The sequence below is a fragment of the Pseudomonas sp. R4-34-07 genome (assembly GCF_003852375.1).
In the GTDB taxonomy this organism is placed as follows: domain Bacteria; phylum Pseudomonadota; class Gammaproteobacteria; order Pseudomonadales; family Pseudomonadaceae; genus Aquipseudomonas.
This window is the reverse complement of record NZ_CP027760.1, coordinates 2,115,502-2,346,187: the sequence shown is the minus strand read 5'-3', so window position 1 is coordinate 2,346,187 and position 230,686 is coordinate 2,115,502. Positions and strand designations below refer to the sequence as shown.

General features: G+C 57.4%; 211 protein-coding genes and 10 pseudogenes (1 of these 221 cut by a window edge). 101 read left to right on the top strand and 120 right to left on the bottom strand.

Annotation, left to right across the window (positions count from 1 at the left end):
• Positions 1–228 precede the first annotated feature (228 nt).
• Positions 229–1,155, bottom strand: coding sequence for a carbon-nitrogen hydrolase family protein (locus C4J85_RS10885; RefSeq protein ID WP_124409566.1), 927 nt, complete (start codon positions 1,153–1,155; stop codon positions 229–231).
• 92 nt (positions 1,156–1,247) lie between these two features.
• Here C4J85_RS10885 and C4J85_RS10880 point away from each other — a divergent pair, with 92 nt between their 5' ends.
• Positions 1,248–2,147: a LysR family transcriptional regulator gene (locus C4J85_RS10880; RefSeq protein ID WP_124411179.1), complete on the top strand. Its 900-nt coding sequence runs from the start codon at positions 1,248–1,250 to the stop codon at positions 2,145–2,147.
• On the opposite strand, the gene C4J85_RS10875 is transcribed toward C4J85_RS10880, so the two are convergent.
• Positions 2,140–2,394, bottom strand: a complete 255-nt coding sequence (locus C4J85_RS10875) for a hypothetical protein (RefSeq protein WP_003190904.1) — start codon at positions 2,392–2,394, stop codon at positions 2,140–2,142. The genes C4J85_RS10880 and C4J85_RS10875 overlap by 8 nt on opposite strands.
• Positions 2,395–2,556: 162 nt before the next feature.
• On the opposite strand from C4J85_RS10875, the gene C4J85_RS10870 reads away from it, so the two are divergent.
• Positions 2,557–2,877, top strand: coding sequence for a YqjD family protein (locus tag C4J85_RS10870; protein ID WP_124362397.1), 321 nt, complete (start codon positions 2,557–2,559; stop codon positions 2,875–2,877).
• Between the two features lie 32 nt (positions 2,878–2,909).
• On the opposite strand, the gene C4J85_RS10865 is transcribed toward C4J85_RS10870, so the two are convergent.
• A complete protein-coding gene (locus tag C4J85_RS10865; protein ID WP_124409565.1) occupies positions 2,910–3,947 on the bottom strand; it encodes an Ldh family oxidoreductase in 1,038 nt (345 codons plus the stop codon).
• A 178-nt stretch (positions 3,948–4,125) separates the two neighbouring features.
• Here C4J85_RS10865 and C4J85_RS10860 point away from each other — a divergent pair, with 178 nt between their 5' ends.
• Positions 4,126–9,246: a dermonecrotic toxin domain-containing protein gene (locus C4J85_RS10860; protein WP_124409564.1), complete on the top strand. Its 5,121-nt coding sequence runs from the start codon at positions 4,126–4,128 to the stop codon at positions 9,244–9,246.
• A 20-nt stretch (positions 9,247–9,266) separates the two neighbouring features.
• Here the strand turns inward: C4J85_RS10860 and C4J85_RS10855 are convergent, their stop codons facing one another.
• Complete coding sequence (locus tag C4J85_RS10855; RefSeq protein WP_016979404.1) at positions 9,267–9,536, bottom strand: PepSY domain-containing protein; 270 nt, start codon at positions 9,534–9,536, stop codon at positions 9,267–9,269.
• A 140-nt stretch (positions 9,537–9,676) separates the two neighbouring features.
• Here C4J85_RS10855 and C4J85_RS10850 point away from each other — a divergent pair, with 140 nt between their 5' ends.
• The 7 genes from C4J85_RS10850 to C4J85_RS10820 all read left to right on the top strand — a co-directional run bounded on the left by C4J85_RS10850 (position 9,677) and on the right by C4J85_RS10820 (position 15,644).
• Positions 9,677–10,672: a FecR family protein gene (locus tag C4J85_RS10850; protein WP_124409563.1), complete on the top strand. Its 996-nt coding sequence runs from the start codon at positions 9,677–9,679 to the stop codon at positions 10,670–10,672.
• A gap of 292 nt (positions 10,673–10,964) precedes the next feature.
• Positions 10,965–11,414 carry a hypothetical protein gene (locus tag C4J85_RS10845; protein ID WP_124409562.1) on the top strand — a complete coding sequence of 150 codons (450 nt, stop codon included), beginning with the start codon at positions 10,965–10,967 and terminating at the stop codon, positions 11,412–11,414.
• Positions 11,414–11,962 (top strand): adhesin, encoded by a 549-nt coding sequence (locus tag C4J85_RS10840; RefSeq protein WP_124362393.1) that lies wholly within the window; start codon positions 11,414–11,416, stop codon positions 11,960–11,962. The genes C4J85_RS10845 and C4J85_RS10840 overlap by 1 nt, the downstream gene beginning before the upstream one ends.
• A 68-nt stretch (positions 11,963–12,030) precedes the next feature.
• Complete coding sequence (locus tag C4J85_RS10835) at positions 12,031–12,768, top strand: hypothetical protein (protein WP_124409561.1); 738 nt, start codon at positions 12,031–12,033, stop codon at positions 12,766–12,768.
• Between the two features lie 61 nt (positions 12,769–12,829).
• Positions 12,830–13,510, top strand: a complete 681-nt coding sequence (locus C4J85_RS10830) for a C39 family peptidase (RefSeq protein ID WP_124409560.1) — start codon at positions 12,830–12,832, stop codon at positions 13,508–13,510.
• A gap of 37 nt (positions 13,511–13,547) precedes the next feature.
• A complete protein-coding gene (locus tag C4J85_RS10825; protein WP_124409559.1) occupies positions 13,548–14,294 on the top strand; it encodes a hypothetical protein in 747 nt (248 codons plus the stop codon).
• Between the two features lie 48 nt (positions 14,295–14,342).
• Positions 14,343–15,644, top strand: a complete 1,302-nt coding sequence (locus C4J85_RS10820) for an autotransporter outer membrane beta-barrel domain-containing protein (RefSeq protein ID WP_124406906.1) — start codon at positions 14,343–14,345, stop codon at positions 15,642–15,644.
• Positions 15,645–16,208: 564 nt separating this feature from the next.
• On the opposite strand, the gene C4J85_RS10815 is transcribed toward C4J85_RS10820, so the two are convergent.
• Entirely contained in the window at positions 16,209–17,534 is a 1,326-nt protein-coding gene (locus C4J85_RS10815) for a sigma-54 dependent transcriptional regulator (RefSeq protein ID WP_124406905.1), read from the bottom strand.
• A gap of 322 nt (positions 17,535–17,856) precedes the next feature.
• Between C4J85_RS10815 and C4J85_RS10810 the strand changes: the two genes are divergently transcribed.
• Positions 17,857–18,117 carry a hypothetical protein gene (locus C4J85_RS10810; protein ID WP_124366636.1) on the top strand — a complete coding sequence of 87 codons (261 nt, stop codon included), beginning with the start codon at positions 17,857–17,859 and terminating at the stop codon, positions 18,115–18,117.
• 54 nt (positions 18,118–18,171) lie between these two features.
• Here the strand turns inward: C4J85_RS10810 and C4J85_RS10805 are convergent, their stop codons facing one another.
• From C4J85_RS10805 to gnd, 3 genes are read right to left on the bottom strand one after another with little or no spacing between them, the layout of a single operon-like run.
• A complete protein-coding gene (locus tag C4J85_RS10805; protein WP_124362386.1) occupies positions 18,172–18,996 on the bottom strand; it encodes an HAD family hydrolase in 825 nt (274 codons plus the stop codon).
• Positions 18,993–20,516, bottom strand: coding sequence for a glucose-6-phosphate dehydrogenase (gene zwf / locus C4J85_RS10800; RefSeq protein WP_124362385.1), 1,524 nt, complete (start codon positions 20,514–20,516; stop codon positions 18,993–18,995). Before zwf ends, C4J85_RS10805 begins: the two co-directional genes overlap by 4 nt.
• The gene (gene gnd / locus C4J85_RS10795; protein WP_124362384.1) at positions 20,513–21,496 is read right to left on the bottom strand and encodes a phosphogluconate dehydrogenase (NAD(+)-dependent, decarboxylating); all 984 of its coding nucleotides are present in this window, start codon (positions 21,494–21,496) and stop codon (positions 20,513–20,515) included. The genes zwf and gnd overlap by 4 nt, the downstream gene beginning before the upstream one ends.
• Before the next feature lie 257 nt (positions 21,497–21,753).
• Between gnd and C4J85_RS27480 the strand changes: the two genes are divergently transcribed.
• From C4J85_RS27480 to C4J85_RS10780, 4 genes are all read left to right on the top strand, one after another.
• Positions 21,754–21,930: a DUF6026 family protein gene (locus tag C4J85_RS27480; RefSeq protein ID WP_163003427.1), complete on the top strand. Its 177-nt coding sequence runs from the start codon at positions 21,754–21,756 to the stop codon at positions 21,928–21,930.
• Positions 21,931–22,084: 154 nt separating this feature from the next.
• On the top strand, positions 22,085–23,827 hold the full coding sequence (locus tag C4J85_RS10790; RefSeq protein WP_124409558.1) for a phosphoethanolamine transferase CptA: 1,743 nt from the start codon (positions 22,085–22,087) through the stop codon (positions 23,825–23,827).
• 128 nt (positions 23,828–23,955) lie between these two features.
• Positions 23,956–26,193: a TonB-dependent siderophore receptor gene (locus C4J85_RS10785; RefSeq protein WP_124409557.1), complete on the top strand. Its 2,238-nt coding sequence runs from the start codon at positions 23,956–23,958 to the stop codon at positions 26,191–26,193.
• A 141-nt stretch (positions 26,194–26,334) separates the two neighbouring features.
• Positions 26,335–26,547 (top strand): hypothetical protein, encoded by a 213-nt coding sequence (locus C4J85_RS10780; RefSeq protein WP_124362381.1) that lies wholly within the window; start codon positions 26,335–26,337, stop codon positions 26,545–26,547.
• Positions 26,548–26,646: 99 nt separating this feature from the next.
• Here the strand turns inward: C4J85_RS10780 and C4J85_RS10775 are convergent, their stop codons facing one another.
• The 9 genes and pseudogenes from C4J85_RS10775 to C4J85_RS10735 form a co-directional block, all read right to left on the bottom strand.
• Positions 26,647–27,138 carry a GNAT family N-acetyltransferase gene (locus C4J85_RS10775; RefSeq protein WP_124409556.1) on the bottom strand — a complete coding sequence of 164 codons (492 nt, stop codon included), beginning with the start codon at positions 27,136–27,138 and terminating at the stop codon, positions 26,647–26,649.
• Positions 27,139–27,285: 147 nt separating this feature from the next.
• Positions 27,286–28,395: a cell division protein ZapE gene (zapE, locus tag C4J85_RS10770; protein WP_124409555.1), complete on the bottom strand. Its 1,110-nt coding sequence runs from the start codon at positions 28,393–28,395 to the stop codon at positions 27,286–27,288.
• A 56-nt stretch (positions 28,396–28,451) separates the two neighbouring features.
• Positions 28,452–29,582, bottom strand: a pseudogene (locus C4J85_RS10765) (5-methyltetrahydropteroyltriglutamate--homocysteine S-methyltransferase); the annotation flags it as partial.
• A 124-nt stretch (positions 29,583–29,706) separates the two neighbouring features.
• A complete protein-coding gene (locus C4J85_RS10760; RefSeq protein WP_124366631.1) occupies positions 29,707–30,540 on the bottom strand; it encodes a phosphodiesterase in 834 nt (277 codons plus the stop codon).
• A 10-nt stretch (positions 30,541–30,550) separates the two neighbouring features.
• A complete protein-coding gene (locus C4J85_RS10755) occupies positions 30,551–31,582 on the bottom strand; it encodes an ABC transporter ATP-binding protein (RefSeq protein ID WP_124409554.1) in 1,032 nt (343 codons plus the stop codon).
• The gene (locus C4J85_RS10750) at positions 31,579–32,373 is read right to left on the bottom strand and encodes an ABC transporter permease (protein WP_124366629.1); all 795 of its coding nucleotides are present in this window, start codon (positions 32,371–32,373) and stop codon (positions 31,579–31,581) included. The genes C4J85_RS10755 and C4J85_RS10750 overlap by 4 nt, the downstream gene beginning before the upstream one ends.
• Complete coding sequence (locus C4J85_RS10745; RefSeq protein ID WP_124366628.1) at positions 32,370–33,188, bottom strand: iron ABC transporter permease; 819 nt, start codon at positions 33,186–33,188, stop codon at positions 32,370–32,372. The genes C4J85_RS10750 and C4J85_RS10745 overlap by 4 nt, the downstream gene beginning before the upstream one ends.
• Complete coding sequence (locus C4J85_RS10740; RefSeq protein WP_124406900.1) at positions 33,189–34,193, bottom strand: ABC transporter substrate-binding protein; 1,005 nt, start codon at positions 34,191–34,193, stop codon at positions 33,189–33,191. It lies immediately after the preceding gene.
• On the bottom strand, positions 34,177–35,196 hold the full coding sequence (locus C4J85_RS10735; protein WP_124409553.1) for a LacI family DNA-binding transcriptional regulator: 1,020 nt from the start codon (positions 35,194–35,196) through the stop codon (positions 34,177–34,179). The genes C4J85_RS10740 and C4J85_RS10735 overlap by 17 nt, the downstream gene beginning before the upstream one ends.
• Before the next feature lie 352 nt (positions 35,197–35,548).
• Between C4J85_RS10735 and C4J85_RS10730 the strand changes: the two genes are divergently transcribed.
• Positions 35,549–36,646, top strand: a complete 1,098-nt coding sequence (locus C4J85_RS10730; protein ID WP_124409552.1) for a carboxynorspermidine decarboxylase — start codon at positions 35,549–35,551, stop codon at positions 36,644–36,646.
• Positions 36,647–36,674: 28 nt separating this feature from the next.
• Positions 36,675–37,919: a saccharopine dehydrogenase family protein gene (locus C4J85_RS10725; RefSeq protein ID WP_124366624.1), complete on the top strand. Its 1,245-nt coding sequence runs from the start codon at positions 36,675–36,677 to the stop codon at positions 37,917–37,919.
• 280 nt (positions 37,920–38,199) lie between these two features.
• Here the strand turns inward: C4J85_RS10725 and C4J85_RS10720 are convergent, their stop codons facing one another.
• Complete coding sequence (locus tag C4J85_RS10720; RefSeq protein WP_124409551.1) at positions 38,200–39,699, bottom strand: CoA-acylating methylmalonate-semialdehyde dehydrogenase; 1,500 nt, start codon at positions 39,697–39,699, stop codon at positions 38,200–38,202.
• A 108-nt stretch (positions 39,700–39,807) separates the two neighbouring features.
• On the opposite strand from C4J85_RS10720, the gene C4J85_RS10715 reads away from it, so the two are divergent.
• Positions 39,808–40,746: a LysR family transcriptional regulator gene (locus C4J85_RS10715; RefSeq protein ID WP_124409550.1), complete on the top strand. Its 939-nt coding sequence runs from the start codon at positions 39,808–39,810 to the stop codon at positions 40,744–40,746.
• A 68-nt stretch (positions 40,747–40,814) separates the two neighbouring features.
• Here the strand turns inward: C4J85_RS10715 and C4J85_RS10710 are convergent, their stop codons facing one another.
• Positions 40,815–42,089: a glucarate dehydratase family protein gene (locus C4J85_RS10710; protein ID WP_124366620.1), complete on the bottom strand. Its 1,275-nt coding sequence runs from the start codon at positions 42,087–42,089 to the stop codon at positions 40,815–40,817.
• Positions 42,086–43,447, bottom strand: a complete 1,362-nt coding sequence (locus C4J85_RS10705) for an MFS transporter (protein WP_124362366.1) — start codon at positions 43,445–43,447, stop codon at positions 42,086–42,088. The genes C4J85_RS10710 and C4J85_RS10705 overlap by 4 nt, the downstream gene beginning before the upstream one ends.
• 121 nt (positions 43,448–43,568) lie before the next feature.
• Here C4J85_RS10705 and C4J85_RS10700 point away from each other — a divergent pair, with 121 nt between their 5' ends.
• The 4 genes from C4J85_RS10700 to C4J85_RS10685 all read left to right on the top strand — a co-directional run bounded on the left by C4J85_RS10700 (position 43,569) and on the right by C4J85_RS10685 (position 48,704).
• Positions 43,569–44,477, top strand: coding sequence for a LysR family transcriptional regulator (locus tag C4J85_RS10700; RefSeq protein ID WP_124409549.1), 909 nt, complete (start codon positions 43,569–43,571; stop codon positions 44,475–44,477).
• A gap of 168 nt (positions 44,478–44,645) precedes the next feature.
• Complete coding sequence (locus C4J85_RS10695; protein WP_124370337.1) at positions 44,646–45,104, top strand: (2Fe-2S)-binding protein; 459 nt, start codon at positions 44,646–44,648, stop codon at positions 45,102–45,104.
• Positions 45,104–47,341, top strand: a complete 2,238-nt coding sequence (locus C4J85_RS10690; protein WP_124409548.1) for a molybdopterin cofactor-binding domain-containing protein — start codon at positions 45,104–45,106, stop codon at positions 47,339–47,341. Before C4J85_RS10695 ends, C4J85_RS10690 begins: the two co-directional genes overlap by 1 nt.
• 16 nt (positions 47,342–47,357) lie before the next feature.
• A complete protein-coding gene (locus C4J85_RS10685; protein ID WP_124409547.1) occupies positions 47,358–48,704 on the top strand; it encodes a cytochrome c in 1,347 nt (448 codons plus the stop codon).
• 536 nt (positions 48,705–49,240) lie between these two features.
• On the opposite strand, the gene C4J85_RS27475 is transcribed toward C4J85_RS10685, so the two are convergent.
• Positions 49,241–49,390, bottom strand: coding sequence for a hypothetical protein (locus C4J85_RS27475; protein ID WP_164485251.1), 150 nt, complete (start codon positions 49,388–49,390; stop codon positions 49,241–49,243).
• Positions 49,391–49,567: 177 nt separating this feature from the next.
• Between C4J85_RS27475 and C4J85_RS10680 the strand changes: the two genes are divergently transcribed.
• On the top strand, positions 49,568–49,822 hold the full coding sequence (locus C4J85_RS10680; RefSeq protein ID WP_124362361.1) for a hypothetical protein: 255 nt from the start codon (positions 49,568–49,570) through the stop codon (positions 49,820–49,822).
• Between the two features lie 29 nt (positions 49,823–49,851).
• On the top strand, positions 49,852–50,154 hold the full coding sequence (locus tag C4J85_RS10675; protein WP_124366615.1) for a hypothetical protein: 303 nt from the start codon (positions 49,852–49,854) through the stop codon (positions 50,152–50,154).
• Here C4J85_RS10675 and C4J85_RS10670 read toward each other — a convergent pair.
• Both C4J85_RS10670 and C4J85_RS10665 read right to left on the bottom strand, forming a co-directional pair.
• On the bottom strand, positions 50,151–50,651 hold the full coding sequence (locus C4J85_RS10670; protein WP_124409546.1) for a CinA family protein: 501 nt from the start codon (positions 50,649–50,651) through the stop codon (positions 50,151–50,153). The two genes, C4J85_RS10675 and C4J85_RS10670, sit on opposite strands and share 4 nt — an antisense overlap.
• A gap of 18 nt (positions 50,652–50,669) precedes the next feature.
• Positions 50,670–51,746 carry a M42 family peptidase gene (locus C4J85_RS10665; protein WP_124409545.1) on the bottom strand — a complete coding sequence of 359 codons (1,077 nt, stop codon included), beginning with the start codon at positions 51,744–51,746 and terminating at the stop codon, positions 50,670–50,672.
• Positions 51,747–51,909: 163 nt separating this feature from the next.
• Here C4J85_RS10665 and C4J85_RS10660 point away from each other — a divergent pair, with 163 nt between their 5' ends.
• The 4 genes from C4J85_RS10660 to C4J85_RS10645 all read left to right on the top strand — a co-directional run bounded on the left by C4J85_RS10660 (position 51,910) and on the right by C4J85_RS10645 (position 53,643).
• Entirely contained in the window at positions 51,910–52,674 is a 765-nt protein-coding gene (locus tag C4J85_RS10660) for an OBAP family protein (RefSeq protein WP_124409544.1), read from the top strand.
• Positions 52,675–52,771: 97 nt separating this feature from the next.
• Entirely contained in the window at positions 52,772–53,053 is a 282-nt protein-coding gene (locus C4J85_RS10655) for a hypothetical protein (protein WP_124362356.1), read from the top strand.
• Between the two features lie 90 nt (positions 53,054–53,143).
• Positions 53,144–53,401: a DUF6555 family protein gene (locus C4J85_RS10650; protein ID WP_124362355.1), complete on the top strand. Its 258-nt coding sequence runs from the start codon at positions 53,144–53,146 to the stop codon at positions 53,399–53,401.
• Positions 53,398–53,643, top strand: coding sequence for a hypothetical protein (locus C4J85_RS10645; protein ID WP_124362354.1), 246 nt, complete (start codon positions 53,398–53,400; stop codon positions 53,641–53,643). The genes C4J85_RS10650 and C4J85_RS10645 overlap by 4 nt, the downstream gene beginning before the upstream one ends.
• A gap of 183 nt (positions 53,644–53,826) precedes the next feature.
• Here the strand turns inward: C4J85_RS10645 and C4J85_RS10640 are convergent, their stop codons facing one another.
• Entirely contained in the window at positions 53,827–54,684 is an 858-nt protein-coding gene (locus C4J85_RS10640) for an SDR family oxidoreductase (RefSeq protein WP_124409543.1), read from the bottom strand.
• 287 nt (positions 54,685–54,971) lie between these two features.
• Between C4J85_RS10640 and C4J85_RS10635 the strand changes: the two genes are divergently transcribed.
• The gene (locus tag C4J85_RS10635) at positions 54,972–59,117 is read left to right on the top strand and encodes a CheR family methyltransferase (protein WP_124409542.1); all 4,146 of its coding nucleotides are present in this window, start codon (positions 54,972–54,974) and stop codon (positions 59,115–59,117) included.
• Positions 59,118–59,123: 6 nt separating this feature from the next.
• Here C4J85_RS10635 and C4J85_RS10630 read toward each other — a convergent pair whose 3' ends face one another.
• From C4J85_RS10630 to C4J85_RS10620, 3 genes are read right to left on the bottom strand one after another with little or no spacing between them, the layout of a single operon-like run.
• Positions 59,124–59,567 (bottom strand): DUF421 domain-containing protein, encoded by a 444-nt coding sequence (locus tag C4J85_RS10630; protein ID WP_124362351.1) that lies wholly within the window; start codon positions 59,565–59,567, stop codon positions 59,124–59,126.
• A 9-nt stretch (positions 59,568–59,576) separates the two neighbouring features.
• Positions 59,577–60,092: a hypothetical protein gene (locus C4J85_RS10625; RefSeq protein ID WP_124409541.1), complete on the bottom strand. Its 516-nt coding sequence runs from the start codon at positions 60,090–60,092 to the stop codon at positions 59,577–59,579.
• 13 nt (positions 60,093–60,105) lie between these two features.
• Positions 60,106–60,327: a PLD nuclease N-terminal domain-containing protein gene (locus C4J85_RS10620; RefSeq protein ID WP_124409540.1), complete on the bottom strand. Its 222-nt coding sequence runs from the start codon at positions 60,325–60,327 to the stop codon at positions 60,106–60,108.
• 213 nt (positions 60,328–60,540) lie between these two features.
• On the opposite strand from C4J85_RS10620, the gene C4J85_RS10615 reads away from it, so the two are divergent.
• Positions 60,541–60,759: a hypothetical protein gene (locus tag C4J85_RS10615; RefSeq protein WP_124409539.1), complete on the top strand. Its 219-nt coding sequence runs from the start codon at positions 60,541–60,543 to the stop codon at positions 60,757–60,759.
• A 137-nt stretch (positions 60,760–60,896) separates the two neighbouring features.
• On the opposite strand, the gene C4J85_RS10610 is transcribed toward C4J85_RS10615, so the two are convergent.
• On the bottom strand, positions 60,897–62,396 hold the full coding sequence (locus C4J85_RS10610; RefSeq protein WP_124409538.1) for a sensor domain-containing diguanylate cyclase: 1,500 nt from the start codon (positions 62,394–62,396) through the stop codon (positions 60,897–60,899).
• A gap of 447 nt (positions 62,397–62,843) precedes the next feature.
• Here C4J85_RS10610 and C4J85_RS10605 point away from each other — a divergent pair, with 447 nt between their 5' ends.
• From C4J85_RS10605 to C4J85_RS10595, 3 genes are all read left to right on the top strand, one after another.
• A complete protein-coding gene (locus C4J85_RS10605; RefSeq protein ID WP_076954923.1) occupies positions 62,844–63,020 on the top strand; it encodes a general stress protein in 177 nt (58 codons plus the stop codon).
• Between the two features lie 289 nt (positions 63,021–63,309).
• Positions 63,310–63,660 carry a general stress protein gene (locus C4J85_RS10600; protein WP_124362346.1) on the top strand — a complete coding sequence of 117 codons (351 nt, stop codon included), beginning with the start codon at positions 63,310–63,312 and terminating at the stop codon, positions 63,658–63,660.
• 53 nt (positions 63,661–63,713) lie between these two features.
• Positions 63,714–64,265, top strand: a complete 552-nt coding sequence (locus tag C4J85_RS10595) for an ATP-dependent Clp protease proteolytic subunit (RefSeq protein WP_124366605.1) — start codon at positions 63,714–63,716, stop codon at positions 64,263–64,265.
• 397 nt (positions 64,266–64,662) lie between these two features.
• On the opposite strand, the gene C4J85_RS10585 is transcribed toward C4J85_RS10595, so the two are convergent.
• The gene (locus C4J85_RS10585) at positions 64,663–64,932 is read right to left on the bottom strand and encodes a DUF6555 family protein (protein WP_124362343.1); all 270 of its coding nucleotides are present in this window, start codon (positions 64,930–64,932) and stop codon (positions 64,663–64,665) included.
• A gap of 544 nt (positions 64,933–65,476) precedes the next feature.
• Between C4J85_RS10585 and C4J85_RS10580 the strand changes: the two genes are divergently transcribed.
• Positions 65,477–66,310 carry an SRPBCC family protein gene (locus C4J85_RS10580; RefSeq protein WP_124403813.1) on the top strand — a complete coding sequence of 278 codons (834 nt, stop codon included), beginning with the start codon at positions 65,477–65,479 and terminating at the stop codon, positions 66,308–66,310.
• Positions 66,310–67,479 carry a zinc-dependent alcohol dehydrogenase gene (locus C4J85_RS10575; protein WP_124409537.1) on the top strand — a complete coding sequence of 390 codons (1,170 nt, stop codon included), beginning with the start codon at positions 66,310–66,312 and terminating at the stop codon, positions 67,477–67,479. Before C4J85_RS10580 ends, C4J85_RS10575 begins: the two co-directional genes overlap by 1 nt.
• 92 nt (positions 67,480–67,571) lie before the next feature.
• Here C4J85_RS10575 and C4J85_RS10570 read toward each other — a convergent pair whose 3' ends face one another.
• Positions 67,572–68,912, bottom strand: a complete 1,341-nt coding sequence (locus C4J85_RS10570) for an APC family permease (protein WP_256657899.1) — start codon at positions 68,910–68,912, stop codon at positions 67,572–67,574.
• 132 nt (positions 68,913–69,044) lie between these two features.
• Positions 69,045–69,359 (bottom strand): hypothetical protein, encoded by a 315-nt coding sequence (locus C4J85_RS10565; RefSeq protein WP_124366601.1) that lies wholly within the window; start codon positions 69,357–69,359, stop codon positions 69,045–69,047.
• Positions 69,360–69,584: 225 nt separating this feature from the next.
• Between C4J85_RS10565 and cyoA the strand changes: the two genes are divergently transcribed.
• The 5 genes from cyoA to cyoE are packed head-to-tail and all read left to right on the top strand — an operon-like array spanning position 69,585 to position 74,304.
• Positions 69,585–70,508, top strand: a complete 924-nt coding sequence (gene cyoA / locus C4J85_RS10560; protein ID WP_124409536.1) for a ubiquinol oxidase subunit II — start codon at positions 69,585–69,587, stop codon at positions 70,506–70,508.
• A gap of 2 nt (positions 70,509–70,510) precedes the next feature.
• The gene (gene cyoB, locus C4J85_RS10555; protein WP_124362338.1) at positions 70,511–72,490 is read left to right on the top strand and encodes a cytochrome o ubiquinol oxidase subunit I; all 1,980 of its coding nucleotides are present in this window, start codon (positions 70,511–70,513) and stop codon (positions 72,488–72,490) included.
• A gap of 5 nt (positions 72,491–72,495) precedes the next feature.
• Positions 72,496–73,110: a cytochrome o ubiquinol oxidase subunit III gene (locus tag C4J85_RS10550; protein WP_124366600.1), complete on the top strand. Its 615-nt coding sequence runs from the start codon at positions 72,496–72,498 to the stop codon at positions 73,108–73,110.
• A gap of 1 nt (position 73,111) precedes the next feature.
• Positions 73,112–73,450: a cytochrome o ubiquinol oxidase subunit IV gene (cyoD, locus tag C4J85_RS10545; RefSeq protein WP_124366599.1), complete on the top strand. Its 339-nt coding sequence runs from the start codon at positions 73,112–73,114 to the stop codon at positions 73,448–73,450.
• Complete coding sequence (gene cyoE / locus C4J85_RS10540; RefSeq protein WP_124409535.1) at positions 73,408–74,304, top strand: heme o synthase; 897 nt, start codon at positions 73,408–73,410, stop codon at positions 74,302–74,304. Before cyoD ends, cyoE begins: the two co-directional genes overlap by 43 nt.
• Here the strand turns inward: cyoE and C4J85_RS10535 are convergent.
• The 4 genes from C4J85_RS10535 to C4J85_RS10520 form a co-directional block, all read right to left on the bottom strand.
• Positions 74,276–75,901, bottom strand: a complete 1,626-nt coding sequence (locus tag C4J85_RS10535; RefSeq protein WP_124409534.1) for a histidine kinase famiy protein — start codon at positions 75,899–75,901, stop codon at positions 74,276–74,278. The two genes, cyoE and C4J85_RS10535, sit on opposite strands and share 29 nt — an antisense overlap.
• 107 nt (positions 75,902–76,008) lie before the next feature.
• Entirely contained in the window at positions 76,009–76,518 is a 510-nt protein-coding gene (locus tag C4J85_RS10530; protein ID WP_124366596.1) for a ferritin-like domain-containing protein, read from the bottom strand.
• A 63-nt stretch (positions 76,519–76,581) separates the two neighbouring features.
• Entirely contained in the window at positions 76,582–77,466 is an 885-nt protein-coding gene (locus C4J85_RS10525) for a manganese catalase family protein (RefSeq protein WP_124366595.1), read from the bottom strand.
• Between the two features lie 159 nt (positions 77,467–77,625).
• On the bottom strand, positions 77,626–77,850 hold the full coding sequence (locus C4J85_RS10520) for a hypothetical protein (protein WP_124366594.1): 225 nt from the start codon (positions 77,848–77,850) through the stop codon (positions 77,626–77,628).
• Between the two features lie 298 nt (positions 77,851–78,148).
• Between C4J85_RS10520 and C4J85_RS10515 the strand changes: the two genes are divergently transcribed.
• Positions 78,149–78,331 (top strand): general stress protein, encoded by a 183-nt coding sequence (locus tag C4J85_RS10515; protein ID WP_124366593.1) that lies wholly within the window; start codon positions 78,149–78,151, stop codon positions 78,329–78,331.
• Between the two features lie 224 nt (positions 78,332–78,555).
• On the opposite strand, the gene C4J85_RS10510 is transcribed toward C4J85_RS10515, so the two are convergent.
• The gene (locus C4J85_RS10510) at positions 78,556–79,383 is read right to left on the bottom strand and encodes a DMT family transporter (protein ID WP_124409533.1); all 828 of its coding nucleotides are present in this window, start codon (positions 79,381–79,383) and stop codon (positions 78,556–78,558) included.
• A 77-nt stretch (positions 79,384–79,460) separates the two neighbouring features.
• Entirely contained in the window at positions 79,461–80,354 is an 894-nt protein-coding gene (gene gcvA, locus C4J85_RS10505; protein WP_124370311.1) for a transcriptional regulator GcvA, read from the bottom strand.
• A gap of 289 nt (positions 80,355–80,643) precedes the next feature.
• Between gcvA and C4J85_RS10500 the strand changes: the two genes are divergently transcribed.
• Entirely contained in the window at positions 80,644–81,918 is a 1,275-nt protein-coding gene (locus C4J85_RS10500) for a glycoside hydrolase family 68 protein (RefSeq protein ID WP_124409532.1), read from the top strand.
• Between the two features lie 263 nt (positions 81,919–82,181).
• On the opposite strand, the gene C4J85_RS10495 is transcribed toward C4J85_RS10500, so the two are convergent.
• Together C4J85_RS10495 and C4J85_RS10490 are read right to left on the bottom strand one after the other, a co-directional pair.
• Positions 82,182–82,937: a glycoside hydrolase family 25 protein gene (locus tag C4J85_RS10495; RefSeq protein WP_256657898.1), complete on the bottom strand. Its 756-nt coding sequence runs from the start codon at positions 82,935–82,937 to the stop codon at positions 82,182–82,184.
• 113 nt (positions 82,938–83,050) lie between these two features.
• Positions 83,051–83,698 (bottom strand): hydrolase, encoded by a 648-nt coding sequence (locus C4J85_RS10490; protein WP_124409531.1) that lies wholly within the window; start codon positions 83,696–83,698, stop codon positions 83,051–83,053.
• Between C4J85_RS10490 and C4J85_RS27955 the strand changes: the two genes are divergently transcribed.
• Positions 83,697–84,077 carry a LysR family transcriptional regulator gene (locus C4J85_RS27955; protein ID WP_372240621.1) on the top strand — a complete coding sequence of 127 codons (381 nt, stop codon included), beginning with the start codon at positions 83,697–83,699 and terminating at the stop codon, positions 84,075–84,077. The genes C4J85_RS10490 and C4J85_RS27955 overlap by 2 nt on opposite strands.
• A pseudogene (locus tag C4J85_RS27675) lies at positions 83,972–84,259 on the top strand (LysR substrate-binding domain-containing protein); the annotation flags it as partial. The gene C4J85_RS27955 and the pseudogene C4J85_RS27675, both read left to right, overlap by 106 nt.
• Positions 84,260–84,286: 27 nt before the next feature.
• Here C4J85_RS27675 and C4J85_RS10480 read toward each other — a convergent pair.
• Entirely contained in the window at positions 84,287–84,772 is a 486-nt protein-coding gene (locus C4J85_RS10480; protein ID WP_124406870.1) for a MarR family winged helix-turn-helix transcriptional regulator, read from the bottom strand.
• A gap of 48 nt (positions 84,773–84,820) precedes the next feature.
• On the opposite strand from C4J85_RS10480, the gene C4J85_RS10475 reads away from it, so the two are divergent.
• Positions 84,821–86,308 carry an FAD-dependent oxidoreductase gene (locus C4J85_RS10475; protein WP_124406869.1) on the top strand — a complete coding sequence of 496 codons (1,488 nt, stop codon included), beginning with the start codon at positions 84,821–84,823 and terminating at the stop codon, positions 86,306–86,308.
• A gap of 36 nt (positions 86,309–86,344) precedes the next feature.
• On the opposite strand, the gene C4J85_RS10470 is transcribed toward C4J85_RS10475, so the two are convergent.
• Positions 86,345–87,646 carry an Nramp family divalent metal transporter gene (locus C4J85_RS10470; RefSeq protein WP_124409530.1) on the bottom strand — a complete coding sequence of 434 codons (1,302 nt, stop codon included), beginning with the start codon at positions 87,644–87,646 and terminating at the stop codon, positions 86,345–86,347.
• A 284-nt stretch (positions 87,647–87,930) separates the two neighbouring features.
• Between C4J85_RS10470 and C4J85_RS10465 the strand changes: the two are divergent.
• Positions 87,931–88,200, top strand: a pseudogene (locus C4J85_RS10465) (lactonase family protein); the annotation flags it as partial.
• A gap of 15 nt (positions 88,201–88,215) precedes the next feature.
• On the opposite strand, the gene uxuA reads toward C4J85_RS10465, so the two are convergent.
• The 5 genes from uxuA to manD form a co-directional block, all read right to left on the bottom strand.
• Positions 88,216–89,391 (bottom strand): mannonate dehydratase, encoded by a 1,176-nt coding sequence (uxuA, locus tag C4J85_RS10460; protein ID WP_124409529.1) that lies wholly within the window; start codon positions 89,389–89,391, stop codon positions 88,216–88,218.
• Between the two features lie 18 nt (positions 89,392–89,409).
• A complete protein-coding gene (locus tag C4J85_RS10455; protein WP_124409528.1) occupies positions 89,410–90,867 on the bottom strand; it encodes a mannitol dehydrogenase family protein in 1,458 nt (485 codons plus the stop codon).
• 23 nt (positions 90,868–90,890) lie between these two features.
• Positions 90,891–92,183, bottom strand: coding sequence for an MFS transporter (locus C4J85_RS10450; protein WP_124409527.1), 1,293 nt, complete (start codon positions 92,181–92,183; stop codon positions 90,891–90,893).
• A 67-nt stretch (positions 92,184–92,250) separates the two neighbouring features.
• Entirely contained in the window at positions 92,251–93,282 is a 1,032-nt protein-coding gene (locus C4J85_RS10445; protein ID WP_124409526.1) for a Zn-dependent oxidoreductase, read from the bottom strand.
• Positions 93,283–93,349: 67 nt separating this feature from the next.
• Positions 93,350–94,561 (bottom strand): D-mannonate dehydratase ManD, encoded by a 1,212-nt coding sequence (gene manD, locus C4J85_RS10440; protein WP_124403793.1) that lies wholly within the window; start codon positions 94,559–94,561, stop codon positions 93,350–93,352.
• Positions 94,562–94,786: 225 nt separating this feature from the next.
• On the opposite strand from manD, the gene kdgR reads away from it, so the two are divergent.
• From kdgR to C4J85_RS10390, 10 genes are all read left to right on the top strand, one after another.
• Positions 94,787–95,569 carry a DNA-binding transcriptional regulator KdgR gene (gene kdgR / locus C4J85_RS10435; protein ID WP_124366582.1) on the top strand — a complete coding sequence of 261 codons (783 nt, stop codon included), beginning with the start codon at positions 94,787–94,789 and terminating at the stop codon, positions 95,567–95,569.
• Positions 95,570–96,149: 580 nt separating this feature from the next.
• Complete coding sequence (locus C4J85_RS10430; RefSeq protein ID WP_124366581.1) at positions 96,150–97,364, top strand: methyl-accepting chemotaxis protein; 1,215 nt, start codon at positions 96,150–96,152, stop codon at positions 97,362–97,364.
• Between the two features lie 10 nt (positions 97,365–97,374).
• Complete coding sequence (locus C4J85_RS10425) at positions 97,375–97,743, top strand: response regulator (RefSeq protein WP_124366580.1); 369 nt, start codon at positions 97,375–97,377, stop codon at positions 97,741–97,743.
• A 17-nt stretch (positions 97,744–97,760) separates the two neighbouring features.
• Positions 97,761–98,048: a lipid asymmetry maintenance protein MlaB gene (locus tag C4J85_RS10420; RefSeq protein WP_124366579.1), complete on the top strand. Its 288-nt coding sequence runs from the start codon at positions 97,761–97,763 to the stop codon at positions 98,046–98,048.
• 41 nt (positions 98,049–98,089) lie between these two features.
• Positions 98,090–100,120: a chemotaxis protein CheA gene (locus tag C4J85_RS10415; RefSeq protein ID WP_124409525.1), complete on the top strand. Its 2,031-nt coding sequence runs from the start codon at positions 98,090–98,092 to the stop codon at positions 100,118–100,120.
• 29 nt (positions 100,121–100,149) lie between these two features.
• On the top strand, positions 100,150–101,805 hold the full coding sequence (locus C4J85_RS10410) for a methyl-accepting chemotaxis protein (protein ID WP_124409524.1): 1,656 nt from the start codon (positions 100,150–100,152) through the stop codon (positions 101,803–101,805).
• Positions 101,806–101,841: 36 nt separating this feature from the next.
• On the top strand, positions 101,842–102,381 hold the full coding sequence (locus tag C4J85_RS10405; protein WP_124366576.1) for a chemotaxis protein CheW: 540 nt from the start codon (positions 101,842–101,844) through the stop codon (positions 102,379–102,381).
• 9 nt (positions 102,382–102,390) lie between these two features.
• Positions 102,391–103,200, top strand: a complete 810-nt coding sequence (locus tag C4J85_RS10400) for a protein-glutamate O-methyltransferase CheR (RefSeq protein ID WP_124362299.1) — start codon at positions 102,391–102,393, stop codon at positions 103,198–103,200.
• The gene (cheD, locus tag C4J85_RS10395; RefSeq protein ID WP_124366575.1) at positions 103,197–103,730 is read left to right on the top strand and encodes a chemoreceptor glutamine deamidase CheD; all 534 of its coding nucleotides are present in this window, start codon (positions 103,197–103,199) and stop codon (positions 103,728–103,730) included. The genes C4J85_RS10400 and cheD overlap by 4 nt, the downstream gene beginning before the upstream one ends.
• Positions 103,693–104,775 carry a chemotaxis response regulator protein-glutamate methylesterase gene (locus C4J85_RS10390; protein ID WP_124362297.1) on the top strand — a complete coding sequence of 361 codons (1,083 nt, stop codon included), beginning with the start codon at positions 103,693–103,695 and terminating at the stop codon, positions 104,773–104,775. The genes cheD and C4J85_RS10390 overlap by 38 nt, the downstream gene beginning before the upstream one ends.
• A gap of 277 nt (positions 104,776–105,052) precedes the next feature.
• On the opposite strand, the gene C4J85_RS10385 is transcribed toward C4J85_RS10390, so the two are convergent.
• From C4J85_RS10385 to C4J85_RS10370, 4 genes and pseudogenes are all read right to left on the bottom strand, one after another.
• On the bottom strand, positions 105,053–106,471 hold the full coding sequence (locus tag C4J85_RS10385; RefSeq protein ID WP_164487857.1) for an IS1182 family transposase: 1,419 nt from the start codon (positions 106,469–106,471) through the stop codon (positions 105,053–105,055).
• A gap of 464 nt (positions 106,472–106,935) precedes the next feature.
• Positions 106,936–107,385 (bottom strand): annotated as a pseudogene (locus C4J85_RS10380) (SDR family oxidoreductase); the annotation flags it as partial.
• Positions 107,386–107,468: 83 nt separating this feature from the next.
• The gene (locus C4J85_RS10375; RefSeq protein WP_256657896.1) at positions 107,469–108,800 is read right to left on the bottom strand and encodes an APC family permease; all 1,332 of its coding nucleotides are present in this window, start codon (positions 108,798–108,800) and stop codon (positions 107,469–107,471) included.
• 131 nt (positions 108,801–108,931) lie between these two features.
• A complete protein-coding gene (locus tag C4J85_RS10370) occupies positions 108,932–109,225 on the bottom strand; it encodes a hypothetical protein (RefSeq protein ID WP_124403782.1) in 294 nt (97 codons plus the stop codon).
• 49 nt (positions 109,226–109,274) lie between these two features.
• Between C4J85_RS10370 and C4J85_RS10365 the strand changes: the two genes are divergently transcribed.
• Positions 109,275–109,928: a beta/gamma crystallin domain-containing protein gene (locus tag C4J85_RS10365; protein WP_124403781.1), complete on the top strand. Its 654-nt coding sequence runs from the start codon at positions 109,275–109,277 to the stop codon at positions 109,926–109,928.
• Between the two features lie 744 nt (positions 109,929–110,672).
• Here C4J85_RS10365 and C4J85_RS27470 read toward each other — a convergent pair.
• From C4J85_RS27470 to C4J85_RS10310, 13 genes are all read right to left on the bottom strand, one after another.
• Positions 110,673–110,822: a hypothetical protein gene (locus C4J85_RS27470; RefSeq protein ID WP_164487595.1), complete on the bottom strand. Its 150-nt coding sequence runs from the start codon at positions 110,820–110,822 to the stop codon at positions 110,673–110,675.
• 63 nt (positions 110,823–110,885) lie between these two features.
• The gene (locus C4J85_RS10360; RefSeq protein ID WP_124403780.1) at positions 110,886–111,791 is read right to left on the bottom strand and encodes a cation diffusion facilitator family transporter; all 906 of its coding nucleotides are present in this window, start codon (positions 111,789–111,791) and stop codon (positions 110,886–110,888) included.
• Positions 111,792–112,075: 284 nt separating this feature from the next.
• On the bottom strand, positions 112,076–114,646 hold the full coding sequence (locus C4J85_RS10355; RefSeq protein WP_124409522.1) for a fimbria/pilus outer membrane usher protein: 2,571 nt from the start codon (positions 114,644–114,646) through the stop codon (positions 112,076–112,078).
• A 54-nt stretch (positions 114,647–114,700) separates the two neighbouring features.
• Complete coding sequence (locus C4J85_RS10350; RefSeq protein WP_124403778.1) at positions 114,701–115,456, bottom strand: molecular chaperone; 756 nt, start codon at positions 115,454–115,456, stop codon at positions 114,701–114,703.
• A gap of 56 nt (positions 115,457–115,512) precedes the next feature.
• Positions 115,513–116,097, bottom strand: coding sequence for a fimbrial protein (locus C4J85_RS10345; RefSeq protein ID WP_124403777.1), 585 nt, complete (start codon positions 116,095–116,097; stop codon positions 115,513–115,515).
• A gap of 245 nt (positions 116,098–116,342) precedes the next feature.
• Positions 116,343–117,293, bottom strand: coding sequence for a fimbrial protein (locus C4J85_RS10340; RefSeq protein WP_164485248.1), 951 nt, complete (start codon positions 117,291–117,293; stop codon positions 116,343–116,345).
• Positions 117,294–117,391: 98 nt separating this feature from the next.
• Entirely contained in the window at positions 117,392–117,868 is a 477-nt protein-coding gene (locus C4J85_RS10335; RefSeq protein ID WP_124403775.1) for a fimbrial protein, read from the bottom strand.
• 496 nt (positions 117,869–118,364) lie between these two features.
• On the bottom strand, positions 118,365–120,962 hold the full coding sequence (locus tag C4J85_RS10330) for a fimbria/pilus outer membrane usher protein (protein WP_124403774.1): 2,598 nt from the start codon (positions 120,960–120,962) through the stop codon (positions 118,365–118,367).
• Positions 120,963–121,020: 58 nt separating this feature from the next.
• Positions 121,021–121,764, bottom strand: a complete 744-nt coding sequence (locus tag C4J85_RS10325) for a molecular chaperone (RefSeq protein ID WP_218565847.1) — start codon at positions 121,762–121,764, stop codon at positions 121,021–121,023.
• 48 nt (positions 121,765–121,812) lie between these two features.
• Complete coding sequence (locus C4J85_RS10320) at positions 121,813–122,346, bottom strand: fimbrial protein (RefSeq protein WP_124403773.1); 534 nt, start codon at positions 122,344–122,346, stop codon at positions 121,813–121,815.
• A gap of 1,807 nt (positions 122,347–124,153) precedes the next feature.
• Complete coding sequence (locus C4J85_RS27950) at positions 124,154–125,014, bottom strand: fimbrial protein (RefSeq protein ID WP_370881259.1); 861 nt, start codon at positions 125,012–125,014, stop codon at positions 124,154–124,156.
• Positions 125,015–125,756: 742 nt separating this feature from the next.
• On the bottom strand, positions 125,757–126,839 hold the full coding sequence (locus C4J85_RS10315; protein ID WP_124403771.1) for a hypothetical protein: 1,083 nt from the start codon (positions 126,837–126,839) through the stop codon (positions 125,757–125,759).
• A 27-nt stretch (positions 126,840–126,866) separates the two neighbouring features.
• A complete protein-coding gene (locus C4J85_RS10310; RefSeq protein WP_124406858.1) occupies positions 126,867–127,736 on the bottom strand; it encodes an alpha/beta hydrolase in 870 nt (289 codons plus the stop codon).
• Between the two features lie 175 nt (positions 127,737–127,911).
• On the opposite strand from C4J85_RS10310, the gene C4J85_RS10305 reads away from it, so the two are divergent.
• Together C4J85_RS10305 and C4J85_RS10300 are read left to right on the top strand one after the other, a co-directional pair.
• Positions 127,912–131,589 carry an ATP-binding protein gene (locus C4J85_RS10305; RefSeq protein ID WP_124403769.1) on the top strand — a complete coding sequence of 1,226 codons (3,678 nt, stop codon included), beginning with the start codon at positions 127,912–127,914 and terminating at the stop codon, positions 131,587–131,589.
• 266 nt (positions 131,590–131,855) lie between these two features.
• On the top strand, positions 131,856–132,284 hold the full coding sequence (locus C4J85_RS10300; RefSeq protein WP_124403768.1) for a response regulator: 429 nt from the start codon (positions 131,856–131,858) through the stop codon (positions 132,282–132,284).
• A gap of 99 nt (positions 132,285–132,383) precedes the next feature.
• Here C4J85_RS10300 and C4J85_RS10295 read toward each other — a convergent pair whose 3' ends face one another.
• The 30 genes from C4J85_RS10295 to C4J85_RS10150 form a co-directional block, all read right to left on the bottom strand.
• Positions 132,384–133,865 (bottom strand): hypothetical protein, encoded by a 1,482-nt coding sequence (locus C4J85_RS10295; RefSeq protein ID WP_124406856.1) that lies wholly within the window; start codon positions 133,863–133,865, stop codon positions 132,384–132,386.
• Positions 133,866–133,977: 112 nt separating this feature from the next.
• Positions 133,978–134,604, bottom strand: coding sequence for a response regulator transcription factor (locus C4J85_RS10290; RefSeq protein WP_124362279.1), 627 nt, complete (start codon positions 134,602–134,604; stop codon positions 133,978–133,980).
• Between the two features lie 86 nt (positions 134,605–134,690).
• Positions 134,691–135,116 carry a hypothetical protein gene (locus C4J85_RS10285; protein ID WP_124403765.1) on the bottom strand — a complete coding sequence of 142 codons (426 nt, stop codon included), beginning with the start codon at positions 135,114–135,116 and terminating at the stop codon, positions 134,691–134,693.
• Positions 135,113–135,814, bottom strand: a complete 702-nt coding sequence (locus C4J85_RS10280; RefSeq protein ID WP_124403764.1) for a hypothetical protein — start codon at positions 135,812–135,814, stop codon at positions 135,113–135,115. The genes C4J85_RS10285 and C4J85_RS10280 overlap by 4 nt, the downstream gene beginning before the upstream one ends.
• Positions 135,786–136,349 (bottom strand): secretion system protein, encoded by a 564-nt coding sequence (locus C4J85_RS10275; protein ID WP_124403763.1) that lies wholly within the window; start codon positions 136,347–136,349, stop codon positions 135,786–135,788. The genes C4J85_RS10280 and C4J85_RS10275 overlap by 29 nt, the downstream gene beginning before the upstream one ends.
• The gene (locus tag C4J85_RS10270) at positions 136,346–137,068 is read right to left on the bottom strand and encodes an EscJ/YscJ/HrcJ family type III secretion inner membrane ring protein (protein ID WP_124405789.1); all 723 of its coding nucleotides are present in this window, start codon (positions 137,066–137,068) and stop codon (positions 136,346–136,348) included. Before C4J85_RS10270 ends, C4J85_RS10275 begins: the two co-directional genes overlap by 4 nt.
• Complete coding sequence (gene sctI / locus C4J85_RS10265; protein ID WP_124403762.1) at positions 137,068–137,370, bottom strand: type III secretion system inner rod subunit SctI; 303 nt, start codon at positions 137,368–137,370, stop codon at positions 137,068–137,070. Before sctI ends, C4J85_RS10270 begins: the two co-directional genes overlap by 1 nt.
• 70 nt (positions 137,371–137,440) lie before the next feature.
• Positions 137,441–137,704, bottom strand: coding sequence for a type III secretion system needle complex protein (locus C4J85_RS10260; RefSeq protein ID WP_124406855.1), 264 nt, complete (start codon positions 137,702–137,704; stop codon positions 137,441–137,443).
• 20 nt (positions 137,705–137,724) lie between these two features.
• On the bottom strand, positions 137,725–138,894 hold the full coding sequence (locus C4J85_RS10255) for a PrgH/EprH family type III secretion apparatus protein (protein ID WP_164487529.1): 1,170 nt from the start codon (positions 138,892–138,894) through the stop codon (positions 137,725–137,727).
• A gap of 82 nt (positions 138,895–138,976) precedes the next feature.
• Positions 138,977–139,432 carry a transglycosylase SLT domain-containing protein gene (locus C4J85_RS10250; protein ID WP_124362271.1) on the bottom strand — a complete coding sequence of 152 codons (456 nt, stop codon included), beginning with the start codon at positions 139,430–139,432 and terminating at the stop codon, positions 138,977–138,979.
• A gap of 148 nt (positions 139,433–139,580) precedes the next feature.
• On the bottom strand, positions 139,581–140,192 hold the full coding sequence (locus C4J85_RS10245; RefSeq protein WP_256657474.1) for a winged helix-turn-helix domain-containing protein: 612 nt from the start codon (positions 140,190–140,192) through the stop codon (positions 139,581–139,583).
• Between the two features lie 236 nt (positions 140,193–140,428).
• Positions 140,429–140,689: a phosphopantetheine-binding protein gene (locus tag C4J85_RS10240; RefSeq protein WP_124406854.1), complete on the bottom strand. Its 261-nt coding sequence runs from the start codon at positions 140,687–140,689 to the stop codon at positions 140,429–140,431.
• A gap of 50 nt (positions 140,690–140,739) precedes the next feature.
• Positions 140,740–142,431 carry a hypothetical protein gene (locus tag C4J85_RS10235; protein ID WP_124403759.1) on the bottom strand — a complete coding sequence of 564 codons (1,692 nt, stop codon included), beginning with the start codon at positions 142,429–142,431 and terminating at the stop codon, positions 140,740–140,742.
• 9 nt (positions 142,432–142,440) lie between these two features.
• A complete protein-coding gene (locus C4J85_RS10230; protein WP_164487594.1) occupies positions 142,441–143,499 on the bottom strand; it encodes an IpaD/SipD/SspD family type III secretion system needle tip protein in 1,059 nt (352 codons plus the stop codon).
• Between the two features lie 44 nt (positions 143,500–143,543).
• Positions 143,544–144,755 (bottom strand): IpaC/SipC family type III secretion system effector, encoded by a 1,212-nt coding sequence (locus C4J85_RS10225; protein ID WP_124409521.1) that lies wholly within the window; start codon positions 144,753–144,755, stop codon positions 143,544–143,546.
• Between the two features lie 12 nt (positions 144,756–144,767).
• The gene (sctE, locus tag C4J85_RS10220) at positions 144,768–146,555 is read right to left on the bottom strand and encodes a type III secretion system translocon subunit SctE (protein ID WP_164487527.1); all 1,788 of its coding nucleotides are present in this window, start codon (positions 146,553–146,555) and stop codon (positions 144,768–144,770) included.
• Positions 146,548–147,039 (bottom strand): type III secretion system translocator chaperone SicA, encoded by a 492-nt coding sequence (sicA, locus tag C4J85_RS10215; RefSeq protein ID WP_124403755.1) that lies wholly within the window; start codon positions 147,037–147,039, stop codon positions 146,548–146,550. The genes sctE and sicA overlap by 8 nt, the downstream gene beginning before the upstream one ends.
• Positions 147,040–147,128: 89 nt before the next feature.
• Complete coding sequence (locus C4J85_RS10210; protein WP_124403754.1) at positions 147,129–148,160, bottom strand: EscU/YscU/HrcU family type III secretion system export apparatus switch protein; 1,032 nt, start codon at positions 148,158–148,160, stop codon at positions 147,129–147,131.
• Complete coding sequence (gene sctT, locus C4J85_RS10205) at positions 148,161–148,937, bottom strand: type III secretion system export apparatus subunit SctT (protein WP_124403753.1); 777 nt, start codon at positions 148,935–148,937, stop codon at positions 148,161–148,163.
• 3 nt (positions 148,938–148,940) lie between these two features.
• Positions 148,941–149,204, bottom strand: coding sequence for an EscS/YscS/HrcS family type III secretion system export apparatus protein (locus tag C4J85_RS10200; RefSeq protein WP_124362262.1), 264 nt, complete (start codon positions 149,202–149,204; stop codon positions 148,941–148,943).
• Between the two features lie 11 nt (positions 149,205–149,215).
• The gene (locus C4J85_RS10195; RefSeq protein WP_124403752.1) at positions 149,216–149,887 is read right to left on the bottom strand and encodes an EscR/YscR/HrcR family type III secretion system export apparatus protein; all 672 of its coding nucleotides are present in this window, start codon (positions 149,885–149,887) and stop codon (positions 149,216–149,218) included.
• Positions 149,877–150,794, bottom strand: coding sequence for a FliM/FliN family flagellar motor switch protein (locus C4J85_RS10190; protein WP_124403751.1), 918 nt, complete (start codon positions 150,792–150,794; stop codon positions 149,877–149,879). The genes C4J85_RS10195 and C4J85_RS10190 overlap by 11 nt, the downstream gene beginning before the upstream one ends.
• Positions 150,791–151,789: a hypothetical protein gene (locus tag C4J85_RS10185; protein ID WP_124406852.1), complete on the bottom strand. Its 999-nt coding sequence runs from the start codon at positions 151,787–151,789 to the stop codon at positions 150,791–150,793. The genes C4J85_RS10190 and C4J85_RS10185 overlap by 4 nt, the downstream gene beginning before the upstream one ends.
• Positions 151,777–152,232 carry a hypothetical protein gene (locus C4J85_RS10180; protein WP_124362258.1) on the bottom strand — a complete coding sequence of 152 codons (456 nt, stop codon included), beginning with the start codon at positions 152,230–152,232 and terminating at the stop codon, positions 151,777–151,779. The genes C4J85_RS10185 and C4J85_RS10180 overlap by 13 nt, the downstream gene beginning before the upstream one ends.
• 86 nt (positions 152,233–152,318) lie before the next feature.
• Positions 152,319–153,611 carry a type III secretion system ATPase SctN gene (gene sctN, locus C4J85_RS10175; RefSeq protein ID WP_124403749.1) on the bottom strand — a complete coding sequence of 431 codons (1,293 nt, stop codon included), beginning with the start codon at positions 153,609–153,611 and terminating at the stop codon, positions 152,319–152,321.
• The gene (locus C4J85_RS10170; protein WP_124403748.1) at positions 153,608–154,012 is read right to left on the bottom strand and encodes a hypothetical protein; all 405 of its coding nucleotides are present in this window, start codon (positions 154,010–154,012) and stop codon (positions 153,608–153,610) included. Before C4J85_RS10170 ends, sctN begins: the two co-directional genes overlap by 4 nt.
• A gap of 9 nt (positions 154,013–154,021) precedes the next feature.
• Positions 154,022–156,076 carry an EscV/YscV/HrcV family type III secretion system export apparatus protein gene (locus C4J85_RS10165; RefSeq protein ID WP_124403747.1) on the bottom strand — a complete coding sequence of 685 codons (2,055 nt, stop codon included), beginning with the start codon at positions 156,074–156,076 and terminating at the stop codon, positions 154,022–154,024.
• Between the two features lie 20 nt (positions 156,077–156,096).
• Positions 156,097–157,230, bottom strand: a complete 1,134-nt coding sequence (gene sctW / locus C4J85_RS10160) for a type III secretion system gatekeeper subunit SctW (protein ID WP_256657473.1) — start codon at positions 157,228–157,230, stop codon at positions 156,097–156,099.
• Entirely contained in the window at positions 157,230–158,855 is a 1,626-nt protein-coding gene (gene sctC, locus C4J85_RS10155; protein WP_124362254.1) for a type III secretion system outer membrane ring subunit SctC, read from the bottom strand. Before sctC ends, sctW begins: the two co-directional genes overlap by 1 nt.
• A gap of 11 nt (positions 158,856–158,866) precedes the next feature.
• The gene (locus tag C4J85_RS10150) at positions 158,867–159,634 is read right to left on the bottom strand and encodes a helix-turn-helix domain-containing protein (RefSeq protein WP_164484526.1); all 768 of its coding nucleotides are present in this window, start codon (positions 159,632–159,634) and stop codon (positions 158,867–158,869) included.
• 994 nt (positions 159,635–160,628) lie between these two features.
• Here C4J85_RS10150 and C4J85_RS10145 point away from each other — a divergent pair.
• From C4J85_RS10145 to C4J85_RS10105, 9 genes and pseudogenes are all read left to right on the top strand, one after another.
• Positions 160,629–161,768, top strand: coding sequence for a hypothetical protein (locus tag C4J85_RS10145; RefSeq protein WP_124406851.1), 1,140 nt, complete (start codon positions 160,629–160,631; stop codon positions 161,766–161,768).
• A gap of 1,325 nt (positions 161,769–163,093) precedes the next feature.
• The gene (locus C4J85_RS10140; protein ID WP_124362251.1) at positions 163,094–163,279 is read left to right on the top strand and encodes a hypothetical protein; all 186 of its coding nucleotides are present in this window, start codon (positions 163,094–163,096) and stop codon (positions 163,277–163,279) included.
• Between the two features lie 232 nt (positions 163,280–163,511).
• Positions 163,512–163,862 (top strand): DUF3085 domain-containing protein, encoded by a 351-nt coding sequence (locus tag C4J85_RS10135; protein ID WP_124403743.1) that lies wholly within the window; start codon positions 163,512–163,514, stop codon positions 163,860–163,862.
• Between the two features lie 519 nt (positions 163,863–164,381).
• On the top strand, positions 164,382–165,116 hold the full coding sequence (locus C4J85_RS10130; RefSeq protein ID WP_124403742.1) for a hypothetical protein: 735 nt from the start codon (positions 164,382–164,384) through the stop codon (positions 165,114–165,116).
• A gap of 114 nt (positions 165,117–165,230) precedes the next feature.
• On the top strand, positions 165,231–165,446 hold the full coding sequence (locus C4J85_RS10125; protein WP_124362248.1) for an AlpA family transcriptional regulator: 216 nt from the start codon (positions 165,231–165,233) through the stop codon (positions 165,444–165,446).
• Between the two features lie 12 nt (positions 165,447–165,458).
• The gene (locus C4J85_RS10120; RefSeq protein WP_124406850.1) at positions 165,459–166,310 is read left to right on the top strand and encodes a ParA family protein; all 852 of its coding nucleotides are present in this window, start codon (positions 165,459–165,461) and stop codon (positions 166,308–166,310) included.
• 91 nt (positions 166,311–166,401) lie between these two features.
• Positions 166,402–167,094, top strand: a pseudogene (locus C4J85_RS10115) (ornithine cyclodeaminase); the annotation flags it as partial.
• A 147-nt stretch (positions 167,095–167,241) separates the two neighbouring features.
• Positions 167,242–168,657, top strand: a pseudogene (locus C4J85_RS10110) (amino acid permease).
• Positions 168,658–168,929: 272 nt separating this feature from the next.
• Complete coding sequence (locus C4J85_RS10105) at positions 168,930–169,109, top strand: hypothetical protein (protein ID WP_124362246.1); 180 nt, start codon at positions 168,930–168,932, stop codon at positions 169,107–169,109.
• A gap of 204 nt (positions 169,110–169,313) precedes the next feature.
• Here the strand turns inward: C4J85_RS10105 and C4J85_RS10100 are convergent.
• From C4J85_RS10100 to C4J85_RS10090, 3 genes and pseudogenes are all read right to left on the bottom strand, one after another.
• A pseudogene (locus C4J85_RS10100) lies at positions 169,314–170,046 on the bottom strand (LysR substrate-binding domain-containing protein); the annotation flags it as partial.
• Positions 170,047–170,072: 26 nt separating this feature from the next.
• Positions 170,073–171,296 carry an MFS transporter gene (locus tag C4J85_RS10095; RefSeq protein ID WP_256657472.1) on the bottom strand — a complete coding sequence of 408 codons (1,224 nt, stop codon included), beginning with the start codon at positions 171,294–171,296 and terminating at the stop codon, positions 170,073–170,075.
• A 59-nt stretch (positions 171,297–171,355) separates the two neighbouring features.
• The gene (locus C4J85_RS10090; RefSeq protein ID WP_124406849.1) at positions 171,356–172,030 is read right to left on the bottom strand and encodes an RraA family protein; all 675 of its coding nucleotides are present in this window, start codon (positions 172,028–172,030) and stop codon (positions 171,356–171,358) included.
• A 244-nt stretch (positions 172,031–172,274) separates the two neighbouring features.
• Here C4J85_RS10090 and C4J85_RS10085 point away from each other — a divergent pair, with 244 nt between their 5' ends.
• From C4J85_RS10085 to C4J85_RS10075, 3 genes are all read left to right on the top strand, one after another.
• Entirely contained in the window at positions 172,275–173,267 is a 993-nt protein-coding gene (locus tag C4J85_RS10085; protein ID WP_124403739.1) for a hydroxyacid dehydrogenase, read from the top strand.
• 79 nt (positions 173,268–173,346) lie between these two features.
• On the top strand, positions 173,347–174,675 hold the full coding sequence (locus C4J85_RS10080) for an MFS transporter (protein WP_124403738.1): 1,329 nt from the start codon (positions 173,347–173,349) through the stop codon (positions 174,673–174,675).
• Positions 174,676–174,906: 231 nt separating this feature from the next.
• The gene (locus tag C4J85_RS10075; protein WP_256657471.1) at positions 174,907–175,680 is read left to right on the top strand and encodes an amidohydrolase family protein; all 774 of its coding nucleotides are present in this window, start codon (positions 174,907–174,909) and stop codon (positions 175,678–175,680) included.
• Here the strand turns inward: C4J85_RS10075 and C4J85_RS10070 are convergent.
• The 6 genes from C4J85_RS10070 to C4J85_RS10045 form a co-directional block, all read right to left on the bottom strand.
• Entirely contained in the window at positions 175,663–176,394 is a 732-nt protein-coding gene (locus C4J85_RS10070) for an IclR family transcriptional regulator (protein WP_124406848.1), read from the bottom strand. The two genes, C4J85_RS10075 and C4J85_RS10070, sit on opposite strands and share 18 nt — an antisense overlap.
• 329 nt (positions 176,395–176,723) lie before the next feature.
• Positions 176,724–177,749 (bottom strand): amidohydrolase, encoded by a 1,026-nt coding sequence (locus C4J85_RS10065; RefSeq protein WP_124403736.1) that lies wholly within the window; start codon positions 177,747–177,749, stop codon positions 176,724–176,726.
• A 21-nt stretch (positions 177,750–177,770) separates the two neighbouring features.
• Entirely contained in the window at positions 177,771–179,060 is a 1,290-nt protein-coding gene (locus tag C4J85_RS10060) for an OprD family porin (protein WP_372240631.1), read from the bottom strand.
• Positions 179,061–179,151: 91 nt separating this feature from the next.
• Entirely contained in the window at positions 179,152–180,024 is an 873-nt protein-coding gene (locus C4J85_RS10055) for an ABC transporter permease (RefSeq protein ID WP_124403734.1), read from the bottom strand.
• Positions 180,017–180,829 (bottom strand): ABC transporter ATP-binding protein, encoded by an 813-nt coding sequence (locus tag C4J85_RS10050; RefSeq protein WP_124403733.1) that lies wholly within the window; start codon positions 180,827–180,829, stop codon positions 180,017–180,019. Before C4J85_RS10050 ends, C4J85_RS10055 begins: the two co-directional genes overlap by 8 nt.
• Position 180,830: 1 nt before the next feature.
• Entirely contained in the window at positions 180,831–181,862 is a 1,032-nt protein-coding gene (locus tag C4J85_RS10045) for an ABC transporter substrate-binding protein (protein ID WP_164487526.1), read from the bottom strand.
• A 228-nt stretch (positions 181,863–182,090) separates the two neighbouring features.
• Here C4J85_RS10045 and C4J85_RS10040 point away from each other — a divergent pair, with 228 nt between their 5' ends.
• Positions 182,091–183,011, top strand: a complete 921-nt coding sequence (locus C4J85_RS10040) for an SMP-30/gluconolactonase/LRE family protein (protein ID WP_124403731.1) — start codon at positions 182,091–182,093, stop codon at positions 183,009–183,011.
• Positions 183,012–183,055: 44 nt separating this feature from the next.
• A pseudogene (locus C4J85_RS10035) lies at positions 183,056–183,907 on the top strand (MFS transporter); the annotation flags it as partial.
• Positions 183,908–183,995: 88 nt separating this feature from the next.
• Here the strand turns inward: C4J85_RS10035 and C4J85_RS10030 are convergent.
• Genes C4J85_RS10030 through C4J85_RS10010 form a run of 5 tightly spaced genes read right to left on the bottom strand, consistent with a single transcriptional unit; the run spans position 183,996 to position 189,099 of the window.
• Positions 183,996–185,276, bottom strand: coding sequence for a multidrug effflux MFS transporter (locus tag C4J85_RS10030; protein ID WP_124362244.1), 1,281 nt, complete (start codon positions 185,274–185,276; stop codon positions 183,996–183,998).
• The gene (locus tag C4J85_RS10025) at positions 185,273–186,118 is read right to left on the bottom strand and encodes an alpha/beta fold hydrolase (RefSeq protein WP_124362243.1); all 846 of its coding nucleotides are present in this window, start codon (positions 186,116–186,118) and stop codon (positions 185,273–185,275) included. The genes C4J85_RS10030 and C4J85_RS10025 overlap by 4 nt, the downstream gene beginning before the upstream one ends.
• A gap of 34 nt (positions 186,119–186,152) precedes the next feature.
• Positions 186,153–187,445: an FAD-binding oxidoreductase gene (locus C4J85_RS10020; RefSeq protein ID WP_124362242.1), complete on the bottom strand. Its 1,293-nt coding sequence runs from the start codon at positions 187,443–187,445 to the stop codon at positions 186,153–186,155.
• A gap of 58 nt (positions 187,446–187,503) precedes the next feature.
• On the bottom strand, positions 187,504–187,926 hold the full coding sequence (locus tag C4J85_RS10015) for a RidA family protein (protein WP_124362241.1): 423 nt from the start codon (positions 187,924–187,926) through the stop codon (positions 187,504–187,506).
• A gap of 33 nt (positions 187,927–187,959) precedes the next feature.
• A complete protein-coding gene (locus C4J85_RS10010) occupies positions 187,960–189,099 on the bottom strand; it encodes a tyramine oxidase subunit B (protein WP_124403730.1) in 1,140 nt (379 codons plus the stop codon).
• A gap of 185 nt (positions 189,100–189,284) precedes the next feature.
• Here C4J85_RS10010 and C4J85_RS10005 point away from each other — a divergent pair, with 185 nt between their 5' ends.
• The 6 genes from C4J85_RS10005 (at position 189,285) to C4J85_RS09980 (ending at position 193,669) form a co-directional block, all read left to right on the top strand.
• Complete coding sequence (locus C4J85_RS10005; RefSeq protein WP_124411177.1) at positions 189,285–190,112, top strand: helix-turn-helix domain-containing protein; 828 nt, start codon at positions 189,285–189,287, stop codon at positions 190,110–190,112.
• A 169-nt stretch (positions 190,113–190,281) separates the two neighbouring features.
• Positions 190,282–191,010, top strand: a complete 729-nt coding sequence (locus C4J85_RS10000) for a response regulator (RefSeq protein WP_124362239.1) — start codon at positions 190,282–190,284, stop codon at positions 191,008–191,010.
• Complete coding sequence (locus C4J85_RS09995; protein WP_124362238.1) at positions 191,007–192,098, top strand: ATP-binding protein; 1,092 nt, start codon at positions 191,007–191,009, stop codon at positions 192,096–192,098. The genes C4J85_RS10000 and C4J85_RS09995 overlap by 4 nt, the downstream gene beginning before the upstream one ends.
• Positions 192,099–192,146: 48 nt before the next feature.
• Positions 192,147–192,356 (top strand): hypothetical protein, encoded by a 210-nt coding sequence (locus C4J85_RS09990; RefSeq protein ID WP_124362237.1) that lies wholly within the window; start codon positions 192,147–192,149, stop codon positions 192,354–192,356.
• A gap of 42 nt (positions 192,357–192,398) precedes the next feature.
• Positions 192,399–192,761, top strand: coding sequence for a hypothetical protein (locus C4J85_RS09985; protein WP_124362236.1), 363 nt, complete (start codon positions 192,399–192,401; stop codon positions 192,759–192,761).
• Positions 192,749–193,669, top strand: coding sequence for an ABC transporter six-transmembrane domain-containing protein (locus C4J85_RS09980; RefSeq protein WP_124362235.1), 921 nt, complete (start codon positions 192,749–192,751; stop codon positions 193,667–193,669). Before C4J85_RS09985 ends, C4J85_RS09980 begins: the two co-directional genes overlap by 13 nt.
• On the opposite strand, the gene C4J85_RS09975 is transcribed toward C4J85_RS09980, so the two are convergent.
• The 9 genes from C4J85_RS09975 to C4J85_RS09935 all read right to left on the bottom strand — a co-directional run bounded on the left by C4J85_RS09975 (position 193,658) and on the right by C4J85_RS09935 (position 203,134).
• Complete coding sequence (locus C4J85_RS09975) at positions 193,658–194,599, bottom strand: helix-turn-helix domain-containing protein (RefSeq protein ID WP_124362234.1); 942 nt, start codon at positions 194,597–194,599, stop codon at positions 193,658–193,660. The genes C4J85_RS09980 and C4J85_RS09975 overlap by 12 nt on opposite strands.
• A 75-nt stretch (positions 194,600–194,674) precedes the next feature.
• Positions 194,675–195,454 carry a 2-keto-4-pentenoate hydratase gene (locus C4J85_RS09970; protein WP_124362233.1) on the bottom strand — a complete coding sequence of 260 codons (780 nt, stop codon included), beginning with the start codon at positions 195,452–195,454 and terminating at the stop codon, positions 194,675–194,677.
• Complete coding sequence (locus C4J85_RS09965; protein WP_124403729.1) at positions 195,451–197,058, bottom strand: bifunctional 3-(3-hydroxy-phenyl)propionate/3-hydroxycinnamic acid hydroxylase; 1,608 nt, start codon at positions 197,056–197,058, stop codon at positions 195,451–195,453. Before C4J85_RS09965 ends, C4J85_RS09970 begins: the two co-directional genes overlap by 4 nt.
• 60 nt (positions 197,059–197,118) lie before the next feature.
• On the bottom strand, positions 197,119–197,721 hold the full coding sequence (locus C4J85_RS09960) for an amino acid synthesis family protein (protein WP_124362231.1): 603 nt from the start codon (positions 197,719–197,721) through the stop codon (positions 197,119–197,121).
• Positions 197,722–197,736: 15 nt separating this feature from the next.
• Positions 197,737–198,204: a VOC family protein gene (locus C4J85_RS09955; RefSeq protein WP_124362230.1), complete on the bottom strand. Its 468-nt coding sequence runs from the start codon at positions 198,202–198,204 to the stop codon at positions 197,737–197,739.
• 11 nt (positions 198,205–198,215) lie between these two features.
• Positions 198,216–199,256: a YCF48-related protein gene (locus C4J85_RS09950; protein ID WP_124362229.1), complete on the bottom strand. Its 1,041-nt coding sequence runs from the start codon at positions 199,254–199,256 to the stop codon at positions 198,216–198,218.
• Positions 199,257–199,268: 12 nt separating this feature from the next.
• Positions 199,269–200,063 carry an SDR family NAD(P)-dependent oxidoreductase gene (locus tag C4J85_RS09945; RefSeq protein WP_124362228.1) on the bottom strand — a complete coding sequence of 265 codons (795 nt, stop codon included), beginning with the start codon at positions 200,061–200,063 and terminating at the stop codon, positions 199,269–199,271.
• A gap of 27 nt (positions 200,064–200,090) precedes the next feature.
• Entirely contained in the window at positions 200,091–201,581 is a 1,491-nt protein-coding gene (locus C4J85_RS09940) for an aldehyde dehydrogenase family protein (protein WP_124409519.1), read from the bottom strand.
• Positions 201,582–201,592: 11 nt separating this feature from the next.
• Complete coding sequence (locus C4J85_RS09935) at positions 201,593–203,134, bottom strand: acetolactate synthase large subunit (RefSeq protein WP_124362226.1); 1,542 nt, start codon at positions 203,132–203,134, stop codon at positions 201,593–201,595.
• 291 nt (positions 203,135–203,425) lie between these two features.
• On the opposite strand from C4J85_RS09935, the gene C4J85_RS09930 reads away from it, so the two are divergent.
• A complete protein-coding gene (locus tag C4J85_RS09930) occupies positions 203,426–204,184 on the top strand; it encodes an IclR family transcriptional regulator (protein ID WP_124362225.1) in 759 nt (252 codons plus the stop codon).
• A gap of 26 nt (positions 204,185–204,210) precedes the next feature.
• Here the strand turns inward: C4J85_RS09930 and C4J85_RS09925 are convergent, their stop codons facing one another.
• The 3 genes from C4J85_RS09925 to C4J85_RS09915 all read right to left on the bottom strand — a co-directional run bounded on the left by C4J85_RS09925 (position 204,211) and on the right by C4J85_RS09915 (position 208,593).
• Positions 204,211–205,533 (bottom strand): hypothetical protein, encoded by a 1,323-nt coding sequence (locus tag C4J85_RS09925; RefSeq protein WP_177412824.1) that lies wholly within the window; start codon positions 205,531–205,533, stop codon positions 204,211–204,213.
• A 92-nt stretch (positions 205,534–205,625) separates the two neighbouring features.
• Positions 205,626–207,047, bottom strand: coding sequence for an aldehyde dehydrogenase family protein (locus C4J85_RS09920; protein ID WP_124403728.1), 1,422 nt, complete (start codon positions 207,045–207,047; stop codon positions 205,626–205,628).
• 97 nt (positions 207,048–207,144) lie between these two features.
• Positions 207,145–208,593 (bottom strand): APC family permease, encoded by a 1,449-nt coding sequence (locus C4J85_RS09915; protein WP_124362223.1) that lies wholly within the window; start codon positions 208,591–208,593, stop codon positions 207,145–207,147.
• Between the two features lie 263 nt (positions 208,594–208,856).
• On the opposite strand from C4J85_RS09915, the gene C4J85_RS09910 reads away from it, so the two are divergent.
• From C4J85_RS09910 to C4J85_RS27940, 3 genes and pseudogenes are all read left to right on the top strand, one after another.
• Positions 208,857–210,347 carry an MFS transporter gene (locus C4J85_RS09910; RefSeq protein ID WP_124362222.1) on the top strand — a complete coding sequence of 497 codons (1,491 nt, stop codon included), beginning with the start codon at positions 208,857–208,859 and terminating at the stop codon, positions 210,345–210,347.
• Between the two features lie 102 nt (positions 210,348–210,449).
• Positions 210,450–211,730, top strand: a pseudogene (locus C4J85_RS27945) (HAMP domain-containing protein); the annotation flags it as partial.
• 333 nt (positions 211,731–212,063) lie between these two features.
• A pseudogene (locus C4J85_RS27940) lies at positions 212,064–212,588 on the top strand (methyl-accepting chemotaxis protein); the annotation flags it as partial.
• A gap of 66 nt (positions 212,589–212,654) precedes the next feature.
• Here the strand turns inward: C4J85_RS27940 and C4J85_RS09900 are convergent.
• Complete coding sequence (locus C4J85_RS09900; protein ID WP_124403726.1) at positions 212,655–213,617, bottom strand: helix-turn-helix domain-containing protein; 963 nt, start codon at positions 213,615–213,617, stop codon at positions 212,655–212,657.
• A 212-nt stretch (positions 213,618–213,829) separates the two neighbouring features.
• On the opposite strand from C4J85_RS09900, the gene C4J85_RS09895 reads away from it, so the two are divergent.
• The 18 genes from C4J85_RS09895 to radC all read left to right on the top strand — a co-directional run.
• Complete coding sequence (locus C4J85_RS09895) at positions 213,830–215,206, top strand: aspartate aminotransferase family protein (protein WP_124409518.1); 1,377 nt, start codon at positions 213,830–213,832, stop codon at positions 215,204–215,206.
• A gap of 38 nt (positions 215,207–215,244) precedes the next feature.
• A complete protein-coding gene (locus tag C4J85_RS09890; protein WP_124362218.1) occupies positions 215,245–216,699 on the top strand; it encodes an aldehyde dehydrogenase in 1,455 nt (484 codons plus the stop codon).
• A 98-nt stretch (positions 216,700–216,797) separates the two neighbouring features.
• Positions 216,798–217,361: a cytochrome b gene (locus C4J85_RS09885; protein ID WP_124362217.1), complete on the top strand. Its 564-nt coding sequence runs from the start codon at positions 216,798–216,800 to the stop codon at positions 217,359–217,361.
• 317 nt (positions 217,362–217,678) lie between these two features.
• On the top strand, positions 217,679–218,428 hold the full coding sequence (locus C4J85_RS09880) for a hypothetical protein (protein WP_124362216.1): 750 nt from the start codon (positions 217,679–217,681) through the stop codon (positions 218,426–218,428).
• Positions 218,429–218,543: 115 nt separating this feature from the next.
• Complete coding sequence (locus C4J85_RS09875) at positions 218,544–218,768, top strand: AlpA family transcriptional regulator (protein ID WP_124362215.1); 225 nt, start codon at positions 218,544–218,546, stop codon at positions 218,766–218,768.
• A gap of 4 nt (positions 218,769–218,772) precedes the next feature.
• Positions 218,773–219,618 (top strand): ParA family protein, encoded by an 846-nt coding sequence (locus C4J85_RS09870; protein WP_124362214.1) that lies wholly within the window; start codon positions 218,773–218,775, stop codon positions 219,616–219,618.
• Positions 219,619–219,702: 84 nt separating this feature from the next.
• The gene (locus C4J85_RS09865) at positions 219,703–219,912 is read left to right on the top strand and encodes a hypothetical protein (RefSeq protein WP_124403725.1); all 210 of its coding nucleotides are present in this window, start codon (positions 219,703–219,705) and stop codon (positions 219,910–219,912) included.
• A gap of 14 nt (positions 219,913–219,926) precedes the next feature.
• Positions 219,927–221,513: a ParB family protein gene (locus C4J85_RS09860; protein WP_124406844.1), complete on the top strand. Its 1,587-nt coding sequence runs from the start codon at positions 219,927–219,929 to the stop codon at positions 221,511–221,513.
• Positions 221,510–222,058: a DUF2857 domain-containing protein gene (locus C4J85_RS09855; RefSeq protein WP_124403724.1), complete on the top strand. Its 549-nt coding sequence runs from the start codon at positions 221,510–221,512 to the stop codon at positions 222,056–222,058. The genes C4J85_RS09860 and C4J85_RS09855 overlap by 4 nt, the downstream gene beginning before the upstream one ends.
• On the top strand, positions 222,055–223,242 hold the full coding sequence (locus C4J85_RS09850) for an STY4528 family pathogenicity island replication protein (RefSeq protein ID WP_124403723.1): 1,188 nt from the start codon (positions 222,055–222,057) through the stop codon (positions 223,240–223,242). The genes C4J85_RS09855 and C4J85_RS09850 overlap by 4 nt, the downstream gene beginning before the upstream one ends.
• Before the next feature lie 218 nt (positions 223,243–223,460).
• On the top strand, positions 223,461–224,216 hold the full coding sequence (locus tag C4J85_RS09845) for a PFL_4669 family integrating conjugative element protein (protein ID WP_124406843.1): 756 nt from the start codon (positions 223,461–223,463) through the stop codon (positions 224,214–224,216).
• The gene (locus C4J85_RS09840; protein WP_124406842.1) at positions 224,213–224,731 is read left to right on the top strand and encodes a DUF3158 family protein; all 519 of its coding nucleotides are present in this window, start codon (positions 224,213–224,215) and stop codon (positions 224,729–224,731) included. The genes C4J85_RS09845 and C4J85_RS09840 overlap by 4 nt, the downstream gene beginning before the upstream one ends.
• The gene (locus tag C4J85_RS09835; RefSeq protein WP_124362207.1) at positions 224,728–225,183 is read left to right on the top strand and encodes a single-stranded DNA-binding protein; all 456 of its coding nucleotides are present in this window, start codon (positions 224,728–224,730) and stop codon (positions 225,181–225,183) included. Before C4J85_RS09840 ends, C4J85_RS09835 begins: the two co-directional genes overlap by 4 nt.
• A 227-nt stretch (positions 225,184–225,410) precedes the next feature.
• Positions 225,411–227,378 (top strand): DNA topoisomerase III, encoded by a 1,968-nt coding sequence (locus C4J85_RS09830; protein WP_124403721.1) that lies wholly within the window; start codon positions 225,411–225,413, stop codon positions 227,376–227,378.
• A gap of 233 nt (positions 227,379–227,611) precedes the next feature.
• Positions 227,612–228,526, top strand: coding sequence for an SGNH/GDSL hydrolase family protein (locus C4J85_RS09825; protein ID WP_124403720.1), 915 nt, complete (start codon positions 227,612–227,614; stop codon positions 228,524–228,526).
• Between the two features lie 1,051 nt (positions 228,527–229,577).
• Entirely contained in the window at positions 229,578–230,159 is a 582-nt protein-coding gene (locus tag C4J85_RS09820; RefSeq protein ID WP_124403719.1) for an STY4534 family ICE replication protein, read from the top strand.
• Between the two features lie 70 nt (positions 230,160–230,229).
• Complete coding sequence (locus C4J85_RS09815; protein ID WP_124403718.1) at positions 230,230–230,487, top strand: hypothetical protein; 258 nt, start codon at positions 230,230–230,232, stop codon at positions 230,485–230,487.
• A gap of 99 nt (positions 230,488–230,586) precedes the next feature.
• Positions 230,587–230,686 carry the 5' end (the start) of a DNA repair protein RadC gene (gene radC / locus C4J85_RS09810; protein ID WP_124403717.1) on the top strand. Its footprint extends 395 nt past the window's final position, so 100 of the gene's 495 nt are visible here — the first part of the coding sequence; the start codon lies at positions 230,587–230,589; the stop codon falls past the right edge of the window.

Here is a 230,686-nt window from a genome sequence, read left to right as displayed (position 1 = left end):
CCGGTTTACCCCCCAAATCACTGTCGAATTGCGGCCAGCGTGGTTTAACGGGGCGCTTAGATCAAAAGCAAGATCACAAGCAAGAGCGGCTCGCTTCGCATCGTGGTTACCGTGGCGGCTACAAAGTTGTGTAGATACCTATGCCCCGATGGCTGTGTACCAATCAGCCTATCTGCAACTGAACCACCGCCATCGGGAGCAAGCCCCCTCCCACATGTTTAATCGCGTTTAGTCAGTGATATAGCGCACACCCGGCTTGGCGCGCTCGTCCACCGTCAACTCAAAAATATCCGGCCTGGCGTAATGCCCCACCACGTCGTAGTCATACCGTGCCCGCACCAACTCATCGGTATCGATCCGCGCTGTCAGCAGGCCCGCCTCACCCACCAGCGGCCCGGCCAGAATGTCTCCCATCGGCCCGACAATCACGCTGCCTCCGGCAATCAACGGTCGATCCGCCGGCCAGTTGGCGACCTCCACGCCCAACGCCGTGGGCGATGCCTGTACCTGGCAGGCGCTCACCACAAAGCAACGCCCTTCATGAGCCACGTGGCGCATGCTTACTTGCCACATCTCGCGTTCATCCACGGTCGGCGCGCACCACACCTGTACGCCCTTGGCGTACATCGCGGTGCGCAGCAGCGGCATCATGTTTTCCCAGCACACCGCGCCGCCAATCCGCCCCACTGCGGTGTCGATCACCGGTAACGTCGAGCCGTCGCCCTTGCCCCAGATCAGCCGTTCGGTGCCGGTGGGCATCAGTTTGCGGTGCTTGGCCACAAGCCCGCCCATGGGTTCAACGTACAACACGGTGCAATACAAGGTGCTGCCACTGCGCTCGATCACACCGACTACCAGGCTGGCCCCCGTGCGCGCAGACAACCCGGCCAGCGCATCGGTCTCGGCGCCTGGCATATCAATGGCATTGGCAAAGTAGCGGGCGAAGGCTTCGCGCCCTTGCGGCAGGCGGTAACCCAGTTGCGTGCCAAACCCTTCGCCTTTCGGATAGCCGCCCAACAAGGCCTCGGGCATCACCACCAGTTGCGCGCCGCTGCGCCGAATTTCGTCTTCATAGGCGAGTATCTGTTCGAGGGTTTCGGCCTTGCCGCCCGGTAGCGAGCCAATTTGTAAAGCAGCCACGATAGAAACAGGCATCACAGTTACTCCAAGTCAGTAGGGGTTGCCCATTCTCCGGCCAAGCTTGATCATGAATGAAGCCCCCCTCAGCACTGAATGATATGAGCCAAATCAATATCGCCCAGGTCGACCTGAACCTGCTCAAAACCTTCGAAGCCCTGCACGACGAATCCAGCGCCAGCCGCGCGGCGTTGCGCCTGGGGGTTACGCAATCGGCCATCAGCGCCGGTTTGCGGCGTCTGCGCGAGCTATATGGCGATCAGCTATTTGTGCGCACGGGACGTGGGCTGGCGCCGACCGTGCGCGCCAACCAATTGAAACCGGTGATCAGCGAAGCGCTGGACCGTTGTCGGCAAAGCCTGGCGATGATTGATCCACAGAGCCCGAACTATCAGGGCCGTTCCGTGGTGCTGGGCCTGTCGGACGACTTCGAGATTGCCTATGGCCGTCGCCTGATGGACAGCGTCGCACAGCGTCTGCCGAAGCTGCGGATGATCTTTCGCCAGACCCACAGCCAGATCGTCGCCGACGCCCTGCTCGACCGCAGCCTGGACCTGGCGATCACCGCCGGCGGGTTTGCCGAGCGGCGCCTGAGTCGGCAAGTGCTCGGGGAAGGTGACTATCGCTGCCTGGTGGATCCGGACAGCCTGGCGCCCGGCCAGCAACAGCTCGACCTGACGGAGTTCGTCGCGCGCGAACATGTGCTTGTGTCGTCGGGTGGGTTTATCGGCATTACCGATGAAGGCTTGGCGGCGCACGGCTTGAGCCGCCAGGTGTGCGCGTCCACCAGCCACTTTGCCGCCTTGGCGTTTCTGCTCAAGGGCAGCGCGGCGGTGGCGACGATCCCTGGGCATGCCGCCGAGGCCATCGCCCGCCTGACCGGCTTGCGCGTACTGCCCTGCCCACTGGCATTGCCCCGTTATCCGGTCGAGCTGGGCTGGCGCACCCAGGCCCAGCTCGACCCCTTGCTGTTGAAGGTTCGCGAGGCGATCGAGGCGTGCTTTATTTAGCCGCGGCCATCAGCTTGTTGACTTCGCTGCGCACCATGTTGGAAAACTCCGGCGGCGACATGCCGTCCAGTTCCGCGCGCACCCACTCGGCCCATTTGCCCTTGCGCTTGGCGCGCTCGCCGAACAAGCGCGCGGCTTCGCCCTTGGCCTTGCCCAGGTTGGTTTGCCACAGGTCATAGAGACGGGACTTTTCATCTTCCAGCTCGGCGCGTTCGGCGAGGGTCTTGTTGGCGAGATTGAAGCTCATGTTGAGTTACCTGCTGCACAAATAGGTGACATCTTACACTGTAGGTCGAAAAGACCCGATTTCGATTTTGCCGCAAATGGGCAGCCCGCAAAATAACTGCAACTTTTGCCAGCGCCCGACACTCCATTGTTCACTGTCACCTACACTTGCAAGGAGTCACACATGGCCCGCAAAACCGCCGCCCAATCCGTCGAAGATCAAATCAAGGATCAAGCCTTCAGCGAACTGACTTCGCTGATTGAAGAATCCGACAAACTGCTCAAGAGCAGTGCATCACTGGTGGGTGAGGAAGGCGAAACCCTGCGCGAGCAGGTCGCCATCAAACTCAAGCAAGCCCTGGACTCAGTGTCCAACGTCCGTGAGCGCAGCAAGCCGGTAGTCGATGCCACCGAGACTTATATCGGTGGTCACCCCTGGCAGACCGTGGCGATTTCCGCAGGCTTTGGCCTAGTGGTAGGCCTGCTGCTCGGTCGCCGTCACTGATAAGCAGGGGCTGCGCCCAGGGCGCAGCCCCTTCAAACCGCAGCCAACGCTTGCAGCTGCTGCAGGTCCTGTACCTCAAGTTCAATCCCCGTTTCCTGCGACTTCGCCCGTGCGCGATGCCGCCGATCACCCGGCAAGCGCCGCAACCCCGCCGCATGCATCTGTCGCACCAGTTCCTGGCTGCGCACCGCAAAGCTTTGCCCGGCGGTCTTGCTCGGGTCGATCACGATCAGCAGCTGGCCTGTCCACGGCGTACGCGCCCCCGGATGATCAGCCCAACTGAATTCGAAAGAAAAATGACCGCCCGTTAACGCCGCCGCCAGCAACTCGACCATCATCGACAGCGCCGAGCCCTTGTGCCCGCCAAACGGCAACAGCGCGCCGCCTTCCAGAATGGCTTTCGGGTCCTGGGTCGGCTGGCCCAGGCTGTCCACGCCCATGCCCGGTGGCAGGCGTTCGCCCTTGCGCGCAGCGATCTGCACGTCGCCATGGGCGATGGCGCTGGTGGCCAGGTCGAACACGATCGGCGGGCCGTCGGCGCGCGGCGCGGCAAAGGCAATGGGGTTGGTACCGAACAGCGGGCGGTCGGCGCCGTGGGGCACTACGCAGGTCATGCTGTTGACCACGCTCAAGGCCACCAGCCCTTCTTCGGCGAAGGGCTCGACATCCGGCCACAGGGCGGCAAAGTGATGGGAATTGTGAATCGCCAGCAACGCGATCCCGGCGCTACGGGCCTTGTCCACCAGCAACGCTCGCGCCGCTTCAAGGGCGGGCTGGGCAAACCCGTTGCCGGCGTCCACCCGCACGAAGCCGGACGCGACATCGGTCACCACCGGCACGGCCTGGCCATTGACCCAGCCACTGGCCAGGGTACTGAGGTAACCGGGCATACGGAAAATGCCATGGCTATGGGCGCCGTCGCGCTCGGCGCTGGCGCAATTGTGCGCCAGGATCGCAGCCACTTGTGGCGAGGTGCCGTGCTTCACGAACACCGCTTGCAGCAACCCCACCAGCTCGTTGAAACCGATGAGCGCTGTCGCGTTGTCAACTATCGGGGACTGGGCAGACATCTGTAGCTCCGATTTTGTAATTGGAAGAGACAACAAGAATCCAGACCGACGATTAAACAACGCCTCCCGTGCCTGCTGTCAACGGGCGCTTGACGTCTGAGCCAGTTATCTACCGCAGCACGCCCGCCGCCGCCCTCTACGTTGACAGTTCATAACCGCGCAACAATGGAGATGCCGGATGGCGAATGTGACCGTGCCCTACTTTTTCGATGAATTCCTGCATCCTGTCAGCCGCAAGGAGCCCACGCCACGGGAGCGTGCGCTGGGCTTCACGGTGAAAGATCTGAATTGGCTGCACACGCTGTACTACGCCACTGACACGGCACGCAGGGACACGACCTTAAACGAGTACCCCATGCTGGTGGAAAGGTTGCTGATCAACCCCACCGGCAAACACCCCACCCCACTGGCAGGCGCCTTTGTCATCAGCCCGACGCCGGACGAGGCAAAGGCCGTGCTCTACACCCCGTACACAGGGCTGGAGTTGTTCGACAGCCACACCGCCCTGCTCAATGAAGTGGACGAGCGGCTGAGGCAACCTGCACAACGCAGCGATTTGCTGCGCTTTTTGTCTATCGACGAGCAGGATGCGCTGCCGCTGGCGGTGCGCCTGACCGCGACCACCTCTGTCATCCAGGGTGCGGTGATGGAGGACCAGCAGCAAGCCATCCTGGACGGCCAGCAGAAAAACGTAGCAGTCATGCTCGACGAGTTGCGCAAACTCCCAAGCCTGCACGGGATGCTCGACACCTTGCTCGGCATCATGGCCCGTCCCTATTTCCCGGGCCTGAACCAGCGCGATACACGGGTGAGCTTCTTCAGCCGAGAGTCGGCCGCAGAAGACCGTCGATGGGTCACCTCCGAGCCCCTGCGCGATGCGCTGTTGCGTTTTTATGTGAATCACGCGTGGCCGACGGACCAGACGCATACTTTTTCCAATATCGGTCTCGACACCGCCACCCATACCCCGGAGCAACAGGCTCAAGACCAGCAGCGTTGGGACAGCGTGATCGAACAAACCAGCGGCATACTTTCAACGTTATTGAACAGCCTGTTGCAGACCTACTGGAACGAGGACTTCAACGGCCGCCAGTCACGCCGACGCTTTTTCAGCCGGGTTATCAGTGACAAATGCCGCGTTGACCTGCTGTTCAAGCAACAGGAAATGATTCTGTCCGCCGACCAAAGTCAAAAACTGAGGACGCTGTTCCTTCCCGACCAAGCCGCGCGTACCGCCTCCGACAGTCGGCTGAGCGTAGAAAAGGTGCGCATACATGCGCCGTTTCAACATTACGTCGATCTGGCCAGCACCCTGATGATCAGCAATTCCCACGCTTACCTCTACACCCAATCACGGGGTTTGCAGGTACTCGCAGATCTGAACGACCTTAACGATGCCCTGTTGAGCATGCTCAAAACCGCAGGACACGAAGATGAGCTGCTCAATTTCCTGTCCGTGGATGAGCGCAGTGTGTTTGTCGGCATGGATCACATCCAGGTGACCGGCAAGCCCGTCGCTGGCGATGTGTTCCAGGAAATCATCGAGGACATCATCGCCAAGCAATTCGACAATCTGGAAACGGCGCTGGGGCTGTTTCGGCGCAGCGCGGGCGGGGTCGACCTGGCCGCACAAGTCGAAAGTGCCCTGGACGTACGGACCATGCTCGACAGCCGTTTGCTGGAGCAGGAGACGGACGGGCGCTGGACCGTCCATCCCATCACCACTGACAGTGGCCGCCCCACCACGGTCCAGGCGGAAAAGTCCAAGTTGCACCTGCAGCGATTGCAGGCGATAGAGGCGGCAATGGCCGAAGAGCGCAGCCGGTATCTGACCTTGCGCGAACTGGCGGCCCATGCACTGGATGCCGAGTTGGCCAAGCGCCAATTGGCGCTGAAGGCCGACGAGGTTCATATCAATACCTACCCCACCCAGGCCCTGGAGCGCGAAATCCGCCCGCCCCTGGCCTCATCGAGCATGGTCGAGCACTTCATTGCCCGCCTGGCCCGGCAAACCGATGCGCTGAGCAAGTCCAGCCTGACCTGGTTCTACGGCGACCGCCATGCCGGTGTCGCCTATAAGCTGCATAACCTGAGCATCGCGACCTTCAATTCGATCATCGAGCGAGTCCTGGGCACGTTTGCACGTGACGACCTGCGTGCACTGCCCAATCTCCTCCTGGAGAATAACCAGGCGCACCTGAGCCTGGGCATGTTGCAGGGTTTGAGCGGTGAGGCGCAGTTGAGACGGCTGCATAAGAGTTTGCCGGCCCAAAGCCTCGCCCTGCTGGACAGCGTTCTGAACGCCAACAGCATGACCCGGATGACCCGTCACGGCCTGAACGGGTTCATACCGGATGCCTTCGGCCTGAGCCTCAAAACCGGCGCGCAGAGCACGCCTCAGGCCCTGGCTAACTGTTTTGTGCTGACCGAACGTGGCGGCACGGACCCCATTCATTCAGGAACGGCGCTGCTGTGGACGCCACGTAACGGCTACGAGGCCTATCGGTCGATCAAGGCCCTGCGCCAAGCAGTGGAGCAACGCTTGCAAGACCCCCTGAAGCGATTGACCCTGCTGGAGAATCTGCCGATCTCCAAGCGTGTCCCCCATCAGGCCTGGCAGCTCGGCCCACTGCGGCGTATCGACGACCACCTGCTGCACGACCGGCAACAGAGCTACAGTGACTTCACGCGAGACGAGATAGACCATTTATTCTCGATGAAACTGAACGCAGAGCGCTTTCAGGACTGCATGGACAGCATCATCCGCCGGGCACCACCAACCAACCTGCCCAGGTCCATTGCCATTGCGCGGGCCCTGATCAACCTGCAAGCGCTGCCGGTATGGCTGGGCATGGCAAGCCCCCGCGAGCAACGCCTGCACGCCGAACTGCTTGAGCAATACCGCATCAGCGCGCCGGACGAGCGTGACTACCTGCACAGCATCACGCCTCTGCGCGATGCGGCGAGGAGCACCCTTTCAACCTTGCTCGATAAACGCTTTCCAGGGCAATCGATCAACCCGGACAACGTACTGATACCGAGTCGTATCGACTTGAAGGGCAGCGCGCGGACCCTGACCGACTTCGCCCTGCGGCACTTGCCCGAGCTGCACGCCGAAGACATCAAGCCACTGTCGCGTACAGCCACCGAGCTACCGGCGGGACTGGACGGCGATGCCATCGTGCAACTGGTTCGACAACTGGACTTGAAAAGCATGTTCCAGAAGCAGCTGACCACTGACCTCAAAGGCCAGTCCGAGGACAGCCGCGAGCGTCGTCAATTGTTCTGTCGGCAATTGCCTTGGCAGTTGCTGCACTATGCCCATCAACAAACCCTGGATGAGCGGCTGTCCGCGTCGGCCTGGGGCTTCATCCAGCACATCTTCGATATGCCCGACGCGCTGGCGCGTGCCGCCGTGGCGGGCGTAACGGCGATCATTCGGCCCCTGGAGCTGGTCGCCACCCCAGGTGCGGCGCGGGTCAAGGCGCTGGGCTGCTACTTGATCGGTCCCAAGGCCGGCGCTTCGGGCCCCCTGATCCTGTACGCCCCCTACAGCCCCACACATGGCTTGAAGGAATATGCCAATGAAGCGGCGTTCCTCAACGAGTTGACCACGCCCGGTGCGCTGCAGGACTGGGTAGTCGGCCGGTTGGAGGCGCCCGAGCAAGCCACTTACCGCAATTTGCTCAACGAAAAACCGCGCCATGAGCGCTCGGAGATCAGTTTTGGGGCAACGCCTATCACCGGCAACCTGCTCAAGCGGCTGTTTGAAGACAATGCCGAGATGCTCCTGGGAATGCTGGCCTCCCAGTTCTCGCGATCAGGCCAGGCAGCATGGGATGCGGTCACCAGCCTGCTCACCCAGGAAATCCCCAAAGGCCTGCAGTTCCTGGTCGGCAAGCTGGCCTACCCGCTGGCGGTGTGGCGCAGCTATAAACTGTTCAAAACCTCCGCTGAAGACTTGCAGCAACACCGCTGGCAACATGCGCTCAAAACCTTCATCGGAGGCGTGGCTGCATTAGCCTCCCTGCGCGAGGGCCTGGACCAACTCTTGCCGCAAACGCCCGCCCCAAAGGCAGACGTGAAGCTGGATGTGGTGGATTTGACGGCACCCTGGCGCACAGAGCTGCAAGCCTTTGAACAGCACGATATCGCCTTGCGCGATCTGGCGTTGAGCGCGCAAACCCACCTCTATCGGGATAAGACCGGCATCCGGCATTTCGTGCCGCTGGCGGGCAAGGTGTACCCGGTAAAAAGTGCCGGTGAGCGTTGGCGCCTGAACCAGGACGAGCTGCAGGGCCCCTATATACAACGCGACGCCCAGGGCGCATGGGTGCTGGACCTCGACCGGCATCATCCACTTTACGGCAAAACGTTGAGTCGCTTCTCAGACAAGGTTCAGACGCGAGGAGCCGAACGCGACTCCATCAATATCGAAGCGGTGGGGATGAGGCAAATTGCCGCGTTATCCAGTTGGAAAGCCCAGTGCATTGATGAAGCGCTTAACGTGGCGACCTATTATACGGTCACCTGCAAACGCAACCTCCTCCACTTCGCGACACACCTGAATGCTCTAAGCCGACTCGGCCGGTTTTTCGGTGAGTTGTTCGGCGTAGTCACATTGACGCCCGCTCAGGTGGGAAGAATCGAGCGGCGAATCGATGAGGTACTCAATGAGTTGACCAACCACACCTTGATCAACCCCGACTCACAGCGTTTTGTCTGCGGCACCCATCGCTACAATCCGCGACAAACCTTTGCTTTCGTGATTCCCAAGGATGCGAGCCAGAAGATCTATTTGATGGACCGCTTCTTCGACCCGCCCATGGACATCTATCAAAACCATCTGAATACCCCATTCGATATCTCGGCCCATGCACGAGCGACCATTCTGATTCACGAGATAACCCATCTCAAATCCCAGACCGAGGACCTGGCCTATCTGGACAGCATGCGGCCGTTCCCAGACCTGATCAAAGTCAGCACCCCGCGTACCAAGCTGATGCAGACCGACCTTTCGAACCTACGCGAAACCGCGCTGTCCACCCTGACGCCGGCCACGCTGCTGTTCAGGACATGGGATGATTTCAGTCAGGAATGGGAAGATTTCGGCAGCAGTGACGCTACGTCGGCGCAAAAGGCAAAGGTACTGAGCACCACCGGTGGCCGAACGCTGGATGACGCCCGGTCGATCTTCATGAGTAATGCCGACAAACGTATCGACACGATCCTGGCCAATGCCGACTCCGTGACCTACATGATCAGTCAACTCGGCCGAGAGCTGGATGCGGGAGCCTGAACAGGCTCCCGGCGGGTATATCAGTCTTTCTGGTCACGCAGGATATTGCCGGAAGCGCCATCGATACGCGCCTCGTACACGGTGCCGTCAGACTTGCGGCCTTTGACCTCCCAATAGCCATTGTCGTCGGCTTCGGCCGCGTACACCTCAACGTAGCCGGCCTTGGTCTTGGCCACTTCAATGGCCTTTTCGATGGTGATCCAGCCCGCGCCAGGTTTATCGGCCAGGGCGGCGCCCGCACTGAGCAGCGCGGTGGTTGCACACAGTGCGACTAAGGTTTTCTTCAGCATGTTCGTACTCCATTGTGGGAATGTGCTGATTTTTAGGTCGAGCCAAACAAGAATAAGTTCCAATTGATGCGCAATTGCCATGACGGCTGTTCTCGCTGTCCGCTTCGGGAGGTTAGAATGTGCGAAATCAGGATGAGTTAATGAGCGAAAAGCCCCTTACAGAAGCCGAATATGACGCCATCACCGACGCCGCCGCGCATTGGTGCATGCGCATGCATGCGGGCGACTGCACGGCGGCGGAGCGTCAAGCCTTTACCCAATGGCACGATGCGCACCCGCTGCACGCTTTCGAATACGCCGCCATGCTGGAAATCTGGGAAGTGGCCGACCACCTGCCCCGCAGCCCGGCGCCGCCGCTGGTGCTACCGTTCAAGCCACGTTCGCGCTGGCGCACCTACGCGGTCGCAGCCGCGATTTGCCTCGCCGCGTTACCCCTGGCCGCGTTCACTGGCTGGGAAGCCGGCTGGTTGCCCAGTTCCTATAAGCGTTTCGAAGCGGTCAACGGTTTGCGCAACATTACCCTCGGCGATGGCAGCCAGGTGGAGTTGAACCTGGGCACTGAACTGGTCTACAGCCACTACAAGGACCAGCGACGCGTTACGCTGAAAAAGGGTGAAGCATTTTTCAAGGTCAGCCATGACAGCGCCCACCCCTTCATCGTGCACGCGGGGGAAGGCCAGGTGCGGGTGACCGGGACTCAGTTCAACGTGTGGAAATACGAAGACAAGGTCCGGGTGATGCTGCTCGAAGGCTCGGTGCAGATCGCCAGTGACAACCTGCACCCCGGCGTACAACTGAGCCCGGGCATGCAGGCCAGCTATCATCAGGGCGACACCACGCCCGAGGTCCAGGCCTTCAACCCCAATGACAGCGCGCTGGCGTGGCGCACGGGCAAGCTGGTGCTCGATAACCTGGCCCTGGCCGACGCCCTGCCGCTGATCAACCGCTACCTGGACAAACCCGCGATGCTGGCGGACGCGGGCACCGGGACCATTCGCATTGGCGGTATCTACAACCTCAGTGAGGTCAACAACCTCATCCCTTCCTTGCCCAAGGTGCTGCCGGTCTACCTGACCCAGAACCAGGATGGCAACCCTGTACTCAACTCCATTCCGCGTAAAACGCCCAAAGGCTGAGCCTGCGGCTACCTGTCCATTTTTGAAACACCCAACTGCGCTGAATCGCCCAGTGGCTGCGGATTCACGGTTTTGTCATGGGCACTGTTTCACCAGTGATACAACTGGCGCGAGCGGCGGAGCACATCGCGCCGCAGGGCGACTGTCTCACGCGTGAAACACCCCAGCCGATCAATCCTCCAGCGCAACTCGCAATACACTGAATCCAGAAGAAAAATAAAAAGCGGCACGCCTTCTGCTCTTTCCCTGACAACGCTGTTTAGGGTCAGCGTGAATAACAAGGACTGCCGCCGTGAACGCACTCACTCATGCCTCGATAAACGCACTGCTGATCAGTTGCGTGCTCAGTGCTGGCATCAGCCTGCCGAGCCAGGCGGGTGATGGCGTGATCGTGACAGGGCGCACCGTGCAAGGTCATATGTACGGGCGCACCTCGCTTCCGGACCCCTACCCCAACACCGCCAACGCCAACCCCAGCAAAGAAGTGAACAGCGCCATTTCCGGCGAACTCAGCGATGTGGACATCGGCGGTATTCGCAGCGGTTCGAGCCTTGCGCGTTCCCTCCAGCCCAGCGCTAATCAGGCGGGCTTGAGCGCCACGCAAAACGGCATGTCGACCCTGGGCACCGGCGCAGCCGCCGGCCACGGCGCGGGCAGCGGCATGGGTGGGCAGATCAGTGATTCGATCCAGCGCGGCATGAGCCCCTTGAATAACCTCGGCAGCATGATGGGGGGCAAGTGATGAAGCGCCTCGTGCTGATGGTGGCGCTGCTGGGCAGTGCGTCGACGATGGCTGACAACACCGCCGTGATCCAAGGCAGCGGTAACCAGTACGAAGGCGTGCTGTCGATCAACCAGGCGGCCGGTAACCAGCAACAGATGTCCAACAGCCGCGCCATTGTCCTCGGCGGCCAGGCCACCAACCTCAACATCCAGAAACTCGACGGCAACGTCGACCCGTCCTTGAACGCCAAGGCGGCGATCCTGGGCACCTCTTTCAGCAACGGCAACGGCGTGCTGGGCATCAACCAGTCGGCCGGGGCCAATAACCAATCGATCAATGCCGTGCGGATCAGTCTCAATCCTGGCCCGCAAAGCATCGATGACAGCGTCCTGTTGCAACAGAACACGACGCAGTTGACCGACTCAGGGCTCACCCCCACCACTGGCAGCCGCCAGGTCGTGACCAGCGACCAGGCCTTCACCGGCAGCCGAGGAGTGATTCAGGTGAACCAGAGTGCCGGGGTGGGGAACCGAGTGGCTAACACCCTGGGTATCACTATCAAGTGAACGCTTGGTAGCACTGGCTGGACCGTACCAACACTTAACCCAACTAATTAGAAGCAAGGAGAAACACCATGAAACCTCAAATGGCTCTGAAACCAATGGTTTTCGCTCTCGCCGCACTCATGGCTGCCGCCGCTCAAGCAGGCGGTGGCTGGCATCCGGCGCCTCAACCGACTGGTACTGTTGCCGCTGTGGTCACTGACGTACAACAAAGCCAGCACAACAAATTCGACGACACCAACACCGAAAACAATGCCTCTGCCGACGGCTCTGTCACCGGCAACAGCGGTAACGTGGGGGTCAATGCGCAGTCGGGTTCCGGTAACCAGGCTGACAACGCAGGCGCCATTTCCAGCGCCAAGGGCGACTTTGCCACGGTGTTCGCGGTGATCGATGTGGATCAAGGCAGCACCCACAACAATTTCGTCAACAAAGGCACGCAAAACAACGCCTCACTGGACAACTCGGTGAACGGCAACTCCGGTAACGTGGGCTACAACGGCCAGGCCGGGCAAGGCAACCAGGGTAAAAACAACCTGGCAATCACCACCGCTGATGGCAAGAACATCGCAGCGGCTTCCAACACCGAGCAGAACTCGCTCAACAACAGCTACCTCAATAGCGCCACCAGCAGTCATGGCTATGGCAAACCGCAATACGTGTCCAACAACGCCAGCCTCGACAATTCGGTTAACCGCAACTCCGGCAACGTGGGTGTGAACCTGCAATCCGGCGCCGGCAACCAAGGCAGCAACAGCCTGTCGATCGGCCAAGGTTGCAGCGTCTGCGCTAGTGGCGTGCGCTTCTGATCCAACGGGGCCTTGGTAACAAGGCCCTTTTTTATTCCAGTGTCCAACAGGTCATTCGATCATGCGCCTCGCGACCCTCACCCTCCTGATGTTACTCACCGGCCCCGCGTGGGCAGGCACCATGGCGATCTCCGCCATGCCTGGCGGTGCGGTGATTTTCAAGAAGGTCGAGAGCATCCGTGAACGCCGGTTCGCCAACCTGGTGGAACAGAAAACCGATTTCAGCTGCGGTGCCGCGGCACTCGCCACCATCCTGCGCCAGGCTTATTGGCTGGACGTCGACGAAGATCACCTCATCAAAGGCATGCTGCTCACCGCCGATCAGGACCTGGTGCGTACCCAGGGTTTTTCCATGCTGGACATGAAGCGCTACCTCGAAAGCATCGGCATGCGTGCCCGGGGCTACAAGATTGCGCCAGACACCCTGACGACCGTGAAAATCCCGGTGGTGGTGTTGCTGGAAATCCGTGGCTACAAGCACTTCGTGGTGATGCAGCGGGCCGACAAGGACTGGGTGTATATCGGCGACCCGGTGCTGGGCCATAAGCGCTATTCGCGGGATGACTTCGTCAAGGGTTGGAATGGCATCGTGTTCGCCGTATTGGGCGAAGGCTACGACAAGACCAACGTGTTGCTCGACCCGCCTGCGCCGCTGACCGCCAAGAACCAGTTGAACGAGTTCCGGCCCGTAGGCGACGCCGAGCTGATGGATTTCGGTTTTATCCAGAGCGACTTCTTCTAGAAGCGCAATAAGGAGCAGGACGCTCCAGGAGCAAAAGATGAACATTTCCCGTTGGCTGACGGTTTTGTGTCTGGCAGCCTCGATGCCCGCTTATGCTTCATCGGGTTTCAAACCGATCGAACTCAAGGATTCGGAAATGGCCGAGCTGCGCGGCCGCTATGTGATGCCGGGGCGAATCATCAGCTTCGGCATTGTCATGAGCAGCACCTGGACCAATGCCGTGGGCGACAGCATCACCGGCAAGGCCAGCCTGCAGCTCGACAAGGCCACCATCACCCCGCAGTTCTACGTACAAACCACCGGCTCGGCGGGGGCTGGGAGCAACCAGGACATCGGCGCCGGCAATGTGGTCGGCGGCGCGGGCCTTGGCAGTGGCCCGGGTGTGATCCAGAGCGTGCGCACCGCCGGCGATGGCAACACCGCCCACAACACGGTGGGCATCAACGTCACCCAGGACGGCTTTGCCCCTGCCAACATTGTGCAGTCCGGGCAGGTATTGGTGGCCGGCGGCACCGTCAGCGGCGACAGCCCGGCAGGTCATGTCAGCGTGTCGGCCAACCATGGCGGCTTGCAAATGGCGATCCAGGCCAACCACAACCAAGGCAACAGCCTGCAGCAGATCGGCGGCGGGAATGTGCTGCAAGGGACGGTTCTGACCGGCAATAGCAACTTCGTCAACAACATGACCCAACTCAACGTCGTGATGAACAATAACGGTTTGAACAACGGCGCGTTGAACTGCAACCTGGATCAACTCAAAGGCCTACGCACGCTCGGTTATTGAACTACGCTGACCCTCGACACTTACGCATCAAAAAGGACGGCTTATTTCATGCATCGATCGATATCGCTCCGCGCGGTGATCTGTTTAAGTACGCTCTTGCCCGCATCCGTGCTGTATGCCGCACCGGATGCCGATATCGAAACCCTCAAGCGGGAACTCCTGGAACTCAAGCAACGCTACGACGTGCAGCAAAAGGCCCTGGCCGTGCTGGAACAACGTGTGCGCCAGGTGGAAGATCAACCGCAGGCGCCAGCGCCCAGGCGCCTGGCCAAATCCCCCGCCGACTTCAAGAAAGGCGCTACCACCGTCGCCGGCACGGGCGCGGCTGCGGCATCGGGTGGTGCCGGCGGTGGCGGCAGCTCCTACGGCCAGTCACTCAAGGACGACTCCGCCCCCGCGCAAAGCGTGAGCAACCTCTACAACGAGGCCAGCGGCTTTTTCGGCAATGGCAAGTTCAGCTTGGAAACCGGCGTTACCTATGCCCGTTATGACGCTCGCCAGCTGACCCTCAACGGCTTCCTCGCGCTGGACTCGATCTTCCTCGGCAACATCAACCTGGACCGGATCAAATCCGATAGTTGGACCCTGGACCTGACCGGGCGCTACAACGTCGACAATCGCTGGCAGTTCGACCTCAACGTGCCGGTGGTCTACCGCGATTCGACCTATCAGTCCGGCGGCGCCGGCAACGATGCCACGGCCACCTCGGAAGGTTCCGTCACCCGCGACCCGACCATCGGCGACGTCAACTTCGGCGTGGCGTACAAATTCCTCGATGAAACCCCTACCCTGCCGGATGCGGTGGTGTCGGTACGGGTGAAGGCGCCGACGGGTAAAGAGCCGTTTGGCATCAAACTGGTCAAGCAGCCCAACAACGACAACCTGTACATACCGGAAAGCCTGCCGACGGGCAACGGCGTCTGGTCGATCACGCCGGGCATTTCCCTGGTCAAGACCTTCGACCCTGCCGTGCTGTTCGGCTCGCTGTCGTACACCCACAACTTCGAAGACTCGTTCGATGACATCAGCAGTGAGGTCAATCAAAAGGTCGGCGGCAAGGTGCGCCTGGGCGACAGCTTCCAGCTCGGCGTCGGCGTAGCCTTTGCGCTTAACGAGAAGATGAGTATGTCGTTCTCGGTATCAGACTTGATACAGCGCAAAAGCAAACTCAAGCCCGACGGCGGCGACTGGCAGTCGGTGGTCTCCAGCGATGCCAACGCCGGCTACTTCAATGTGGGCATGACGATTGCCGCATCGGATAACCTGACCATCGTGCCGAACCTGGCGATCGGGATGACCGATGATGCGCCGGACTTTACCTTCAGCCTGAAATTCCCGTATTACTTCTGATTGAGGGGCGAACGCTGTTAAATGTTGATGGTGCAGGGTCAGTGACCTGCTGTGTCAACTGACATACCGCTATCGGGGGCAAGCCCCCTCCCACATTTTGATTCGGTTTCGTCAGCTATTTCATGGACAACCAATATTCCCTGTGGGAGGGGGCTTGCTCCCGATGGCGGCCTCAGGGCCGACCAGGATGTTGGATCAGAACGAGTACATATCCGTTGCTGCGGTAACGGCGGCTTAGGGTTCCGCCCTTACGGCGTCTCACTTTTGAAAAGCGCAAAAGTAAGCAAAACGCTCTTGCCCCACCACTCGGCACCTCGCCTAGGCTCGGTGTGCCCGTAATCCGACATTGATTTGGGGGGCCGCCGCCACGCGCCATCCATGGCGCGGGGCGGCTAAACCGGCATCCCTGCCGGTTTACCCCCCAAATCACTATCGGATTCCGGCCAGCGTGGTTTAACGGGGCGCTTAGATCAAAAGCAAGATCACAAGCAAGAGCGGCTCGCTTCGCATCGTGGTTACCGTAGGCTGCTACAAAGTTGTGTAGATACCTATGCCCCGATGGCCCTAGCGAATCTGGTGTTTATGCAGCAACCGGTAGAACGTCGGCCGCGAAATGCCCAGCACGCGGGCGGCGACGCTCAGGTTATCGCTGTGCCGGTGAAGCACATCACACAACGCCTGACGTTCGGCGCGGTGTTTGTAATCTTCCAGTGTCGCCATCGGCAGTGAAGCCGCCTGCTCGCCTTGCAGTCCCAGATCAACCGCTTCGATCTGGCGCCCTTCGGCCAACACCAGGCCACGGCGCACGCGGTTGGCCAACTCACGTACATTGCCTGGCCACAGGTGCTGCCCCATCGCTACCAATGCATCTTCGCTGAAGCTGCGCGGGCGGCGGCCGGTTTCCTGGCTATAGAAGCGCGAAAAGTGATTGGCCAGCATCGCCACGTCACCATGGCGTTCACGCAAGGGGGCCGTGACCACTTGCAGGACGTTCAGGCGGTAATACAGGTCTTCGCGGAAAGTGCCCTTTTCCACGGCGGCCTCAAGGTCTACGTGGGTGGCCGCCAGCACCCGCACATCCACCGGGATAGGCTGGCTGCCGCCGACGCGCTCGATCTGTTTCTCCTGGAGAAAGCGCAACAGGTTGGCTTGCAGTTCCATCGGCAGGTCGCCGATTTCATCGAGGAACAGCGTGCCACCGTGGGCGGCCTCGATGCGTCCGACCTTGCGCTGGTGCGCTCCGGTGAAGGCACCCTTTTCATGACCGAAGAGTTCGGATTGGATCAGGTGTTCCGGAATCGCCCCACAGTTGATCGCCACAAACGGCTTGGCGTGCCGCTGCGATTGCCGGTGCAGGGTCTTGGCCACCAGTTCCTTGCCGGTGCCACTGTCGCCCCGAATCAGTACCGGGGATTCAGTGGGCGCCAACTTCGACAACAACTTGCGCAGTTCACGAATGGGCCGGCTGTCGCCCAGCAGCTCATGCCCAGGCCCACCCACCGGGGTGTTGCCCTTGCCGCGCAGACGCGCCATGCCGAAGGCGCGTCCCAGGGTGACCTGCACCCTCGATACGTCGAACGGCAAGGTGTGAAAGTCAAAGAACCATTCGCAGACGAAATCGCCGACGTTCTGCAGACGCAATACATCCTGGCTGAGTACCGCGATCCACTCGGTGCCGCTACGGCCAATCAGTTCCTTGACGGCTTCGGGGCGCTCCAGATGACACGGCTGCAACCGCAGCAGGCCGACATCGCAGGACCGATCCCCCACCGCTTCCAGGGCACAGCTGTCCACGTCCCATCCGACCGTGCGTAAGCCCGGTAGCAACCCATGGCAATCCGCACACGGGTCGACCACCAGCAAGCGGCGTTGGACGGGGGACACAATCATGAATATTCCTTGGCGTCAGAACAGTAACGTTATTAGAAACAACTGTTTGTGATGACTGACAGGGACCTTAGCAAAATTTTGACGCAGCCTTTGTAACCATTCGCTATAAGTGGGGGCAAAACGCCACCTATGTTTGAACTGTTAACGCCTGGGTTGAGCTTTTAAAACAGCGACTTACATGACATTAGTCAGGAAACATTAAAATTTGTTGCTCTAGCATGTGACCCGTACCCCACCATCGCGCATCAGTACAAGTAACCCACCGCACGGTCAGCCCAACCGCCGGTACTCACTTGAATGGGCATAGAGAGAGACGACCCACATGAACGCTCCGCTGCGCATCAACGAAGCTCTTTTGATTGCAGACCGCGCTTTCCAACCCTTTCAGTGCGTGGCCTGGCACGATGGCAATGGCGCCCTCAGCCTGAGCGTCATTGACCGTACCAATACCCGTATCGGGCGCAAACAGCTGTCCTCGAACACTTACACCGACCCGGCGCAACTGGAAAACCTGTTGTTGCAGGCGCGTGCCGAGCTCGACAAAGATGGCTACAAGTTGCAACAGTGGGCAATGCCCAAGTAAGTCGGCAGGTTAACTTCCGATCACTGCACTCGCGTGATCGGAAGTTGGACTTACTTATCGCGCGGTCAGCATAAATCGCTCGAACGCTTCAGCAGCGCCATCCTCGACATTACTGCCGGTGACGACGCTGGCCTGACGCTTGACGGTTTCTTCCGCCTGGCCCATTGCGATCGATAAACCGGCCACCTGGAACATCGCCGGGTCGTTGCCGCCGTCACCAATGGCCGCCGTTTGCGCAAGCGGCACCCCAAGGTGCGCCGCAATGGTCTTCAAAGCCTCGCCTTTATTGGCCAGCATCGCCGTCACATCCAGGTAAACCGGCTGCGAACGCGAGACCTGGGCCAAGCCCTGTACCTTGGGCTGCAATTGCGCCTCCAGCTCCACCAGCAATTGCGTGTTGTTGCTGGCGGCGACAATCTTGTCGACCCGGTCCAGGTACGGCTCGAAACTCTCGACCACCACCGGCCCGTACCCCAGGCCATCGGCTTCGCGCTGCACCATCGGCCCGGGCGGGTCACGACGCAGCCAATCGCCGTCGGCGAACACCCACACTTCCACGTCCGGCTCGGCGGAAAACAGCGCCAAAGTCACCAGGGCTGCTTCCGCCGGCAGATGGTGGGCCACCAGGATGCTGCCATCCGGGTTGATCAACGTGCCGCCATTGAAGCCCGCCACCGGCACGTCGATACCGAAGGTCTCGATCAAATGCAGCATGGCCTTGGGTGGCCGCCCGCTGGCCAGGCTGAAAAACACCCCGGCCTCACGCAGCGCGCGCACCGCATCGGCGGTGCGCTGGCTCAGGCTGTGATCCGGATGCAGCAACGTGCCGTCCACGTCACTGAGGATAAAGCGGATGGGATGAATCGCTGCATCACTCATCCGAGGCTGTGCCAGGTGCGGCCATCACGGGCCAGCAAGGTGTCAGCCGCCGCCGGGCCATCTTCGCCGGCCTTGTAGGTCTGGATACCGTCATCTTCTTTCCAGGCATCCAGGAACGGCTGCACGGCCCGCCAGCCGTTCTCGATGTTGTCGGCGCGCTGGAACAAAGTCTGGTCGCCAGTCATGCAGTCGTAGATCAGCGTCTCGTAACCGGTCGACGGTTGCATCTCGAAGAAGTCCTTGTAGTCGAAGCCCAGTTCGATATTGGCCATCTCCAGGGTCGGCCCAGGCTTTTTCGCCAGCAGGTCGAACCACATGCCTTCGTTCGGCTGGATCTGGATCTTCAGGTAAGTAGGCTTGAGCTCATCGACCTCGGTGTCGCGAAATTGCGCGTAAGGCGCCTGCTTGAAGCAGATCACGATCTCGGTGTCGCGGATGCTCATGCGTTTGCCGGTACGCAAGTAGAACGGCACGCCGACCCAGCGCCAGTTGTCGATCATCACCTTCAGCGCAACGAAGGTCTCGGTGCTGCTGTCGGGCGCGACGTTGGCTTCTTCACGGTAACCCGGCAGCGACTTGCCGGCGATTTCACCGGCGGTGTACTGGCCGCGAACGGAATTGGCCCGCGCATCTTCCAGGGACCAGGGGCGGATTGCCCCCACCACCTTGGCCTTCTCCCCGCGCACCGCGTCGGCACCGAAGGCTGCAGGCGGTTCCATGGCAACCATGGCCAGCAACTGGAACAGGTGGTTGGGCACCATATCTCGCAGGGTGCCGGTTTTTTCGAAGAAACTGCCGCGGGTTTCCACGCCGACCGTTTCCGCAGCGGTGATTTGCACATGATCGATGTAGTGATTGTTCCAGAACGCTTCGAACAGCACGTTGGAAAAACGGCTGATCAGGATGTTCTGCACCGTTTCCTTGCCCAGGTAATGGTCGATGCGATAGATCTGTTTCTCGCTCATCACCTTGAGCAGGCACGCATTCAAGGCTTCGGCGGAGGCCAGGTCGGAACCGAACGGTTTCTCGATGACCACGCGGCGAAAGCCCTCCTCGGTTTCATTGAGCAACCCGGCGCTGCCCAGGCGTTGCACCACTTCACTGAAGAAGCGCGGTGCGGTCGCGAGGTAGAACACGGCATTGGCGGTGCCGCTGTCGGCAATTTTCTGCGCGATATCCGCGTAGGTGCTGTCGTCGAGGAAGTCGCCCTCGACGTAGCTGATGCCTTTGGCCAACTGGGCCCACAGGTGTGGATCCAGCGCATTGTCGGCATTACCCCGGACTTTGCTGGCCGCCTCGGTGCGAATGAAATCCTCGAGCTTCTTGGCAAAGTCCGCGTCGCTGACGGCGTTGTGATCAACGCCCACGATACGCAGGCCATCGCCCAGCAACCCGTCGCGGCTCAGGTTATACAGCGCCGGCATCAGCAGGCGCTTGACCAGGTCGCCATGGGCGCCAAACAGGAACAATGTAGTGGGTGGAGCGGGTTCGGCCTTGGGTTTCTTGCCGTTGGCGGTCATTTTTTGGAAGTCTCCACGTGGCCGCCAAAGCCGAAGCGCATGGCCGAGAGCATTTTGTCACCGTAGGTGCTCTGCTGGCGCGAACGGAAACGGGCGAACAGCGAGGTAGACAGCACCGGTACCGGCACCGCTTGCTCCATGGCCGCTTCGATGGTCCAGCGGCCTTCGCCACTGTCGGCCACGGAGCCGGAGTAGCCGTCGAGTTTCGGGTCGGTGGCCAGGGCATCGGCGGTCAGGTCCAGCAGCCACGACGACACCACGCTGCCACGGCGCCAGACTTCGGCGATGTCGGCCACGTTCAGGTCGAAGCGCTGATCTTCAGGCAGGTTTTCCGAGTTCTTGGTCTTGAGGATGTCAAAACCTTCGGCAAACGCCTGCATCATTCCGTATTCAATGCCGTTATGGATCATCTTGACGAAGTGACCGGAGCCCGCTGGGCCAGCATGGATATAACCCTGCTCGGCACGTGGGTCGGCAGAAGCCGAACGGTCCTTGGTGCGAGGGATACTGCCGATACCGGGAGCGAGGCTCTTGAAGATCGGGTCGAGGCGCTGCACGGTTTCAACGTCGCCGCCGATCATCATGCAGTAGCCACGTTCCAGGCCCCAGACACCGCCGGAAGTGCCGACGTCAACATAGTGCAGGCCCTTTTCCGCCAGGGCCTTGCCGCGACGCACGTCGTCCTTGTAATTGGTATTGCCGCCGTCGATGATCACGTCACCGCTTTCCAGCAGCTCACTGAGTTCATTGATGGTGTCTTCGGTCGGCGCGCCCGCCGGCAGCATTACCCATACCGCGCGCGGCTTTTGCAGGCCGGCCACCAGGGCCTCCAGCCCGGCGACGCCAGTGGCGCCCTCCTCGCTCAAGCCCTTTACGAATGCTTCATTACGGTCATAAACAACGGTGGAATGCCCATTGAGCATCAGGCGCCGCGCAATATTACCGCCCATGCGGCCTAGTCCGATAATCCCCAGTTGCATGTGCTGATGCTCCTAACTGCAAAAAAATGTGTGACATAGTTTATAGCGCAATGAGGCTAATGAGGGTTAGTCCAGAGCGGATCCGTGTAGTTTCATGGCAAAAAAGTTGCCATCATTTCACCATCACCCCTGGAAAAGTCACACGACCACCAAAAATAAAAAAGTTCCCTTGGTGTGAAAAAGAATTCAGACTTACCTCCGACTGTTGCCGCGAACCGATTCGGCAGCGCCGTTGACCGCTATTTGCGAGGTAAGCAATGAGCACAGCACAGATGACCCGACCGCCTCAGACCCTCTACGTCAGCATCCGCCGCGATGAATTGCGCCAGTTGAAGGACGAGCGCGATCAGTTGCAACAGGAAGTCCTGCGTCTGCGTTCACATCTGCAGGCCCAGCTTGAACTGCCGTCCGGCGCCAAGCCCGCGCTCTGCTGACCCGCCCTGGCGAGCCTGTAAGGCAATACCTACAGAAAACTCACAAAGTTTTCACACACTTATCCCGATACTCCCGCCCGCGATGCCGCTCACTTTCTGGGCGGCCCGATGTCGCGCGCCTGTGCGCGACGATTATTTTCTGATGGGGCGCTGGATGGCGATGTTCAAACGCAGCACGACGACTGCGAAAGGCTTTGATTGGGCCGGCCTTGGCTGGTTATTCCTGTTTTTCTGGTATTTCTCTGGGATTACCCAACTTCTTATCCAACTGACGGGCACGTCCGGCTTCAGCGGTTTCCGCCAGGCGTTCTTCATGAGTGCGCTGTGGCTGGCGCCGATGTTGCTGTTCCCCCGGCAAACACGCCTGCTCGCTGCCTTGATCGGCGTGGTGCTGTGGGCCTGTTCCATGGCCAGCCTGGGTTATTTCTTCATTTACCAGCAGGAATTTTCCCAGAGCGTCATCTTCATCATGTTCGAGTCGAACATTTCTGAAGCGGGCGAATACGCCACCCAGTACTTTGCCTGGTGGATCGTGCTGGCGTTCATCGCCCACACCGCCTTCGCGGTTTTCCTGTGGACACGCCTGCGCCCGGTGTACTTGCCTCGCGGTCAGTCGATCGTGGCTGCAATCGCCATTGTGTTGGCCGTGGTCGGCTACCCGTTGGTCAAGCAGATCGCCACCAGCGAAACCATGGAACTGGCCATTGACCGCTTCGAAACCCGGATCGAACCGGCCGTGCCGTGGCAGATGATCGTCGCCTACCGCCGCTACACCGAACAGCTGGACAATATGCAAGGCATGCTGACCAGTGCCAGCCAGATCCCACCGCTGAAGAACCTCAAGGACAGCATGGCCGGCCAGCCGTCCACCCTGGTGCTGGTGATCGGCGAGTCCACCAACCGCCAGCGCATGAGCCTGTATGGTTACCCGCGTAACACCACGCCGGAACTGGACAAGCTGCGCGACCAACTGGCGGTGTTCGACAACGTCATTACACCGCGCCCGTACACCATCGAAGCGCTGCAGCAGGTACTGACCTTCGCCGACGAAGAAAACCCGGACCTGTACCTCAAGACGCCGTCGATCGTCAGCGTGATGAAACAGGCCGGCTACAAGACCTTCTGGATCACCAACCAGCAAACCATGACCAAGCGCAACACCATGCTCACGACCTTTTCCGAACAGGCCGACGAGCAGGTGTACCTCAACAACAACCGGAACCAGAACGCCCGTCAATACGACGGCGATGTACTGGCCCCGTTTTCCAAGGCCCTGGCCGATACCGCCGAGCGCAAGTTCATCGTGGTGCATCTGCTGGGCACGCACATGAGCTACCAGTACCGTTATCCACAGTCGTTCGACAAGTTCACCGACCGCCAGGGCGTGCCGCCCGGTGTCAGCGATGCACAGCTGCCGACGTACAACAGCTATGACAACGCGGTGCTATACAACGATTTCGTGGTGTCGAGCCTGATCAAGGACTACGCCAAGACCGACCCCAACGGCTTCCTGCTGTACCTGTCGGACCACGGCGAAGACGTGTTCGACTCGGCCGGCCATGACACCCTGGGCCGTAACGAAGGCAAGCCGACCGCGCCGATGTACACCATTCCCTTCATGGCCTACGCCTCGCCCAAGTGGCGCGAAAGCCACGATTGGAGCTTCGCCGGCGACCTGCAACGGCCTTACAGCAGTTCGCAGTTGATCCACACCTGGGCGGACCTGGCAGGTTTGAGTTTCGATGAACTGGACCGCAGCAAAAGCCTGGTCAGCGACAGCTTCAAGCCGCGCCCCTTGCTGATCGGCAACCCTTACGAGACCAAGCAGAAGGCCTTGATTGACTTCAGTCTGATCAAGCCGAAAAAGGCCGACAGTACCGACGTGGTGGTCAAGTGACCCAGCGGCCTGTAACAAGAAGATAACAATCATTCTCGTTTAAGCCTAAAGATCCTCGTCTCCTTTCGTCTTTGAGCCATACCCACCCCATCCGGGGCGGTCTCAAAGACGACAAGGAGTTTGCCGCGATGCTCGCGCCGTTTACCCGTTCCATCACCTTTACCCTTGGCCTGTTCAGCCTTGCGCTGAGCCCTGAACTGCTGGCCGAAACCGATCCCGAACACGCCCCCGCCAACGCTCTCGAACTGGGCGCCACCACTGTCACCGCCGAAGGCCTGGGTGCGACCACCGAGCACACCGGCGCCTACACCACCGGCTCCATGAACACCGCCACGCGCCTGAACCTGTCGATCAAGGAAACCCCGCAATCGATCTCGGTGATCACGCGCCAGCAGATGGACGACTTCAACCTCAACACGCTGACCGACGTGCTGCGCCAGACCACCGGCGTCAACGTCCAGCACAACGATTCGGACCGCGTGTCCTACACCTCCCGTGGCTACGGCATCAACAACTTCCAGATTGACGGAATGCTCAACACCTTCGGCTACATGAAGAGCGACGCCGACACCATCATCTACGACCGGATCGAAGTAGTTCGCGGCGCCACCGGCCTGACGACGGGTGCGGGCGACCCCTCGGCCACCGTCAACATGGTACGCAAGCGCCCTACCGCCCAATGGCAGGCGCAAACCGGGATCAGCGGCGCTACCCATGACAACTACTACAGCTACCTCGACGTCGGCGGCCCGCTGGCCTTCGACGGCAAACTGCGCGGGCGCAGCGTCCTGGCCTACCGTGACAGCAAATCCTTTCGCGACAACTATGCCCTGCAGCGGGCGGTCGGCTACGGCATTCTCGAAGGCGACCTTTCCGACGACACCGTGCTGGCCGTAGGCTTTGATTACCAGGACAAGCAGGTACAAGGCACCTCCTGGGGCACCGTGCCGTACTGGAACAGCCAGGGCGGCAAAGCGGGCCTGTCGCGCTCCACCAATATGGCGGCGCACTGGAGTTCCTGGCCACTGACCGACAAAACCACCTTCGCCACCCTCGATCATCGGCTGGGCGGCGACTGGCACCTGAAGGCGGCCTACACCCATCGCCAGAGCGATACCGATGGAAAGGTGTATTACGGCGGCGCGGGGTTCCCCAATGCCGACCGCAGCGGCATGACGGCCTGGGCCAGCCATATGCGCGGCACCTCGAGAATGGAAGCCATCGACCTCAACCTGGCCGGCAGCTACGCGCTGCTGGGCCGTGAACACGCGCTGATGATGGGTTATGGCGAGGCCGCGCAGCGCGACAGTTCGCCCTTCATGCGCACTGACCTGCCCTCCAGCTACTACTCCATCGAGGACTGGAAACACATGGGCGGCATCGGCAAGTTCAGCGATTACGTCACCGACCTCAAGGGTGAACACAGCAAGAAACAACAGAAAGCCGGTTACCTCGCGACTCGACTGAGCCTGACTGACCGCCTGCACGCCGTACTCGGCAGCCGCTACGGCAGTTGGGAACTGCAAAGCGCTACCCCCAAATACGACGCCAACGATCAACTGACCGCGTCCGGCAAAACCGGGCAAACCCATAACGACATGTGGACGCCCTACGCCGGGCTGCTTTACGACATCACGCCGCAATACACCGTCTACGCGAGCTACACCGACATTTTCAAGCCGCAGGATGCGCGTGATGCCAACAAGAAATACCTGGAACCGGTGGTGGGCAGCAACTATGAGGTGGGGCTCAAGGGCAGCGTTCTCAACGAGCGTCTGAACCTGGCCGCCGCGTATTTCTGGAGCACCCAGGACAACGTCGCCGAGCGGGACGACTCGGTGCCGCGCAACCCGGCCACCGGCGAGGAGTACTACAAGTCCGGCGGCAAGGGCAACAAGGTGAAGGGCTTCGAGCTGGAAGCGGCGGGGGAAATCACCCCGGACTGGAACCTGACTGCGGGCTACACCTACACCCATTCGGTGAATGGTGCAGGCACACGCAACAACACCGGCCAGCCGTTGAACCTGTTGAAGTTATCCAGCGCTTACCGCCTGCCGGGGGCCTGGCGCAACCTTACCGTGGGCGGCGCGGTGAGTTGGCAGAGCGAGATGTATGACTTCGGCGACCGCCCCACGGGGGCGCGCAACAGCGAAGGCAGACCGATAACCACGCGGGAGAAAATCACGCAACAGGGCTACACCGTGGTCAACCTGATGTCGCGCTACCAGTTCGATGAACATGTTACGGCGTCGGTTAATGTCAACAATCTATTTGATAAGAAATATTACGAACGCGTTGGCTTTTATAACGGCGTGTATTGGGGCGATCCACGTTCGGTCACGCTGGCACTTGACTGGCGGCTATAACGGCCCCTGGCGAAGTTAACAAAATTGTCAACTTCGCAGGTGAACTTCGTTAATTCCCACTTAATAGGATAACGCCATAGTCGCCCCACGATCAGATCAGGGAGTGACCGATCACCTATCAATCTAAATGGGAATACCGCCATGAAACTTTCGACCTTGATGCTCGCCAGCCTGATGACCCTGACCTCTGCCGCCGCCTTTGCAGAAGGCGGCTCAGAGCGCTCGAAAGAGTTCTACAACAACTTCAGCTTCATTCAGGAAAAAACCCACGGCAAGGCTGAACAACAAGTTGCGTCCGCCGATGGTAAACCGGTTAAAGCCACCACTGCCGAAACAGCACAACCCAATAGTTAATTAATGTTGAGTTAATCCGCAACACCCTCTGCCATTCCGCTCCCTTGGCAAAGGTTTATCAGGCGCCATTCAATGGCGCCTTTTTTTATCCTGCTTTTATTACAGCGCCTTGCTCCGGAACAACATGCGGCCATGGGCGGGATCAAATACCGAATCGTCGAAACCGAACTTGCGATACGCCGACTGTGCCAACTCATTGCCTTCAAGCACTTCCAGGGTGATCTTGCAGCAGCCGCGCTGCCGGGCGATTTCCTCGACCTTTTGCAGCATCTTCTGGCTCAATCCCAAGCCACGAAACTGTTTCGCCACCACCACATCATGAACGTTGACCAAAGGCCGACAAGCGAATGTCGAGAAGCCCTCGAAGCAATTGACCAGCCCGGCTGGCTCACCCCCGACAAACGCCAGCACACTGAACGCATAGGGGCGCTTGGCCAGTTCCCCAGGCAATTGCTGCAACAGGTCGGCTTGCAAGGTGTGGCCGCCGCCCATTGGATCTTCAGCATAGTGGTTGAGCAACGAGCCGATGGCGTCGGCGTGCACGGCGTTGGTGTAGCTGGCTTGCAGCACCAGGATGTCTGGGGTGTCCATTTCCGTCCTCGATAGCGACAACCAGGGAATCGATTCCCTTTGAGAGGGGTGATTGTAAGCGTGGATGCGGCAGCAGATGAAGGCGATTAACGACAAATGCCTGACAGAAAACGCCCAGGTTGCAGGCATCCAAAGCCCTGGCCGAGGTCAGGCGCCGAAGCGCTGCAGCTGCATTTCTCGCAAGCGGCTCAAGGTGCGACGAAAAGGAAACGCCAGGTAGCCTTCGGTATACAGACGCTCCAGCGGCACCTGAGCCTCGATGAACAACGGCACCTTGCGGTCGTAACATTCATCCACCAGCGCGATAAAGCGTCGCACGCTGTCGTCGTGCACCGACAGCTGCGGCAAGTGACGGTCCCCTGCGACAACGCGCTCGGCCCCGTCTTCGGTACCACGGGCGATCCGCCCCGGGCGCTGCGGTGCGCTGAGGTTGGGCACCTGCGCCAGCAGGATGGCCTTGAAGCGATCACACAGCAGCATGAAATCCATCGCGGCCAGCGGCTGCTCGCAAAGCTCGGCGTAGCGGCACCACAGTACCGCGTCACTGGCCTGCACCGCCGTAATCGTGCGATGACCCACGTTCACCACCCTCCCCTCGCTGACCGTTTGCCCCGCGCTCAGTTGCTTGAACACCGTGGCCAGTGCCTCGGGCTGATTCACCCAGTAGCGTTGCAGGCCCACACCGGCGCGCAAGCGATGATCCTCGCCACCGTCCACCGCCACCACCCGCATATGCTGCTTGATCGCCGCGATCCCCGGCAGGAACCGTTCACGGTTGAAACCCTCGGCGTACAGCTGCTCAGGCGGTTGATTGGATGTGCAGACCATCACTACGCCCTCCTCGAACATCACCTGGAACAGGCGGCCGAGAATGATCGCGTCACCGATGTCATTGACGAACAACTCATCGAAACACAGCACGCGCACGTCCCGGCTCAGTTCCCGCGCCAACGCCTGCAGCGGGTCCTTGATACCGCTGAGCTGGAACGAGCGCTGGTGTACCCAGCCCATGAAGTGATGAAAATGCTGACGCCGCGCCGGCACGCGCAAGCTGTTATAGAACTGGTCCATCAACCAGGTCTTGCCGCGCCCCACCGGCCCCCACAGGTAAACGCCGGCAATCGGCGAATGGCCTTGGTGCAAGGCCTGGTGACAGGTTTGCAACGCCTGCACCGCCGCGTGCTGGGCGTCGTCCGGCACGAAACCCTGCTGGGCGATGGCATCTTGATAGGCGACGAGCGGCGAGTCGAAAGTCATGGTGCCAGTATGACCTACTACGCGAACGCCAGCCGCGCAGTTTTCGCCGTCAACCCAGCTCCGCAGGCGCTTGGCATCTGAGGAGGGTCGACGGCCTGGGCCAGCGCTGCGACTTGCGCGCACGTTTGCAAGGCGCAGGTCAGCCAACTGCCCGGCCCGACGTTCAGCCGGTCGTCACGCTCCGGGCCCATCGGGCTGTACAGCAGCGGGCAAGACGGCGCCACCCACAAACGATCGCCCAGTTTTTCGTGGGCGCGCTGCAAGGTCGCCAGGGCTTTTTCCAAGTCGCAGCGCCCTAGGTTGCGGCCATCGACCACGCCCAGGGACAGCACCTTGTACGCCGGCAGGCGGTCGAGGATGGCCGGGTATTGCTCCGGCGCCCGCACCAGGTCGATGTGCAGCCCATCGACCGGCAGGTTGGCGGCCAGGCCGAGGTTTTTCTCCAGCCCGCCAAAGTAGGTGGCGACCAGCTTTTTCAGCGGATCACGCTGGATCAGGTTATAGGCGCGCTCAAAGGCATTCTTCCAGGCCTGCGGCAGGTCGAGCACCAGGATCGGCTCGTCGATCTGCACCCACTCCACGCCCAGCTCGGCCAGGCGCTGGAAAATCTGACCATACAGCGGCAGCAGGCGGTCGAGCAGCTCGAGCTTGTCGAAGTCAGCGCCCTTGGCCTTGCCCAACCACAGGTAGGTCAGCGGGCCGATGACGACCGGCTTGACGTTGTGCCCGAGGTCGCGCGCTTCCTGGACTTCTTCGAACAACTGTTTCCACCCCAGGTGGAATTGCTGGTCGACGCTGAACTCCGGCACCAGGTAGTGATAGTTGGTATCGAACCACTTGGTCATTTCCTGGGCGTGAGCACCGCCGCAGCAGTTATCGCTGACGCCACGGGCCATGCCGAACAGCGTCTGCAACGTGGCTTGGCCATCGGCTGGGCGGAACCGCTCGGGGACTACGCCAAACATCAGCGAGTGGGTCAGCACCTGGTCGTACCAGGCGAAATCACCTGCGGGCAGCAGCTCAATGCCCGCTTGTTTTTGCAGCGCCCAGTGAGCCCTGCGCAAGTCGCGGCCCACGGCACGCAGGCCGGCCTCGTCGAGTTCGCCCTTCCAGAACGCTTCCTGCGCTTTCTTCAGTTCACGGTCGGGTCCAGTGCGCGGGAATCCGAGGGAATGAGCGACTGCCATGACTTACAACTCCACTGTAGGTATTCAATGGCAGCCATTGTCGGCAGATGCTTATAGTGAGACAAACTCATTTTATTTTAGATGATCACAAGTTCCACTCATGTTTAGACTGCGGTCAATCGGATCAGTCAATCAACCCATGAGCGTCATAGAACGGATACGGCCCGGGGTAATCCCCGAACACGCCGTTGTGGCTGACCAACCCCTGTTGCGCGTCCCAGCGATGCAGCAGATACCCCGCCGGCTCCAGGTTGAAATGGGCGGGCGCGGCGTCTTGCAAATCCAGCACGATCTGATGGGAGGTGCCGGGGCACACACAGCTCAAGCTGCCACCAAAGCGTCGCTGCATCGGCCGGTGCAGGTGCCCACACAGCAGGCGTTCCACTTGCGGGTGGCGTGCCACGACTGTTTCCAGGGCGGCGGCATTGATAAACGGTTCGCGGTCCATATGGCCGATGCCGCTCATAAACGGCGGGTGGTGCAGAATCAGCAAGGTCGGCGCGTCCGGGCGTCGCGCCAGTTGCGCGTCCAGCCACTGCAACTGGCTGTCCAGCAATTGCCCGCCATGGCCACCGGGGATGGTCGAGTCCAGGCCGATCAAACGCAGCGGATGCTCGTCCACCACCCAGTCCAGCGGCCCCTGTGCCGACGACGGCAAATAGGCGTGATCACGGAAGGCTTCGAGCAACGGACCGCGTGTGTCGTGGTTGCCGGGCACCAGGTAGCACGGCATGTGCAGGCGCGCGAGTTCGGGGTGCAGCACGGCGTATTCATCGGCGCGGCCGAAGTCCACCAGGTCACCGCTGATCACCACGATATCGGGCCGGGGATGGCTGGCGTTCAAATGGTCGACGGCACGGCGCAGCGCGCCCAAGGTATCGACCACCCCATACGTCAGGCGCTCGCCAGCTTTAAGGTGCAGGTCGCTGATTTGCGCAACAAGAAACGGACGATTCACAAGCAAACTCTCACGCATTCAGGGTGAATAACATGTGCGGCGCAATCGCCAGGGCAATCGGCGCGCCGACGGCGTACAGCTGGTTGTCGCTGCTGTCCACCAGCAGCGGTTGCGGGTCGCCCACGTCCACCAGCAGACGGCTTTGCGCGCCCTGGAAAAACTGCGCCAATAGATGGCCGTGCAAGTGCCCTTCGCTCTCCATCACTCGCAGGTGTTCGGGGCGGCAGTACACCGTGGTGGGTTGATTGGCCGCGTGCCACGGCAGCACACCGCCGCTCACCTTCAAGCCATGGACCGATTGGTCCAGCACTTGAAAGGCATTCAGGTTGCCGACAAAACCGGCGACAAATGCATTCGCCGGCTTCTGGTAAATGTCCCGTGGACTGGCCAGTTGCGCGACGCGGCCGTGCTCCATCACGAGGATGCGATCACCCAGGGCCATGGCTTCGCCCTGGTCGTGGGTGACGAACACCGAGGTGATGCCCAGGCCACGCAGCAGTTCATTCAGCTCACTGCGCAGGCGCTCACGCAGTTGCGCATCGAGGGCTGCCAGCGGTTCATCCAGCAACAGGACCTTCGGGCGCGGCGCCAGGGCACGGGCCAGGGCCACGCGTTGGCGCTGGCCACCAGACAACTCGTGGATGCTGCGCTGGCCATGCTGTTGCAGGCCCACCAGCTCCAGCAATTCGTCGCAGCGCTTGTTGCGCGCAAGCGGCGACATCCCGCGAATCTTCAAGCCGTAGACGATATTCCCGGCAACATCCAGGTTGGGAAACAGCGCGTAATTCTGGAACACCATGCCCACGTCACGACGCTCGATGGGCAGGCGCGTGACGTCGTCGTTGCCGAAAAACACCTGGCCCACATCCGGGCGCTCCAGCCCGGCGATCAGGCGCAAGGTGGTGGTTTTGCCACAGCCCGATGGGCCAAGAATCGCCAGGGTTTCGCCGCCTTCGACGGTCAGGTCCAGGTCATGCACGGCCACGGTGCCGTCGGCGAATGCCTTGCGACAGCCTTGCAGGCGGATAGTGATAGCGGTCATCGACGCTCTCCACGGGATAAACGGGCACTGATGGCCTGCAATGCAATCAGCAGCGGCACGATCATCAGCAAAAAGATAAGGGTATAGGCGCTGGCGATTTCCAGGCGCGCCGAGGCGTAGCTGTCGGCCAGGCCGACCGGCAAGGTCTTGGTCATCGGTGTGTGCAGCATCCAGGTCAGGTTGAACTCACCCAGGGACAAGGTGACCACCATCAGCACACCCGCCAGAATCCCTGCCCGGCTGTTAGGCACCACCACACTGAAAAAGCGTTTGATGGGCCCGGCGCCAAGGCTGGCCGCCGCCTCTTCCAGCACCGGCAGATGCTGGCGCTGCATCACCGCCATCACCGGGCGCACCAGGAACGGCAAGGTGAACAGCACATGGCCCACCAGGATGAACAACCAACTGCTGCGAAACGTGCCGAACTGGCCGTAGGTGAGCAGCAAGGCCAGCGCACTGGCCAGGCCCGGCATCGCCACCGGCAGCACCATCAGTTCCTCGAAGGCGCGGCTGAAGCGGTTGTTCATGCGCACCAGGGCGTAGGCCGCCGGCACGCCGATCACGCAGACGCACACCGCGCAGGCCAGGGCCAGTTGCAGCGACAGCCACACGGTCGGCGAATAGGCCTGCCACACCTGCACCAGCCAGTCGAAGGTCAGGCCGCTGGACACGCCGACGAAGAAATTGCGCGTGAGTCCCGCCAGCAACGACATCAGCACCGGCACCAACATGAACGCGCACACCAGCAAGGTGAACAGCAGTTGAATCACAAACAGCGATGAGCGCTTCACAGAACAGTCCCCGCGTTTTTCACCAGGCGTCGCGTGAGCAACAACACCGCCCAGGTCACCGCGCCAAGCACCACCGACAACGCGGCGGCGACGGCAAAGTTGGCATAGTTGGTGAACACGTTGTAGATCGCCACCGGGGTGACGTTCAGCCGCGTGCCCAAGGTAAAGGCCGTGCCGAAGGCGCCCATGGACGTGGCAAAACAGATCGCCCCGCACGACGCCAGCGCCGGCGCCAGGCCCGGCACGATCACGTCGCAGACCACGCGCCAATGCCCGGCGCCCAGCGAATGCGCGGCTTCCTCCAGGCTACGGTCGAGGCTTTCGCAGGCCGCCATCACCGTGAGGATTACGCGGGGGATCGAGAAATACAGGTAGCCGACAAACAACCCGGCCAGCGAATAGGCAAAGATCCAGCGTTCACCGGCCAACTGCAGGCCGAGCGACGCCAGCAGCCCCTGGCGCCCGGCCAACAGGATGACCAGGAAGCCCACCACCACCCCGGGAAACGCCAGGGGAAACGTGAGCAAGGCCACCAACGCCGAGCGCCCAAAAAACCGCTGGCGCGCAAGAAACACGCCGCTGATGCCGCCAATCAACAACGCCGTGAACGTCACAATGATGGCCAGCACACAGGTCTGCGCCAGGCTGCCCAGGTACTGCGCGCTGCTGAGCACCTGCCAATAGCCGCTGCCGTGGCTGTCGCGGCTTTCGCCGCCGAGCACGATCAAGTGCGCCAGCGGCAGCAGCCAGAATGCGAACAGCACCGCAAAGGCCGGAGCCAGCGCCCAGGCCGCACGTTTTGCCGATGTGGCCACTTACTTGACCTCGTTCAGATAACGGGCCGCGAAGGCTTCCTGCACGGCGGCCATTTTCTGGTAGTCCACCACGCCGGCGCGCGCATAGTCGCTGTCGGGCAGGAACTGCGCGGCGACCTCAGCCGGCATCTGCACCGGGCGTACCGGACGCAAGTAAGCCCTGGCCCAGAGTGCCTGGCCTTGATCCGACAGCACGAAGTCCAGCACCTTCTCACCATTGGCGCGGTGCGGCGCGTTGGCCACCAGGCTCATCACGTAGGGCACACTGATGCTGCCCTCTTTGGGGATCACGAAGGCAACGTTGGCGTTGTCCTTATAGCGGGCGCGGTAGGCGTTGAAGTCGTAGTCCACCAGAATCGGCAATTCGCCGGACAGCACCCGCGCATAGGCGGTCTGCTTGGGCACGATGGGCGCGTTTTTCGCCAGTTTCTGGAAGTAGTCGATGGCCGGGGCGAAGTTGTCCAGGTCGCCGCCCATCGCGCGGTTGATCGCCACGGCAGAGACGTAACCAACAAAGGCGCTGGACGGGTCCAGGTAGCCGACCATGCCTTTGTATTGCGGCTTGAGCAGGTCGGCCCAGCTTTGCGGCACCGGCAGGCCACCCAATGCATCGACGTTGACCATAATGCCCAAGGTGCCGGAGTGAATTGCGAACCACTGGCCCGCCGGGTCTTTCAGGCCGGCGGGGATCTGCTCCCAGCCCTTGGGTTTGTAGCCATCGACCACGCCGGCTTTTTGCGCCTGCAGGCCGAAGGTCACCCCGTAGTACACCACGTCGGCGACGGGTGCGGCCTTTTCGGCCACCAGTTGCGCCAGCGACTGGCCGGAGTTCTTGTTATCCAGCGGCACTTGCACGCCGGTGCTGGCGGCAATGGCCTTGAGCTGGGTGCCCCAGTCGGCCCAGTCCGGCGGGCAGTTGTAGCAAATTGCGGTGTCGGCGGCCTGGGCCAGGCTGGCCATACCACACAGCAGCGCGGCGGCCAGGGTTTTACGCAATGCGCGCATCAAGAAACTCCTCATGGGGTTGAGTGCTTTCGCCCGGCCGGATATGGCAAGGCAGGCAATGGGAAATCGGGGCGTTGCCGGCGATCTGCGCCAGCAATTGGTCAATCACTGTGCTGGCGAGCAGCGCGATGGGCTGCACCACGCTGCACAGGGTTGGGTGCATCTGGGTGCCGAGGGCGATGCCGTCAAAGCCCATCACCGAGAGTTGCTCGGGTACTTGCCAGGCGTTGCGGCGCAGTTCGGCGATCAGGCTGATGGCGAGGAAGTCGTTGGAACACACCAGTGCCGTGGGCGCCTCGGGGCCTTCAAGGTACGGCTGGATGGCGACGAATTCAGCCTGGGTGTGCGCGGGCATTTCGATCACCGGGCGGCTCTTGAGGCCGTAGGCTTGCATCGCGTCGCAGTAACCGGCGTAACGCAGGCGCGCACGGTCGGACTGCAACGCGGGGCCCGCGACCATGCTGATGCGCCGGTGCCCTGCCTCCAGCAGATACCGGGTGGCCATGGCCATGCCGGCGCGGTTGTCGACCGACACGGCGCTGTAGCTGGGGTTGCTCGGTTGGTGGTAGGCCAGCACGAACGGGGTCTGTTCGCTGGCGAGGCTGTTGAGCACGCTGTTGCTCTCGGCATCGGTGACCGTCAGTACCAGGCCGTCGACACGTTGGCGCAGCAGTTCTTCCACCACCATGCTTTCGCGTTCAGTGCTGTAGTCGGTAGTCGCCAGCACCAGGCTGTAGCCGCGCAACCGCGCGGCACGTTCCATGGCCTGGAACTGTTCGGCGAACACCGGATTGAGCAAGTTGGGCACCACCACGCCAATCAACCGGGTGGTTTGCAGGCGCAGTTGGCGACCGAGCAAGTTGGGCCGAAAGCCCAACTCACGGGCAGCGGCAAACACCTGCTCACGGGTGGCCGGGCGCACCTGGTCGGGGGAGGCAAATGTGCGGGCGGCAGTGGCGCGGGATACGCCAGCCAGCTGCGCAACGTCTTTCAGGTCAGTCATTGTCACTCGCTTGAGATCGATCTCATTGGCGAGGACAGTAACGGGGGAATGTGGCAGGAAAGTGGTGGGGAGATGACGGTTTGATGTCAGTGAAGCCTGGCTACACAGCGTTGATCGTTCCCACGCTCTGCGTGGGAACGCCGCCTGGACGCTCTGCGTCCCGCTTGTGAGGTGACGCGGAGCGTCATGGGATGCATTCCCACGCAGAGCGTGGGAACGATCAGTAGTCATACTCAGTGGTTAAGATCGTAAAACCGGCGCAGCAAATTCCGCCCACTAACCTTTCGATCTGATCCAAGTGCGGGCACAATGCGTGTCCTTTTTTGGCAGGCACCGCCGCAGGCTCTCAAAAATGATCAAAACGCCGTACTACCTCATCGATAAACAGAAGCTTCTGGTCAACATGCAGAAGATTGCCTACGTGCGCGAGCAGTCCGGCGCCAAGGCTCTGCTGGCGCTCAAGTGCTTTGCCACCTGGTCGGTGTTCGACCTGATGCAGCAATACATGGACGGCACCACCTCGTCGTCGCTGTATGAGTTGAAGCTCGGCCGCCAGAAGTTCGACGGTGAAGCGCACGCCTACAGCGTGGCCTGGGCCGACGATGAAATCGAAGAGATGCTGGATAACTGCGACAAGATCATCTTCAACTCCATCAGCCAACTGCAGCGTTTTGCCGAACGTTCCGAAGGCAAGACCCGTGGCCTGCGCGTCAACCCACAGGTGAGCAGCTCCGATTACCTGCTGGCCGACCCGGCGCGTCCGTTCAGCCGCCTGGGCGAGTGGGACCCGGTGAAGATCGACGGCGTGATCGATCAAATCTCCGGTTTCATGTTCCACAACAATTGCGAGAACGGCGATTTCAGCCTGTTCGACAGCATGCTCGGCACCATCGAAGAACGTTTCGGCGCGCTGCTGCACAAGGTCAAGTGGGTCAGCCTCGGCGGCGGCATCCATTTCACCGGTGAAGGCTATGCGTTGGATGCGTTTTGCGCACGGTTGAAGGCATTTTCCGAAAAGTATGGCGTGCAGGTGTACCTGGAACCCGGCGAAGCGGCGATCACCAACAGCGCGTCCCTGGAAGTCACCGTGCTCGACACGCTCTACAACGGCAAAAACCTCGCCGTGGTCGACAGCTCCATCGAAGCCCACCTGCTGGACCTGCTGATCTACCGCCTCAACGCCAAGCTGGCGCCGAGCGAGGGTGAGCATACCTATATGGTGTGCGGCAAATCCTGCCTGGCCGGCGATATCTTCGGCGAGTATCAATTTGATCGTCCGCTGGCCATCGGCGATCGGCTGTCGTTCATCGACACCGCGGGCTACACCATGGTCAAGAAAAACTGGTTCAACGGCCTGAAAATGCCGTCCATCGTAGTGAAACAACTCGACGGTACAGTCGAAGTGGTTCGTGAATTTGGTTACGACGACTACCTGTCCAGCCTTTCGTAAGCTGGCGGATATAGGAGAAATAAAGCAATTGAAAAAGAACGTTCTTATCATTGGTGCAGGAGGTGTCGCCAAGGTGGTGGCCCACAAGTGCGCGCAGCACAACGACGAACTCGGTCGTATTGCTATCGCGTCGCGCAACATCTCCAAATGCCAGGCCATCATCGACAGCGTCAAGGCCAAGGGTAGCCTCAAGGTACCCGCCGACATCCAGGCCTTCGCGCTGAACGCTTTGGACGTGGAAGCGACCAAGGCCCTGATCCGCGAGACCGACTCGCAGATCGTCATCAACGTGGGTTCCGCGTTTCTCAACATGTCGGTGCTGCGTGCCTGCATCGATACGGGCGTGGCTTACCTCGACACCGCCATCCACGAAGAGCCGGGCAAGGTCTGCGAGACCCCGCCGTGGTACGGCAACTACGAGTGGAACCACCTGGAAGAATGCAAACAGAAGAACATCACCGCCATCCTTGGCGTGGGCTTCGACCCGGGTGTCGTCAACGCGTACGCCGCGCTGGCGCAGCAACAGCATTTCGACCGCATTGATTCGATCGACATTCTCGACGTCAATGCCGGCTCCCACGGCAAATACTTCGCCACCAATTTCGACCCGGAAATCAACTTCCGCGAGTTCACCGGACAGGTGTGGAGCTGGCAGAACAGCCAGTGGACCAGCAACACCATGTTCGAAGTCAAACGCACCGACGACCTGCCGGTAGTCGGTTCGCAGAACCTCTACCTCACCGGCCACGATGAAGTGCACTCGCTGTCGAAAAACCTCGACGTGCCCAATGTGCGTTTCTGGATGAGCTTCGGTGAACACTACATCAACGTCTTCACCGTACTGAAAAACCTCGGCCTGCTTTCCGAGAAGCCCGTCAAAACCGCTGAAGGCCTGGAAGTGGTGCCGTTGAAAGTGGTCAAGGCGGTACTGCCTGACCCGTCATCGCTCGCACCGGGCTATACCGGCAAAACCTGCATTGGCGACCTGGTCAAAGGCACCAAAAACGGCCAGCCGCGCGAGATGTTCATCTACAACGTGGCTGATCACGAAGAAGCCTTTGCCGAGACCGACAGCCAAGGCATCTCGTACACCGCAGGCGTCCCACCGGTAGCCGCTGCGCTGCTGGTGGCGCGCGGCGAGTGGGATGTGAAACACATGGCCAACGTCGAGGAACTGCCGGCTGAGCCATTCCTCAAAGCGCTGGACGTGATGGGCTTGCCGACTCGGATCAAAGACGAGCACGGTGATCGCGCCTGGGATGCGATTGCCTGACCGGCGATAGCTGACCGAACAAAAAATGCGCCCGATTGGGCGCATTTTTTTGTGGGAGGGGGCTTGCCCCCGATGGCGATGCATCAGCTACAACTGAGCCGGCTGACACACTGCATCGGGGGCAAGCCCTAATGCCAGTCAGTTAAGGACGAACACTGTACCTGTGGCGAGGGAGCTTGCTCCCTCGCCACAGGTTACTTTTTACCCTTTCTACTTCTTAACTGACTGGCATTAGGGCAAGCCCCCTCCCACATCAGGTTTTGTAGTGCAGGGGTAAACCTTACTTCGACACCGGCATCGCAAACTCCGCGCCCTGCTCGATGCTCTCCGACCAACGCTGCATGATCGATTTCTGCTTGGTGTAAAAACGCACGCCCTCGGTGCCATAGGCATGCATGTCGCCAAACAGGCTTTTTTTCCAGCCACCAAACCCATGCCAGGCCATCGGCACCGGGATCGGTACGTTGATGCCGACCATGCCCACTTCGATGCGCCGCGCAAATTCGCGGGCAATGTTGCCGTCGCGGGTGAAGCAGCTGACGCCGTTGCCGAACTCGTGGTCGTTGACCAGTTTCACTGCGGCGGCGAAATCATCCACACGCACGCAGGCCAGCACCGGGCCGAAGATTTCTTCGCGGTAGATGCTCATGTCTCGGGTCACATGGTCGAACAAGGTAGCGCCGAGCCAGAAACCGTTTTCCAGGCCGGGCTCTGACGGCACGTAGTCGCGGCCATCAAGCAGCAATTGCGCGCCGGCCTGCACCCCTTGCTCGATATAGCCGCTGATCCGCTCCAGGGCAGCGCGGGACACGATCGGGCCCATTTCGGCCTTGAGGTCGCGGCCATCGGTAATGCGCAGTTGCTTGGCGCGTTCGGTCAAGGCAGCGATGACCTTGTCACCCACATCGCCCACCAGCACCGCCACCGAGATTGCCATGCAACGCTCGCCGGCACTGCCGTAGGCGGCGCCCATCAGGGCGTCGACGGTGCGCTCGATATCCGCGTCGGGCATCACCACCATATGGTTTTTTGCGCCGCCCAGGCCTTGCACGCGTTTGCCGTTACGCGCACCGCTTTCGTAGATGTACTGGGCAATCGGCGTGGAACCGACAAAGCTCACGGCCTTGACGTCCGGGTGTTCGATCAGCGCGTCCACCGCTTCCTTGTCGCCCTGCACCACGTTGAACACGCCCTTGGGCAGGCCCGCTTCGCGCAGCAGCTCGGCCATGAACAACGAGGCGCTCGGGTCGGTGGGGCTGGGCTTGAGAATGAAGGTATTACCCGCCGCAATCGCGATCGGGTACATCCACATCGGCACCATCACCGGGAAGTTGAACGGCGTGACGCCGGCCACCACGCCCAGCGGCTGGCGCATTGTCCAGTTGTCCATGCCACGGGAGACCTGGTCGGAATGTTCGCCCTTGAGCAGGTTGGGAATACCGCAGGCGAACTCGAGGATGTCGATACCACGGTCGACTTCGCCCTGGGCATCGGTAAACACCTTGCCGTGTTCGGCGACGATGATGCGTGCCAGGTCGTCCTTGCGTTCACGCAGCAGGTGCAGGTATTCGAACAGCACACGGGCGCGGCGGATCGGCGGGGTATCGGCCCAATCGGCAAAAGCGGCCTGGGCGGCGGCGACGGCTTCGGCCACGGTCTGGCGGCTGGCCAGGGCTACACGCGCGGTGACTGCGCCGGTGGCCGGGTTGTAGACGTCCTGATAGCGATCATCGCGGCTCACGCGCTGGTCGTTGATGTAGTGCTCAAGGGTAATCGGCATGGCAGGCGATCCAGGTGGTTGGCGTTGGCACACACCTTAGGCTTTCGCTTTGTTCCGAACCAGAGCAGAATCCTGAACTTATTGTGCATCCTGGCGAACAATACTCCCATGGAAAAAGCTGAGATCGAAGGGCTGTGGACTCACATCCATTGGCTGTCAGTGCTGGAAGAACACGGCACCTACACCGCCGCCGCCGCGCGCCTTGGGGTGAGCAAGTCGGCGGTGAGCCAGCGTATTTCCGACCTGGAAAAGGCCACCGGCACCCGTCTGGTGACGCGCACCACGCGCAGCGTACGGCTGACCGATGCGGGGCTGTCGTTGACCCGCGAGGTGCGCAGCGCCTATGAACACATCGCCCGCAGCTTCTCTGCGGTGCGTGACCTGGCCGGCGAAGTGCGTGGCCTGGTGCGGCTGACCGCGCCGGTGGCGTTCGCCCGGCAACAGCTGGTGCCGCATCTGCCGCAATTCCTGCGCCAATACCCGCAGGTGCGCATCCAGCTGGACGTGTCCGACGCCTTGAGTTCGCTGGCCGCCGAAGGTTACGACCTGGCCGTGCGCCATGGTTTCCAGATACCCGAGACCCATGTGGCCTGGAAGCTCTGCGACACCGCCTCGGTGCTGGTCGCCACCCGCGATTACCTGCAGCGCCATGGCGAACCCCGCGAGCCGGGCGACCTGTCGGCGCACAACTGTCTGTTTTACCCACGGGGTGCCGACCAGCCGGCCTGGACCTTCGAACGCGGCAGCAAACACCTCGAACGCCTGACCGTGCCTATCGCCGGCAGCTTCGCCACCAATAACAGCGAAGCCCTGCGCGACGCGGCGCTCAATCACCTGGGCATCGCCCTGCTGCCGGATTTCAGCGCCCATGCGGCGCTGGCCGAGGGCAAGCTGGTGCAGGTATTGAAGGGGTGGACGCTCAAGGGCGCATTCGCCGATGAAATCTACCTGATCCGCCCGTACTCGCCCCATGTGCCGAAGGCAGTGAGCGCGCTGGTAGGTTTTTTAAAGGCGCAGCTGGCGGGAGGGTTTCGATTCGAGGGCTGAGGCAGCACACAAAAAAAGGCCCGGCGACACACGCGGATGCGTCACCGGGCAAAGCGAAGCGACCGGCTTCAGAAACGTGGTTTGACGGTTTTCCACTGCGGTTGGTAGCGCTGCATCTGTTTCACATCGTCACGCTGGCGGATACCGCAACTGAGGTATTGGTCATGCAGCTTGCCCAACTGGTCGTGATCCAGTTCCAGGCCCAGCCCCGGCGCGCGGGTGATGCTCACGCAGCCGTCGACGATGGGCAGTTTGCCGCCCTTGATCACCTCTTCGTCTGGCTCCTGCCACGGGTAATGCGTATCGCAGGCATAGTCGAGGTTGGGCACCGACGCTGCGACGTGGGCCATGGCCATCAGGCTGATGCCCAGGTGTGAGTTGGAGTGCATCGACACGCCCAAGCCGAAGGTGTGGCACATTTTCGCCAGCACCTGGGTGTCGCGCAGGCCACCCCAGTAATGGTGGTCGGCGAGCACGATCTGCACGCTGTTCAGCGCCACGCTGCGGCGGAACTCGTCAAAATCGGTGACCACCATATTGGTCGCCAGGGGCAAGCCGGTTCGCTTGTGCAGCTCGGCCATGCCCTCCAGGCCGGGGGTCGGGTCTTCGTAATATTGCAAGTCATCGCCGAGCAGTTCAGCCATGCGAATCGAGGTCTCCAGGGACCAGTTTCCGTTCGGGTCGATGCGCAGCGGCACGTCGGGAAAGGCTTTTTTCAGCGCCTTGATGCAGCGCACCTCATGTTCTGGCTCCAGCGCGCCGGCCTTGAGCTTGATGCTTTTGAAACCGTAGGTCTCGAGCATGCGCCGGGCCTGGGCGACGATCTGCGCTTCAGTCAGGGCTTCGCCCCAGCTGTCGGGCTTGTAAGGCGAATCGATGTGTTCGGCGTATTTGAAAAACAGGTAGGCGCTGAACGGGATCTGGTCACGGATCGCGCCGCCGAGCAGGTCCACCAGCGGTACATTCAGCGAATGCGCCTGCAGGTCGAGAAACGCCACTTCGAACGCCGAATAGGCATTGCTCACGGCTTTGCTGGCATGGGAGCCCGGCGCCAGTTCCGCACCGGCCACGCTCAGCGGTTTATGCGCGGCCACGGTGGCCTGCACGATAGCGCGCAGGCCATTGAGGTTGAACGGGTCCAGGCCGATCAGCTGTTGCTGTACCTGTTGCTGGATCGCCAGCGCCGGGGCATCGCCATAGCTTTCGCCGAGGCCGATGTAGCCGGTGTCGCTTTCAATCTCGATGATCGAGCGCAGCGCGAAAGGCTCGTGGATGCCGCTGGCGTTCAACAGCGGCGGGTCGCGAAAGGCAATCGGGGTGACGGTGACGCGGATAATTTTCAAGAGACGGCTCCCTGTGGATCTGAAGACAAAGGGTGAGGCGCGGTGGATGGGTTGGACGGTGTACCGCCACGCGGTGCGGTGCGGGCAAAGAACACCACCACCGCCGCCACCAGCGAAGTGGCGGCCAGGCCGTAGAGCCCGCCCTCGATGGACCCGGTGGTCTGCTCCAGCAAACCGAAGGTGGTAGGCGCGACGAACCCGCCCAGGTTGCCCACCGAATTGATCAAGGCAATCACCGCCGCCGCGATCCGCGCATCCAGGTAACCCTGGGGAATCGGCCAGAACAGCGCCGACGCGGCCTTGAAGCCAATCGCGGCAAAACAGATGGCGACGAACGCAAACACCGGCCCGCCCAGGGTAGACATGAACATGCCGAACGCCGCGATCACCAGCATCAGCGACACCCAGGCTTGCTGGTGCTTCCACTTGCTGGCCAGCGCCGCGAAGCCGTACATGGCGACGATGGAAATCAACCACGGAATGGCATTGAACAAGCCCACCTGAAAGTCACCCAGGTTGCCCATTTTCTTGATCATGCTCGGCAGCCAGAAGGTGGCGCCGTAGATGGTCAGGGCGATGGAAAAGTAGATAAAGCAGAACAGCGCGATCTGTTTGTCGGCCAACAGCTTGAACATCGACGGCCGCACGCACTGGCTCGCCTCGCGCGCCTGCTGCTCCAGCGCAATGGCACTGACCAGCGCGTGTTTTTCTTCGTCACTGAGCCACTTGGCCTGATGGGGATGGGACTGCAACCAGAACCACACAAACCCGCAGAGCACGATGGAGGCAAAGCCTTCGATCAGAAACATCCATTGCCAGCCATGCAGGCTGAACCCGCTGACATTCAGCAGCGCGCCCGACACCGGCCCGGAGATCACTGAGGCAATGGCCGAACCGCTGAGGAAAACCGCCATGGCCTTGCCGCGCTCGCTGGCCGGCAGCCACTGGGTGAAGTAGTAGATGATGCCGGGAAAGAACCCGGCTTCGGCGGCGCCGAGCACAAAGCGCAGCACGTAGAAACTGGTTTCTCCCTGCACAAAGGCCATGCCCATCGCGGCCGCGCCCCAGGTGAACATGATGCGCGTCAGCCAGGCCCGCGCGCCGTAGCGTTGCAGCAGCAAATTGGATGGCACTTCGAAAATCGCATAGCCAATGAAGAACAGCCCGGCGCCCAAGCCGTAGGCCGCCGCGCCAATGCCCAGGTCGGTTTCCATATGGCTGCGCACGAAGCCGATATTGACCCGGTCGATGTAGTTGACGATGAACATCACCACAAACAGCGGCAGGACATGGCGCTTGACCTTGGCGGCAGCGCGGGCGAGCACGCTCGGGTCTGGCGGATTGTGAAGGGTATCCACGGGCAACTCCCAGTCATTGTTTTTTTAGGGATCGTTTTTTTAGGGACAGGTCGATGATGGACGCCGGGGATTGTTCCCGTCTAATCTAACCTGGCATTCGATTGATACTGGAATTAGATCAATGTTCGAACTGACCCAACTGCGCTGCTTCACCACCGTGGCCACCGAACTGAATTTCCGCCGGGCGGCTGAACGGCTGAACATGACGCAGCCGCCCCTTAGCCGGCAGATCCAGTTGCTCGAGCATCATCTGGGCGTGGAGCTGTTTACCCGCACCACCCGCAGCGTCGCGCTGACCGCCGCCGGCCGGGCTTTTTTCATCGAGGCGCAGAACCTGCTCGAGCGTGCCCAGCAAGCGGCCGTCACCGCGCGACGCTTTGCCGAGGGCGATATCGGTACGGTCAATATCAGCTTCGTCGGCAGCGCGGTGTATGAGTTTTTACCCAAAGTGATTGCCGAGGCGCGCCTCAAGCAGCCCCACGTCAAGATCGACCTGTCCGAAATGAACACCTACCAGCAATACGAAGCCCTGCGCGCCCGGCGCATCGACCTGGGCATCGTCCGCGCGCCGCTGCTGGAGCCCGGCTACGCCACTGAATGCCTGGTGCGCGAGCCGTTTGTGCTGGCGGTGCCGAGCAGTCATCGGCTGGCCCAGGCACAGACCGTCAGCGTGCAAGACCTGGATGCGCAGCCGTTCCTGATGTACGCCCATTCCGCCTACCCGCCGTTCAACGAGCTGCTCACCGGCCTGCTGCGCTCGGCCCGTGTCGCGCCGGAGTATGTGCAGTGGCTCGGCTCGTCCCTGACTATCCTCGCCCTGGTCAACGCCGGCATGGGCCTGGCCCTGGTGCCGCGTTGCGCCAGCAGCGTGGTGTTCAAGAACGTGGTGTTCCGCGATATCGACCTGGGCGAAGGCGCGCAGAGCGAGCTGCACCTGATCTGGCGCGAGCACAACGACAACCCGGCGTTCACCATGCTCCTGGAAGGTATCCGCAGCGCTGCGGGCGAGCGCTTGCTGGCGCCCCATTGACCCAATCCTGTTGAATACTTGCCTGATCCTCTGAACTTGTGGGCTATCGCATAGATGGCCCTTGCGCGCTGGTCTAGAGTTCGACGATGGGCGACCTGCGGTCGCACCTCTCCTATAAGAACTCTAAGAACTCAGCACCACCAACCGATGATCAGCAGGTGAGCCGCCATGGAATTACGTATTAACCAACAGGCCTATCAGGTCGATGCCGACGCCGACACGCCGTTGCTGTGGGTGATCCGCGACGACCTGGGCCTGACCGGCACCAAGTACGGCTGCGGCCTGGCCCAGTGCGGCGCGTGTTCGGTGCTGGTGGACGGCAACGTGGTGCGCTCGTGCGTCACGCCGGTGGCGGCGCTGGTCGGCCGCGAGATCACCACCATCGAGGCGATTGAAGCCGATGACGTGGGCAAGCGCGTGGTCGCGGCCTGGGTCGAGCGCCAGGTGGCGCAATGCGGTTACTGCCAGTCCGGACAGGTGATGGCGGCTACGGCGCTGCTCAAGCACACCCCTGCACCGTCGAAAGAGCAGATCAACGCGGCCATGATCAACCTGTGCCGCTGCGGCACCTACAATGCCATCTACGCCGCCATGGATGACTTGGCCGCCGGCAAGGAGACCGCTTGATGAAGACGTCCGAGATTCTGCCCGGCGTGACCCTGGACGCACCGATCAACCTGTCGCGTCGACGCTTTCTGGCGAGCACCGCCGTCGGTGCATTGGTCATCGGCTTCGGCCTGCCCCTCGGCGCGTCCAGAGTGCAGGCTGCCACGGGCAACGCCGCTGAACGCGGCACCCAGGTGCCGGCGTTCCTGGAGATTCGCCCGGACGGCAGCGTGCGCCTGCTCAGCCCCTTCATGGAAGGCGGCCAGGGCACGCACACCGCCATGGCGCAGATCATCGGCGAGGAGTTGGACGCCGACCCTGCCACCTTCGTGGTCGAAGCCGCACCGCCCGGTGAAGCCTACGTGGTGATGGAAAATGGCCTGCGCATCACCGGTGGCAGTATGTCGGTGCGCATGAGCTACCCGACCATGCGCCGCCTCGGCGCCCTCGCCCGCGCCATGCTGATGCAGGCCGGCGCCGAACAGCTCGGTGTGCCGCTGGCGCAACTGACCACGCAACCGGGCCGGGTGGTGCATGCCGCGTCGGGCCGCTCGCTGGGTTATGGCGAGTTGGCCGGCCGCGCCCTGGACATGCCCGTGCCCGACCCGGCCAGCATTACCCTGCGCGACCCGAGCCAGTTCCGCTGGATCGGCAAGCCGGTCAAACGCCTGGACGCCTATGACAAATCCACCGGCAAGGCGCAGTACAGCATCGACCTCAAAGTCGACGGCATGCTCCACGCCGCGGTGCAGCACGCGCCGCGCCTGGGCATGACGGTGGGCAGCCTGCGCAACCAGGCCCAGGTCGAGGCCATGAAGGGCGTGCATTCGGTGCACACGTTGCCAGGCGCCGTGGCGGTGGTTGCCGAACGCTGGTGGCACGCCAAGCGGGCCGTGGAAGCGATCCAGGTGGACTGGCTCGAAGCCGCCGCCGACTCCACGGTACGCGCGATGCCGGCGGACTTTTCCAGCGATAAATACCGCGACTTTCTTGCCGCCCAGCAAGGCCCGGCCCGCGACGACGAAAACGAGGGTGACGTGGCCGCCACGCTGGCCAACGCCAAGACCCGCGTCGACGCCACCTATCATAACCAGTACCTCAACCACGCCCAGCTCGAGCCGCCCTCGGCACTGGCGCGCTATAACCCCGACGGCACGCTGGAGGTCTGGCTGCCGAACCAGGCGCCGGATATGTTCCGCGCCGACATCGCCAAGCGCACCGGCCTGGCCGTTGAGCAAATCACCCTGCACTCGCCGCTGCTCGGCGGCTTTTTCGGGCGGCATTTTTTGTATGACTCGGCCAACCCCTACCCGCAGGCCATCGCCCTGGCCAAGGCTGTCGGCCGGCCGATCAAGCTGATCTGGAGCCGCGAGGAAGAGTTCGTGCGCGATGTGCTGCGCCCGGTGGCGGTGGTCAAGTTCCGCGCCGCGCTGGATGAAAAAGGCCTGCCTGTGGCCATCGAAGCGGTGAGCGCCACCGAAGGCCCCACCGAAGCGATTGCCGGCAAGCAAGGCGATGCTCTCGACCCCACCGCCCTCGAAGGCCTGTCCGGCAAAAGTTATGCAATCCCCAACAAGCGCATCGCCCAGATTTACGTCAAGGGCCCGGCCATGCTCGGTTACTGGCGTTCGGTGGGCAATTCGTTGAACGACTTCTTCTATGAAGCGTTCCTCGATGAACTGGCCGACAAGGGCGGCCATGACCCGTACGAATTGCGCCTGCACCTGCTGCGCGACAATGCGCGGCTGACCACTCTGCTGCAAGCGGTGGGCGAACTGTCCGGAGGCTGGAAGCGCGGGCCGTTCACCGCCGAAGACGGCAGCCGACGGGCGCGTGGCGTGGCCATGGCTTCACCGTTTGGCTCCCATGCGGCGGTGATCGCCGAAGTGTCGATCGACAACGGCCAGGTCAAGGTGCATGACATCTGGCAGGCCATCGACCCGGGCAGCATCGTCAACCCGGCGATCATTGAAGCCCAGGTCAACGGCGCCGTGGCCTTGGGCTTGTCGCAAACCTTGCTGGAGGAAGCGGTCTACGTGGACGGTAAGCCACGGGCGCGCAACTACGACCTGTATCCGATCCTGCCGCCCTCGCGGATGGCGCGGGTACACGTGAAGATCGTCGAGAGCGGCGAAAAAATGGGCGGTATCGGCGAACCACCGTTGCCCGCCGTGGCGCCAGCCGTGGCCAACGCGGTGGCGCAGTTGACCGGCCAGCGCATCCGCAGCTTGCCGTTGAGCCGCTACACCTTCAGTTAACCCACAGGGAATGCCCATGAACAACCGCCGATTCGCAAGAACCGCAGGCTGGCTGGCGCTGCCCTGCCTGGTCGTGGCAGGCCTGCTGGCCTGGTACGTCACCCGCGAGCCCGCCTCGCCGTTCGCAGAACAAAACACCGCCAGTGTCGACCCGGCACTGGTCAGTCGCGGCGAGTATGTCGCGCGTCTGAGCGACTGCGTGGCCTGCCACAGCCTGGCGGGCAAGGCGCCGTTTGCCGGTGGCCTGGAAATGGCCACGCCGCTGGGGGCGATCCATGCCACCAACATCACCCCCGACCGCGAGCATGGCATTGGCAATTACAGTCTTGCCGACTTCGACCGTGCCGTACGCCACGGCGTAGCGCCGGGTGGGCGTCGGCTGTACCCGGCGATGCCCTACCCGTCTTACGTAAAACTCAGCGACGACGACATCAAGGCGCTGTATGCGTTCTTCATGAAGGGCGTGCAGCCGGCCAACCAGCCGAACATTCCCAGCGATATTCCCTGGCCGCTGAATCTGCGCTGGCCCATCGCCCTGTGGAATGGTGTATTTGCGCCCACCGCCGCTTACGCCGCCAACCCCAGCCAGGACGCACTCTGGAACCGTGGCGCTTACATCGTGCAAGGCCCTGGCCACTGCGGCAGTTGCCATACACCACGCGGCCTGGCCTTCAACGAGAAAGCCCTAGACCAATCCGGCGCACCATTCCTGGCCGGTGCGCTGCTCGACGGCTGGTACGCGCCGAGCCTGCGCCAAGACCCCAACACCGGCCTGGGCCGCTGGAGCGAGGCGCAGATCGTGCAGTTCCTCAAGACCGGGCGCAACCAGCATGCGGTGGTCTACGGCTCGATGACCGAAGCCTTCAACAACTCCACACAGTTCATGGCTGACGACGACCTGGCTGCCATCGCCCGTTACCTCAAATCCCTGCCCGGCGACCCGCAGCGCGATGGCACGCCTTGGCAGTATCAGGCCGTGGCTGCCGATGCGCGTCCAGATACCCCCGGCGCCCACACCTACGCTACCCGCTGCGCCTCCTGCCATGGCCTGAACGGCAAGGGCCAGCCGGAGTGGATGCCGCCACTGGCCGGCGCCACCTCGGCACTGGCCAAGGAAAGCGCCTCGGCGATCAACATCACCCTCAACGGCTCGCAACGGGTGGTGGCCGCCGGCCTACCGGACGCCTATCGCATGCCGGCGTTCCGTGAGCAATTGTCCGATCAGGACATCGCTCAGGTGCTGACCTACGTGCGCAGTACCTGGGGCAACCAGGGTGGTGCAGTGGACGCCCAGGCGGTGGGCAAACTGCGCGGGCATACCGACCCGGCGAGCAGCAGCCCGATCATTTTGCATATGCGGTGAGGCTGGAGCCGGAGCGCGGTCTGTTTGATATAGATGATCACTTGTGGGAGGGGGCTTGCTCCCGATGGCGGCCTGACAGCCGACCAGGATGTTGGATCAAGGCGAGTACATATCCGTTGCTGCGGTAACGGCTGCTATGGGTTCCGCCCTTACGGCGTCTCACTTTTGAAAAGCGCAAAAGTAAGCAAAACGCTCTTGCCCCACCACTCGGCACCTCGCTTAGGCTCGGTGTGCCCGTAATCCGACAGTGATTTGGGGGGCCGCCGCCACGCGCCATCCATGGCGCGGGGCGGCTAAACCGGCATCCCTGCCGGTTTACCCCCCAAATCACTATCGAATTCCGGCCAGCGTGGTTTAACGGGGCGCCTAGATCAAGAGCAAGATCAAGAGCGGCTCGCTTCGCATCGTGGTTACCGTGGGCTGCTACAAAGTTGTGTAGATACCTATGCCCCGATGGCGGTGAATCAGTTAAACATGCATTTACTGACACACCCTCATCGGGAGCAAGCCCCCTCCCACATTTGGCCAGGCTAGGCCTACTTGCTCTCGTCGCCCTTGCCTTCCTGCATCTGCACCGAAGACTTGCTGCCGCTGGTGTTGTCTTTGGTGGTGTTATCGGAATTGTCGAAACAGCCGTGCAGCAGGAACATGCTGCAAAAACCCAAGCACATAGACAGCTTTTTCATAAGATCTCCTGTTAAACCGATTCGTCACCTTGTGCTGCATGTGGCCAGTTTCCGGACACGAACGTTCCCTGCACAGGCCGTGAGGCTGACGAATGGTTTGCCATTAATTAGCTAGCATTTACGTACGGCATATTTGGGCTAACCTTGACCCGTTAAAGCCTGTTAGCCGGTGATCCCATGGACACGTTGACCAAAGCGCAAATCGAGCATGCTCTTGCACAGCGACTGCGCAATTGCCGTGTTACCTGCACGATCAATCCAGACAGCAGCCTGTCCGTCACGGTGCTCGCGCCCGACGCCAATCAGTTCACCATCGCCAATATCAACCGCGCCCGCTACCACGGCGAGTCAGGTATCAACCGGCTCGTACGGGAAATCATGGAAGACATGGTGGTTTCCCGGAAAACCTCCCGCCTTTCATCCGTGGGGTAAATACGCTTAAAAACAGAACGAGGCTTTCCATGCCGGATTCCGCCGCTGAACCGTTACAACGCTGCACCATCGATTACCTCCAAGACACACTGCTCGGCGTCAATCCGCTCTCCCACGCATGCACGGCCTGGATTACCCAGGCCGGCGAGCGCATCTCGCTGCGCATCCCAGGGCCGTGGCCGAAAGAGTTGCTGAAAGCCCATACCCTGACGATCAAGGGAGAAGAGCGCACTTATCATGGCGTCCTCGTGGATGCCCAGGCGTCGGGCACCGATGAGTTGGTGTTGAACATTCAACTTCAGCCGGAACGGCCGGGCGCAGCTGGTCATTAACCCCGTTCACCCGCCAACGCACGCTGGTGAAAATGCGCCAGCCACTTCAAGGCATGCAGCGTCGCATCCAGCTGCACCTGCTCACGGGAGCCCATGAAGCGCTCCTTTCGGCTGAAGATACTCAGCCGGTTTTCGATTCGATAAGCCCAGGCAAAACAAATGGTCCCAGCCGGAATGCCGTCCATGTCATCCGGGCCAAGCAGGCCGGTGGTGGCGACGGCGACCCCGGCCGGGCTGTCACGCAACGCGCCTTCGGCCATCTCCCGAGCGACTTCACAACTGGTGAGGTTGAAGGTCTCGATCGTATACGCGCGCACGCCCAGCAAGCGCTGTTTGGCCTCGGGCGAGTACACGACATAACCACTTTCAATACATGAGCCGCCGCCCTTGACCTCCGACAGCAAAGTAATGATCTTGCCTGCCGTACACGACTCGGCGCTGGTGAGAGTGAGCTGGTGTTGTTTTAGGTAATCGATAGTGGCTGCGGCTATATCCATGATGACAATCTCCCGCGTTCAAAAGGTTGCAAGGTAGTCGGCCAATGTCAGCGCACAGGCCTCAATTGCGCCGTCCACAATCAGCTCGTAGCCGTGGGTGTTTTCCGTTGGAATCGCCAGGCAACCGCCGCGCGCCGAGGTGCCGTTACTCATGACGGCACTGGCATCCGAGGCAAAATCCACCAGCAGCGCATATTGAGGCGCATAACCGCAGCGCCGGGCGGCGTCCGCCAGGCCGGTGACCACGGAGCGTGTGTAATAGCCTTTGAGGTCACCGGTATTGATGATCGGATCGACGCTCAGGCGAGTGCCGTACTCGCTCATCACCGGGCCGACTTCCACCGCAATGGTGGTATCGCCCGGCAGTGTCTGCGCCGCATACATCGCCCCGGCGTTGCACTCTTCTTCCAGGGTGGTGAAGACAAAATACACATCGCACGTCAGCGCCTGTCGGCGTTGGTGCAGGCGCTGCACGCTATGAAGTACCGCAGCGATGGGCGCGCGGTCATCCAGGAAATGCGCGGCAATCGCGTCACCCACCCGGAACGGCGCACGCCAATGGCGACTCAGGGTCACGCGGCTGCCGGGGCGTACGCCATAGTCACGCAAGGTCTCGACGGAGCAACGGGTGATCACATGCACGTCATTCCAATGCACGTCCCCTGACAGCACATCGGCCCCCTGGGGCGCGTTGGCGGTGGCATGCATCGAACCAAAGGACAGCACACCGGGAATGAATTGGTGATCACCGAGTATGTCCACCGGGCACATGCCGAAATTCACCGGGTTGGCACCGCCCAACGCGGTCACGCGCAACGTGCCGTCGGCGTCCACATGCTTGACCACCATGGCGATCTCATCCATATGCGCCATGACCCGCACCGCGCGGCGGGGCTCGCTATCGCCCTGCGCGCCTTTGACCAGGCCGATGACATTGCCGGCCGGGTCCACCCAGGTCTCGTCACACAGTGGCCGCAAATGCTCCAGGCAAATGGCGCGCACCTCATCCTCCTGGCCGCCAGGGCCACGGGCGAGCAGCAGTTGGTGAAGCAACTGGGGGACATCGGGTCGGGCATCGTTTGGCTGGGGTTGCATCCGGGGGTCTCCATTCGCGCTATTGAACACTTATGGAAAATGACCCGACACGTCGAACGGTTGTTCCACAAATCTTCTTCGGCGTGCATCGAAATCCAGTTGAACGCCCACTTCGGCAGGCTTTCTAGATGTGTTCGAAAACCACCCATGGAGGGAGTCCCCGATGAACATCAACCGTCTGCAACCCGCCCTGCCTTCGCTGTGCCTGGCGATGTCGATGGCCGCGCTGACCGCCTGCGCCGGCAACGACTCGGCTTCCAACGTGGTCGCGCCCGGTGAGGCCAAAACACCCACCACCCGCACCCTCGACACCGGCGCCGCCCTGCTGCAATCGCGCCCGCCCATCGATGCGCTCAATGCCTACCTGGACGGCTTCCACTTCTACAACGGCCATCCCGACGTGCAAATGGAAGCCCATCACTACTGCGCGATTCTCAACGAGGAAGTGATCCAGTGCGTGATCTACGACGGCAACCGCAAGGACGCCAAGTTGATGGGCGTGGAGTACATCATCAGCGAACAGCTGTTCAACAGCCTGCCTGCGCCCGAGAAGGCGTTGTGGCACAGCCATGTGCATGAGGTGAAGTCGGGCCAGCTGGTAGCGCCTGGTATTCCTGCGGTGGCCGAACACGCCTTGATGGAAAAATTGGTGCATACCTACGGCAAGACCTGGCACACCTGGCACACCGACCTCAACAAGCGCCTGCCGCTGGGTGTTCCGCAATTGATGATGGGCTTTACCGCCGATGGCCAGGCCGATCCGAAGATGGTCGCCGAACGGGACCAGCGGCTGGGCGTCGACAGCGCCAGGAAAAAGCAGGAGCGCGCCGACATCGCCGCTCCGGCCATAGCACCCGGTGCGGACGCCTGGCGCCAGGGCACTATCATCCAGATTGAAGACCCCACCCAGGCGGCCCACCAGCACTGACAGCGGCACCTGGTCATTTGGATTGAACGATTATTTGCCGGCGCTTGCCACATAGGAAAGGGGCGCATCAGCTGCCCCGCGCATGAGGAATTCAACTATGTCTTACGACCATCAAGGCCCTGCCAGCGTCATTACTGCTTCCCGCCATCTGGGCACCGAAGACGATGAGTGCTTGAACGAAAACGCCAATATAAAAATGACCAGCAGCGGCAAGCCCACCATCGTTCGCCTGGATTTCGATACCCCGCTGACCTGGCCCGGCAACCCCAACTTCGTCACCGTCAACGTGCCCGACGGCACGTCTGTCAGCGGTGTGATCGTGGCCTTGGAACGCCCGGCTGACGGGCCAGGTTGGGTGACCTTCACGGTGGACGATTGAGCCTGCGAGCAGGCCATCGCATTGTCCGTCAACTTATTTGAATTATTTTTGACGTCAAATATCTGTACTTCATGAGCATAGGGAGTCCTCATGAAAAACAACGAGTTATTCACCATCAAGTATCAACTTCACGGCGAGCCCAGGTCGTTCATCGTGCGTGCAGCGCGCATGAATAACGCTGAAGCCTGGCACTGGGCCAGTTGCGATGCCGGCGTGGCGGTCATCCCCAGGTTCGGGCAAAACAACCTCAAGCGCGTCTCCAAGCCGATGGCGGAAAAATACGGCATTACGGATGTGCGCTGGTGCGGCGCGGCAGCGATTCAGTGGGCAGAGGGCATTACATCATGAACAGTCAGGTGCTGGATTACACAGCCAGGCAAACGTCGGACGACGAGGTCGCGCAGAACACCCAGATGTTCTACGAAGCGGACCGATTGGATGCCCAGGCCTATAAAATCATCGAACACTACAGCGGCGATACCGCGACCTGGGCGCGCTTCACCGAGGCGAAGAAGCTGGCGGACGCGCAACGGACCGCCGCTTATCAAGAGTGGATGCGCATTCACCGCGCCAGAAAAAATAAAGCTTAACGGCAGGTCAGTTGAGGCATTTGTAGGAGCGAGCTTGCTCGCGAAGAACGTCCAGGCGACGCGTTCATTCTGGATAAGCGCGGGGAGCCTGAGTTCTTCGCGAGCAAGCTCGCTCCTACATGGTTATGAGGCATGCCCCTGAGTTATGAAGCATGCCCCTGAACATCAGGGGCATGCGTCTGTTCAGAGGATCGGTTTACCGCCCGTCACGCCGTAGCGCTCGCCAGAGATATAACTGCCCTCATCCGACGCCAGCAGCACATAGATAGGCGCCACTTCCACCGGCTGGCCAGGACGCCCCAGCGGCGTGTTGCCACCGAAGTTTTCCACCATGTCGTCGGTCATCGTCGACACGATCAATGGCGTCCAGATCGGCCCCGGTGCCACGCTGTTCACGCGAATCCCGCGCTCACCCAGCATCTGCGCCAGGCCAGCGGTGAAGTTGGCGATTGCGCCCTTGGTGGCCGCATAAGGCAACAGCGACGGGTTGGGCATGTCGGAATTGACCGACGTGGTGTTGATGATCGAACTGCCCTCGGCCATGTGCGGCACCGCCGCCTTGCAGATCCGGAACATCGCGGTGATGTTGACGTTGAAGGTCTTGACCCAGTCCTCGTCGGGAATGTCTTCCAGGGATTTATAGGTCATCTGGAACGCCGCGTTGTTGACCAGCACGTCGATACGCCCGAACTCCTTCACGGTGTCGTTGACGATTGCGCTGCACTGCGCCGCGTCGCCCAGGTCACCGGGCAACAGCAGGCACTGACGCCCCGCTGCCTCGACCCAGCGCTGGGTCTCCTTGGCGTCCTCATGCTCGTCCAGATACGACACGGCAACGTCCGCACCTTCGCGGGCAAAGGCGATCGCCACCGCACGCCCGATGCCGCTGTCGGCGCCGGTAATCAAGGCAATCTTGTTGGCGAGCCGGCCCGAGCCTTTGTAGGTCTGCTCACCGCAATCGGGCATCGGCTCCATCTTGCGCTGGTCGCCGGGTACAGGCTGCTGCTGTGGCTTGAAGGGTGGTTTTGGGTAGTTACTCATCGGATTCCCTCCTGTGTGTGGTTAGTGTTGCGAGGGTCGGCCGCGCCCGATAGTTCAGAGCAATTTTCAGAAAATCGGATGACCGTACCCGCACGGCTACACCACTCGTCCGATGGAATAAACCTTTGCAAAGTACGCCTCTCAACCGAAGGGTGAACGCCCGTTGGGGTATCGAGTGGTGTCGAAGCGTTCTGTTACAGGTCGCTTTTCAGCTATATTCCGCTATTCGTTTATCCCTCATCCCGTTTCGAATTCTTGCCCTGCGCAGTTAACCAAGGTTGGTGTTTATGAAGTCTGCCCCCCCGCGGTCACCCAATGTCCCGCAACGCAAGGATTTGATCCCCAGCACCCTGAATTTTCCAGTGGTGGGTATCGGCGCGTCGGCGGGCGGGTTGCAGGCAGTCAAGGCGTTTTTCGAACACATGCCGCAAGACTGCGGCATGGCTTTTGTGGTGATCCTGCACCTGTCCCCCGACCATCAAAGCGCGGCGGACAGGATCATCCAGGAGTCGACCCGGCTGCCGGTGCTGCAGGTCACCGAGACGACGCCCATCGAGAAGAACCGGGTGTACGTGATTTCGCCGGCGCAGCACTTGGCAATGAATGATGGCTACCTGGCCGTCTCGCCGTCGGCGCGCGAAGGCGGCTCGCATATTGCCATCGACCTGTTCTTTCGCGACCTGGCAGATGCCCATAAAGAGCACGCGTTTTGCCTGGTATTGTCCGGCACCGGATCGGACGGCGCGGTGGGGCTTTCGCGCATCAAGGAACAGGGCGGCGTCACCCTGGTGCAAACCCCGGAAGACGCGGAATTCGACGGCATGCCACTGGCGGCCATCGAAACCCAGATGGTCGACCTGGTGTTGCCCGTGGTGGAGATGCCGCAAAAACTGCTGGAGCTATGGCGCAACGCCCGCTCCATCACCCTGCCTACCGCCAATGACCCCGAGATCAAAACCACGCCGCCTGCAACTGAACGTGACGCGGCGGTCGCCGAACAGTTGCTGCTGGATATCCTGATACAACTGCGGCTCAACACCGGCCACGACTTCAAGCACTACAAGCGCGCCACGGTACTGCGCCGCATCGAACGCCGTCTGCAGGTCACCGCCCAACCGGACCTGGCCAGCTATTACGAATATCTCCAGGCGCACCCGGAAGAAACCAAGGCATTGCTCGGCGACATGCTGATCGGCGTGACCAACTTTTTCCGTGACCGCGAGGCCTTCGAAGCGCTCGAGCGCGATGTGGTGCCCAACCTGGTGAAGTCACTGGAAGACAGCGTACCCAAACGCGAAGAGGTGCGCATCTGGTCGGCCGGCTGCTCCACCGGCGAAGAGGCCTATAGCCTGGGCATGCTGGTCGCCGAGCAACTGGCGGTAGATGGCAGCGATGCGAAAATGCAGGTGTTCGCCACCGATATCGATGAGCGCGCGATCAACCATGGGCGTAACGGCGTTTACCCGGAAGCGATCATTACCGACGTGCCGCCTTCACGCCTGCGCCAGCACTTTGCCAAGGAAAAAAACCAGCACTATCGGGTGCGCAAGGAAATTCGTGAAAAAGTCCTGTTCGCCAAGCACAGCCTGCTGAGCGACCCGCCCTTCTCGCAGATCGACCTGATCGTCTGTCGCAACCTGTTGATCTACCTGGACCGCGAGGTGCAGCGCGACATTCTGCAGATGTTCCACTTTGCGCTGCGCCCCGGCGGCTACCTGTTCCTGGGCTCCTCGGAGTCGGCCGACGGCTGCCTGGACCTGTTCGTGCCGGTGGACAAGCGCAACCGCATTTTCCGCGTGCGGGCCGGTTCAGCGGCCATGCGCCGCGCGCCCAGCATGCCGCGTGGTGGCTACCTGCGGCCCAGCGCAACGACCGCTGCCGCCCAAGTCAAGGTACCGAACAAGGTCTCGTTCGCCGACATTCACCTGCGCGCGCTGGCGAAGGCCGCGCCGCCCAGTGTCATCGTGGATATACACGCCGACATCCTGCACATGAGTGAAGGCGCGGCGCGCTTCCTGCGCCATGTGGCCGGGGAGATGACGCGCAACCTGCTGGCCCTGGTGCACCCGGACCTGCGCCTGGATATTCGTACGACGCTGTTCCAGGCCCAGCAGTCGGGCCTTGCGGTGACGTCGCGCAAAGTGCGCATCGAGCGCGATCACGTGCCCTACGTGGTCGATGTCACCGCCCTGCCCTACCAGGACGATCTCACCGAGAGCGATTATGTCCTGGTGATTTTCCAGGAAACTGAAGTCGACCCCCGGCACGCCGAAGAAACCGCCATCAGCCAAGCCGAAAACCAGATGATGAGCAACCTGGAGCGCGAACTGCAGCGGACCAAGTTGCACCTGCAGGACACCATCGAGCAGGCCGAGGTCTCCAGCGAAGAACTCAAGGCGTCCAACGAAGAAATGCAGGCGGTCAACGAAGAGTTGCGCTCGGCCACCGAAGAGTTGGAAACCAGCAAGGAAGAGTTGCAGTCGATCAACGAAGAACTGTTGACGGTCAATTTCGAACTCAAGACCAAGGTTGAAGAGACCGACAAGGTCAATGACTACCTGACCAACCTGATCGCCTCCACCGATATTGCGACGGTCTTCGTCGACCGCAACATGCGCATCCGCTGGTTCACGCCACGGGCCACGGATATTTTCAGCATGCTGCCGGTGGACACCGGGCGCTCGTTGATGGACATCACCCACCGGCTCAACTACCCGGAAATGACCGAAGACGCCACCACAGTGTTCGAATCGTTGAGCATGATCGAACGCGAAATCAGCAGCAAGGACGACCGCTGGTACATCGCACGCCTGCTGCCGTACCGCTCCAGCGAAGACCATATCGATGGCACGGTGCTGACCTTTATCGATATCACCAAGCGGCGCCAGGCCGAAGAAGAACTGCGCCTGGGTGAAGAGCGCATGCGCCTGGTCGCGGACAGCACCCATGATTTTGCCATCATCATTCTGGATGACCATGGCGCCATCACCGACTGGAACACCGGCGCCGAGTTGATCTTCGGCTATACCAAGGACGAGGTGCTTGGCGCCTATTACGACTTGATCTTCTCCCCTGAAGACCGCACCGCCGGCATCCCCGAAAACGAGCTGCGCGCCGCCCGCGAACACGGGCGCGGCGAAGACGAACGCTGGCACGTACGCAAGGACGGCAGCCGGTTTTATTGCAGTGGCGAAGTCACCCTGCTGACCAGCAATAACCTGCAGGGCTACGTCAAGATCGCCCGTGACCTCACCGGCCATAAGCGCACCCAGGATGAGCAGAGTCAACGCTTGATGGAGACCCAGACCAACAGTCACCTCAAGGATGAGTTCTTCGCGGTGATGTCGCACGAACTCAAGCACCCGTTGAACCTGATTCAACTGAATGCCGAATTGCTGCGACGCCTGCCGGCGACCAAGGCCACCGGCCAGGCGGTCAAGGCCGTGAACACCATCTGCGAAGCGGTATCGAGCCAGGCGCGCATCATCGACGACCTGCTGGATGTGGCCAGGGTGCGCACCGGCAAGCTCAAGCTGAAGAAGCAACCGATCGACCTGATCAGCACGCTTGAGGATATCTACGCGGTGGTGCTCGCCGATGGCCATCGGTGCCAGGTGACCCTGCAAAAACCGACGACTCCGGCAGCCTTGTTCGTCGACGCCGACCCTACGCGCCTCGAACAGGTGATCTGGAACCTGGTCAACAATGCGCTGAAATTCACCCCCAGCGACGGCCGCGTGCAGTTGCTGGTCAGCCGTACCGAGGGGTACGCGCGGTTGGACGTGATCGACAGCGGTGCCGGGCTCGCCGAAGACAGCCTGGAGAAGATCTTCGACCTGTTCGGCCAGGCGGAAAACCAACACCAGACCCATCAGCGCGAAGGCCTGGGTATCGGCCTGTCCCTGGTGCGGCAACTGGTGGAAGCCCACGGTGGCACGGTCAGTGTTCAGTCCCCAGGGCTGGGCTTTGGCTGCACCTTCTCGATAGCGCTGCCGCTTTCCAGGCAACAGGACCGCCTGCCCCGCGCCAACGCCGCGGACGCTTCGGATGAGCGCTTGACCGGGGTCAAGGTGTTGCTGGTGGACGACTCAGCCGATGTGCTGGAAGTGTTGAATATGCTGCTGGAGATGGAAGGTGCCGAGGTGAGTGCGTTCGATGACCCGCTCGCTGCACTGCAAGCGGCCGGCGACACGCCTTTCGACCTGATTGTCTCGGACATTGGCATGCCGAACATGAACGGCCATGAGCTGATGCAGCACTTGCGCCAGATCAACCACCTCCAGCAGGTGCCCGCCATCGCGTTGACGGGTTACGGTGCCAGCAGTGACCAGAAGAAGGCGACCGACTCGGGCTTCAGCACCCATGTGAGCAAACCCGTGACCCATGATGCGTTGATCAGCTTAATCCAGAGCCTGTGCCGCGCACGGCGCTAGGCGCGGTTATTGGTAAGGAATCACCGAGATCTTGCCGTTGCGCTCGAGGATCGCGAAGCGGATGTGCTTGATCTCCAGGATGCCCTGGGCCGACCGGGCCGCCTCAAGGATATCGTCTTCATCCAGGCGGGCGCGCTTGAGGCGTTCGTGCAGGACTCGGCCCTCTTCGACCACCACCGTCGGCCCGCCATCGAGCACCCGTGAAAACCACAGCGAACGCTGCTTGAGCAATGACAGGCCAATGTCGATGGCGATCAGCGTGACGATCACCAGCACCGCATTGGTCAGCGAGAAATCATCCCCCAGCAGGGCCTGCTGGGTCGCCTCACCAATCACCATCAGCAGAACCAGGTCAAAGGTGTTGAGTTCGGCGAGGGAGCGTCGGCCGGCGACCTTGAACAGGATCATCAATACCAGGTAAATCGCGGCTGCCCGCAAGACGGAGTCCATGCTTGCCCCCTAGGGATAAATGAACTGGGAAACGTCCACGGTGGCGCCTTTGGCCAGCGATACCCGAGTGTCGAAATTGCCGACGCCGTCACTGCGCAAGCTCAGATACAGCGTGGCCCGCCCTTGATCGTCGCTCAGCGTCCACAGCTTTACGCCCTCTCCCGCCGCGCTGGCCTTGAGGGGCTGGGGTTGGAGCATCTCCACGTTGAAGCCCTGCAACAGCTCACCGTTGATTTCGACTTCCAACGGCTTGCGTGCGGCGCCCTGCAGATGAATCATCAACGCATCGGAGGAACCATTGCGCAGGAAGCGCTGGTATTCGACGCGTAACTGGCCGTCGGCGCTGCGCACCTCGGTGGTACTCAACGGCCCCTTGGAAAACAGCCCCGCCAGCGTCAGTACAATAAGCACGACCAGCCCGTACCAGCCCAGACGCTCGAAGCGCCAGACTTTGCGTTGCAAAGGCATGTCTTCGCGTACCGGATAGTTGCGGCTGTGCAGGTCATCAGGCTCTAACTCGCGCATAGCCAGCCCTCTTTCAGCCCTTGCTGTGCTCCGGCGAGGACGGGCCCTTGGTCACGCCGCGCGGGCCGTACACCGCCCATATCACCGCGCCCAGGAACGGCAGCAAGACGACCACGGCGGTCCACCCTGCCTTGCTCCCCGAAGAGTTTTCGCTACGCCACACGCTGTTGAGGATCCACAGATCGAGCAACAACAGGATGATCATCAAGCCAATCCAGAAATACGTCAGTTCCATGGTGCACCTCCCGGTTATGCAGCATTAGGTTGGCGGGGCGGTGGCAGGGTTCAGAATTTTTGCGCTGACAGGCGCCGAATCTAAATAAACGATAGTTCCGACGGAACTGAATCGTTGAATTGATCAATATTTCAGAAGCAACCAAATTGATACCGTCTCCTTGCAGGCGGGTCACAGCCTTATCTGAACCTGTTGAAAAAAGGAGGTGGCGTAATGAACAACTCGCAGCGGGCCTGGGAACTGGCCATGGTTTTGGTCGCCAATGGCAAGATCCCGTTCGACCCTGCCAACCCGAGCGGCTCGGTGAAGATCCTGTCGCGGCATCTGGAAGCGCTGGAAACCGCACTGCACGAGGAGGCAATAGCGAATACACCGGTGGAGCGCTTGCGCAAACTCGGCGGTCGTCGGCCCGCCCTAGTCGGTGCCGATTGAGGTTGTTCCTGTGGGAGGGGGCTTGCTCCCGATGGCGGAGTGTCATTCAGCTCAAGGTCATCTGATACACCGCTATCGGGAGCAAGCCCCCTTCCACTGTCGGATCGCGATCAGGCAGTTAATTCGCGTCGGGCTCCTCAGCGCAGCGCAAATCCATTACGCCCTGCAGACTTCGCGTTATAAAGCGCCTGGTCCGCCGCCTCGATCAAGCCGAGCGCTGGCTCCAACTCTGCACCCGCACCCGCCGCCACCCCGATGCTCACGCTCACCCGCCCGTACGGGCTGCCAGGATGCACGATGTTCTCCTGCGACAGCCGTTCCAGAATCAATTGCGCCACTACCGCCGCGCCTTCGCTGTCGGTCGCAGGCATGATAATCGCTATTTCTTCTCCGCCGTAACGCGCCACCAGGTCCGAAGGGCGCCGCACGCACGTCTCCAACAGTGTGCTGATCCTCTGCAGGCAGGCATCGCCCGCGACGTGACCGAGGGCATCGTTGTACCGCTTGAAATAGTCGACGTCGATCATCAGCAAGGCCAGCGTCGTGCCGTCGCGTTGCGCCCGGCGCGCTTCCAGGGCCAGGGTCTCATCGAAACAGCGTCGGTTGGCCAGGCCGGTCAGCGCGTCCTTCATCGCCAGTAATTCTAGCTGCCGATTAGAGTCGAGCAACTGCTGCTGGGCGATACGCAGCGCCTCTTCGGCCTCGGTTCGCCGGCGGATATCAAGGATCAGAAACCAACCGATCAAACCGGTCAGCCCCAGCAGCCCCGCCACCACCACCGCCGACAACGCGGCTTCCATGCGCCACGCCGCGAGCGCTTCGTGCTTGCCCAGGGCGACGGTGGTGATCAGCGGCAGGCTTTCGCTTTTGCGAAAGGCATACAGCCGCTCTACCCCATCCAGGCTGGAGGTGTACGCAGCGGTGCCAACGGAGCGGTCGACCAGATACTGGGAATAGATCGGCGAGGTGGAAAAGTTGCGGCCCATGTCCTGCTCGCGGAAGGGATAGCGCACCAGCAAGGTGCCGTCGGTGTACGACAAACCGATCGCACCGTCCTGGCCGACGTCGAGCTTGCCGAACACGCGCAGAAAGTTCTCTACGCCCAAGGTCACGGCCACCACCCCGGCAAAGTTGCCGGCCGCGTCATCGAAGCGGCGGCTGATGGTAACCACCCACTCCTGGGTGGTGTGGCTCTGAATCGGCGGGCCGATGAAAGGCTCACGGCTCGGATCGTCGCGGTGATGGATGAAATAGGCGCGCGCGCTGCTGTTGGCGCCCGCCGGAATCACGCGGTTGGACGACATCAGCCAGCCACCCTGCCGGTCATAGACGGTGATGCCACTGAGTTGCGGCATCACCGGCTGCTGGCGACGTATCAACGCACTGATGCGCTGGATCTGCGCCGGGCCACTGCCTTCGGTTTCCAGGCGCTCGACCAGACCCAGCAACAGCAATGCGCTTTGGCGCACGATACCTTCGGTGTAGGTCGTGAGCGCCTGGGTGAGGTTCAAGCCATGCACGTTCACTTCCGCCAGCGCACGCTCACGGGAAGACAGGACCTTCCAGATCGTCAGAGAAGTCAGGGAACAGCCGATCACCAACAGCAAAAGCATCACTAGGCGGGTATCACGCTTCACGTCAGCACCTTAAAGGAAATCCGGTTCCATTCCAGCCATCATTCGAACGTCGGTACTCACAGCGGCCACCGGTTCCGGGGGCAAGCATACAAGCAGTCTGGCGGGGCTGCAGCAACAGCGTGTGAAAAGGCCAGCATTGGCCGCAGACGGCGCCAAGCAAGGAGTAACGCCGACAAAGATCAGCCCCGCTTATTCCGCGTTCAGAAACACACACTTGAAACTAAGCCGAATGGTCAGCAACGCCATTATTTCAATATCAATACCCTCTGAAAAGTTATACGAAGCGGCTTGCCAAGCGACGATTTGTATAAGTTTCTGGCTACTCACTACCGTTCATCGGCGTTTCCAAAAAATTTCAAAACCACTGCCCGCTTGCTCTTATCGGAGTAGATGTCCGTTGCATAAATGGGCAACTAGCGAAACGACAATTTAACTTGGAGTATTGTTATGACCACGAGTAATAAAAATCCTGGCAACTTCGCTAACGACCGCGAAAAAGCTTCGGAAGCGGGGAAAAAAGGCGGCCAGTCGTCAGGGGGCAACTTTGCCAACGACCGCGAGAAAGCCTCGGAAGCCGGTCGTAAAGGCGGCCAGAACAGCCATGGTGGTGGACGCAAGTCATAACGAAGGGCATCAATCATGCGAGCGTCAATTGATTATCAGCGTGGCGAGCTCCATCGCCAACCGGTGATGGAAGTGCGAACTGAGGCAAAGACCGTTGCGCGTTCAAGCACAACTCCCTGTTACGAACGCCGGCAAGTTTCCGAACTAGCCGAAGCAACTATCGGCGCGACGCAAACACCACCGTTGTGCGAGAGAAACTTATAGCCAGCGCACTCGCAGACTGAGTGCAAGTTCCCTGCAAGATCGAAATGAACGTTGTATAACCGACATAACGACGAGGTAACTGAACATGAGTACTCAAGACAAAAAAGGCCAAATGAGTGTCAACGAAGCCGGTAAAAAAGGTGGCGAAGCAACGTCTGCTTCTCATGATAAAGAGTTCTATCAAGAGATCGGCAGCAAGGGCGGCCAAAACAGTGGCGGGAATTTCAAGAACGATCCTGAACGCGCCGCTGAAGCCGGTAGCAAAGGCGGCCAGAACAGTGGCGGCAACTTCAAGAATGATCCCGAGCGCGCCGCTGAAGCCGGTAGCAAAGGCGGCCAGAACAGTGGCGGGAATTTCGCCAACGACCGGGAGAAAGCCTCGGAAGCCGGACGTAAAGGCGGCGAAAACAGCCATGGTGGCGGCCGCAATAGTTAATGTGCTTGACGCAGGGGAGCAGTGCTCCCCTGCTTTCATTGATGAGGGACACCATGCCTTTACACATTATTAATTTTACCGGCCCTGTCACCGCCTCGACCTGCAGCCAACTGATCGAAAAAGCCTCGTTGGCCGTGCAGCAAGATGCTTCGGGCCTGGTATTGAACATCGCGACCATGGGCGGCGAATGCAGCTATGGTTTTACGATGTACAACTTCCTGATGTCGCTGCCGATCCCGGTGCATACCCATAACCTGGGCACGGTGGAATCGATGGGCAATATCATTTTTCTCGCCGGTGAACGCCGCACCGCCTGCACCCACAGCAAATTCCTGTTCCACCCGTTTCATTGGCACGTGCAAGGCGCGGTCGACCATTCGCGCATGTCCGAATACGCGATGAGCCTCGATTACGACTTGCAACTGTATGCACGCATCGTGGCCGAACGCACCGCCGCTGCCAGCGAACCGTTGGAAACGGAAAAGTACCTGATCGCCGCACCGCGCATTCTCGACCCTCATCAGGCGCTGGCCGCCGGCTTGATCCACGGCATCGAACTGCCGGTCATCAAGGCGGAGTTCGTGAGCAGCTTCATCCACTCCTAGCCTTTCGCCTGGACACGATGCGCTGTCGGCTCAGGATACTGGCATTAAAATATCAACTAATCGCTTGTTTGAAATTTTCCCGTTTAGCGGTTGAAAACATCCGCCCGATGATGAATGGTGGCACTCCATTCAGGGAGGAATCGATGTGCCCCATCTACAAGCGAACCGCCGTTGTGTTCAATGCAAGACAACCTATGAACCGACCACGGACGAACCTGAGTACCTGGTGGCGACAGCCTCTGAAATGCTCTGCCCGACGTGCAGGCAACTGTACGCGGCCGAACTTATGAAAGATGCACTTCAACGCAGTGTGCAAAAGTTATATGCCCTGCAAACTCGCCGAGGAAAACAGTAAGTTCTGAACAAAGGGCGACTGGATGTCCCATTAAGCTCGCTTTTATTCAGGCGGAGGTGGCACGTAGGGCTGTGCAATAAACGGAACACTGCCGGACGGACGCCACCTTACATGTTCAATGCCGTAACGCTCGGCAAGTGGCTTGCTCATTCGTTTGATCTTTTCATTGCGCGACCTTGGAATAATGCCGATCCCTGCATCGCAACATGCCCAATGCCATGCCTCCGTATTGTTCATGACCTCCGCTCTTATAATGAAAGACTTCGGCTCATGGTGGTAGTCGTACTCGATGATATATAAAGAATTTTTCATAGCCGCTCCTTCTGATCTTTTTGTTGTTTGATCAGAACGAAGGTTCAGAATTTTTCCTGGCTAACTGACCAGCCTGCACAGTTTTCTTGTTTGTATAAGCCAACGACCATTCGTCGGCAGTTACGAAAAAAAATAAAACCGCGTCGGCTTTTTTGGATTCTCAATAGTGAGTCTGTTCACTCCAGGCTCTTGGTAAAAACTCCTGTCTTGCCCGTACTTAGTGCGGGCTTTTTTTCAGAGCAGTTTATATGACTAAGCAGTGTAGTCGGACGAACCAAGGCTATCGGCCAGTTGCGTGCGATCATCCTTATATACGCAAGGGCTACTATCTGGGCCTGGAACCGGATGTATATGTGTGTATGCGCTGTGGCGAACAGCGTGAGCCTGAGCGCTGGGACGACTTCGCGCGTCGCCGCATGCCGCCTCGCGGGCTTCTGAACCCTCCCTAGGCGCTGACACCTTTCATCCCCCTACGCAAAATGCTGTGGAACCTCAAACGGCAGCGGATTTTCTACCGCACACACACACGTTGGAGGACTGCAACATGACTGAGCATCCACTGATAGCGAACCATACCTCTGAAGACACCCACCGACGCGGCACGCTGACCAAGGCCGAACGTACACTTTCGCTGACGGCCGGCGCTGCCCTGCTGCTGAACGGCTGGCGCACCGGCGGATTGGGCGGCGCATTGCAGACCGCGGCAGGCGCCTACGCCTTGGTTCGCGGTACCGCCGGCCATTGCACGCTGAAGCAGGCACTGACGCCAACCCCCTTCGAACAGCAGTTCAGTCGCGAGCATCACTGGCCGATCAGCGAGGCGATCACGCGCAGTATCACAATAGGTCGCCCGCTCGAAGAGGTGTCTGCTTTCCTCGCCCGGCCCGAGCAGATTGGCCCGCTGCTGCGCTGGGTCGACAGCATCGAGCAACTGGCGCCGGATACCACACGCTGGACGCTCCGCGCTCCCGTCGGCAAACGCGTGCAGTGCACGCTGATCCAGACCCAAACCCAGGAGCCGGCCGTGTTGCATTGGAAAACCCCAGGCGATGCGCGCTGGGCGCACGACATTACCGTCTCACTGACCCCCGCTCCCGCCGGCCGTGGTACGCAAGTCAAAGCGGTGGTGGTCTGCAAGCCGGCCATGGGCAAATTGGGCTATGGCCTCGCTCGTGCAATCAGCCTGTTCAGTGACAAAGCCTTGCTCAATGCATTGCAGGCGGTGAAACAGCAACTGGAAACCGGCGAGGTCAGCAACAACCGCCTCAGACCGGAACAGGACGACGACTTTTTTTACGTACACGCCGCCGACGACCAGGTGACCACCGATCACCCGGCAGTCAAAACCGGCGTCGCCATTGAAGGGGGAAATCACTGATGCGCGCACTCACTTGGCAAGCACCGAATACACTGCAAGTCGACAACGTTCCCGACCCGACGATCCTCAACCCGCGTGACGCAATCATTCGCGTCACGCTGTCTTCCGTATGCGGTTCCGACCTGCATTTGCTCGGCGGCTACGTACCGGCCATGAAGCCTGGGGATATCATCGGCCACGAATTCATGGGGGAAGTCGTCGAAGTTGGCAAAGGCATCACGGACCTGCGCCAGGGTGACAAAGTGGTCACCATTTCGATCATCGGCTGCGGCAATTGCGAACCCTGCCAACGCAGCGATTTCTCCTGTTGCGATAACTCCAACCCCAACCCTTCGGCGACGGACCTCCTGTACGGCCAGCCGTGCTGTGGCATCCTCGGCTACAGCCATGCCTTCGGTGGCTACCCCGGCAGCCACGCCACCTACGTGCGGGTGCCGTTCGCCGACGTCAACCTGTTCAAGGTGCCCGACGGGGTCGGCGACGAGCAGGCGCTGTTCGTGTCGGATGCAGCGCCGACCGGTTACTTCGCGGCGGACAATGCCGGCATCCAGCCCGGCGATACCGTGGCGGTGTGGGGCTGCGGCGGCGTGGGTCAGATGGCTATTTGCAGCGCCTATCTGTTGGGCGCAGAACGGGTGATCGCGATCGACCGATATCCGGACCGGCTGCGCCTGGCACAAGAGCGCGGCAAGGCGATCCCGCTCAACTACGAGCACACCAATGTGCATGACGCCTTACTGGAACTGACCGGTGGCCGTGGGCCGGACCGCTGCATCGACTGCGTGGGCATGGAGGCGCACGGTACCGAGATCGACTATGCCTATGACAAGGCCAAGCAATTGCTCAGGCTGCACACCGAACGCGGCAGTGTGCTCAGGCAGGCCATACGTGCTTGCCGTAAAGGCGGCACGGTGTCGGTAGTCGGGGTGTATGGGGGGCTGCTCGACAAGTTTCCCATGGGGGCGATCGTCAACAAGGCCCTGACGTTGAAAGCCGGGCAACAGCCGGGGCAGCGTTATGCGACGACCTTGTTTGAGCATATTCAGAAAGGCGAGTTGGATCCTGCTTATCTGTTGACCCATCCGATGAGTCTGGAAGATGGCGCGCAGGGGTACGCGATGTTCAAGGAGAAGTCGGATGCGTGTATGCGGGTAGTGTTCAGGCCCTGATGGGAGGTGGGGTTGACTGAGTCCATATCCGTTACCGCAGCAACGGATATGGACTCGTTCTGATCCAGCATGATTGGAACGCGGCGCGTCAGTTAGAGAGGCTTTGGCTCCTGAACAGCAGGCGCCACCAACCGATTGCACCCATACAACACCACCCCCAGTACCATCAACGCCCCGCCCCGCAACCAGGTGTCCAGACTCTGCTGACTAAGCAGGATCAGACACGACACAATCGCCAACACCGGCACCCAACTCGGCACGCGAAAATGCCGCTCTTCGACCCGGTCACGGCGCAACACCAAGACCGCCAGGTTGGTACTGAGAAACACAAACAGCAGCAACAACACCACCGTCTCAGCCAACGCCGCCAGCGTGCCGGTCAAGGTCAGCGCAATCGCCACGGCTGTGCTGGCGATGATCGCCACCCAAGGCGTGCGGCGCTTGGACAGCACCCGCGACAACGGTTCCGGCAGCAGCCCCATGCGCGCCATGCCGTAGGTCAGGCGACTGGCCATGACCATCGTCAGCAAAGCGCCGTTAGCCACCGCCACCAAGGCAATGAAGGCAAACAGCTGGGGTGGAATGTTCAAGCCCGAGGCCCGCACGACTTCGAGCAACGGCGCCGAAGTGGCGGTCAACTTGTCCATCGGCAACACCACCGATGCAGCGACACCGACCGCCATATACACAATGCCAGCGGTGATCAACGCAGCGAACAACGCACGCGGGTAAATATTGCGCACCCCACGGATTTCTTCCGCCAGGTTAGCCGACGTCTCAAAGCCGACAAACGAATAGAACGCCAACAACGCAGCGCCCAGCACCGCCAGCATGGGATTGACGCCAGACTTGAATTCAAACGCCCGCCCAAGGTTGGCTTCACCGGCCTGGAAGCACCACGCCGCAGCGACAACCACCAACAACAGCCCGGACAGTTCCACGCACGTCATGACCATATTGGCCCCCAGCGACTCCTTGATCCCGCGGGCATTCAACAGCCCAATTACCACCAGGAAGACCAGCGCCGCCACATGGGGAGAGACGTCGATAAACGCCGCCAGGTAGTCCCCGGCAAACGCCAGTGACAAGCCTGCCGCACTGGTTACGGCCGCTGCGAGCATGCAAAAGCCCACCAGGAACGAGACCAGCGGTGACTTGAACGCCTTCTCGGCGAACACCGAAGCGGCGCCGGCGTGCGGGTACTTGGTCACCAACTCGGCGTAGGAGCCGGCCGTGAGCATGGCGAAGAATAGCGCCACCAGTAACGGCACCCAGATCGCCCCGCCCACCTGGCCGGCGATGGTGCCGGCCAGCGCATACACGCCTGCGCCGAGCACGTCGCCCAGGATGAACAGGAACAGCATCGGGCCAGTGACGGCGCGGCGCAAGGACGGCTTGGAAGGTTCGGCGTGGCTGAGCGTGGATTCGGTCATGGGGCGGCTCTGGCGGCAGTTTACGATCAGCGATCAGCCGGCGTGGGCCGGCTGATGCAGGGCTATCTACAATGGAAAATGCCCGCGTCACCAAAGTTCCTTTATTCGTGAGAATCCAGCGCAGGCGCCTCGTCAGTCGTCGTCGTGCCCGTGTGCATCGGCGCAGGGCAATCGACCGGATTCGCCCCCGGCAATCCTTTCGGCCTGGTCGATACCGCGCTTGAGCGCGTCCTGCACTGTCCACTCCGCGCCCGGTAACTGCTTGGTGCGCTCAGCGACACATTGGCCCGTAGCGGTGTAAACGCACAGCAGCACTTCGATATCGCCGTCCTCCCGCTCGCGGGCCCTGACTTCGATATGGCAGCCGTTTTCCACTTCCTGGGTAAAGCACTCTTCGTCCAGTGCTTTTGCGGCCCAGGCGTTATAGGTATTGCCGCGAATGAACATAGCTGTTCTCCAAGACCGTTAGGGGTTGGTCTTTCAACTAAGACCTGAACTCTTTAGCAGGGATTCCGTGTTTTTTCCAAGGCGAACTTTATAGAAGCCTCATTAGCGTTTCGCTTGTTAAACCGTTCGTCAGGCGACGTAACATTTTGTTAAACCAACCCCTGAGGGCCCCATTCAAATTGTTCGAAAGCGCAATCACGGATGTTTTCACAACAGGAGCAAGGCATGAAACGAACGATGGGTTATTGCCTGGTCTATCTCGCCAGCACTTTCTTATTGACCGGCTGCAACTTGGTGGTCTTCAACCCCAAGGGCCAGGTTGCAACCGATGAGCGTGACCTGATTATCCTCGCCACGGGCCTGATGTTATTGGTGGTGGTGCCGGTGATCGTGCTGATGTTCGTATTCGCCTACCGCTACCGTGCCACCAATAAAAAAGCGCGTTACTCGCCACGCTGGGCCAGCTCCCACAAGATCGAAGCGGTGGTGTGGGGCGTGCCGCTGCTGATCATCATCGCCTTGGGTTGGGTGACCTGGAAAACCACCCACGCCCTCGACCCCTATCGCCCGCTCGACTCGGACACGCCGCCGATCAATGTGCAAGTGGTGGCCACTGACTGGAAGTGGCTGTTCATCTACCCCGACCTGGGTATCGCCAGCGTCAACGAACTGGCCCTGCCGGTGCACACGCCGGTGAGTTTCACCATCACGTCCGATGCGGCCATGACCTCCTTCTTCATCCCGGCGTTGGGCGGGCAGATCTACGCCATGGCCGGCATGCAGACCAAGCTGCACCTGATCGCCAACGAGACCGGCGAATTCAAGGGCATCGCCGCCAACTACAACGGCCCCGGTTTTTCCGACATGCATTTCTCCACCCTGTCGCTGAGCCCCGCCGACTTCCAAAGCTGGGTGAGCAAGGTCAAGGGCGCCGCAACGCCGCTGGACCAGACGAGCTATGCGCAATTGGCCAAGCCCACCATCAAGCACCCGGTGACCTACTACTCGGCGGTTCAGGAGCGGCTGTTCCTGGACATCGTCGATAAATACGAAGGCATGAACAAGGCCAATAAACCCAAGCGCGCGCCCGTGAGCAGCGTTGAAACGCGCGCCGATCAACACCCGAGTCTGCTGGCTGAGGAGCGGTAACAATGTTCGGAAAACTGTCGTGGGACGCGATTCCAACCACTGAACCCATCGTGATGTACACCTTGGCCATTATCGGCCTGATCGGTGTGGCGATGGTGGGGACCATTACCTGGAAGCGCAAATGGGGCTATTTGTGGCGCGAGTGGTTCACCTCGGTGGACCACAAAAAGATCGGCTGCATGTACATCATCGTGGCACTGGTGATGCTGCTGCGCGGTTTTTCCGACGCGATCATGATGCGCACCCAGCAAGCCATGGCCGCCAGTGGCGGGCCGGGTTATCTGCCGCCGGAACACTACGACCAGATCTTCACCGCCCACGGCGTGATCATGATTTTTTTCGTGGCCATGCCCTTCGTGGTCGGCTTGATGAACGTTGTGGTGCCGTTGCAGATCGGCGCACGCGATGTGGCCTACCCGTTTCTCAACGCGCTGAGCTTCTGGCTGTTCGTGGCCGGTGCCGCGTTGGTCAACGTCTCACTGGGGATCGGTGAGTTTGCGCGAACCGGTTGGGTCGCCTACCCGCCGTTATCCGGGCTGGCGTACAGCCCCGGTGTGGGGGTGGATTACTACATCTGGTCCTTGCAGATATCCGGCATTGGCACGCTACTGACGGGGGTGAATTTCTTCGTCACGATTTTGAAGATGCGGACCCAAGGCATGACCCTGTTCAAGATGCCGGTGTTCACCTGGAATGCGCTGTGCACTTCGGTGTTGATCCTGGCGTCGTTTCCGATCCTGACCGCCACCCTGCTCATGCTGAGCCTGGATCGTTACCTGGGCATGCATTTCTTTACCAACGAAGCCGGCGGCAACCCGATGATGTACGTCAACCTGATCTGGGCCTGGGGGCATCCGGAGGTGTACATCCTGATCCTGCCCGCGTTCGGGGTGTTTTCGGAGGTTGCCGCCACGTTCAGCAGTAAACGGCTGTTCGGCTATGTGTCGCTGGTATGGGCAACTATCGCGATTACCGTGTTGTCGTTCATCGTGTGGCTGCACCATTTCTTCACCATGGGCGCGGGGGCCAACGTCAACGCGTTCTTCGGCATCATGACGATGATCATCGCCGTGCCGACCGGGGTGAAGATCTTCACCTGGCTGTTCACCATGTACCGTGGCCGAGTGCGCTTTGAAACCCCGATGCTGTGGACCATGGGCTTTATCGTGACCTTCAGCATCGGCGGGATGACCGGGGTACTGCTGGCAGTTCCCGGCGCCGACTTCCTGTTGCACAACAGCCTGTTCCTGATCGCGCACTTTCACAACGTGATCATCGGCGGCGCGGTGTTCGGCTATATGGCCGGCCTGACCTACTGGTTCCCCAAGGCATTTGGCTTCCGCTTGAACGACAAGCTGGGGCGCATCGCGTTCTGGTGCTGGTTGATCGGCTTCTACTTCGCCTTTATGCCGTCGTACGTGCTGGGCTTCATGGGCATGACCCGGCGCCTCAACCACTTCGACAACCCGGAATGGCGGCCCTGGTTGCTGCTGGAATTGGTCGGGGTGGCGATCATCCTCTGCGGCGTGGCCGCTCAGGCACTGCAACTGTTCGTCAGCATCCGCAACCGCCACAGCCCCCAGTATCGCGACCTCACCGGCGATCCGTGGGACGGGCGCACGCTGGAGTGGGCCACCTCCTCTCCGCCGCCGGTGTACAACTTCGCCGAGCAACCCAAGGTTGACGACCTGGACGCCTATTGGGGCATGAAGGAGCGCGGCGTGAGCACCCTGAGCCACACCGACTATCGCAGCATCCATATGCCGCGCAATACCGCCTCGGGCCTGGTTATCAGTGTGTTCGCGCTGATCTGCAGCTTCGCCCTGGTGTGGCATATCTGGTGGTTGGCGGCGTTCGGTCTGGTGGCGTCGGTGGTTGCGTTCGTGGTGCGCAGTTACGACGAAGACACTGACTACTTCGTGCCCGCAGAAGAGGTGGCGCGCATCGAAACGGCCCGTCTCAAAGACCTGGCAGAGGCTTGACTCTTATGTCCAATATCGTGATCGAAAAAGACATCGCCCACACCCACGAACAAGGGCATGAAGACGCCGGTTCCCTGAGCCTGTTCGGGTTCTGGATCTACTTGATGACCGACTGCATCCTGTTCGCGACCTTGTTCGCCGGCTATGCGGTGTTGCGCGACAGCGTGGCGGGCGGCCCTTCAAGTGCGGACATTTTCGAGCTGCCCTATGTGCTGGGTGAAACCATGCTGCTGTTGCTCAGCAGCATCACTTACGGCTACGCGATGCTCGCGATGAACCGTGGCCAGCAGTCCCAGGTTCTGCGCTGGCTGGGGCTCACCTTCGTGCTGGGGGCCGGGTTTATCGCCATGGAAATCAACGAATTCCATCATTTGATTGAAGAGGGCCATGGGCCGGACCGCAGTGGCTTCCTGACTGCCTTCTTCACCCTCGTCGGCACCCACGGCGCGCACGTCCTGACGGGGTTGGTGTGGATGGCGGTGCTGATGGTGCAGGTGCACCAGCGTGGCCTGACCAGCACCAACGCCACCCGGCTCAGTTGCCTGAGCCTGTTCTGGCATTTCCTGGACGTGGTGTGGATCTGCGTCTTTACCGTGGTCTATCTGTTGGGGGTGGTGTGACATGTACAAGCAAAGTTCGGTTCACAGCAGCGCAGGTAGCAGCCATGGCAGCAGCCGCTCCTACCTGGTCGGCTTCCTGGTGTCGGTGCTGCTCACCCTGATCCCGTTCGCCATGGTGATGTTCCCGTCACTGCCACGCACCACCACCGCCTGGCTGGTGGTGGCGCTGGGCGCGATACAAATCGTGGTCCACTTGAAGTTCTTCCTGCATCTGGATACCGCCGAGGAGCAACGCTGGAACCTGATTGCGCTGATTTTCTCGGCGGTCATCATCCTTCTGCTGGTAGGACTTTCGCTATGGATCATGAACAGTATTCATCACAACATGCTGGCGCACTGAAACACTGGCTGGGGCTGTTCAATGTAGGGGTTCAACTGACCAAGCCGGGGATTATTTTCGGCAATCTCGCGTCGGTGCTGGGGGGCTACTTCCTCGCGGGTAGTGGCCATCTGGCGAATCCCGCCCACTTGCTGGCCACCCTGCTTGGCACCGCACTGGTGATCGGCTGCGGCTGTGTCATCAACAATTGTGCCGACCGGGATATCGACCGACGCATGGTGCGTACCTGCCACCGCCCGCTGGCACTGCGCGCCATCAGCGTGCCCGCCGCCGTCAGCTACGCCATCGCCCTGGGTGTCATCGGCTTCGGTTTGCTGTGGGCTGGCAGCAACATGCTGGCCTGCACCCTGGCACTGGTTGGGCTGGTCGTTTATGCAGGCGTTTATACCTACTGGCTGAAGCGGCGCTCCCACTGGGCAACCCTGATTGGCAGCCTTTCAGGGGCAATGCCGCCGGTGATCGGGTATTGCGCGGTAAGCGGTCGGTTCGACGCGACGGCGATGCTGCTGGTGGTGGTGTTCTGCTGTTGGCAGATGCCTCACTCCCATGCCATCACCGTAATGCGTCGCGAGGACTTTCGCGCCGCGCGCTTGCCCCTGCTGAGCCTGCCCGAGGCCCACCGACAGATACACGCGTACATGCTGGCGTTCCTTGCCAGCACCATGGCGCTGGGCGTGGTTGCGCAGATGAACGCCGTGTATTTCGCGCTGATGCTCGGGTTCTGCGGTTACTGGATGGCGCTCGCTGCCAGCGCCACGCGCCTGACGGACCCGCCCGGCTGGGCGCGCAGGGTATTTGGATGCTCGATTCTGCTGGTGCTGGTACTCAACCTGTCGCTGGCAGTACTCCGCTAACCGTGTCGGCTGTCCCCGTAGATCCGGCATCCAGCACCGCGCGGATTTTTCGGGGCAGGTCCGTGGGTTGATAGGGCTTTTGAATCAGCTCGAATTCATGCACCTGTATTTCCGCACGCTCCAATGCGTCTTTTGCATAGCCGGTCGTGAGCAGGATCCTGACGTGGGGATACAAGCGCGATACTTCACGCGCGAGTACCGCCCCATTCATCGCGCCCGGCATGATCAAGTCACTGAACACCAGGTCATACGGGACGCTCTGGAGCATGCTCAATGCTTCGGCGGCGGTGTGCGCGATGCCGGTCCGGTAACCGTAGTCAGACAAGATCACTTGGGCCAACTCGGCCACGTCGGGCCGGTCCTCCACGATCAGGATGTTCTCGTGGCCCTGCAGTGAGGCGGTGGCGGATGTGTGCTCGACCCAGGGCTGGCTGTCATCGGCCGGAAAGTACAGGCGTATGGTGGTACCGATACCCGGATAGGAATGGATCCGCGCCGTGCCGCCCGATTGCTTGACGAAGCCATACACCATCGACAGTCCCAGGCCCGAGCCCTTGCCTTCTTCCTTGGTGGTGAAGAACGGCTGCATGACTTTATCTTTAATATCCTCGGCGATGCCGTTGCCGTTATCAGACACCGAGATGCTGACGTAGCGGCCCTCAGCCAGGCCATCACGTTCAGCACCGACCTCGCCCGGCACTTGGACGTTGCGGGTTTTAACCGTCACTGTCGGCTCGCTGCACCCTTCCAATGCATCCTGGGCATTCGACAGAAGGTGCCGCACCGCCAGCTCTGCCTGGGCAGGGTCAATGCAGCAGTTCCACAGATCGTCGGCGAGTTCCGCCTGCAGCTCTACGTCATGCAGCACACCCTTGAAATCGGGACGACTCAACAATGTGTTCAGATTGATCACCCGGCTGTCGAGCCGCTGCTTGCGCGAGAACGCCAGCAAATGCTGAGTCAGGGTTTGCGCTTTTTCAGCGGCCGCCCGGGCACGGCTGGCACTGTTGACGATGCGCTGCGGGTCGCTGCCGGGGCGCTTGGCGCTCTGCTGGATCAGCTCCAGGTACCCGACCATCACCTGCAGCAAATTATTGAAGTCATGGGCGATGCCACCCGTCAGTTGCCCCAGCGCTTCGAGGTCCTGGACGCGGCGCACGCGCAATTCCGCATCGTGACGCCGACTCACGTCCAGTTGGGAGGCAAAAAAGTACACCAGTTGGCCGCGCTCGTTGAACAACGGCGAGATGAATATCTCATTCCAGAAGGTCGAGCCGTCCTTGCGGTAATTAAGCAGCTCAACACAGGCTTCATGATGTTGCTCAAGCGCACGCTGCACCTGCCGCAGGGCACTCTTGTCGGTTTCCGGTCCTTGCAGCAACCTGCAATTGCGCCCGATCACCTCGTCATGCTCGAACCCGGTCAGAGACAGGAACGCCGGGTTGGCGAAGATGATCGGGTTGTCGGGCTGCCCAGGGTCAGTCACGATCATCGCGCTGTGGCTGGCTTGCATGGCGGCGAAGAACAGATCTTTACGGTCGGAAGAAAGCACCGCCAATGCGTCACCGCCGACTGAGGGCTTTTTCTTTGTGGTCACGGTTCACCTCCAGATGAGTGGTGCGTGTTCCATTGACCGTGAAAATGCAGCGCAGTGCCAGCGTGGACTCAATCACGCGCGGCGCCGGTGGGGCGCCGCGCGCAGCCTCAGCGCTTGGCCTCTGTGTCAGGGGCTGCAGAGCGCTCCAGAAATGCCTGGGTGAGCTCGGGCAGATGCTTGAGCAGCCACTCGGCCATTGCAATTTCCTGGGGCAGGATCTTTTCGCAGGCCGCTTGTGTCTCGGCGTCTCCAGCTACTTTCGCGGCCGCTATGAGCGCCGTGTAGCTGGCAATCTCCATATTTTCGAACACATAGCCGGCCATCGCGCCCTTGATCACCTCGTCACTCATCAGTGAGCCACCAACCGCCTGCCCGAACGCCATCAATTTGCCGCCCATGTCTTTCAAGGTCGACGCGCTGCCGCCCAGGCGCGCCAGGCATTCATCGATGAGCGCCTGCTGGCCGAGGGTTTCCTGAATATGCTCGTCGATCCGGGCCTTGAGCTTCGGGTAATGTTCCAGTCGCTCCGATTGTGCCTTGAGCATTTTCTCGGCCTGTTGCTCCATGGCATGGGCATCGCGTAACCAGTCGAGCAGGTTTTCCTGTGGGGTCGCCATCTTGTTACTCCTCTTCAAGCCAATAAAAGAGCCGCACGCCCGAAAGCGTGCGGCTGCCGCGCATCAAAGTTCAGGCTTGGGCTGAAGGCCCGCGCCCAGGTCAGCGCCGGTGGTGGGGTCGCTGGTAGGGTCGGAGGCGGTGCGGATTTTCATCGCGCTCAGCAGCGCTTCGTCGTCGGCGTCCAGCTGCACGCTGGCCGTGCCATCACCGCCATCGACCGCAGGTTGCGGGCTCTCCACGAACTCCCATTCATCGCCCTGGTTCCAAGGACCACGCAGGTCTTCCGCGCCCTGGGACATGTTGTAGTACACCTGGGTGAATTCCGGCTTGCCTGGCAACTTGCCTTGGGGGAAATTCGGCTGAATCGAATGCAGCGCTTTTTCAAAGGAGATCTGGTGCGCGATTTCACGGGTCATCAGGAACCCGAGGGCATCCTTCACGCCTGGATCGTCGGTGACGTTCATCAGCCGTTCATAAACGATTTTGGCGCGTGCTTCGGCGGCGATATTGGAGCGCATATCCGCCGTGGGCTCACCGATGGTGTCGATGTAAGCCGCTGTCCAGGGCACTCCGGCCGAGTTGATCAGCGGCGCCCCCGCACCGTACAACAGGCTGGTGATGTGGGAATCATTGCCGGCGCCGTTGAGTGAGCGATACAACTCGCCCTCCTCCTCCACGCCTTCGGCCATTCGGCCCTTGGCGCCCTTGTTGAGCATCACAATGATCGAACCGACGATCTCCAGGTGGCTGAGTTCTTCGGTGGCGATGTCCATCAACAGGTCTTTGCGCCCTGGATCGTCCTCAGCCAAGGCCTGGGTGAAATAACGGGATGCGGCCGCCAACTCACCTTGAGCTCCGCCAAACTGCTCGAGCAAAAGGTTCGCCAGACCCGGGTTGGGCTCGGCCACACGTACGGTGTATTGAAGTCGCTTGTTATGTAGGAACATCAACAAATCTCCTCAGGCTTACTGAAAGTGGCGGCATCTTGGGAATGCGCGCCTACCTTTCATGGGAAGCGAGCGGCGCGTGAAAAATTTCAAAATTAATTTGCGCATCACGACGAGCGGTTAACCGTCGTACAACAAGCGAAACGGCGGCGCTGCTGCTCAGCTGGCATCATCCGCTTCTGGAACGGTGTCGATCCCGGGCGTGCCGTTAGGCGGCGTCACGGTGGCCTCGACAGCGGTCGCATGGCTGTCGGGGTGGTCCCAGTCAGTGGTTGCGTTTGGGTCTTCGTCACGTCCGGCAGTGCCGATCACGCAACCATCGTCATTCGGCTTATCGAGCGGTTCTACTGGTCGGTGCTGTGGGTTGGATAGGTCATGGTTCATGGCAAAAAATCTCCAGTTCACAAAGAGGGGAACCTCGTTTGAGCCGGCCCATGGAGTTCAAGTGCAACGAAAAAGACGAATGGCGTGAACGCTGTTATTGCTGGCATGCAGCAACGGAAAAAACTTATACGAAGCGGCGTTAAGACGGCGAACTTGTACAACTTTCACGGCTTATCTGCCGTTCGTCGCCTGTTATAAAAATCAGTAAAACATTTCTGCTGGCGGCGCTATCGGAATAGATGCCCGCTGCCATAACGGGCAACTAACGAAACGTTAACTTAGCGACTGGAGAACTGTCATGACTACAGGCAATAAAAACCCAGGCAACTTTGCCAACGATCGCGAAAAAGCATCCGAAGCAGGGAAAAAAGGCGGCCAATCGTCGGGCGGCAACTTCGCCAATGACCGTGACAAAGCGTCCGAGGCGGGCCGTAAAGGCGGGCAGAACAGCCATGGCGGCGGCCGGAAGTCGGGCTCTTGAGTGAAAGAAGGAGGGGCAGCCTCGCTGCCCCTTCAAATCAGGCATTCGCTGATCGGTGTGCTAACAACGCTGAAGACTTAGTGCGATCAGTTTAAACTTTCCTGCCAGTGCCTTTTAACAATGATCCCCACTTCGGTGCAGGGTTCCTTAGCTTTCCGTGCTCAAACGATTTATATCTAATAGCCCTAACTTACTAGAAATAAACGCCTGAGCCGTCAGCCTTATCAACCAATAATGAGGATGCCACTGGCGATCACTGCGCACGCCAGAACCCGCCGTGTCGTGAGCGTCTCGCCGAGGAACAGGTAGCCGATCAACGCCGCGAACAACACGCTGGTTTCGCGCAACGCCGACACCGCGCCCAACGGCGCTTCGTTCATGGCGTAGATGACAATCCCATAGGCTAGCAACGAGACCAGCCCGCCGACCACAGCGGTCACTGTGCCGGGCCGCACGCGGAACAAGCTGCGGGCGTCGCGCAGGCCGATGTACACCACTGGCATCAGCACGCCCCACAACGCGCACATCCACACCGTGTAGCCGAGCGGCGCGCCGGAGAGCCTGGCGCCAATGCCGTCAACCACGCTATAGGCGGCGATGAAGCAGCCAGTGCCCAGCGCATAGGGCAAGCTGGGCACCGACAGCCTGCGGCCTCGGAACGCCAGGGAAATAATCCCGCCTGACACCAGCGCAATACCGAGCAACTCGCCGGGGGTGATGCTTTCGCCGGCGAAAACGGCAGCTCCAAGCGTGATCAGCACCGGCGACGAGCCACGGGATATCGGATAGATCTGCCCGAGGTCACCGACCCGGTAACTGCGCACCAGAAACAGGTTGTAGCCCACATGCAGCAATGCCGACAGCAGCGCATAGGCCCAGCTTTCAATAGCGGGCGGCACCAGGAACGCAGCGGCGACGAGGCAGGTAATGGCGATGGCGATGCACATCACCGTCATAGACCAGAGTCGATCGGCACCGCCACGCAGCAGTGCGTTCCAACTGGCATGCAGCAGCGCGGCGAAAAGCACCAGGCAGATCAAATGAATAGGCATGCGCCATCCTAGCAATCCAACGCCCTGCCTTCAGCGAAGTCTCTTCATCGCAGCATGAGCAAATCTTCACACCCGGCTCATTGCACTTTCAGCGCCTCACTGCTCAACCAACGGCGAAAGTTGACGATATGCGGCTGCGCTTCGATGCCCTTGGGGCACACGAAATAGTAGGCCAGCGGCGATGGGAACGGCACATCGAATAGCCGCACCAGGCGGCCATCGCTGATTTCGTTCTCCACATGCCGACTGCGCACCAACGCCACGCCGTGGCCGAGCAAGGCGGCCTCGACCGTCATGTTGGTGTCGCCAAACCTGACGCTTTCCTTGAGCGGCGAAAAAGCCAGCCCGACACTTTCAAACCAGACCTCCCATTTCGGCGCCAGCTCGGCGCCGTCGCGGATCAGCAGCGGAAACTGCAACAGTTCTTCCGGGCTGCGCGGTATCCCCATACGCCGCAGCAATTCGGGGCTGGCCACCGGAAACACCTGCTCGCCAAACAGAAACTCTGTATGCAGGCCCGGGTAATTACCCTTGCCCAGCCGGATCGCAACATCGGCCTGGTTGCCGGAGAAGTGGATGATGTCGTCCGTGGTGTGCAGCGACACCAACAGCTCGGGGTGCTGGCGAGCCAGGTTCGGCAAGCGTGGCAACAGCCATTTCAACGCGAAGGAGTAGGTGGTGCTGACGCTCAGGCGCACCCGGCCTTTTTGCTCGCGCAGATCGCCGAGGGTCGCCTCCAGGCTCATGAAGAACTCCCGCACGATAGGCGCCAGCGTGGCCCCTGCCGCAGTGAGGCGTAATGCCTTGCCGCGTTCGAACAATGGCAGCCCCCACAACGCCTCCAGATGCCTGAGCTGATGGCTGACCGCGCTCTGGGTGACATGCAGTTCCTGCGCGGCCGCCGTAAAGGTCGGGTGCCGGGTGGCAACTTCAAACGCTCGCAGTGTGGCGGTCGGCGGCAGGTCTCTCATGGGTGGGTGTCCGGCGAGTGATTGGAAAACGCTGAGCATGAGCGTTGGCTCATGGTAGTGGCAAGTGCGGCGCTTATTACCGTCATCCATTTGAACCCAGGACCGTAAGGGCGCCTACACAGCGCCAAACTTCCATAAAAACCTTCAGATGAAACGTATCAGCTCACCTAAAAGCTTTAATTATGCATGAATGCATTTTTCTCCTTGACCCGAAGGATAGAGTCTTCTAAAGTCAAATAACTGTATATGAATACAGTATTTATCTACCTTCATGGACGAGGTTTACCTTATGAAAAGCATCACCGCAAAATTTGGCAAAACGCCCCATCAACCCAGCCTGTGGACCCGCGCCGATGCGCTGAAAGTCCGCGCAGACGACCCCACCACCACCCAGCCACTGGTGAGTGCCGACTTCCCGGTACTGAGCGACAAGGTGTTTATCTGGGACACCATGCCGCTGCGTGATATCGACGGCAACATCACCTCCGTCGATGGTTGGTCGGTGATCTTCACCCTGACCGCAGACCGCCACCCTACCGATCCGCAATACCTCGATCAGAACGGCAACTACGACATCACCCGCGACTGGAACGATCGCCATGGTCGGGCAAAGATGTACTACTGGTTCTCCCGCACCGGCAAGGACTGGAAACTCGGCGGCCGGGTCATGGCTGAAGGGGTTTCGCCCACCGTTCGTGAATGGGCCGGCACGCCGATCCTGTTGAACGAACAAGGTGAAGTGGACCTGTACTACACCGCAGTCACGCCAGGCGCGACCATCGTCAAGGTGCGTGGCCGCGTGGTGACCACCGAGCATGGCGTCAGCCTGGTGGGCTTCGAGAAGGTCAAGCCGCTGTTCGAGGCCGACGGCAAGATGTACCAGACCGAAGCGCAGAACGCTTTCTGGGGGTTCCGCGATCCGTGGCCGTTCCGCGACCCGAAGGATGGCAAGCTGTACATGCTGTTCGAGGGCAACGTGGCTGGCGAGCGTGGCTCGCACACGGTGGGTAAAGCGGAAATCGGCGATGTGCCGCCGGGTTATGAAGACGTCGGCAACTCGCGCTTCCAGACGGCCTGCATCGGTATCGCCGTGGCCCGTGATGAGGATGGAGACGACTGGGAAATGCTGCCGCCGCTGCTGACCGCAGTCGGCGTCAATGACCAGACCGAACGTCCGCACTTCGTGTTCCAGGACGGCAAGTACTACCTGTTCACCATCAGCCACACCTTCACCTATGCCGACGGGGTAACCGGGCCAGACGGGGTATACGGTTTTGTCGCAGACTCGCTGTTCGGCCCTTACGTGCCCTTGAACGGTTCCGGCCTGGTCCTGGGCAACCCGTCTTCCCAGCCCTTCCAGACCTACTCCCACTGCGTGATGCCCAACGGCCTGGTGACTTCCTTTATCGACAGCGTACCTACCGGCGAAAGCGGGACAACGATGCGTATCGGCGGCACCGAGGCACCAACGGTGGGCATCAAGATCAAGGGGCAGCAGACATTCGTGGTCGCCGAGTATGACTACGGTTACATCCCACCGATGCTTGACGTCACGCTCAAGTAAAGCGCTACAGGGCTTTGAGGCAACGGGTTTGAGTTCGATGAGAACCCGTTGCTGATACGCCTGCCTCATTGCGATGTTGTTTGGAAATTCTGTTGAACAACGCGCAGTCACCACCCTTCGGGACTGGCTACAGGAATGTAGCCAGTAACGGATCAGGTCCTATCGCAGCGACGCTGACGGCCAAAATATGCCAGCGACCTTATCAGCGCAGGGGTATCGCGCCTGGAACAACGGCCCAATCGGGGCCGTTGTGCTGTTTGCCTTCAAGGCTTGACCCAATCCAGATCCACCGCGCCCTGGATACCCTCGACCTGACCCTTGCTGCTGTGCTGCCACCACTGCCAGCTCTTGCCGTGTTTGCTCCAGGTTTGCGGCACGGTGGGGTCAGCGACTCCCCAATGGGCAATCCACAGCGGGCATTCGCTGAAGTCATATTTGCGCCAGGCCACCCTGTTGCTCCAGATGCTGGGCGACGCATAAATATGCGGATACGCACCCTCCAGCAGCGACACCCTGACAAGCGTCACCAGTTGGAACAGGGCATCAGCCATCTGATCCGGGGTGGCCCCTTCGTTGCGATTGGTCTCGACATCAATGGCCAGGATGTCCTGCCCGACGTTGAATTCCACTTCGGCGAGCCGGCCCTTGATATTGGCCAGTTGCTCGCACGGCGTGCTGCTAAGCGCACGGAAATAGTGGTACACGCCGGCCTTCAGGCCGTTCGTTTTCATCCCTTGGAAGTTTTCGACGAACTTGGGATCGGTGTAGTCGCCACCCTCCGTCATCTTCGCTATCCCATGGGTGACACCCGCGCCCGCCACGCGCGCCCAATCGATGTTGCCCTGCCAGCGCGACACGTCAATGCCACGTGCGTTTGCATCGTTGATCGGTCCTTCGCAACTCATATCTGTTCCCCTGCTGTGGATGTCTTGTCGTCGCATCTTTTCATCGACGGCCAGCCGCCATGCACTATCGGGATACCGCACCTTGCTCATTCCGAGTGACAGCGCGTACGACAAGTTACGGAACCTTTGGCGAGGGAGCCTGCTCCCGTTGGACTGCGTAGCAGTCTTTTTTTGGGGCCTCTTAGCGCCCGCTTTCGCGAGCGCCACCTTCATCCACTGCCCGCTGATCAGGCCTTCTTGGCTGCCGCCTCCAAGGCCTTTTCAGCATTGAACCCATCGAAATTCGCAAACACGTCCATAAAGCCCGGCACGGTCGCTTCTCGCGCCCAGTCGCGCTGCAATTCGCAGTACATCTGCACGCGGCTGATGAGCTTAGCGCCTGCCTGTTCCATTCGGCGCAACGCCGCTTCGTGTGCGGCGAGCGATGTGCCGCCCACCGCATCGACCGGCACGTACACTTCATAGCCTTCCTGGATAGCGTCGAGCACCGGGAATGTCAGGCAGGCTTCAGTCCAGAGCGCCGTCATGATGAGTTTCTTGCGCCCAAGCGCCTTGACCGCCTCTTTGAATGCGGTGTCCTCCCAGCTGTTGATCGAGGTGCGGTCATAGGTCGGCAGGTGGCCGAGCACCTCTTGCAGTTCCTGGATCGGCGGCTTGTTGCGGCCGGTCGCGACATTGACGGTGGAATGGATGATCGGAAGGTTGTAGTTGACCGCCGCCCTGGCGACGCTGGTGATGTTGAAGACGAGTTCGTCACGCGGCATCGAGCGGATCGAGGACACCTGGACAGGCTGATAATCGATGATGATCAACGCCGAATTTTCCGGGGTCAGTAGCTGATCGGTGTGGGGGTTGCGCAGAGTCTCGCTTGTCATGGGTAAATCCTTTTTATGGGTGACGCGCGTGTGTGAACGCGACGGAGCCCGTGCGGGTATGAATGCCAGAACACACGCGAAGGATGCGTGCCTGGAAATTCATTGTGCTGTTCCCATATTCGATGCAGTAGTAGCATCCCGAGGCGAGCTGTGTCGCGCAAAGGGGAACGCACCTATGGATATCGAAGAGCTGCAGACGTTCGTGGAAGTGGCTGATGCGGGGGGTATTTCACAGGCGGCGCGGCGGCTCGGCGTGTCGAAGTCGATCGTCACAACGGCACTGCCCTCGCCGCCGCGATCGCAGGCCTTGGCGTCGCCTACCTGCCCGATTGCCTCACTCATGAACACATCGCAGTCGGCGCACTGGTGCCGATCATGACCAACCATCCCCCACCCCCGGCCGGTGCTTACCTCATTCGCCCGCCGGGCGCGCATCCCGCCCGCAAAATACGCGTCCTCACCGAACTGCTGATCGAGTACTTCGGCGAATCGCCGCACCTGGCGGTGCTGCCGATTTCACATCAGGAGCAAGCGCTGGCGTGTGAGATCGGCAGCGCATGAGGCAACGCACGTCGTAAGCTGCCGAAGCTAGCCAGCTTCCGTGCCCTGCTCCAGGGCCTGCGCGAATTGACGCATCAGGCGCACCAGGGAGGTGATGTCTTCGGCAGCCCAGTCCTGAAAAATTTCCCGGGCCAGACGCTCACGCGCCTGGTCGATCTTGTCGGTGACCGCCTTGCCTTTCTCAGACACCACCGCCTCGCGCATCCGGCGATCTTCAGAGTTCTCATGCCGAATTACCAACTCCATGCGTTCAAGCTTGGAGACCTGGCGGCTGATGGTCGTGTAGTCCCGGCCCAGGCGACCTGCCAGATCCACGACGCCAATCGGCCCTACCCGCTCGATGACCACCAGCAGGCGAAAGAGCGCCTGATCCAGATGGACACCCGCTTCCGCGATCAGCCGCTCGTCGTTGCGAGGGCGGTTCATCACACTCACGATCGAGATCAAGGACCGGTGCAGATCCTTCATCTGCACTGATATATGTGTATCTTGCACTTTATTTTTCGTAGTCATAAGCTGCTCCCTGTTATGTGCATCTTACACATTGTTAGGGGAAGTGAAATGCGTGACTCTGTTGACGTCCTGATTTGTGGTGCCGGTGCCGCTGGCCTGACCCTGGCAATCGACTTGGCCCGGCGCGGGGTGAACTTTGCCCTCATCGAAAAGCGCCCCTCCCCCTTTTCGGGCTCGCGCGGCAAAGGCATACAGCCTCGCACCCAGGAGGTTTTCGAAGATCTCGGGATCCTGGACCGGGTCAGGGCCGCAGGGGGTATCTACCCGGCTATTCGCAAATACGCGCCCGATGGCAGTCACGCTGACCAGCCGGTAACGAGCGTCGCCGAGCCCACACCTGCAGAGCCGTACTGCCTTGCGTTGATGATTCCCCAGTTCAAGACCGAAGCGATCTTGCGCGAGCGCTTGATCGAACTGGGGCATGCCCCCGCGTTTGGGGTCGAGCTGACCGCAATGGTGGTCGGGACCGATGGGGTCAACGCCGTACTCGCAACCCCGGATGGCGAGCAGACACTCCAGGCCCGATACCTGGTGGGCGCCGATGGTGGGCGCAGCTTCGTACGCAGCACCTTGGGGATTGACTTTGCGGGCAAGACCCTGGGCGTGCGAGCGATCGTGGCCGATGTGGAATTGGCTGGGCTGTCGCGCGACGTGTGGCACCAGTTTGGGGATGGGGGCTCAGGCCCATTGGCTATCTGCCCGTTGGCCGGCACCGACCTGTTCCAGATCCAGGCACCTGTTCCCCTGGAGGGCGAGATTGACCTCTGCGCGGCGGCGCTGACCGAACGCGTTGCCCTGCACACCGGACGTACAGACATCACGGTCCGTTCAGTCGCCTGGTCCTCCACCTACAGCATGAATGCCAGGCTCGCCGAGCGTTACCGGGAGGGGCCGGTGTTCCTGGTCGGCGATGCGGCGCATGTCCATCCGCCAACGGGCGGCCAAGGGCTCAACACCAGCATCCAGGACGCCTACAACCTGGGCTGGAAGCTGGCCGCCGTATTGGCCGGCGCACCAGAGACGCTACTCGACACCTACGAAGCTGAGCGCCGGCCAGTGGCGGCGGATGTGCTCGGCCTGTCCACGCGGCTGCTTGCAGGTTTCAAGACCGGCGACAACCGACGACCCCGTGAAGCCCAGCAGTTGGACATCGGCTATCCGCACTCGCCGTTATCGCTCGCGTCGCAAGTTGCCAAAAGCGCGCTCGCGCCAGGCGATCGTGCACCTGATGCCATCGTGCGAGGCGCAAGCGGCAGCCCAACGCGTTTGTTCAACCTGTTCCAAGGCACCCATTGGACCTTGCTGGTCAATGGCCCCTCGAACTTCGCGCCAAGGGCTGGCTTGCACATTCACAGCGTCGGGCCCGGGTTGGAGATCGAAGATCACCTGGGTCAGTTCGCCCGGTTCTACGGCCTCGGTGAAGGCTGCGCCGTGCTGGTCAGGCCGGATGGCTATCTGGCAGGGTTCTTTACCAACGATCAGGCGGCTGCGTTGGGTAGCTACCTGGTTCGCTGCACACATGCGCGCCTAGGTTAGCCACCGAGGGACATTGCGCCCCCCGGTGGCGCGTTGTCAGGTAAACAGATCGACGCTCAACTGGAAGGCAACCCACAGCGCAAGGCCTGTAGCGAAGAGCAACGCGATGTTTTCAAACAGGTTGTTGCGATATTGCTTGTCCAGCAGCGACTTCTGGTTGGACATGATCAGCAGGCCCAGGGAAATAACCGGCAAGCCAATGATGTTCAACGCGCTGACGCCAATGGTCAGGGTCACGAAATCCGGCATGCCTGGCAGCGACCAGATCAACGGTGTCACCAGGATGAACAGCATGAACCATTTGTGCATCGGGTCATGATGAAATTCCTTGCCGAACTTTTCGCGACGTTCAGGACGAACGTGCTGGAAGGCATCGGTAATCAGCATCGGAAACGCCGTGGTCTTGCCGGAAATGCTGGCAAACAAGGTAGCGAACACGCCGATGAAGAACACATACCAACCCACCGGGCCGAAGAACATTTCCAGGGCCTTGCCCAGATCGCCCAAGGTCTTCACCTCGATGCCGTTGGGCCGCAGGATTTCCGCGCCGACGATCCAGATGGCCAGGTTGATGACGATCCCGACGAACACTGCAAACAGTAAATCGTTGCGTTGAACACGCTTGTGCTGCGGCCCGACCCAGCCCTTTTGGCGCATGACATACGGATGCACGAAGTTGGCGATGGAGCCTGCAACCGCGCCGATAACCGATACCGCCACCAGCAGCGCGCCATGCACGCCTTCATCCGGCGGGATGCTGAAGCCGATGGTGCCCTTGACGATGCCGACCACATCAGGACCGGACATCACGGCCAAGGCAATGAAGGCCAGGGTCATGATCGCCAACAGCACCTTCATCACGCCTTCGATCATCGAATAGATATTACGCCCCACCAGCATCCACACGGCGAGTACCACCGCCAATGAACACAGCAGTGGCTGGTCGCTTTTGAACAGCATTGCCAGCGACTCACCCGCCCCTTTGATCATGTAGGCGTTCATCAAGTGCCCCATCAACAGGGCGTAGACGAGCATGAACCAGGCGAAAAAGGGATTCAGTTGGGCATAGCCCTGCAGGATGGTCATGCCCTGGTTATTACACAACTGGAAGCGCGCGATGATGTTTACGATCAGGTATCTCAAGAGCAGCGAGACCGCCAGCACCCACATCATTGCGTAACCGTAATTGGCACCGGCCACGGACGACGTGATCAGGTCACCTGCGCCCAGCCATGACAGTACAGCGATGATTCCGGGGCCCAGCAGTTTGAGTATTCGGGAAAATCGATTTTGCGCGGGCGCCGCGGCCTGGCCTTCGACGGAACGAATGCTCGTCATAGAGGGTATCTCCATTTATTTTTTTTGTGAGAACGAGCGCAGTCGAACACGATAGATACGACGTCGTACAACAATTCTTGAACGAGAGTGTTTAGAAATGTTTCACCAGCGGAAAGTGGGGGCGTCGGGCTGTATGGATAACATTGAACCCGGCCAACGTCTTGCAAACGCTGCACCTGAGCCAAGGCATGTTTTTCAATTCTGAGCAAACAGCGATTGCTGTCGCTAAGGCACAGTCATAGGATGACCTACCACTACAACCGTTTCGCCTACGCGGGCAATCTTCCGAGCGTACCAGCAGCTCGATGTCGGCTTTCGCGGTCGACCCTTCAACAGACTGCTTGAGCTTTCTTGCGAACTATCCGGTGCAAGAGCAGCAGCCACGCAATATCGCTTTTTCACCCAACGGGCACTGGCTGCTGGTGACGGGCGAGAAAAGCGCCACAGTCGGCACTTACGCAGTCAGCAACAACGGCGCCTTGAAACGTGTCGGCGAAGCGCCGTCGGGCAAAGGCGCGTTATGGATTGAGGTGCTGCAAACGTCGGTAGACTGATCTTGCGGCGCACATTCAGCCCAGCTGTTGACGCACGGCCAGTTCCACACCGCGCAGTTCGGCCAGACCCTTGAGGCGACCGATCAGCGAATAGCCGGGGTTGCTTTTTCGGTGCTGATCGTCGAGCAGTTGATGCCCATGGTCCGGGCGCAACGGCAAGCGCGGGCCACCTTCGCGTTCACGTCTGCGCTCTTCTGTCACCAGGGCACTGATGACCCCGACCATATCAACGTCGCCGCCCAGGTGATGAGCTTCATGGAAGCTGCGCGGGTCCGCCTCGCGGCGCGTTGAGCGCAGGTGGGTAAAGTAGATGTACGGCGCAAAGTGCTTGGCCATCGCCACCAGATCGTTGTCTTCGCGCACGCCATAGGAGCCGGTGCAGAACGTCAGGCCATTGGCCGGGCTCGGAGCGGCGTCCAGCAACCATTGGGCGTCTGCGGCGGTGGACAGGATGCGCGGCAAGCCGAGCAGGGCACGGGGTGGGTCGTCCGGGTGGATCGCCATGCGCACGCCCACGTCCTCTGCCACCGGAACCACCGCGCGCAGAAAGTACGCCAGGTGTTCACGCAGCCTGACTTCGTCGATGTCCGCATAGGTGCGCAGCAAGGCTCGGAAGTCTTCCAGGCTGTAGTGCTCTTCGGCGCCGGGCAAACCGGCGATCAAGGTGTTGACCAGGCATTCGCTCTGGGCGGGCGTCAGTTGCTCGAAGTAGGCCCTGGCCTGTTGGATGTCCTCGGCGCTGTATTCGGCTTGCGCATCCGGGCGCTGCAGGATGAACAGGTCGAACGCGGCAAACGCGGTCTGATCGAAACGCAGCGCCCAACCGCCATCCGCCAGCTCATACGCCAGGTCGGTGCGGGTCCAGTCCAGCACCGGCATGAAGTTGTAGCACACAATATCGATGCCGCAGCTCGCCAGGTTGCGCACGCTCTGCTGATAGTTGGCGATGTACTCGTCACGCCGGCCGCAGCCGCGCTTGATGTCTTCATGCACCGGGATGCTTTCCACCACCGACCAGCTCAAGCCTGCGGCTTCGATCATCTGTTTGCGCGCCGCGATGGCGTCCACCGGCCAGACCTCGCCGTTGGGGATTTCGTGCAACGCGGTGACGATACCGGTCGCGCCGGTTTGGCGGACGTCCGCCAGGGAGATCGGGTCTTGGGGGCCAAACCAACGCCATGTCTGTTCCATGTTTTTTCTCCTTTCTTGTTAGTTGGGTGCAGCAAAGGTGTGCAAAAGGCTGCTTATGCCGTCGCGGACCAGAGCGCCATAGGCGCCTTGCACGGCATCGCGAAAAGCTGCGCGATCAGACAATACGGCGGGGAATACTTCGCCCAGATCGAGAAAGGCGTCCACCAGGGATGCGCCTTCGAATCGTGCTGCGAGATCTGCGAAGGTTGCGCTTAACGGGTCGTCAATCACCTGCGCCGAACCGTCGGTCAGCGGCTGCGTGCAATAGTGAATCCACGCGGCGATGCCCAACGCGGTGCAGGCAACGTCGCGCCCCTCGTCGAGCAATTGCTGCGCACCGAGCAACCAGCGTTGCGGCAGTTTCTGCGAGCCATCCATGGCGATCTGACGCAGGCGATGTTGCAGGCTGTCATTGGCAAAGCGCGCCTTCAGATCGTGGGCATAGGCCGCTAGATCGAGGCCTGCCGGCATGTCCAGGGTGCGCGCCGCTTCCTCGGCCATGTAGCGCTCGATGAAATGTGCCAAGTCCGCATCGTTGATAGCGTCGAACACAGTTTCATGGCCGGCCAGCAACCCCACATAAGCCAGTAACGAATGGCTGCCGTTGAGCATGCGCAGCTTCATCGTTTCAAAGGGGCGCACGTCATCCACCATCTGGACGCCCTCCACCTCCCAGTCCGGACGCCCGAGAGGAAAGTGATCTTCGATCACCCATTGGCTGAAACTTTCACAGGCCACGGCCGCACGGTCGTAACAATCGAGTTGCTGTTCCAAGCGGGCGAAGGATTCGCCGTCCATGGCGGGGACGATCCGGTCGACCATGCAGCCAGGAAACGCCACCTGCTCGTTGACCCACTGCTTCAATCCTTCGTCCTGCAGCGCCGCCAATCCACTCACTGCCTGGCGGGTGCGCTGGCCGTTGTCTGGCATGTTGTCGCAGCACAACACAGTGAACGCCGTAAGGCCTGCGGCGCGGCGCCGGCGCAGGCCTTCGAGGACAATGCCGGGTGCGGTGCGCGGCGTTTGCGGGTGAGCGATGTCATGGGCAATCGCAGGGTCTTCGAGGCGCAACTGCCCAGAGGAAGGACTCAAGCAGTAGCCTTTTTCGGTGACGGTGAGCGTGACGATCCGCGTTTGCGGCGCGGCCATGCGCTGCAACAGCAACTCCAAGTCAGCGCCGCCCTCGCCCACATACAAGGCCTGGCGCAACACACCGATCTCACGCAACGTCACCTGCTCGCGGTCGCGATACTCGGCCACATGGTAACGGCCGTCCTGCTCGCGCAATTGATCGACCAATGTGCGGTTTGAGCGAAGGTTGGCGCTGCACACGCCCCACTCACTTTGGCCATGACGGTTGAGATGGCGTTGCAGGTAGACCGCCTGGTGAGCGCGATGAAACGCCCCCAGGCCAAGATGCACGATACCGATCTCACGGACAGCGCCGGTAGCGGGCACACGATTCACAACAGGCATCGACACGCTCCTTTCATGACGGGTTATGGCCGGCTGAGGGCCGGGCCTGGCTGCGGGCTGTGTGCTGACGAGTGACCGGTATCCGCTACCGAAAGCGGTTTGACATAACGGGCTACACACACGGCGCCAATCACGGTCAACAATCCCGCCAGCAAAAAGGCACTGGTGAACGAACCGGTGAATTGCACCAGAAAGCCGGTCAAGGTCGGGCCAATGATGCCCGAGGTATTGGCCAGGAAATGCATGAAGCCACTGACCCCGCCCACCCGCGCGGCGGGCACGGTGTCCTGGATGATCGCCCAGTAGATGGCACCCGTGAGGTAAAGGAAGAACACGGCCAAGGCGACGAGGATGACCGCCGGATACAGGGTCTTGACGACGCCGGCAAAGGCGATACACCCCGCGCAGAGCAACAGGCACGTCACCAGCACCACCTTGCGGGAGAACATCATCCGCCCGGTTTTCTTGAACACGAAGTCGGAAATGAACCCGCCCAGGGCCAGGCCGAGGAAACCCAGGACCCAGGGGATGACCGTGGCGATGCTCATGTCCTTGACGTTGAGGCCGTGGGCCATGGTCAGATAACTGGGGAACCAGGTCAGGAAGAAAAACAGCGTGTAGTTATAGGAAAAGAACGCCAGGGACGTGAACAGCACCGTCGGCTGCTTGAGGTAGAACCGCAGCGGGAACACCGGCTGCGCCGCCAGCTCGCTTTGGCCCTCGGCCCGCACAATACTCTCGGCGCCCTCGCCTTCAGGCCGTTCCTTGACGAATTTGTACCACACCGCCGCCCACACCAGGCCAATCACCATGATGATAATGAACGACATCTTCCAGCCGTAGGTGACGGCAATGAAGCCCACCACCGGCCCGGAAATCGCCCCGCCCAGCGGCGTGCCGGACATTGATGTGCCGAGCGCCCGGGCCCTGCGCTTGGGGGTGTACCAGTTGTTGATCATCTTGCTCGTCGTGACACTCAGTGGCCCCTCCCCCATCCCGAACAGGATGCGGATCAGCACCAGCGAGGCAAAGCCAATCGTCAGCACCGTGAGACCGCTGAACAGCGACCACAGCACCATCGCCAGCAACAGCGTGGTTTTCGCGCCGTAGCGGTCGGCTGCCCAGCCGCCGATAAAGTTGAACACCGCATAACCGACGAAAAAACTGCTGAAGATCATGCCCATCTCACCCGTGGTCAGACCGTAGTCTTTCTGGATGAACGGAGCCGCGACGGACAATGCCGAGCGATCCAGGTAGTTAATGACGCCTGCCAGGAACAGCATGATGATGATTAACGTGCGACCTTGACCAAACATTGGAACCTCCCGCTTTTTGTGTTTATTCGGTGAGGGTGCCCCCGGGGGCACGAGTATCTACAGACGGCTATGGATGGGCGCCATTCAGTTCCACGAGGACCTTGCGGGTTTGCTCGGGATGGCTTTCGATCAAATCGATGGCCCCCGGCATTTCGTCGAAGCTGACGCGATGGCTGATCAGTTCCTGGACGTGTAATTTGCCGCTGGCGATCAGTTCGATCACCTTGGGGAACTTGCGATTGTTCAGGCGCGACCCCACCAGGGTCAGTTCCTTCTTGATCATTTCCAACTGCACCAGGTCGCTCGGCACCGCATTGAACCCCAGCAGGCCGATACGCCCTGCGGGCGAGGCCAGGCGCACCATTTGCGGCATCAGTGCCGGAATGCAGGCCGCGTCGACGATCAGCGGTACGCCTTCGCCATCGGTCAGCTCGCGCAGGGTTGCCTCGACGTCGACATCCTTGCCGTTGAGCGTGCGGCTGGCGCCGAGTGCCTTGGCGGTTTCCAGGCGTGTATCGATGACGTCGGTCACGGTGATATCCGTCAGCCCCAGCGCCCGGGCCATTTGCACCAGGGTCAGGCCAATCACGCCCGCGCCATAAATCAACAGGCTGTCGCCCGGGTGGGGCTGCATGCGATCGAGCACGTTGAGTGCGATGGAATAAGGTTCAACCAGCGCCGCATGGCTCAGGGACATCGAGTCAGGCAAGCGGTGGGCATTGGCAGCCGGCACGCAGACCTGCTCACTGAAGCCACCATCGCGGTGTACCCCGATCACTTGCAGCCGCGTGCAGACGTTCGGGCGGTTGATCCGGCACGGGTAGCAGGTGCCGCAGCTGATGACCGGGTCGATGCACACGCGGTCACCGACTTTCAGGTTTTCAACGCCCTCGCCCACTTCGCGCACCACGCCGGAGAACTCATGGCCGGTCACCCTGGGAAATTGCACAAAGGCGTTTTGCCCATGGATGATGTGCATGTCCGAGCCGCAAATACCGGCGTAGGCGACGTCAACCTTGACTTCACCCTGCGCCACTTGCGGTACATCGACGTGTGCGAGGCTGAATTCAAAAGGTGCTCTTACTTGAAAAGCTTTCATCGGGTTTCTCCAGCCAGGGTGGGTGGCGCCCTGTGTGCTTGTTGTTATTGATCAGTCGAAACAGCGCTTACCAGTGCCAGAGCGTGCCGTCTTCCAGACGATTGACCGGCAGGCTGGCGCGCTTGTAGGGGTATTTCGCCGCCAGGCTCTCGTCGATATCGACGCCGTGCCCTGGCGTTTCGCCGGGCGTGAAATGGCCATCTTCAAAGCGATAGGCGTGAGGAAAGACTTCGTCGATCCGTGCGTCGTGGGGCATGTGCTCCTGGATGCCGAAATTGGGCACCCAGGTGTCGAAATGCAACGCCGCCCCCATGCACACCGGCGACAGGTCGGTTGCGCCATGAAAGCCGGTGCGTACCTGATAGAGCGCGGCAAAGTCGGCAATGCGGCGCACGTGGGTAATACCTCCGGCGTGCACCAGGGTGGCGCGGATGTAGTCGATCAACTGTTCCTGGATCAACTCCCGGCAGTCATGAATGGAGTTGAACACCTCACCCACCGCCAGCGGCGTGGTGGTGTGTTGGCGGATCAGGCGGAAGGCTTGCTGATTCTCGGCCGGGGTGCAGTCTTCGAGCCAGAACAGGTTGAAGGGCTCGACCGCCTTGCCCAGGCGCCCCGCTTCAATGGGCGTGAGGCGATGGTGCACGTCGTGCAGGATGTGCAAGTCATCGCCGAAACGCTCGCGCACGGCGGCGAAGAGCTTGGGCACATGGTTCAGGTATTTGGCGGTGTCCCACACATGCTCGGCAGGCAGGTCACTGTCGGCCGGTTCATAACGCTCACCGCTGCGTTTGGCCACGCCATAGGTGGTGGCGATGCCGGGAATCCCGCACTGTACCCGCACCGCCTTGTAACCCAACTCGACATGCCGGGCGACTTCGTCCAGGCAACCTTCGATGTCCTTGCCCGTGGCATGCCCATAGACCATCACGCGCTCGCGGCTTTTGCCTCCGAGCAACTGGTACAACGGCATCTGCGCGGCCTTGGCCTTGATGTCCCACAAAGCGATGTCCACGGCGGCAATCGCGGTCATGGTCACCGGGCCACGGCGCCAGTAGGCGCCGCGATAGAGGTACTGCCAGATGTCCTCGATGCGCTGGGCATCGCGACCGATCAGGGCCGGCAGCACGTGTTCTTCAAGATAGGCCACCACTGCCAGTTCACGCCCATTCAAGGTCGCGTCGCCAATGCCGTAGATGCCGGAATCAGTGACGATTTTCAGGGTGATCAGATTGCGACCCGGGCAGGTAACAATGACGCGGGCTTCAATGATTTTCATGAAGTCAGGCCTCTAAGGCAGGAGAGGGGGCGGGATGACGCGATCTGCCAAGTTTTTCCTGAAATTACTCTCATCAGCAGGCGCCTTTTTTATTTTTAAAACGGCGTTTCATTCGTAGCCTGTGACCAAGTTTTAATCAGATTTCCTACACCGTCAAGAAAAATGAAACAGCGTTTTGATTCGCCAGCGTATATCCTTGGACTTTCCGTTCCCGTTGGAGCCTTCATGGACAACAGCACCATCCAGAACAATGAACTGGTCTCCGCCGTCGGCCGGACCATGGCCGTCCTTGAAGCGCTGGCCGAGCATCCAGAGGAAAGCGGCGTGTCGGAAATCGCGCAGAAACTGGACATGTCCAAAAGCACGGTTTACCGCTTTTTGCAGTCACTCAAGGCCCGCGGCTATGTGGTGCAAGATGCCGAGGATCGCTATCGGCTCAGCGTCCGGCTGTTTGAACTGGGCGCGCAGGCCCTGCCCCACCTGGACATCGTCCGCGAGGCGGAACCGGGCATGCGGCGTATCAACGAACTGACCGGCGAGACCGTGCACTTGGGCATTCTTGACGAAGGCAGCATCGTCTACGTGCACAAGATCGACTCCAAATACAATCTGCGCATGTACTCGCGCATAGGCCGGCGTGCGCCGTTGTACTGCACAGGTATCGGCAAAGTATTGATGGCGTGGCTGGAGCAGCCCGAGTTGATCGCTCATTTGCAGGAAGAAAGTTTCGAGCGCCGCACCGCCAACACACTGACCAGCGTCGAGGCGTATCTGCAAGAACTGGAAGTGGTTCGCGCCCAGGGCTACGCCGAAGACCATGAAGAGTTCGAAGACAACATGCGCTGCCTGGCCGCACCGATCCGCGACCGTTTCGGCCATGTCATCGGTGGCCTGAGCGTGTCTTTCCCCTGCTTTCGCTTTCGCGAAGAACTTAAACAGGACTACGTCAACCGGCTGATGGAAACCACGCGGCAGATTTCCAGGCAATTAGGCTGGCATGTGAAGTAGCCGATGCTTTTCGTAAAATAGCCCGGGCCACCAAAGCACCTTGTTGCGGCCCGCGCCTCAGGCCCGTGCCGTCTACTGGACGCAGGTTTTTCTGCATGGCCGACGTGGATTGTTGCAGTGCTGTAATCTCATCTTTCCCTGAAAGAGTGACTAGCCCACTGAGATCGCCCGCTGGCGATCCTGTTATTTAAAATAATCAACTTAAAGAGACGGCAAACACTACGCTTGGTCAACAGCACCGCCAGAATAACGGTAGCAAATAACCGATGCGAGAATAATCAATGCTATAAATATAAAGCCGCTTTGTTACTAACTTTCTGACGCCTCGCCTAAACTTACACTTTGATCTTTTTTATGGTTTTTAATTTGCCTGCCCGATTAATCGGCGAGCATCAAGACCTACTCGAACACTAGAACCCTATCCATCTCCTTCTACTTAATACCACCACTATCTCTCTATGGAAGTAATACTATTATCATCAACCGGACGGACGGTATAGCTACAGGCTAAAGCTATTCTAAATACAGCAGATAACCCCTATGTTGTTTATATCCGCAAGACTGTTCAAGGAACGAACTCATGGCCCAACGTCAATCCAGCCACATCCCCCTTCCTGGTCATCCGCGCTTTCTTTGGTTCGCTTTCATCCCGGTGGTGCCCGCCGTTATATGGACCCTGTTGCAGTCAACCTCTGTGGCCAGCCTGGCGGCCTGCGCGGTACTGGTGCTGATCGGCCTCGGTGCGTGCGCCTGGAGCGCCGGTTCGCAGCGTGACGCGGTGCTGCGAGCCACCGCGTGGGCGCTGGCGGATCAGTCAGGCGCGCAGGCGGCGCATAGCGGCATGGACTCGCGGGCACAGCTCGATGAAGTGTTGCTGGGCGCCATGCCGATCTGGGCCAAGCAGGTGGAAAGCTCGCGCCAGCAGACCGAAGACGCGATTGTGAGCCTGGCCAACCGATTTACCGGGATAGCTGCGCGATTGCAGGACACGGTGCAAGCCTCGCAGCAGGCTGCCGGCGAACTGGACGGCAAGGCCGCCGACGGCGCGCTGGAGGTGCTGGCGCGCAGCGACAGCGAGCTGAGCCAGGTGATCAACTCACTCAAGGCCACTCAAACCAGCCGTGACCAGACGCTCGCCCAAGTACGCAGCCTTACCGCCTATACCGGCGAACTGCGCACCATGGCCGCCGATGTGGCCGCAATTGCCGCACAAACCAACCTGCTGGCGCTCAATGCGGCCATCGAGGCGGCGCGGGCCGGTGAAGCCGGTCGCGGCTTCGCGGTGGTGGCCGATGCGGTGCGCAGCCTGTCGAGCAAATCCAGCGAAACCGGCCAGCAGATGTCGGCCAAGGTCGACATCATCAATAACGCCATCACCCAGTTGGTGCAGGCCGCCTCCAGCAGTGCCGACCAGGACAGCAACTCGGTGGCCGCCTCTGAAAACAGCATTCAATTGGTGCTCGAACGCTTCCAGAACATCACCGGGCGCCTGGCCGACTCCGCCGACCTGCTCAAGCAGGAAAGCCACGGCATTCGTGATGAGATGACCGAAGTACTGGTCAACCTGCAATTCCAGGACCGGGTCAGCCAGATCCTCAGCCACGTGCGAGACAACATGCACGCCTTGCATGAGCACCTTATGCAGACCCGCCAGTCCCCGGACCAGGCCGTGGCCGTCGACGCCCGGCAGTGGCTGGCGCGCATGGAAGCCACCTACGCCACCGATGAGCAACGGCGCACGCACCATGGCGCGGCGTCCGTGCAACAGAATTCTCAAGACATCACGTTTTTTTAAGGAGCCCCTCATGGCGAAGAATGTACTAGTGGTCGACGACTCCAGCAGCGTGCGGCAAGTGGTCGGCATTGCCTTGAAAAGCGCCGGTTACGACGTGATCGAGGCCAGCGACGGCAGGGATGCCCTGAGCAAGCTCAACGGGCAGAAAGTGCACCTGATCATCAGCGACGTGAACATGCCCAACATGGACGGCATCACCTTCGTCAAGGAGGTCAAGAAGCTGGCCAACTATAAGTTCACCCCGATCATCATGTTGACCACCGAGTCCCAGGAATCGAAAAAGGCCGAAGGCCAGGCTGCTGGCGCCAAGGCGTGGGTGGTCAAGCCGTTCCAGCCGGCGCAAATGCTGGCAGCCGTATCCAAACTGATCCTGCCCTGACACCCGGGAGGGCCCCCATGCCGATAACGTGCGAAACACTCGACGACACCGCCCGCGTGGGCATTGACGGCGAACTCACGATTTACACCGTGGCCGAACTGGCGAGCGTGTTGCTGCCGCAAATGGGCGCGGCGCCTCGCCTGGAGCTGGACCTGTCACAGGTCACCGAGATGGATGGCGCCGGCTTGCAGTTGCTCGCGGTCATCCAGCGTGAAGCCGGCATTGCCGGCACCGCCTTGAGCGTGACCGGCCAGAGCCAGGCGGTCACCCAGGCGCTTGAACTGTGCCGCAACGCCGCGTTGTAGCCAGCGCTGCCCACTTTCATTGATCGACAAGGAAGGTCCAAGTGAGCATCAATCTCGATCAGGCACAGCAGACATTCATCGTCGAGGCGCGCGAACTGTTGCAGGCCATGGAGCAATCCCTGCTGCAACTGGAAAGCGAGCCCGGCGATCAGGATGCCATCGGCGCGATATTCCGCGCCGCGCACACCATCAAGGGGTCGGCGGGCCTGTTCGGCCTGGCGTCGATCGTGGGGTTCACGCATATCGTCGAAGACGTGCTCGACCGCCTGCGCGACGGCAGTGTAGCGGTGGACGCCGCATTGATCGCGCTGCTGCTCAAGTGCGGCGACCACATGCTCGAACTGATCGATGTGGTCGCCAGCCGCGGTGAGGCGCCTACGCCTGCCGCGCTGGAGCGCGGTGAGGTATTGCGCGAGGCGCTGAGTGCCTATCAGCCGCTGCAGACAGCGACCGCCCGCGTCGAAACCGCGGCGGTGGACGACGCCACGGCGGAGGAAGTGCTTTGGCATATTTCCCTGCGCTTCGGCGTGGATGTCTTTCGCAACGGCATGGACCCGTTGTCCTTCCTGCGCTACCTCGACACCCTGGGCACGCTGTTGCAGGTCACCACCCTGACCGACGGCATTCCGGCCGTGGACAGCTGGGACCCTGAAAGCTGCTACCTGGGGTTCGAAATCGACCTGCGCTCGACGGCCAGCCACGCCACCCTCAACGAAGTGTTCGACTTTGTGCGTGACGACTGTGAAGTCAGCATCAGCGCCGTCGAAGAACCCGGCGACACCCCTGCCTGCCCCGCGACCGAGGTGGCCCCCCGCGCTGAATTTGCCCCGCCCGCGCAGCAGCGCGTGGCGGCGGCCGGCGAAAAAAACCGGGATGGCAATTACGTGCGGGTCAACGCCGACAAGCTCGACGAACTGATCAACCTGGTCGGCGAGCTGGTTATCGCCAGCGCCGGCGCGAGCCTGCTGGCCCGCTCCTGTAATAACGACCCGCTGCAAGAGGCCACCTCGACGGTATCGGGGCTGGTGGAAGAGATACTCGATGGCGCCTTGCACTTGCGCATGATCCCCATCGGCGACACGTTCAACCGCTTTCGCCGCGTGGTGCGCGATGTCAGCCAGGAATTGGGCAAGGACATCGACCTGATCATCAGCGGCGCAGAAACCGAACTGGACAAGACGGTGGTCGAGAAGATCGGCGACCCGCTGATGCACCTGCTGCGCAACGCCATGGACCATGGTATCGAAAGCGCCGAGGCGCGGCGCGCGGCCGGCAAGTTGACCAGAGGCCACCTGAGCCTCAATGCCTATCATGACTCGGGCAGCATCGTCATCGAAATCGCCGACGACGGCGCCGGGCTCAACCGCGAACGTATCCTGGCAAAGGCCCAGGAACGCGGGCTGGTGGCCAGCGGCGCGGTGCTCACCGACCAGGAGATCTACAACCTGATCTTCGAAGCCGGTTTCTCGACCGCCGAGGCGGTGACCAATCTGTCCGGGCGTGGTGTCGGCATGGACGTGGTCAAGCGCAATATCACGTTGTTGCGCGGCACCGTCGACCTGGACAGCCGTCCCGGCCAGGGCACCGTGGTGCGCATTCGCTTGCCGCTGACCCTGGCGATCATCAATGGCTTCCTGGTCGGCATCGACCAATCCACCTACGTGATTCCGCTGGACATGGTTCAGGAATGCATCGAACTGGATGATCACCAGCGCCATTCCAGCCGCGACCAGGGGTATCTGGACCTGCGTGGCGAAGTGTTGCCGCTGGTGGACCTGCGCCATCACTTCAGCCACGAAGGCCCGGCCGCTCGCCGCCAGAATGTGGTGGTGGTGCGTTACGCCGAGCACAAGGCCGGGCTGGTGGTGGATGACCTGCTCGGTGAGTTCCAGACCGTGATCAAACCCCTGGGCAAGCTGTTCGGCGCACTGCGCGGCATCAGCGGTTCGACCATATTGGGCAGCGGCGCAGTGGCCCTGATCCTGGATATACCGGCACTGCTCAACCAAATCGTACAACTGGAAGCTCGCACGGCCCAGGCGCCTCAGTCGCCCCCGGTCGTCGCTCGCTGACGTATTTGCAATTCCATGGAGGTTCCCCGATGAAATGGTTCTACGATTTGAAAATTTCCACCAAGTTGATCAGCTCATTCCTGGTGGTCCTGGCGCTTACCGCGGCCATGGGCGGCTTCGCCATTCACCAGCTCGGTGCAGTCAATCAGGCGGCCCAGGATATCAAGGGCAACTGGATGCCCTCCATGCGCGCAGCGGCCGGCATGCGCTTTTTTGCGGCCAACTATCGCTTGAAGGAAAACCGCCACATCGGCACCGAGATCGCCGAGGAAAAGGCGCAGGCCGAACGGGAAGCCGACGACGCGCGCCAGCAGTTCGAAACCCGCATGGGCACCTACGAACAATTGCTGTCCAATGATGAGGACCGCCAGCTCCTGGCCAGCGTGAACAGTGCCTGGTCCGCCTACCTGGCAGCCAGCAAGCAGGTGCTGGAATTTTCCCGGCAGAACCAGGAAGCCCAGGCTCGCGGTTTGCTCAGGGGGGAGTCCAAGACGCATTTCGATGAGGTGACCAGCCGCCTGCAGAAGATGGTCGAACTCAATGACGCCGGCGCCACCGTCGCCGGTGACAAGGGCGCGTCGCTGTATGAAAACGCACGCTTGTCGATCATCGCGGCGCTGGTCGTCGCCCTGTTGATCGGTATTGGCCTGGCCCTGTTCATCGCGCGGATCATTTCCCGCCCGTTGCGACAAGCCGCCACCGCCGCCGGGCAATTGGCCGAAGGCAACCTCAACGCGCACATCGAACCGGGTGCCAAGGATGAAACCGGCATGGTGCTCAACGCCATGCGCAACATGGTCGGCAAGCTGGCGCATATCATCGGTGAGGTGCGCAATGCCGCCGATAACCTGGCCAGTGCTTCCGAGCAAGTCAGCGCCACCGCGCAATCGATGAGCCAGGCCACCAGTGAACAAGCCGCCAGCGTCGAGGAAACCAGTGCGTCGGTCGAACAGATGAGCGCCAGCATCAACCAGAACACCGAAAACGCCAAGGTCACCGATGGCATGGCCAGCAAGGCCGCCAAGGAAGCCACCGAAGGCGGCGAATCGGTACAGCAGACGGTGGTGGCGATGAAGAAAATCGCCCAGCGCATCAGCATCATCGATGACATCGCCTACCAGACCAATCTGCTGGCCCTCAACGCCGCCATCGAGGCCGCCCGGGCCGGCGAGCACGGCAAGGGGTTTGCGGTGGTGGCCGCCGAGGTGCGCAAGCTGGCCGAGCGCAGCCAGGTAGCCGCCCAGGAAATCGGCGAACTGTCCTCCAGCAGCGTGGACATGGCCGAGAAAGCCGGCAAGTTGCTCGACGAAATGGTGCCCTCCATCAATAAAACTTCCGACCTGGTGCAGGAAATCAGTGCCGCGTCCGAGGAACAGGCCGCCGGTGTCGCGCAGATCAACACCGCAATGACCCAGCTCAACCAGGTGACCCAGCAAAATGCCTCGAGCAGCGAGGAACTGGCCGCCACCGCCGAAGAAATGAGCAGCCAGGCCGAGCAACTGCAACAGGCCATGAGCTTTTTCGTGCTGGACTCCAGCCCCAAGGCCCCGGTTCAAGGCCGCAGCGCGGACAGCGCCGGCAAGCCTGACCGCCAGCCGCCACGCGCGGAGCAGCAGGCACCGCGCAAAGCCTTCGCCTATAACGTGGCCAGCGCCCCGGACGAATCGGAATTCACCCGTTTCTGATCGCAAGAATCGATGCGGGCTCACAGGGAGAATGACATGGGCGCAGTGATGACTACCCGCCATACCGCCGTCGCGGCAGGCGAGGATGCGCAATACCTGACCTTTATGCTCGGTGGCGAAATGTTCGCCATCGGCATTCTGGGCATCAAGGAAATTATCGAATACGGCAGCCTGACCGTGGTGCCGATGATGCCCGCCTTCGTGCGCGGCGTGATCAACCTGCGCGGCGCCGTGGTGCCGGTGGTCGATCTGTCGGCGCGCTTTGGCCGGCCGAACTCGTCGATCACACGGCGTTCGTGCGTGATCATCATCGAGGCCATCACCGAAGACGGCCAGCCGCAGGATATCGGGCTGTTGGTCGACACCGTTTCCGCCGTGCAGGAAATCCCGGCGACACAGATCGAACCGCCGCCCAACTTCGGCGCACGCATCCGCGCGGATTTCATCAGCGGCATGGCCAAGGTCGATGGCAAGTTCGTGATTGTGCTTGAGGTGGACAAAGTGCTGTCCATCGACGAGATGTCCAGCCTGGCCGAGACTGGCCAGGCGCTGGCTCTCGACCTCGACGCGCGTTGAGGCTCGATCATGCCAGACACCAGCCCACTTGATGATCGTGAATTCGGCCAGTTCCAGTCCTGGCTGTACCGCGCGGCCGGCATCAACCTGTCGCCCGCCAAGAAAGCCCTGGTGGCCGGGCGGCTGTTCAAACGCCTCAAACACTACGAACTGCAGAGCTACGGCGAGTACTTCAAGCTGATCATGAGCGACCAGCGCAAGGGCGAGCTGCAAGTTGCGCTGGACCTGCTGACCACCAACGAGACCTACTTTTTCCGCGAGCCCAAGCACTTCGACTTCCTGCGCCAGCAGGTGCTGCCCAAGGCGCCGCCGGGCAAACTGTTTCGCGTGTGGAGCGCGGCCAGCTCTTCGGGCGAAGAACCCTACAGCCTGGCGATGACGCTGGCGGAGAATCTGGGCACCACGCCCTGGGAAGTCATCGGTTCGGACATCAGCACCCAGGTGCTGGCCAAGGCACGCAACGGGCATTACTCCATGGAGCGCGCCGGCACCCTGGCCCAGCCGCTGCTGGTCAAATATTGCCTCAAGGGAACAGGGCGCCAGCACGGGACTTTCCTGATCGAAAAGGCCCTGCGCAACCGGGTCAACTTTATCCAGGTCAACCTGAACGAACCGCTGCCCGGCCTGGGCGAGTTCGATGTGATCTTCTTGCGCAACGTGATGATCTATTTCGACCAGCAGACCAAAAGCCAGGTGGTCGCCAGGCTGCTGCCGCTGCTCAAATCCGGCGGTTACTTCATCATCAGCCACTCCGAAAGCCTCAACGGCGTCAACGATACGTTGAAGCTGGTGGCGCCGTCGATTTATCGCAAGCCATGAAAAAGCCTGCCGATGTGGTCGAAGTGGTGCTGGCGCCGGGCCAGGTCAGTTTTGCGACGCGGCCGACACGCTTGCGTACCTTGCTCGGGTCCTGTGTGGCGATCACTTTCTGGCATCCGCAACGGCTGATCGGCGGCATGTGCCATTTCATGTTGCCGGCGCGCTCGCGCAAAGGTCAGCCCCTGGATGGCAAATATGCCGACGAGGCGCTCGAATTGCTGCTGCGCCACGCTCATGCCAACGGCACGCAGGCCCGGGATTATCAGGTCAAGCTGTTCGGCGGCGGCGAGATGTTCCCCGAACAGCCGCGTCCCCTGCCGGCGCAGGACGTGGCCAGCCTGAATATTCGCGCAGCGCTGGCCCTGGCCGAGCGCCATCACCTGCACCTGACCGCTCAGGACATGGGCAGTACCGGCTATCGCACTATTGTGTTCGACCTGTGGAACGGCAACGTCTGGGTCCGGCACCAACCAATGGGAACATTCAAAAAAAATGCCTACCAAAAAAATCAGCGTGCTGTTGGTCGATGATTCGGCCGTAGTCCGGCAAGTGCTGCTGGCGATCTTCAACGACACGCCGGACATCCATGTGATGGGCGCCGCGTCCGACCCGATTTTCGCCATGGATAAACTGGCTCGGGAATGGCCGGACGTGATCGTGCTGGATGTCGAAATGCCGCGTATGGACGGCATCACCTTCCTGCGCAAAATCATGAGCGAGCGGCCGACACCGGTGGTGATCTGTTCCTCGCTGACCCAGAAAGGCGCCGAAACCTCCCTGCAGGCATTGTCGGCCGGAGCAGTGGAAATCATCACCAAACCCACCACCGGGCTGAAGAACTTCCTGATCGAATCGGCGGCCGAGCTGGTCGCGGCTATCCGCGCGGCGGCGAACTCCAACGTCAAGAACCTGGGCAAACGAACCGTCCAACCAACACCCGCCCTCGCGCCACCCGGCAAGCTCAGCGCAGACGCAATCCTGCCCGCCGCCAACGGCCACGCCATGGCCCAGACCACTGAACGCATCGTCGCCATCGGCACCTCCACCGGCGGCACCCAGGCCCTGGAAGCCGTGTTGACTGCTCTACCGAGGGTGTGCCCTGGCATGGTGATCGTGCAGCACATGCCGGAAAAATTCACCGCCTCCTTTGCCGAGCGCCTCAACAGCGTGTGCCAGATCGAAGTGCGCGAAGCGCGCAACAACGACCGCATCCTGCCCGGCCTCGCCCTGATCGCTCCCGGCGGCAAACACCTGATGGTGACCCGCAGCGGCGCCTATTATCACGCCCAGGTCATCGACGGCCCACTGGTCAACCGCCATCGCCCGTCGGTGGACGTGCTGTTCCGCTCGGTAGCCAAATTCGCCGGCAAGAACGCCACCGGCATCATCATGACCGGCATGGGCGACGACGGCGCACGCGGGCTAAAGGAAATGCTCGAAGCCGGCGCCGCCACGGTAGCCCAGGACGAAGCCAGTTGCGTGGTGTTCGGCATGCCCAAGGAAGCCATCAAGCTCAACGCCGCCCAGCGCATCATGGCGTTGGAGAATATTCATCAGGCGATTTTATATAAGTGAGCCTGAGCACCAAAGGTATAGGTGTCTTTACAACTTTGGCTCTACGCTGAACGCCCGGCAGATAGGGCGATTGTGGCGAGCGGGCTTGTCGAATTGTCGCACCGCTCCCGTGGGGCTGCGTGCAGCCCTGGTAAAGCCCTGGATGGTGCTGAATTTCCGGAACGAAAAAAGGACCCGAGCAGACTGTGTGAAAACGCACTGAAGGCCAGCCCAACAAACGCCCCGAACTTGTTCGGGGCGTTTTGTTTTGTGTGAGTAACAGACGGAAAAAGGCCTTTCAGCCCATCAGCGCCATCAACTGGCGGGCTCCGAGCACGCTAATCGCTCGCTTGAGGTTGTAAGCATTCACCGCCAATGCCATTTCTGCTTTTGCTCCCTCCAACTGGCGCAGCAGGAAGCGACCATTCCCAAACAGCCATTGCTTGAGGTTGCCGAAAGGGTGCTCAACGATGGATCTTCGGCTTACCATCATCTGCGGATGGGCCAGCATTCGCTGCTCCATTCGCTCAAAGGCTTCCTCATGGGCATGGCGCGAGACATAACGGCGTTGGGCGCCAGTGCATTGGGATTTGAGCGAGCAGGCAGTGCAATCACTGACATCGGCCTGATAGATCCGATCTCCCTTGTTGCGCTGCTTAAGCGTCAGCCACTTGCCCGCTGGGCATTGATAACGATCATGTTTGGCTTCGTAGGTAAAGTCTTTGCGCTCGAAGAGCTCCTCACCGCCTGGGTTAGCGGAGCGATTCGGTGGCACATAGACGGTAATGGCAGCCTCCTCGCAGGCCTGAAACTGCTGGCCGTTTGAGTAGCCAGCATCGGCCGTCACGCTCAAGGCCTCTTGTTCCAAGTGCTCTTTGGCGGCCTTGGCCATTGGCTCAAGCTGTTTTCGGTCGTCGCCGTCCTGGGTCACTTCGTGGTGCAGAATCAGGCAGTGTGCGGCGTCTACGGCAGTTTGTACGTTGTAAGCCACCCGCGGCCCTGTTGGCGTGCGCATCATTCGGGCATCACTTTCGTGGGTGTTGAACTGTTCGAGGCCCATCGAGCTCATCAGCGCCTGGCAGCTCTGATTGTCCTGCTGGCGAACTTCAAGCTGTGCCAGCGCTGTTTTAATCGCGCCGCGATCAATCACCTCTCCCGCCTCGGCCTTGTCAGCCTCATCCAGTTCGGCCAGATACTGAGCAATGCGCTTATCCAGTTTCTCTTCCTGACGCTTGAGTTGTTTGAGACTCATGTGACGCCGCGAGGACGCCACTGCCTGAAACTTGCTGCCATCAATGGCCACCAAGTCGCCCGCGATCAGGCCGGCCACGCGGCAAAACCGGACGAAGGCACGGCACGTCGCCACAAAAGCCAGTTTGTTGTTTTTACGAAAGTCAGCGATGGTTTTGAAGTCGGGTTTCAGCCGGTTGATCAGCCACATCACTTCGATGTTGCGCTGGCACTCCGCTTCGAGACGACGCGATGAACGAATCCGCTGGAAATAGCCGTAGAGATAGAGTTTTAGCTGATCGGCAGGATCATACGCAGGGCGACCTGTACTTTTGGGCAGCGCTTTATCAAAGCCCAGTTGCACCAGATCCAACTTGGCGACGTAGAGGTCGATGACGCGAACAAGGTGATCCTCAGGGATCAACTCATCCAGCGAGACCGGAAACAGGCTGGTCTGGCTGCGGGACTCGCCTTGAATGTAGGCCATAACGAAAAATGCTCCGTATCTTTCGATACGGAGCATTTTCTTTGAGCTCTGCGCAGATTGCTAGGTTTTCACACAGTCTGCGAAGGTCCTGATTTCAATCACTTACAGAATTCAATGGAACTCTGTAGCGCAATATTTGGAGCGGGAAACGAGACTCGTATCTGGCGTCCGACTCATTGAAATCTAAGGGGTTTCTTTTCTTTCCTGGGCAGGAAAAGACTTAATTCTGGACTTGTTTTCTGGGAGTATCAAGGCCTAGAAAGCAGGATCCCGGCTGTGCCGTTTCATCCTGTCCATCGCCATCAGGCGGACAGCATCCAAGCTGACCAGCAAGCGGACGGTACATGGTGTGATGGACAACGGTAACAGCGCTGCTAGTGCCTCTGCGGCATCGCCCCCCCCGTTGGCTGAGCCGCTCAACCAGAAAGTCGCCTACGTCGTCGTTATCGAATGCCTCGCTTCATTTAAAGAATAGGCTTGCCACCTGTCACGCCGTAACGTTCACCGGAGATATAACTGCCCTCATCCGACGCCAGCAGCACATAGATGGGCGAGACTTCGGCTGGCTGGCCGGGGCGCCCCAGCGGCGTATTGCCACCAAAACTCTTCACGGAGTCCTCGGTCATCGTCGATACGATCAATCGCGTCCAGATTGGCCCGGGCGCCACACTGTTGACGCGAATACCGCGCTTGCCGAGCATCTGCGCTAGGCCCGCAGTGAAGTTGGCGATCGCGCCTTTGGTCGCCGCATACGGCAACAGCGTGGGGTTGGGCGCATCGGAATTGACCGAGCTGGTGTTGATGATCGAACTGCCTTGGACCATGTGCGGCAGCGCGGCCTTGCAGATGCGAAACATCGCAGTGACGTTAACGTTAAAGGTCTTTAGCCAATCCTCGTCAGGGATGTCTTCCAGGCCGATAATTGCCTGCTGGCGGTGTTCAAGCCCTAAGGGCACTACAGGGATTTTTCAGCCGGGGATATAGATCAGATGAGTGGTTAGCCTGGGCCTACAGCCGGTGTCGCCAAGCGGTTGCATGCGTACAGCGCCATGCCCAGCAGCATCAGCGCGCCACCGCGCAGCCAGGTGTCCAGGCTTTGCTGGCTGAGCAGGATCAAGCACGAAACAATTGCCAGCACCGGCACCCAGGTCGGCACGCGAAAATGCTGTTCGGTGATGGTGTCGCGGCGCAGTACCAGCACCGCCAGGTTGGTGCTGAGGAACACGAAGAGCAGCAACAGCACGACCGTCTCGGCCAGCGCCGCGAGGGTACCCGTCAAGGTCAGGGCGATGGCCACCAGGGTGCTGGCGATGATCGCGACCCAAGGCGTACGCCGCTTGGGCAGCACGTGCGAAAGTGGCTCCGGCAACAGGCCCATGCGGGCCATGCCATAGGCCAGGCGGCTGGCCATTACCATGGTCAGCAGCGCACCGTTGGCGACCGCCACCAGCGCGATGAAGGCGAAGAGCTGGGGCGGGATGCTCAAGCCCGAGGCACGCACCACTTCGAGCAACGGCGCGGATGTGGCCGTCAGCTTGTCCATCGGCAGCACCACCGAAGCGGCGACACCGACCGCCATATATACGACGCCCGCCGTCACCAGCGCAGCAAACAGCGCACGCGGATACACTTTGCGCACGCCGCGTATTTCTTCGGCCAGGTTGGCCGACGTTTCAAAACCGACGAACGAATAGAACGCCAGCAATGCCGCGCCCAGTACGGCAAGCATCGGGTTGACTCCGGCCTTGAACTCCAGCGCGCGGCCGAGGTTGGCTTCGCCGGACTGTATGCACCAGGCCGCGGCCACCACCACCAACAGCAGCCCGGACAGTTCGACGCAGGTCATGACCATGTTGGCGCCCAGCGACTCCTTGATACCGCGCGCATTCAGAAGCGCTATCACTGCCAGGAATATCAGCGCGGCCAGGTGCGGTGACACCTCGATGAACGCCGCCAGGTAGTCGCCGGCAAACGCCAGGGACAGCCCCGCTGCGCTGGTGACGGCGGCCGCAAGCATGCTGAAGCCGACCAGGAATGAAATCAGCGGTGACTTGAATGCCCTCTCGGCGAACACCGAAGCGGCGCCAGCATGGGGGTACTTGGTCACCAGTTCCGCGTACGAGCCTGCCGTGAGCATGGCAAAAAACAACGCCACCAGCAACGGCACCCAGATCGCCCCACCCACCTCGCCGGCGATGGTGCCGGCCAGTGCATACACACCGGCGCCGAGCACATCGCCGAGGATGAACAGAAACAACATCGGCCCCGTCACGGCGCGGCGCAAGGACGGTTTGGAGGGTGCGCCTTGGGTCAGGCTGGATACGGGCATGGGCGGCTCTGGCGTGGGTTGCAATGAGCGATCATCCGGCGCGGGCCGGCTGACGCAGGGCTATCTACAATGGGAAATGCCCGCGCCGCCAAAGTTCCGTTTTCCGCTGGGAGACCAGCGCAGCGCCTCCGTCAATCGTCGTCGTGCAAATGCGCGTCAGCGCAGGGCAAGCGTCCCGATTCCCCGCCGGCAATCCGTTCCGCCTGATCGATGCCGCGTTTGAGCCCGTCGTGCACGGTCCATTCGGCGCCGGGCAGTTGCCTTGTGCGTTCGACCACGCATTGCCCCGTCGCGGTATAGACGCTGACCAACACTTCGATATCGGCGTCTTCGCGCTCCCGGGCCCTGACTTCGATATGGCAACCGTTTTCCACTTCCTGGGTAAAGCACTCTTCTTCCAGTGCCTTTTCTTGCGCTTTATCCAATTCCCTGCTAGGTTAATATCTGGAAGATTTACTCAAAAAGGAGCGTTATATGAAGGATCAAAAAAATAGCTCAATCGGCGCCACATTTTATCAACAAAAAAATTTCAGTGGTACGCCGCATGAGTATAAAGAAAGGGAAGTAGTTTATGAGCTTCCATCGGAACTGAATGATACTTTTCTCTCTGTTAAAATTGGCAAACAAAGTCTGGTTCATGGATGGCGACACTTTCGGGACTCACAAGCTGATCAAATTTATAAAGTATGGACAGAGTCCACATCGGACATCACTGAAATTCAGGGACTTTCCAAATTTGTTGTGGCACCGAAAAATACGCAACTTCTGTCGATTAAACTAACGAACAGTTCAGAAAACACAGCGCTAGATTATGTTTTCGTCCAGACATATACCATCGATAATCCGGTAAATATTCTTGTAAATGATGATTTCCAGATTGTCGGGCTTATCCCCAATGATGGAAGAATGTATGTCACGTCTGTCATCCTGTTTGATAAAAACAAGGTTCCGATGGAAATTGGCGCAGCCTATTTTATGTATGATGCGCCGACAGATTCTCTAAATTTCATCACTTATCCTGAAACTTTCCCGGCAGGCTGGAAGCTGGTCAAACGAAAGGACTATCGCTTCGAACTTATCATCGAGAATATCAAGGAGAGCAGTAACGGCGTCGCATTTGTCCGTTAAACCTTAATCCCCTTAATCCCCCGCAAGAGAGCAGCGGATTAAGGGGTTTGTCGCATTGGACTGATCCAGTAATTGCAGATAGTTTTTTCGGTTCTCACACCGCTAGCTCTTCCGCCACCATCGGCGAGCGATAGCTCTTGTAACCGTAGCGCCTTGCGCTGTTGCAGTGCACCACATATAGGTTGATGTCTACCGGGGCCTTATACTCCGGGCTATAACCTCTCTAGGGTACCCATTCGGACTTCAAACTGCCAAAAAAGCTCAATCATGCGTTATCCCAACACTGCCCTTTTCGACACATGCGCTGCTTCAGCTTATGTGCTTGCAGTTCAGCCCTGAATTATTTGACTATTGTACTGACAGCCTTGGTGAGAATGAAACGGCACGCCCTCAGGCCGCCCTATCAATTCAACAGCCCTCCGCCTCATTTGCCAGTGCCGCATCGGCGCCCAATGAATACGCCCATCCCGCCATTCGGCCGCAAACGGATCCAAAACTACCGAGCGCGGATCCAGCGCTTACCGAGCTGGATATAGGTGACGTCCGCGAACGGTATTAGCTACGTAAACCTCACGCTCCAGCTCTGCTCAGCCACCAAAGACTCGACGTCTGAAGACTTGTGGGGCCTGCGTTGGCGGCTGGCGATCCCGACCTTCTTCATCAAGCTCAGAGCCATGGAACGCCCCACCTGATGACCTGCACCTCGCAGATCTTCAGAAAGGGAGTTACCTGGTTTTCGTACCACTAACTGGAGTTGTTCATCACCTCCGCCGGTATGACCCATAACCGCCGCTCCAGATCGAACTTGTCGGACAGCACCGACCACAGCTTGCCCGTGCGGACCCGGTCACCAGCAACATCGTAGAAGGTAAACGCACTATCGCTCAAACTCACTCGCATTCCCGCTGATTACGTCCACCTTGCAACTTGCCCACTTCAGTGACGACCACGTAGAGATCAAACAATCCACTTCCGGTCCCCCGTAAAACAAATCGTCAGCCACCGTGCCGAATCTGCGTGGCCCAATCTCGCCGAGATTTCGTCACGTAACGTATCCAGGTTCCCGACCGCTTCCACGTGATAATCAGTCGAGAGCACAATATGGATCTCGATAAATCGCGCTCGCCCATGCTTCTGTACATAAGAAACGTAATGCTCGAAGCCGTACTCGATTTTAATCGCGTCCATCACCTGTCGCACTTTGTTGTCCAATTGGTCTGGCGCCATGCCCAACACATCACGCAAGGCCGGACGCAGTATATTGAAAGCGGGAGGCAATATACTCAGTGCCAGCAAGATCAAAATCAGCGGATCGGCATATACGGCCAAATGACCATAGCCCCGTGACGTGAGCAACAACGCAGTGAGAAAGCTGACAAGCAGTCCTACCGATAACATCGCATCTACCAACCAGCTAATGTTATCGAACTGAATCAGCGTTGATTTAAGCTCACGGTTTCGATAACGGATGTAGAAAAAATAGGCGAACTCGACGACTGTAAACACTGCCGCATAGATGATCAGCATCCCTAATTCAATCTCACGACCGCCGTTGATGAATCCAGACACTCCGTTAAGAAATGCATAGATTGCGATCAAAAACAGAAAGCTGCCTTCGATCAGTAACACCATGGGTTCCAAATGCCAGAAGCCAAACTGGAACCGGTGATTACTTTCCTTGGCGATCAGTTTGGCTGTAATCAGCATTAATACTTTGATAAAGGTTGCAATCAACGAGAAAAAACCATCGAACAGGACGGATTGAGCGCCCGTAACGAAACCAGTAGCAATCCCAGCGATCGCTACTGCTAACATCATGACGGTAGATTGTTGGAGCAACGACTGCTCACTTCGGTTATTCAAGTAACTCTCTCTGTAAAATACCAATTAACTGCTGACTGCGATTACCGCTCAATAGTCTGATAACTAGCTGCGACCTGACAGATGAGCTGATAAAGCGGCGTGCCTTATACCTTCCACTTTGCGAAGTGCATAAGCACTCCGATCAAAATAATAGCACCACAAATTAAGCAACCGATAATTTCGCTTCCCATATTAACCCCCTAAACATTTAATATCTGTCGAGATGACTGATTAACACCTTCAACAAAAATAGAGACTGGCAATAACGCCTAAATTTACTCCCCTCATTTGCATGCTAACTGAACTTTATCAAATCTTGTATCGAGCTTTCGTGGTGCTAGAATATAATGTGCCTGGCAACTATCGCTTTTCCATTTTACAATCAGAGTCGATTCTTCCTGGTCAACTAAGGCAAGCGCCATACCTTTTGGATCTAGAACGCCTAGCACTTTGCCATTTTCATCCTGAACACTAGCCCCAAAGGGTATAGGGCTACCGTCTACGCTTCGAAACTTAAATTGTACTCGGCGCCCACTTTCCGCCGCGAAGCTAGCTAGTGTTATGGAACCGCGACGGGGAACCAGTTGTTGGGCGGTGGTCAGCAGCTCAGTATCCGCCCCGAGGTCACGGGCATCCAGAGTAAGCCAGTTGGTCCGATATATCTGAGCGCTGGGTACTACCGCGTAGCCGTTCCTTCCGGTGATAACCCCGGCGTGGCTGGAAAATTTTGCATTAGATACCCCAGACACCTCTGCAAGGGTAAATGTGTCGCCCACGGGTTGACCTAGATTAATTCCTCCGGCATGCGCTACTACCGAACCGGAAGCGCCAGCACTAAAAGTCTGATAATCACGACCTTGACTGTAACCAGCATTCACCCGAGCCACTGAGGTGACCGCACTCAGGCTTGCGGACCCTGAGCCCCCCCCGCTGCTGTCATGCCCTGCCTGGAGGTTGTAATAAGCATCATCTTGCCCCGGAAGATTGCCATTAAGCCCCATCTGTGTTGAATGACGCCCTTGATTGTCATAATTCAGATTGGAGCTGACACGCGACGATCGCTGTGAACTTCCCAAAGGCATAGAGATCGACAGAGCAACCTGCTTTTTATCATTTTTATAATTAGAGGCATCGTTACGGCTAAAGGAGGTGTCAATATTATAATTGATCGAGCCCCAGTTATTGCTATAGCCGACGCGAAGTTGCTGAGAACTGCCGGGTAAATTCCAGTAACGCTGTTCAGTGCCATTCAGATAAAACGATCCTCCCCTCGAGCCCAAACTCTGATTTATCGTTATATCAAAACGGTTTTTCGCACGCCCTCTGTGGTTACCGTCCATGAATCGCAGGTCGGTGACATGGTCGCCCAATGTCCGATAGTCTTCAGTCGAATAACGGTAAGTAGCTAGGGTAAAAGTCGTATTGGTAGCGGCGAGTGTTTTCGCATAGTTCAACCTGAGGCTTTGCCCTCGGTTTCGCTGCTGTCGGGTTTCACTATTTGATTGGGTGACATCTATCGCGAAGGCGCCAAGAGGCGTGTTCTGTGTGACGCCAACATTCGTTGCCCTGTAGTCCTCAGCCCACTGCACGCCCCCCACAAGGGTTGTGGCGTTGGTCAGGCCGTAGGCAAACCCTAAGGTCGCCAGTGAAGGCGCTGCGTCATCAGGATTGTTACTCGCATACTCGCCAGCGGCAGCGTTATAGCGCAGCATTCCGCGTCGTACCATCTGTGGTAGAGATGCGTAAACCTGGGTGAAACTACTGCGACTCCCATCCGCCTCGATCACGGTGATTTCAAGATCTCCATTTGATCCGCTGGGATAGATATCACTAATTTCGAATGGCCCGGGGGAAACCGTAGTGCTATATAGCAAGTAACCATTCTGGCTCACTTCAACGGTCGCGTTGGTTTGCGCAGTCCCGTGGATAACGGGCGCATAGCCCCGTTGGCTATCGGGAAGCATGGCTTCGTCTGAACTCAGTTGGATGCCGAGAAAACGCACACTGTCAAATGTTTGAGAGCTGGTGTAAGTTTCCCCCAGTGTCAATTGGCTTTTCAACGACGTGATGTCGCGCTCGGCAAAAATACGGTTGCTGGTAAAGCGCCGTTTATTTCCACTGCCATCCGACAAAGATGACTCGTTACGCAGACGCCACTGACCGATATTTAAGCCATTACGCAATCCCAAACTGTAATAGTCACTCGTGCTACCTGAGTTTTCACTGCGACGTCCACTGAATTGATAGTTTACGAAGCCAGCATTGACACCATAGTCCCAAAGGGCAGGATCAACATAGCCCCTGGCACTTCGCAGCATAGCCGCTTGAGGTATGCCAATATGCAGTTGAAGTCGAGCAGCATCGTATTCAACGCTGGCTTTGTCGATTAACTCACTCGCGTCATAACAGCGGTCCGGCAGGCCCGTGTCAATCACACCATTACGCTTAAGCTTTTCCACATCCACGCCAAGTTTTTCGAGCACTTCCAGAGTCAAACAGGGTTTAGTCCTACCTGACTTATCAATGATATCAAAACGAATATCTCTGCGCCCAGTCAGAGCTCGGTTCACATAAATATCAACACGATAGGTTCCAGGCGCAACATTGTCCTGCCTGAGAAACTCGGCTAGGTCAAGCTGTTCGCCTCCGCCCTGAATAAAGGCAAGGTCGAACTCTGGAATATTTGCTTCGCTCCCCGTGGAATTAGCATAGGCCGCCCCCGGTAACGCTAAGGCAACTGCAAGAGCGAGCTTACGAAGTCTAAAACCTTTATCCGCCAAGTCGTGAGGTGCCGCCGTGCTTTCCTGCACGCGCGCGGACAGACCCGAGCGATTTTCAGCACTGATTTTTTTCATAAAAAACACAAGAACAAACCTTTCGACAGTACAACAGAACTTGGCGAATAAAAATTATTTGTCAGCCAATGTATTCGGCGTAGCGGAACTGACTTTATCTATATATAGATCAGCCGTATATGAGTTCTGTCCGCCGTAATCATTAATGACGTTGAAATTCAATTTGAGACTGGCAGCCGAAGCCATTGGATTGACTGGTATTTCTACATTCTCACTAGGGGCGACCATACGCCCCTCCCCCATTAGAAAATCATTGTAACCAGCGCCTCTCAAACTCAATCCAGTCAACGACACATGAAATCGACTTGGGTTCTCAACCTTCAGTACGGCAGTCTGAGAACGTTTATTTAACGTCCATTTAAGCTGAGTCGGTGCCTCTACCGCACTACCCGGCAACCCAGGCGGTCGAAAAAACACTTTAATCCGCTGGCGTACCGCAAGCTGCAGAACACTTTCCCCATTAACTTTTTGTGGGATTTCCTGTACGTTCAGCCAAGCAATTGACTCTCGATCCAATGGAACTCCCTCTCCACTGTAAAGTATCCTTAGTTGTTGACGACCCTCTTTCGATAGGCGGGATAACGGTGGAGTGACCGCAAAGGATGAAATGTTAAAATCTGCTGAGTCAGACTCTAGCCAAGACTGGACCAGTACATCCTCACCACCTTGATTTAGCACAGACAACGAAGCTTCTTGATGCTTAGCGTCGAAAATCACTCGAGTGGCACCCAATGAGATGGCTGCCTGCGAATGATTGACAAAGAAGGTTAATAGAAATAATGAAAAACTAAATAGCGCCTTATTAAACACCTGATTCGCCTCCACGAAGCTACAAATGGGGAGATCATCCTCCCCATCGCAATTTTTTATTCGTAAGTCAGGGTAAAAGGCAGGGTCGCATTCCCAACACCAGCTTTAACATCATCTGATGCCCCATTAAGCGCATAAGCAGCGCGCATGCTCAGGTTAGCGGTAGCTTTCCCCTCGTCAACCTTCAGCGCTGCATCGATCGTTTCGTTGGCACTCAGGTTTAGAACTTGATTGTTGTCATTGAGAATTGCAATGGCGACACCTTTTGCCGCCTTTTCACTACTTTGCAGTTTAAGCAGGCGACCGTCAGCACTATCAATTCCAGAGCCAGAAAGCGGGTCAAACTTTACTTTTACTGTACTCAAGCCACCCACACCCGATGAACAATCAATGTCCAAGTTGATATGAGTAGCTGCAGTGACGCCCACACCGGGATCACCAACATCACTGAGTGAAACCTTCCCAAGATCTACGTTAATATTGCCATTGCTACCTGACGAACCAGCACCCGGTGCGACCGTACAGCTTGCCGCAATCAGCTCGCCAGAGAATTCAATTTTTCCACTACTTGCTGCATGCGCCACACCCACCCCACCAAGTAGAACGCAAGTTAACGCAGATACACCCCAAAGAAATTTCATAGCTTCGATCCTCGCATCCAATAAGACTGATATCAACCAAATAGCGTTATCCGCATCCAGCCGGCCAGCATGTAAATTTTTACACGCGAACGAGTGCGAGTGTATTGGAAAGCCCTGCGATCACCCTGGAAATTTCCCATGCACCTTGGGAAATTTCAGGCCGGCCTCGATTGATTAGAAATTGGCTAATTTTTTACCTGGGGTTTCGCAATAGACTAGGAGGTCTGGACTAACCACTCTGGAGGCTACTGATAAGACATCGTGAACACTGCATTTGCATTGGCCGTACCGGATCCCGGTTTGGAAGACGCTGTGCGTTGATATTGAATATAAAACGGAATGAGATACCTACCTCCGGCGCTGCCTGTGGAACTTAAAACCTTGAATTGATTTAAAGCGCCCGCGATAGACGAGGCAGGACCTAAATTGATTGGGCTGTTGTCGCGTAAAATTTGATACCCTACACCCGTTGCATCCGAGCCGGGACTGAGCGACAGCACATTGCTAGTGTTTCCCGGGTTCTGTGCGTCGGTCATAACCATATGAACAGAAATCGAAGGATCGCAATTCATTCCAATATTAAAAGGCGTTCTGCCGGCAACCGATCCAACTTCCAGAAGGCGATTTAGCCCAATGTTTGGCATCTTGACATCAATATTGCCATCAACATCACAGGTCGACGCCTTTATGGTTGGAGCAGTGCTAATCTTGATATCCATTACGCCTCTCTTAACCTTATCAATATAGGTCACATTGGCGGACGGAAATGCAGTTATCGTTCCAGAGCTGACGGGGCCGACTATCACGAGTTGCGCAGTCGCTTTCATGTGTTTTAATACATCCTGATTGGGTTTACAGCTAGCTCCAACACCAGAAACATCGAACGGAAGAGTACGCTGTACTGAAACTGCATCCCACGACGTCGCCCGAAAACGCACGCCAATGCCAGGATTATTAGTCTGATAAACATCCGAAAAGCCTGGAACAAGAGGGCCATTAACCGTTCCTATGCTGCGCACCTCGTATGAACACTTCGCCCATACGCCCTGAGAACCAGTACTGGCTTTCCAGTTGGTGGTCGAGCCGACTTCCCTATCGCGCGCGAAAACAGCGCTATCGAGGGGAATATTTACAGCGGCAATTGATAGAGACGAGAAAGCCCCCAAAAATACCAGCGGGAGTATATAAAGATTCATCATTCAACCTTTTAGGTTTTGCCTCGCTAGAGCGAAACTTCAGTCAATTCATTCCTTTTCACCGCACAGTACTGACGCTTAATTGTGCGATTTGAATACTACTGATAAGACATGGTAAACACCGCAACGGCATTGGCCGTGCCTGTTTTCGGCCTCGAAGACGCCGTTCGTTGATATTGGATATCAAACGGAATCAGGAACCGGCCCCCGGTGCCACCTGTAGAACTTACAATCTTGAATTGATTTAAAGCGCCCGCAATAGACGAGGCATGACCGAAATTGATCGGGCTGTTGTCGCGTAGAATCTGATACCCCACACCCATTGCCTCCGAGTCGGAACTGAGCGTCAGCACATTCCCAATGTTACCCGGATTAAGTGCATCAGTGATGACCATATGAACAGCAATCGAAGAATCGCAATTCATTCCAATAGTGAAAGGCGTCCTTTCAGCGACCGCTCCGACGCTTGGGAGTCGATTTATTTCAATCCTGGGCATTGTGGCAATAATGTCGCCATCTACGTTACAGGACGATGCTTCTATAATACTTGGAAACGTGCTGATTTTCACGTTCATTGGCCCCCTCTCTTAAGAATCATAATAGCTGATGCGGGCGGTTGGAAATGACATAATAATGCCTGCACAGACCTGCCCCACCACGACGAGCTGTGCAGAAGCCCTCATATTTTTTATTATGGTGACGCAAGGTTAGCAGTCGGAGGGCCCATTCCCAGGAATATCAAATGGAAGCGCTCTTTGCTGTGAAGCTGAATACCAAGTAGTTGCTCTGAAACGGATACCTATACCGGGATTACTGGGCTGATAGGCATCTGAGTATCCAGATACAAGCGTGCCATTCACTATGCCGACATTACGCCCGCCCATGTACTGGCATAGCATCCCTACGCGCTGAGAGTTTGTGTTTTCTTTCCAGTTAGTGGTAGAACCAATCGCCTTATCCCGTGCAAAAATTGCGCTGTGAGCGGGATGCCGACATCGGCCTTGGAAATTGACGAAATAGAAAACAAGCAGACAGCGACTCATATTTAACCTTATAGTTCAACGGTAGCCATTACCTAAGCGCCACGGAAGTGCTTGATTGTTTAGTGCACAACGCGTCGACTTTTTCGAAATCCACTTTATCTTTGCGTGCTGCAGCTGACAGGGTGTACAAAACGCGACATTGACCGTCGAGCGTGTCTCCCCAACGCACTATCAGCTCACCTTTCGGCTCCGCTGCACGAATGAATGCTCGGCTCATTTGCCCAACCAAGGTCAGGCTATTGCCCTCAGCGTCCAGTACTTCGGCCCCCGTCGGCAACGCATTACCCGCCTCGTCACGCAGGTTAAGCAGAACCGGCGCCCCCTGAGTGGTTGGATATTTCAGCATCACGATTGCGCCATGACGCGGTGCGATATTCTGCGAACTCATTTCCAGCTCAACGTCCGCCGCCATACCTTTCGGGTCGATGACAACTTCATTATGACGATAAGGTATCAGGCCGCTCACCACTCCATACCCGCTGCTGCTGATTGCGCCTCCATTGCTGTTGAGCAGACTCGCGCCTTGTGCCCCCCTGGCCTCCACAATGACACGCGTTTCACCTTTGGACTGACTGAAGGTCACGCCGCCAGGATGGGCCACGATGCTGCCGGAAAGGCCGATACCGACTTGCTTGTACTCTTCCCCCTGTCCAATACTTCCCGATAGATTGGTCTTGGCCATACGGTATTGGGCATTGGCCCCCGTAGAGCTATTGCTGGCTCCGAAGGCACGATCATGCGAGCCATACACCCCATAACTAAGTTCGCTCTGCTCCCCCACAGAGCCAGACAGCCCAACCTGAGTCCCCACATCACCTTTACCCGAATAAGTCGTGGAGCTGGTGAGGTATGAGGTATGGCGATCTCTGCCAAGTGGCATCGAGAGCGTCAGCATGTACTGGGTATCGTCCTTGTTATTGCTACCCTGGGTACGGCTGGCTGAAAGACTCAGGTTTCCCCAGCTATAGCTATTGGAATACCCGGCCTGGAAGCTGGTATCGCGGCTCTTGGCGTTATTCCAGTGATTCTGCGACGACCCGCTCAGGTACAGGCTGCCGGCATCGCCAGGCAATGGCTGGTTGATGTTCACTTGAAGCCGACTGCGCTGGCGGTTAGGTGCCGGACCAGTCAGGTCTTGCGCTCGGGCATAATCGCTAAAGGACAGGTAGCCCTCGCTGGAGAAACGGTAAGCTGCCACGACGAAGTTAGTCTTGGTGCTATCGACGAGCTTGCTGTAGCTCAGTCGATAACTCCTTCCGCTAGCGGTGCTATCGAGTGGGTCAGTACCCTCATCGCTTGACTGCAGACCAGAAGCGTTGGACTGTGTGACATCGAACGCGAACGCTCCCACCGAAGTACTCAACGCCATACCGCCCTGTACCGCCAGATACTGGTCGGCGACGACGCTGCCAGTGTAGGCCGTCGCCTGGTTGGAAATGCCACGCTGATAGGTTGCCTGGACGAATGTTGGCACTTTGCGCAAGCGGTCATCACGGTATTGACCGGCAGAGACGCTGTAGCGCGAGGTCCCTGGGCGCAGCAATTGTGCCACCGAAGCAAAGGGCACAATGAAGCTGTGGATACGGCCGTCAGCCTCGGTCACCGTGACATCTAGGTCACCGGAATAGCCAGTACTGTAGAGGTCGTCGATGACAAACGGGCCGGGCGCCACGCTGGTTTCGTAAAGTATGTTGCCAGCTTGACGCACGGTCACTCGAGAGTTGCTTTGCGCCATGCCTCGGATGGAGGGCGCAAATCCACGCTGGGAATCAGGCAGCATGCGATCATCGGACGCCACTTGCACACCGGTGAAAGATACGCTGTCGAACAGCTCGGATGGCGTGTAGTAATCCCCCAGGGTAATTTGTGATTTGAGCGTGGTCAGGTCGCGCTGTGCATAGGTGCTCAGCGCGCTGTACTTACTCCGGGATTCGCCAACACTACTGCTGCGGTTGTAGCTTGCGTTGTGGCGCAGACGCCAGTCCCCCAGGTTCAAACCGCTATTGATACCCGTGTAGAACTCTGTGCTGTTGGAGCCGCGTGAATCGTTATGAAAGGCATTGCTGTTGTAGTCAACGAACGCAGCAGTCACGCCCCGGTCCCAGTCACCTGGATCAACGTAGCCTCGTGCTGCGCGGTTCAGGTAAGTCTGGGCAATGCTCAAGTCCAGGCGCAATGCCCCCAGGTCCATGTCGATATGGGCATCAGGGACCCAGAGGCCGATATCCGCGCAGTCATCGCTTTCAAGGGCGTGGCTTTCAGGCAGGCGCTTGAGGTCAATGCCCAGGCTGGAGACCTGCGCGGGAGTAAAGCAAATTCGCGACGGTTTCCCATCGCCGCCGTCACGCACCCGAATGTCCTGGCGTCCCATCCACTGCTGGTTGACGTAGACATCGAGGCGATATGAGCCTGGCATGGCCCCGTTCCCGCGTTCGAAGCGCGACATATCCAGACTTCTTTCCTGGCCTTGTAGAAAGGCCGGATTAAACAACGCGAGAGCAGCATTGCTTTCCTCGGCTTGTGCGAGGTTGTCGGGCAGAACCGCGCCGAGCGTCGTAACAAATAGCCAATGCCGGGCAGCAAAAAAACGGCCGGCATAATGCGGTGCATGAGTCGTCAAAAACATGGGATTACCTGAGCACGCGTATCGAGGTGATACCTGTCGGCACATCAGCTCGTCAATTTCAGTTCAGTGTGATGCTCTGTTCGGCGGTGGTGCCAAAATCACCGATCCAGCGGTAGAGCACCTGGCCACCAGTACTGCCGGTATGACCGGCGAGAGAAAAATCCTGCTGACTGAAGGGAGCAATCATGCCGCCGCCGGTTTCGTAGCGTTTGTCGCCCTGCTTCACTGACAGCTCACCAAACGACAGGTGATAAGGCGTCGGGTTATCACCGCGCAGGACATAGCCCTTATCGACTCGCTGCACAGACCACTTCATCCGACTCACGGAGCTACGAACATCGCCGGACAGAGCGACCGGGCGATAGAACATCTTCAGGCGTGAACGCACAGCGATTTGCATCATGTTCGCCCCAGCACTGGCACCTTGAGGAATAGGTGGGATTTCCAGGGCGTTGAACCAAAACAAGCTTTCCCTGTCCTGAGGCAGCGTTTCACCGGTGAACACAATGCGTACACTCTGGCCTTTTTGTGGGTCCAACCTGAAAATGGGTGGCGTAACGAGAAAGGGCGCGTCTGCATCTTGAAGTCGGCTCTGGGCGTCGCCACGATCAATCCAGACTTGCAGGAGCCCGGGGCTCTGGCCCTTGTTGGTCAGCTTTACGGTGACTTCTCGTTCCTTCGCGGAATAGATCACACGGGTGCCATCGATCATGACACCGGCAACAGCACTGGACATCGAGCATGCAGCAAGGAACAGCCCTGCCATCAAAGAGGGCAAGTGTCGAGCGGAGACAGGTGACATCAGGGGGTACCTCAGTGGTGCCCGAGGTGAACACCCCGGGCGAGTCGATTACTCGTAGGTCAGCATGAAATTGGCCATGACGGAAACATCACCGCCACCCGCGCTCCCCTCTTGGGAGAAGTACTGCGCGAAGTACTGCAAGCTGCCTTTTCCGTTGATATCCACGGCACGTGAAGCCTGGGAAGCATTGTCATCGGTATTGATATTGATGACGGTATGATTTTGATCGAGCAGTTGAACCTCGACGTTGGAGGCTTTGTTTACAGCGTTGTTTACCAAGTTGCCGTAGGGATTAACATTGGAATCAGGCAGAAATGCAGCAGAAACCTTGGCATCCTCCGGGCAGTCGGTCACCTGCAGCGTGAAGCCGGTACGACCGGTAGCGCTCTGAGCGCCAGCGAGCTGACTTTTGTCCACGGTCGGCAGTACAACGTTGACATTGGTGGAAGAAGCATCAAGTACGCAACTCGTTTCGATAATTCTGCCAGTGATGTTGATCTGTCCAGTCTGGGCGGCGAGAGCAAGGACGGGCAGATTTAGGCTGACAAAACAGACAGCAACAGAAAACACTTTGAAGTTCATTTATGCGGGTCTCGCAATAGCCAAGTTAGAATAAACTGAGTTTTTTAGCCTTCAGATATTTAGGTGCTGCGATACCTGACAGGGCAGAAAATCTTAAACTCGGCCGTAAGCCCGTCACATCAGCACGCTCTCATTTCAAGTCAGAATTCGCTCGCCCTAGACCAGAATTTTCTCGGAGCGGGATGAATTGCTTCTAGCTCCCCACCAAAATCTGCATGCCCTCTCCGTCCGAATTGCTCTGGCTTCTAAGGTTTTGTAGGCCACATTGCCTGGTAGCCGGCGACCGGTGCCGGCCCTAAATGCGTAGACCCTGAGAGCGTTTTTTGAAATTAAGCCCCCTACATAAATTGTATATTTAGTATCAAGCCCAATACTAAGGTCCACTGAGCGCACCTGTAAGGCCTAAAACACCTGAAAATTGCAACTCTAAACTTTCTCACGCCAAAATACGGAAAACCAAACTACAACCATCACTATTTGACGTTCTATGAAAATATCCGAAAAATCAGCATCATGCAATATCGAGCTTAACAGCCAAAACAATAGTTAATCAAAGAGTCAAAAGCGGGGACTTAAAAAAAACCATTAAAATAGTACGGAACAGCCATATAAAGCTATACAACTCCGCGAAAAAAAACGAAGCAAGAGAATTTGTCAAACACATCCGCGAAATCCTTTATACACAAAATTCTAAGGCATTGAGGAGGAAAACCGAACTACTCAAGGATTTAGAAACATTAACGATGCGGACTCCAGCAGAAAAATCAGCCGATTATACAAGCTGTTTAATAGGGATGAAATTCAAACGGGAATACAGCTGGTCAGCGCTTCAAGCAAGAGGTCAGAAAAATTATGTTTACCACCACAATACTATACACTCCAAGTGCGCTAGGCCTGAGCAACCTGTAAAGGCACTATCCAAGCCAGCAATCGAAACCCTGCCCGCCAACGACAGCGCTGTGAACAAACGCTGTATGAGAGAAGATGATCATGCTAAGAGCATTTTTTATGATAAGGATATAAAGCTCACTCGAGAAAGACTGAACCCCACACCTAATGACACGAGCGAACATGGACCCAAAATGAGCCCGTTAGATTTTATTTACCCCGCCCCGCCCATTCCAAGAGCGCCAGTCGAATCAATGCCAGCAGCACTAAAATCGACGACCCGCTGGGATTGAAGAACCGCTGCATCCGGCTTCGAATAGCAGTATATTAGGCTGAATCAGATGGACAACTTCGTGAAATATCGAACGCCTTTATCCTTACTTCACCCCAAAAGGAAATGACTTGTCCGGATAATGTAGCAGACTTTAGCGCGCAAGGAAGTGGACTGGTATTATTGGAGGCAGATACCATTTCATTTATCCAAATCAAAGCGCCGGAAATAGGACAAGGTGAGAGGGCCTTTGGCCCTCTCACCCAATAAACGATCGGAGCCAAGCATCTAACCACCAAAGCTGGTTGCCGCCGTCGCCATGGCAGAAACTATTTCAGCGGGGCAGCAACCCTATGCCCCTCCTACAATCCGCCTCCTAACACCCCATGAACATCCTTGCTGACTGCAGCAGCAACACAGAGTGCAGAATAAAGAGCGCGGCTTAGTTTATATATGAATTTTAATTGGCTCGCCAACACCATTGCTTACTGACAAATCGCAGTAGGCACGAGTGTAGGGGGCATTACAATTTTAATCATCAACCACAACTGAGTATCGCATTCAAAGAGCACATTCAACGGCTCTATTATTGTTCGACAGCGGTTTTCTCGAAACACCTGGAGAAAAAAAGATGGCTTAGTCAAGAATTTAATCATAACTGATTATATAAGTAGACTGCGCAACAGCCCTACCCGGAATGAGATTACCGTCTCGAATATAACGAACTGACATGGGAATTAGGCCATCCGACTGAATATCGCCCAAGCCCCTTCTTTGCTTATACCTTACCAAAGAGCCGTCAAGCAACATCTGAAACCTAATCCCTTTTGCCGTCGAGCCCGCTCCTAATTCCAAAGACTCACCACTGTTAGATACATTGTTCGAGTCAGTGAATTCGGCGTATACCTTACTCGAGCTGTTACAGCTGACAGCCATAGTGAAGAATACCTCACCAAATGTTGCGCCTATGCTAGAAAGTTCAGAGCTGGTTACCGCCGGCAAAGGAACAAGTATATTTGGGGTTGTAACAACGCACGTTCCGAGAATAGCACTACCAATTACTGCGCCTGGTTGGTCTGGTCCTAGCGAGACACCATCAGAATCTAGCTGTTTAGCCCGAATCCCGCCGGCATGTAAATCACCAGCCGCTACAGGACCCGCGCTGCGGACCAAATCAAAAGACACAAAGTAGTGATTAGCGGTGCGAGAATTGAAAAATCCCAGCCTTGCAGTAGTCCCATTTATTGGCTTCTCGTCGTAATAAAAAACAACTGATAGTCCACTTCCGACTTGTAGCTTTTGAGGCACCTCCAAATATGCAACCCCGTCCGCCCGACACCCCCCGTATGTAATAACCTGACGATGACTACTTAGTACAGTACCTACAGGAACATTACTCGAAAGCGCTATATCCTTTCCAAGTTTAAATTCGCCTGCACCACTTATGCTACAGGTTGCTAAGGCCTGATGTGAGAAAAAAATCAACGCTGCTAATACTATCGAACGCATCACCACAACAAACCTCTTTTAATGTACCATTATAAAACTCAAAATCGCCGAGCCTTAACATATCATCGCAACACATAATATTGCTCTCGTAAAACATGCTTGATGTGCTCTCTCACTACTAACGGCAGATATCAACAGTAAATTTTCTTACTGAATTATTCAGGGCGCCTTTTTAAACAGGCATTGCTCCTTTATGCCCTTAAAGAACGCACTAAATGACTGGAAGGCACATGGGAGCTACCCGACGCTTTACTCCAACCGGAACCAGACCTGCTCCGGCGGCAAAGTTAGGGACAACCACGCAGTCACGATGAGAAATAGGTTGGATCACACTTTTAGCCTACGGGCTCGTTCCAACTGTCTATAATTTTTTCACATCGAGATGCACCACAACATCAGACCGCTCAATGCAGCGGCAAGAATCTTCCTCGTCGGACGAGGAACTTTCTTACCTCTGAGATTCTGCACGAAAAAAAACTATTTTTTGCCCTTTATGGTTCGATAACCAGTTACACATGCAGCTATTGCGGTATGACAATAACTACCGATACAAACTCTGCAACTGTATGACGTTTGGAATTCGGCGCCACTTTTATATCTCGCTATAAGCGGATGCTATTTTAAGCCAAACCTCCGATGTATTACGGACTCTTCGTTATCCTTAGTACCACCCGCAACAAAACCAGCTCGCACTGCTTACGAAACAGTGCGAGATCCTACAAATCAATGATTGAAACGAATCTCAACTCTCCACATATAGACCCGCTTCCGGTGGAGATTTAAAGGATGACGTTTCCTTTAAAGGGACATTGCCATCATGGTGTAAATTATAGTCTGCAATAACGATCGCCAACGCGCTAACCGAATCGGCATTCATAAAGTTCACCATTACTTTGGTGTCAGCATCTTCATTATAAAGTTGCGTGAGCGTCTTTGTGTTATCTTTGGGAGCAATAGCGGAAAGAAATTCCTCACCTTCAATATGCTCTGCCACAAGCTTGGAGGATTGCTCAAAACCTCTGGCGAAATCTTTTATCTGTCTATGCAAAGGCAGTTCAGCATACTGATCATCCAAGCAAGACTTTTCACGAGAAAAATAATAGAAATCAAATTTATTACAGCAGAGATGCGCCACCTCATGCAAAAGCGCATTAACAGCGGGAATGGCGCATTTCTTAAAGAATTGTAGAGAAAACGCAATCCTTTGCTCGCCGTCTTGAACCAAGTTAATGGCGGCAGTGGGATCGGAATTGTCATACGGTTCCACAAGATAAATATCTTGCCCGCCCTCTTCCGTCATCCAAAGCAACATTGACTGCATCGCTCTGTAATTCTCCAACAGTCTCGGACGTATACTGGGATCCACTCCCCACTCAGTAAGCTTGGCATCAAATGTCGGATCATCAATACCTTTTAGAGACTCTATTACTGAAGTAACCACAGAGATCCCGTTATTAATAGTTCGCGTGAGAAATTCCCGCTTAGCCCCTTCTAGACTCTCGAAGCCTTTTGACACAACATCAAACCCAAAAGATTCGATATGTGTTTTGAATAAATCGTCTGACAATGGGTTCGATAATGGCGTGGCAAGCGCTCCGGGCGGACCTAACCAAGAGCCTGCTGATAACGATATTGAGGATAGCGCTAAAGTAACTAATCGAAAAATCGTAGCACCAACGGTCGGCGTCTTACCAGAAAAAACTAATTCGGCAGTGGTATTATGCACATCGCTTACAAGACGCAAAAATCTACGAGTATCTTCACGCCCAATCACAGTCCGCTCGTTACTCAGTAAAATCTCATTAATTGCAGCCACAGGTTCCATAGTTCTTCCTTGCTGTAGGTGTGGCGGTTAAAGATACATTCCCAGCCAGTTAATTTGATGTCTTAAAACTTTAAAATGAGTGTCACCTTCATAGACATCATAATGCCCAGCACCTTCAAGCATAATGATTGTCTTTTCAGCATGCAGCGCTTCATACAATCGGACTGCTTGATCCGGGGGATTAACAATGTCGTGTTCGGCAGCGACAACCAATACAGGCTGACGAACGCTCATGGCCATGATAACCGGTTTGTAGTTTATGATTTCCCGGACGGTTAAAAAGGGTATTTTTGTATTTAGCTGAGGATTAAACTTTTGATGCTTTTCGAAAAACACTCGAGACTGCTCATCATCCAGCACCATTAACGGAGGCACAAATAACTCCCTACCGCTTGATTCTTTCTTCTCCTGCATCCGATTTAATGTCGAAAATAGCTTACTTTCCTCTTTAATACTCATTGCGCTAGTGATTAATATTTCCCCGTCAGCAAAGGCTGTTTGGCTGATGATGCATTTGACCAGCGGGTTCTGCGCCCCAACCGTAATGACATGACAGCCACCTAGTGATGTTCCCCACAGACCAATGCGTGACGTATCAAATGACGGTTGCTGGCTTACCCAGTTAACAACGGCATGAATATCTTCTATCTGCATTTTGGTCTGAAGCCTGCCGCGCTCACCTCCACTTTCACCGAAACCTCGATAGTCAAAGGTAATGACATTGTAGCCAGCCTGAGCAAAAGCGAAAGCAAACTCAGGCAGAACAACGTTCTGGATGCCACAAAACCCATGGCACAGCACCAGAACAGGTGCCGGGATCACTGATGTGCTAGGATAAATTCGCACCGCCAATTGTTCCCCGCTGCTACTAACACTAACGCTCTCAAAACCACTCATTACACTACTCCTCAAATACTGGCCAAGTTACAATTCCCAATTCAAAAGAAAGGCATCGCTATACACACAAAACCTACAGCAATAGGCTATAGTAGTATTTCAAAAAGCGATCCTGCAACAAAGCCTCAACCATCCAAATATTCAAGTACTGTTCTACATTTGTAGAGGGGTTACCATGAAATCGATTCACCTAAGCGTGCAAATTAAAAAAAAACCAACACCAAAATACATATTCAGGAAGACGCTGTCGCTCAATATCTGTGCGGCGCTTTGGATCGCGCTATTCGCCGGGCCAGAAGCCCATGCTAGTCGTGTGGACAATTTAGAACTCTTCAGCCACACCAATGAAGATCACCAGAAGTTAAATTTAGACTACAACGGTTGGCGCTGGCTAAAGAAAAAGAAGACTTTGGTACTGGGTACGTCGCTTCCTGATTATCCGCCGTTGGACATATCAAGTTCCAATCGTGACTATGAGGGTATCACAGCAGATTACATGCAGATAATTTCTGGTTATCTTGGTGTAACCGTGGACGTTCGCCGTTACGCTACTCATATGGAAGCCGTGGAAGCACTGAAAACTGGCGAAATAGATTTATTGGGCAGCGCTAATCGAAGAGAAAAAAATAGAATAGATTTGGCACTGAGCAACAACTACCTCGATGATCGACTCGCTCTAATCGGCCGCATAGGCATTAGCCTGTCTTTCGACGATAAAGTCGCGCGTATTCGCTTGGCAATTGACTCCGACTATATTAGTGAGGCTGCGGCTCGGCGGATGTTTCCTCAAGCAAACATAGAAGTGTTCACATCGACAGAAAATGCTATCGCGGCAGTCGCCTTTGGACAAGCTGATGCATTTTTAGGGGATGCTATATCCTCTCAATACCTTATTTCGCGAAATTATTCCAGCCATCTCGATATTTTGGATATCGCCCCCCCGGCACAAGAAGGCTTCAGCTTTGCCATTAACGCTGATAACCCGCGTTTGCTGAACCTTATCAATACCGCCCTAGGGGCCGTGCCAGAACAGGTAAAAACTGAAATACAAACACGCTGGAGCGAAAAACTCTTATTCACGCTCCAGCCACTGGATTTAAGTGCAGACGAGAAAGATTGGATCAAGAAAAACCCTGTGGTAAATATAGCAGTGAGCCGGTACCTGGCACCCGTTTCATATTTCGACATCCATGGTAATTATTTTGGTATTACACGAGACTTGCTTAAGTTAATTGAGAGAAAAACGGGCTTAAAATTCAACATACAACCTCACCCCAACATTAGAGAAATGCAGGAAAGCTTAAAAGCGGGAAGAGTGCAAATCGCAACGGACCTGCCTAAAAACCAGGAAAACATGCAATCTTTTTTATTTGGACGTCCTTATTTAATCGCACCTTATGCACTTGTAGTACGCAATCAAAGTGCATACCCAGATACGCTGGAGGCTCTGGCAGGCAGGACGTTAAGCGTTGCGCCAGGCCATGCGCTTCTGCCGATGTTACGCGAACATTACCCGCTCATTCGTTTAAAGAACGCAGAGAATAATTTTGAGGCCCTTGCTTGGGTAGAGGATGGCTCAGTAGATGCAACAATCCTACCTGCACCTATTGCCAGCTACAATTTGCGTAGCCGCGATAACTCACTGAAAATTGCATCGATTATAAACTCTGCACCTGCGACAGCGTCGCTCAGTGTACTTAAGGGGCAAGGTCAGCTTTACGCAATTCTCGATAAAACCATAAGAAGCATCCCGCCAGATGTTATTGATTCTGTTACCAACCGGTGGCGCACAAACGCAGTTATTGCGCCCCCATCATGGCGCGACTATCGTCAGATTATATTTAAATCCGTAGTTGGCACTATCACACTATTGACTATCGCATTGGGTTGGGGAATTTACTTACGTCGGCAAATCATGCAACGCAGAGCAGCCGAAAGAGAACTCAGCAATCAGCTTCACTTTATGGAAGCCCTGATAAACGGCACGCCGCATCCAATTTACGTGCGGGATTTAGAAAATCGCCTATTAATTTGCAATGACAGTTACGTAAAATCGCTTTCAAACGAGGGTGATATTGCTCGTGGTTTAAGTTCAGCAAAAACCTCATTGGAAAGGTCGGCGGCCTATGAAAAGGATTGCCAAACTGTATTGCAGACAGGCCAACCTCTTTTGCGTGATCGAGAAGTTTACATTGCTGGACGTCATCAAACTATCTATCACTGGATGCTACCTTTCTCTAACTCTGAAGGTGCCAATCAAGGCTTAATCGGAGGTTGGATAGATATAACTGAGCGGCACTTGCTTCTGGAGGAGCTCAAACAAGCCAAAAATGATGCTGATGAGGCTAATCGGACCAAAACTACATTCCTTGCGACTATGAGCCATGAAATCAGAACACCTATGAATGCGATCATAGGATTGCTGGAATTAAGCTTGAAACGCGATAAAGAAAAATATGACCGCTCATCAATAGAAGTCGCCTATCATTCCGCCCGCGGCTTGCTTGATTTAATTGGTGATATACTCGACATTGCCCGTATAGAGACAGGTCACCTTAGTCTGAATCAAGAGCGGGCCAACCTAAAGGACCTAGTAGAATCTGTTATTCGAGTATTCAGTGGACTGGCCAAGCAAAAGAACCTAACTCTAAAGTTAGACATTAACGAAAGTATAAATTACGACGTATTGGTTGACCCGCTGCGCTTTAAACAAGTACTTTCCAACTTAATCAGTAATGCGATTAAGTTTACCGAAAACGGCGGGGTCGATGTGGTTGTTCATTCTTGCTTATTAGCAGATGATCAATTACAGGTCGAATTTTCGGTCAATGACACCGGTATTGGTATATCTGCTAACGATATAGCGCGCTTATTCCAGCCATTTACCCAGATAGGTGGAACGAGACAGCACGCCCGCTCTGGTACAGGATTAGGATTAATGATTTCCCGTAATCTATGTGAAATGATGGGAGGCCAATTGGAGCTCGACAGCGAAATCGATCAGGGCACACAAGCCATTGGCCGACTGACACTGAACGTGCTCGAACCACGGCAGGAAAAGAAGGCCGAAGTATTAAACAGCTCCGCAGCCAACCCGGCTCCAATTTTAGGTGTATTAGTGGTTGACGACAACTACGCCAATCGATTGCTGTTGAGTGAACAGCTAATATACTTGGGGCACTCCGTGCATCTTGCTGAAAATGGTGCTGAAGGCCTTGCATTATGGAAACAGAAAATATTTGACGTCATCATTACCGACTGCAATATGCCAGTGATGAGCGGATATGAGCTTGCGAAAGCAATACGCGTGATTGAGAGCGCTCAAAACCGGGTGCGCTCTATCATTTTAGGATTTACTGCTAATGCTCAACGTGAGGAGCGCGAGCGGTGCATATCGGCTGGCATGGATGACTGCCTATTTAAACCAGTGGAGCTGGATACCTTAGAGCGTTTCATCAAACGCTCCGCAATAGCCATTCATGACGAAATTAATTATTCTGAATCCAATAAATTTGACTTGAATACCCTTGAGCACCTTACCGGTGGAGACCTCAACATATTAAAGCGTGTGCTGGATGGATTAATTAATAGTATCACCGATGATTTAGAGGAATTACGACGGCTTAATAAAAACGACAATCTGCGTGGCTTATCCGAGCTTGCTCATAAAATCAAGGGCAGTGCTCGCGTTGTTAAGGTTCGCAGTCTGATCAAGCACTGTGAAGCTTTGGAAGCTTCCTGTCACCTTGACCCGTCAGATTCTAATTTACCGGCCGTGGTCCTAGCCCTTGATCAGGCAATGGTAGGATTAGAACGCGATCTGATTCGCCAGAGAAAAAAACACTTTGAGTAGGTGGACTGAAGCACCCTCTCCCGCGATGTACTCATTACGGCCGTAACGCCGATCCTTGGATATAGGCGGCCAATTGTTTGCCCGCCTTACCGCTTAAAGGCACCTTAAACGTTGTATAAACCCTGCCTACAACTGGCGCTATTATCTTTCCGCCGCGCGACACAATTAGCGCGCCTAGAATTTTCCTACTGTCTTTCAGCCCCTTCCGCCATGGTTAAGTCTTACGAGTTCTTGTAGAATTCTTATTCCAACTAAGGTGTAGACGCATGATAGACTCGAACAGTGTGATAATTATTGATAAACACCCGATCGTGCGACTGGCAATCAGAGCGGTGTTAGAAAGACGAGGCATTAAAGTTCTGGCCGACATCAGCGACGGAGTAGACGGTCTAAGACTTGCGAACCTGTATCATCCCGATCTTGTAACTTTTGATATTGGCCAAAATCAAACAGAGGGGTTAGCAATTATCAAACAAATGTCTTCGTTATCGAATGCTCCTAGCATGTTAATTTTTTGTACATATCCCGCAGTGCCTTGCGCAGAATATTGTTTACGGGCCGGCGCCTCCGGTTTTGTCAGTAAGCGCGCAGGCATACGCGACTTCCTTAACGCAATCGAAGCAATCTTCGCCGGTTACGATTATTTTCCATATTATGGCAGCGTCAAGCTTGGTCCAACCCCAGCAACGAAATAATCTAGAGTTCAGTTGACAGAGCTGGATGGGTATTACTCGCGCCCCATGCCATGAAGACAAGGTACGCGAGAAATTATGTAATGGATTGCTTGGACTACATCAGCAGGGCAAGCATAGGATATTCTCAGTTGTTTTTTCTCGGTCTAACACAGACCCGCCCATAGCCTTGATTTCCCCAAGCACAGCATCCAGTTTAACTCTTCCTGCATGACATTCAGCTCCAAGCTTTTCTGAGAGCTTTGCGTACCCATATATATAACTTTCTCGCGGATCGGGCATTATGGAACGTCTTCTTATTTTTTCTAGGACGGGATGACGGAATGTTTTTGAGAACCCCTCAATATCCTCTGCCACATTGGCGGAACCAAAGAAACCATTTCCACCTAAAAGTTCAAGTACTGCACGCTGTTTTTCGTGCGCAGTCAGAGTCCCCTCGGTATAAATCACGCTGAGCGGATTGTTAGGCCCCCCTTTCTCATTCTTAGCTGTGGCATCCGTATAAGGCGCAAACTCTTCAAACACTTCAACCGTAGTTGTCAATTTGCTGCACAGAGCAAGGCCGGCCTCGCTAAGCCGCCCGTTGTCAAAAAATAGAGTACCGAATTTCAGGGGATCTTCTTGTGCGCACTCCATCAACAGCCTATAAACTGCAGGCGCCACTGTGTACACAATTTTATTCGTGGGCCTAGCGAGACCGGATAGGTTGTTACGCTGTGTATCGCAAATGGCAAGAGTGTACGCCATCGCCACGATATCCTCGCATGCTGCATTATCCGGAATTGAAAGTGCACCACTTCTCAACAGGCCTTCAATGACAGTACCAAGCCCGGGTTTTCCGTCTCTACCTATATTTGGCATAAAATCGAAAGCTGTGCCGCTGGGAATAACCGCAGCCGCAACCCGGCAAAGACTTTCTTGCCCCGTAACGTCGACCGTTGCCTCTTCGGCCAAGGTCCCCAAGGCCGCAGCCGTGGCTATCTCATTCAGCCCCCAATGCTGTTGATTGCCAATGCCAGTGCCATCTTTTTGTAGTATTTGAACGTGATCATGAAAATATGCGAGAAAACCGGCTAGACGCTCGAAAGAATGCCCTTGGAAAAAATGCAGTACGTCACTCTGCATTTCTTGTGCGTGCGCCATTCGACCGCTTGAATGGGTAGCTTTGTGATAAGACAGACGCAACGCATTCAGAGCGCCATCTAATGCGCTCTGATCGAAATGACTTTGGATTTTTTCTATAGCGCGCTGCGCTTGTTCCAAGTCGATATGAGTCAGACTGGCCAGCAAATTATTTGTGAGGCTGCTGACAATTTTATGTTTATCACATTGGTCGGGCGTGACTTCGCGTACTTGTTCCAGTAAGTTCTCTAAGTGGCCCGCCATGATCGCTGATGCTTGCCTATACGATGCACACAACGTAAGAATATTTCCAAAATGTTCGGAACAAAACTCATCTAGCTGGCGGCTGGAAATCCCTAGTACATTACGAATACTGCACGATGTTCGCACTGGCAGATCTGAAGTCGTTCTGGGAAACACGCCTACTGGCGCTGACCCGGCGCCAACGTTTTTAACATTCATTTATTTTGCCTCAAGACGCCAAATGAGACCCGAAAGTATCAATAGCGTCTGAAGCAGGCTTTCAAATAGCGCTCATGACAGAGTGCTCTACCGCAAGCGGTTGTTTAAACGTTCATACCAGTGAATTTCTTTTCGCCAGTTCAGCCAAGCTTACAAGGCTAGAGGCGTTCAATTTTTCAAGCAAGCGTATTTTATAAGAGCTGATCGTTTTGTTGCTGATCAGTAACTCATCAGCTATTTGTTTATTCGTGTATCCCAACGCCAGATAACGAAGAACGGTGAGCTCTCGATCGGTCAGCGTACTTAGCAATGTAGCCTCGTCAGATTTCCCTGCGTCATTGCGAACGTCATTGAGCGTTTGGCTAGGAAAAAAACTGTAGCCCGACAACACTGCACGCACACCAGCGAGTAGCTCCGCTGGATCCTCCTGCTTAAACACAAAACCGGCAGCCCCAGCCCGCATGCACCTGTGGGCAAGGTAAGCAGGTTCCTGTGCACTTAGTACCAGGACTTTTGGCGGCGTTGCCAATGTCTGGATACGAGCGATTACCTCCAACCCATCGAGGTTCGGAATACCTATATCAAGCAGCACCAGGCCAGGATTCAGCTCTCGAGCTAAACTGACACCATCGACCCCATTGTCCGCCTCCCCCACCACCTCGTGCCCGTCACGCTCCAACAACAAACGAACAGCTAATCGTAGTATCGGATGATCATCAACAATCAGTATTTTTCCCACTGTCTACACCTGATAATGGTATTAAAAGATTGACTGCGCCCGCGACCTCTGAAGTGATCAGGCGCGATGTCGTCCACATTGTGAGCTCACCATTCGGGCAGCTCTTCAGCCACCATGAATATTTGCTGCATATATTCCTGAACCATAAATTTCGCCGAAAAAACACGAGATTGAGCCTCTGTGACACTCTTATATAGCGCTGTATCTTGAAGACTATCCTCTTTTAGGCGCTGCAGGGTCAAGGCCAAAACTGCAGCCTGGGTTTCAGTGGTGCGATAAGGATGCGCTCCATCAGCCTCAAACGCGCGTAAGCACTCATAAACTGTTGCGCCGCTCAAACCATCGTCTGCTATAGCCAATAACCTCTGGTAGAACGCTTCGAAATTAGGATCATCCAAAGAGGTTTTGGATAGCGCACCAACTTCAAGCACACGCTGATCCAGATCAAGGATCGCTTCTTGAGCGGCGAGCACGGCTTGGCTACCAGCGGGGCGAATGGCACCAATGTTCATTCCATGATCCCTTTATTCAAACAAATCGACTCATCCAACCCGGTAAACCGCAAAATAGCAGACCGGACCTCGCCAGAAATCCGCCCGCACTGCTCCGTCAATAGGCCTAATTTCACCATCAATTCCGGGGCCAGTTCTTCGCCGATAGCCCGACCATTCAGCTCGGCAAATTGTTGGTCACAACGAAATCGGTAATATTCCCCGTCGACGAATTCGACATTCATTGTGCCACTCCAATGCAAGCGTAGACGAGCCACAAACTCCTCACCACACGCATCCAAGCGTTGAGGCAATACCACGGTCATAGCTTGGTCCGAGCTGGCGTCGGCTCTGCTCTCTTTCAGCCATCTGGCAAACATGGCCTCCAAACACTCAGGCCGGCCCAGCAAGTCCGCGACTAAATCAACAGCAGTACGATGCAAGATCACCTCTAGACGCTTCTGAAGAGCACTTGCTTGGCCCACTGCATGCACGACATCTTGCGCCAGGACGCAGACGCCCTTGTCATACCCTTGGCGAAAAGCATGCTGATGAATTGCATCCGCTTCGCACTGAGCCGCGTGGATACGGCTATTGGCTTGAGCAATCGCCTGGTCAAGAATGTCGACGGCCTGCGTTTGCTTCTGCAGATGCACTGAGGCGACCCAGACGCTATCCTCAATCAGAAGGTTATCGTGAATGGGAATAATTCTGATCATTTTGTAGAGCCAATTTAAAAATTAATAGATCAGCAGAAGGTATCGGCTGGGTTCCCTGCAGCTCGACTATTTTCTCAGGGAAGAGTAGCGGCAGCCGTGCTACCAGTGCCTCAGGCACCCACTCTCTCCACGCCAGCAATGCGGAAAGCCCACATGCCTGGACTTGGGCCACAGACACCAAAGACGTTTTTTCCTCTTCGCGGGCTTCACGAAGCTTATAGGCTGCGAAGGCCTGGGCTTGCTCAGGCAGGCATAACCAAGTCCCTCCTTGCGCCAGGTATTGACGCAATTGCTGCGCCCCCAGAGCCAGAGCAATATGAGGCAGGCGGTGCCAATATCTCACCCAATGCGCATACACAGAATCAACCTCCGGCGTAGCCGGCATCGCATTGGGTAGTGCGTCAAGAAAAATCCCATTAAGCGCGCTCCGTTGCCGCGCAGAACTAAGATTGATTGTCCTGCTCAGACGACTTGGATGTAGGTAGGCCAAAGGATCAAACATGATATGTCTCAACCGCGGGGCAAAATCCATCATAGGTCCGCCTTAGTTTGGCGCCGCTTTACTGACCAATACCAATAAGCACTCGATAGGCCGCCTAATAAGACCATCAGAATCAGACCGCCCAGCAGGTAATTCTTATTATGATTCGTGGGTGCCGCTGAAGGCGCAAAGTGCTGAATTTCGCTTTTAGGTGAAAGCACAACTGAAATATCGTCGTAACTGACATCCGAAAAACTGTTTTTCAAAAACCGCTTGATATCACCGATCAATAGTTGTGAGTCTACACCCCGCTCATGCACGATCAGGGCAGAAAGATGTATGGGCGAAGCCTTACGGCCTCCTTCCCCGGCATCTAGGTCATAACTGACGTGCACCCTGGCCCGGACAATCTTTTCCAGTGTGGCCAATGTTTGTTCCAGGCGTTGCTCCAAGGCTGAGAACAATCTGGCTTTCTCTGCTCGGGGCGAAGCAACCAGCGAATCCTGTGGGAACATTTGTGCAACCTCAAGCCGAGGCTTGGGTGGCAGGTCATGCAATTGTAACAAGTCAACTGCAGCGGTAAAATCCAACTGGCGGACGTGGACGCTATAACCATTCTTGCCCTGATCGACTTTGACCGCCTCAATATTGTTACGCTGCAGTACAGCGATAACAGCATTTATCTGGTGCTGATCTAATCCGTCCAGCAGATCCGCCTGACGACAGCCTACCAACCCCAAGAACACCAATCCGAGTAATAGCCACCGCAGCATCATGAGCGCATCAATGCCTCAACGGCCCCCACGGCCTTACGTGTAAGTGTACTGACCATGGAGATATCGAGATTATAATTCGCGGTTTGCTGTTGCAGTTCGAAGAGAACCTCTGGGTCGCTGAGCATTCCCGGACGCGACAAAATTGAGTTGATTGCGGATACATAGTGTTCTGCTTCCACGCTTTTTTCAGAAAAGGCCTGGATAAGCCGGCCCTCCAAAGATTCTGACGCATCACTGGCGGGGTTGTTTAAAAAGCTCACCTGTGCGCTAGGAGAAGCGATTAGTTCTAAGCCGGACATAAATACACTCTAAACTTAACCAGCCCCGGTACGGGGCCCCAAGATGTGAAAAAAGGAGATCAATTAAGCACTAACGGAAGTTTTGAATAATCGCAGCATCAATATCTTTGAATACCTTTACGGTGTTCGATTGTGCGTTACGAAACAAATTATACTCCGACAACCGAGCTTGATAATCAGCAAGTAGGGAGGGATCTGAAGCATCACCCTTTAGCTTATCCAATGAAGCATCCAATTCCTTTTTAAGATCCGTCACCGACTCATCGAAATCTTGTGAAACTTCGGTCAACCAGCCACTAGGCGCTGCCGGTTTAGGGCTATTAGTGTTTGCCATGTTTTATTACCTCAAATTTATTAAGTCGGTGCGGGAAAATACCAAGAAGACGGACTCATTTTTATATAACCTTGTGAACCTAGCTGATAGGACTTGCCTTTCAACCAATCGTCATCGAGTTCTAGCGCAAATGAAACATAACGTCCTCCCCATTGCTGATAAAACGACTCAACCAGCTCGCGTACGTTATTTAGTTCACCGTCATTCAACGCACCTCTAACCTTAAACGTGACGCCAGCCGGGTGATGCATTCGTTCAAATGGAACAGCCAAGCGCTGCAAACCATCTTTTGCCAGTGCCTCTAGCTCCAGGTCGCTGCGTCGCTCGATTTTTACTGACTGCACATAAGGCATGTCCTTTAACAAGAAAGTCCTAAGCGCCTCGCCAGCGGCCAGGTCTAAGTGAGCACGCTCCTTACTCAGAACCAGACGGGGAAATTCAGGATTATTCAGATCGAGTCGATGGAATGCTAAACCGGTGTAATGACGAAGCAACTCGCCTTCAACACGCTTTGCTTCCTCGCGTATCGACCTCACATCGATGCCAGTACTATTGTTTCGCATCATGACCTGTCGCCCCCAGCTCAGCTCGCGCTCGCTTGAAGCAAACATGTAAATCTTGTCATCGCGGCCTTTAATAATTCTGTAAGGGCTGCTGACCCCGCCAACGACAGACTTCACACTCACCACTGGCGTTGGCCGGCTTTCCCACCAGAAGCAGGCGATCAATACTACGCCACTTAGTAGCATCGCTATTACGCTCTTCACCGAGAGCCTATTAGAAATTGTCCGTGCAAACGTTTCGGGCGCAGGCTCGTCAAACAAACCGTCAACCCAGTCTGCATCCATCGGACGTAAAGCAATACGCAAACTACCTACACGGTGAATGACTTGATAAGTTAAAGATCGCTCTACTACTTCCTCACCGAATATACGCACCATGACGCCAGACTGTGCAGTTTCTTCAACAAGCACTTCAAAATTACTACTACTGCCCTCCAGCGGTATATAAAATGAGTGCTCAGGAAAGGAAACGGCTGATTCATCGTTGAAAAATTCTCTTTCCATACCGACGACGAACAGGTTTTGTTTATCACGCAACTCATACTCACAGCCGCACAGCGGCCCATCCAGAACACGTAGCACGCAACCGAAGTTCGTGGTGCCTTGCTCTTTTTCGCCTAACAACATATTGCCCTTCCACCGTTTTACATCGCGCGATATGGACATAGATTAATGCCAACTCGATATTAAATCTTGATGGATAGAAGTATTATCCATCAAGATTCAAATCACTGCGCATCATGTGATAACGCTCCTGGACACGCTTGGCATAACGCTGCCGTGACGTTGCCCTAGAAGCAGAACCTCCAGCGTTGTAAGCGCCGACAGCTTCCCAGCTATAGCCAAAGCGCCCAATAAACTCTTTCAGTATTGAGGCACCCACAGCGATGCTCAAGCAGGGGTCATTTAATAGTCGGCCTTCGTCGATACCCATCTCACTGAGCCACGGTAGATGGCGACTATTGATTTGCATTAAACCAATATCCCGCGAACCATCATGGTTATGATTCAGCGCATCTGTTCGCAGCGAAGACTCGACTTGTGCTATAGCAAAAAGAAGCTCTGGTTCAATATCGTAGGACGCTCCCACCTGTTCCCAGCAGAAAGCATCCGCCCAAGAAGGCCTTGTCAACAGTAGCAGGCCGACCAAGAGATATCGGGTCAAAGCAGCCTCCCCGCGAACCTGGCCGACTCTCGCAGGCGTCTTTGGCTGACAAGACAAACAGGACACTCTTCAAAAAACCTGGATCCACCGGACAATGGTGCGGCGCTCGAATGGACTGCAAGTTCAACTTTTTTATATATTCTCATGCTTAGGCAGCACTCCGACTCGCCCCAGAAGTGAACCGTTCAATAGGCTCTGGAGCGGAGGGATTCAATCGGCGCAGTGTCAAGGTGCCGCATTGGTTGACCAGCTCTAAACACATACGTCGACCGTTCTGCAATCCACCCAGCTCATCCAGCATTTGAGTGTCGCAGATAAGTGCGGTGACACTAGACGGCGCGTGAGCGGAATCTGAACGACCACTACTGGCACCATTCGGGGTTAACTTCACAGAGTGCGCAATCGCGATCGAGTGCGTGGTTTCAGGTATGGATATAACAGGCCGAACAAACCGATAGCCTTTGCCATAGATGGTTGCGATATAACTTTTGCTATCTGAAGAGCGCAGTATTTTGCGCAAGATATAAATACAACGGCTAAGAGACTCCTCCCCCACCGCCTGATGTGGCCAGATACTATCCAGCAACCTATCCTTGCTCAGCTCCCGCCCCTCAGAGGCAAGCAATAGTTCAAGGAGCCTGGATTCTTTAGGAGGCAAATGCACACACTCACTGCCTAACCAAAGACCTCTGTTTTTTCTCCAAACCCACTTTCCAAATGCCACATCTTCAGTAAAAGAAGGATTAACTATGTCAGTCACTTTTCTAACCTCGCCAGTATAATGCGCCGCCAAAACGACTACCCAAAATCGATGGAGCTATACTAGAGGCAAGAAAGGCGCCGGGTGGATAAGAAACGACCACAATAGCGCCGGAAACATCCAGCACGACACAAGAAATTTCTGACGCGCTAGTAGCGCACAGGCTCATAGAATGATTGATGCTTAAGTTGCATAATTGGATTTTTTATTTTTTTAGGACGCTTTACGGCATTACTTTACGTATTTTCGTTCAGCGCGAGCGCTGTTCTAACGTGCAAATACATATCCTCCACGCTATGACTAGTCGCTACCAGCGACACATTCAAATCAATATTAAATACCTCATTCAACTGCAAGCCTATATCAATCAAGTCTAACGAATCCGCCATAAGCTGCTCAATAATTAGTGTCTTGCTAGTTATCTTTTCTTGAGCAAGCCTGAAGTGATAGGCTAATAGTGCTCGTAGCATACTAAATTCTGGATCAATTTCATTCACCCCACGCCCTCCACCTCATATTACTGCGCTTGAACAAGCCGTGAAGTTGATCACTCAATGAACGCGAATAATGCTTGCAGTTTTTCCATTGTTTGCCTCACGTTTTCATAGTTACGTCGCATTTTAATATTGTTATTTTCAAATGACTTCAATCCACTTTTCAGATCCAATGCAAATTTATTCATGCGGCCGCTGTTCAGCATTTGACTTAACGTCTCAAAACTGGCACTGGAAAGACTTTGGGTATCGTCAAAATTACTCAAATCTCGCTTAAGCAGGTTAACAGCATGCCGTTGATTCTTCGTGTCAGCACTAGAAACCTGCAAAGAGTAACTCACAGCCTTGAGTATTGCAGCCAGGCTCTCGCGCGCATCGAGCATAATGCTGCCGCGTTTACTAAAGTCCCGATCAGTCCAAGGTACGTATGTTACATTTCCAAAACTCAATACACTCGCTGGCGAGTTTGGATTGAGTTTATGTCGGAGTTCAACATCATCATTTTTTTTATCGTGTTCAGGGCTGTTGAGAGTCTCCCGATCAAGGGTATCATTTCGATCTCCGTCAAACTTTTTAATCAGCGCACTAACTGAACTTTGACGATTCAACGGCGACTGTGACGGCGGCGGCGGCGGCGGTAGCGAATTCAGCTCTGCAACATTCGACTTATCGTTAACGTCCTGCGGCATGTCTAGCGCATCAGTTCCAGCAGGTATTGATTCATCAGGCACGCTCTGCTCTGAAGTTTTTTTATTTATGGCAGTTGGCTCATGGCTATTTGCCGCGCCTGCCAGAGCTCTCAATAAATCTGCGCTAATATTAATGTTCTGCACATTTGAGTTCGTGATTCCTGGTGTGCCTGGCGCATTTCGGCCTCTTCTTTCGGGCGCGGAGGTCGAGCGATCGGTCCCAGAGCCACCGTCGCCCACCAGCTCTTTCGGCGATTTCTCAATCAGTGGACGGCGAAGATCCACTTCGGTCATTACGAACTTTACCACCTCAGAAAGTGAAACGAAATCCAGCACACCGCCTGTTTTACCCTCTGTATTCGTTCTTCTCAGATCAGCCATCGTCTCAGCGGCCGACTGGCTCATGATTTTACCTTCAGGCAATACGGAACCAGTAGGAATGGAAACCTCCCTATTTTTCAAATATGCGGAGATAGCAGGCTTACCAAAATTTTTGTTAACATCAGCATAAAACCCGTAGGCTTCTTCATAACGTACCTGCTTCGCCACAGACTGTTTTAAAGCGTCAAAACTTTTAACCAGCGAGGCAGACTTTGAGTCAGACGCGATAAGCGAAATTCCTTCTTTTAGTTTACCTGCATTATCCTCCAAAAAGGTATTAAGCTCGCCAAACAACGTCACGGCGATCGATGGCATATTGGCAGCACTCACAATTACCACCCGCTGCAAATCATTAATTTCACGCAATTGCGAAGCGCTAAGTTCTTGGTAACAACTATTGGCTCTGGAGGAAAAATGTGCTTCCCTATAGTTCGATGCCAACTCATCCAAAGCACCCTTCAAACTATTGTGCTTTCCAAGTAATGAGTCCAATGATCCAGCACCCACTGCATTTCTTAAATAATGTTGACGCGCCGCAGTGTCAGCCCTTGATAAAAATTGTACTTGCTTGTCTGCATTACCTCCTTTAACCACCTTTCCATCCAAATGATTTCGGATAAGAGAATTAGCCCTGCGAAACGGTATGGCAATATTTGAAGGAGAAGTTGATCTCATATCAGCTGCCTACTTCAAATTATTCATAATCTGATTATTGGTCTGCTCAATTGCGCTAATGCTTGATGACAACGTTTGAATAAAGCTTCTCACCAAGCTTGCTGCAGAGTCCAGTTTGTTTGTGAACTGTTGAAGCGTGTTTTTTAGCTCTTCCTCTTGGCTACCAAAACCTGTTTGCCAAGCTGAATACTTCGCGTGATCCAAAAAGGCGTAGTCACTTCCTGCGGTATCATCTGGCAACGTGTCTATCATTTTTTGTATAGGGCTTAAATCCATCATTATGATGCAGCCCCCATCGTCATTCTCAACGATAACACCGGAGCCAAGTTCTTGGACCCATTTCTCCGCTTCTTCGCGGCTTACCACACTCACATGACCATCTTCCTGAGGCGGATACAAAACACCTGTAGGATGGCGCTTGTACTTAGCGAGTATGTCCTCCAATGCTGCCTCAATCTCACCAACCCAGACATAAACTGTTTTGTCATCAGCATCGATCCAACCAGACATTTCCGCAGTGATATTCTTATTAAAATCGGAATACAAGGCGGCATATTGCTCAACAACAAAAAAATAAGACGCTTGATATTCTTTATCTAACTGCTCAATGAGTTCTACAATTTTATCTTCTAAACTTTTCTCAACCTCCCCGCTCCGCCTCATATCTGGCGGTACCGTAGAATTTAACTGCAACGCTGTATTTATTGGCCTTAGACACCCCTCAAGCCTCACCAAATCAAAAGCACCAGAAAACAACGCCTTCTTTACGTCTAACAACGCGCTGGTTTTAGACACAAGCGCCTCCTCCAGCAATTCCCTTAGCTTTCGAGAACCATCGCCCTTATTGATATCGACCATTCTAAGTTTGAGCTGAAGTGCTTCGACGCTATTCGACCATAGCTGAACACTGCGCAGAAGGTCGTGTCGATTCTTCTCAGTCCGGTCTTTTTCCACACCCGTCGTTAATTTGGCGCTGACCGTATCCTCTCGCACTGAACCTGACTCACTTAACCCATACACACTCGAAGGGCGTATCGAAGCCCCCGTAACAACGGCTATACCAAACATACGTATCCTAATTTTGACCATACCGGCCGATAGCGAAATTAAATTTAGATTTTGCTAGCAATATGATTCAAAGCCGCCACATCTGCTTTACGATAACTGTCATAAAGTTCAAGTAATTTCTTGATCAGATCGCGGCTATAGCCTTCTTCCGTACCAGACGACTGCGACAGCGAGCTCATCACCGAACTGGCCGCTTCTTTAATCATCTGATCTGCCTGCAGGGCCATGGCTTCAATCTGTAGTGCGCTGTTCATAGTCATACCCAGCACTTGCCCACTACTCATCAGCGTTTGCGCTACCAGCTTTAGCTTTTCCGCTTTGAGCATGACTTGCTGGTGCATCTGCTCCAGTTCATTAACACGCGCCTGATCATCCAGCAGGTCGCGCTTCATGATTGCTCGCTCTTCCGTTGTCGTCTGGTGCCCGCTCGGCGCGAGTTGCATTTCTTCGGTGCCCGCTCCTTTGTGACGAGTTAATGATTTAAGATTATCTTGGGGATTAATTTGAAGTCCGCCGGAATCAATGGTCAGATTCTTATTTTGAATCTTCAGCCCCAGGTCATTCGCGGGCATTTTATTCTTTTTCAGTGTGACACTTTCTGTATGAATGGCTTTAGCAGAAGCGACAGCACCACCCACCGTCATCGAAAGCGACGTTGCACTGTTGGCAATGGCGGCATGAAACAGTTGTTTACCTTCTTGAACTTTGGCCGCTGCCTTTGACAGCATCTGTTCGAAAGACATGATCGCATAGGCTGATTTTTGTTTACCTTTTGCGGCCCTCGCCTCGAACTCGACAAACAATAACAGTTGATACAGCAGCGCTTGTCGCCCCGTCAGCGTCAGCGGGTCAAGGAACGCCTCAGTTTTTTCCGGTTTCTCAGTTGCGGCGCGAACGGCTTCTGCAAAATTGCTCTCGATGGATACCTCGGTTTCCTGGCTGATTTCCCCGACATTCCCGGTTTTAGGGCCGAGCTTGTCGGCCAGTCGTAAAGCCTCAGGCACCATCTCATACAATGCAATCCTGAGCTTTTGTTGCTCAGCCAGTGTGGGTAGCTCAGCGAGTCCGGCTTCCTTGATGAAGTTCAGTATTTTTTCTATTTGCGGATTTTCGACAGTTACCTGTGCACCAGAGACTACTGCATCGGAAGAAAGCGTCTCAGCGATCGCAAGACGGCTTTCGTTATGTCGGCTCGCATCAACCGCTTTGGTGTTTACAATGGGCCCTTGAGAGGCGGATCCAATATTAATAGACATAGACAAACCTCATTAAACCGAACGGTTAATTTTATTAACGACTGAGTGCGCCACTGCGAACTGATTTTCCAGATTATCGATCGCTTTCATAAACTGACGCTGCACGTCCTGGACAGCCTCGTGGATCATTTGGATCAATTTAGTCAGCATCTGTTGAAGTTGCTCAATATCCGCGCGACTCAACTCAACTTCAGACAAGGCTTCAGCAGCCTTCATTTCACTGTGCCCCTTGACGACATTCATTGATGCCGTAGAGGTCGCGCCTACGGTTTGAACGCCCGTGCTCATACCATCAAGTATTTTCGAATATCGCTGTATTGAAGCCGCATCACTCTTGAGCCCAAAAAACTCACGCGCCTGGGTGCCGACCTTACTTACAGCGTGGCCCATGCCACGCCCGGCCCCACGCGCGAATTGCTTGACTAGGTCCGGTACCAGCTTATCCATCAATTTGCCAAGGGCTTGCTCAATGCTCTTCTTGATGCTGCTCTGGGCTATCTTCGCCCCTACTTTGCCGGCAGCAGCGCCGCCCAGGACGACAGCGCCCACCATTGCTGCCGCAGCGAGAATGGCGCCGGTAATCATGCCGATCATCTCGGCTGCCGCCGAATCCACACCCACAGCTTTTAATAACTCGGTGATACCTTTGCCCAACGCTTGAACGATAGGGTTGAACACATGCTCCATGATTGGATTGAGTGCGGCCTCCATAAAGGAGAAGTCAAACAGTGCCTTGCTCACCATATCGCCGGCCATGAGTGCGAGCCCTACAGCTGCGACTGCCAGACTCGCGCCACCTGTGAATACCGCGCCCACGACACTAATTGCCGTAAGGATCCCACCCAAGACTTTCCCCAGGCACCCCATGGCCTTTTGCATTTCTTCGGCCTTGCGTACCTCTTCCAGGTACTCGTCGGACTTTTTCTCCAGATAGGCTTGGCGTGCCTTGCTCATTGATTTGTTAAGTTCAAACTGCGCCTGGTTGTCCGCCTCGATCGCCTCCGACATGATTTGCGCAACGCTCAACATCAACTTAAGCAAGAGCCCGGTATTATTTAAGGTTTTTTCAGCGTTGGCACTGTCTGGCCCTGTCAGGCTTTGCTTTCCTTTCAGTTGCTCTTTCAGTGCTTCAGCTTCAGCCTGCTTGGCATTTGCCTTCACCAAAGCATCGTTGTGCGCAGAGGTAGCCGCTTTAACTTGACCGCTTGCCTGGCTCAGTTGCTTGGCTGCGTTATCACGCTTGGCCTGCGCCGCTGCATACAGCGGATCATCCGGATCCATTGCATCCAATTCGGCTTGCGCATGATCCAGCGCACCCTGGGCCGTTTTCTGAGCGCCGAGTGCGCTGTTCAGGTTTTTTTCAGTTTGTTCGGCATCCGTTATTGCTTCGGACGCAGCGTCCACGGCGCCTTGAAACTCCTCGGAACGCTTGGTGCTACTTTCTGCGTGCGCGGCGGCGAACGATCGCAGGATTTCCAGATTGCGCTTAAGGGTAGCCGTGGTGACCCCCTCGACAAGCTCCATGACAGCCGCGAGCACGAGCATGAAATGCTCCTGGGAACTCATGCCTTCTTTTTTTTCATTTTGTACCGGCATACGCAGCATCGGTGCAGACGGATCAAATCGGCCTTGCTCCGTGGACTGGCCCAAGACCACAGTCGCCAATTGCTGCGCCGAGTCTTGCGCCCGCCGGACAAAGTCCGGACTGGCGAAACTTGCTTTCTCGGTGTCCACACGCTGCTCCTGATTCAGGTATGCACCCAAAACCCGCGTATCTCTCACCGCATTGATATTATTCATCATCGTCCTCGTTAGCGCTGGTAGCTGCAGCCTGGCGCATCGCGTCCAGATAGATCTGTGCCTTTGCGCACAACTCAGCGGTTCCTCGCTCAATGACCAGTTCAAAACATCGTCGAGCCTTGCCCACTCTTCTCAAGGAAAGTTGACATTGCCCTGCATGCAGCATCGAGCTGTAATCAGCTTTGCTTTGTGCAAACACTACCGTGTACATATCCAAGGCTTTTTCGAAGCGCTTCTGCATTTGGTATACAGCGGCGAGCCCCATCCAGTAATCGGTATTGTTAAAGTTATAAATGCACAGGAACCGGAAAAACTTTTCCGCGTCTTCCAATCGTCCCTGACAGTAAAAATCATAGGCATAGCCGTAGAGGCTCTCCATTTGCCCTTCTGAAATACCATGCAGGTCCTGCAGGGTTGCGCCCTCCAGAACGGCTTGCATTACATCCGCTGCTACTTCGTCATCATCTGACATCTGCGAACTCATTTACGTAACTCCTTTGCCGGTTCGCCGGACAGGTTCATTAAGCCAAGCTCTAGCTTTTGGTTCATTCACAAATCACTCATACGTAGGGCTCAGGCGTTTTCCACCTGCTCAAGCCACAGCAACAGCCGCAGCACTTGCTCGACCTCGTCCAGTTTGATCAGGCTGTAACGCGTGTGCGTTTTGAAGATACGCCGCGCCAACGCCACATCAGCCACCACTGGCACCCCCACTTTTTCAGCATAACCACGCACCGCCAAGGCTCGCTGATTGGTTTCCATCACGGAGATAAAAGGAATGGGCAGTACTTCTGGGTTCATATAAATACCCACCGCAATATGGGTAGGGTTAGCAATGACTACCTTGGAGTTGCGTATATCTGACTTGATCTGCTCGGACAGTAACTCTCGATGCAGTTCCCGGCGCCGACCTTTCGTTTCAGGGCTGCCTTCTTGCTCCTTATGCTCATTTTTTACCGACTGCTTATCCATTCGATGTTCCTTGATGAACAGGAAATATTCGATCAGCATATCCAACAGTACGATCAGCAGAATGCAGGCGAGCCATATCAGCATCAACGAGAGTAAGAGACTACCCCATACGGCAAATAGCCCACCGATAGGCGCATAGACGAGCGAAAAAATCCGATCACGTACAACCTGCCAAGTAACGCTTACCGCGACAACAAAGCTGATGAGGTATAACAGCGATTTAATCGCTTCCTTGACGGTACGCAGGCTGAATAGCTTTTTAAAACCATTTACTGGGTTGAGGGCCCCCAGGTTCAACTTCAGCGCTTCGGAGGCTAACTGGAACCCGCTGAGCAATAAACTCGGCAGGCCGGATGCAAGCAAGCAAACCAGTATGATAGGCGCCACAACTTTAAACGCGTGTAAAGCAAGCCCCATTATATAGACCGATGGGTCCAGGCTGAAACCGCTTTGAATATAGCGCCGGTAGAGCGCCATTAATTCCAGCAACGATACGCTGCCCACTAAAAAGGCAATGCCGCACAGCATCAAACAGGTAGTCACCAAGTCTTTGGACTTAAATGTCTGGCCGCGCTTTGCCGCGTCCCGTAGGCGTTTTGCTGTGGGCTTCTCGGTTTTTGAAGACGCAGACATTTAATCGACTCCCGCGTCTATCCAAGAAGCAAACCCAAGTGAATTATGAGCGAGTCGGAGAATTTCATCTGGCAAGTAAGCACCGAAATACAACAGAACCATCAATAGTGCGATACTGCCTTTAATCGTCAGCGACACTGAGAAAGCGTTCATCTGAGGTGCAAAACGCGACAACAAGCCGAGCACGACTTCACTGAGCAATAGTACGGTTACGACGGGTGCACTCAATAACAGGCTACGGGTGACCAAGCCGTCAAGCATTCCTAATACAGGCGGGAGGCCAGGCAGGCATGCCCCCAAAGGATCGCAGAGCTGATAACTTGCTTTCAACGTTTCAACCATCAGCAGCAAGCCGCCACCTTCAAGGTAAACCGCCGCTGCAAATAAATTGAAGAAGTTCGCCAGTTCTGAGGTATCCACACCATTAGCGGGGTCTACAGTACTGCTCAGCATGGCCCCGCGCTGGTTATCAATCAGACAACCGAGGGCATGCAATGCCCAGAACGGCCAGCAAAGCAAGCAGCCGAGGAGCACGCCGACGCCTGCCTCACGCAGCATCAACCCCATGTAGTGCAAGCTATCCATGGCCGGCAACTCAGCAGCGGAATACGGCCAAAGCGCAAATGCCACCAGCACAATTACAGCGTTACGAGCCACACCGGATAGCACACCGCTATTGAGGAATGGCAGCATGAAAAACACCGGGGCCAATCGTGCAAACCCAAGGGCCGCCCCGGCCAACCAGAGATGTAAATCGAAGAATAAGGGCAATACCATACATTAACCTGTATGGCGCAACGCCAAGCGGAACGCTTCACGAGAAAAGTTGAGCAACGTTTGCCCGTACCAGCCAGACAACATAAACATACATAAACTGACCGTCAGCAATTTGAAACCGAAGGGGAGCGTCTGTTCTTGCAACTGGGTCACTGTCTGGAACAAACCAACCAGCAACCCCACCACCGTCGCGGCAATCACGGGAGGGGCAGAAAGCATGAGGATCAAATAAAGCGTTTTGTTCCCGACAAATACCAAATCGTTCATTGGGCGTCTCCCTAAAAAGTCAATTCAAGATATTGACCAATTAGCCCTGTGGAAAGCAGGGTCCAGCCATCCAATGCAACGAATAGAATGAGCTTTATCGGGACCGATATAATTACCGGACTCATCATCATCATCCCCAATGCCAGCAAGATACTTGAAATTACAAGATCAACAATGACAAAGGGAAGATACAAATAAAATCCGATTTTAAAGGCACTTTTTATTTCGCTTAGCGCATAAGCTGGCAACAACGAAAATAAAGAGGCACGCGGCGCCTCGGCGTCGGCATAACCTTGCTCTCTCTCTACTCGATCCTCTCGCTCAAGCTGGGCGCGTTCAAAAAATTGCGTTAACTCAGGATCGGTGTGTTTTTCCAAATAGACACGGTATTCCTGCAGACCGGTATCGGTGAACTCGACGACTGCGTCGACGCTGTTGAAACTAACCGGGTGCTCCTGGTAATAGCTATAAGCTGAATGCACCACTGGCATCATTACGAAAAACGAGAGCAGCAACGCGACGCCGTTCAATGTCATATTTGAGGGTACTTGTTGCAACCCTAAGGCGTTACGCAGCATGACGAAAACGATCGAAAACTTTATATAGCAGGTTCCTGACGCAATCAGAAATGGCAACAGTGTCGCGAACGACAGCAGTGCAATCATTGAGATGTCATTCGACATGCTCGTTACCTTCAATAAACAACTCCATTAACTCAACGCCCAGGCTGCCATCGAGTTGAACTAATTCTCCTCGCGCCAAGCGAAGGCCATTGGCTCGCAGCTCAACACTCCGCTCAGCACCTGGCACGAGGGGCAGAATCCCTCCTTCGTTCAGTGCTTTCAGCTCGCTGAGGTCAAGTACGCTTTCTTGCAGCACAAACTCCAGGCGCACCGGTAAATGCCCCAGATCAACGACCGAATTAAGCCTGTTTTTTTCATGTGTCTTTTCGAGCGTGTGCACGTGTATTCCCTCTCCGGTTAGATCAAAGTGGCCAAGGCGACGGCCCGCCATGGTGAAGTATTGCGCCTTATCGGCCAGTAACAGTACGCCGCCCTTAGCCAATCGACGCAGGATGGGCATACTCACGTCGGTATAGCCAAGTACCACACTTATAGGAAAAGATAATTTCGTTAGTCTGCGCTCAAGCGAGTTATTCATCGGTGTGAATATCTCAGGCAAGGCCGATAACCAAAGTTGACCAAATGGTGTCTGTATACTGGGTAATTTTTTAACGCCGTAGTCCGCTCCTCTTTGTATCTCGCACGAAATAACACGTTTAATCGCCAACTCATTAAACGGCAAGTCCAGCGGTTGGGGCGATGCAGCAAATAATTCAACAATACGTTCGTTAGTTACCCCCTGCGGCGCATAGCCTGCGAGGCCAGGTACTGCCGCAGCCAGCCATTCACGGGGTTCCAACAGACCACGCCAGCGGCCTTGCAGCGCCTCGGCCTCGAAATGCAAATACTGCGTAGCAGAGCACAGTGAAGCGGCCTTCAACTCATTACCAGCAGAACCCCAAAGTGCAAGTAGACGCTCGTCGTTGCGCTCTTTCGGATCGTAACGACGCAAGGACAATTGTCTCATCCGCTTTGCTCCTCGGCCGACTCTTCTTCTTCGTAGCGATGCCCGTTTCCTCCGCCCTGGCCTTGATCCTGAGTCAATCGCCAGGAGGGCTCACGCGCCGCCGGAAAGTGGTGTAATAGCTCACGATGAAGCCCTGGATCATTGCTACTGATCTGTAGCCGCATGCCGGAATCATGCTCCTGTCGTTGCACCACCACTTGGCCAAACGCTTTTGGAGAGTTGAACTCATAAACGAGTTTGCTCCCCCCTTCGATCGGTGCAGCTTCCGTTTGTATGCGCTGCTCCCCTGGGAGCTGCGTACGCGGCTGAGGCCCGACGATTTCGGAGGGAGTACTTCCAATACTCAAGTAAGCGCCTGACCGCGCAGCAGGGATCGACTGGACAAGCTCAGGTTGTGATGGGGTGTCATTAGTCGCGGTTTGCGCTGTGGCTAAGCTCCAGACGTCGAGGCCTTGGTGAATAACCACCTGGTCACCCGATGCCCGTTCCACCGGGCCATTCATTACTGGTATCGCTGCCGAAACTCGCTCATGTACTGGCTTTTCCACGGCGATCCTTTTCACCTTAGAGGCGGCAGCGCCCGCCTCTACAAAACCTTCAAGCGCTGGCCGATGAAACTTCAAGCGCGGCGCTGGGCTCTCCACCTGTTGGAACGAATCTACTGCGAACTTTGAGTGGTGAACATCTGATTCCAGTGCTTGCGTATTTGCCGGTGCTTTTATCGAGCTCAATGGACTCTTTTGTACATCGACACTCACCTGTACTTTTTGCGCCTTATCCAGCATATTTTGGTCGCCGCCCGCGAAGACAACAGGGACATGCGCCAACAGCGCTCTCAATGTTTCCGGCAGTTGATCAACTTGGTCTTTTATCAAGTCATCCTCCCTAACTGCGAACTCTAGAGCTTGGTCGAGCTGATCCGCAATAGCGTCATCCTCAACAGACAGTGGGACCACTTTAATGCTGAGGGACGGGGGGATATTTACTTCGCCCATGGGGTTAGCTCCTCCTGTTCTAGTTCATCACGGCACAATGCGGCGAGCCTACGCGCACGCTTAAGTTGCACCAGCCGATGTTGGTATTTCTGCTGCTTTTTCACACACACTAGGTACGCTTCACGGGCGTTGGCCAGTTCCGGTTCTACTATCTGCTTATCGGCCAGCAACCGAGAACGCTCTAAGGCGAGCACATGCATCTGGCGACGAATAACTGCTTGGCGGCGCTGGACCTCGAACAGCTCTCCCCTGTCCAGCCGTTTTGAGCTCGGATCATGAGAAGCTAATAACGCCTTCAAACTACATACACGCTCATCCATTTCATCTACTTGCCTTGAAAGACGCGTTATGCGCTCACTAATCCGAGCCATGTTGGCCTCGTGGCGCCGTTGGCGCTGCGCCACACCTCGCAGCAAGCGGGTCATACCATGAATATGGCTCACAGCTGCTCCTGTATCCGCCTTTCTCGGCAGCTAATACTGGGGGGTCAAGCCGCTTTAAGTCTTGATTGGATATTGATTGGGGAACATCAACTCACCAAGCGTTGCAAACTATCCAGTGTCTCGCTCCACGCACACTCTTCAGCCATAGGTTGGGACAACCATTCGCGTATTGCCTCCGAACGGTCCATGACGAAATCATTTTTAGCATCGAGCCCAGGCTTGTACTCGCCTAGATCGATCAGTATCTGCAGATCGTCAAGACGCCCGAGCATCTCCCGCAATTTCGCTGCCAAGCGCTGATGGTCGGTATCAGTAACTTGAGCCGCAACCCGACTGGCACTGCGTAATAAATCGATCGCGGGGTACTGGCCTTTTTCCGCAAGTGTACGGCTGAGGTAGATATGACCGTCGAGGATAGAGCGGATCTCCTCAGCAATAGGATCAGGTTCGTCATCGCTTTCCAGCAGTACCGTGCAAAAGGCCGTGATGCTACCGCTCTCTGTTACGCCTGGCCGTTCCAGCAGGCGCGGTAAACAATCGAATACAGAGGCTGGATAACCCCGCCGAGCGGGTGCCTCACCCGCCGCCAGTGCCAGGTCTCGCCTAGCCCTGGCATAACGTGTCATGGAGTCTTGGAACAACACTACCCTCCCCCCTTGATCGCGAAAGTATTCGGCAACGGTGGTTGCCAGCAGCGCAGCATTACAGCGATCAACGGATGCTTGATCAGAGGTTGCATAAACGACTATGCAGCGACTGCGCTTGGGTGAAAGGCGCAATGCCTCGACAAACTCCGTCACTTCACGACCTCGCTCGCCGATCAAACCGATGACGAAGACATCCGCCTGACAATGTTCAATTAACATATTCATCAAGGAAGTCTTACCCGAACCGGCGGATGCAAAAATGCCCACGCGTTGCCCGACACCGCAGGTTAAAACGCCATCGATCGTGCGTATGCCGGTTATCAGCGGTTCACGCACTGATCGGCGCTGAAAGTAAGGCGGAGGGTCAGCATCCAGTGGTAGAAGCACGCTCTCCCTGCCGCTTGCCGGCTCCGACAGACGTTCGACAACTTGACCACTGGCGTCAATGACCGTGCCCAATAATTGCGCGCTGCAATTGAGCTGGGCGCCCCCTCCCGTGGGCAATAAGATGGATTCGCGGGATAAACCTCGCGCTTCACCCAACAGGCTCAGTAAAACCGTATCCGCGCGAAAGCCTATGACTTGCGCCTTAGCGACGGACGTCTCATCCAACCAGTGTCGCCGCACCTCACAGAGCTCGCCAATAACCACATTGCGTAAACGCGCCTCTAGGATCGGCCCCGCGGCTCGTTGTGGATGAGCGCCGCAGCGCAGTATTGTCCTACGCTTCACTGACGAAGAGCTTCACTGCAATTTGTAAGACTTTCTAGGAATTGATCGAGCGCCGCGGCCATATGTTGGGGATCGCCCAATGCCATCTCACCGAGCAATACTCGCAGTTCCAACACACCATCAAGATTCAGCAGCTGTGCCTGCCGAGGACGCGCATAGTCGCAAGGACGCATCAACTCAGTCAGCAGCGCATCCGAACAGTAGGATATCTGGGAAGCAGAAAACTCACCCAGTTCAGACCAGATCCAAAAGTCATTATTTTCTGAACCAATATAAACGCTCGGCAGCCCGTCCAGCTCCAAGGCAATAGTAGAGTAACCATCAAAATTACCGATCTGGCCCCCAGTACAGCCACTATGTTCCAATGCTCCTCGTACGAGCACACCAATATCTAAATTCATGACTTATCCTTATATCTGTTGTAGAACATCAACCGACACACTATCGGAAATTTCACCAAAGGACATAACATCTAATTCCCGATAACGCGCTTCAACGAGACGCTTAATATAGCGACGCACGTCGACAGAACAGAGAATCACCATATCCTTGTGCGGAATTTTAACTCGATCCATGGACAGCACAAGGCGATCCAACAATCCATCACTGTCGGTGGGCTCCAAGTTTAGGAAAGAACCATTTGACGTTTGCCGAATGCCCTTACGCACTACATCCTCAAAGTCTGCCGATAACATCAGGGCCCGCAACTTACCCTGCACGGTAAATTTATTACTGATGTAACGCGCCAATGCCCCACGTACGTGTTCCACTAACGTCAATACATCTTTTTCTCGAGAGGCCCAGTGGGCGATGCTTTCCAAAATGAGCTTCATATTGCGTACTGAAATACGCTCAGAGAGCAAACGCTGTAGGATTTCAGCGATTTTCTGCACGCTGGCATGCCGATAGACTTCCTTGAGCAAGTCGGGATATTTAGCCTCTAACTGGTCAAGTAATGTCTTGGTTTCCTGCACGCCAAAGAACTCGTTGACGTTGCGCGCCAAAAGCGCAACCAGGCAATGATAGGTTTCATCGTAGGCAGGCCTCAGGTCGTAACCCAGCGCGACGAGACGTGTCTTGTCTTCCATCCCCGCCCAAATCGAGACCTGCTTATTACTGTCCTGACCCACCGTAAGGTCCAGCCCCAGACCTTCAAGCTCATCAGAATGGTTAAGGACGCGCAACCGCTCAAAATGAATATCGAACTGATCTGCGCGCACCTCGTTGATCAGTACACATACTTGGTCAACGGGCATATTTTCGACACTTCGCAGGCTCAAGTCGGGGATACGCACTCCATAATCGATAAAGAACTGGCTACGTATGCGCTCTCCAAGGCGGTGCACGCGCAAGTCTTCTATTTGCGTCGGTGCGACCAAGAGAATAAGAGGAACGGTTTCACTCGCAGTGGCTTCCAAATCTTCGATCAAACCCAGTGCACCTTCCTCTCTGGCACTACCCTCTGCCGTACCCGAATCGGATGAGGTACCGGTCTGCGCCTTGAGCGTAGCCCTGTGACGGAAAAAAAGTAATAACCCCAGCGCCAGTGCCAGTACGGCAAATGTCAGTGTAGGGAAACCAGGAAGCAAGCCTACAGCCAGGGCCAACACCGCAGTTACGCCGATCACAAATGGATGGCCAAGTACCTGGGCAACAATGTTTCGGCCTAGATTCGCATCATCACCATTGACGCGGGTCACAATAAAGCCAGCGCTGATAGCGATGAGCAAAGCCGGTATTTGGGCGACTAATCCATCGCCGATGGTCAGCATGGTGAATGTCGAAAGCGCGGTTGAAAGGTCCATCCCCAGCTGCGCCATACCGACGGCGATACCGCCGATGAAGTTGACGAAAATGATGATTATCCCGGCGATAGCATCGCCTTTGATAAACTTCATGGCGCCGTCAAATGAGCCATACAGCTGACTTTCACGCTCCAGCACACTTCTTCGTTCGCTCGCCTCGTCAGAGGTGATTGCCCCGGCCTTAAGATCGCCGTCGATACTCATTTGCTTGCCAGGCATCGCATCAAGGGAAAACCGCGCTGCAACCTCTGCAACCCGCTCCGAACCCTTTGTAATGACGATGAACTGCACCACCGTCACAATTGAGAAAATGACGAACCCCACCACTAGGCTGTCGCCAATCACAAACTGGCCGAACGACGCAACGATATCGCCTGCGTCAGCCTGCGTGAGAATCAAGCGACTGGTGCTGATGGACAACGCCAAGCGAAACAAGGTTGTAATCAACAGCAACGAAGGGAATGTCGAGTAATTAAGAATCCTCTCAATATAGAAAGAACCCATGAACACCAAAATGGAAATGACGATATTCAAGCCAATTAGAAAGTCCACCAACGGTGTTGGCAATGGAATGATCAACATGGCGATGATCATGATCATCAATGTCAGGATCAACAATTCCGGACGCGACTGAATATTGCGTAGCAAAGAATTAAGCATAAGAGCGTAGTGCTTCCACGTTATAAACTGTCGGGGCAGCAGCGCCGCCGGGCTAAAACTTCCGTTTCAAAAGCGATGCTCATCAAGACCTCAAACCGCTCTTGCAGCAAACCAGGTATCTCGTCATCCTCGTATAAAGCTGGCGGCAAAAGAGAACATCCGCGTCGCACCGCCCCCAGTAAAGCCGCGCGTTGATGCGGTTCAGCCAGAATCACCGCCTCCCCTAGCACTCCATACAGCAATTCGTCCAACTCTTCGGGCGCCTGCAACAAGCCAATAAGGAACAGCAACCAGTCAGACTCGCAGCCGTTGTAACGCCTGGTTATTTCGTCTCCGAGCATCCGTCCCACGAATAGAAGATCAGCCGAGCGTAGGCATTTGAGTTGATTCAGCTTCTTCAGTAGCTCGCCAAACTCAGTTTTAGAACAGCTCGGTTCCTGAGCATCTATATCGGTTAACAGCGCCGCCTCGATAAAATCCAGCACGACGGTACGCTGCGTATAACCATACAGCGCGATCCAATTTTCATAGTCCAAGACTGGCCCATGTTCATTTTCAAGAAACTCACGGTAGCTTTGGCGCAAAAAACCCGGCTTGAGAGCCATTGCCTTGCCAAACAGTTTTGCCTTCAACGCGCAATTGATACCCGCCCGCAGACGCTTGGGCGGCGCTTGGACCACCAATGTTTCCAGCATCTGCTCAAGCTGTTTGCGCTGAGCCTTATCCAGATTTCGACGCCGCAATAATTCACTCAGAACCAGCGCCAGGTCGCTGTCATCAGCGAACAGGCTACGTGCTTTTTGAAGCAATAGTTCAAGCGACTGCCCGCCCGATTTGGCAATACTTAAAATCTGTTGGACCCTCGGAAGAAGGTCTTCTTCGAGTACACGCTCAAAACTATCGCTAAGACTTTCTCCTTTGCTCTCAAAGCGACGACGATTCAACAAACTGCGCATCCCTGTTGAAAGCTCATCAACGCTCTGCATAAATTTTTGCAGTTGCGCGCCTGGCGAGGTGTCCTCAATCTGGGAATCAGCTCCATTCTCGGCCGCTGCCTGAGACTGTTGCGCTTTCGCTTCTCGGCTTTCTCGCTTGATATGCAGTTGCTGTTGATGCTGAGGAGAGCGCCCGGCCGAGGGTATAGAGGTAACCATCAGCGGCCTAACGCCTTCAGAAGCTTGGCATCCTCTGCACCCCAACGCCCGGAGTTCGCTGTCCCAGTCAGCACATCTCCATGTGATTCAAGAGGGGAAGTGATTTCCTTCGGTTCGATCAAAAAGACCCGAACAGTATTCGTTTGCCGGGACTGCCGATAACTAAACAAGCGCCCAATAAACGGAATAGAACCGAGCACAGGGATCCGCCCTATTTGCTCACCGCTCTCGTCTCGAGTGTAACCACCCACCAACAGGCTTTTACCAGCAGGCACACGCGCCACTGTACTGATATGGGTGCGCCCTACTGTAGGTAAAATAGCACCTTGGGTTCCGTTTTCTGCCTGCTTAACTTCATTGCCGTCTTCAATACTCAACGACATTTCGATCTGATTATCAGCAGAGAACCGTGGCAACACGCTGACCAAGGTACCGTACGTTATGTGCTGCAGCTCCACACTGCGTTCACCGATCAGCTGCGTATAGAACGTACGATTATTATCAAAGATGGCCGGCGTATTTTCCTGGGTAAGTAACACGGGACGTGAAACCACACGAGCCCGGTCTTTTCGCTCCAGTGCAAGCACCGATGCGACGAAGCTCTGACCATCTAGGGTACTGAGAGAACCTCCATTTAGGGAAACAGAGATATTCCCACCTAAGTTTGCCGAGCCCTGCCAGCTCACGCCTAACTGATCAAGATCTTCTTTTTGCAGATCAATAATCCACAACGCAAGTTCAACATGGCGTTTCTCTTCATCTAGGGCCCCTACAAGATTTTCTATAAAGCGCACTTGTTCAGGCAAGCCCTTGACCAAAAGGCTGTTATTATCTGGATAAGCCATGACACGAATATTCCCGGCCGCTAGTTCCCTTGGAATAATACGGGGCAGTTCGCTCGCGTCTTGCGGAGCTTTCTCTGCCAGCTCCTTCAGCGTAAAATCCGACAGCTTTGTTGAGCCCGGTCGGGTCGAATCCACCCCCTCAACCGCCCGCTGTTCATTACGCAACAAACCCTCAATAACGGTTGCCATACCGGGAATAACCACATTGTTGTCACGCAGCGCATACGAGCGGTCGCCGACGAATGTATTCTGCAGACGAATCACGCCAATACGCTGTCGCCCCAGTTCAAGATCCGAGCTGTTCTCATCCATCAGCTTGGCAGCTTGGCTAATCAAATCTACGTAAATGGGTGGCCCGGAAATATAAAAAGTACGTAGGCCATCGCTGCGTAAAGGGAACCGCGCATCATCCAGGCCAGAACGTCGCAGAAAAGCATTGAGCTTCGTCACTGTTATATTATGCAAGGAAACAACCGCTCTCTTTGCCTCAGAGGCCTCATACAAATAGATCGATTGACCATCGTCATACCAGATCAAGCCCATTTGTCGAGACAGCTTTCCTAGCAAAACCTCAGGCTGCTTGAATACGAACTCTCCGGTAATTGTTCGGCGTGCAGCGCCTTTACTCACGACCACCGGCTTCCCCAGCTCGCCTGAGAAGGCCTCAAAAAAGGTTCGCAAATTATCTTGCCGCGCAACGTACCCGTCAGCGGCATATACACTGGTAACCGAGGTTAGAAAAAACAAAAACCCCAAGCCTAATCTAGTATGTAACTTCATTATAACACTGTTCATTTAGCTGCCAACTTGGTGATATCAGACAAGCCTCGCGGTGACACCCCAAGCAGCTCACTCATTTCCCGAGAAAAATGTGCGGAAGAAGAAAAGCCGTGATTCAAAGCAATCTCGACAAGCGTATGTTTACCTTCTGTCAAATCCATTAATGCACGGGCAAGACGCCAATCACGCAATTGGGTTTTGGTGGTTTTCCCAATAACTCGACGGCATAAGCGGCGAAAATGAGGCACTGACACCCCATAACGCTTGGCCAAACTGTGCAACTTTTCGGCACCGGTGCCACTACCCCATAAAAAGCTGACCAACCCATAGGCCTCCGTTCGGCGCAGGTAGGCCGCCAACCGCAAATAACTGTGCGAAGCACACCAACCTTGCTCTAGGTACCAAGACTCAATATCTGATTGCCAGTTGGTAATTTCCAGGGCAATAGAATTAAACGACTGCGATGTAATTACATCTTCGCCAGGCAGCACTCCCGACTGATCAATGAACAACTGCAATCGAGCCAACGTAGCGAGGCTCACAGACTGCACATGGCCTGCACCGCAAATCACCTCAAACCCGGTGCCGACCAGCAAGCCGTGCCACCCGGCGGAAAAATCGTAGTGCTCTTGGCATGCGTCCTCAGATGAAACATTGATTAGGGATATGTCTTCAGTCCCGACAGTCAAACGCCAAGCAAAAAGCCCATCTTTGACCGATGCGAAATCTGTAGGCCATGAGCTTCCCGTACGTACGGAAGAACCTTCATATATAGACATATTGATACCCATCAACCTAAGCAAACATAAGCATACTTATTAATCAGCAATAAAACTTGAGTAGATTATGATGGCACCAAAAAAGTATGATGATCTACCCAGCTCGTCCATCACTGAAACCTGCCCCCACCCATCCGCAAGATACGAAACAATTCTTCCCCGGGGAACCTGAACACATAATTAAGAGATTACTAAATCATTGCTCGACCGCTCTCTAACCGTAGAGGCAGCTTTCACCTTGTTGCTCCTGACGGCGGCCATAAGCAACGTTAACAATACACCATCGGCCAGCTCATTAATTATTGCATGCAAATACCTGCCGCTCTATCGAGAAACCCCTATAATCGCTTCGGAAATTTCCCTTGCCCCATGAGAAATTTCAACGCAGACGTCTCAGGGGAGCAGTTATCACAACTGCAACTGCAGCGGACGTATTCCACCAATAGAACAATCGCACCCCTTCCGCACACGAATAAAAAATTAGAATGGACACATGTTACGAGGAGTTAGATGTCATATTTTCCAAAGTGTGATTATGCACAGACCTGTGCTGCTATGAACATGCGAGCCCACAGAAACCTCCATGCACTATATAGAAATTTCCTTGCTGAATCGAGAAGCGTCTCATACTCTTAGCGAAGGCACTACTCAAAAATTGAACCGCGTTAGAAATCCCACATCCTCAAGGATGATTTCATTCATACGCATCATTCATGCAGGTATTAAAAACCGAGGTTTAACTAGACGCAAGAGCAATGCTAGCTGAATCGCTTTATGCAACTTTAAGTTTTTTGGCTGACACAATAGAAAATACCTGACGGAATTTACTGACCTATGCGATTTTATACTCTACCCAGGCCCCAAAACACAATTTAATGCTGCTTCGCCACAGCCAAGCATATGGACTTAACTCTATTACTGAAATATTGGAGAAATTTAAATAGTTTAGTACTTGCCTGGCTCATCAATTAACGAATCGAACAAGTGGGAATTTATGTCGCTAAGTGTCACAGATCGTATCAGCATCAAGTTTCACAATATAACGGGAGGCAACATTTCTTCAGGCAGAACGTTACGTATTGCTGAGGGCCTGAAAGAAACACAAAACATTCCCGAAAAAATCGTAAAGTTACTTTCGAGGAAAGTTGGAAAGCACCCTGAACTGAAGCAGTTTATGCCTCAAGAGGTCAATACAAATCTTGCGAAGACGCATGCACTTAGCGCTGTAGAAATATACAACAAAGGAATAACCCAAGCGAAAAATGAACTGACTGGACTGCAGAAAATGATGAATGGGCACCATGAGCATGTGCAGAAAATTTCAAATTCTATTCTTCACAACAATATAGGTATTGAATTCAGAGCTGAAGTTGGGGGGGTTTTGAATGAGTTGGGTAGTGGTTTTTCCAACATCCTTAAACTAGAAGAAAAAATCAATAACTTGAATGGGGATAAATATGCTATTAAGCAAAAAATAGCTTCGCATCAAAAAACTAAAAGCAACATAATCGACATGTATGGTGAGCGGGGCTCACTGTCGCCAGCCTGGGGTAATGCCGATAGAAGCATTTCAGCGCTTGAGGGGAAGATGTCAAGGAAAAATACCGAAATCAAGACTCTGGAAAGTAGCCTGCTAGATCACCGAGAAGTTTTAGCGCTCTCAGTTATTACGGTTGCCGAACGCAGGAAAGATCTCGTTAGTGACAATACCCAGCCACTGGTAAACTCATATAAATCAAATTTTTCGGAGCTGCAGTCTATTCCATATAAAGCCAATCTTATTGAAAAGAGTATTATTGAACTACAAAACCAACGTGAGAATGCGGTCGAACTCGCTGATAGAATCGATCATATACAGCTGTTACATATGACAAATAAAGTTATCACCGATACCAATACGATCCTAGAACTCACAAACAATAAAATTCTAAAATTAAAATCAAATATTGAAAACACTATGCAGGCGCAGCTTGCTAAGGCTAAAGAAATAAATATCGCCATTTCCGGCATTAAATCAAGCGACAAATTTAATGTATTCTCACAAGAAGCGCTGAGCTTACCGAACGTGCCAAATCACAAACCTGACACGACCTCAAGCAATCTAATTAAAAAACGAGCTGAACTAGCCAGTTAAGCCTTCGCTAGAATTGGAGTTGAAGAGGCATATCTTCTTCACTCACAAAACCGAATGATTGCACGTCGAGGTCTGAGCAGTCTGAGCTCTGTATACCACAGGATTAAGATCGTTTAGCGTCAGCCTGGTTCGCGCTCACCCATTACGCTCCTGCGGCAGGCCGGACTCAGATTGAAGGCAAAATATCTCAACTGAGAACGGCTGGCCAACTAACTAGACGTCATGTATAAAAATGCTCCTACCCGTCAGGAAATCACACACCTGAAATCAAATATTCTTCTCTCCCCGCTCGACTTAAGCTTAGAGATATTTGCAACAGGTCAATGGATAAAAACTGCTGAAGCAGATTCAATTCGGTACGGGCCAGGCTAAAACAAAGCCTCACATCAGGCATTTGCCCTAGCCAAACAATAAAAGGGACCTGATCATCTACGATAACGGGAGCTGTGATTTTTCGTACCGGCCGTTCTACCTCCTGCTCAAGCAGATGCACAAACCTGATTATCGCTAGGACATATATCCCCAGCAGTGATCAGCCCCTGAACCAATCGTCTTGACGGCGAGACAGTCCCAAAAAGAGCACTAGGAAACTCGCCAGCACGTACATGGCATGTAGCGCACAATAATTACATCGCCACAGGCAATCGCTCGCACCACTGCGTTGCCCATAGATCCAATATTCGCCAGCAAGGGCGATATCAATGCGCCCAGGGGATCCCCATGGTTGCAGACATCCTACGGCCATCCTCACCCGCCTGAGACATTTGCAGATGACCCGAGCATATGCCGGAATATGCCAATGGTCCTCTCGGCGCTGAAAGCGATTACCGGCACGCCGTATCGCATTGATAGACACGACCGCGATGAAATAGCGTTGGCCTTCGCAGCTATCACCTCATCGATAAACGCTATGTATTAGATAATTTTGGCAAAAGCCTCACGGTTCCAACACGCACCTCATGAAGAACAAACGCCATGCCAAATACGTCGTTATCCTGAAGCGGTGCGCTACCTGCTATTTGCGGTCAAGGAAACCAACCGTTCCGAACGCACAACGCAGCAGGAGTGGCGCAGTTACCTTCAACGAACAAAGTGTCCCCATTGGATTGGATACGTGCGGAGAGCCGGCCTCCCCCGGCGCGAGTGTGACGCTGACCGCCGCGTCGGGATATTTGCCCTGCTAAAGTACCGAGACCCAGCACCACGGAGTGTTTGCGCAGCGCCATGTGCGCTCCCCCAAGCCCCGTTTTTCCTTGGACGGCCTGAGCTTTTCCAGCTCTGTGGACGCCCTGATCCGACAGGACCGGCTCGACCCGCTACCCTATGTGCGCCGACATATCTGCGGTGATTGGGACGATGTGCGCGAAGAGCATCGACGCTACAACGGTGCGGCCGTGGCCCTCGGCGGCTACCTGCTGTCGTCCTACGCCGTCGGCGATGGATTCGACCTCCGTATCTTCACCGAATCAGCCCGGAACTTTACCGAAGTGTTCCTGCTAGATGAGTACTGACCGCCATAAACCGGTACGTCCCTCATGCGGTTTAACGGATGCCGGCTGCCACTCACCCCGACCACGCTGCCGCCATGTTCGCTGGCATCGCCAGCAACGTCCCAGGCGGTCAAAGCCTTCAAGACCGCGGTGCGTCAATGGCGTATCGGCCGCCTCATACCTTCATCCTTCCGTCAACCCAAGGGACGCCCACCCTTGCGGTAGGAGGTCCCGCTGTTGCAAGGAGACCTCCATGTCATTGTTCTTCAAAGGCAGCGATCTGAAGCCGGTGCTGGTAGAGGCCATCGCCAATCAATGCTGCATCATTTTGGTCAAGGACCAAGGTGTCTACTGGCTCGCCGAGCGGGGCGAGCGCCAAGCCGATGGACGCCAAAAAGTGATTGCCTACGCGGTCGGCTGCAATCCCGATATCGACGCGTTCGACGACTGGTGGGCGTTGGCCCGCAACGAGCTCGGCGGCGACGATTTCGGGGAATATTTCGACCCTCAGTGGGGGGCGTTCACACGCATCCTCAACGGTGAGGACGATCTTGAACTGACCGCAACAGCGACCCGCCTGATGCTGTGGTCCGTCACGCCCTAATCGGACAACCGATTGTCCCTCCAGACCTTGAGCCCCTGCCTGACGGGGGGCGCTGCGGTTCAGCCAGGCACCGCGCCCGTTTTCGTCCTACTCCTAGGGTGCCGAATGGAGTCATCACCCTATTCTCTTGCCCCATTCCCGTGCGCCCCGTCAGACGATGTTGCGTCCTGGCCACCGCCACGCCCGCAGGATGATAGCTGTGGCGAGCCAGGTGACCGGCCGCTGACACGCATCGGCGCGGATTCGCGGTTGGCGTCGGTGTGGTCCTACGGCAACTTTTCCATGCGCTGCCGTGTGGAAAACCTGCACTTCCAGATGCCGCCAGGGGTATCGGCTCTTCGAGCATGTCTACCGGGCGCGTATTTGGCGTTGGCCGGTATTTCGCCCCCCAAACTCCACCGTTTCGTTAGATGCTACCCGCGACGGCTGCTGGCACACGCCTCGTTTATTTCATTGTCAGCATGGCCGCCCAAACTAGGAATTGATTGATGACTTCACTTTTCATGCAAGGTATTGATCATGCGAAAACTACCTACTCCGTTAATCAAAGCCTATTACCACCCGATTGAAGCGGCGATCCGCTGGAGCAACCTGCACCGCTTCGAACCCTTGATCCTGGCCCAACTCGGTAACCGTCTGCGCCCGACCCAGGACGACTTTCCACGCTGGCCAACCCTGTATTTGAATAGCGAGCGGCTTTATTGCGGGCTGCACAACGGTGATCTGCCCTTCGGCAAACACGGCGTCATTTGCCGGGACGTGAGCCTACTCGATGACCCGGGCCTGTGCGTATGCGAGGTGCATCTGAAGGCGTGGATGCAGCAAAACTACCCGGAAGAAAAACCGCGTTTCCTGTATGGCCCGGCCGAACGCCGTGGCCTGAGTTGGGCGGCATTGCAGGAGATGTCCGCTAATCACACGGCACTGAAAGTGCAGCTCGACATGTGCGCTGATAAAACCGCGCAGTTGAAGGAACGCAATACCCTGCTCAAACGTAGTTTAGCCGAGATCCGGCGCTTGCCGCCGCCCGGCGAGGAACTCAGTGATCGCGGCCGCTCCGCACTGTTGAACATCATCGACGGCCTGCTGACGGCGCTGCGCGGCAGCTCGCCCGGTGGCCAGCGTTACAGCCAGTTCGACAGTGACGCGGCGATCATCCAGACAGTCATGACCTACCACGGCGGGCGGGTGAGTATTACCGAGCGCACGATGCAAAAGCATTTCGCGGCCGCTCGCCGCAGCTTGGCCGCTTGAGCCTGCTGGCCGGTGCCGCACTTGCGGTGGGACGCGCCGTAGTTGCGGTAGCCGTCGGCTGAGGCAGGCTATTGAATACCGATCACCCTATACAAGCCTTCCGGAGTGATCACCATGACTGATAACACCTCCATAGCCTCCCACGCCGAGCGCCGGGTACTGCGCCGGGTGGATGTCGAGCATAAAACCGGCCTCAAGCGCGCTCACTTGTACGCTCTGATGCGTACCGGGCGCTTCCCTAAAAGCATTCCACTGGGCATCCGTGCGGTGGGCTGGGATTCGCTGGAGGTTGAACAGTGGATCGCCGAACGCCGCGCCGAGCGCAACTGAGGGGAGATGACCATGCGTGTTGTGTCCCTGATTTCCACCAAAGGCGGTGTCGGCAAGACCACCACGGCGGCTAATCTCGGCGGCTTTGTCGCCGACGCCGGCTTGCGCGTGTTGCTGCTGGATCTGGATGTGCAGCCGACCCTGTCCAGCTACTTTGCCCTGACTCGCCAAGCATGTGCCGGCGCTTATGAGTTGCTGGCCTTGAACGAGCATGACCTGCAGCGGTTGGTGTCGCGCACCAGCATTCCCGGCCTGGATCTGATCCTCTCCAACGACGAATTGGGGCAGCTCGGCACCTTGCTGTTGCATGCCCCCGATGGGCGCTTGCGGTTGCGCAACCTGTTGCCGACTTTTGAAGCGTATTACGATCTGCTGCTGATCGACACCCAGGGCGCGCGCAGTGTGCTGCTGGAGATGGCGGTGCTGGCGGCAGACCTGGCGCTGTCGTCGGTGACCCCGGAGATCCTCGCAGCGCGCGCACTGCGCCGGGGCACCTTGCAGTTGCTGGACGATATTGCGCCCTACCGTCACTTGGGCATCCAGCCGCCGCCGCTGCGGTTGTTGATCAACCGTGTGCACCCGGTCTCGGCCGATGCGCGGCAAATTCAACGGGCACTGCGCCAGGTGTTCGGCCATAGCGGCGGGGTCCAGGTGCTGCACACGGCGGTGCCGGCGATTGATGCCTATCCGCGCGCCGCTACCCAGCAGTGGCCGGTGCATCGGGTCGAATACCGTAAGCCGTCAGGCCGCGCTGCCCCCGCTGCTTTGGAAACAATGCGCGCATTGGCGGGTGAACTGTTCCCGGCCTGGATGGAGCGTTTCGCCACGGTCACTGGTCGTGGAGGACGCCCGCATGGACATTAATCGTTTGCCGCGCCGCCTGCGCCGCTTGATCTGATGGCGCTGCGCGAGGGCTGGTGGGTGCGGATCAGCCCCGACCTGCAACTGACCTTGCGCAAGCCCGGCCTCCCGCCGATCCACACCGGCACCCGCGCTCATTGGCAATGGCGCTCAGAGCGAGTTTCAGGCGCTTGCCTTCCATGAAATGCTGGGCATCAGCGAAATCCGCATCTTCGATATTGATCGCGATGCCTCACTCAAGCTGCTGCGTAACCTGGCGGCTTTCCCGACGATCAACGTGATTCACGTCGACTCCATACAGGAGGCGGTCAAGGGCGCGCACATTGTCACCACCGTGACCGCCGACAAGGCCTACGCAACGATCCTGACGCCCGAGATGATCGAGCCCGGCATGCATATCAATGCCGTCGGCGGCGACTGCCCGGGCAAGACCGAACTGCACGCCGACATCCTGCGCAACGCCCGGGTCATCGTGGAATTTGAACCTCAAACGCGGATTGAAGGTGATATTCAGCAACTGGAGGCTGACTCGCCCGTCGTCGAGTTTTTCCAAATCGTGCAAGGCGACGTCCAGGGACGCGAGAACGATGAACAGGTGACGGTCTTCGATTCCGTGGGCTTTGCCCTTGAGGATTTCTCGTCGCTTCGCTACCTGCAGGCGATGGCGCACGAACATCAGGTCGGTCGGCACATCCACCTGGTCCCCACGCCTGAAAATATAAAGAACCTGTTCCAGATGCCGGATCAGCAGCCGGCCAAAGCCGCCCATCTGCGCACGGCCAGTTGACCTGCGAGTGACGCCCCCGGCATTTGAACTGGGGGCCGTCACTGTCCACATAAAACAACACCGTCACCCGCCATTGCCTCCTGACAATGGCGCTGGATATCCACTTTTCTGCCAAAACTCAAAAACATAAGATCAAGAGGTTTTGAAATGAAATCGAATTCATCAGAGCGGGCTGAGCAGCCTGCGCTGCAGCGCACGCTCAGCAATCGTCACATCCAGTTAATGGCCATGGGCGGCGCCATTGGCACGGGCTTGTTCATGAGCTCCGGAAAGATCATCGCCCTCTCCGGCACCTCGATCATCCTTATCTACATGATCATTGGCCTGTTCGTTTACTTCGTCATGCGTGCCATGGGCGAAATGCTGCTTTCCAACTTGAATTTCAAGACCTTTGCGGATTTCGCCGGCGCCTACCTGGGGCCCCGCGCCGCATTTTTTCTCGGCTGGTCGTATTGGCTGAGCTGGAGCGTTGCGGTGATCGGCGATGCCGTCGTGGTGGGAGGCTTTTTCCAGTACTGGTTCCCCCACCTGCCCGCCTGGATACCGGCTATCGGGATGCTCGCGACACTGTTCGCCCTGAACGTGCTGACGGTCAGGCTTTTCGGTGAAGTCGAATTCTGGTTCGCGATCATCAAGATCATCGCCGTGGTGACGCTTATCGGCGTGAGCATCGTGCTGATTGCCAGCTCGTTCGTATCCCCCAGTGGCGTTACCGCGTCCCTGGGCCACCTGGTGGATAAGCAGGCTGCATTCCCTCATGGCGTGCTGGGTTTCTTTGCCGGCTTCCAGATGGCGATATTTTCCTTTGCCCGCACCGAACTGATCGGCACCGCTGCGGCAGAAACCCGGTCTCCGGAGCGGACCCTACCCAAGGCAATCAACTCGATTCCGCTATGAATCATCCTGTTCTACGTGTTGGCATTGGGCTGCATTATTGCCGTGACGTCCTGGCAACAGGTGTCACCTGTAAAAAGTCCTTTTGTCGAACTTTTCCTCGTCGCCGGCTTTCCCGCAGCAGCCGGCATCGTTAACTTCGTGGTCCTGACATCCGCCGCGTCATCGGCCAACAGTGGCTTATTCTCCTCCAGCCGTATGCTGTTCGGGCTGGCGAATCAGGACAACGCCCCGGGTATTTTTCGGCGACTGTCGGGCAACAGTGTGCCGCTGCTGAGCCTGGCCTTCACCACCCTGTTGATGCTGGCGGGTGTACTCGTGCTGTTCATCGTTCCGGAAGTCATGACGGCATTCACCATCGTTTCCACCGTGTCAGCGATTCTGGTGATCTTCACGTGGTCGACCATCCTCGCGTCCCACATTGCCTATCGCAAAAAGCATCCTGAGCTTCACGCCAAGTCGTCTTACAAGATGCCGGGCGGCGTCCCGATGGCATGGTTCTCACTGGCTTTTTTGGGCTTCGTTCTGTGCCTGCTGGCACTAAGACCTGACACCCGCGTTGCCTTGATGGTCATGCCGGGGTGGTTCATATGGCTGGCAATTGCTTATCAGCTGACACGTAGCAGGAAGCCAAAAACCGCAGTTGAATCGGCAAGTCAATTCGGTTGAGCTGCTAACGAGGCCTCTGCGCCAATCCTGAACAGCACCCGCCGAACTGACAATGCAGATAAGCCTGCTTGCCCAGCATTGCGGTGTGTCGGTCAATAGATAGACTGAGCGACACACCGCAATCCCGAACACTCCTGGCCGCATCAAGCAAGGGAATACAACCCAGCGGTAGAAGGACCCATCCGAAAGTTGATGCACAAGGAATCGTAAAGGGCTGTGCCAGCGGTGTACTTGAATACGTACTTGAAAACCGTGGCTGGAGATGGATTTCAGTGGAATTCGGAAAACGAAAAAAGCGGCTCACGGATGCTATTTCCGTGGTACCGCACCTGAAAAAAGAGCAAAAAAAGCGACCTGTTAAGGTCGCTTTCTTTCGCTTCAAGGAGTTCAAGGGCCTCGAAGCTAAATATGGCGCAGCGGACGGGACCATTACTCACCCTCCAAATTCTTGAAAGTCTTAGGGTTTCAGAATGTAACAGTTTCTTTATGGCCTGAATTGTGTACTCATTAGCTGTCACTGTAAACAGTTCCCCTTAACCAACGCTGTCTCAGTATCGGAAGGGTTCGACAAGGTAATCCAAGAAGCAGCGCACCCGAGCTGGAACATGCGCTCCATGTGAGTCCAGATGAAAGTCGTTCCAACTTCCAGATCGCTCTTACAGGTCCGATGTTTGATGCGCAACATCCCGGTGCCTCGAAGATGTCTCCTGTTGAACTTCAGCGGCGAGCGACATCGATGCAGCTAATTTGGCGATCCACGTCAGGCACTGCTGCAGCAACGCCGACTCATCCCCTGCCCTGTAACTGACAATAATCGGCGAAGTCGCCAAAGGTTCCAACAAGGGCGAGTAGCCAATATCGTCGCGGTGCAAACGCTGCACCGAAGCCGGTACCAGGGAAATGCCAATACCCGCCGCTACTAGCCCGATGGCGGTCTGCAGTTCATTGGTCATTTGCGCCACACGGACCTTCAAGTCATGCCGGGCAGATAGCCGCAGCACATGATCGGCATAGCTGGGGCGAATATTGCCAGGATAGAGTACAAAGGGTTCGAGGGCCAATTGCTCCATGCTTACCGTCGCGCCCAGCAAGTGGTGCCCGGCGGGCAGCGCCACGACCAGGGGATCCTGATGTATAACTTTTTTGCACCACGGCGGCGTCGATGTGGATGCGCCCGAAACCGATATCGATACGCCCACTTTTCAGGGCTTCGACCTGCTGCAACATGACCATTTCCGACAGGCCCAGCTCGATACCGCCATCGCTGCGCAGGCGTCGGATAAGCTCAGGTAGCGCGCCGTACAGCGTCGACGGCGCGAATCCGATCCCCAACCAGCGCCGTTGCCCCTGAGCAATACGCCGGGTGTCATCGCAGACCCGCTCCAGCTTCTATTTCAGACTGCCCCTAGGGCACGTTACCCACGATTGGCGATTTCACGACCAATAACGATCATTAACAACAGTCCACCAGCTATGCCAAGCGTCAAAGGCGCCCCCAGGTGGGCCGCAATTAGTCCCGCAAACAGCCCCCCAATGGCCTCGAAACCGAAACGCAATGCGATGTAAAACGCAATGACTCGTCCGCGAAGTGCGCTGGGCGCGCCACTTTGCAGTTGCATATTACTGCTCACATTACTCACGGTGATCCCAAACCCGAGGACTGCCAAACACACTAACGCCAGCAGTAGATGGCCAGGCACAGCCAGCCCAAGCAAGCCCATTGCGCATAACACCGCTCCAGCCAATATAAAATGCTGCAACCTCGACGCTGAACCGCTTACCGCTAACACGACGGTCGCCAGGAAAGCGCCGGCACCTGCAGCGCCCCATAGCCACCCAAGCGTGCGAGCATCCCCCTCATAAACTGTCTTGGCTAAAATGGGCAGCAACGCGGTATAGCAGGACGCGAGGAGGTTGATAATCACGACACTGACCATCAACCGCCGAACTTCAAGCGTTCTCCAGAGATAACGCACCCCTTCTCGAAACACTTCACCTGTTGAGCCACTGGCTCTTGGGCTTGGCGTCACGCGCACTTTCATGAGCCCGATCAGCAGACACAGAAACGCCAGGGCAGTCAGTAAAAAGCAGCCTGCCTCCCCCGCCAAGGCAATCAAGGCACCGGCCAAGGGTGGCCCGACAAAGCGAGCCGCATTGATTAACATGGCGTTAAGTACGAGGGCATTGGGCAGGTCGGCCGGATCAGGAACAAAGCTTGTGATCAACGCCTGACGGAGCGGAGTCTCCACGGCATTGAGCAATCCGAGCAGCAAAGCCATGAGCGCAATAGTCAGGCCGTTCATCCATTGCCCATAGGCGAGAATCGCCAGTGCCAAGGACTGTAGAGCGAGGACGGTCTGCACGATAATCAGCAGGCGACGCTTGTCGTGCCTATCCGTCCAGGCGCCTGCCAAAGGGCCAATCAGCAGCTGTGGCGCCAGACTGAGGAAGGTAATAGCGCCGAGCAGCACCGCCGAGCCTGTCAGGTGATAGGTCAACCACGACAACGCGACTTGTTGAACCCACTTGCCTAGGGTGGAAACGGCTTGCCCTGCAAAATAGATTTGAAAATTGCGATGTGCCAGCGCCCTCACGGATGCAGGCCACTGACTACGGTGCGTGGTGTGGGGGTCAGGCAAGTCATTGCTCCTGATTGACAAGTAACAGTAATGCCCGCCCCGCACGCATCAATGGCAGATTACGGCAGCAGGCAACCTTTTTTCTTCAGCGATTCCAGTACCCAGGTACGGTCGTTGGTGCCTATAGCAATCTGCTCCATCTGCTTGCTCTCGGCGGCATGCTTGGCAGCCGCCCACTCATAGACTTCGCCGACTTGATCGAATGGCACACACAAGAGGCCGTCATCATCGCCAATAATCAGATCGCCGGGCTCAATCACCATACCATCGATCGCAATGGGCACGTTGATCTCACCCGGACCATCCTTGTAAGGGCCGCGATGTGAAATGCCTGCCGCGAACAAGGGAAAATCATCCGCGCCGATGACTGCCGAATCTCGAATCGCGCCATTGATAACGATACCCGCGACACCGCGCTTGATGGCGTAAGCAACCATCATTTCGCCGATCAAGGCATTGGATAGATCGCCCCCAGCATCGACGACCACCACATCACCCGGCTCCGCTATATCCAGTGCGTAATGCAGCATGAGGTTGTCGCCCGGACGGGCTTTGACCGTGAGCGCCGGGCCAGCCAGCACACCGGCACGATGCATAGGACGAAGCTTGGCGCCACCGGCGGTCATGCGGTTCATTGAGTCGCTGACATTCGCCACTGGAACTTCCCGGTAACGTGCGACCCACTCGGCATCGACCTTGCGCGCACGTTCCAAAACCCTGAATCCAATGCTCATGCGACCTACCTCTATTGACGTTGTTTTATTGAATTTATTCGCAGTCGTTGGCCAAGCAGCCAAACCTTAATTTCAGAATTACATTTCATTTATTCAAAATCAACATCAAATTCGCACCAGCAATCTGCACATCTTCGTATTTTCATCATCAATATTGCAACGTCATTTCATTATGGTAGTGTTGACTCACTGCAATGCATCATTTTCGACCGTCAGCCACAACCATAAAAACAAGGTACCTGTCATGACCCGAACCATCCTGCTTACCGGGCCCGAACTCGCCACTGACGCCATGAACCTGGCCGCGAGCCAAGGCGTCAGGGTAATCCCCACAACACCCTACCTTTCTTCTGAAGAGCTGGAAGCGATAATCCGTGCGGAGCAACCCGATGCAATCATTGTCCGCCAAGGGCAATTGACCCGCGCCATGATTGAGGCGTCCTCCAACCTCAAATCTATTGCTAAGCACGGCGTGGGTTACAACACCATTGATATTCAGGCGGCCGCAGACCATCGCATTCCGGTCAGCATCGCTGCCGGCGCCAACGCGCAGTCCGTGGCCGAACTCGCCTTCGCGCTGATGTTCAGCGTGGCGCGCCAGACCGCATTGCTGGACGCACGCATGCGCGACGGTCACTGGGATAAGTCCTCGGCGAACGGCATTGAATTGTTTGGCAAGACGCTCGGACTGGTTGGCTTGGGCTCGATTGGCAGCATCCTGATGGACCTGGTTGCCCCTTTGAACATGAAGGTAAAGGTCTACGACCCCTACTTGAAGCAACTACCGCAACGCGCTCACGTGGAGCGCGAGGACGATTTCGATCGACTCCTGGCCGAGAGCGATATCATCAGCCTGCATTGCCCTCTGACCGACTCCAGCCACAATCTGATCGGGGCTGCACAGCTGGCGCGCATGCGCCCGGGCAGCATCCTGATCAACACCGCCCGGGGCGAGTTGATTGATACCGGGGCACTGGTCAAGGCATTGAGCGAACGCAAGATAGCCGGCGCCGGCCTGGACACCTTCAATCCGGAGCCGCCCCCTGCCGACAGCCCACTCTGGGGCCTGCCGACACTCGTGGCCACGCCACACGTCGGCGCAAATACCTCCGAGGCACGCGACCGCGTAGGCCTCGTTGCGCTTCAACAGATTTTCGATGTGTGGGCGGGCAAGGCTCTGGATCCTCGCTGCGTTGTCAACCGACACCTATTCGATGTCTGTTCAGCTGTGGAGTGATCCCCACTGTCTTCCCTGAAAAACGGGAACCTCAAAATGAAACGCGACACTCCAGAAAAAATAACAATCGGAGAGCCTCATGACTACAGCAACGTCCCCCATAAGCGAGCTAGAGCGCAGTACGATGCACAGGGTCGCCTGGCGAATCCTGCCCTTCCTGATCATCTGCTATTTGATCGCGATCATAGACCGCGGCAATATCGGCATGGCTTCGCTGCAGATGAACGGAGACCTGGGCCTGACGGCGAAAGTTTTTGGTTTCGCGAGCAGCTTGTTCTTCGTTGCTTATTTCCTCCTCGAAGTACCCAGTAACCTGGCCATGCAAAAATATGGCGCGCGTATCTGGATCGCCAGGATCATGATCACGTGGGGGCTCATCTCTGCGGGTACAGCGTTCGTGCAGGGCGCCCATTCGCTGTATGTGATGCGATTTCTGCTCGGCGCCGCCGAGGCGGGCTTCTTCCCTGGCGTACTTCTTTACCTCACCTACTGGCTGCCCTCCGCTTATCGTGCACGGATGGTCGCGATCTTCATGGTGGCTATTCCTGCGGCCAACTTCATTGGCTCGCCACTGTCCGGCCTTTTGCTCAGCCTGGATGGCTGGATGGGGATGCGCGAGTGGCACTGGCTATTCATTCTAGAAGGCATACCCGCTGTATTGCTGGGACTTGCCTGCCTGTTTGTGCTGACGGATCGCCCCGAGCAAGCCAAGTGGCTCACTGATGAACAGCGTAGCTGGTTGGCTAAACGCCTGGCTGAAGAAGCCTCGAAAAAAACTGCAATCGGGCATATCTCCTTGTGGAAGCTGCTGCGCCATAAAGACATCTGGGTGCTCGCACTGATTTACTCGGGCGCGTCCGCCGCTGGCAGCACCATGAGCGTATGGGCCCCTCAGCTGCTCAAGACCTTCGGGTTGAGTTCCCTGGAGATTGGCCTGGTGAACGCCATTCCCTATGGCATCGCCTCGGTACTCATGATCTTTTGGGGACGCAGTTCCGATCGCACCGGGGAACGTCGCTGGCACACGGCAACGACCTTGTTGCTGATCGCGGCTGGGTTGCTCATGACGCTGTTCACCTCCTCGCTGATCGCGACCGTCATTATGCTCACCATGGTTCTGGTCGGGGCATACTCAATGAAAGGCCCATTCTGGGCACTGGTTTCCGGCTGGCTGTCATCCTCCACCGCCGCCGCAGGGCTCGCGGCAGTCGGCGCGATGGCCAACCTGATCGGTGGCGGCCTGATGGTGAATGCCTACGGTGCGATCCACGATGCAACCGGCAGTTATGCCCTGGCGCTCATGCCGCTGGCAGCCCTCTGCACATTGGCCGGAGTCATGGTTTTGGTGGTCGGTCGCAAGCGTCAGCGCGAACAAGCCGAGCTGGGCGCGTCCATGATCGCCAAGTAGATACTTCTTAATCAAGGCTACGATGCCAGCGCTTCCCTATCGGAGCGTTGGTATCGCGATGTAAAAATAATAACAAGAGGTTTTGCGATGCTTCTATCTCGTCGCCGCTTTCTGCAAGCAGGCAGTGCACTGGGCGCTGCTGCGTCCATGGGCGCTTTTGCAAACGTTCCTTTCAGCCAAGGGGATGAAAGGCCGAAGCTTACGCCACCGGCCGGCAGCGTGGATTGCCACATGCACCTGTATGACGGCCACTATCCCACTGCACCCAATGCAACCTTGTTCCCGCCCGATGCTTCACTGGAAGATTATCGTCAACTGCAAAAACGCCTGGGCATGAAAAGGATGGTTATCGTAACGCCATCCACGTATGGCACCGACAACCGCATTTTGCTCGATGGGTTGCTTCGCAGCCGCGGCGATGCACGCGGGGTCGCGGTTGTCGATGGCTCAATCACCGACAGGGAGTTGGCGCGCCTGGACAGCGCCGGCGTGCGCGGCATACGGTTTAATCTTAGTGTTGGCGGTGCGGCACTTAATGACCTGGAATCGCTTGCCTTGCGCGTGAATGAACTGGGCTGGAACGTTCAGATTGCACCCGGCCCGCTTCTGGTCGATCTGGAGCCCCGATTGGCGAAGCTTGCGGCAAAGGTGGTCATCGATCACATGGGACATGTGCCACAACCGGATGGACTGAACTCTGCCGCCTTCGCCTCGATCACCCGGCTGCTGAATAATGAAAAAACCTGGGTCAAACTGTCCGCCCCTTACTTGCGTTCAAAGACAGGGGCGCCGAGGTATGAAGACGTCAGCAAGGTAGCCAGCGCGCTGATCAAGCATAACGCCGAACGTATGCTGTGGGGGAGCGACTGGCCCCACCCGACACTTGCAATAGACCAGAAACCTGATGACGCTAATATCCTGGATCTGTTGGCGTTCTGGGCTCCGGACGCAGGTACACGCGAATTGATTCTGCGCGACAACCCCACCTCACTTTACGGCTTCTGACTCCACTCCGGCGGTTTGGCCGTCCGCCGGCTTTAGCCCCAGGCTGCGCATCAGGTCGCGCGCAGCCTCGAAGAAAATGTCCTTCAAGTTATCGGCGCACTCCTCTGTCAGTCGGCTGGCAGGCCCTGATATGACGAGCGCGCCCATCAACTCTTGCTGCCCCCCGTAGATCGGCAGCGCGATAGAGGACGCATGCGGATCCGTCGCACCGCGAGAATAGTAAGGCTTTTCCAGTGCAATGCCGACATGAAAAGGTGCCCGCAACGCCTGGGCTCCAGCTGCCTCGTCCATGGGACGCATATCGCCAGGCTGCATATTGAGTCGCAGGCGATGTGAAGAATTCACGCGGTACTGACACATCCGATAGGCGCCATGGCGAACATAGAAAGAAACGGTCTCACCCGTTTGACCGGAGAGGTGCAGCAGTCGCGGCATCACATGACGCTCAAGATCAAGCGACTCCTGATACACCGCGTTAAGCCTCATGACCTCGCTGGCCAACTGATAACGCCCGTCGGTCATCCGCGTGATGTAGCCTTGGTTTTCAAGCGAAACCATCAAGCGCATGATCGTGCTCTTGATGAGCCCCGTTCGTGCCACCAGCTCAACCAGACTCAACGCAGAATCGCCGATTCGAAATGCAGACAGAACGGTCAAGACTCGGTCAGCCGAAGCCACACCGTTCACCGCTGGACGCGGCCGCGCCTTTACCATCGAATATACCTCTATTGCTGGGCCCGTCTGAAAAACTGTCAGGGCAGGAAAATCCATTATCTTACAACGATAGTCTCCTCGCCATCCCCGTGACTATTGCGTAGCCAAGGGTGGGTTTGGTCGTACTGGAATAGTCGTTTGGGGAGAACACCCTGCTGCTGATCACCGCACTTCTGCGGGGCCTTCCGCTGACCACAGAGGGATTTTCCAGCCTTTGAACGCTGTGTAAATACCTATGCCGTGATGCGTGGGCCAGGTTGATCTTCGTCATCGGTGCGATGGTGAAGCGTCGCGGACGCATGACCGAGCGTTTAGTTGGAATACCGCCGTCAGTTGCCCTCCCCCAGGTACACCTCGCCAGCCGTTCCACTGAACAACCTGTCCTTCTGGTCGTCAGTGAAGTCGAAAACCACTCGCTTAAAGGCATTCCACAACACAAGGTAGCTGAACATCCCTTTATCCACCGGAAAATTGCTTTCGAACATGCAGCGCTCGACACCGAACGTTTCGATCGCATGCATCAGGTAGGGTCTCCAGAGTTGGGCAAGCTCAGAGGAGCCAGGAGGATCAAGCTGCGCATCCAGATCGAAACCTGCCACTCTCATGCCCAGACCGCCGAGTTTCATCCTTATGTTCGGATACCGCGCCAGCCGCACCAGCATAGAAGCCCAATGAACAAAGACCTCATCCCGTCTTCCAGCATAGGGGCCCGCGCCCAACGGCCCGCCCAAGTGATCCACAACAATGATGAGTTCAGGGAAAGCCTTCGCCAACTCTACGACCTCGTCCAACTGAGTGTGATAAGCCCATACATCGAGGCTGAGACCGTGTCGCGCCAAATGAGCGGCTCCCCGCCGAAACGCCGGCACTTGCAGCAAGCCGGGAGGCGCAGGTTTCGGGTTCGATACAAGCCGCTGATCAGCATGCCAGGCGGTGGTATTGCGTATACCCCGGAATCGATTTCCTGCTCTGTGCCGCATCAGCTCCAGGACTGGCGCGACATCATCACCCAATAAAAGATTTGCACCGCCGACAATGGCTGCACACATGCGTAAATCCCCCATCAGCCCACTCGCACTGTGCGCCGCAACGCCATTGGCGTACTCGACCTCACCCAAAGTCTGAACAGGTTCAGCGTCATCGACGGACAGCATCGAACGACACTGAATGTAAACCGACGCAACCACTCGATGTCCGCCGGTTACATCGGCCAAATAGTCTTCGGCCAAGTATCGCTGCCCAGGTCGTTCCCACAAATGATGGTGCGCATCGACAATAGAACGAGCAGGGTCGAGGATAGGTTCTTGCACCCGCGCAAGCCAATCCGGTCGTACAGGTGCATGGGGAGATTGCATGATCACTCCAGGACTGGACGTTTAGAATAACGGCAGTGTGTAGTTGACGATCAGGCGATTCTGATCACCATTACGCGCGGCCTCGCTGCGCGCCATACCGTTGCGCCAGGCGAACCCGACCCCTTTGAAGGTGCCCGTCTGTACAACATAGTCCAGCGACACGTCTCGCTCCCACTCTGACTGCTCCGCTCCACTTGCGGTTTGAATATGGTCCCCCTTGAGGTACATCACAGAGGCTTTAAGTCCTGGAACACCAGCAGCCGCAAAGTCGTAAGCGTATTGCGCAAATCCGGTGCGCTCACCCGCACGCGTAAAACTGAGCAGCATTTTGTCGGTCCACAGATACAGGCTGCTGCCTCCCGCGCCTTTATCGATGGAACCCTGGTTTATCTGAACGAAATTGCTGTTATCGGATACATCCTGATAGCCCAGCGTTACAGCGTGGCCACCCAGGCGATAGGTGAGTGCCGCGCTCCACAAACTGTTATCAACCTCGCCGTCCCCATCCGCCGTGTAGCCACTGGTCACGTAGCCTTGAGAGCGGCCGGCAGCGGTGCCATTGGCCCCGTCGGAGCGAGTACGGAAATAGCGCAGGTCAGTGGCCAGGGAACCCACATCGCCAAGACTCCAACTGTGGTTGAGCCCCAGAAAATTCTGCGTGTAATAGTCCTCGAGCTGCCCGGTGTAGTACTGGAGCGTGAGCGATTTATCAACGCGATAATCGACCCCGGCGAAGTAAAAACGGTTGCTTTGCTGGGTACCCCCACTCACAGCCAGCCCGGTGCGGTCAGTAGGGGCTCGCCCCGTTGCACGATCCAGCGCGCCACCCATCAATGTGAAGTCCTTGAGCTCCCCGGACTGTATCTGTACGCCCTGGAACGTTTGCGGCAACAGACGGCCGTCCGACGCCACAAGGACCGGAATCTTTGGCATCAACTGACCATACCGAAGCTCGGTTTCGCTCATTTTCAACTTGGCCGTCGCGCCAAACCGACTCCACTCATTTACAGCCCCGTCGCCATCGGACGGAATCATCGAACTGCCCGGATGACGCCCACGCCCGCTATCCAATGTAATGCCGAGCATACCCATGGCATCCACACCGAACCCTACAACGCCAGGTGTGTAACCGGAGCGATAGTCAAGCAGAAAGCCCTGGGCCCATTCCTCAATCATGGAAGGCTTGGCCGGTCCGTCCCGGTTGTCGCTGTTGAAGTAAAAGTTACGCATTGACATATCGGCGTGACTATCTCTAAGAAAGTCAGCATGTGCATGCACGCCAACAAGACCCCAACACAAGGCTACCGTCAGTCGAGAGAAGGTGATTACGGTTTTCAAGGCAAATGCTCCCAACGAGCGCCTGGTGGACGCCCGGAGTTAATTATTATGGCGTTATTGTTGATTAGCCCTGCATGCCCCAACGACGCACGGTGAGGACTTCGATACTGCGGAACACCAACCCTTCAACCACTAGGCCGATGACAATCACCATCAGTAAACCCGCGAATACGTTGGGGGTTTCCAATGCATTGCGATGCTGGAAAACATACCAGCCCAACCCGCCTGAATTGCCCGACACACCAAACACCAATTCCGCGGCAATCAGCGTACGCCAGGCAAACGCCCAACCAATCTTCAAGCCTGCAAGGATTGAAGGTACGGCCGCGGGAATCAGAATCCTGAGGACAAGGCCCAGACCACGCAGACCGTAATTTCGCCCAGCCATGCGCTGCGTTTGACTCACCGACTGAAACCCCGAATACGTATTGAGTGAGACGGCCCAGAGAACGGAGTGGACGATCACCAACATCAAGCTTTGAATCCCCAGGCCAAACCACAGCATGGCCAATGGAAGAATGGCGATGGCTGGCAAAGGGTTGAACATGGCCGTCAATGTCGCCAGCACGTCAGTACCCAGCCGAGTCGAGACCGCCAATGTGGTGAGCACAGCAGCCAGCGCAATAGCCAATGCGTAGCTGATCAACAGTACTTTGAGCGAACTGGCCACCGCCAAGGGCAACACCCCACTGGCCAAATCCTGCGCCATTGCGACAGCGGTCTCGCTGAATGTAGGAAACATGAGGGAATTACCCAGGTAGCGTGCATAGACCTCCCAAATCAACGCCAGCACCACCAATACCAGTGATCGTCGCACGCCAGCATTGGCGTAAAGACGCTCCACCAGCCCCAGGCGACGGGCAATATCACCGACCTGTCCGGTTCTGACAGGGGCATACTCGATATCTGGACGTGCTTGAATCACTTGCTTATTCATGAGCAGTCTCGCTGTGACCAAAGAGCATTCGATTGATACGCTGCTGAAATGCCCCGAAGGCTGGCGACCCCTGCTCGGCAAAGCCGAATGCACTTGCGTCGAGCTCGGCACGCACCTGTCCGGGATGCGGGGTCAGCACTAGAATCCGCGAACCCAGCACGATGGCCTCGTCAATGGAATGGGTAACGAACATCAGCGTGAAGGGCGCCTGCTCCCATAACGCCAAGAGTTCCTCCTGCATGCGCCGTCGAGTGAGCGCATCAAGCGCTGCAAACGGCTCGTCCATCAACAAGACGGCGGGCTCCATCGCCAGGGCTCGGGCAATAGCCACACGCTGCTTCATGCCTCCGGAGAGCTGATGCGGGTAGGCATCCTTGAATTTTTCAAGCCCCACCTTTATGGCTGCACGCGTGGCGCGCTCGACAATCTCATTGCGTGGAAAGCGGCCGGATACCCGAAGCGGGAACATGATGTTGTCAAGAACGGTCTTCCATGGCATCAGTTGATCGAACTCTTGAAACACCATCATCCGATCCGGACCGGGTTCGCGCACAACCTGTCCCTCCAGGCAGATCTGCCCGGCGGCGGGCTCGATGAACCCACCCACACTCTTGAGCAGGCTCGACTTACCGCAACCCGACGGTCCCAGCAGCACAAAACGATCATTGCGCTGCACATTAAAAGATACCCCATGAGTAGCCGTGATCAACTGTTCGCGCGTCTTGTACTGCAACGTTACGTTCTCGACGGTGAGCAGCGCGCGGGTCGCGACCTCAGGACGAGAAAGGGATGAGAGAGCCCCCATATCAGCTACCCTCCCCTTCGGATACTGGCGCGAAGAACACCTGTCGCCAGTCACTTGGAGCGGTTTTGAGCGCCCCCGAACGCACCATGAAGTCTGCCAGCGCCATGACGCCGTGAGGTTGCACCGACCACTCGCCACTCACTTGACGCAGCATCGCCTCCACTTGGTCAACTGAAAGACTTGAAGACTCACTGGCTAAAAACAGTTCTGCGGCCTTACGCGGCTCTTTACGGATGTAATCGTTGGCCTCGCTGATGGCGGCCACTACCGCAGCGCTAAGCTCTGGGTTTTTCTTGACGAAACGCCCGGTGCTGGTCAGCACGCCACTGGTCATTTGCAGGTTCAGTTCGGTGGAAAAGTCGAAAAGCTTGCTGACACGCGGGTCCTGGGAAAGCTGATAGCTATAAGGGTTTGGCCCGATGTAAGCCTTGACCCCTGTTCTATTAAGCAAGCTCGAGGTCGCATCGGGATGCGGCAGACTTACCATGAGGTTGTCCAATCGGTGCACCCCATCGGGGCCGAATTGGCGCTCCGCAGCCATTTGCAGCAACAGTGCCTGCTGACCGCTTGGAGAGCTGACCGCGATCTTGTCGTCGGGCTTGAAGTCCGCAATGGACTTGATAGAAGGATCATTGACGAAAAGACCGTTGTCACCCGCCACAAGGCCACAGAGCACGCGGACATCCAGTGAAGTACGGGTCTTGCTCCAAGCCACCAGAGTCCCTGAAAGGCCATAACCTCCGATGTCCACATTGCCGCTGAGCAAGGCATCATTGATAGCTGGCGAACCGCTGATGCGTTTGATTTCAAAGGTGGTTTGCGCTTGACCATGGGCTTTGGCATGGGCCTGGAACATACCCAGCTTGTCGGCGACCGTGACCGGGAGGTAGGCATAGCCGTACTGGATGGCGAGCGTGACTTTATCCTGCTCGGTTTGAGCGCATGCGGGGCCAGCTAAAAGCGCGCAAGTGATGGAGGCGAAGCAAGCGGATAACGCAGGGCGACAACCCTTTTTCCGGAACGAACGGAGCATACGGACGACCTCATTATTTTTGTTTTTTTGAAATGCCATTTCTTTTTATATGGCACACAAAGCGAACTCGTCGTCAAGCTCGTGGATTTACCTCATCTAAATTCTATTTTTTAGACATAGACAGATCGCCTTTCGTCAGAAATTGTTTTATTTTGAAACGACATTGCATTAAACAAGATTAATAACAATTCATGGGCGACCACGCCCATCCCGCCGCCAGGAGCGAAAATGAGTTTTTTTGCCGCCCCACCGACCCTCCAGACCAGCGTGTTCACGCGTCTGCCGGACCACTTTCGCAACGCACGTCCCTCGGCCTGGGCGAATGCCAACCGCCAAGGTCGAGCAATAGATTCGTTTCTGGAAGGGCCGTCGTTTGATCGAGAAGGTCGCCTGTATGTGACCGATATCCCCAACGGGCGCATCTTCAGGGTTTCCCCTCTCGGCGAATGGGAACTGGTATGCACTTATGACGGGTGGCCGAACGGCCTGAAAATCCACCAGGACGGGCGCATCTTCATCACGGATTACAAGCACGGGATCATGGTGCTCGATCCGACAACCGGCGATATTCAGCCATTTCTGGCGTCGGCGGGGTCCGAAGGGTTCAAGGGCGTGAATGACCTCGTCTTCGCGCCGAATGGTGACCTGTACTTCACCGATCAAGGCCAAACCGGCCTGCAGGATGCGAGCGGTCGGGTTTACAAACTCGACATCAATGGCAACCTGACTTGCCTGCTCAATACCGTCCCGAGCCCCAACGGCATCGTCTACGACCCCAACCTGAATCACCTGCTGATTGCAGTCACTCGCGCCCAACAGATTTGGCGTATCCCGCTTGGCAACGGATCAATCGTTGGCAAGGTCGGGGGCTTCGCCCAGTTGCACGGAGGCCTCGGCGGCCCCGATGGGCTGGCGCTTGATGCAGAAAGCAATCTCTACATTGCGCACACGGGCTTCGGTTCCGTCTGGAAACTTTCGAAAGTGGCAGAACCGCTGCAACGCATCGTTTCTTGCGCGGGCATCAGCAATACCAACCTGGCGTTTGGTGGCGAGGACGGTCAGACGCTGTTCATTGTCGAGTCCGAAACCGGGAGCATTCTGCAAGTCGAAACCGCCGCACCCGGATTGCCGATGTACTCCCATGCCTGAATCCGCAGTGCAGTTCACACAACAACTATAAGAGACGTGACAACATGACTTACGACAATCAGAGCAACTCTGCGCCGCTTGATGACGCCGAGGGTGAGCGCCTGATGCGCCGCATCCTGTGGCGCGTCGTTCCGTTCATTTTTATCTGCTATGTCATCAGCTATCTCGACCGCACAAACGTAGGGTTCGCGGCGATCAGCATGAACAAGGATCTAGGGCTGACCGCAACGATGTTTGGATGGGCCGCCGGTCTATTCTTCTTTGGCTATTTCATTTTTGAAATCCCCAGCAACCTCCTGATGCAACGCTTTGGCGCGCGGATATGGATTGCTCGCATCATGATTACCTGGGGCCTCATTTCCATGGCTACGGCGTTCGCTACCGGCCCAATCAGCTTCAGCATTGCACGCTTCCTGCTGGGGGTTGCCGAGGCCGGATTCACCCCAGGGGTTTATCTGTACTTCACCTACTGGTTCCCGGGTAAGTGGCGCGCCAAGGCGACCGCCACATTCCTGCTCGGCATACCAGTGGCGAACATCGTCGGTTCACCGCTGTCGGGTTGGTTGCTCGAACAACACGGCGTTTTGGGGTTACAGAACTGGCAGCTACTGCTCATTACCGAAGCGCTGCCCGCTGTACTTCTGGGCATCGCGTGCCTCTTTTTGCTGGTAGACACTCCCTTGAAGGCTCGGTGGTTATCGGATCGCGAAAAAACCTGGCTCAACAATCGCCTGTCTGAAGAGCAAAAAGCAATTGGCGCCTCCCATGGCAACACGTTGCGGGCAGCCCTGACCAATCCGAAAGTATTCACGCTCGCGGCCATTAACTTCTGCTGCATCGTGGGCTCGGTCGGTATCGGTATCTGGCTCCCGCAAATCATCAAAAGCCTGGGCATCTCCAGTGGAGCTCTGGGTTTTGTCGTCGCCCTGCCCTACGTGGTAGGCGCAATCGCTGGCAGCTGCAAGGCCGTCGGACACCGCGTTGTCATTCACCAACGGGACGTGCGCGGTGTTGATGAGCAACGCACCGGGTTTCGTCCGTGCAATCTCGGCAATAACGATCAGATAACGGGTATGCGGCGTCAGCAGGCATCGCCGGCGCGCACCGCGCAATGCCGTATGCCAAAAGGCAGCCAAGCCCGCAACAGCCCACCACCAGGCACATCGGCCATGGCGTGCCGTCCGCTATGCGGCTGACCCACAGGCTCGCCAGCCCCCCGAAGGCGAACTGCATTGAGATCCCCAGTGCGACGCTTGCCCCCGCCTGCGTCGGGAACATATTCATCAGGCTTGCCGTGCAATTGGCCCCCAGCAACCCGGTGACACCCATGTACAGCATTAGGCACAACACGATACTGGTCAGGCCGACCCACTGCGTGTATCCCGCGACCATTAACGCTAGCCCCGCTCCACCCGCCACAACTGCGCCAAACCCCAGCATACGTGGTGGCCCCAGGCGATTGACCCAGTGGGCATTGATAAAGCTCACCATGATGATGCCTAAAATATTTAGGCCAAACAGCGCACTGAACGTGCGCGGCGACACACCGAAGTACTCCACGTACACAAAGGGCGAAGCGGTGATAAAGGCGAACACACCGCCAAACGTCAGTGACATACATAGGATCAATGCCACTGCCCGGGGTTGACGGAGAATACTCGGATAGGCCGCAAACGCCGCTTTCACAGAGGTGCTTCGAGCCTGCGGCGACAGGCTCTCTTCTAAGCCCACGCTGACCATCAGCAGGCACAGCCCACATAGTAGGAATAGCACGGCGAATATGGTGCGCCAACCATCGATCAGTACCAGCCAGGTGCCGACCATTGGTGCGACCAGCGTCGCCATCATCGTCAGCATTTGCATCCAGGACAGCACCTTCGCGGCCTGCGCCAGGCCGTACAGATCTCTGGCCACAGTCCTGGCCAGCACCATTGCACCGGCCCCGCCAAGCGCCTGGATAAAGCGCCAGGCGATGAGTTGCTCGATGTTTGCAGCAAACAGGCAACCCAGCGTCGCCAGACCGTACAGCACCAGGCTTCCCAGCAGCAACGGGCGCCGCCCATAGCGGTCCGACAGCGGACCATAAAACAACATGCCCAGGCACAAGCCAGCGAGGAAAATGCTAATCGTATATTGCACGTGAGCAGTGCTGCTCGACAGTTCAACAGCAATCCGCGGCAGGCTGGGCAGGTAGGTATCGATAGAAAAAGGCACGAAGGCCGTCAGCGAGGCCAGCAGAGCAACCAAGCGCAAAGTGGGCTTCATTCGGAGCGCGCAAGGCTTGCAAGAAAGTCTGCAACTAGCGCATTGAATACAGCACCTTGATCGTCGTGAACATAGTGACTGGCGTCGGCGACCTCCACCGTCCGCACGTGCGAGTTGCTGGCCCTCATCGCCTGCAGCGCCGTGGGGGGCAGAAAGTCCGAGCAGCTGCCGCGAATGAACAAGCTTGGGCAATCCAGCGCGCGCACCGCTGGCCACAAATCCGTCGGTTCGATACTCAGCCGTGCCTCGGCGATCCCCTGCTGATCATGGCGCCAGGCAATCACGCCGTCACACTTTTGCATCGAATATGTCAGCCTCGACGCTAGGCCCTGCTCCGATAAGCCCGGGCGTGAAGCCTTCCAGAATGCGCGGGCCGCTTCCCAACTGTCGAAGTGCAACGGCGTCTGGCCCATCTCGCGGCGAATACGCGCAGCGCCATCGCCTTGGCTTGAGGAGCCGGGGCCAATGTCCTCGATGATTAAGCCATCCAAACGACCCGGATGTTGCCGCGCATACTCGAGAGCGTTAGCCCCACCCAATGAGTGCCCCAGCAAGACAAAACGCTGCAGATCCACATGGGCGATCAGGTCCTCAAGATCCTCAACATAAGACTGCGTGTGGTAGCTCGCGGCCGGGGCCCAGTCACTCAGCCCGCGACCGCGCTGGTCGAGGGCGTAGATGCAATAACCACCCCCCAACGCCTCGACCAACGACTCCCAGGTCTGTGCATAGGCGCGCAAGCCATGCAACAGCACCAGCGGCACGCCGCTCGGGTCGCCCCAACGTAAAAAATGCAAACGCAAGCCGGCGCGATTGGTGAAAAAGCGGCTGTCTGGGGACATGATTTTGCTCCGTGAGTGCAGGGCCTGGATCGACTTAGAAACGATCGAAGCGATAAGGGCTGGGATCGATGATGGGCGCGTGCCCGCTGACAATATCCGCCGCCAGGTGACCCGCCGCCGGTGAAGTACCAAAGCCGTGCCCGGAAAAACCGGTGGCCACGGTCAGGCCGGGAATTTGCGCGACCGGGCCTATTACCGGGTTGGAATCCGGGGTCACATCGATGGTGCCTGCCCAGGCTTGAGCGATCCGGGCTTGCTCGAATACCGGCCAGGCCGCCTTGAGGTTGTTCATCGCATCATTGTTCAGCCGCGGGTTGGCGGCGGGGTCTTGCGTGCGTACACGCTCGAACGGGCTGATGCTGTCGGCCGACCAACGCCGGGGCAGCGCCAGGTCGTTGAAAAAATACTTGCCCAGCGACACGTTCAACACGCTGCGCTGCGCACGAAATTGCGGCATGTATTGCTTGGCAAGCAACAGGTGATCGAGGGTCAGGAAGGCGTCCAGCTTGCCACGCTGGGTAATGATGAAGCCGCCGTCCTTGTGTTTGCGAAACGAAAAGTCCGGCGCGCCCACGGCAATTTCAGTAGGGCCCTGCATCGGATGGGTACGCAACACCGAGCAGGTCAAGGCCAGCGTCGGCAAGGACACACCGAGGTTGCCCAAAAAACGCCGCGACCACATACCGCCGGCGAGCAATACCTGATCGCAGCGGATCTCGCCTTTTTCAGTAACCACGCCACTGACTTTGCCGGCAGACATCTGCAGCGTACGCACCGCACATTGCTCGATGATCACCACGCCCAGGGCCATGGCCGCCTTGGCAATCGCACTGCTGGCCAGGGTCGGCTCCGCACGCGCGTCGGACGGCGTGTAGATCCCGCCGGCCCAGTCGCCCTCGCCGCCCGGCACCAATTGTTCGATCTCGCGTTTGCTCAGCAATCGAGAATCAAGGGACAGATGCTCGACCGACTTGAGCCAACCTTCATGCATGGCCATTTGCGTGTCGTTGCGGGCGACAAACATGATGCCTTCTTGCCGATAGCCCACATCCGCGCCCACCCGCTCGGGCATTTGCGCCCACAAGCGGTCTGCGGCCAGGGCCAGCGGTATATCGTGCGCGTGCCGGCTGGTCTTGCGCACCCAGCCCAGGTTTCGCGAGGACTGCTCGCCGGCAATACGGCCTTTTTCCAGCACCACCACCGGAATATTGCGTTCGGCCAGCGTCAGTGCAGCCGTCAAGCCGATGATGCCGCCGCCGATAATGACGACGCAGGTCGCAGTGGGAAACACGGTGGACGTATCCACGGGCGCAATCGTCGGGGCCATGATCAAGACTCGATAAGCAATTAAGGTCAGCCGCGCACGCGCACAGCCACGTAACGGGTTACTGCGACAGGCGAATGACGTCGACTTGCGCCTTGGAAGCGTTGCGATAAGCCGTCACTTCCAATTCCACCTTGTAGACCGTCGAGCCCAGCGGCGGGCACGTAACGGTGCTGGCCGGATCGACGCCGCGAAACTTCTCGCCGATCAAGGCCATCACCGCCGGCACATCCTTGGGGTCTTGGATGAACACGCGCGAGCACACCACATCGGCCAGGCTGGCATCGACGGCGGCCAGCGCGGTTTCGATGTTGGCGAAGACCTGGTGCGCCTGCTCGAGGACGTCTTCCGGGATCAATTTGGTTTGAGGGTTACGGCCGGCGGTGTTGGAAACATAGATCCAGTTGTCCACCACCACCAGGCGCGAATAGCTGGCTTGGTCTTCAAACGGGGAACCGGTCTTGAGCTTGATGATTTTTGTCATGTCGAAGGTCTCTTCAGTTGTATAGGAAATGGCTCAGCGCAGCTCCGGGGTTTCCCACAGATTCAGTTTCACGCCGATGCCTCTTTCGATTGCATTGCGGTACACCACGGTGCCCCAGGCCACGTCTTCCACGGGCATGCCGCCGACCGACATGATGATGATTTCTTCATCGTTCCTGCGCCCTGGGGCATCGCCGGCAATGATCTTGCCGATGTCTTCAAGCTGTTCGGGTTGCATCGTGCCTTCGGCGATCATGTCCATGAAACGCACCCCGATCACCGGCACGCAGTGGTGGGCAGGCTTGGGCAATTCTTCGAACCAGGCTTCGTAGAGGCCGGTGTTGTCCAGCACCTTGCGCACGTCGGCACGCTCCATCCCTTCATCCAGGGAGCAGGATGCCGGCATCGCCATGAAGGCCCCCGGTTTGACCCACTCGCGTTTAACGATTGGGTAGATTGAGGGGTCGCCCGTCTTACCGGAGCTACAATAAGTAACAAGGTCGGAATCACGGACCACTTCTTCGAGGCTATCGACCACTTTAATCGTGGTTACCTGGGGGTAGGTTTCCTTCACCCAGGCGATAAAATCGTTCAGGCTTTTCTCGCCTCGGCCCTTGATCTTTAACGTATCGATTTGCGGGCAAACGGCGATGAATGCGGCGAGCGTGGTCTTGCCCATCACACCCGGGCCGAGCAGACCGACCACCGTTGAATCCTTGCGGGCCAGGTGCCGCGCGCCCACGCCGGGGATCGCGCCGGTGCGATAGGCCGACAGCAGGTTGGCGGACATATGCGCCAGCGGCGCGCCGGTGTCGGGGTCGTTGAGGGTGAACATCAGAATCGAGCGGGGCAGGCCTTTTTCGCGGTTGGCAATATTGGAGCCGTACCATTTGACGCCCGCAGTGCAGAAATTGCCGCCCAGGTAGGCCGGCATCGCCATCATGCGCCGGTCAGCGGTGGGCTTGGGCATGTTCGGGAACGGCGAATCCTTCGGGAATATCACAATGGCGCCGTGGGAATCATTGTTCGGCCCGGCCATGCGATAGTCGCCGCTATACAGCAGGCCGAACATCTCTTCCATGGTGTTCACACAGGCGAGCATGTCGGTCACGCCAGCGCGGATCATGTCCTGCTCGGACAGGTAGATGAAGTCTATTTTTTTAGTAATGGACATAATTATTCTCGGACTGGAGGTAATATCGCTGCGGTAGGCGCTGCTCCCACGCTATCGACCTTGAGTATCAGCGGGCGAATTTCGGCGGTATTGTAAATTTCGGACATCACGGTGCATTCCGCGCGCACGTACTGGCGCGATAAATGCGTGATTATTCCCGGATGTCTCCACTTGAAGGTGCTATGATGGTCAACCTGTGCGCGCCGACGCTGCGGCACCACACCGCGTACGAACAACCCTGGTTCGTGCTCAACTCATCGCGGTATTCGGTAGTGCCTTCCGATCACCCGGCGATTTCGCATTTCTATGCCTTTGACGTTGCCGACTCGGCCGACCTGCTGGCGGTCCCGGATGGCTGTGTGGACATCGTGTTCGACTGTGATGCCACGCGCCCCACCGTGAGGATTTGTGGCACGCCGTTGGAGGCGCAGCGGGTCCAGTTGCTGCAGGGTCATCATTACTTCGGCGTGCGCTTTTCGCCGGGGGTGATTCCGGGTTTCATCAACGTCTTGGCCGAGGACCTGACCGAACAGGAATGGGACCTGCTGGACGTGTCTGCATTTGCCCAGCGCATTTTCGAGAGCATCGTCCAGGCCCCGCAGTTGCAGGAGCAAATGAAGCTGTTCAACGACTACCTGATCCCGCGCTTGATGGGCAGGACCTCAAAGCTGACGGCCATGGTCATTCAACAGGCGCTCGCCCACCGCGGCGACCTGCGCATCCAACAGCTTGAACACCTCAGTGGCTACACCAGCCGTAGCATTCATCGCCAGTTCAGCCAGGACACTGGCCTGTCACCCAAGACCTTCTGCCGGATCATCCGCTGCCAGGCGGCTCTGGAAACCCTGAATACCCAGCACGATGTATCGTTTTCGGAACTCGCCCTGGACCTGGGCTTTTCCGATCAGTCGCACTTCCTGCGCGACTTCAAGAAACTGGTCAGTACAACGCCCTGCGAATACCAACGCACAATGCTGCGAAACGCCTATAACGAGCGCATCAGCTTCGCCTGAAACCCCGCCCTCCCTTCCCTCGCCGGGAAATTAAGTTTCGGTCTCCATCATTTCTCCATAAACCCTACGCTGAACGTGCATGCTGATGAGGCATCATCCAATCCGTTGCTGAAAAACTGCGCACCGTTGCAGCATTGAGCCACGGCATAGCACATCGACCGAGCAGACCATGACTGAATCATCCCTTGCATCGAGCGCCAACCAGGCGCTGATCCTGATCGCCGAAGACGAGCCGGAGATTGCCGATATCCTCGCGGCCTATCTCAAGCGCGCCGGCTTTAAAACCGTGCATGCGCAGGACGGGCGGCGCGCGCTTGAGCTGCATCAGGCGCTCAAGCCCGATCTGGTGCTGCTCGATGTGCTGATGCCGAAGCTGGACGGCTGGATGGTGCTGGCGGAAGTTCGTCATCGCGGCAACACGCCGGTGATCATGCTGACGGCCCAGGATCAGGACATGGACAAGCTCATGGGGCTGCGCATAGGCGCCGATGACTACATCGTCAAACCCTTCAACCCGGCGGAGGTCATCGCCAGGGTCCAGGCAGTACTGCGCCGATGCGCCGATCAGGGACATGGCAGCGGCCACAGTGTGCTGCGCGTCGGCCCATTCGAGATCGACATCGACAACCATGAGGTAAGCGTGCGCATCGGCACGCAAAAACAGCCGTTGCAACTGACGGTGACCGAATTCAGGTTGCTCGCGCAGTTGGCAAAGTCGCCGCGTCGAGTGTTCAGCCGCGCCGAACTGCTGGTGCTCTGCTCACCTGAGAGCGACAGCCTGGAGCGTACGGTCGACAGCCATATCAGCAAATTGCGCCGCAAGATCGAAGACCTCGGCATGCGCGGCGTGCCGGCCAGCATCCGGGGCGTCGGCTACCGGTTCGGGAGCCAGGCATGAACGTCAGCAACAGCATGAGCCGGCAGATCATCTTGTCGATGACCGCCGTGGTGCTGTGTGTAATCGCACTCGCGGTCGTCGGCACCTATGTGTTCTATGCATTGCTTTGGACCCTGTCGCCCCCGACGCAGCTGGAGCTGGAGGCGGATGAATGGTTGCCCAGTGGCGTAGAATGGGCCTGGATGAGCTTGATTACCTGCGTCAGCCTGGGCGTCGGCGTGGCGGTGGCCGTCAAATTGTCCCGACGCATTCTCATGCCGCTGAACTCGGTGGCGGCCAGTCTGCGCAGCCTGGCCGACGGCGACCTGGATGCACGGGCAGTGGCGCCAGACGTTTCTCCGGGCGAAGCTGCCCGCCTGGTGAATGACTTCAATAGCATGGCGAACCGATTGAAACGCATGGCCGAAGAACAAGCCTTCTGGAACGCCGCGATTGCCCATGAACTGCGCACCCCGCTGACCATCCTGCGCGGCCGTCTGCAAGGCCTGGCCGAGGGTGTATTCAAGCCTGACACTTCGCAGTTCTATAGTCTCCTCAGCCAGGTCGAAGGGTTGACGCGCCTGGTTGAAGATCTGCGCGTGGTGGGCATGGGGGATAACGGCTACCTGAAGCTGGAAATCAAGCATGTCGAGCTGGCCGACGCGCTGGAGGCCGAAGCGCGGTTGTTCGAACCCAGCCTGAACAGTGCCGGTTTCGTCCTGCTGCTGGACCTGCGCAAGGGCCCCGTGCACTGCGATCCCGCCCGCATCCGCCAGGCCTTGCTGGCACTGCTGGACAACATCCGCCGGCATGCCACGCCGGGCAACGTCAGCGTTCAGCTCGGCAGTGACGAGCGCGGCAATTTCCTGAGGGTCGCGGATGAGGGTCCGGGTGTCGACGAGCCGTTCGCCGCCCTTATTTTCGATGCGTTTCAGCGTGGCGACAGTTCGCGTTCCCGCGCCCAGGGCGGCAGTGGCCTGGGCCTGGCCGTGGTGCGTTCGATCGCGCTGGCCCATGGCGGCGCCGTGGCCTGTCGAACACTTGTAAATGGCGGCACTTTATTTGAACTCAGTTGGCCAACGGCAACCCTTTTGAATATCGAACCCTGACAACCTTGAAGCGAAGTTTGCTCTATTAACACCCACCAAGGTGATGGCATGCGTCTCCGTATCTCTTTATTCAAAAGAGCAATTAAATATCGCCACTTTGCCTTACTGGACCTACAAGGACGTTGTATCGCATTCATGAGTTGCGAAGAAATCCCCAACAGAGGTGAATGGATGGAAGTCGAAGCAGTCAATCTCGCCTGGCTCAATCAAACGCTGCCAGGCCTTGAACGCCGGGCAGCGATCAGCCACACCGTGTAATGCCTGGCACCCTTGTTTAACGTTCCAACGTGGATAACTGTTATGCCGACACTGCATTCAGCGCGGATGCCTATCGCCCTTAAACAACTGGAAGCGTCACTGACGCTCTACACATTCAAACTCAAAAAGGTGCAGCGCTTCTGTATTCCCCTGCAAAAGTACGCGCCTTCTTGTGTCTTGGCCCTGTGGCTGTTGGGCGTATGTGCATCGCTGATAACCCAATCCTATTATCACTGGCTGCTGACAGCGCCGACCATCTGCATCCTGATCACCCTGGAAATCATCATCGAAGAAGTCCAGATCGATCTGTTGTTGATGACCGACGAAGCGCGTCATCGGCTCGGCATCTCCCGCGACTTTCATCAACGCGCAACGCGCGACACAGGTGCACCATGGCATCCGTAACACCGCCGATTCTGCTCGAAGAAAGTAAAAAACTGGGACAGCAATCTGCCAGCCAGACCCTCAAGGCCATCGCCAGGGCCTATCCCGGTAAATTGTTCGGCACCTTATCGTTGGTCGCACTGGAAAATGCGCTGCTGCTGGCCTACCCGCTGTTCGCCGGGTTTGCCGTGGACTCGATCATCCGCGGCGATGCCGCCAGTGCATTGTGGTATGCCGCCGTGGTATTGGGCTTCTGGGTGGTTGGCGCGGCGCGGCGGGCGCTGGATACGCGCACCTTTACGCGCATCTACGCCGACCTTGCGGTACCGGTAATTCTCAACCAGCGCCTGCAACGCCACAGCACCTCCAAGGCGGCGGCGCGGGTGGTGCTGGCGCGCGACTTCGTCGACTTTTTTGAAAAGCACGTGCCGACAATCGCCACCGCGCTGGTGTCGATCGTCGGGGCGGCGGGCATGCTGTTGGTGATCGAGCCCTGGGTCGGCCTGGCCTGTCTGCTGGCGTTGCTGCTATGCGTCACGCTCATGCCGGGCTTCGCGCGGCGCAACCAACGCTTGCATGAGCGCTTGAACAATCGGCTGGAAAAGGAAATCGGCCTGGTGGAAACGGTCGGGGCGCATACCTTGCACCGCCACTATCAGGTGCTGTCGCGGCTGCGCATCGGGCTATCGGACCGTGAAGCAGTGGCGTTCCTGTCCATTGGCATTCTGGCGGCGCTGCTGTTCGTGGTCGCGATCACCCAACTGGCCTTGGCGCCAGCGGTGAAAGCCGGGCATATCTACGCGGTGATGACCTACCTGTGGACCTTCGTCAGTTGCCTGGATGAAGCGCCTTCGATGATCGACCAACTGGCGCGGCTCAAGGACATCGGCAAGCGGGTGGACCCAGGCCTGGCGGATTCAGCGCGGTGACCTGCGCGTTTCCGACGGCGATTCGCCGAACAGCTCGCGGTAATGCGTGGCGAAATGGCTCAGGTGAAAAAAACCCATGGCCACGGCGATTTCACCGACGTTTTTCTTGCTCGGGCAGGTTGCGATCAGGCGTCGCCTGACCGCGTTGAGACGCAAATTGCGCAAGTACTCTACTGGCCGCATACCGGTCACTGCCTGAAAACTGTTCTGCAGGGTTCTGCGACTGACGCGCAACTGCTCGCAAAGGTCCAGGATGCTCAGCGGGGTATCGCCACTAGCAATGATCAATTCCTGGCTGCGTCTGACCAAATAGGCGCTGACCGCGAAATTGCCACGCCGGCCACGCACTTCGTCGCCTGCGTGGGTGAACAGATCGAGGAACGCACCGAGCAGCTCATCTTCCAGGATTTTTTCCGACGCCGGGCTGATGGCGTCCGCGTGTTCCAGAAAGTGACGAAACAATAGGTGAATGCGCTGACGAATGCGCAGCAGTGACGGTTCATCCACGTTAAGCGCGGGCACGCTGGTCAAACGCTTGAGCTGATCATTGGATAACTCGAAAGCCGCCAGTTTGGCGAAACGCACGGCATCGACGTTGAATGCAAAAAAATGCGTGCCTTGCGGCGCATGCAGCACGAACTCTTCGGCATCACGCAGCAGCACCACGCTTTGCGCGCTTACCCGTTGCCCCTGGACCACCGGAGGGTTGCCCAGTGACATGGCTGCGCACAAGCGGCCCTGGGGCGAACGGCCATGCTGCACCACCCGCTTGTCCAGCACCTCCTGGAAGATCTGGAAGCGATCACCGGTCAGTTGCCGCAGCTCACTGGTCAGGCAGCCGCGACCGAGCTGGTCATAGACCTGCTGCCAACCCTGGATCGAGCCGGCGTGCTGTTGAGAGTCATTGAAGGTTCGGACTTCAGCGAGCATATTCGTCATTCCTCGGCGGCCGGGTTCTTGCTTTTGGCCTGAAGGTGGCTCAGTCATCCGTGACATCGGTTGGCGTTACACAGGCGCAACGTCCGCCTGGAAAACCAAAGCCAGTTCCGTGCCAAGCATGTGCAGATGATAAGTGCCTGGGTGAATATCCATCGGCGCCAGTAGCGCACCGGAAAGCACCACCTGCCCGGCCTCTACGCGATGACCATCGGCCAGCAAGCGCCGCACCAGCCAGCACAGGTTGAACAGGGGGCTGTCTTCTCGGTCCTGGGTATCGCCGCTGCCCAGATACACACCCTCATGCTCCAAGTGATACGCCACGCACGCATGCCGGACAGGATCGAACGGCACAGGCTGCCCTACACAGTACAGTGCCGCGGCGGCGTTATCGGCCAGGAACGCGCCAAGCCCGAAATGCCAGCCCTGCCAGCGACAGTCGGCGATCTCGAACGCCGGCGCCACCTCGGCGATGGCCGCCAGAATCTCCTCATCCCCGTAGTCGCCCGCTACCAGCGTGCGCCCGAACACAAACGCCAGTTCGACCTCAAGCTTGGGCTGAATCAACCGCTCAAATGACACCGTGCTGCCCGGCTCGACCTCCATGACCGCCGTGAGGCCGCCATACACCGGCTCGTCGAGGCCAAAGCGCGCTTGCGCCGCGCGGCCTGCAAAGGCGACCTTCCAACCGCTCAGCCGCTCGCCGCCGGCCTGGCGCCGTGCCAGCCCCTGAAGCTGCAGACCGTAGCCTTCCAGCCGGTCCAGCGCCTCGGGCGGCAACGGTGCAATGGGCTGGGCGGTGCGCCAGGCCTCGTACAGTTGGCCGAGCAGTGCGTTGGCGCCACTCATGAAAGTTGCTCCGCCAGTTTGCGCAGTACGCCATCAAGCCGCTCCGGAGTGGTAATCGCCGCGACAAATCGGTCCGGACGCACCACCACGATGCAGTCACGCACCTTGGAGAACCATTCGCCCAGGCGGTTATCCACGTCCTCCACACTCACGGCGTCGCTGGCCGTCAACGGCTGGTTTCGGCCCACGCCGCTGCGCGACCGGTTGACCTGGATGAAACAGGTGCCCCAACGTGCCCAATAATCCGCCATCGGTTCGCTGAGGTGCTCGCGCGGATTCACGCGGTAACCCAGCACGGCATAGCTGTTGCCGAGGACTTCGTCCAGGCGCCGGCGCTGACCTTGCGCATCTTCGATATTCGGTTGGATGAACAGTTGCCCGACTAGATCATCCTCACGCAATTCGGCCCGCTCGTGATAGACCAGCCCTTTGGTGATGGTCGCCTTGGGTTTGAACTTGAACTCCAGCAAGTGCGAACGCAGGTTGTCGACGCTGTTGACTGCCTGGAACAGCCAGTCGCGCACGCCTGCCATCAGCGGGTTGGTCAAGCCAAGGACGGCGCCCATATTGTCGGCCAGGGCTACCAGTTCAGTGGCGTGACCACGGCGTTCCTGGTCGTAACTGGCCAGGATCGAGGGCGCCGCACGCCCCTGGATAATCGCCGCGAGCTTCCAGGCCACGTTGGCCACATCGCGCAGGCCGGAATTAAGGCCTTGCCCGGCCCAGGGCGGAGAAATATGCGCCGCATCACCCACCAGCGCCACACGCCCTTCGACAAAGCGCGCCGCGACGCGCGAGTGGTGGGTATAGGCACGAATGCGAATGACATTGAGGTCGTTTACGGCATCGCCGATATGCCCGTGGATCAGCTTGCGAATCGTTGCCTCTTCGCACATTTTCGCTTCGTCCTCGCCCTCCATCAGCATGAATTCCCAGCGCCGCTGCTGGTACGGCAAATAGATGCACACGAAAGGCCGCTGCGGATCGGCATGCAACGCGGTGTAGGGTGCGTCCAGCGTGTCGTTGGCTGTATCGACCACCACCCATTTGCGTGGATGGGTCAGCCCCAGCAGTTCGATACCGAGTTTTTTACGCACCGTGGAGCGACCGCCGTCGGCACCGATCACATAGTCGGCTTGAAGCTGGTAGGTCTCGCCGTCGGCACCGCGCACCTGCAGGGTCACGCCCTGATCGTCCTGCGCAAGTTCGAGCAGTTCGTGGCCCTGGCGCAACTCGACGCTGGCGCGCTGCCCGAGATGCTCACGCAAGGTGCCTTCGAGCAGTTGCTGCATGAAAATATTGCGCATCGGCCAGCCGTAGTGGGCAGCACTTGGCTTGACCTCGGCGAAACACACGCCGCGCGCGTTGTAGTAGCGCAGCGGCACATCGCAAATCATGTCGCGTACCGCCAGTTCGGCGATACCGATGCCCTGCAACACACGCAATGCCTCATCGTCCATGCCCACGGCACGGGGATAAGGCAGGATGCCGTCGGCCAGTTCAAGGACGATGCAGTCGATACCGTACATTCCCATATAGTGCGCGGCCGTGATGCCATTGGGGCCACCGCCCACGATGACAACCTGGGTCTTCTCCTGCTTCATCGCTATTCACCGCTTTCTTGTTGTGGTTTTGATCCAATACTGCTTGATGCTGCGCCTTTATCAGTGCAGCCCGTCAATACCTTTTACATCCTCGGCCTTCAGGCCGCCCAACCGCGCATGCAAACGGCCGCGGGTGGCGAACGCCCAAATCACCACTACCTCATCAGCCGAAGGGCCGTCACCGAACGTCAGGGAGAAGCTGTCGTAATGCGAACGCACGTACAGCGCGTCTTTGTGGGCCAGCGGTACGTCGATGGTCGAACCCGGCCCGCCGCGTTTGCCGGTCGAGGGCACCCACGACTTGCCACCGCCCAGGGCGACGCGGATCGGATCGGCGGCCGGGTTGGTGAGGAACGCGTTGCCGTGCTCGTATTCTCCCGCGCTGCCCACCAGGATGGCCTTGCCATAGCTGACAATTTCATGTGCGCCGGCCAATGCCTTGATGCGCCGGCCGAACTCTTCGCCCAGCAGCGGCGACGGCTCAGTCAATTGCGAGAGGTCCTCGCTGTAGCGCCCGGCATAAGGGTTGGCGATCACGGCAGCCACGGCGTATTTGAACAGCGGCTCGCCATCGGCCAGTTGGCCACTTTCGTTGGCCAGGGTTTCTTCGATGAAGCTGTACCATTTGCGGATGTGATAGCTGGCAAAATTCGCGGTTTTCATCAGGTGAACCTCGGTTCAAATCGGGTCAAGGGGGTCAAGGGGGTCAAGCGTGATGTTGCGACTCGGCGCACGGGCGGCCTTGAAGCGGGCCTTGCCGCACGCATCGTCATGCTCTGTCTCGAGAAAGAATTCCATGCGATTGCAATCGGGGTCGTTGAAATACAGGCCGTTGCCGATTTCATGATCGGTAATTTTCACCACCTCCACCCCCTTCTTCAGCAACATGCCGTAGAGCTGGCGCAAGGTGGTCATGTCACCTTCGATTTCCAATCCGTAGTGCTGCAGGCCCAGGCCGCCCTGATGGGCGCCCGGTTCTGCACGAATCAAGGCGATGTCGTGATGTTTGGTGCCAAACGCCATCATGACCCAGCTTTCGCCCCGGGCACTTTCGTGCATGCCCAGGATGTCGGCATACCAGCGCGCCGACACATCAGGATCACTCACAAATAGCGATAAGTGAGTCCGAAGGATTTTGACTTTCATCACCGATTTCCTCAGTTTTTCTTGACGATGGATTGATGCCCGGCCTTGATCTGCGCCACGGCAGGCGTCCAGAGCACATCCGCGATCTCACTGAATTCACGCCAGTGCTTCTGCCAGCCGTCCCCGCCATTGTCAGAAGTGAACAAGTGCCCATACTTGGTGCCCGCCACGATCTGGCGCGGGTTGGCCGGGTTGAAGGCAATGGCCCAGACGCAGGAGTTGGGTTGCTGCGGCAGCGGCAATACCTCCCAACTGAGGGCGGCGTTACGGGAAATCAGGATTTTGCTGGTGGTGCCGGGAGTGCCGTCGGAAATGCTCAGGTACAGCGTGTCCTCGGTGCCCGGCGGCGCGTTCATGGCGCGTATGTAGTACAGGCCGAACGCTTCCCGGCCAACAATGCCGGTCCAGGTCAAGCCTTCATCAAGGCTGCGGTAGACCGCGTTGACGCACACCACCACGATGACTTTTTCGCCATGGTTGGGCAGCACCAGGATGTTGTGGATATCCGAGTTGAAGTCCCACAGCAGGCGGTCATCAACCCGAGTCCAGCTGTCGCCACCGTCGCGGGAATGGAACAGCCCACCCTCCTCCAGGCCGAACCACACCTGATTGCGGTCGGTGGGGTCGTAGGCGAAGGCCAGCAAACGTGGGCGACTGACGCCGTCGCAGAATTCCGGGATCTCCACCGGCGCGCGATCCCAGCTCAGGCCGCCGTCCAGGGTGCGCCACAGCACAGCGCGCGAGGGCGCACCGGTACCGACAAAGATCCGCTGGGCATCCTGCGGGTCCACCGCGACCTTCCACACCGTCTCGCCGTTGAACGGCGAATCGACGCGCTGCCAGTGCCCACCGGTGTCGTGGCTGACACACAAGCCCACGTCGGTGCCGGCATAGATTCGCTCGGGCGTGTCGGGATGCACGCTCAAGGAGCGGGTGATCGCGTCGAATTCCAGGTCTTGCCCCAGGCCCAGACGATGCCAGGTCTTGCCATCGTCGGCACTGCGAATCACCGCCTGCCCGACGGTGGCGACTAAAAGGGTTCCGTTACTCATCTCTGATACTCCTCAGATATAGATGCCACGGGTCAAACCACCGTCGATGCCGATGGACTCACCGGTTACCGCGCCAGCCTTCGGCGACGCCAGGAAGCCGATCAGCCAGCCCATTTCGATCGGTGCCAGGGTGCGGCGAATCGGCGTCGCGTCGATGTAGGCCTGTTCAACCTGTTCCGCGGTCTTGCCTTGCTTGACCGCTTCGCGCTCGTACAGCTCCTGGATATGCGGGGTATCCACCACGCCGGGGTGAATCAGGTTGACCGTGATGCCCGACGGACCGAGCTGGTCGGACAGGGTTTTGGTCATGTGGGCAATCGCCAGGTTGCGCATGCCCGAGAGCACTTTGCTGCTGCGCCCGGTGAGCCCGCCGATGTTGATGATGCGACCGAAGCCGGCAGCCTTCATGTGCGGGGTCACGGCCTTGGCGCAACGGAAGTAGCCGATCACCTTGGTGTTGAGGTCCGACAGCAACTCCTCGTCGCCGGCGTGCTCGATGTCATTGCGTACCACACCAGACGGCGCGGCAGCACCGTTGACGAGGATGTCGATGCGGCCGAAATGCTTGTACGCCGCATCGACCATCTCCGACACGGCCTTCATGTCATTGGTGTCACAGAACAGCGGCAGCACTTCATTACCGGTCTGTGCCGTGATCTCTTCGGCAGCCAGTTGCAGGAACGCCATGCGCCGCGCGCAGATCACCACCTTGCAACCTTCCTCGGACAGAAAACGTGCGACTTCCTTGCCGATGCCCATGCCGCCGCCGGTCACAATTGCCACACGGCCTTTCAATTCCAGATCCATTGCCATTTCCTCTTGTGATTGTTCGATTCAGGCGAGATCGACGAAGACGCTTTTGGTCTCGGTGTAGGCGTCGATCACGTTCTTGCCCATTTCCCGGCCCCAGCCGGATTGCTTGTAGCCGCCGAACGGCGAGGCCGGATCGACCACGTTCCAACAATTGATCCATACCGAGCCGGCCTTGAGCTGCGCGGCCACGCGGTGCGCCGAGCGCAGGTCGCGGGTCCACAGGCCGGCGGCAAGGCCATAGGGCGAGTCGTTGGCGCGCAGCACCAGTTCGTCGATTTCGGTCCAGGCCATCACGGTCAGCACCGGGCCGAAGATTTCTTCGCGGGCCACGCAGGCGCGCTCGGCGCGGTCCAAAAACACGCTCGGAGCAATGAAGTGACCACGCTCCAGGTGTTCGGGACGGCCGCCGCCGCAGATCAGTTCGGCGCCCTCTTCCTGGCCCCGCTGGAGGTAACCCTTGACGGTGTTCAATTGCCGCGCGGACACCAGCGGGCCCATGCTGCTGGCCGGGTCCAGGCCATCGCCGAGTACGTGGGCGGCGGCATGACGCTGCAGTTCTTCGAGCACCTGATCAAGCATACTGGCATGCACATACAGGCGTGAACCGGCCGTGCACACCTGGCCCTGGTTGTAGAAAATCCCATCGGCGGCGCCCTTGGCGGCGCGCACGATGTCGGCGTCGGGCAAGATGATGTTCGGCGATTTGCCGCCCAGCTCCAGGGACACCTTTTTCATGTTGCCGGTGGCGGCCTGGGCGATCAGCCGACCGACCTGGGTCGAGCCGGTGAAGGCGATCTTGTCGACGTCCGGGTGCTGCGCCAGTGGCGCGCCGGTGTCGACGCCCAGGCCGGTGATCAGGTTGACCACGCCCGCCGGGAAGCCTGCCGCTTCAATCAGTTGCACCAGACGAATCGCCACCAGCGGCGTCTGCTCGGCGGGCTTGAGCACCGCCACGCAACCGGTGGCCAGCGCCGGACCGAGCTTCCACACGCACATGGTCAACGGGAAGTTCCACGGCACGATCAGCGCACACACGCCCACCGGCTCGCGCAGGGTGTAGTTGAGCATCGGCGCGCCGCTGGCCGGCGAGACGGGCAGCGTGCTGCCTTCGATCTTGGTGGGCCAGCCGGCGAAGTAGCGAATGATGTTCGCCGCGCTGGCCGCTTCACCGCGCGCATTGGCGATCGGCTTGCCGTTCTCCAGGGTGATCAGTTGCGCCAGCTCCTCGCGGTGCTGGTCCAACAGATCGGCGAGGCGAAACAGCAACAAACCGCGCTGCGCCGGTGACTGCAAGGCCCAGGCGCCGGTGAAGGCTGCGCGGGCAGCTGCCACGGCCGCATTCACATCGCGCTCATCGCCCTGGGCGACTTCAGTCAGGGTCTGTTCAGTGGCCGGATTTTCCACGGCAAAGCGACGACCGCCGGCGGCGTCCTGCCAGGTACCGCCGATAAACAGGCGGCCGGGCTGGTCCAGGAACGCCTGGACGGCAGGCAATAATTGGAGCAGGTTCATGGTCGACTCCTTCACAGCGCCATTTCGATCAGGCAAGGCCCGGCATTGGCGGCGGCGTTGGCCAGCGCCCGTTGCAATTCGGCGTTGGTGTGTACGGTGCAGGACGGCACGCCATACCCTTTGGCCAGGGCCTTCCAATCGATACGCGGACTGTCGAGTACGGTCAGCTTGAGCGCCTGCGGGTCGAGCTCGGTCATGCCGAAACGGCGCAGTTCGTTCTGCAGGATCGCGTAGCGGTGGTTGGCGGCAATCAGGATCACCACCGGCAATTGCTCGCGGGCGATGCTCCACAGGGTCTGAATGGTGTACTGGGCGCTGCCGTCCGATTGCAGGCAAAACACCCGGTTGCCAGGCTCGGCCAGTGCGGCGCCAAAACCCACCGGAATGCCCTGGCCGATGGCGCCACCGGTATTGGTCAATACACGGTGCCGCGCGGCACGGGCAGAAGCGGTGAAAAACGGATAGCCGCAGGTGCCGCCCTCCACCGAGACAATGCAGTCGTCCGGCAGCGCGGCGGCCAACACTTGCCCCACCGACTGCGGGCTCAAAGCCGCCTCGCCCGGCGGCAGCTGGATGTCCTGCGGCGTCGGTACATAGGCCGGCGCATCCAGCGCATCGGCCAGCGCGGTCAGCGCCCCGGCCACATCGTCGCCCACTTCGGCCAGCGACAGCAGACGCTCACGCTCAGCCAACCGTGACGGAATACCTTCGTAGCCGAAATAACTGATGGGCTCCACGACACCGGCGCACACAACCTTGTCGTATTGCTCGAGGATCTCAATTGCCACTTCCGGGAAATACGGCAAGCGATCCAGGTCGGGCAAGCCGCCGCCGCGGTAGCTCAGGCGCGGGAAAGTCTCGGCAAACATCCGCACGCCGGGCAGTTGCGCCAGGCGCCCCGCCGCTTCCAGGCCGGCCACTGACAAGCCTTGGTCACCGACGATGAAGACCAGGCGCTGGCCATCGCGCAGCGCCTGGGCCACGGCTTCGATACGGTCGCCGGCAAAGCGCCGGACCGGCGCACGTAGCGGGCTGAACTGCCCATTGTGGGTCGCCGTATTGGATTGCAGGTCCATGGGCAGGATCAAGCTGGCGATCTGGCCTTTGGCTTGCCAGGCGGCGCGCATGGCTTCCTGCAAGTCCTCGCCCACACCGGACGCGGTGCGCGAGGTGCGTACCCAACCGGAAACAGTACCGGCCAGGGCCTGGATGTCGCTGGCCAAAGGCGGGTCGTAATTGACGTGCCATGACGCGTGGTCGCCGATCACATTGACGATGGGCGTGTTGGCGCGCCGTGCGTTGTGCAGGTTGGCGATGCCGTTGGCAAAGCCCGGGCCCAGGTGCGTCAGGGTCATTGCCGGTTTGCCGGCGATACGACCGTAACCGTCCGCCGCGCCGGTGCACACCCCTTCGAACAACGACAACACCGGCTTGAGGGCGGGTGCACTGGCCATGGCGGCCACCAGCGGAATCTCGGTGGTTCCCGGGTTGGCGAAGCAGTATTCGATACCACTTGCCGCTGCCGCATTCACTATTAGTTGTGCGCCATTCATTGTCAGCCCTCTCACTTGAGCGTTTTCTTTGATGAGATTTATCACATATAAAGACACTCATAACAAGATTTAATTTAAGTTAAATCTCTTATTTTGAGATTATATGCAATTAATACGTTCTCAATATAGAGTGATGACGTGTGGGGGCGGGCTTGCTCGCGAAAGCGGCATGTCAGTCCACACAGCCGTCACTGAAGTACCGTTTTCGCGAGCAAGCCCCGCTCCACATTGGATCTGGGGCGTTTTCGCCTATAGTGCTTACCCGCACGCCTCCCCTTCTCTAGGAACGAAATGAGCAGTCTGAGTAAGTTGTTGAGTGTCCTGGACCTGTTCGGTCCACAGACGTTGAAGATCGACCCGGACACCATCGCCGAGCGCATGAGCCTGTCGCGCGCCACGGCGTATCGCTACGTCAAGGACCTGTGTGACGCCGGGCTGCTGACGCGCGTGGACGCCGGCAGTTACGGCCTGGGGCCCCGCGTGATCGAGCTGGACTGGATGATGCGCCAGTACGACCCCATCCTTCTCGCCGGGCGCGAACTGATGCATGAACTGTCGACGCAGACCGGCCTTGCGGTGTTCGCCAGCGTTTTCTATGACGGGCGCATCATCAACACCTACATCGCCGAACCGACTGACACTTACCACTTCTCCTTCGGGCGCGGGCACCCGCTGCCGTTTTTTCGCGGTGCGCAATCCAAGGTGTTAATCGCCTATCAGAAAGGTCGGCGCTTGCAACGCCTGTTCGAAGAACATATGGCCGGCGACCCGGAAAGTGCCTATGACTGGGCAAGCTTTGCAAAGGCCACGAAGAAGATTCGCAAGGACGGCTATTGCCTGACCCACGATGAACTCAACCTGGGCCTGACCGGCATCGCGGCGCCGATCATCCAGCCGGATATGGACGAAGTGGTGGGCAGCTTATCCGCCGTCGGCAGTACTCAAAGCTTCAGGCTGCTGCGCCAGGAAACCGTGATCGAGATGGTGATGGACACCACGCGACGGATTGCCGAGAACATGCGCAATCAGCCGGGCGCCGCCGCGCCCTGAAGTTGAGGCGCGACAGCCAGGGTGGATCAGAACGGTACGGCGACGGTCACCTGGCTGTATAGGTTGGTGCCATTGCCGACAGCCTGGTTTCCGCCCGTAGTGGAGTCCTGTTTTGGCTTGTAGAGACCGATCAGCGGCGTGATGATCAAGTGTGGGTTGACGGCCCACTCGGCGTACAGGTCCAGCTCCCGCGCACTGAGATTCAGCGCATCGCTTTTGCGCAGCGTGTCGAAGTCGAAGTACAACGCACCCAGGGTCAGGTTTTCCAGCGGCGTGGCTTTGAGACCCACATGCTGGATGCGCGTGTTGCTGTTGAACGGCCCGGCATAGTTGCCGGCGACTTCGCCTTGCAGCCAGGTGCCGTAGCCGGAGCTCAGACCTGTAAACAGCGAATCCCATTTTTGTGAATAGCGGGCATAACGATAGGTAACCTTCGGTGCCCAGGCCACATCGGCAAAGGTATAACCGGCTTCGCCGTACCAGGCTTTTTCCGGTCCGCTGTCTTTGTCCTGCCAGGCGTATTCGAATGCCAGGCTGACGTTCGGCAGGCCCGCATCGCCTTCGCCGCGCACGCTATAGATATTCATACCCTTGCGCTGGCGCTGAAAATCACTCGCCCAGCGATCATTCACATCAATGCCACGCACCCAGGTCAACCCCAGGGTGCCGGGCTTGGTGGTGTAATCGAGCGTACCGGCGGCCACTTCGGTTTCAGCCTGGGCGCGGTTGTCGGACTTGAGCCACAACAGGCTGCCATGCAGGCCATCCTTGCCGCCCAAGCGCAGGAACGCGGTCTGATCGAAAGCATGGCGCGCCGCCAGGTAGTAAGCACCGCCCCGGTTCAGCTTGCCATCGGCCGGGCCCTTGCCCAGGTTCGGCCCGTCGTCGTTGATCAGGAAGCCACTGCCGAGCTTGACCACTTGGCGCCCACCGGAAATATCCACACCGTCCTGGCCCAATGCCGGGAACAGATCGCCGGAGCGCCACCCTAGGTAAGCGTCTTCGATTTTGGTGGTGCGTTCGGTGCCCAGAGTGTTGCCGGCCGGGTCGCCGTCGCCCCAAGTGGCGGAGCTGAGCAGGGCGAACGCACCATAGGCGGTGCCGTTGCCCGCCAGGGACTGGTCGCCGCTCAAGCCGTATTTGATAAAGCCTTCGCGCCAGGTTGAGCCACCCGACGTGCCGTCATAGTTCTTGCGGCTGTTGAACATACCGAATACGGCGGTCATGTCTGCGTTGAAATGGCGGCTCTCATCGCTGTACAGCTCGTAGGCCTGGGCCTGGCTGATGGCGCAGAGCGTCAGGGTACAGGCCAATGTACCGTTGAGAAATGAAGTGGAGGGATACCGCATGATCGAAGCTCCTTGAAGTGCGCCTTTAAAGGCTGTCTCAGGTAATTGGCATAACAGGGGCGCAGCCGCGCTGCGCCAGGTTCGCCGAGGCGTTACTCGCCCGCGCGCTTATTGACGAACAGCAACTGCTGGCCGGTGAACTCCAACAGACCTTCAAGGCCGAACTCGACGCCGAAGCCGGACATCTTGCTGCCGCCGAACGGCGTGTTCGGTTGGATCCGGGCGTGGCAGTTGACCCAGGCCACGCCGCTTTCCAAGCGACTGGCCAAGGCCTGGGCCTGTTCGACTTCCGGTCCCCATACCGAGCCGCCCAGGCCCATGTCACCGGCGTTGGCACGGCGCAGCACATCCTCGACGTCGCTGTAAGCGATCAGCGGCAGCACTGGTCCGAATTGCTCCTCGTCCACCAGACGCTGGCCGTCGGTCACATCCGCGACCAACGTAGGCGGATAAAAGAACCCAGGACGGTCCAGACGTGCGCCGCCGCACAACACCCGTGCGCCCTGGGCCCGTGCATCGGCGACCAAGGCTTCAACCAGTTGCAATTGATCGAGGTTCTGCACCGGCCCAAAGTTGACGCCGGGCTCCAAGCCATCACCCACCACCTGGCGTTCAGCAATTAGCGTGAGCGCATCGGCAAAGGCCTGGTACTGGGATTCGTGAATGTACAAACGCTTGAGCGCAGCGCAGGTCTGGCCCATGTTGAGGAAGGCGGCCTGAAAAATCTCCTCGGCCACCTCCTCCACCGGGGTGCTGGGCAATACGATCGCGGCGTCGTTGCCGCCCAGTTCAAGGGTCAGGCGCTTGAGATTGGTGGCCGCGCCGCGCATTACGCTCTGGCCGGTGGCGGTGGAACCGGTGAAGACAATTTTCTGGATCCCCGGGTGCGAGGTGATCGCACTGCCGAACCCCTGCTCGCCGGTCACGCAGTTGATCACACCGTTGGGCACATGCCGCGCAATGATTTCCACCAGGCGCAGGGTGCTCAGCGGCGTCAGGCTCGACGGTTTGCTGATCACGCAGTTGCCGGCGCGCAGTGCCGGCATGATGTGCCACACGGCGATCATGAACGGCCAGTTCCACGGAGTGATGGAAGCCACCACACCCAAGGGTTTGCGGTGCAGCTCAATGCGCTGGGTCGGGGTTTCTTCCACCAGTTCCACGCCAATCTGCTGTTCGGCGGCATAGCGGGTCCAGGCGGCGGCGCCCATGACTTCGGAAAATGCCAGCTCCAGCGGCTTACCTTGTTCGCGCACGATCAACCGGGCCAACTCATCGGCGCCCTGCTCGATATCCTCGGCAATCGCCAACAGACGCTCGCAGCGCTGAGCATGCGAAACATGACGCCATTCCTTGAAAGCCGCCTGGGCGGCGGCCACCGCATCGTCCAGTTGAGCCAGCGAGCCGGCCGGGCATTGGGCAAATGCGGCGCCGGTGGCCGGATTGATCACCTCGAACTGTCCGTTTTCACCGGCAACCTGAACCCCATTGATAAGCATCTTGTAGTGGTGCATGTGTCATCTTCCTTTAACGCTGGCGAGCCTTGCCGGACACCGGCAAGCGAACAGTCTATAGTGTGCAAGGTGCAGTGAGACGGTATCGCTCAATGCCTCAGAGTTTGTGGCTGCCCAGCGCCAGAAAACGCTGCGGCGATACCTTGCGCAGTCGCGCGGCGAGAAAAACCCCGCCCAGCAGCGCCGCTGGAATGACTGCGCATAAGGCGTAGGACAAGAGCTGGCTCGCGCCGGTAAGCACATCGAAATGCACCACCGCCAGCACCAGCACCATCAGCAAGGCCAGGCAGGAGAAAATCGGCAGAATACGCCCCCGCCAGATGCCGACGTTGAGTTCGGGATGCCGGTGGAAATACACACACACCGAGATCGAAGTCATCGCCATGAGCAAAATGACGCACAGCGTGGCGAGGTTGGAGAACCAGGCGAACAGTTGCAGGATCGGATCCGCATCCATGGCGGCGAAGATCAGCACCACGACTGCGGCGATCAGACTTTGCAACGCCGAACCCATATGCGGGCTTTGGTGCACACGGTGGGTGGTACCCAGCAAACTGTGCAGCAGACCGTCCCGGCCGATGGCGTAGAAATAGCGTGCCGCGGCGTTATGAAACGCCAGCAGCCCGGCGTAGATGCTGACCATGAACAGCACGCGGATAATTTGCGTCAGATAGGGGCCGACAAAGTGGTCCGACATGCCGTAGATGAAGGTGGTCGGGTCCTGCAAGGCTTGCAGCATCGGCACGATTTTATCCGATCCTACGCCCACCACCATCGACCAGACTGACAGCGCGTAGAACCCGCCGATCAGCAGCACGGAGCTGTAGGTGGCAATCGGAATGGTGCGGTGTGGGTTTTTCGCTTCTTCGCCGTAAATCGTAGTGGCCTCGAAGCCGATAAAGGCCGCGAAGCAGAACAGCAGGCCGATCGACGGAGTACCGCTGAACACGTGCCGGCTGGTGAAGGAGTCGAGATTGACACCGCTGTCGCCGCCGGTCTTGAGAATCGCGACATCCAGGGTCAGGATCGCCAGGTATTCGGCAATCACCACCACCGACAATACGCGGGCCGACAGATCGATCTTGCGATAGCCGAGGATCGCGATGCTGACCATCGCCATCAGCGAGTAGGACCACCAGGGCAACACCAAGCCGTACACGCTCTCCATGGTGCCACTGACCACACCACCGAACATGCCATAGAGGCCAACTTGCAGGATGTTATAGGCAAACATCGCCAGCACACCCGCCGCCCCTCCGGCCAGGCCACCCAAGCCACGCGAGGTAAAGGCGTAGAAACCACCGGCGTTGGTGACGTGGCGAGCCATGGTGGTGTAGCCGACCGAGAACGCCACCAGCACCAGCAAGGCGAGCAACAACAACGCCGGGGTACCGGCACCATTGCCCAGCATGATGCCAATCGGGAATCCTCCTGCGATGACGCTGAGCGGACTCGCCGCCGAAATCACGAAGAAGATGATAAAGCCGACACCCAAGGCGCCACGCTTGAGCTCCGTGGAGCTGTTGACCGGGATAGATAGACTCATGTTCTTAACCTTATTGTATGAGGCAGTCGCTGTGGTGTAGGTCCGATCAAGGCGCTATCGGTACCAGGTAGCGCTTTTGTTTTTGGGATTGCACGCTGTATTCGATGCTATGCCCCCCCACGAACAACCCGCTATCCCAAATCGGTAACATCGCCGGTGTCACATCAGACCGACAGATACCGGCCTTCAGGACCGATTTGGGATAACGGAGCCCCTCTGCATTCAGGCATGCTAGGTCCAGCCCCCTATTCTGGATGCCAGCCATGCCCTTTACTGACTCCAAGCGCCGCTGGCTGATACTGGCCATAATCTCCAGCGCATTACTGCTTATCGTCATTGACATGACGGTGCTGTATACCGCCTTGCCCACACTGACACGAGAGCTAGGGGCCACGGCGTCACAAAAGCTCTGGATCATTAATATCTACGCGCTGGTCGCCGCCGGACTGTTGTTGGGCATGGGCACCCTCGGGGACCGCCTTGGGCACAAACGCCTGTTTATCGGTGGCCTGGGCGTTTTCGGCCTGTTCTCGCTGATCGCTGCATTCTCGCCGTCGGCCAGCGTATTGATCGGCGCCCGTGGTTTCCTCGCGGTCGGCGCAGCGATGATGATGCCCGCTACGTTGGCGCTGGTGCGTTTGACGTTTACCGACCCGCGCGAGCAAGCCATGGCGTTCGGTATCTGGGCCTCAGTAGCCTCCGGGGGCGCCGCATTCGGCCCCGTAGTGGGTGGGCTTTTGCTGGAGCATTTCTGGTGGGGCTCGGTGTTTCTCATCAATGTACCGATTGTGCTGCTGGCTCTGCTGCTCGCAGCGACAGTGATTCCCGATCACCCGGGGAATGCGCAAAGACGCTGGGACTGGCTGGGTTCGCTGCAGGTCATGATCGGCTTGATCAGCGTAGCTTATGCGGTCAAGGAACTGGGTAAACGGCACCCCTCCTTCGAAGCCATGCTGATTGCGCTCGTCTTGGGCACGTTATTTCTGACGCTTTTCATTCGACGTCAGCGGCGTGCCGATCAGCCGATGCTTGATCTGACGCTGTTCCGCGCGTCAGGCTTCAGAAATGCAGTGATTTCAGCAGTGGTATCAGCCGCCGCCTTGATCGGCATGGAACTGGTATTCAGCCAGCGCCTGCAACTGGTGCTGGGCCTGTCGCCGCTGGAGGCGGCGCTGTTCATCCTGCCGCTGCCGCTGGGTTCGTTCGTCGCCGGACCGCTTGCCGGGCATTACCTGCCGCGCCTGGGAGAGCAGCGTATGCTGTTCTGGACGCTGCTGCTCTCAGCCGCTGCGATGCTCACCTATTTGCTGGCGCACAACGCCGCAGCGCCAGTGCAGATCGTCAGCCTTGCGCTGCTGGGCTTTACGATGGGCGCAGCGCTGACCGCAGCGTCCAGCACGATCATGCTCAGCGTGCCCGCCGACAAAGCCGGCATGGCCGCCTCCCTTGAGGAAGTATCCTTTGAACTGGGCGGCGCCGCGGGCGTGACGCTGGCGGGCAGCCTGTTATCGGCAATCTACACGTACTCGGCGAGCCAGACGATTGCGCCATGGCTGGCCCTGAATCCCATGATCTTCGAGAGCCTCGACGATGCGCTGGTGGTTGCCGCGACGTCTTCGCCCGAACACGTCACGATGCTGACCGAGTTAGCCCGTGCGGCGTTCGACGCAGGTTTCGTCGCCGTGCTGGCGGCCTGTGCGGCATTGTTGCTAATGGCAGCGCTGCTGGTCAGGCCACGTAAACTGTTGTCATGAATAGGTGACAGCAGCCGATGTAGTGACACATCCAATAAAAAGTCGGTGGTCCCAAACCAACCGATGATCGATCAACACGCTGTTCACCTGTGAGATAGCCAAATGCTCGACGCCCTTTCCATCCGCTTGAAAATCGTCCTCTTGTCCGGTTTGTGCCTGCTTGGCGTGATCGGCCTGATCGTCGGCATGAACCTCTATCAGGGTAACCAGAACAACCGGTTGATCAGCACCTCGAGCAGCAGGATGCTGACCGAAAGCGGCGAAACCCTGCTGCTGGCCAGGGCCGCGGAGCAGGCAACGAACCTGCAAAGAGTCTTCGGCAATAGCCTGCAGATCATCAGCGCTTTTTCCGACCAGGCGGCCAACTTACGCACCATGGCCGCCCAGCGGGGGTTGGCGGCCGCTACATTGCGTGAGGAACTTAACCTGGCGCTCAAGACGACGTTCGAACGCAATCCGCAGGTTCTAGGGCTTTGGCTGGTTTACGAACCTGATGCGCTGGATGGAAAAGACCGTGAGTTCGCCAACGACGCCGCACGCGCCTCCAACGAAGATGGACGGTTTGCCAGCGCCTGGAATCGCGGCGCAGGCGAAGCGATGAATATCCTGATCCCTGAAAGCGACTTGCAGAAAACCGAACTGAGCATCAGCGGCACGCCTTATAACAGTTGGTACACCTGCCCACGAGATACCCGAAGCACTTGCCTGATGGCCCCTTATGCCGACACCCAGGCCGGACAGGTTCAACTGATGACCACGCTGTCGATGCCCCTGATCGCCGATGGCAAGGTCGTCGGCACCCTTGGGGTCGATCTCGCGCTCGGCGCTCTGCAAGCTGCCGCCAGCGATGCTCAGCGTACGCTGTTCAACGGTTCAGGGCGCATGCTGATTGTTTCCGACAGTGGTGTACTTGCCGCTTACAGCGCGGACGCGAGTCAGATCGGAAAAAACATCAGCGTTCCTTCGGCAGAGGATGGCAAAGCAGTGCTCACCGCATTGAAACAACAAAAGCCGGTAGTGCTGGCACGTGATGACCTGATTCGCGCTGTCTACCCCGTTGCGCCAATGCCCGAAGCGGCGGCGTGGGGAGTGGCTATCGACCTGCCGAAGGGCGTCCTGCTGGCGGACTCAATGAAGCTTCAGGCCTTGCTTGACCAGACGCAAACCCGCGACATACTGGAGTCGCTGCTGGTCGCCATCGGCGCAGGGTTGTTGGGCCTGCTACTAATCTGGTTCACCGCCTCCGGTGTGACACGCCCCATCAACAGTGTCGCTCGAATGCTCAAGGCGATTGCCAGCGGCGACGGCGACCTGACCCAGCGGTTGGATTACCGCAAGAAAGATGAACTGGGCGAACTGGTGAACTGGTTCAACCGGTTTCTCGACAAACTGCAACCCACCATCGCGCAGCTCAAGCAGAGCATCACCGCAGCGCGCGGCACCGCCGACCAGTCTTCGGAAATCGCGCGCCAGACCAGCGAAGGGATGCAGGTACAATTTCGCGAGATTGATCAATTGGCAACCGCTTCCCACGAAATGAGCGCTACTGCGCACGAAGTCGCCAACAGCGCGTCAAACGCAGCCCTGGCGGCCCGGGGCGCAGACCAGGCGTCCAAAGAAGGCATAACCATCATTGAGCGAAGCACCCGTGACATCAACGCGCTGGCCAGTGATGTCAGCAAGGCCGTAACTGAAGTCGAAGCTCTGGCGATCAACAGCGAACAGATCGGCTCGGTGCTGGAAGTGATCCGTAGCATCGCCGAACAGACCAATCTGCTCGCCCTCAACGCCGCGATCGAGGCCGCACGGGCCGGGGAAAGCGGCCGGGGTTTTGCGGTGGTTGCCGACGAAGTACGCAACCTTGCCAAGCGAACTCAGGATTCGGTAGAGGAAATCCGTTTGGTGATTGAGCGTATCCAGACCAGTACGCGTGGCGTAGTGGCAACCATGCACTCAAGCCAGACTCAAGCCCAGAGCAACGCCAGCCAGATCCATCAGGCCGTGGAGGCGCTCGGTAAAATCAGCAACGCGGTTACGGTCATCAATGACATGAACCTGCAGATTGCAAGCGCGGCGGAAGAGCAGAGCGCGGTGGCCGAGGAGGTCAATCGCAACGTCTCGACCATCCGCGGCGTGACCGAGACACTGACTGAACAGGCCGCCGAGTCGGCGCAGATCAGCAGTCAGCTCAACGAACGGGCCAACCAGCAAATGAAACTGATGGACCAGTTCCGCGCCTAGAACGTAGCGGGCATCGACCGCACTGCGCGGCCAGGCGTACGCTCAGCTCCACCGCCGCGCTGGTGTTCAGGCGCGCGCGCAGACGGGGATGGCAGCGCGAGGAGTGTGGGACGGCAACTCTGCAAACAGCGTCTGGTACTCTTCGGCAAAATGGCTGAGGTGGTAGAAACCCCATTGAGCGGCGACATCACCAATCGAAAGGTGGGACGCGAGGGTACACATCAGGGTGCGGCGCACACCGTTGAGCCGGACCGAGCGCAAGTAGTTCAGCGGCGTGGTCTCGGCTACCGAGCGGAAACTGTTTTGCACGGTGCGCCGACTTACCTGCAGGCGTTGGCACAACTCGTTAACGCTGGGCACGTTGATCATTTCGGCAGTCGTCAGCCGGTGGCATTTCTCGACAATGAAGCTGCGCGTGGAACTCGGACTGCGTTGCTGCTTGTCACAGGCCGGGTCGGTAAGCAATTGCAACAACTCACCGAGCAAGGCCCGTTCCAGCCCCTGCTCGCGCACGCTGTCGAGTTCGTCATCGATCTCAGCCAGGGAAAGCATCGCGAGCAATCGAAGCCGAGCCTGGGTGAAGCGCTGGGCGGACACTCGGATCACTGGCTGGCGCAGCAACCGAGTGATCTCACTGGCCGACGCCGTCTGCGCCAGCGCCTGTTCGAACCAATCGCGTTCGAAAGTGATGGACAGCAGCTCCATGCCCATCGGCATATGGAACATGAACTCCTCGCCCCCCTGCAGAAAGAACAGGCTGCTGTCATCCACTTCGCGCCCCTGCATGCGCGTCGAACCCGGCACGCTGATCGGCACGGCGAAGCACATCTTGCCGCGCGGCGCCACACCGCGCTGCACCACCCGCTGGTTGATCTGCTCGCGGAAAACGTGGCAACGCGCAGTGGTCAGCTGCATCAGCGAACTTTCGGCCAGACCGGCGGTTAACTGGCTGTAATCCTGGTTCCACTCCTGAACGGTGGCCGCATGGGCATGGATATCACGAAAATGGCTTATGTGGTGGTTTCTCATGATGTGCGAAAAGCCTCTGCCAATTTTTGTTTTTAGTTCGCATTCCTTTGCGATATTCGCACAAAGTTCAAATCCCGCGAAATTTCTTCTCAAATCCCCTTTGTCGAAAACTGCGGACGGCCGATTCATCTATTTGCCGATTCGGGCTAACGGTCAAGGACACTCCATGAGAATGATCCACACACTGAAACCGCTACCCCAGAGAGTGCGTCATGATCGAGTCCAAACTAGAATCCCTGCACTTCGCGGATGCCCCGCGAATTATTTCCAGCACCCTGCCCGGCCCCCTGACCCGCGAGGCCCTGGCGTTGTCGGCGAGCACCGAATCAATGGCGCGTGGCGGCGGCCGCATGCCTATCGCCATGGACCGCGCGTTCGGCGCGACCTTCAAGGATCCCGACGGCAACACCTTCATCGACCTGTCTGCGGGCGTAGGCGTCAGCAGCGTCGGTCGTTGCCACCCGAAAGTCGTGCAAGCCATCCGCGAACAGTCCGAAGTGCTGATGCATGCCCTGGAAATCAACAGCACCCGCCGCACCGAACTGGCCGCCAAGATGTCCGAGATCGCGCCCGACGGCCTGCGCGGCGACTGCATCACGTTCTTCACGCAAAGCGGCAGCGATGCGCTGGAAGCTGCGATCAAGTTCGCCAAACGCATTACCGGGCGCCACCAGATCCTCGCCTTCCACGGCGGCTACCACGGCGTGTGGAACGCCTCCGGCGCCCTGACCACCGGCACAGCCTACCGCAAGGGCTACGGCCCGATGATGGGCGGCGTGATTCACGCGCCCTACCCATACGCCTACCGCTTTCCCTTCGACACCAGGCAAAAAAGTGCCGAGCAAATTGCTGGCGACTATGTGGACTACCTGCTGAACAGTCCTTACACCGCCGCCGATGACGTGGCCGCGGTGATTGTGGAACCGGTGCAGGGCGAAGGCGGCTACGTGCCGCCCTCCCCCGAGTTCCTGCAACTGTTGCGCAAGGCCTGCGACCGCGCCGGCGCGTTGCTGATCGTTGACGAAGTACAGTCCGGTGCGGGCCGCACCGGCAAGATGTGGGCGGTCGAACACTCCGGTGTGAAACCCGACATGCTGACCTTCGGCAAGGGCATTGGCAGCGACTTGCCAATGGCCGGGTTGATCATGCGTTCGGACCTCGCCGCCCAGATTCCCGACGGCTCGATGCCTAATACCTTCGCCGCCAACTCGTTGTCTGCGGTCGTGGCGTTGACCAATATCAGTATCTTGCAGGACCCGGAACTCGGTCTGCTCGATCGCGCCCACACCCTGGGGCTGGAAGCGCAGGAACGTATCCGTGGGTTCAACAGCCCGTTCGTTGGCGAAGTCCGCGGCCGCGGTTTGATGATCGGTATCGAGCTGGTGGAAGACGCCGCCACCAAGACACCGCTCGAGGGCGCCAAGATTGGCCAACTCATGGGCTACCTGATGAACCATGGCGTACTGATGATCCCTTGCGGGCGCTACAGCAACGTGATGCGTGTGATGCCCTCGCTGACGATCACACGCTCGCTGTTCTTCAAGGCATTGGACATCTTTGGTGATGCGCTGGCTTCCCTCAAGGCATGAGGCGTGTCACCTCCGAACAATCACGCATGGACATCCACATGACTCAGCACCTGAACCACTTTATCCAGGGCGCGCCCTTCGAAGCCAGCGACGGCGCGCGCATCCCCCTTATCAATCCCGTGACCGAACAGGTGTACGGCAGTTGCGCAAGCGGCACCGCCGAGGATGTGGACCGGGCCGTGACAGCGGCGCGCGCCCAGCTGGAAGGTGGCGCCTGGAGCCGGCTTGACGGCGCCCAGCGCGGCCGGCTGTTATCGAAACTCGCTGACCTGGTGGAGCGCGACAGCGAATCACTGGCCGACATGGACGCCGACGCCATCGGCCGTTCACCGCTCGAACCGCGCCGGATGGACCTGCCCAACGCTATCGCCAACCTGCGCGCCGCCGCCGGCTGGGCCAACCAGCTTGAAGGACGCACCATTCCCACCGGCGGCTACTTCGGTCGCAAGACCCTCTCGTACACCGTACGCGAGCCAGTGGGAGTCGTGGGCGCCATCGTGCCGTGGAACTCACCGCTGATGATCACCGTGTGGAAGCTCGCCGCATTGCTGTCGGCGGGCTGCACCGTGGTTATCAAACCTTCGGAAGAAACCCCGCAATCGGCCCTGCATCTGGCGGCGCTGGCGCAGGAAGCGGGATTTCCTGACGGCGTGATTAACGTAGTCACCGGTTACGGTGCCCAGGTAGGCCGCGCCTTATGCGAACACCCGCATGTGGCCAAGATCAGTTTCACCGGCAGCCCCGAGGCTGGGCGTGAGATCCAGCGCACCGCGGGTGTGCTGTTCAAGCGTGTGGCACTCGAACTGGGCGGCAAAAGCCCGCAGATCGTGTTCGACGATGCGCCTTTCGATGAGGCGCTGTTCGGCTGCACCCTGGGCCTGTTCGCCAACCAGGGGCAGATCTGTGCAGCCGGCTCGCGCATCCTGGTCCAGCGCAGCCTCGCCGAGAGATTCGCTGGTGCACTGGCCGACGCCGCGCGCGCGGTCAAGGTCGGCGATCCTCGCCAGCCTGACGTGCAGATGGGGCCGGTGGCCAAGAAAGCGCAATTTGATCGCGTCAACCGTTACATCCAGCTCGGTATCGACCAAGGCGCCTCGCTGCTGGCCGGCGGCGTATCCACCCCTAACCAGGGCTGGTTCGTACGCCCAACGATTTTCGCCAATGCCCGCAATGACATGACGATCGCCCAGGACGAGATCTTCGGCCCTGTCGGCACGGTGATCACCTTCGACAGCGAAGAAGAAGCCGTGGCACTGGCTAACGACTCCGCCTACGGCCTGGCCGCCACGGTGTGGACCACCGACCTAGCGCGCGCGCACCGCGTGGCCGCAGCGGTAAAGGTCGGCGCCATCGGCGTCAACTGCTGGAGCCCGCTGGACGCCAACCTGCCGTGGGGCGGCGTCAAGGCCAGCGGCATCGGCCGCGAAGGCGGGCTGAGCGGCGCGCTGGTCTACACCGAGGAGAAAGTGATCACCGTGCTGCTGCCTGCCTGAGAGCAGTCACTGCACTTGCCATCCTCGCGGCCATGGCCGCGGAGGGTGGCATTCAATCGTGCGTTTTCAACGCCTTGATGATCAATGAAGAGACTGCGATGAACAACCAAACACAAACGGCAATCGATCGGTATCCCGTGTCCCTGCGCATCCTGCACTGGGTGCGTGCCGTCGTCATAGCCGGGCTGCTCTGGGCCGGCTGGCACATGACCGGGCTCGATGATGAAGTCGTGAGTAAATACACGCTCTACTACCCGTGGCACAAATCGTTCGGCGTGCTGGCGTTTCTGCTGGTGTTAGTACAGATCGCCTTGCGTGTTCGCACCCCCGCCCTTCCGCAGCCACCGCAAACACTGGCGGCGCATGAGCGTTTCCTCTCACGGTTTGTACAACGCTCCATGTACGTGCTGATCGTGGCCGTCCCGTTGATGGGGTACTCGATGTCAAGCACCTACACCATGAGCGACGGGGTATTCTTTTTCGGTGTGAACCTGCCGGAGCTGCTGACAAAGAATGACGATTGGTTTGTCGTGTTCCAATGGCTACACAAGGTACTGGCCTATACCTTGCTGGTGTTGATCGTGCTGCATATCGCGGGTGCGCTCAAGCACCGACTCTTCGACCGCGACCCTCGTAACAATGTGTTGCGCCGCATGCTATGAATTAATAACCTTCTCGATGCAAGCACAGGATGCGCCACCCCCCTGTAGAGCATGTAATAACAGTTGCTACCGGTCGGTGCCCTTAGATATCGGCCGAGGTGTAGCGCATAAGACATCCTCGCTGCAACTGTTCCAACTAACTTATACTTTCAAATCGGGATATAAAAACTGCGCCGGCAATATAATCAGTCAAATGGAATGACCTCACCGAGTCAACTTGAGTGAATCCGTCGCTGCAAATCAGCTATTAGCAGGTTCGCGATGTAAGAAGGTACTACGGGAGGCCCATCCATCCAGAAATGGAGGTCTACCAGTAGATGCCTACTAACTTTTCTAATCCGCAAACCAAGCTCTTCTATAGGCCCATAGAAGCGGCTCTGCGCTGGTGTAATCTTATTCATCATGAGTCTGAAATATTGAAAGCCGCTTGGCTGCAGCCAAATAACCTGCCTCAGCTGTTTTGTCGATGGCCAAGTCTTCAGGCAGCCGTAGAAAAGATCGGTGATGCTTTACGAAATGGAGAACTGCCTTATGGTTGCCTCGGCATTTCTGTTCCTTTGGGAAGCTATGTAGAGCCCTATCAGCTTACCATCCGCCATTCAGACTTACGCCGTTGGATGGAGATTCATTATCCCGACCATAAGCCCAGTTTTTTATTCGAGTCCGGTGAGGATGCACCTGCAAAGGTGAGCCTCGGAACTTTTCTCTCGTTGAAAGCAGATCGAGATGAGTTATCGAGAGCGTTCAAAGCGCAACAGCAGCTCATTCAAGAAATCTTGGGAGAACTCCAGTCGATTGGACTTGAGAGAGATGATCTCAAAGCCTTGGCCAAAACGAATGGTCAACTCAGCGAGCGCAGCGAACTGACCTATCACAACATCATTGGGGCATTGGTCAGCCTTCTCTTGGACCATTCGCCCGCCGGAAAACCTCTTTCGGTATTCACGAATCAAGCAGCCATCGTTGATGCCATTGTCGCTCGTCACAAAGATGTGCCCGGCCTCAGCAAGCGCACGCTGGATGAAAAGTTTGCCGTGGCCAATCGTAGCCTCAAAAAAAACAACTGATCCAGTCAATTGCGTTGCAATAGGCTTGATTGCAATGCAATGACTCATCCCGCCTTGTGCGATTCAATCCATGTCACTTCCCACCACGCGCCAATCGGCGCCAGGAGTGACTAGCATGTCCAACCAATCTGTCACCTCAGTTGAAGCACCTCAACCCCAACGCCACATCATGCGACGTGATGAGGTTGAACAAAAAACCGGCTTCAAACGTGCGCACATTTACAACCTGATGAAGGAAGGCAAGTTTCCGCGGGCGAAGCGTATCGGACTGCGCGCAGTTGGCTGGGACTCACTGGAAATCGAGCACTGGATTGCAGAACGCCTTTCGCAACAGGAGTGAGGGGATGCACGTGATATCGGTGGTTTCCACTAAGGGCGGGGTAGGTAAAACGACAGTAGCGGCCAATCTCGGTGGTCTGTTGGCCGATGCTGGCTTGCGCGTTCTGCTGTTGGATCTAGATAGCCAACCCACCCTATCCAGTTATTACTCATTGAGCCAAAAAGCTCATGCAGGTGCGTACGAACTCATTGCACTCAAGCTAACAATACCTGAGCGAATAATATCTAGGACTGCAGTCGTCGGTCTCGACCTGATTTTCTCCAACGACGATCAAGGTCGACTGAGCACCTTGTTGCTGCATGCCCCTGACGGACGACTACGCCTGCACAATTTGCTCAACGAGTTGTGTCTCAATTATGACCTGCTTTTGATCGATACTCAGGGAGCACGCAGTGTACTGCTGGAGATGGCCATCCTGGCCTCCGATCTCGCCCTCTCTCCCATCACGCCAGAAATGCTCGCTGCCCGCGAAATGCGCCGTGGCACCTTGAAGCTATTGAGTGAGCTCGAGCCGTTTCGCCACCTGGGCATCGACCCGCCGCCCTTACGGCTCTTACTGAACCAGGTAAACGTCAATCGAGTGGACACCCGGATGATCATCCGAAGCCTGCGCGAGACTTTCGCAGAGGCTACCAATATCTCGGTGCTAGACACCGTAATCCCGGACCGAGTGGCCTATCTCAATGCCGCCTCCCTCGGCTTACCGGTCCACCGAATAGATACACGCCCGTCGAGTAAACGTCGACGCTCGCAGTCTGCGCTAGAAATCATGCAGGCGCTGGCCATCGAATTATTTCCGGAATGGCGCGAAGCGATCTCATCGGTAATGAGGTGTGCGGAACCTCAATAAAACAAATTGCCCAATCAGCATTTCACCCAATTACTTTTGTTTGATCGACCTTGAAGCCAACAGGGCTTGGTAAGGAGTTTTCTAATGTTGGATCAGTTTCCTATCGTTGTTCAGCCTTCCATTCGACCCAGCGACGCGGCTTGCGAGGAGTACTGCACCGTGGTTTTTCATTTGCAAGGGGGGCGCTCGGCCATGGTGTGGTTCCTCGCAGAACTCTCCCAACATTTCGAAGGTTCAGGGACTGCCGAAATCGTGAAATTCGAAGTCGGTGACCATTTGCGTAGCCGGCGTTAATCGAGGCGGTTCCGATGAAGAAGCTCAGTCAGGAGGAAATCACCGACAAGCTGCGCCAGGACCACTTCACTCAAGGTCCTGGACTGGAGCGACTGTCCGATCCAGTCATCGACACTCCCATGTTGGTCACTCTGGAACAGTTACGTCCCTACGAACACAACCCACGCTTCATACGTAACCCGCTTTATGACGATATCAAGGCATCGATCCGTGAACGCGGGCTGGATCAACCGCCACCGATTACCCGCCGGCCGGGTGAAACCTCTTTCATCATCCGCAACGGCGGTAATACGCGCTTGGCAATTCTCGGCGAGCTGTGGCAGGAAACTCGCGACGAGCGTTTCTTTCGGATCCACTGCCTGTTCCGACCTTGGAGCAATGAAATCACCGCCCTACTCGGTCATTTGGCTGAAAGCGATCTGCACGGTCAACTCACGTTCATCGAACGGGCTCTGGCGGTAGCCAAACTCAAAACCATGCTTGAGTCGGATGGCCCAGAGCTCTCACAACGGGAGCTGGCTCGACGCCTTGCCGCTGGAGGCTATCCGATTTCGCAGTCGCATATCAGCCGCATGCTGGACACCCTCGAACACTTATTACCCGCCATTCCACAAACTCTGTATGCCGGATTGGGTAAGCCTCAGATAGAGCGTCTGATCGGTCTACGTAGTCAGGCTGAACGAACCTGGAACCGTTATCCAACTGCCACAGTTGCGTTTGCAGAGTTCTGGCTGGAAACCATGGGCTACTTCGATGGTGATCCTGACTCGTTTGATCTTGAGCAGATCCAGGACGAACTGCTCGAACGCATGAGCAGCTTGCTCGGACAGTCCTACCGTATGCTGGCCCTGGAGCTGAGCGATACCCAACGGGGCGCCCGCACGCCTGGGGCTATCGTCACCACGCCTTCAGAAAGCAGTCATCCGCCAAGCGAGCATGAAGCCGCGGCAGAACCGCCCTCCTCCGATGCGGAATCAAAATCAATCGAGGCCGAGAGCAGGATAGAGCCAATTTCAGAAGAACTGCTCGCAGAACCCGAAACAAATGCTTTACCAGCGGCCAGTCCTCGATCACGCGTTCAACAGATTCGTGAGCAAATCGATCGCGAGATAGCCACCGAAACGACGTCCCCAGTCGAAACCTGCCCAATCGACGACCTTTGGATCATCAAACCACTGATGGATACCCCCGAGCAACTGCGTTTAGCCATTGCCGGACTGGCTCGTGAAATGGCGGCCTATGCCGGAGATGCCGAGTGCATCATTGATCAAAAGCTTGGCTTGGGCTTCGCGTTGGACATTGAGCGACTCGATCTTTCAGCGCCTCGCTCGACCGGCGTTCACCTAATGCTCCTGGCCCTGCTACGTGCTCAAGACGAGGTGAACTGGGAAGATCGCAAGCAAATACCTTCCGCACTGTTCGGGCAACTGTTGTTAGGGGTCTATCAACTCCCTCTACCAGATCGACCAGTCACAGACGTGGGGCTGGAGCGACTGCCTGACAATCTGCTAATCAAACTGTTTCGCCTGATCCGCTTGGCCCGGAGACTAATCGACTTAACGCTCACCTCTGAAGAAAACTTACCGAAGGAGCTGAGATGAACCTGTCCTTCAATATGCTCAATCAAGCCATGCTAACCCAGGTACTGCACGAACTACGCCTGGGCAACCTGCAACGCTGCAAGGCACTTGGACTCAGTGAGGATGACATCTTCGTGCTGCAATCCTTACCACCGACCACGTTATCGCGCCTGGCCCATGCCACAGTCCCTTGGCTTGAGGTCAAGATTGACTCGCCAGTGCTGCATCGTTTGATTGAACAAGCTGAACGCGACGAACAGAACGAACGGTTGATCAACCGAGCGCTCAAACTCGGCGCCAGCAGCACCATTATGTACCAGTGTTTTGGCTTGGCGCATTCGGAAACAGCCATGCGCCGGCGTCTACTCAAGATAGAAACCCGTAAAGGCCGCCCCCAACATTTAAGCGAAGCGCAGGAGCATGCGTTGTGGCAACGTTGGCGACAAATACGAACAGAGGACGGCACCGAGGATAAACTCGACGCCATGATGATGCTTGCCGAAGAACAGCAGATCAGCTTGACCATCGTTTGGCAGCAAATCGACCAGTACAGCAACAAAACATGAATGCTGGTCCTGCCAGTCGCTGGCAACGTGTCCTGCAGCAATGCACACAGCAGCTGCATGAGCGCTGGCCAGCACGCCCTACCACTGAACAGCCCTCCAACCAGGCTCTACAGGCTGGCTTTCTGTTTAGCGGCCAATCACACGAGGTCGTGCCACGTCGGCTGCTATTGGACAATCGGCTGACGCCATTGGAGCGAAATGCCTGGCAGGTATTTCGACTCATGCTGCAAGGCCAGGGCGTGGTCACGCCGCGCTATGAGGATTTGCAGCCTTACCTCTCGAGCGTGCCCTACGGTGCGTCAGCCTCGCGTGAAACCATTGCTCGCGTGTTGACGATGCTCAGGCTCACTCGTTGGCTCAGCTTGGTTAGCCGCGGTCGCGATCAAATCAGCGGGCGGCTACAAGGTTCTTTGTATGTTCTGCACGATGAGCCGTTAACCCCCGCCGAAGCCATGGAGCTGGATCAGGATTATCTAGAACTGGTCGGACATGCCCTCGGTCATGCGACGAAGGCGGTGCGGATTGTCGCTCAACACATTGTGGAGGAGGTCCGACAGGACACGAATATCGATCAGGGTCGGTTACCGACGCGGCTCGACAGCTGGGGCGAACAGTGGACGCAGCAAGGCTTGGATCAGCCACCCGGTGATGCACTCCACGATTCCGAACAGAGGGAAGATCACCGCGTTCGGAATCGTGCAGGCTCTCGTTCGGATTCCGAATCAGGCTTGAACCCTAACGTTTCCAGCACCGTTCGGAATCCGAACGCTGCCTGTACTGTATTAAAAGAAAGTAAATGTACAGTACCGCGCGCGACCTCTACTGTGGATAACCTGCGCTGGCCCACTGCGCTACACCTGAGTCCCAGCGAACGTCAGGCCGTCGCGGCGGCGCTGATCAAGCTTAACCCAGCGGATCAGCAGGCTGTGCTCAACGAGGCGGGGGCACGCTGTAAGGCCGGCGGTATCCGCAAGCCAGCGGCCTATCTGATGGGCCTGATCCAGCGTGCGCTGAAAGGCGACTTTCGTCCTTGGGCAAGTCAGGTCGAACCGTCACCCGTCGCAGAGCCGCCCCCATCCGCTCCCTCGCGGCCGACTCGGAAAAAGGGCGAACCCGCATCAGCCCTCGCCCAAGCGTGTCTGAATGAGCTGCGCCAACTGCGTGGACGCGGTGGAACTCAGTAGAGTTGATGCCAGTGGCATCAAATCCATAGAGCTCCAGTCTACGAAATGTCGTACCGGGCCATGGAGCTTTTAGAGGAACACCGGGACGTACTCAACTAAACGTAGACGTTATGTATTTCTCTTTCTCATCAAACCGAACAGACCGCGTTCAGCTTTTTGGCTGCCCTTGCCCCTCATCTGTCGCAACTTCCCGTCCAAGCCTATGCGAGGACAACACCATGGCCGATCACTATCAACTCAATCTGGGTTCATTGCGCAGCAGCATCACCCTGACCCTGCATACCCACCATGCAGCCCGTATCTGGCAAGGTCGAGCCGCACGCGAAGGCGTCCACTCGATCATGGGTATGGCCGGTTACATCAGTGTCACCAACCTGATCAAACAAACGGCCGCCCAGGACGATCCCTATGCTGATTGGGCCATCGTGCAGCTCGAAGAAAAATTGATGCAGGCGAAGGCCGGGATGGGAGAACTGACCCAACAGCTGGACCGAATCAGACAGGACCTGCCAACACAGATCGACATGGGGGACAACCTCAACATCCACCCTGTGACTTTGCCGTTGTATATCGGCAGCCAACTGGGTTTTCTGGCGGTTTACCTGCTAACCGACTACGACACGCTGGTACGCCATACCCTACTCGCCCATCACACCGCCTTGATCGGTCGAAGAGACATGGAAGCCTGGATCGACGACGGCGCCCATCTGCTACGCAGCCTGTTCGGTCAGGCGCAACGTTATCGACATGCCGGCGTCACACGCGATGATATGGCCGCAAATAATGCCCGCGCCCTGGCGGCCGTGGAGAAGTATGGATTGCCCCCGATGGACATCCTTGAGGGTCATCGCCGTTCTCAGTTTGCGCCGCCGATCATTCGCCGTGGTGCTGTAGCAGTGGATGACGCTGACGCTTTGGCAGAGGTAGTGGACGGTCCGTCTGCGAGCGTAGATGAGTCGGAGGCTGATGTATGAATCCCATGATCCCGATTCAGCCAATGCCCTTCGAAGCGTTGACACAGAATGCCTACCGGCAGCTCGAACACGCTGCCTCCCTAAAAGGCCTTTTAAAACCTTTTAAGGGTAAGGGGGAGTTGGAGCACCTGGCGCAGGTGGCGAGGGAAATCGAGGCGCAGTTATGTCGCCTGATGGAGGCTGTGGTGCAGCAAGCCGGGCAGCCGCCGTATTCACTACTAGATATACGATTGGTACTGCAGAAGACCGGTGCTGGCACCACATTTTTGCGTTGGCGCACCCGTGATTTTGCTCGCATGGGTGTGGCGGTTTGGGAACGTCAGATCTCCAACAAAGCATTGCCGCAGATCGTACGAGATGAATTGCACCGTTTCGAATGCGCGCGTATCGCACTAAACCTTCAGATGAGTGTGGTGCATTCGCTCTACCGCCAGGCTACGACCTGCGCGATCAACATGGCCAGTGCCGAACAGTTGCTGCGCCAGTTCACACCCGCAGTGGAGGCAACACGATGAGTACTTTTTTCGTCGGCGAAGGCAATATCGGCAGTGCGCCAGAGTTCCAGGAGTTCGCCTCAGGCAATGACGAGCCACGGCGCTTGCTAAGGCTGAATGTGTACTTCGACAACCCCATCCCACGCGAGGGCAGCTATGAAGATCGGGGCGGCTATTGGGCGCCGGTTGAGCTCTGGCACCGTGAGGCTGAACACTGGAGCACGCTGTACCAGAAAGGCATGCGCGTGTTGGTCGAAGGTCGTACGGTGCGCGATGAGTGGGAGGACAGCGAAGACAATGCGCGGGTGACCTTCAAGATCGAGGCCCGTCGAGTCGGCATCCTGCCTCACCGGGTACAAAGCGTGGTCATGCGGGAACGCTCCAGTGAACCGACGGCCGCTCAAAATGCTGAGCAGGCCAGCTCGCCGACGTCGAAACCCAAGAAACACAGAGGGCAATCACCTAAGGCCTGACGACTTCAGGCATAAAAATTGCGCCTTTGCGCGAAGTTCCAGGCCTGCCATTGCTCGCGGCTCATGAAGCCCCCCACCCAGCTACGAACGCTCCAATAAGGTAGCAGCTTCAGCTCATTCAAGGCCGCCCTCACCGACTAATATGAGGAACCTGCCATTCAGGTTTCTCATATCTCGCCCCTGCTACTTCGAACAACGCTGCTCCGAACTCAATCCGGAGTAGATATATGCGCCTCTTCCTCTGCGAGAAACCTTCCCAGGGTCGTGACATCGCCAAGGTTATCGGAGCCACTCGGCGCGGTGATGGTTGCCTGATCGGCCCCGAGACAACTGTCACATGGTGTATCGGCCACCTACTGGAGACGGCCCCGCCTGAAGCCTACGGCACTCAGTACAAGAATTGGTCGTTGGATCATCTACCGATCATTCCGGCGCAGTGGCAAGTGGAGGTCAAACCCAAGACTGCCGCGCAGTTCAAAATCATAAAACGCCTGCTCAGCGAAGCTACCACCATTGTCATCGCAACCGACGCCGACCGCGAAGGTGAGATGATTGCACGCGAGTTGCTGGAGCTCTGCCAATATCGAGGCCCTGTTCAGCGCCTCTGGCTGTCCGCACTCAATGAGGCGTCGATTCGCAAAGCGCTGACCTCGCTGAAGTCGGGTCAGGAGACCTTCCCGCTCTATCACTCGGCCCTCGCCCGCAGCCGTGCCGACTGGCTGATCGGCATGAACCTCAGTCGTTTGTTTACCCTTCTTGGTCGGCGGGCGGGTTACGACGGTGTCTTGTCGGTTGGACGTGTCCAGACACCCACGTTACGTTTGGTGGTTGATCGTGATCGTGCGATTGCCAGCTTCGTTTCAATTTCTTACTGGGAAGTGGATGTGCACCTTTCCTCAAAAGGGCAACCATTCATCGCGTCGTGGCTACCACACCACTCCGCGCGAGATGATGCTGGTCGTTGCCTGCAACAGGCGCTTGCCCGTGAGACCGTCGAAGCAATTTCGGGTACCAAGACCGCGACAGTACTCTCTCTTCGAACTGAGCATTTCCGGGAAGCGCCGCCCCTGCCCTTCGACCTGAGTACTCTGCAAGAAGCCTGCTCACGCAAACTGGGACTCGGCGCTCAGGAAACCCTGAACATCGCTCAATCCCTGTATGAAACCCATAAAGCCACTAGCTATCCGCGCAGCGATTGTCGCTATCTGCCAGAGAGTATGTTCAACGAGGTATGCACAGTATTCGATGCCCTGCGCCAAACCGATCCCGCACTAAAGTCTGCGCTCGGAAACCTAGACCAATCCTTGCACTCACGAGCGTGGAACGATGCCAAGGTCACGGCTCACCACGCCATAATCCCTACCACCGAACCGGCAAATCTTGCGCGAATGTCGGAACACGAGCGCCACGTTTACGAACTTATCCGTGGCCACTACCTTGCGCAGTTTCTTCCGCATCATGAGTTTGATCGAACCCAAGTCGAACTGGAATGTGGCGAAGAACAGCTGACCGCTGTCGGCAAACAGATACTGGTTCAGGGATGGAAAGGCATACTCTCCGACTCTCCCAAGGATAATGAGCCGACGCATAAATCCCAAGTTTTACCCGGCTTGCAGCAGGGGACTCAGTGCGCCGTGGACGATGTCGAACTCAAGTCCATGCGCACTGCCGCTCCCAACCCTCTCACCGAGGGCGATCTGATCAAAGCGATGAAAAACGTGGCCAAACTGGTCAGCGACCCACGCCTGAAACAGAAACTTCGGGACACCACCGGTATCGGTACTGAAGCTACACGCGCCGGGATTATCAAAGGGTTGATTGATCGCGGATATTTGCTCAAGAAAAAACGCACCTTAATGGCCTCCGCCGCGGCCCATACCTTAATAGAGGCGGTACCCGTTGCAGTTACGGATCCAGGTATGACCGCGATCTGGGAGCAGGCTCTGGATGAAATCGAGGCGGGACGTCTAAGCCTCGATGCGTTCGTCGCCAAGCAGGCGAGTTGGATTGCACAGTTGATCGCAAATTGCAGCTCCCTTACGTTAGCGTTGCCTGTTGAAGCCGGTCCAACCTGCCCCATATGCAACGCCTCCATGTGTAAGCGAAAAGGGAAAACAGGGCCGTTCTGGTCATGCTCAGACTATCCGGACTGCAAGGGCACAATGCCAACCAGCAAAAGCACGCGTCGTACATAACGCACTTTACTGATCACGCGAATTGCCGGTCGAAACCCATATCTGCTCCAGTTCATTAAACGCTTTCAGGTGAGCAGAATCTTCTTTGAGCCGATAGACAGCCTTGTCGCTACCCGCCAACACCAGTCGCGAACAGGACAGTCTTTGCGCACATGGCTAAACATACGTCGCAACCGTGGCAAGGAAAGAATGTCGCCGCCGGTAGTCTGAGGCGATAACCAGGGAGACTTTCAATGACTCGACGCGCTCGCTTAGCCGCTCTATTGACACTAACTGCATCAACCGCCTTTGGCGCCCCTAGCTACGATCATCTCTATGCTTTCGGTGACAGCTACTCTGACAATGGTGCGGGTCAAACCTTCACTAGCCAATTGGCCACGCAGAAGGTCAAAGATGCGCAGGAGTTACCCGGTGCGTTGTATTGGAAGGGGCGCTGGAGCAATGGCCCTACCGCCGTCGAGGACTTGGCTCTCGCCTTGAAAACCCCCTTGACTGACTACGGGATTGGCGGTGCCAAGAGCGGCAACGGCAACTACTATGCCTGGATGGAGCAATATCGCGACACTGGGATTTTCGGTCAAATCTCCGATCATCTGAAAGCCGCTAAAACACACAAAGCGGATCCAAATTCGCTCTATTTCATTTTCATCTCAGCCAACGACTTTTTTGAATGGGCCGACTTCTCGCACCCAGAGTCGATTGACGTGTTAAGCCAGAACAGTGTGGCGAACATACAGAGGGCCGCCGAGACGCTGATTGCAGCAGGCGCCAAGCACATGATGGTCGTGGGAACTACAGATTTGAGTCATGTGCCGGCTGTGGTGCAGGGCAATCAAGTCAAGAGCGCAACAGAATACCAACAGATACTCGAACAAAAACTGCCAAACGTGCTAACAACACTGGCTAAAACCCATCATGTCAGTATTAGTTACTTTGACCACCTGGCCTTCAGCGACAAGCTTCGCGCGGCGCCCGATGTTGCGGGTTTTAAGGATCTGGATACCCCGTGCCAAGCCACCTATCCGGCCGTCAAGCCCGTGTGTAAAAATCCAGATGCCCACTACTACTGGGATGAATGGCACCCGACCCGCAAAGTCCACACTCTGGCCGCCGAGGCGATGCTTGAAACGTTAAAAGCTAGTCGCTGAGGTTTCTATCAGGTTGTAGCCAGCGATCTGGCTCAGGGGTGCGCGCGCAAATCATGGCCAAGGCAGGGATGGACAGTCAGTCTGGGGCTATCTGCCCCTCGCGCTTCTGATCTGGACGCTATCGGGTAAACTCCGCGGAAACCCTTGCGCTTAGCGTTGAGATCTAGAAGGTGTGTTCGTCGGACGATTACGCCTTGACGTCAGCCTTCCCGGTCTGCTGTAGTGCCTTCGGATGATCGCTAACAGCAACCCAAGACCGATACGCTCCGGGTAGCTCGGTCGGACTCCCGGAGTTCGGAGCCTCCTCTTCTGCGGGATCTCGTTCCCGTTTTGTGCTCGACCTGATTGTGGTGGCGGATGACCACTGTTGCCTCTACCCGGCAATAGCGGTCATCCGCTTCGGCGATCGTATTCAGTCCCGGAGCCCACCGGGGAAACAAGGGGCACCCTTTGTGCGCGGATGCGTGCCAGCATGTTCCGACCCAGGCCACGACAAGGGTCGGTTGGCGAATCATTGCGCAGTTCAACCAAGTTTTGCGAGGAGCTTGTCGACTGCGTAAGACCGTCAAAGGTGGTTTTTCTCTTCCTCGCCTGGCACACCGCCAGGCCCACTCTTCTTTTTTTTCATTTTCTTAACTCCAGTGGCTACCACCGTATTCCGGCCTTAAAAAATCGGGTTGTAGCGTCTTGACGCTCCCCGGTGACAGGCTTATACAAAGGGCGTGGTTCGCTGTCGTTGACAGCCCAGGTAGCCAAAACCTTCAAGGCTACGCCACGTTCGTGGTGGTTTACCCAAGTGCGATCAGCGTTCGGAAGCTCGCGCGGTTGCCGCTTAAGCGGTAATGAATGCCGACTACTCCATGCCTGCGGGTTACCACTGCAGACTCTCCTCTGCTGCACAGCTACTCACCCAGAAGCTTCATTCTGATGGTCATCGGCTTGCCGGTGGCGAGTCGTTCATCGCTCGCCTTCATCTTACCCACCCTGACGGGGCTCACTTCCCTGCCAGGGGCTGTGCGTCGCCGTTTTCCCTTGAAACTGGAGAACCACCATGGCCTACGCCAACCAATCCCAAGAAGCGACCTCTTACTTCAACCTGCACACCGTCGGTATCGGCTACCTCAACCGTGTTCGTGAAGTACAGGTCCGCCGCGGTCAGCCATTCATGGCCTGCGATATCGCAGCCTTGCATGGTGCCTCCGATGCAGTGGAGTACACCCGCTTTGATTGCAAAGTCGCTGGTGGCGAAGCTGACCGCTTGATTCGTCTCTATATGGACGCCGTCAAGGCCGAGAAAAAGGTCTTGCTGTCGTTCCGTATTGGTGACCTGTGGATCGACCCATTTCTCTATGAGAAAGGCGCGAAACAAGGCCAACCGGGCGCCAGTCTGAAAGGTCGTTTGCTGCTCATCGACTGGATCAAGGTCAATGGCAAGTTCGAATACAAAGCGCCCGCCAGGCAGGAAGCAACAGCACCTGCTGAGCCAGCGCCGATCAATGAACCCTCTCCAACGTCGGCTGATGCCAAAGCTGAGGATACCGACACCCCTACAGAGCCCAGGATTGAACCTGAATCTCCAACCACTCCCCGCACGGCCCGCCGTGTCGCCACACGTGCTGTTCAGTCCGCCTGAACAATCCACGCTTTTTACATCAAGGCGCTCGATCGAGCGCCTTTTCTTCAAACAGCACAGGAGAACCAATATGGAATGCTTCTGGCTTTGCGACGACTGCCTGTTCGGTGCGGCTTACGAGGACTACAGCACGTTATCGCTGTATCACTCGCCAGATGAGATCGAACAACGCATCGCCGCGATACATCGTGGGCTGGTTCGCTTAATGCCCATCAGTGCCGACTTCGATCCCGAAACCGGCTGGGGCATAAGAGCCTTTTCTCCGTTGCCTTGCGACAGTTGTGGTTCACCTATGCACGGTCAACGCCACCGATACAATCGGCTGTAAACCTGCATCACCTGCAAACGCCTGCAACTCCATACCCACCCTGGGGATACCACTCCCCTCGGGCGTGTACCCCTGATTATTCCCTTCGGAGGTAGCGCCATGAGCCCCCAACTCACACTGATTGAGACCTCGGATTTCGAGGCTGATCGCATTGTCCAAGAAAACCAGCTGATCGACGAAGCGCTGCATATTCTGGATC

What these genes read in the sequence shown, in the direction of transcription:
- C4J85_RS10330 (WP_124403774.1), bottom strand. Translation starts at nt 120,962, where the DNA reads ATGTTTTTGACGACTCATGCACCGCATTATGCCGGCCGTTTTTTTGCT.
- cyoD (WP_124366599.1), top strand. Translation starts at nt 73,112, where the DNA reads ATGTACAAGCAAAGTTCGGTTCACAGCAGCGCAGGTAGCAGCCATGGC.
- C4J85_RS10865 (WP_124409565.1), bottom strand. Translation starts at nt 3,947, where the DNA reads ATGTCTGCCCAGTCCCCGATAGTTGACAACGCGACAGCGCTCATCGGT.
- sctC (WP_124362254.1), bottom strand. Translation starts at nt 158,855, where the DNA reads ATGAAGTTACATACTAGATTAGGCTTGGGGTTTTTGTTTTTTCTAACC.
- C4J85_RS10425 (WP_124366580.1), top strand. Translation starts at nt 97,375, where the DNA reads ATGGCGAAGAATGTACTAGTGGTCGACGACTCCAGCAGCGTGCGGCAA.
- C4J85_RS10740 (WP_124406900.1), bottom strand. Translation starts at nt 34,193, where the DNA reads ATGCGCGCATTGCGTAAAACCCTGGCCGCCGCGCTGCTGTGTGGTATG.
- C4J85_RS10170 (WP_124403748.1), bottom strand. Translation starts at nt 154,012, where the DNA reads ATGAATTTAGATATTGGTGTGCTCGTACGAGGAGCATTGGAACATAGT.
- C4J85_RS10575 (WP_124409537.1), top strand. Translation starts at nt 66,310, where the DNA reads ATGCGCGCACTCACTTGGCAAGCACCGAATACACTGCAAGTCGACAAC.
- C4J85_RS10455 (WP_124409528.1), bottom strand. Translation starts at nt 90,867, where the DNA reads ATGCCTGTTGTGAATCGTGTGCCCGCTACCGGCGCTGTCCGTGAGATC.
- C4J85_RS10055 (WP_124403734.1), bottom strand. Translation starts at nt 180,024, where the DNA reads ATGAATAAGCAAGTGATTCAAGCACGTCCAGATATCGAGTATGCCCCT.
- C4J85_RS10410 (WP_124409524.1), top strand. Translation starts at nt 100,150, where the DNA reads ATGAAATGGTTCTACGATTTGAAAATTTCCACCAAGTTGATCAGCTCA.
- C4J85_RS10375 (WP_256657896.1), bottom strand. Translation starts at nt 108,800, where the DNA reads ATGCCCGTATCCAGCCTGACCCAAGGCGCACCCTCCAAACCGTCCTTG.
- C4J85_RS10675 (WP_124366615.1), top strand. Translation starts at nt 49,852, where the DNA reads ATGCCGGATTCCGCCGCTGAACCGTTACAACGCTGCACCATCGATTAC.
- C4J85_RS10755 (WP_124409554.1), bottom strand. Translation starts at nt 31,582, where the DNA reads ATGACCGCTATCACTATCCGCCTGCAAGGCTGTCGCAAGGCATTCGCC.
- C4J85_RS10525 (WP_124366595.1), bottom strand. Translation starts at nt 77,466, where the DNA reads ATGTTCCTACATAACAAGCGACTTCAATACACCGTACGTGTGGCCGAG.
- sctI (WP_124403762.1), bottom strand. Translation starts at nt 137,370, where the DNA reads ATGTCCGGCTTAGAACTAATCGCTTCTCCTAGCGCACAGGTGAGCTTT.
- C4J85_RS10320 (WP_124403773.1), bottom strand. Translation starts at nt 122,346, where the DNA reads ATGAACTTCAAAGTGTTTTCTGTTGCTGTCTGTTTTGTCAGCCTAAAT.
- C4J85_RS10025 (WP_124362243.1), bottom strand. Translation starts at nt 186,118, where the DNA reads ATGTCCCCAGACAGCCGCTTTTTCACCAATCGCGCCGGCTTGCGTTTG.
- C4J85_RS10670 (WP_124409546.1), bottom strand. Translation starts at nt 50,651, where the DNA reads ATGGATATAGCCGCAGCCACTATCGATTACCTAAAACAACACCAGCTC.
- C4J85_RS27955 (WP_372240621.1), top strand. Translation starts at nt 83,697, where the DNA reads ATGGGTAAATCCTTTTTATGGGTGACGCGCGTGTGTGAACGCGACGGA.
- C4J85_RS10510 (WP_124409533.1), bottom strand. Translation starts at nt 79,383, where the DNA reads ATGCCTATTCATTTGATCTGCCTGGTGCTTTTCGCCGCGCTGCTGCAT.
- sctE (WP_164487527.1), bottom strand. Translation starts at nt 146,555, where the DNA reads ATGAATAATATCAATGCGGTGAGAGATACGCGGGTTTTGGGTGCATAC.
- C4J85_RS10285 (WP_124403765.1), bottom strand. Translation starts at nt 135,116, where the DNA reads ATGAACATTGGTGCCATTCGCCCCGCTGGTAGCCAAGCCGTGCTCGCC.
- C4J85_RS09845 (WP_124406843.1), top strand. Translation starts at nt 223,461, where the DNA reads ATGGCCGATCACTATCAACTCAATCTGGGTTCATTGCGCAGCAGCATC.
- C4J85_RS10660 (WP_124409544.1), top strand. Translation starts at nt 51,910, where the DNA reads ATGAACATCAACCGTCTGCAACCCGCCCTGCCTTCGCTGTGCCTGGCG.
- C4J85_RS10145 (WP_124406851.1), top strand. Translation starts at nt 160,629, where the DNA reads ATGTCGCTAAGTGTCACAGATCGTATCAGCATCAAGTTTCACAATATA.
- C4J85_RS10315 (WP_124403771.1), bottom strand. Translation starts at nt 126,839, where the DNA reads ATGGAACCTGTGGCTGCAATTAATGAGATTTTACTGAGTAACGAGCGG.
- C4J85_RS10070 (WP_124406848.1), bottom strand. Translation starts at nt 176,394, where the DNA reads ATGGTAAAGGCGCGGCCGCGTCCAGCGGTGAACGGTGTGGCTTCGGCT.
- C4J85_RS10255 (WP_164487529.1), bottom strand. Translation starts at nt 138,894, where the DNA reads ATGTTGTTAGGCGAAAAAGAGCAAGGCACCACGAACTTCGGTTGCGTG.
- C4J85_RS09975 (WP_124362234.1), bottom strand. Translation starts at nt 194,599, where the DNA reads ATGCTCGCTGAAGTCCGAACCTTCAATGACTCTCAACAGCACGCCGGC.
- C4J85_RS09900 (WP_124403726.1), bottom strand. Translation starts at nt 213,617, where the DNA reads ATGAGAAACCACCACATAAGCCATTTTCGTGATATCCATGCCCATGCG.
- C4J85_RS10260 (WP_124406855.1), bottom strand. Translation starts at nt 137,704, where the DNA reads ATGGCAAACACTAATAGCCCTAAACCGGCAGCGCCTAGTGGCTGGTTG.
- C4J85_RS10040 (WP_124403731.1), top strand. Translation starts at nt 182,091, where the DNA reads ATGAGTTTTTTTGCCGCCCCACCGACCCTCCAGACCAGCGTGTTCACG.
- C4J85_RS10730 (WP_124409552.1), top strand. Translation starts at nt 35,549, where the DNA reads ATGATCAAAACGCCGTACTACCTCATCGATAAACAGAAGCTTCTGGTC.
- cyoA (WP_124409536.1), top strand. Translation starts at nt 69,585, where the DNA reads ATGAAACGAACGATGGGTTATTGCCTGGTCTATCTCGCCAGCACTTTC.
- C4J85_RS09875 (WP_124362215.1), top strand. Translation starts at nt 218,544, where the DNA reads ATGTCCAACCAATCTGTCACCTCAGTTGAAGCACCTCAACCCCAACGC.
- C4J85_RS10840 (WP_124362393.1), top strand. Translation starts at nt 11,414, where the DNA reads ATGAAGCGCCTCGTGCTGATGGTGGCGCTGCTGGGCAGTGCGTCGACG.
- C4J85_RS10520 (WP_124366594.1), bottom strand. Translation starts at nt 77,850, where the DNA reads ATGAACCATGACCTATCCAACCCACAGCACCGACCAGTAGAACCGCTC.
- C4J85_RS09830 (WP_124403721.1), top strand. Translation starts at nt 225,411, where the DNA reads ATGCGCCTCTTCCTCTGCGAGAAACCTTCCCAGGGTCGTGACATCGCC.
- C4J85_RS09890 (WP_124362218.1), top strand. Translation starts at nt 215,245, where the DNA reads ATGACTCAGCACCTGAACCACTTTATCCAGGGCGCGCCCTTCGAAGCC.
- sctT (WP_124403753.1), bottom strand. Translation starts at nt 148,937, where the DNA reads ATGGTATTGCCCTTATTCTTCGATTTACATCTCTGGTTGGCCGGGGCG.
- C4J85_RS10400 (WP_124362299.1), top strand. Translation starts at nt 102,391, where the DNA reads ATGCCAGACACCAGCCCACTTGATGATCGTGAATTCGGCCAGTTCCAG.
- C4J85_RS10010 (WP_124403730.1), bottom strand. Translation starts at nt 189,099, where the DNA reads ATGTCCATTACTAAAAAAATAGACTTCATCTACCTGTCCGAGCAGGAC.
- C4J85_RS10445 (WP_124409526.1), bottom strand. Translation starts at nt 93,282, where the DNA reads ATGAAAGCTTTTCAAGTAAGAGCACCTTTTGAATTCAGCCTCGCACAC.
- C4J85_RS10225 (WP_124409521.1), bottom strand. Translation starts at nt 144,755, where the DNA reads ATGTCTATTAATATTGGATCCGCCTCTCAAGGGCCCATTGTAAACACC.
- C4J85_RS10625 (WP_124409541.1), bottom strand. Translation starts at nt 60,092, where the DNA reads ATGCGCGAGTTAGAGCCTGATGACCTGCACAGCCGCAACTATCCGGTA.
- C4J85_RS09960 (WP_124362231.1), bottom strand. Translation starts at nt 197,721, where the DNA reads ATGAAAACCGCGAATTTTGCCAGCTATCACATCCGCAAATGGTACAGC.
- C4J85_RS10515 (WP_124366593.1), top strand. Translation starts at nt 78,149, where the DNA reads ATGACTACAGGCAATAAAAACCCAGGCAACTTTGCCAACGATCGCGAA.
- C4J85_RS10685 (WP_124409547.1), top strand. Translation starts at nt 47,358, where the DNA reads ATGAACAACCGCCGATTCGCAAGAACCGCAGGCTGGCTGGCGCTGCCC.
- C4J85_RS10615 (WP_124409539.1), top strand. Translation starts at nt 60,541, where the DNA reads ATGAACAACTCGCAGCGGGCCTGGGAACTGGCCATGGTTTTGGTCGCC.
- C4J85_RS09840 (WP_124406842.1), top strand. Translation starts at nt 224,213, where the DNA reads ATGAATCCCATGATCCCGATTCAGCCAATGCCCTTCGAAGCGTTGACA.
- C4J85_RS09950 (WP_124362229.1), bottom strand. Translation starts at nt 199,256, where the DNA reads ATGAGTAACGGAACCCTTTTAGTCGCCACCGTCGGGCAGGCGGTGATT.
- C4J85_RS10390 (WP_124362297.1), top strand. Translation starts at nt 103,693, where the DNA reads ATGCCTACCAAAAAAATCAGCGTGCTGTTGGTCGATGATTCGGCCGTA.
- C4J85_RS09835 (WP_124362207.1), top strand. Translation starts at nt 224,728, where the DNA reads ATGAGTACTTTTTTCGTCGGCGAAGGCAATATCGGCAGTGCGCCAGAG.
- C4J85_RS10345 (WP_124403777.1), bottom strand. Translation starts at nt 116,097, where the DNA reads ATGAAATTTCTTTGGGGTGTATCTGCGTTAACTTGCGTTCTACTTGGT.
- C4J85_RS09990 (WP_124362237.1), top strand. Translation starts at nt 192,147, where the DNA reads ATGCGTCTCCGTATCTCTTTATTCAAAAGAGCAATTAAATATCGCCAC.
- C4J85_RS10855 (WP_016979404.1), bottom strand. Translation starts at nt 9,536, where the DNA reads ATGCTGAAGAAAACCTTAGTCGCACTGTGTGCAACCACCGCGCTGCTC.
- C4J85_RS09855 (WP_124403724.1), top strand. Translation starts at nt 221,510, where the DNA reads ATGAACCTGTCCTTCAATATGCTCAATCAAGCCATGCTAACCCAGGTA.
- C4J85_RS10325 (WP_218565847.1), bottom strand. Translation starts at nt 121,764, where the DNA reads ATGTCACCTGTCTCCGCTCGACACTTGCCCTCTTTGATGGCAGGGCTG.
- C4J85_RS10185 (WP_124406852.1), bottom strand. Translation starts at nt 151,789, where the DNA reads ATGGGCGAAGTAAATATCCCCCCGTCCCTCAGCATTAAAGTGGTCCCA.
- C4J85_RS10595 (WP_124366605.1), top strand. Translation starts at nt 63,714, where the DNA reads ATGCCTTTACACATTATTAATTTTACCGGCCCTGTCACCGCCTCGACC.
- C4J85_RS10470 (WP_124409530.1), bottom strand. Translation starts at nt 87,646, where the DNA reads ATGACGAGCATTCGTTCCGTCGAAGGCCAGGCCGCGGCGCCCGCGCAA.
- zapE (WP_124409555.1), bottom strand. Translation starts at nt 28,395, where the DNA reads ATGACTTTCGACTCGCCGCTCGTCGCCTATCAAGATGCCATCGCCCAG.
- C4J85_RS10125 (WP_124362248.1), top strand. Translation starts at nt 165,231, where the DNA reads ATGACTGATAACACCTCCATAGCCTCCCACGCCGAGCGCCGGGTACTG.
- C4J85_RS10825 (WP_124409559.1), top strand. Translation starts at nt 13,548, where the DNA reads ATGAACATTTCCCGTTGGCTGACGGTTTTGTGTCTGGCAGCCTCGATG.
- C4J85_RS10605 (WP_076954923.1), top strand. Translation starts at nt 62,844, where the DNA reads ATGACCACGAGTAATAAAAATCCTGGCAACTTCGCTAACGACCGCGAA.
- kdgR (WP_124366582.1), top strand. Translation starts at nt 94,787, where the DNA reads ATGGACAACAGCACCATCCAGAACAATGAACTGGTCTCCGCCGTCGGC.
- C4J85_RS09945 (WP_124362228.1), bottom strand. Translation starts at nt 200,063, where the DNA reads ATGGATCTGGAATTGAAAGGCCGTGTGGCAATTGTGACCGGCGGCGGC.
- C4J85_RS09825 (WP_124403720.1), top strand. Translation starts at nt 227,612, where the DNA reads ATGACTCGACGCGCTCGCTTAGCCGCTCTATTGACACTAACTGCATCA.
- C4J85_RS10275 (WP_124403763.1), bottom strand. Translation starts at nt 136,349, where the DNA reads ATGATGGATTTTGCCCCGCGGTTGAGACATATCATGTTTGATCCTTTG.
- C4J85_RS10885 (WP_124409566.1), bottom strand. Translation starts at nt 1,155, where the DNA reads ATGCCTGTTTCTATCGTGGCTGCTTTACAAATTGGCTCGCTACCGGGC.
- sicA (WP_124403755.1), bottom strand. Translation starts at nt 147,039, where the DNA reads ATGAGTTCGCAGATGTCAGATGATGACGAAGTAGCAGCGGATGTAATG.
- C4J85_RS09955 (WP_124362230.1), bottom strand. Translation starts at nt 198,204, where the DNA reads ATGAAAGTCAAAATCCTTCGGACTCACTTATCGCTATTTGTGAGTGAT.
- C4J85_RS10020 (WP_124362242.1), bottom strand. Translation starts at nt 187,445, where the DNA reads ATGGCCCCGACGATTGCGCCCGTGGATACGTCCACCGTGTTTCCCACT.
- C4J85_RS10340 (WP_164485248.1), bottom strand. Translation starts at nt 117,293, where the DNA reads ATGAATCTTTATATACTCCCGCTGGTATTTTTGGGGGCTTTCTCGTCT.
- gnd (WP_124362384.1), bottom strand. Translation starts at nt 21,496, where the DNA reads ATGCAACTGGGGATTATCGGACTAGGCCGCATGGGCGGTAATATTGCG.
- C4J85_RS10090 (WP_124406849.1), bottom strand. Translation starts at nt 172,030, where the DNA reads ATGAGCATTGGATTCAGGGTTTTGGAACGTGCGCGCAAGGTCGATGCC.
- C4J85_RS10490 (WP_124409531.1), bottom strand. Translation starts at nt 83,698, where the DNA reads ATGACAAGCGAGACTCTGCGCAACCCCCACACCGATCAGCTACTGACC.
- C4J85_RS10550 (WP_124366600.1), top strand. Translation starts at nt 72,496, where the DNA reads ATGTCCAATATCGTGATCGAAAAAGACATCGCCCACACCCACGAACAA.
- C4J85_RS09995 (WP_124362238.1), top strand. Translation starts at nt 191,007, where the DNA reads ATGAACGTCAGCAACAGCATGAGCCGGCAGATCATCTTGTCGATGACC.
- C4J85_RS27950 (WP_370881259.1), bottom strand. Translation starts at nt 125,014, where the DNA reads ATGCGTTCGATAGTATTAGCAGCGTTGATTTTTTTCTCACATCAGGCC.
- cyoB (WP_124362338.1), top strand. Translation starts at nt 70,511, where the DNA reads ATGTTCGGAAAACTGTCGTGGGACGCGATTCCAACCACTGAACCCATC.
- C4J85_RS10665 (WP_124409545.1), bottom strand. Translation starts at nt 51,746, where the DNA reads ATGCAACCCCAGCCAAACGATGCCCGACCCGATGTCCCCCAGTTGCTT.
- C4J85_RS27475 (WP_164485251.1), bottom strand. Translation starts at nt 49,390, where the DNA reads ATGAAAAAGCTGTCTATGTGCTTGGGTTTTTGCAGCATGTTCCTGCTG.
- C4J85_RS10530 (WP_124366596.1), bottom strand. Translation starts at nt 76,518, where the DNA reads ATGGCGACCCCACAGGAAAACCTGCTCGACTGGTTACGCGATGCCCAT.
- manD (WP_124403793.1), bottom strand. Translation starts at nt 94,561, where the DNA reads ATGAAAATCATTGAAGCCCGCGTCATTGTTACCTGCCCGGGTCGCAAT.
- C4J85_RS10405 (WP_124366576.1), top strand. Translation starts at nt 101,842, where the DNA reads ATGGGCGCAGTGATGACTACCCGCCATACCGCCGTCGCGGCAGGCGAG.
- C4J85_RS09850 (WP_124403723.1), top strand. Translation starts at nt 222,055, where the DNA reads ATGAATGCTGGTCCTGCCAGTCGCTGGCAACGTGTCCTGCAGCAATGC.
- C4J85_RS10700 (WP_124409549.1), top strand. Translation starts at nt 43,569, where the DNA reads ATGTTCGAACTGACCCAACTGCGCTGCTTCACCACCGTGGCCACCGAA.
- C4J85_RS10815 (WP_124406905.1), bottom strand. Translation starts at nt 17,534, where the DNA reads ATGATTGTGTCCCCCGTCCAACGCCGCTTGCTGGTGGTCGACCCGTGT.
- gcvA (WP_124370311.1), bottom strand. Translation starts at nt 80,354, where the DNA reads ATGAGAGACCTGCCGCCGACCGCCACACTGCGAGCGTTTGAAGTTGCC.
- C4J85_RS10805 (WP_124362386.1), bottom strand. Translation starts at nt 18,996, where the DNA reads ATGAGTGATGCAGCGATTCATCCCATCCGCTTTATCCTCAGTGACGTG.
- C4J85_RS09965 (WP_124403729.1), bottom strand. Translation starts at nt 197,058, where the DNA reads ATGAAGCAGGAGAAGACCCAGGTTGTCATCGTGGGCGGTGGCCCCAAT.
- C4J85_RS09860 (WP_124406844.1), top strand. Translation starts at nt 219,927, where the DNA reads ATGAAGAAGCTCAGTCAGGAGGAAATCACCGACAAGCTGCGCCAGGAC.
- C4J85_RS09880 (WP_124362216.1), top strand. Translation starts at nt 217,679, where the DNA reads ATGCCTACTAACTTTTCTAATCCGCAAACCAAGCTCTTCTATAGGCCC.
- C4J85_RS10190 (WP_124403751.1), bottom strand. Translation starts at nt 150,794, where the DNA reads ATGAGACAATTGTCCTTGCGTCGTTACGATCCGAAAGAGCGCAACGAC.
- zwf (WP_124362385.1), bottom strand. Translation starts at nt 20,516, where the DNA reads ATGACCGCCAACGGCAAGAAACCCAAGGCCGAACCCGCTCCACCCACT.
- cheD (WP_124366575.1), top strand. Translation starts at nt 103,197, where the DNA reads ATGAAAAAGCCTGCCGATGTGGTCGAAGTGGTGCTGGCGCCGGGCCAG.
- C4J85_RS10580 (WP_124403813.1), top strand. Translation starts at nt 65,477, where the DNA reads ATGACTGAGCATCCACTGATAGCGAACCATACCTCTGAAGACACCCAC.
- C4J85_RS09915 (WP_124362223.1), bottom strand. Translation starts at nt 208,593, where the DNA reads ATGAGTCTATCTATCCCGGTCAACAGCTCCACGGAGCTCAAGCGTGGC.
- C4J85_RS10835 (WP_124409561.1), top strand. Translation starts at nt 12,031, where the DNA reads ATGAAACCTCAAATGGCTCTGAAACCAATGGTTTTCGCTCTCGCCGCA.
- C4J85_RS10635 (WP_124409542.1), top strand. Translation starts at nt 54,972, where the DNA reads ATGAAGTCTGCCCCCCCGCGGTCACCCAATGTCCCGCAACGCAAGGAT.
- C4J85_RS09815 (WP_124403718.1), top strand. Translation starts at nt 230,230, where the DNA reads ATGGAATGCTTCTGGCTTTGCGACGACTGCCTGTTCGGTGCGGCTTAC.
- C4J85_RS10210 (WP_124403754.1), bottom strand. Translation starts at nt 148,160, where the DNA reads ATGTCTGCGTCTTCAAAAACCGAGAAGCCCACAGCAAAACGCCTACGG.
- C4J85_RS10300 (WP_124403768.1), top strand. Translation starts at nt 131,856, where the DNA reads ATGATAGACTCGAACAGTGTGATAATTATTGATAAACACCCGATCGTG.
- C4J85_RS09895 (WP_124409518.1), top strand. Translation starts at nt 213,830, where the DNA reads ATGATCGAGTCCAAACTAGAATCCCTGCACTTCGCGGATGCCCCGCGA.
- C4J85_RS10695 (WP_124370337.1), top strand. Translation starts at nt 44,646, where the DNA reads ATGGAATTACGTATTAACCAACAGGCCTATCAGGTCGATGCCGACGCC.
- C4J85_RS09870 (WP_124362214.1), top strand. Translation starts at nt 218,773, where the DNA reads ATGCACGTGATATCGGTGGTTTCCACTAAGGGCGGGGTAGGTAAAACG.
- C4J85_RS10050 (WP_124403733.1), bottom strand. Translation starts at nt 180,829, where the DNA reads ATGGGGGCTCTCTCATCCCTTTCTCGTCCTGAGGTCGCGACCCGCGCG.
- uxuA (WP_124409529.1), bottom strand. Translation starts at nt 89,391, where the DNA reads ATGGAACAGACATGGCGTTGGTTTGGCCCCCAAGACCCGATCTCCCTG.
- C4J85_RS10200 (WP_124362262.1), bottom strand. Translation starts at nt 149,204, where the DNA reads ATGAACGATTTGGTATTTGTCGGGAACAAAACGCTTTATTTGATCCTC.
- C4J85_RS09925 (WP_177412824.1), bottom strand. Translation starts at nt 205,533, where the DNA reads ATGCGGTATCCCTCCACTTCATTTCTCAACGGTACATTGGCCTGTACC.
- C4J85_RS10195 (WP_124403752.1), bottom strand. Translation starts at nt 149,887, where the DNA reads ATGTCGAATGACATCTCAATGATTGCACTGCTGTCGTTCGCGACACTG.
- C4J85_RS10500 (WP_124409532.1), top strand. Translation starts at nt 80,644, where the DNA reads ATGAAAAGCATCACCGCAAAATTTGGCAAAACGCCCCATCAACCCAGC.
- C4J85_RS10295 (WP_124406856.1), bottom strand. Translation starts at nt 133,865, where the DNA reads ATGAATGTTAAAAACGTTGGCGCCGGGTCAGCGCCAGTAGGCGTGTTT.
- C4J85_RS10860 (WP_124409564.1), top strand. Translation starts at nt 4,126, where the DNA reads ATGGCGAATGTGACCGTGCCCTACTTTTTCGATGAATTCCTGCATCCT.
- C4J85_RS09980 (WP_124362235.1), top strand. Translation starts at nt 192,749, where the DNA reads ATGGCATCCGTAACACCGCCGATTCTGCTCGAAGAAAGTAAAAAACTG.
- C4J85_RS09940 (WP_124409519.1), bottom strand. Translation starts at nt 201,581, where the DNA reads ATGAACCTGCTCCAATTATTGCCTGCCGTCCAGGCGTTCCTGGACCAG.
- C4J85_RS10030 (WP_124362244.1), bottom strand. Translation starts at nt 185,276, where the DNA reads ATGAAGCCCACTTTGCGCTTGGTTGCTCTGCTGGCCTCGCTGACGGCC.
- C4J85_RS10690 (WP_124409548.1), top strand. Translation starts at nt 45,104, where the DNA reads ATGAAGACGTCCGAGATTCTGCCCGGCGTGACCCTGGACGCACCGATC.
- C4J85_RS10385 (WP_164487857.1), bottom strand. Translation starts at nt 106,471, where the DNA reads ATGGCCTACATTCAAGGCGAGTCCCGCAGCCAGACCAGCCTGTTTCCG.
- C4J85_RS09820 (WP_124403719.1), top strand. Translation starts at nt 229,578, where the DNA reads ATGGCCTACGCCAACCAATCCCAAGAAGCGACCTCTTACTTCAACCTG.
- C4J85_RS10645 (WP_124362354.1), top strand. Translation starts at nt 53,398, where the DNA reads ATGAACAGTCAGGTGCTGGATTACACAGCCAGGCAAACGTCGGACGAC.
- C4J85_RS09985 (WP_124362236.1), top strand. Translation starts at nt 192,399, where the DNA reads ATGCCGACACTGCATTCAGCGCGGATGCCTATCGCCCTTAAACAACTG.
- C4J85_RS09885 (WP_124362217.1), top strand. Translation starts at nt 216,798, where the DNA reads ATGAACAACCAAACACAAACGGCAATCGATCGGTATCCCGTGTCCCTG.
- C4J85_RS09935 (WP_124362226.1), bottom strand. Translation starts at nt 203,134, where the DNA reads ATGAATGGCGCACAACTAATAGTGAATGCGGCAGCGGCAAGTGGTATC.
- C4J85_RS10870 (WP_124362397.1), top strand. Translation starts at nt 2,557, where the DNA reads ATGGCCCGCAAAACCGCCGCCCAATCCGTCGAAGATCAAATCAAGGAT.
- C4J85_RS10365 (WP_124403781.1), top strand. Translation starts at nt 109,275, where the DNA reads ATGAAGGATCAAAAAAATAGCTCAATCGGCGCCACATTTTATCAACAA.
- C4J85_RS10735 (WP_124409553.1), bottom strand. Translation starts at nt 35,196, where the DNA reads ATGACTGACCTGAAAGACGTTGCGCAGCTGGCTGGCGTATCCCGCGCC.
- C4J85_RS09920 (WP_124403728.1), bottom strand. Translation starts at nt 207,047, where the DNA reads ATGCACCACTACAAGATGCTTATCAATGGGGTTCAGGTTGCCGGTGAA.
- C4J85_RS10235 (WP_124403759.1), bottom strand. Translation starts at nt 142,431, where the DNA reads ATGAGATCAACTTCTCCTTCAAATATTGCCATACCGTTTCGCAGGGCT.
- C4J85_RS10065 (WP_124403736.1), bottom strand. Translation starts at nt 177,749, where the DNA reads ATGCAATCTCCCCATGCACCTGTACGACCGGATTGGCTTGCGCGGGTG.
- C4J85_RS10785 (WP_124409557.1), top strand. Translation starts at nt 23,956, where the DNA reads ATGCTCGCGCCGTTTACCCGTTCCATCACCTTTACCCTTGGCCTGTTC.
- C4J85_RS10875 (WP_003190904.1), bottom strand. Translation starts at nt 2,394, where the DNA reads ATGAGCTTCAATCTCGCCAACAAGACCCTCGCCGAACGCGCCGAGCTG.
- C4J85_RS10620 (WP_124409540.1), bottom strand. Translation starts at nt 60,327, where the DNA reads ATGGAACTGACGTATTTCTGGATTGGCTTGATGATCATCCTGTTGTTG.
- C4J85_RS10120 (WP_124406850.1), top strand. Translation starts at nt 165,459, where the DNA reads ATGCGTGTTGTGTCCCTGATTTCCACCAAAGGCGGTGTCGGCAAGACC.
- C4J85_RS10045 (WP_164487526.1), bottom strand. Translation starts at nt 181,862, where the DNA reads ATGCTCCGTTCGTTCCGGAAAAAGGGTTGTCGCCCTGCGTTATCCGCT.
- C4J85_RS27480 (WP_163003427.1), top strand. Translation starts at nt 21,754, where the DNA reads ATGAGCACAGCACAGATGACCCGACCGCCTCAGACCCTCTACGTCAGC.
- C4J85_RS10820 (WP_124406906.1), top strand. Translation starts at nt 14,343, where the DNA reads ATGCATCGATCGATATCGCTCCGCGCGGTGATCTGTTTAAGTACGCTC.
- C4J85_RS10600 (WP_124362346.1), top strand. Translation starts at nt 63,310, where the DNA reads ATGAGTACTCAAGACAAAAAAGGCCAAATGAGTGTCAACGAAGCCGGT.
- C4J85_RS10230 (WP_164487594.1), bottom strand. Translation starts at nt 143,499, where the DNA reads ATGTTTGGTATAGCCGTTGTTACGGGGGCTTCGATACGCCCTTCGAGT.
- C4J85_RS10810 (WP_124366636.1), top strand. Translation starts at nt 17,857, where the DNA reads ATGAACGCTCCGCTGCGCATCAACGAAGCTCTTTTGATTGCAGACCGC.
- C4J85_RS09930 (WP_124362225.1), top strand. Translation starts at nt 203,426, where the DNA reads ATGAGCAGTCTGAGTAAGTTGTTGAGTGTCCTGGACCTGTTCGGTCCA.
- C4J85_RS10150 (WP_164484526.1), bottom strand. Translation starts at nt 159,634, where the DNA reads ATGTCTATATATGAAGGTTCTTCCGTACGTACGGGAAGCTCATGGCCT.
- C4J85_RS10570 (WP_256657899.1), bottom strand. Translation starts at nt 68,912, where the DNA reads ATGACCGAATCCACGCTCAGCCACGCCGAACCTTCCAAGCCGTCCTTG.
- C4J85_RS10430 (WP_124366581.1), top strand. Translation starts at nt 96,150, where the DNA reads ATGGCCCAACGTCAATCCAGCCACATCCCCCTTCCTGGTCATCCGCGC.
- cyoE (WP_124409535.1), top strand. Translation starts at nt 73,408, where the DNA reads ATGGATCATGAACAGTATTCATCACAACATGCTGGCGCACTGAAACAC.
- C4J85_RS10355 (WP_124409522.1), bottom strand. Translation starts at nt 114,646, where the DNA reads ATGAAAAAAATCAGTGCTGAAAATCGCTCGGGTCTGTCCGCGCGCGTG.
- C4J85_RS10015 (WP_124362241.1), bottom strand. Translation starts at nt 187,926, where the DNA reads ATGACAAAAATCATCAAGCTCAAGACCGGTTCCCCGTTTGAAGACCAA.
- C4J85_RS10165 (WP_124403747.1), bottom strand. Translation starts at nt 156,076, where the DNA reads ATGCTTAATTCTTTGCTACGCAATATTCAGTCGCGTCCGGAATTGTTG.
- C4J85_RS10135 (WP_124403743.1), top strand. Translation starts at nt 163,512, where the DNA reads ATGTCATTGTTCTTCAAAGGCAGCGATCTGAAGCCGGTGCTGGTAGAG.
- C4J85_RS10310 (WP_124406858.1), bottom strand. Translation starts at nt 127,736, where the DNA reads ATGAGTGGTTTTGAGAGCGTTAGTGTTAGTAGCAGCGGGGAACAATTG.
- C4J85_RS10680 (WP_124362361.1), top strand. Translation starts at nt 49,568, where the DNA reads ATGGACACGTTGACCAAAGCGCAAATCGAGCATGCTCTTGCACAGCGA.
- C4J85_RS10270 (WP_124405789.1), bottom strand. Translation starts at nt 137,068, where the DNA reads ATGCTGCGGTGGCTATTACTCGGATTGGTGTTCTTGGGGTTGGTAGGC.
- C4J85_RS10280 (WP_124403764.1), bottom strand. Translation starts at nt 135,814, where the DNA reads ATGATCAGAATTATTCCCATTCACGATAACCTTCTGATTGAGGATAGC.
- C4J85_RS09910 (WP_124362222.1), top strand. Translation starts at nt 208,857, where the DNA reads ATGCCCTTTACTGACTCCAAGCGCCGCTGGCTGATACTGGCCATAATC.
- C4J85_RS10775 (WP_124409556.1), bottom strand. Translation starts at nt 27,138, where the DNA reads ATGGACACCCCAGACATCCTGGTGCTGCAAGCCAGCTACACCAACGCC.
- C4J85_RS10335 (WP_124403775.1), bottom strand. Translation starts at nt 117,868, where the DNA reads ATGAACGTGAAAATCAGCACGTTTCCAAGTATTATAGAAGCATCGTCC.
- C4J85_RS10585 (WP_124362343.1), bottom strand. Translation starts at nt 64,932, where the DNA reads ATGAAAAATTCTTTATATATCATCGAGTACGACTACCACCATGAGCCG.
- C4J85_RS10565 (WP_124366601.1), bottom strand. Translation starts at nt 69,359, where the DNA reads ATGTTCATTCGCGGCAATACCTATAACGCCTGGGCCGCAAAAGCACTG.
- C4J85_RS10630 (WP_124362351.1), bottom strand. Translation starts at nt 59,567, where the DNA reads ATGGACTCCGTCTTGCGGGCAGCCGCGATTTACCTGGTATTGATGATC.
- C4J85_RS10305 (WP_124403769.1), top strand. Translation starts at nt 127,912, where the DNA reads ATGAAATCGATTCACCTAAGCGTGCAAATTAAAAAAAAACCAACACCA.
- C4J85_RS10005 (WP_124411177.1), top strand. Translation starts at nt 189,285, where the DNA reads ATGGTCAACCTGTGCGCGCCGACGCTGCGGCACCACACCGCGTACGAA.
- C4J85_RS10130 (WP_124403742.1), top strand. Translation starts at nt 164,382, where the DNA reads ATGCGAAAACTACCTACTCCGTTAATCAAAGCCTATTACCACCCGATT.
- C4J85_RS10420 (WP_124366579.1), top strand. Translation starts at nt 97,761, where the DNA reads ATGCCGATAACGTGCGAAACACTCGACGACACCGCCCGCGTGGGCATT.
- C4J85_RS10850 (WP_124409563.1), top strand. Translation starts at nt 9,677, where the DNA reads ATGAGCGAAAAGCCCCTTACAGAAGCCGAATATGACGCCATCACCGAC.
- C4J85_RS10720 (WP_124409551.1), bottom strand. Translation starts at nt 39,699, where the DNA reads ATGCCGATTACCCTTGAGCACTACATCAACGACCAGCGCGTGAGCCGC.
- C4J85_RS10790 (WP_124409558.1), top strand. Translation starts at nt 22,085, where the DNA reads ATGGCGATGTTCAAACGCAGCACGACGACTGCGAAAGGCTTTGATTGG.
- C4J85_RS10450 (WP_124409527.1), bottom strand. Translation starts at nt 92,183, where the DNA reads ATGTTTGGTCAAGGTCGCACGTTAATCATCATCATGCTGTTCCTGGCA.
- C4J85_RS10655 (WP_124362356.1), top strand. Translation starts at nt 52,772, where the DNA reads ATGTCTTACGACCATCAAGGCCCTGCCAGCGTCATTACTGCTTCCCGC.
- C4J85_RS10715 (WP_124409550.1), top strand. Translation starts at nt 39,808, where the DNA reads ATGGAAAAAGCTGAGATCGAAGGGCTGTGGACTCACATCCATTGGCTG.
- C4J85_RS10080 (WP_124403738.1), top strand. Translation starts at nt 173,347, where the DNA reads ATGACTACAGCAACGTCCCCCATAAGCGAGCTAGAGCGCAGTACGATG.
- sctW (WP_256657473.1), bottom strand. Translation starts at nt 157,230, where the DNA reads ATGGTTACCTCTATACCCTCGGCCGGGCGCTCTCCTCAGCATCAACAG.
- C4J85_RS10000 (WP_124362239.1), top strand. Translation starts at nt 190,282, where the DNA reads ATGACTGAATCATCCCTTGCATCGAGCGCCAACCAGGCGCTGATCCTG.
- C4J85_RS10075 (WP_256657471.1), top strand. Translation starts at nt 174,907, where the DNA reads ATGCACCTGTATGACGGCCACTATCCCACTGCACCCAATGCAACCTTG.
- C4J85_RS10650 (WP_124362355.1), top strand. Translation starts at nt 53,144, where the DNA reads ATGAAAAACAACGAGTTATTCACCATCAAGTATCAACTTCACGGCGAG.
- C4J85_RS10085 (WP_124403739.1), top strand. Translation starts at nt 172,275, where the DNA reads ATGACCCGAACCATCCTGCTTACCGGGCCCGAACTCGCCACTGACGCC.
- C4J85_RS10475 (WP_124406869.1), top strand. Translation starts at nt 84,821, where the DNA reads ATGCGTGACTCTGTTGACGTCCTGATTTGTGGTGCCGGTGCCGCTGGC.
- C4J85_RS09970 (WP_124362233.1), bottom strand. Translation starts at nt 195,454, where the DNA reads ATGAGTGGCGCCAACGCACTGCTCGGCCAACTGTACGAGGCCTGGCGC.
- C4J85_RS10780 (WP_124362381.1), top strand. Translation starts at nt 26,335, where the DNA reads ATGAAACTTTCGACCTTGATGCTCGCCAGCCTGATGACCCTGACCTCT.
- C4J85_RS10480 (WP_124406870.1), bottom strand. Translation starts at nt 84,772, where the DNA reads ATGACTACGAAAAATAAAGTGCAAGATACACATATATCAGTGCAGATG.
- C4J85_RS10830 (WP_124409560.1), top strand. Translation starts at nt 12,830, where the DNA reads ATGCGCCTCGCGACCCTCACCCTCCTGATGTTACTCACCGGCCCCGCG.
- C4J85_RS09865 (WP_124403725.1), top strand. Translation starts at nt 219,703, where the DNA reads ATGTTGGATCAGTTTCCTATCGTTGTTCAGCCTTCCATTCGACCCAGC.
- C4J85_RS10640 (WP_124409543.1), bottom strand. Translation starts at nt 54,684, where the DNA reads ATGAGTAACTACCCAAAACCACCCTTCAAGCCACAGCAGCAGCCTGTA.